The organism is Nocardia sp. NPDC059229 (assembly GCF_042754165.1).
Taxonomy (GTDB): Bacteria; Actinomycetota; Actinomycetes; order Mycobacteriales; family Mycobacteriaceae; genus Nocardia.
In genome coordinates, this window is sequence record NZ_JBHZAK010000001.1 from 990,998 (window position 1) to 1,218,441 (window position 227,444).

Genomic DNA, 227,444 nt, shown 5'->3' on the forward strand with positions numbered 1-227,444 from the left:
TGCCCGAGGGCTTCAGCGTGCACCCGCGCGTCAAGCCGGTGCTGGAGAAGCGCCGCGAGATGGCCTACGAGGGCAAGGTCGACTGGGCCATGGCCGAGCTGCTGGCCTTCGGCACGCTCATCGACGAGGGCAAGGCCGTCCGCCTGACCGGTCAGGACTCCCGCCGCGGCACCTTCTCGCAGCGGCATTCGGTGATCATCGACCGCAAGAACGGTGACGAGTACACCCCGCTGCACAATATCGGGTCGAAGAACCCGGGCTGGTTCGCGGTGCACGACTCGGCGCTGTCCGAGTACGCCGCTGTCGGTTTCGAGTACGGCTACTCGCTGGGCAACCCGGACGCACTCGTCCTGTGGGAGGCGCAGTTCGGTGACTTCGTCAACGGCGCGCAGTCCATCATCGACGAGTTCATCTCCTCCGGCGAGGCCAAGTGGGGTCAGCTCTCCGAGGTCGTGCTGCTGCTGCCGCACGGTCACGAGGGCCAGGGCCCGGACCACACCTCGGGTCGTATCGAGCGCTTCCTGCAGCTGTGTGCCGAGGGTTCGATGACGGTGGCGGTTCCGTCCACCCCGTCGAACTACTTCCACCTGCTGCGCCGCCACGCCCTGGACGGCATCCGCCGCCCGCTGGTGGTCTTCACCCCGAAGTCCATGCTGCGCAACAAGGCCGTGATCTCCGAGGTCGAGGACTTCACGGACAACAAGTTCCGCACCGTGCTCGAGGAGCCCACCTACGAGTCGGGCGACGGCGACCGCGCCAAGGTCAAGCGCGTGCTGCTCACCTCCGGCAAGATCTACTACGAGCTGGTGGCCGAGAAGAAGAAGCACAACCGCGACGACGTGGCCATCGTGCGCGTCGAGCAGCTGTACCCGATTCCGAAGTTCCGTCTGAACGAGGCGCTGGAGCAGTACCCCAACGCCGGCGATCTGGCGTGGGTCCAGGAGGAGCCGGCCAACCAGGGCGCGTGGCCGTTCTTCGGCCTGAACCTGCCGGAGATCCTGCCCGCCCGCTTCGGCAAGCTGCGCCGCATCTCGCGCCGCGCCATGTCGGCCCCGTCCTCGGGTTCGTCCAAGGTGCACGCGGTGGAGCAGCAGGAGATCATCGACGAGGCGTTCTCCCCGACCGCATAATTCGGCCGGATCGCGGTGAAACGAAGCCGCCCGCTGGATCTTTCGATCCGGCGGGCGGCTTTTCCGTTGCGGGAGTGCGGTAGGCGAGCGGCAAGGGTTGCCTCGGCCTTGTTCCGCATCGTATATTCCACGTGGAATATTTGGTACGGAGGATGTCGGTGACCCGCGATAGCGTCACCGGGAATGGAGGTCCAGGTGACCCGGAAGCAGTCGACACCGGCACTCACGCCCTTGGCGATGCTGGTCCTCGCGCTGCTGGAGGAACGTCCGATGCACCCGTACGAGATGTATCAACTGCTCTTGAGCCGACACGAGGACGAGTTCGTGAAGATCAAACCGGGCTCGCTCTACCACGCCGTGGCCCGGCTGGCCGACCAGGAACTACTGGCCGCCGAGAGCACCGATCGGGCCGGCAACCGGCCGGAACGAACCACCTACCGCATTCGCACCGCCGGGCGCGAGGCGCTGCGCACCCGAATCCGGGACCTGCTGCGCGAGCCGGCCCGGGAGTATCCGGTCTTCGTGACCGGATTGGCCGAAGCGCACAATTTACCCCTGGACGAGGTCATCGATGCCCTCCGCGAACGCGTCGCCTCGATCGACGCCCGGCTCGCCGAGCTCGAGACGATCCACGACCTGGCGGCCGCCTCCGACGTGCCGCGGCGGTACTGGGCCCGCGTGGACTATATACGCGCGCAGAACACCGCCGAAGTCGAATGGCTGCGTGGATTCATCGCCGAGATCGAGAGCGGCGACATCGAATGGGAGACCTTCGACGAGTCCGGCGAACGCATCGACATCACGAACCACACCCCGAGATAGGAACCCGAATCCGTGTCCACTCAACGCAATCCGTGGCTGGCGCTATACGCGCTGGTCGTCGGGTTCTTCATGATCCTGCTGGACATGACCATCGTCGCGGTGGCCAATCCGGCGATCATGAAAGACCTGCAGGCCGATGTCTCCCAGGTCATCTGGGTCACCTCCGCCTACCTGCTGGCCTACGCGGTGCCGCTGCTGGTCACCGGCCGGCTCGGAGATCGCTTCGGCCCCAAGAACATCTATCTCGGCGGCCTGGCCGTGTTCACCCTGGCCTCGCTGTGGTGTGCCGAGTCGACGAGCATCAACATGCTGATCGCGGCCCGCGCCGTGCAGGGCCTGGGCGCGGCGCTCATGACGCCGCAGACCATGGCGGTCATCACCCGCACCTTCCCGCCGGACAAGCGCGGCGCGGCCATGGGCCTGTGGGGCGGCGTGGCCGGTCTGGCCACCCTGGTCGGCCCGATCCTGGGCGGCGTGCTGGTGGACTGGCAGGGCTGGCAGTGGATCTTCTACGTGAACGTGCCGATCGGCATCATCGCCTTCGCCCTGGCCTTCTGGCTGGTGCCGTCGCTGCCCACCAACGACCACAAGTTCGACCTGGTCGGCGTGGTGCTCTCGGGCGTCGGCATGTTCCTGCTGGTGTTCGGCATCCAGGAGGGCAACAGCCACCACTGGGACGCCTGGATCTGGGCCATGATCATCGCCGGCGTGGCGGTGCTCGCGCTGTTCATCGTCAACCAGGCTCGCAATACCGGTGAGCCGCTGGTGCCGCTGAGCCTGTTCAAGGACCGCAACTTCGCGCTGTCCAACCTGGCCATCGCGGCCATGGGCGCGGCGGTGACCAGTGTGTTCGTGCCCGCCTACTTCTATCTGCAGCAGGTACACGACATGACGCCGACGCGCTCGGCACTGGTGTTCGCGCCCATGGCGATTCTGACCGGTGTGTTCGCGCCGATCATCGGCAAGATCTCGGACAAGGTCGCGCCGCGCGTCATTCCGACCATCGGTTTCGCGCTCTTCGCGGCGACCCTGTTCGGGTTCGGCGTCCTGATGAAGCCGGACGGCTCGATCCCGCTGTTCATGATCGTCGGCGGTATCTCCGGTATCGCCAATGCCTGCATCTGGGCGCCGCTGGCCACCACCGCCACCCACAACCTGCCGGTGCAGCAGGCCGGTGCGGGCGCGGGCGTCTACAACACCACCCGTCAGATCGGTTCGGTGCTCGGTTCGGCCACGATCAGCGCACTGCTCTCGGCTCGCATCTCGGCGCAGGGCCTGCCCAGCGGCCCGATCGGCGAGGGCGGCGGCAAGAGCCTGAGCAGCCTGCCGGCCGAGGTCCGAGGTCCCATCCTGGAGAAGCTCAGCACCGCGCTGAGCCAGTCCATCTACCTGCCCGCCCTGATCCTGTTGATCGGCGTCGCCGCCTCGGCGCTGTTCATCGGGCACGGCAAGGCGGAGGGCGATGAGCGCGACGATATGGCGAAGGCCGATATCGGGGTGCACTGATCCGCTGACATTCGAAAAGCGCTGTCCGCCGGGGCCTTCCCGGCGGGCAGCGCTGTCCGTGCGGTCGGAGCGGCAGGCTCGCTGGATTCCGCTGTGCCCTCAGCCGATTCGCACGGTGAGCGAGGGATATCCGGTCGCGCCGTCGGGCACGACGTCCTGTTCCCTGTCGGTCTGGGTCTCCCCGGTGCCGTCGGTCGCACGCGCCCATACCGTGTGCACGCCGGTGCTGCCGGTGGCGTCCCAGTCGTAGGCCCACTGCACCCAGGTGTCGATGGACGGGGCCACCGCCAGCCGGGCGGGCCGCCAATCCCCTTGATCGATACGGACTTCCACGCCGCGAATGCCGCGATGCTGCGCCCATGCCACGCCCGCGATGGTGACCTTGCCCGGGGCGATGGTGCCGCGGCCTCGGGGGGTGTCGATACGGCATTCGGTCTTGATCGGGCCCTTGGCCGACCAGCCGCGCTTGGTCCAGAACGCCTCGGCGCGATCGAATCTGGTGATCTCCAGCTCGGTCACCCATTTGGTGGCCGACACGTAGCCGTACAGCCCGGGCACCACCAGCCGCGCGGGATAGCCGTGCGCGGTGGGCAGCGGTTCGCCGTTCATACCGACGGCCAGCATGGCGTCGCGGCCGTCCATCAGCACGGCGAGCGGGCTGCCCGCGGTGAAGCCGTCGATGCTGTGCGAGAGCACCATGTCGGCGTCGGGGTGCGGTCCGGCGGCGGTGATCAGCTCGTCGAGCCGATAGCCGAGCCAGCGGGCATTGCCGATCAGATCGCCGCCGACCGGATTGGACACGCAGGCCAGCGTGACCAGCCGTTCGATGGGGGTCTTGGCGGCGAGATCGGCGTAGCTCAAATGGATCTCGCGATCGACCATGCCGTGGATGCGCAGTGACCAGTCGTCCTTGCTGACCTGCGGCACGGTGAGTGCGGTGTCGATGCGATAGAAGTCGGCGTTCGAGGTGAGATACGGCGTCAGGCCCGGAATCTGCAGATCCGCGCCCGGCTCGATCGACGGCTCCGCGCCGGTGGGCGTCGGCAGCTGCACATCCGCGCGCTCGGCCGACACATCCCGCGACCGCAGACCGATGATCCGTCCCGCGATACCGCCGACCGCCGCGGCCACGCCCGTGATCACCATCCCGCGCACCACCAGCCGCCGCTCCACCGCCAGCTCGGCGGGCGAAAGCCGCTGCGGCTCGGCGGTTTCCGCATCCGCGGCGGTCGCGGCGAATTCTCCGAACCGGGTGACCCGGCCGATCAGGCTGCGCAACACCAGGATTCCGGCGACCATGCCGAGAATGGAAGGGAAGGCCCAGGTCCAGGTCGCATTGGGGCGACCGAGCGCGGCGATGGTGGACAGCAGCCCGAAGATCGCGAACAGGATCGACCCGAGCGGCCGCCGCTCCCGCTCCACGATCCCGGCGACCGCGGCCAGCACCACCGCGACCACACCCATGCACACGAACAGCAGCACTTTGTCATTGGTGCCGACCAGGCCGATGATCCACTCCCGGAACCCGTCCGGCGTGTGGTCGACGATCCACGCTCCGACCGCCTGCAAGGGCGTGCTGTCGGGGCTGACCAGCACGGACACCAGCTCCGCCACACCCAGGGTGACGCCGCCGGCGACAATTCCGCCGGCCGTCCGTAATCCGCGATCCGCCACGAAACCGACCCTACTGCGCGGGTCGGCTCGTGGAACGGCTCGAAGGATTACGGAAGCGTGACGCCCGGGGTCCGCAGCGCCATGGCGGCGATCACGGCCATGACCAGCAGACTGCCGCCCGCCACCGCGAAGGCGTGGTGCAGGCCGGTCACGCTCAGGGCCGGTCCCGAATAGGCCAGCGCGCCCAGCACCGCGACCCCGAGCACCTGACCCAGCTGCCGCAGCGCATTGTGCACCGAGGAGGCCATGCCCGCGCGGTGCGGATGCACGGCGGCCAGTACGGTCGCGGTCATCGGGGTCAGGCACAGCCCGATGCCGAAGCCGCCCACCGCCAGCATCCACCAGATCGAGCCGATGCCGGTGTCGCGCTGCACGGTCAGCAGGCCCGCGACGGCCAGACCACCGAGGGTCAGTCCGGTCACCATGGGAATCCGGGGGCCGAAGCGGCCGACCAGTCGTCCGGACAGTGGTGTCGCCAGTGCGAACGCGACCCCGATGGCGCATACATCGAGCCCGGCCCGGACCGCCGAATGTCCTTGCACCTGCTGGAAATACGCGCTGAGGTACACGATCAGCCCGACGAAGGCGAAGAACGCCACCGCACCGGCCAGGTTCGCGGCGGCGAAGCCGCGGTGGCCGAACAGCGTGAGATCCACCAGCGGATCGGCGTGCCGCCGCTCCCAGCGCACGAACACCACCGCGGCGACGGCGGCCAGCCCGAACGCGGCCAGGATCGGCGCGGAGGCCCAGCCCTGACCGCGGCCCTCGATCAATCCGAACGAGAGCGCGGCGATGGCCGTCGTGGTCAGCAGCGCGCCCTGCCAGTCGAACCGGCCGGTGGCCGGTGTGCGGGGCAGGCGCGGCACGACCAGCGCGGCGACCGTCGCGAACACGGCGACCAGCGGCACGTTCAGCAGCAGCACCCAGCGCCAGCCCAATCCCGTCACGACGACACCGCCCAGAATCGGCCCCACCGCCAGCGCCAGGCCGGACGAGGTCGACCAGGCCCCGATCGCGACCGCGCGCTCGCGTTCGTCCGGGAAGGCGGCGCGGACGACGGCGAGGCTGGTGGGCACCAGCAGGGCGGGGCCGACGCCCTGAATCACGCGGCCCGCCAACAGCATCGGGATATTCGGTGCCAGGCCCGCGATCAGCGCGCCGAGTGCGAAGGTCAGCATGCCCAGGAGGAAGACGCCCTTGCGGCCGAACCGGTCGCCGAGTCCGCCGCTGAGCATCAGCAGGCTGGCATAGACCAGGACGTAGGCATTGACGATCCACTCGGTGGCGGTAGCGTCCGCGTGCAGGTCACGGCCGATGGTCGGCAGCGCCACGCTCATGACGGTGGTGGACAGGACGGCCAGGAACTGACCGCCGGTGACGGCCACCAGCGTGATCCAGGGATTGGCTGCGGCCGTGGGAGCTTCGGGACGGGCGGGAACGTGCAGTGCGGTCATAGTCGAACGGTAGGACCGCCCGGTCATAGCTTCCACGACCAAAAGTGCTATACGCCAATGCCTCTAGAGTTATAAGCGTGGATCTGCTGCAGCTGCGCTATTTCCGGATGGTGGCCCGCACCGAGAACATCACCCGGGTGGCGGAGGAACTCCGGGTGGCCCAGCCCTCGCTGAGCCGGACCATCACCCGGCTCGAAAACGAGCTGGGCGTACCGCTTTTCGACCGGCAGGGACGACGGCTGCGGCTGAACCGCTTCGGCGCGGCCTTCCTCGCGCGGGTGGATCGCGCCCTGGACGAACTCGACGGTGCCCGCCGGGAGCTCGACGATCTGGCCGGGCTGGAGCGGGGTGCGATCACGATCGGGGCGGAGAATCTACGCGTCGTCCAGAACGTGATCGCGGACTTCCTGCAGGCGTATCCCGGTGTGCGCGTTCAGCTGTTCTCGGGCACCGCCGCGCAGGTGTCGGCCCGGCTGGCGGCCGGCGACCTCGATCTCGGGGTGGTGTCGCTGACGCCGGACGCACCCGGCCTGGCCGGGCAGGAATTGCTGGACGAGGAAGTGCTGCTGGCCGTTTCGCCCAGCCACCGGCTCGCCGACCGGGGTCGGGTCACGGTCGCCGAGCTGGCGACCGAACCCTTCATCACGACCTCACCCGACTACTGGCAACGCACTGTGCTGGATCGCGTCTTCGCCCGCGCCGGGCTGCGCCCCACGATCGTCTGCGAGGGCGACGAGCCCTCCGCGATCCGTGGCCTGATCGCCACCGGCTTCGGCATCGGCCTGCTCCCGGCCATGGCGCGCGATTACTCCGGCCCGGCGGTGGCCTGGCTGCATCTCGACGACGTCTACTGCCGCCGCACCCTGCACCTCGTTTGGCGCACGGACGCCTATCTGCCGCTGGCCGCCAGGCGTTTTCGCGAACTCGCGGCCGACCGCTTCGCGAAGGACCGGCCCGGCGGGCCGGAGTGAATCACATCTGCGCGCTGCCGGTGTAGTTGATCATCCACGGCACCGAGAACTTGTCGGTGACCATGGCGAACGCCTCGGCCCACTGCACCTGGCCCAGCGGCATGGACACGGATCCGCCCGGTGCGAGCTCGTTGAACAGCCGCTCGGCCTCGGCGGCCGACTCGACCTCGACCTGCACGGTGAAACCCGGCTTGGAGTTGTCGATCTCGCTGCCGGGCGGGCAGTCGGAGACCATGAGGATATTGGTCTCGCTCAGCGGCAGCTGGGCATTGGCGACCCGGTTCAGCACGTCCTCGGGCATCTCCGGCGGGGTCTCACCCATGTCGCGGAAGCGGACGATGGTCGCCTCGCCGCCGAAGACGGACTGGTAGAAAGTGATGGCCTCTTCGGCATTGCCATTGAAGAGCAGGTACGGGTTCAGCGCGGGCATGGGTTCCTCCTCGATCGTTTTCGGGCAGGTGCGGCGGCACCCGGAAGGTAGGACTCGGGGGCCACGCGAAAATCATCGGCCCCCGCCCGGGAAATTCGGGTGAACCGGCGGGGAATTCGGTGAATCAGTCGGTGGCGCGGTGGCGCTGGTAGTAGCGGGCGACCCGGACGCGGTTGCCGCACCGCTCGGGCGAGCACCACTGGCGGCGCGGATGCGCGGGCAGGAAGAGCATGACGCAGTCCTCCGCACCGCACTGCCGCAGGCGATCGACGGCCGGATCGGTGAGCAGGGTCGCGGCGGCATCGGCCAGGTGCGCGGCCAGCCGGGCGCCCGGATCGCCGAGACGCGCCACGGTTTCGGTGACGGCATCGCCGTTCCAGTCCAGGCGGCGAATGGCGGGTGCGGCCGACTGCGCCTCGGCGAGGCCGCGCAGTGCGGCAGCCGGCGGGCGGTGGCCGTGCAGCATCGCGTCCAGCGCCGCGGCGGTGTGGTCGCGTACCGCGTGGACGGCGGCCAAGTCGGCCCCGGTGAGGCGCTGCGGCGGCGGCTCGGGTAGGCGATCGGCCTCCAGGCGCAGCCAATCCGCCAGCTGCTCAGGGGTTTCCAGCAGGTCGGCTCCGGCGGGCCGGGTGTTCACCAGGTCCAGTGCGAGGGGTTCACCGATCAACGGTTCGAGATCAGCCACGTCGCTAATGCTACCTCGAGCCGTTGACACATTAGCCGGAATCGGCGTAGAACTAATGCAACATCGCCGACAGAAAGCATGTGAAGCCGTGAGCGCACTCCCCCAGGTCCTGCACCCGCTCTCCACCGTCCGGCACGGCCGCCTCGAGGTCGATGGCGTCGAGGTCTTCTACCGGGAGTCGGCGCCCGCCCGCGCGGACGCCCCGGTCCTGTTGCTACTGCACGGTTTTCCCACCGCGTCCCACCAGTTCCGCCGCCTCATCGACGCCCTGGGCGACCGCTACCGCCTCATCGCTCCCGACTATCCCGGTTTCGGAAACACCGTCGCCCCCGCGGATTTCGACTACAGCTTCGACCGCCTGGCCGACATCACCGAGGGTTTCGTCCAGCGGCTGGGCCTGACCAGCTTCGCCATGTACATCTTCGACTTCGGAGCGCCCATCGGCCTGCGCCTGGCCACCCGGCATCCGGAGTGGATCACCGGTCTCATCGTCCAGAACGGCAATGCCTACGAAGCCGGTTTGTCCGAGGCCGCACAGGGTTTCGTGGCCCTGCGCCCCGACCATGAGGGCGACGAGGAGGTCATCCGCGGCCTGCTCACCCCCGAGGGCACCCGCGGCCAATACGAAACCGGCGTCTCCGACCCGGCCCTGCTCGACCCCGATGCCTGGACCCTGGACCAGCACTACCTCGATCTCCCCGGCCGCAAGGAAGCCCAGGTCGCCCTGGCCTTCGACTACAAGTCGAACGTGGCCCGCTACCCCGAATGGCAGTCCTGGCTCCGCACCTACACTCCCCCCACCCTCATCACGTGGGGCGCGAACGACCCCTTCTTCCCCGCCCCGGGCGCGCACGCCTACCTGGCCGACCTCCCCGATGCCGAACTCCACCTGTTCGATACGGGGCACTTCGCCCTGGAAACCCACGTCTCCGAAATCGCCGGGCTCATCGCCGATTTCCTCGACCGCCTACCCACACCCGCACGGTGACGCGAGGGACCTCGGCCCGTCACGGCGACAGGCCCCGCGCGGGCGGGGCCTGTCGAATGATGTTGGCGGCGTGGATCAGTGGGTTTCGCGGGGCGCGTGCGGGAGCAGGAAGGCCAGGCAGAAGGCCGTGACGCCGAGCCCGAGGCCGACGAGCGTGACGTGCTCCATGCCGATCAGGGCATTGCCGCGCGGGGTGCCGCCGAGGTGGGTGAAGCGGTTGAAGAACACGGTGCCCAGCACCGCGACGCCGAGCGCGCCGGCCAGCTGCTGCACCGATTCCAGCAGGCCCGAGGCCGAGCCGACCTCGTCGTCCTCGATCTCGCCGATGATGATGCTGAACATCGGGACGAACACCATGCCCATACCGAATCCGACGACCAGCAGCGGACCCGCCAGCTCCCAGGCATTCAGGCCGGTACCGACCAGGTGCAGCACCGCGTACAGGCCGGCCAATCCGGCGGTCATGATTCCGACGCCCAGGTGCAGCACCTTGCGGCCCAGCTTCGGGGCCTCCGCGCCGATCGCGGAACCGAAGAAGGAGCCGAGGGCCCAGGCCGCCATAGCGATGCTCGCGCCGATCGGGCTGTAACCGAAGCCGAGCTGCAGCATCAGGCCCAGGCCGAGCGAGAAGCCGATGATGCCGATGAAGAACACCGTCTCGAAAAGCACTCCGGCACTGTAGGACCGGCGGCCGAACACGCTCAGCCGCACCAGCGGGGTCCGGCCGGCGGCGGTCCGGAACCGCTGCTGCGCAACGAAGATCCCGAGCACCGCGACACCGATCACCGGCATGATCAGGCTCCAGGCCGGCCAGCCGTGCTCACGACCCTGCCTGAGCGGATAAATCAGCAGCCCGACACCCGAACCGGCCAGGACGACACCGAGCAGATCGAGCCCGCCGGTGCGGTCCCCGCCGCGCCGGGGCAGCGCCGCGATACCCCCGATCAGGGCGAAGAGCCCGAGCGGCACATTGATCCAGAAGATCGACCGCCAGCCGGTGCCGAGCAGATCCACCTTGATGAGCAGCCCGGCGACGATCGGCCCGAGAATGCTCGCGACGCCGAGGGTGGCGCCGAACGCCGCCCATGCCCGGGGCTGATCCGCGGTATCCGGGAACAGATCCCGGATCATCCCCAGGCACTGCGGCACCATCACGGTGGCCGCCGCGGCCTGCGCGACCCGCCCACCGATCAGCGCCTCCGGCGACGCGGCCAGCGAGCAGGCCACCGAGGCGAGCACGAATCCGACTGTGCCGCCGAGGAACATCCGCCGGCGCCCGAACAGGTCGCCGAACCGTCCGCCGGTCAGCAGCCCGACCGCCAGCACCAGCGTGTAGGCCGCGGCGATCCACTGCATCGTGGCGTAGCTGCCGCCCAGATCGCGCCGGATCATCGGCAGCGCGACGTTCACGACATTGGTGTCGAGCATGTTCATCAGAGTCGCGCCGATGATCGCGGACAGGCCCAGCCACCGGCGGGCGGGTGCGGCGAGTGGAGTGGATACAGCCGTGACGGGCGGTGTGAGGGCGGTGGCGGTGGACATTGCGGACTCCTTTCGATGGAGCAATAGTATCCACAACACTAGTTTCCAGGCAACTAGTTTCGGGGATATGCCGGAGCGCGACCCGGGACCGGCAGGAGGACGCCGGACCCGCGAGCCGGGATCACGAGGCGGTGTGGCCGATCCCGTTGTCGCTCATGGCATCAATGCTTCCGGTAAACACCGGGCCGCCACATCACGAGGATTCGTTATTCACCGGTGCACCCGCGGCCGTGACCCGGGAACGCGAAGGGGCCCGCGGAAATCCGCGGGCCCCTTGCCTTTCCGGATGTCTCCGGAGCCGATCAGGAGTTGTAGATCGCGTCCACGTCGGCCGCGTACTGCTTCATGACGACGGCACGCTTCAGCGACAGCTTCGGGGTGAGCTCGCCACCCTCCTGGGTCCAGTCGACCGGCAGGATGCGGACCTTCTTGATCGCCTCGGCGTGCGACACCAGCTTGTTGGTGGCCGCGACCGCGTCATTGATCTCGCCGACCAGGGCCGGGTTCTCGATGACGTGCTCGATCGGGGTGTCGGCGGGAATCCCGTTGCGCGCCTTCCACGCCGGCAGGGCTTCCGGGTCGAGGGTGACGAGGGCGCCGATGAAGGGCTGCCCGTCGCCGACCACCATGACCTGACTGATCAGCGCGTTCTGGCGCAGCGAGTCCTCGAGCATGGCCGGGGAGACGTTCTTGCCGCCGGCGGTGACCAGGATTTCCTTCTTGCGGCCGGTGATCGAGACGAAGCCCTGCTCGTCGATGGCGCCGAGGTCACCGGTCTTGAACCAGCCGTCGGCGTCGAAGGCGTCGGCGCTGGCCTCGGGGTTGTTCCAGTAGCCGCCGAACACGACCGGACCACGGATGAGCAGCTCGCCGTCCTCGGCGACCTTGGCGCCGTGGCCGGGCAGCGGGCGGCCGACCGAACCGACCTTGATGTACTTGGGGGTGTTCACGCTGACGGCGGCGGTGGATTCGGTGAGGCCGTAGCCCTCGTAGATGGTGACGCCGGCGCCGCGGAAGTAGTGGCCCAGGCGCGCGCCCAGCGGGCCGCCGCCGGAGACGGCGGACTCGCACTGACCGCCCATGGCCTCGCGCAGCTTGGAGAAGACCAGCTTGTCCAACACCATGTGCTGCAGCTTGAGCACGATGTTCGGGCCGCCGTTCTCCAGCGACTCGCTGTACTGGATGGCGATCTCGGTGGCGTAGTCGAAGATCTTGCCCTTGCCGCCGTCGTGCGCCTTCTGCTTGGCGCCGTTGAACACCTTCTCGAAGACGCGCGGCACCGAGAGGATGAAGTTCGGCTTGTACTGCCCGAACTGCTCGACCAGGGTGGACCAGTCGGCGGTGTGGGCCACGGTGACACCGGCGTCGAAGGCGGCCAGCGCGACCGCGCGGGCGAAGACGTGGGCCAGCGGCAGGAACAGCAGCGACTTGCGGCCGGGCAGCAGGAACTCGCTCATGGCGGAGCGGTCGGCGGCCGACTCGGCGTACAGGTTGGCGTGCGAGAGCATGACGCCCTTGGGCCGGCCGGTGGTGCCGGAGGTGTAGATGAGGGTCGCCGGGGAGGCGGCCTTCACCTGGGCGCGGCGCTCGTGCACGACGGCGTCGTCGAGGTCGGTGCCACGGGCGACGAGGTCGGCGATGGCGCCCTTGTCGATCTGCAGGACTTCCTTCAGATTGCCCAGTCCGCCTTCGATTTCCGCGATGGTGGCGCGGTGCTTGTCGTTCTGGACGACGGTGAGCTTGGTGGCCGAGTCCTCGAGGATCCAGCGCGCCTGCTCGGCGGAGGAGGAGTCGTAGATGGCGACGGTGCAGCCGCCGGCCGCCCAGATGGCGAAGTCGAGCACGACCCACTCGTAGCTGGTCTGGGCCATGATGGCGACGCGGTCACCGAGTTCGACGCCGGAGGCCACCAGGCCCTTGGCCACCTCGGTCACGGTCTTCGCGAACGTCGCCGCCGTGACGTCGTTCCAGCCGCCCTTGCCATCCGGGGTATTGAAGACGACCAGGTTGGGCGTCTTCTCCGCATGCCGGAACGCGCCGTCCGACATGTTGGCGTTCTCCGGAATGGTGTAGGTAGCCGGGACTTCGAACTCTCGCATCGCTGCCCTTCCACAGTGGGTTTACTGGCGGGTAATCTACGCCACGCTCACAGGTAACTCCCGGCGGACCGCCCGAACCAGTGATCGGACGGTCCCGCGTTATGTCTTTTCCCTATCCTATTGACCGGCTCTGCGCTGGTCGAAGGGCGTGCCGGAGGAACTGTCCGAGCTCGACGGTCACGGCCGCGGCGGGGGCCACGAGGCTCGCCTGCAACTGGGCGACGTGCCACAGTCCCCGGGTCTCGGTGAACTCGGCCGGCACCCCGACCGCCCGCAGCTGCGCGACCAGCCGCGTGCACTGGGCGTGCAGCAATTCGTCCACGTCGGCCTGGACATAGGTGGGCGGCAGCCCGGACAGGTCGGCGAGCAGCGGCGCGTACCCGGTGTCGGTGCAGTCGCCCGCACCCAGATAGGCGGCGGCACAGGCCCGCGACCACGGCTTGTTGATGACCAGATCGCGGTTCCGGACCGGTAGCTCGTTCGGGTCGGCCCAGGGCGCGATCAGGCCGAGTGCGGCCGGAACCAGCCGGTGCCGGTCGCGCAGCCGCAGCGCCAGCGCCAGCGAGAGGCCGCCGCCGGCCGAATCACCGGCCACCGCAATATGTTCCGGCCGGTATCCGGCGGCCACCAGGTCCAGGAAGGCCGCCTCGGCATCGTCGAGCGCCGCCGGAAACGGGTGCTCGGGAGCCAGCCGGTAGTCCAGAACCTGGACGGCGCAACCGGTTTCCCGCGCCAGATAGGCCGCCAGCGACCGGTGCGTGGCCGGCGAGCAGACGGTGTAACCGCCGCCGTGCAGGTACAGCACGGTGGCGTTGTCGGAGACCGGCCCGACCGTCACGCGTTCGGCCGGGCGGCCACCGAGTTCGACGTGCTCCACGTGGGTGCCCCGCGGCGGGCGCTGCGCCACCGAGCCCCAATCCATCAGCGCCCGTTGGACACTGAACGGCAGCCGGCGGTTGAGCACGATCCGGAAGAGCGGATTCAACGCGGCGCGGACGATGGGCAACGGCAGTGTCACATCGGGCATGACCGAGCGTCCTCTATTCGTCTCTGGCTTACGGCTGGAAGCGCTTCTGCACCACGGCGGAGATGCGCTGGTAGTACGAGGCGGTGGTGCGTACGAACAGGTCGAGGGCCTTGGCCTCCCAGCCGATGAGCACCCGGCCGTGGCCCTTGCGGACGGCCTCGGTAATGGTCTGCGCGGCCATTTCCGGGGTGTGCAGGGCCAGCTTGCTGTCGAAGAGGGCGGCCACGTTCTTCTGGTTGAGGCCCTCGGCGACGGTGGCATTGCGGGCGACGGCGGTCTTGATGCCGCCGGGGTGCACGCAGGTCACCTTGACCGGGGTGCCGTTCATGAGCATTTCCTGGCGCAGCGCCTCGGTGAAGCCGCGGACCGCGAATTTGGCCGAGTTGTAGGCACTCTGGCCGGGGACCGCGATCAGGCCGAAGAGGCTGGACACGTTGACCACGTGGCCGTCGCCGGATTCGATGAGGAACGGCAGGAACGCCTTGGTGCCGTTGACGACGCCCCAGAAGTCGACGTCCATGATGCGCTCGATGTCCTTGAAGGCGGTGTCGAGCACATCGCCGTGGTGGGCGATGCCGGCATTGTTGTAGATCTGGTTGACCTTGCCGAAGTCCTTCTTCACCTCATCGGCGTAGAGCAGCACGGCCTCGCGCTCGGCCACGTTGAGCCGGTCGGATTTGACCTTGACGCCGTATTTCTCACAGCGTCGCACGGTTTCGGCGAGGCCCTCGGCGTCGATGTCGGACAGTGCCAGGTGCGCGCCGCGCCGGGCCAGGTTCTCCGCCAGGGCGCGGCCGATGCCGGAACCCGCGCCGGTGATCACGCAGACCTTGTCCTTGAAGTAAGCGTCATTGCTCACGGTTACCGCCTTCGGTTGTCCGGGTTGGGTGACTAGTCGGCCTGTGCGACAGGCTCGGTGGTCGTGTCGTACGCCGAGACATCGAAGTGCTCGAGCAGAGTGCGGAACCGGAAGGTGAAGTCCGGCCACAGTGTGGTGTTGTTGCCGTGCTTGTCGAGATACCAGGAGGCGCAGCCGCCGGTGCTCCACACCGCACCTTCCAGTTTGCGCTGCAGGCCGGCGTTGTATTCGTCCTGCACGTCCTTGCGGACCTCGACGGTCCGCAGGCGCAGCTTGTCGAACTGCGCGATGGCGTCGGAGATGTAGTTGATCTGCGATTCCAGCATGAACACCATCGAGGTGTGCCCCAGGCCCACGTTCGGGCCCAACATGAAGAACATGTTGGGGTAGTTGTTGATGGCCGAGCCCTTGTAGCCCTGCTGGCCGATGGTGTCGAAGACCTCGGAGAGCGTGCGGCCGTCGCGGCCGGTGACGGTGTCGTAGACCGGCGAGTCGGTGACGTGGAAGCCGGTGGCCACGATGATGGCGTCGACCTCGCGCTCGGTGCCGTCCTTGGTGACGATGGAGCCCGGACGGATCTCCTTGATCCCGTCGGTCACCACGTCGACATTGTCGCGGCTCAGCGCCGGGTAGTACTCGTTGGAGATCAGCATGCGCTTGCAGCCGATGCGGAAGTTCGGGGTGACCTTGCGGCGCAGCTCCGGATCGCGTACCTCGGCGAACAGCTTGGCGCGGGCGATGGCCTCGAGGCCGAGCATGGCGGGCGGGAACTTGGCCAGCCCGACCACCTGGGTCTCGCGGGCGGCGTAGATCCCGGCGCGGTAGAGGCTGCGCAGCGCGGGAATGTGCTTGAGCGCGAACTTCTCCGGGGCCAGGTACTCGCGGTCCACGCGGGGCAGCAGCCAGGGCGCGGTGCGCTGGTACACGTCCAGGCGCGCGACCTGGCCGGCGATGCTGGGGACGATCTGGATGGCGGAGGCGCCGGTGCCGATGACGGCGACGCGCTTGCCGGTCAGGTCGGAGTCGTGGTTCCAGCGGGCGGAGTGGAAGATCTCGCCCTGGAAGTCGTTGATGCCCTTGATGTCCGGCAGGTTGGGCTCGCAGAGCGCGCCGACGGCGGAGACCAGGATGTCGGCGGTGAAGGGGCCCTGGCTGGTCTGAATCTCCCAGCGGGCGTCTTCGGCGTTCCACCGGGCGCCGGTCATCTCGCAGTCGAAGATGTGCCGGTCGCGCACGCCGTACTTGTCGGCGACGCCCTGGATGTAGCGCTGGATCTCCGGCTGCTTGGAGAACGAGCGGGACCACTCCGGGTTGAGCGCGAACGAGTAGGAGTACAGCTGGGAGGGCACGTCGCAGGCCGCGCCCGGGTAGGTGTTGTCGCGCCAGGTGCCGCCGACATCGCTGCCACGCTCCAGCACGAGGTAATCGGTGCGCCCCTGCTGGCTCAGCCGGATGGCCAGGCCCAGGCCCGAGAACCCGCTGCCGACGATGATCACGCGGGAGTGCCGGACCGGCCGGTTGCCGACAGCTTTGTCTGTAACCTTGCGACTCATGTATCCGAGCGTAGGGTCTTATTGAGCGGGAGTCAACAGTATTGACTCACGTTCAGTAAGACCTGAGACATGACAAGATGGCCTGACGTTGGACCGATGACCAAGGAGCGCGCCGTGAGCAGCAGACCGGACAGCCGGGGCAAACGCGTGCGCCTGAGCCCCGCCGAACGTCGCGAGCAGTTGATCACACTCGGCGCCCGCATGCTGGGTGAACGTGCCCTGGACGACATCTCCATCGGCGAGATCGCCGAGCAGGCCGGCATCTCGCGCGGCCTACTGTTCCACTATTTCCCCACCAAGCAGGATTTCCACCTGGCGATCATCCAGCACGCCAATGCCGAACTGCTGGAACGCACCTCGCCCGACCCGACGCTGGCGCTGTTCGACATGCTCCGCGACTCGGTCGAGCGCTACATCGACTACGTCACCGAGAACCGCACGTCCTACCTGGCCCTGCTCCGCGGCCCGGCCAGCGCCAGCCCCGAACTGGTCGCCCTGGTCGACGCCACCCGGATGGCCCTGGTGGACCGCATCATCGCCGAGGCCCCCATCCCCGCCGACGACCCCGACCGCCCCCGCCTGGGCCTGGCCGTTCGCGGCTGGATCGCCTTCGTCGAGGAAACCACCCTGACCTGGCTCCGCGAGGAACCCATCACCCGGGAGGCCCTGGTCGACATGCTCGTCGCCTCCCTCCCGGCCCTGGCCCTCAACGCGGATCTCGCTGCGGCCCTGCGGCAGTGACGCGGGAACCTAACGGACTCTGACCGCGAACGCGATGGCCGGCTCGTCCCGGTCCGGCCACCGCCCCGTCACGGCGGCGACGATGAGCGCGGCCGCCACTGAGCTGTGGACAAGGGTCAGTGCGCGATAGAGCTCGTCGACCGCTGTACATCCGGACGGTATTTCGGGTGCCGACATCGGTCACACCTCCCGAGGGTTTTGCCCCAGATCCATGATGGGGAGACTCCTCGAGGGTGACACGGTGCGGGTGTACGAACGCCTGAAAAATCAGGTCTCTCAGCAGGATTTCGGGAATCATTCATCCAATTCCGCGAATCGACGCAGTTTTTCGAGATCCCGGACGTGGACGTGCCGGTTGTTCAGGCGCACCAGGTCGGCCTCCCGCATCTCGCGCATGGCCAGCCCCACCGCGTCCACACCCGCGCCGACGAGATTGCCGAGCTCCTCGTAGGACAGTCGCACGGTGATCTCCCACCCCGCTTCCACACGCCGCCCGCAGGATTCGACGAATTCGACCAGCAGGCGGGCGAGCCGGATGTGCACGTGGCAGCCGCCGAAGTCCAGGCGCCGCTGATCGGACCAGGCCAGCCGATCCGCCAGCGAGCGGCACAGCACCAGCGAACCGTCCGGATGGGATTCCAGGAACGCCATGAACACCGATCCCGGAATGCGGTGCGCGATGGTGGCGGTGCACACCGTCGCGGTATTGGACCGTGGCGAATCCGGTACCAGCGCACCCAGTTCGCCGATCACGTCGCCGCTGACCCGGATCGCGAAGAGCTTGCCGTCGGCCGCGGTGATCTTCACGCAGGCCGACAGCGTGCGATCCCGCGAGCGCAGCAGGTACACCGTGGTGCCGGGTTCGCCCTGGCGCATGAGCACGGTGCCCGGCGGGCAGTAGGTCTGCACGCCGAGCTGGAGCAGGTCCTGGCGGCTGCGCGCGCACAGCCGTTCCATGAAAGTCCCCGTAGGCCAGGGCCAATCGCCCAGATGCCCGCCGCCTGGTGGGTTCACAGTCGTATCCGGTTCCGTACCGCCGTGGGAAGCTGCCCCCGATCCATCCACGGTAGGCGAGCGAAACCGGTTGCGACGCAGGGGACGCCGAGGTGTTATGGATTCACGACCGGACGGGGGTCACAGGGCGTGCGCGTCGAGCCAGACCCGGGCGACGGCGGCGGGGACGGCGCCCTGGTCGTGGACCTGGTGGATCATGTCGGCCAGGTCGGTGGTGGTGAGTTCGCCGGCGACATAGTTGAGTTTGCGGAGTTGCTGGTCGGTCAGGGCGGATTTGCGGATGACCGGGAGGACCATGGCGGCGCGGAAGGCGTAGTCGGGGTCGGCGAGTGGGGCGAGGTCGGCGCCGCCGTCGGGGAGGAAGGCGGGCGGGCCGGGGAGGACGGCCAGCTGGATTTCCCCGTCTGAGAGGGCTTTTCGCAGGTCGGTATCGGAATCGAAGGTGACCGGGTGGGTGATCGCGCAGTGATAGACGGTGCGCAGCGGGTCCAGGACGTCGCGTTGCGGGTCGAGCGGGGCGCGCAGGGCGTCCAGCGGCGCACCGGTGTCGATGCCGATGGTGAGCTCGGCGCAGCGCGCGCCCAGGTCCTTCAGCGAGGTCGGCAGGCCGTCGGGGCGGGCGGCGGCGGCGACCACGGTGGGGCGCAGGTCGGTGCCGTCGGCGGCATCGGAGTCGACGACGCCCTCCGGAAGCGCCTTGGACAGAGCCGCATTCACCTCGTCCGGTTTGGTGGCGGTCGCGGTGGAGTCCAGGGCGGTCAGCAGATCTCCGCTGACATCGCCGAACAGCGCGATCCGGTCGGCGTCGAGGGCCGCGAGCAGATCGGTGCGCTGTCCGATCCGATCCTCGACCCGGGTGTGCAGTCCGGTGCGGGTCAGCGCGCCCGCATAGATCTCGGCGATCATCATCGATTCCGCCGAATTCCCCGCTCCCACCGTCAATACCGGTCCGGTGCCCGAGCTGCCGCAGGCCACCGCGGCCGCGGCGACCGCGACGACCAGCAGCGCCGACCCGAGGCGGGGCCGTCGCGCGAGGCGGAGCGAGCGGGTGCGACGGCGGAGGGCGCGCGGTGCGGAGGAGTCTGTGCCGGACACGCGCAACAGTCTGCCGCCCCACCCCTCCCCGGTGCGAAACCGACCCGCGCATGAGCGCACCGCGGAGTTCCGCGCAGCTCGAGCCGAGAGGTTCCGCCGCTGGAAACGACCCGGCAGGATGGCTCGACCGTATCCGCCAAATGCACGAAACCGACCACAGGTAGGCAACGTTCGCAGGAACAGCCGGGCAATATGGACAGTTGAGTCTGTTTCAGGGGTGGAATCCGCCCCGCCCGCGCAGGCACCCCGCTCGGAAGGACGACAGTGCACTCGCTCATCACCACCCGCGCCGACGGCAGGCGCACCGCCCGGACCGTACTCCGAATTCTGGCCGCGTCGGTGGCGCTGGCCGCGGCCATGGCGCTGTCCGCCTGTGGCGGCACCAAGTCCAATCCGCTCGGCGGTGGCGGCGACTGCGGCAGCGACGCCAACAAAGTGACTGTCGGCTCGGCCAACTTCCCGGAATCCGAGACGGTGGCCGATGTCTACGCGGAAGCCTTGCGCACCAACGGTTTCGGTATCGACACCAAGCTCAATATCGGCAGCCGGGAAGCCTACGTCCCCGCGCTGAAGCAGTGCGCCATCACCCTCATCCCGGACTACACCGGCAATCTGCTGCAGTACCTGGACAAGTCGAGCACCGCCACCACCCCGGACGAGGTGAACGCGGCACTGACCAAGGCGCTCGGCGATCAGCTCGCCATCGGCACCCCTGCGCCCGGTGAGGACTCCGACGCCGTCGTGGTCACCAAGGCCACCGCCGACAAGTGGAACCTGACGAGCATCGCCGACCTGGCCGCGCACTCGGCCGAGGTGAAATTGGCCGCGCCCGCGGAGTTCTCCGAGCGCCCCGGCGGCCTGCCCGGCCTGAAGAAGAACTACGGCCTGGACATCGCGGCCGCGAACTTCGTGCCGATCGCCGACGGCGGCGGCCCCGCCACCGTGAAGGCGCTGACCGAGGGCCAGGTCACCGCGGCCGACATCTTCACCACCTCCCCCGCCATCGCCGCCAACAACCTGGTGGTGCTGACCGACCCGAAGCACAACTTCCCGCCGCAGAACGTGGCGCCGCTCTACAACACCGCCAAGAAGAGCGACAAGCTGACGAAGGTGCTCGACGCGGTCTCGGCGAAACTGACCACCGCCGAACTCATCTCGCTCAATACCGCCGTCTCCGGCAGCAGCAAGACCGAACCGGCCGCCGCCGCCAAGCAGTGGGTGGCCGCGCAGGGGCTCGACAAGCCGATCGCCTAGGGAGGGCCGAGCACGGTGTCCGACATCGAATTCACCGGCGTCAGCAAGACGTATCCGGACGGCACCACCGCCGTCCACGACCTCGACCTGCGCATCGAATCCGGGTCGTTCACCGTGTTCGTCGGGCCGTCCGGCTGCGGCAAGACCACCTCCATGCGCATGATCAACCGCATGATCGGCCCCACCACGGGCACCATCACCGTTGGCGGGCGGGACATCTCGCACAGCAATCCGGTCGAGCTGCGGCTCGGCATCGGCTACGTGATCCAGAACGCGGGCCTGCTGCCGCACCGCACCGTGGTCGACAATGTGGCCACCGTGCCGGTGCTGCGCGGGCAGTCGCGTCGCGCGGCCCGCCGGGCGGCGCTCGAGGTGATGGACCGGGTCGGGCTGGATCGTGGCCTGGCGCAACGCTATCCGGCGCAGCTGTCGGGTGGCCAGCAGCAGCGCGTGGGCGTGGCCCGGGCGCTGGCCGCGGACCCGCCGATCCTGCTGATGGACGAACCGTTCAGCGCCGTCGACCCGGTGGTCCGCACCGAACTCCAGAACGAGATGCTGCGGCTGCAGGCCGAACTGCACAAGACCATCGTCTTCGTCACCCACGATATCGACGAGGCCATCAAGCTCGGCGACCACATCGCCGTCTTCGGCCCCGGCGGCTACCTCCAGCAGCACGATGTGCCGCGGACCGTACTCGCCCAGCCCGCCACCGACTTCGTGGCCGGCTTCGTGGGCCGCGACCGCGGCTACCGGGAGCTGTCCTTCCGGGCGGCCGATGCCGTTCCGCTGCACGAACTCTCGACGGTCACGCCGGAGGAGGTGCCCGGCGTCCGGCTGGAGCTGGGCGAATGGCGGCTGGTCATCGACCGGGCCAAGCGGCCCATGGGCTGGATCGACACCACCGGCGTGGAGGGCGTGCGCGCCGGGCACGCGCTGACCGACAGCATGGCCGCGGGCGGCTCGCTCTTCCCGCAGGACGGCGATCTGCGCCAGGCGCTCGACTCCGCCATCTCCTCGCCCTCGGAAATCGGTGTGGCGGTGGATGATTCCGGGGCGGCGGTGGGCGCGATCTACGCGCGCGACGTGCTGGAGCAGCTGCACCGGCAGCGCACCGCCGAGGAGGCCGAACGCAATCGGGTCTTCTTCGAGGAGCCCCGGTGAGGTACCTCCTCGACAATTTCGACGAGATCGCCGGATACGCCCGCACCCATCTGTATCTGGCGCTGCTGCCGCTACTGCTGGGCCTGGTGATCGCGATCCCGGCGGGCGCGCTGGCGCATCGGGCGCGCTGGCTGCGGCGGGTCACCACCACGGCCGCCAGTGTCGCGTACACGATTCCGTCGCTGGCGCTGTTCGTCATTCTTCCGCCGCTGCTGGGCCTCGGCGTCATCGATCCGCTGAATGTGGTTATCGCGCTGACCATCTACTCGGTGGCGCTGCTCATCACGGCGGTCCCCACCGCCCTGGATTCGGTGCCCGCCGACACCCTCGACGCCGCCGACGCCATCGGCTACCCGCGCTGGCGGCGGGTGCTCACCGTCGACTTCCCGCTCGCCCTACCGGTTTTCATGGCCAACCTGCGGGTCGTGGCCGTCACCAATATCTCGATGGTGACCGTCGGCGCGCTGATCGGCGTCGGCGGGCTCGGCAAGCTGTTCACCCAGGGCTATCAGCGCGACTATCCGGATGAGATCGTCGCGGGCATCATCGTGGTGCTGGTGCTGGCCCTGATCGTGGACCGCCTGCTGTACCTGGTCGGCCGGGTGGCGACGCCGTGGCTGAAAGGGCGTGCGGCATGAACCTCTTCCTGGATGCCTGGCACTTCCTCACCGACGGCGCGAACTGGTCCGGCCCGGCCGGCATCGGACGCCGCATTCTCGAACACCTCTGGTACAGCCTGCTGGCCGTGGGCCTGTCGGCCGTGATCGCGGTGCCGATCGGCCTGCTGATCGGGCACACCCGCCGCGGGTCGGCCCTGATCGTCGGCTTCGCCAACTCCATGCGCGCGCTGCCGACCTTGGGCGTGCTGACCTTCGTGGTGCTGCTCATGGGTCTGGGCCTGACCCCGCCGCTGCTGGCGCTGCTCACCGTCGGCATTCCGCCGCTGCTGGCGGGCGCGTACGCGGGCATCGCGAATGTGGACCCGATCGTGGTCGACGCCTCGCGGGCCGTGGGCATGAGCGAACCCCGGGTGCTGCTGCGGGTCGAGCTGCCCAATGCCATGCCGGTGCTGCTCAGCGGCGTGCGCGCGGCCACCCTGCAGGTGGTGGCGACCGCGACCATCGCCGCGTACGTGAATCTGGGCGGGCTGGGCCGCTACATCTTCGACGGCATCAGCCTCTACCGCTACGACAAGGTGCTCGTGGGCGCGATCCTGGTGGCCGCGCTGGCGCTGATTCTGGACGGTCTGCTGGCGTTCGTGGTGTGGCTGAGCGTGCCGGGAACCGGCCGGTTGCGCCGGGTCACGGGTCGCTTCAGAAACACGCGCATTGACCTTCCGGTGTGATCGGGGTCACGATGTCTCCTGGCACACCCATCCCGAGACAGGAGGTTGCAGTGAAGGCTCGCGACATCATGCACCGGAGTGCGGAATGCATCCCCGCTGATGAAACCCTGGATCGCGCCGCTCAGCTGATGCGCAACATGGACGTCGGCGCGCTCCCCATCTGTGAGGGCGACACGCTGATCGGCATGCTCACCGACCGTGACATCGTCGTGCACTGCGTCGCCATGGGACACGACCCCAGCCGGGTCCGAGCCGGTGATCTGGCCCAGGGCCGCGTCTGGTCGGTCGATGTCGACACGGATATGAGTACCGTCCTGGACGTCATGGAGCAGAACCAGATCAAGCGCATGCCGGTGCTCGACATGCGCAAGGGCAATCAATTGGTCGGCATGATCTGTGAGTCCGACCTCGCCAAGAACATCACCGACAGGCAGCTGGCGGAATTCATCACCGCCGTGGCTGTCCCGCACTAGAACCAGGGAAGCGTCCCGGTTCGCAGCGGATTCACAGGCGCAGGCCTGAGAATTGCCGGGTGCAACCGGGACGCATTCTTGTCATCGAAGACGCCGAGGCCATTCGGGCCGCGGTAGGAGCCGGACTGTCCGCCGCGGGGCACGAGGTGCTCACGCGTGCGGACGGCGGCCTGCTGGAACAGGACCTGGCCCAGTTCCGGCCCGATGTCGTGGTCCTCGATGTGATGCTGCCCGGCCGCGACGGCTTCGCCCTGCTGGAATCGGTGCGGGCCCGCTCGGCGGCGGGCGTGGTCATGCTCACCGCTCGCGACGGCGTCGAGGACCGGGTGCGCGGACTGCGCGCCGGATCCGACGACTACGTGGTGAAACCCTTCGACCTCGTCGAACTGGTGGCGCGGGTGGACGCGCTGCTGCGGCGAATGGGAAAACTCCAGAGCCGCATCATGATCGGCGACCTCGAGGTGGACGTGGACGCCGGTGGCGCGCGGCGGGCCGGGCACGAGCTCACCCTGACCGCCACCGAATTCAAGCTGCTGGCCTACCTGGCCGCGCAGCGGGACCGGGTACTCACCAAGACCCAGATCCTCACGGCCGTCTGGGGATACGAGGACTACGACCCCAACCTGGTCGAGGTGCACGTGAGCGCGCTGCGCCGCAAACTCGAGGAACACGGTGAGCGGGTGGTGCACACCGTGCGCGGCCTCGGCTACACGCTGCGGGTGCCGCGGTGAGGACGGTCTCGCTGCGCGGCCGCGTAACCCTCACGGCCGCACTGGTTTCCGGTGTCGTCCTGGTGCTGGTCGCGCTGAGCGTGCACGCGCTGTTCGGGGTGGTGGTGACCCGCAGCGAGAACACCGTGCTCACCGACCGCGCCCAGCTGGCCAGACAGCTCGCGCAGGAAGGGGTTTCGCCGGAGGACCTGATCACCCGGGTGGACACGCATTCGGTGCGGGTCCGGCTGGTACTGCCCGACGGACGCACCTTCGGCAGCCTCGACCACCGGCTGGCGGAGGACAGCACCACCAAGACCCGCCTCATCAAACTCACCGGGCCCGGAACGCTCAACGACGGCCGGCTCACCCTGCAGGTGGACACGCCGCTGATCGCCCGGGTGCAGTCGCGGCTGGGACTGCTGCTGGCCCTGGCCACCACCGGGGCCATCGCGGTGATCTCGCTCGGGCTCTGGTTCGGGGTGCGCCGTGCGCTCGCGCCCCTGGACGCCATGACCCGGCTGGCCCGCGATATCGCACACGGCCACCTCGGCCGCCGCCTCGAACCATCCCGCACCGATACCGAATTGGGCCGCACCGCAGCCGCTTTCGACGAGATGCTGGATGCTCTGGAGGGCGCGCTGCGCGACACCGCCGCCGCCGAGGCCCGCGCCCGCGCCTCCGAACAGCGCATCCGGGTGTTCGTCGGCGACGCCGCTCACGAACTGCGCACCCCCATCACCGGCGTGCGCTCGCTGGCCGAGGCGGTGTTCCAGCAGCCCGCGGACACCGATCCCGAGGACCGCCAGCGCATGCTGCTGCTCCTGGTCCGGGAGACCCAGCGCGCGGGCCGCCTGGTCGACGACCTGCTGGACCTGGCCCGTATCGACGCCGGTCTGCAGCTGCGGCTCGAACCGGTGGACCTGTCCGAGCTGACCGCCCCGCATCTCGACCGCATGCGAATGCTGCACCCGCACACCGAATTCCGGCTCACCGGCGAGGCGGCCACCGTGCCCGCCGATCCCGAGCGCATCAGCCAGATCCTCACCAACCTGTGCAGCAATGCCTGCCAGGCCATGAAGGACGACGGCAGCGTCACCGTCGAGCTGCGCGCGTATGCCGATGCCGTCGACGTCGTCGTCTCCGACAGCGGCCCCGGCATTCCGGCCGGGGATCGCGAGCGTATCTTCGACCGCCTGGTCCGTCTCGACCATGCCCGCCACCATCGACCCGACGGATCGGGTCTGGGCCTGGCCATCGCGCGCGGCCTGGCCCGTGCGCACGGCGGCGACCTGACCTGCGCCGACCCCGCCCCCGGCACGCCCGGAGCCGTCTTCGTCCTCCGCCTGCCACGCAGCGCACCGCCGGCTCGCCCGTGATCACCGGGGTTGCCGGGGTGTGGCTGAAGATCACCTGAAGATGGCCGGTCGATTCAGGCCGCCTTCAGCTTTCGCGGGCAGATTCGGTGGGACCACAACCCACGAACCTGGAGTGAGAATGAAACGCACCCTCGCCGCGGCCCTGGTCGGCGCCGCCGGAGCGGCCGCCATCGCCCTGGCCGTGCCGGGCACCGCCTCCGCTGACACGCCGCAGTGCAGCCCGCAGGCCGCGGCCGCTGCCCGCGCGGACGCCGCCCCCAAGGTGGCCGCCTACCTCGCGCAGCATCCGGATGTGGCCGCCGAGATCGCCAAGGTGAAGACCCTGCCCAAGGACCAGCGCCGCGCCGAACGGCAGGCGTGGCGGCAGGCCAACCCGCAGGAGGCGCAGGACCTGAAGGCCGCCCGCCAGGCCGTGATCGACTACCACAAGGCCTGCGGACGCCACAGGTAAGCGGTCACCACGTACGGGCCCGGTCGAAATGACCGGGCCCGGTGCGCATTTCGGCGCCCTTTCGATCGATCAGACGCGGGACAGATCGAACTTCCCCGCCATGACCGCGCCCACGAAGGCATCCCACTGACCGGCGGTGAAGACATGCGCCGGTCCAGCGGGATTCTTGGAGTCACGAACACCGACCCGGCCCCCGACCAGGAACGCCGCTTCGACACACTCCTTGCCGCCGCCGCTCTTACTACTCTTGAACCAAAGCGCTTCGCGTAGTTCGTCGTTCACAGATACTCCCTTACTGCATTACGCACCAGTTGCCTGCTGCTCATCTCGTCCAACGCTGCTCGCTGGAGAATCCTGAAGGCGGATGCGTAGCTTTCAACGATGTCCGACTTCTCCGTGTACATGTCCGTCGAGAACCCCTCTCCGTACACAGTCGGCGGCTCGGCCGGATCGCCTCGGCTGTCGAGCTTCGCCTCGAGGATCACGAATGGACCGGTCTGACGACCCGTCGGCATTCCCGCGGAGAACGGAAGGACCCGGAGGGAGACGTTGGGCCGGGTGCTGGCTGTGGCGAGGTACTCGAGCTGGTTTGCCATTACCTTCGGCCCTCCGATGACTCTGCGCAACACAGTTTCTCCGAGGATGACGTTGAACTGGATCGGGTTGACATCACGTGTGATGGCGCGTTGTCGCCGGGCCTTCAACTCGAGTCTGCCGCCGAGCTTGGCTTCGTCGTCATCGGGATAGGCGTCGCTGGTCAGGACCCGTGCATAGGGACGAGTCTGGAGCAGGCCAGGTACCAGATCCGGCTGGAACGACGTCACTATCCGGGCGTTGTATTCCATGTCGACATACAGCCGGAAGTCTTCGGGGATAACCGAACCGAACTCGTGATACCAGCTCTTGACTGCCGCCTGCTGCGCCATGGCACGCAGGGTGACCGCCCAGTGGTCGTCGACCTCGTACAGACTGATCAGCTTGTCCAGGTCGTGTATGCGGATCTTGGCCGTTTCGCCGACCTCGATCCGCTGGAGAGTGCTTGTGCCCCACTCCATGACCTTCGCCGCCTGACTCAGAGTCAACTTCGCTGCCTCCCGCGCTTCGCGCAGGTACCGCCCCAACTGGCGGCGCGTGAGGGTACTCGTGTTCTCGGGCATGGGTTTTCCCGTTCTGATGCCGTCGCGGTTCCCAGATTTCGCGGGCCTTGATTTCAGGATCGAGAAAATCGTCCCACCGACTTCGGGACACGCGCTGGGGAAACAGGAAACTCGATCTGGATTTCCAGTTTTCAGTTTTCATTCCGCCGGAACAGGAGTGAGCTTCGAGGCAGACCACGACGCCGCCGAGAGGACTTCAGATGGTCACCTACCCGCAAACGGTCGAAGGATGGGTCGCCGACGGTTGTCACAACGGCCGCATCTGGCCGGTCAGTCGCCAACGCGCCGAAGGGATTCTGGTAATCCACGCCGCCTGCGAGCCGCCGTGCCCGCGCTCGGAGAGTGCCCGCAAGTATCTCGAGGGAGGTGCGAGCCGATGCCCACATGCGCAGGCATGACCGGTGAGAGTCCGGTCGAACGGCAGGTGTGGCTGTACCGGGAGCTCTACGGTCTGCCCTGTCGGATATCGGGCACCCGAATCACGCTGTCCACCAGCGATGTCAGCGCGATCAATGCGCCGAGCGGCCTGGCGGCGCTGATCGACGATGAACTGTTCTGGAGCAAGAAGGTCACGCCGATCCTGGACGAGGGCACCGGCAGCGGCGACCTGATCCTCCTGGCCGCCGCGAGCCCACTCGACATGACCGGCTGCGCCGTCGATCTCCGCCGCCGCGCGCAGTGCGAGTTCCTACCGCCGGGAAGGCAAATCGCCCTCCCCTCCATGCTCCCGCCCAGCGGACCCGAGCCCCACTGGTTCAGATACCCGCAGTCGGAGATGCTCCAGCCCATCACTGCGGTCCTACGCGCGATTCGCATCGTCCTCCGCGACATCCCCCGCACCTACCCCACCTAGCCACGAGAGGACATCATGCTCACCGAAATCATCACCACTGCAACAACTTTCATGTTCCTCGCATGGCATCTCGCGCAGACCGGCCGACGATACCTCCCCGGCCCACGCATCCCCGACCACCACTCGGTCGCCGCAATCCGAGCCCGCATCGAAGGCGAAAAGCGCGTGGCCGCAGCCTCGAGACGCGAGGCCGCCCGATTGGCGACCCCCTCACGACCGCAACATGACAACCCAGCCGACCGCCACCCCAGAACCGTTCTACCTTCGGCATACAAGGCTTGGGCAACGGCATCCACGGCGGAATCAACGTCTTTCCGCCTGCACGACAGCCCGCACGGGGGCAGGGATGGGGCAGCGGCACCCGTCAGCGAACGCATATGAGTCGTCACACCGCGCGGCGCTCCAATTGGGTACCGCGGCGCGGCCCAATCGACATCAGGTCGCTCGGCTCGTCCAGTTCCAGACGGTGCCAACGGCCGCGCGGTACGACGTAGGCGCGGCCGGCTGTCAAACGGACGAGATCCTCTGTCGCGCCGACGGTCTCGGGCCGGAGATACATTCGGATACTGCCGGTCAGCACGCCCACCAGTTCATCGCCCGCGGGATGCATCTCCCACAGGTCGCCGTGGACCTCCGCATCGGTCTCGACGTGGAACATGGCTACTGTCCAGCCGTCCACGTCGCCCTGCATGCGGCGTTGCTCGGTCAGCAGTTGCCCGTCGGCGAGTAGTCGCACGCCGCGCTCGAACAAGTTGACGACGTCGGATTCCATTGGTGTTTCCTTTCTTTCGAGCACCCGGCGCAGCAGATCCGGGTACTTTGTGTACACGTACACAAAATACCCGACGCATCCTCTACCTGTCGATACCCTCGTGCCAAGATGATCGAGTGAGCACTCGCACCGGACGCCCCTCCCGCCTGTCGCGCGTTCAGATCGTGTCCGCGGCGCGCGACCTCGTCGAGGCACAGGGCGTCGAGACGCTGACCATGCGCCGCCTTGCGACCGAACTGGGCGCGACCCCGATGGCCGTATACCGGCATGTACGCGACAAGCAGGAACTGCTCCTGCTTGTCCTCGACGACATCGCCGCAGGAATGCGCCGCCCCGAACTCCCCACCGACCCGCGGGACCGCGTCGTGGTCACAGCGCTGGCCATGCACGCCACCCTGGCCGAGGTGCCCTGGATCGTCGAGGTCCTCACCGGCGACGAGTTCTTCGCCCCCGCAGCGCTCTGGTACAGCGAGACGATCATCGACGCCGCCATGACCTGCGGCCTCAGCGCCGACGACGCGGTATACGCCTACCGAACGATCTGGTACTACACCGCGGGGAACCTGATCGTCCGCGCCTCCACAGCCAGCCGTGACACGGACCGGATCACCTTCCGCGACAAGGTGTTCGCCGAACTGGACCCTGAAACCCTGCCGCGCTTGGCCGCACTCGGCGAACGCTACGTGGAACTCGCCGCCAGGGACACCTACGAGCAGGGCCTGCGCGCCCTGGTCGCGGGTCTGCTCGCACCGCCCACCTGAACCCGCACCGCATACCGCGCTGACCGAACCAGCCAGCGCGAGCGCTCCAAAAATCAACGAGCTGAGATCATTTCACCCGATTGGGCCCGCCGGGCACCTGGATCAAATCCTGGCCGGGATCCGATCCTGACACCAGTCTCTTACCAGCCGAATGCAGCGCGTCTTGTTGGTCTGGTGAACCCGGCGCGCCTCAGCAGCGGGCACGCGATCAGCTCTCGTGCCGGGCCGCGTCCACGATCCACGCCGCGATCTGGGCGCGAGAGGTGAACCCGAGCTTGGTCAGGATGTGCTCGACGTGGGCATCTGCGGTGCGCTGGGAGATCACCAGCCGGGATGCTATCTGCTTGTTGGTGAGCCCTTCGGCGACCAGGTCGGCCACCTGGCGTTCACGTTTGGTCAATGTCGTCCCGCCGGCGGACGGTGTGCCGGCCGGTTGTTCTTCGTTCAGCGCGTAGGCGACCACGGCGTTGATTCTCATTGCGTGGCCGCGTCGCCACGCCGCATCGAAGCGCGCTTCACCGAGCGCGCGGCGCACGACGCGCTCGCAGTCGAGGTGGGCCTCGACCATCTGCGGGAAGTAGATCGCCGCGCCGGGGGCGGTCTGCATCATGTTTGCCGCGGCGCCCATCAGCACGGCGGATCGCTGGTCGTCGGTGCCGGCCGCGATCCACGCCAGCACTTCGAGATCGAGCGCCGCGACGAGAAGGCTGCGCATGCACTGGTTGAGCCGCAGCGATTCCCGCAGCAAATCCTGTGCGCGGGAGTTCTCACCCTGCTGCCACGCCGCGATCCCGGTCATCCCCAGAACGGTCGACCGGAACAACGACTCGCCGCACGCCTCGGTGATGGCCAGGATCCGCTGATGGCACTCGGCTGCCCGTCCGGTGTCGCCCTGCTGCGCGTACGCCACACCGAGCAACAGCAGCGCAACAATGTGCAGACATCCTCGCGGGTCGGAGCTCAGCACCTCGATGGCTCGATCGATACACGACACCGCGCGCGCGGTCTCATTGAGATAGAGAGCCAGATCACCCTCCGCAGAGGCGATCAGCGCCTGATTCATGGGCGTGGGGTCGCGCTCGGCGAGCACACGCCCCTGCGCGAGCAGGGTGGCTGCCGTCTCGAGGTCCCATTGCCGCGTGGCCATGAAGACGCTGGCGTACAACGCCCGGACCTGGTCGGTTGTCGAACGTGCGCAGGGATGGGCCAGGGCGCGGTCGAGCCAGCGGCGGCCTTCACCGAACAAGCCACGGAAACTCCAGAACACGAAGGAGGCGGCGGTGATGCGCAGCCCCGCTTCGGCTGACTGCTCGGTCTGGTCGGACATGCAGAATTCGAGCACGGCACGGATGTTCGCCTGCTCGCGGTCGAGCCGGGCCATCCAGTCGAGTTGCCGGTCGCTGATCAAGTCGGCCTCGGCATCGAGCACCAGCCGTCGGTACCAGTCCCGGTGCCGACGCTGCAGATCCTCGTCCGCGCCGGCCTCCCGCAGCTTGTCCTGCCCGTAGGCCCGTACGGTGTCGAGCATCCGGAAGCGGACCGCACCCTCGGGTTCTTCCCTGATCACCACCGATTTGTCCACCAGCCAGGACAGCACATCGAGCAGCTCTGCCGCCTCGGTGTCGGCACCGCACACCGCCTCGACGGCGTCGAGTTCGAAACCACCGGCGAACACCGACAACCGGGCCCACAGCCGCTGCTCGGCCGGTGTGCACAGCTGATAGCTCCAGTCGATGCACCACCGCAGGGTCTGCTGCCGTGTCGGCGCGGTGCGGTGGCCCCGGGTGAGCAGCGCGAACCGGTCGGTGAGCCGCTGCAGGATCTGCTCCGGCGACATCGTGCGCATCCGGGCCGCCGCGAGTTCGATCGCCAGTGGCAGCCCGTCCAGCCGGGAACAGATCCCGACCACGGCGGCCTTGTTCTCCTCGGTCAGCGCGAATCCGGGCACGACCGCCGCGGCGCGATCGCCGAACAGCGTCACCGCATCGTATTTGCGCAGCTCTCGTAGCGTCGGCTCGCGGCCGGCGGCAGGAACGCTCAGCGGCAGCAGCCGCCGCACCGCTTCTCCGCCGATATCCAGCGGCTCGCGGCTGGTGACCAGGATTCGCAATCCCGGACACTCCGACAACAACGTCACGGCCAGGCTTGCCATCGACTCGGCAACCTGCTCGCAATTGTCTACGACGAGCAGGGTTTCACGGGATCGCAGAAAATCGACCAGCGCGTCGTGGCCCGGCCGGGCCGAATCGACCCGCACGCCCAGCGCGGCAGCGGCGATGGGAGCCACCAGCGTCGGATCACGCACGTCGGCCAGATCGATCGCCCACACCCCATCGGCGAAATCGCATCGAACAGCCGAGGCCGCCTGCAGCGCCAGCCGGGTCTTGCCCACGCCACCCATCCCGGCCAGCGTCACCAGCCTCGACGCGGTCAGCAGGTGCTTGAGATCGGTCAGCTCGGCGCGCCTGTTGACGAAGCTGGTCAACTCGGGCAGCACGTTGCCGCTGCGTCCTATGGTTCGCGACGAGGTTCCGACCGCACGCAACTCCTCCGCTACCGTCATGCTCACGTCACGGCGGGTACGGTTCGCGGCGTCGTCGATCATCAGCCGCGCGCAATACTCTCGGTATCGCTGTGAGCACCGGACATGATCAACTCACCTTTCGACGGTGCCCAGCCTATCGCCCATGACGAGCGGACATCCAGCTATTCGACGGTTGCGGGCACGACTACCCACGGGTGCCTCCGCGCCGACCGCGAACACCGGGAAGCAATCCCATGGCGTCGATATCCGAGGTCCTCACCACCGCCCTGGTACATCGCGACCACGACCGGCGGACGGCGCGGTGGCCACCGACGTCGGCATGGCCGTGTTCCGCACAGCGGCCCTGAAGGTCCTCTACTGGCTCGAGAAGATCCGTTGGCGGTCAACGGTTCTCGTGCTGGTCGGCACGCACATGCGCGCGCATTCCTTGGAGGCCGAACAGAATCAGTAGTTCGACCGTTCCGCCGTCGGCGCTGCCCAGCCAGTGCGGCAACGAGGTGTCGAACTCTGCGGCTTCGCCGGGTGGCAGTGTCAGGTCGCGTTCGCCGACCACCAGCCGGAGGCGACCGTTGAGCACGTACAGCCATTCGAAGCCGTCGTGCGTCTGCGGTGTCGGGTCGAGCGGTTCCGGCTGGGCGGGGATGACCATTTTGAACGCCTGTATGCCACCCGGTCGCCGGGACAGCGGCACGAAGATCATCCCGGACCGCCGGATCGGCTTCAGGTGGATCCGCGGATCACCGGTGCGCGGGGCGCCGACGAGGTCGTCCAGGGGAACGTCGTAGGTGCGGGCCAGCGGCAACAGCAACTCCAGGGTCGCGCGGCGCTGCCCACTCTCCAGCCGGGACAGCGTGCTCTCCGACACCCCGGTCCGCGTCGCGAGGTCGGCGAGGGTGATCCCGCGGGCGCGACGCAGCGCACGCAGTCTCGGTCCCACTGCGTCGAGCACATCGTCGATTTCGCGGTCCACGAGGCCATCTTGCCGGAACCGCAAGATTGCGTGCCAGGTCCGGGTGGCCGCGGCGAGACTGGGCGCCTCCCGACCGGAGGAGTCCCCGATGAACGCCAGCACTGCGAAGCGCCGGACACGCCGCAAGGACACCCCGCCGCCGCGAACCGGAACCGACGAGATCGAAGTCCTGCGCGGTCCTCCGCGAACTGATCGACGGCACAACCGGGCGCTGACTTCTACTCCAGGCGAGGAACACATGATCACCACAGGCCGGACTCCGATGCACGGCTTCCTCCGATCAGCCCGCGCGGTGGCGGTCGCCGCGCTCGCCCTGCTGATCACAATGGGCGCGGCGGCCTGCTCTCCGGCCGCCCCCGATATCGCCCCCTACGCTGTCGCCACCCAGGGCGACCCCGCGTTCGAGAAAACCTTCCGGCACGAGTTCGCCGACGTCGATGGTGTCCGTATGCACTATGTGACCGGGGGCAGTGGCTCGCCGGTGGTGCTGATCCACGGTTGGCCGCAGACCTGGTACGGCTGGTGGCCGATCATGCCGGCACTCGCCGAAGGCCACACCGTCTACGCCGTCGACCTCCCCGGACTGGGCGACAGCACCGGCTCACCGACCGGCTACGACAAGGCCACCCTGGCCCGGTATGTGCACGCCCTCATCGCCGATCGGCTCGGAGTGCGGGATGCCCGCGTTGTCGGGCACGACTTCGGCGCCGCGGTGGCCTTCGAGTACGCCGCCCAGTACCCCGGCGACACGGCGCGCCTCGGCTACCTCGACCTACCGCTACCCGGGCCGGCGATCGACGCGCCGACCTACCGCTCATTGAGCTGGCACATAGCCTTTCACTCCCAGCGGCGAGTCCCCGAAACGGTCGTCGGCGACCACGTCCGCGAGTACCTGGCCCTGTTCTACCCGCAGGTCTCCTTCGGCGGCACGGCATTCGGCGGCACCTCGGACCGATCGCCCTTCACGGACGCCGAAATCGACGAGTACGCAAGAACATACAGTCGGCCCGAGAAACTGGCAGGCGGCTTCGACCTCTACCGGGCCCTGGACAAAGACGTACGCGACACCGTGGCAGCAACACCAACTCCCGTCCCGACCCTCCTCATGACCGCGCAGGGCCAACTCGACGCGATCCGAGCGACCGTCGCACCGCGCATAACCAACATCGTGCGTGCGGTCGACGTGCCACACGCAGGACACTGGCTCGTCGAGGAGAATCCCCAGTTCGTCGCGGCGGAACTCCAGCACTTCCTCTCCTGACAACCCCACCGCTTCCCCGGTGCCATCGATTCGCAGTTCGCTGAACGCCCTCGAAATCAATCGGGCCCCTGCCCTTTCGACATAAATCGATTGCGACAAGATCCGGGGTGCCGCACAATAGGCGGCCGATGCCAGGACCTGCGGAAATGCGGAATCAGCGGCGACTGGGTGGGAGAGAACCGGGCGAATGGGTGGTTCATGTTCGATGTGATCATTGCCGGGTGCGGGCCGACCGGTGCGATGCTGGCCGCTGAACTGCGACTGCACGATGTGCGGGTACTCGCGCTGGAGAAGGAACCCGAGCCCGTATCCATCGTGCGCATAGTCGGTCTGCATATTCGCAGTATCGAGCTGATGGCGATGCGCGGACTGCTGGATCGCATTCTCGAACGCGGAAGACCGCGTCCGGTCGGCGGTATCTTCGCCGCCATCCCCAAACCCGCTCCCGAGGGACTGGATTCCGCGCACGCCTATCTGCTGGGCATCCCGCAGCCGGTCGTGAATCATCTACTCGAAGAACATGCGATCGCACTGGGTGCGCAGGTTCGGAGCGGTTGTGCGGTGGCCGGTTTCGAGCAGGACGACGAAGGTGTGACCGTCGAGCTGGCGGACGGGGAGCGGCTGCGGTCGCGTTACCTCGTCGGCTGTGACGGCGCGCGCAGTACGGTGCGCAAACTGCTCGGCGTCGGCTTCCCCGGCGAGCCCGCACGGACCGAGACGCTGATGGGCGAGATGGAAGTGGGTGTGCCGCAAGAGGAAATCGCCGCCAAGGTCACCGAAATCCGCGAGACCAATAAGGTCTTCAGTCTCGGGCCCTTCGGCAAAGGGGTCTATCGCGTCGTCGTCCCTACCAAGGGAGTCAGCGAGGATCGCGCGGAACCACCCACCCTCGAGGATTTCAAACAAGGGTTGCGCGACATCGCCGGAACCGATTTCGGCGTGCACTCCCCGCGCTGGTTGTCCCGCTTCGGGGATGCCACCCGGCTGGCCGAACGCTATCGGGTCGGGCGGGTGCTGCTGGCCGGCGATGCGGCGCACATCCATCCGCCCACCGGCGGTCAGGGCCTCAACCTGGGCGTTCAGGACGCGTTCAACCTCGGCTGGAAACTGGCCGCGGAGATCCGCGGCTGGGCGCCGGAAGCATTGCTGGACACCTACCAGACCGAACGTCATCCGGTCGCCGAAGACGTTCTGGACAACACCCGCGCCCAGATGGAACTGCTGTCCACCGAACCGGGCCCGCAGGCCGTGCGCAGGCTGCTCACCGAACTCATGGACTTCGACGAGGTGAACCGCCATCTGATCGAGAAGATCACCGCGATCGACATCCGCTACGACTTCGGCGACGGCCCCGACCTGCTCGGCCGCCGGCTGCGCGATATCGACCTGAAACAGGGCCGCCTCTACGACCAACTACATCGGGGCCGCGGCCTGGTACTCGACCGCACCGAACGCCTGACCGTCGAGGGCTGGTCGGACCGAGTCGACCTCATCGCGGATCCCACTGCGGCACTGGATGTTCCGGCCATCCTGCTCCGCCCCGACGGCCACGTCGCCTGGATCGGCGAGAACCAGCAGGACCTGAACGACCACCTCGCCCGCTGGTTCGGCAAGCCCGCCAACTGATTTCAAGCGGCGGCCGAAAGCCCGGTCGGCTACTCCTGGGGCTTCGCCCAGCGGCCGCGGGCCTGCTGGATGTGGTCGCGCATGAAGTGTTCGACGGCGTCCTGATCGCGGGATTCGAGTAGGTCGACGATGGTGAGATGCTCGCGGGCGACGTCGACCAGTTCGCCTTTCTGAGCCAGGGAGGCGAGGCCGAACAGGCGGGTGTGGTCCCGCAGGTCGGAGACCAGGTCGTTGAGGCGCGGGTTGTCGGCGTAGCCGAGCAGGGTCAGATGGAAGATCTGGTCGGCCGCCGTGTATTCCACCAGGTCTCCGCTTTCGGCGCCTTCGACGATCTTCTCGGCGAGGGCGCGCAGGTGCGGTATATCCGATTCGGGAATCAGCGGGGTGACCTCGCGGACCACCGGCGGTTCCAGCAGCAGCCGGATGCGGGTGATGTCGTCGAGGTCCTTCTCGGCCACCTCGGTGACCCGGAATCCCTTGTTGGGCACAATCGAGATGAGGTTCTCCCGGGCCAGATCCTGCATGGCCTCGCGGACCGGGGTGGCCGACACTCCGAACCGCGCGCCGAGCGTGGGTGCGGAATACACCACGCCGGGCTCCATTTCACCGGCGATGATGGCCGCGCGCAGTGCCCGCGAGACCTTCTCGCGCAGGCTGACCTTCTCCACCTGGGTGAACTGGTCGATACTCACGTGGTCGGCTCCCCTGCCCGTGATCGATGGATTCGATCGGTTCACGACATTCTATGCCATGTCACGTGGCATAGCTGTCGCCCCCGCGACACCCGGCCCGCGGTCGGCGCAGGCGTCCTCATCGCGCGGCCTCGGCATCGACCGACCGCAGCGACTTGCCGGCGGTCTCCTTCGCCAGCCCGACCGCCAGCACCGAGATCGCCGCGGCCACAATCAGATACAGCGAGATCGGCACCGAGCTGTGGAAGCGGTCGAACAGGCTGATGGCGATCAGCGGGGCCAGCGATCCGGCCAGAATCGGCGCGACCTGATAGCAGAACGACAGGGCCGTATATCGCACATGCGTCGGGAACATCTCGGTCATGAGCGCGGAATACGGTGCGTAGGTGAGGGATTCGACGGCCAGACCGAGGGTGATGGCCACAATGATGACGGCGTAGTTCCCGGTGTCCATCATCGGGAAGGCCAGGAAGCCCCAGCCGGCGGTGAGCACGGCCCCGGTGAGATAGACCGGCCGCCGCCCGATCACATCCGACAGCAGGCCCGCCGCCGGAATCATGAAGAAGTGCAACAGGTGCGCCACCAGCATGAGCGCCAGGATCGGCGCGGTGTCCACGTGCACGGCGAGTTTGAGGTAAGTGATCGAGAAGGTCACCACGAGGTAGTAGAGAATGTTCTCCGCGAAGCGCGCGCCGATGCCGATCAGCACCTGGCGCCAGTGATGGCGCAGTACTTCGATGATGCCGAGCGCGTGGCGCCGGTCGGCGTCCAACCGCTGCTGCGCCTCGCGGAAGATCGGTGCGTCGTCGACGCTGGAGCGCACCCAGTAGCCGATCAGCACGACGACGGCCGACAGCCAGAAGCCGACCCGCCAACCCCACGAAAGAAACTGCGCGTCGGACAGATTCGCCGACAGCACCAGCATGACCACGGTCGCCAGGACATTGCCCAGCGGCACGCCCGACTGCGGCCAGCTCGCCCAGAACCCACGCCGGTGGTCGGGGCTGTGCTCGCTGACCAGCAGCACCGCCCCGCCCCATTCGCCGCCGAACGCGAAGCCCTGGATCAGGCGCAGGGTCACCAGCAGCACCGGGGCCCAGTAGCCGATGGCGGCGAAGGTGGGCAGGCAGCCCATCAGGAACGTGGTGATGCCCACCACGACCAGGCTCAGCTGCAGCAACGCCTTGCGTCCGACGCGATCTCCGAAGTGCCCGAACAGGATTCCGCCGAAGGGCCGGGCCAGGAACCCGACGGCGTAGAGCGCGAAGGCGGCGATGATCCCGTCGACGGCATTGCCGCTGGAACGGAAGAACACCTCCCCGAAGACCAGCGCGGATGCGGTGCCGTAGAGGAAGAATTCGTACCACTCGGCGACCGCGCCGACCATGGCCGCGGCCACGATCCGGCGCAGTGCGGTCGGTGGGGTAGTCGTGCCCGGATCGGATTGCCGGGCTGTCGCGGAGTCGTCAACTGCGGTCATGCGCCACCTTCACCTGTGATGTGTGACATTGCACCATAGGGTGGTGACCCCGATCACGCAAGTGGTTGACCGGGTATGACCCCATCACTTACGGTCAGTGCAATGTCACACGTCACATGGTGACAGGCGGCCGGGGCGCTCTCCCCGGACTCTCACCCGATGGAGGCTCACATGTCCGAAACCACCACGTCGCCGGCGAACAAGCCCTGGCACGGGGTGATCGTCGCGACCACCCTGCCGTTCACCGAGGATCTCTCGGTCGACTACGACGCCTACGCCGAGCACGTACGGTGGCTGGCGGCCAACGGCTGCCACGGCGTGAGCCCCAACGGCTCGCTCGGGGAGTACCAGACCCTCGACGACACCGAACGCGCCCGGGTGGTCACCACCGCCATCGAGGCCGCGCCGCAAGGCTTCACGGTCATGCCCGGCATCGCCGCCTACGGCGCGCTGCAAGCGCGCAAATGGGCCGAGCAGGCCGCCGAGGCCGGCGCCCAGTGCGTCATGCTGTTGCCGCCCAACATCTATCGGGGCAATCGGGAGGTCGTCCTCGATCACTATCGGACGGTGGCGGCGGTCGGTCTACCCGTCGTGGCCTACAACAATCCGATCGACACCCGCATCGACCTCACCCCGGACCTGCTGGCCGAACTGCACGCCGAGGGGCTGATCGTCGGCGTCAAGGAGTTCACCGGCGATGTCCGGCGTTTCTACGAAATCAAGGAACTGGCACCGGAACTCGACGTGCTGATCGGCTCCGACGACGTGGTGCTGGAACTGGGCATCGCGGGTGCGGTCGGCTGGGTGGCCGGCTACCCCAACGCCATTCCGCAGGTGACCGTGGAGCTGTACAACGCGGCGGTCAACCGCGATCTGGACAAGGCGCTGCCGCTGTACCGGGAACTGCATCCGCTGCTGCGCTGGGACTCCAAAACCGAATTCGTCCACGCCATCAAGCTGTCGATGGACCTGGCCGGGCGACCCGGCGGCGCGTGCCGGCCGCCGCGGATTCCGCTCGCCCCCGGGCTGACCGCCCAGATCACCGCCGACACCGCGGCGGTGCTGGCCAAGGGTTACCGGTAATCCACAGGCGAACAGGCGAATTCGGGAAACGAGGACAACACGATGATCGACACGACAGCCGGATCGATCGCCGACACCACGGCGGCCGAGGTCGACGCCACGGTCGCCGCCGCGGCCGCGGCCGCCCCGGCGTGGGCGGCGCTGGGTGCGGCCGGTCGCGCTCGGGCGCTGACCGACCTCGCCGACCGGCTCGACGCCCGCGCCGCGGAGCTGATCGCCATGGCGCGGAACGAAACCCGGTTGAGCGAGGCGCGGCTGACCGGCGAGTTGCGGCGCACCACGTTTCAGCTGCGCCTGTTCGCCGAGACCGTGCGCGACGGCGGTTACCTCGACGTGCGCATCGACACCGCCGACGCCGAGTGGCCGATGGGTGCGCCGCGCCCGGATCTGCGCCGGATGAACATTCCGCTCGGCCCGGTCGTCAATTTCGCGGCGAGCAATTTCCCCTTCGCCTTCTCCGTCGCGGGTGGCGATACGGCCGCCGCGCTGGCCGCCGGGTGCCCGGTCATCGTCAAGGCCAGCCCGGGCCATCCATTGCTGTCACGCGCGGTCGGCGCGATCGTCACCGAGGCGCTGGCCGAAAACCAGGCTCCGAGCGGAACTTTCGGCCTGGTGTTCGGTGTCGACGCGGGCGTGCGGGCGCTGACCCACACCGCCGTCACCGCGGCCGCGTTCACCGGCTCCACCCGGGGCGGGCGCGCACTGTTCGACATCGCCGCCGCGCGACCGGTGCCGATTCCCTTCTACGGTGAATTGGGTTCCGTCAATCCGGTTTTCGTCACCGCTGCGGCCGCGGGATCACGGGCCGCCGAGATCGCCGCCGGACTGCTGGGCACGCTGTCGGCCAGTGCCGGACAGCTGTGCACCAAGCCGGGGATCATCGCGGTCCCGGACGGGTCGCCGCTGCTCGCCGAACTGGCCCGGTCGGCACCCGAGCCGACCGGTGACATGCTCAATGCCGCGATCGAGGCCGGATTCGTCGGGGCCGTCGAACAATTGCGCACGCACCCGCGGGTACGGATCCTGAGCGGCGGCGCGGCGGGGCGCACCCTGCTGCTGACCACCACCGCCCAGGACGTGCTCGCCGATCCGGAAACGCTGATACACGAGATGTTCGGCCCCGCAGCACTGGTGGTGACCTATCGGGAGACCGCCGAACTGCTCGAGCTGGCCCGCGCGGTGAGCGGGCAGCTGACGGTCTCGGTCTTCGGCGACCAGGCCGACGGCACCGCTCGCGCCCTGCTCGCCGAGGCGGCGGGCGCGGCGGGCCGGGTGTTGTGGAACAGCTGGCCCACCGGCCTGTCGGTGACCTACGCGCAGCAGCACGGCGGGCCGTATCCGGCGACCACCGCGCCCGCATCGACCTCGGTGGGCACCGCCTCGATCGCCCGGTTCCTGCGTCCGGTGGTGTTCCAGTCGGTGCCGCCGGAGCTGTTGCCGCCGGAATTGCGCGACGACAATCCGCTGGGTGTGCCTCGATCGGTGAACGGGGCACGGGCGCAATGACATTCGACACGTCCGGCACATCGTCCGTGAGGGGGACCGATGTGCTGATCATCGGCGGCGGCGTGATCGGCTGCGCGCTCGCCGACCGGCTCGCCGTGGCGGGCCTGTCGGTGCGGATCTGTGAGGCGGGCGAGGTGGCTTCCGGGACCACGGCGCACGGCGAGGGCAACGTGCTGGTCTCGGACAAGGGCCCCGGTCCGGAGCTGGAGCTGGCGCGACTGTCGCGGCGGCTGTGGCCCGAGACGCTCGCGCGCATCGCCGAACGGCTGCCCCGGGCGGTCGCGGCCGTCGAGTGGGAACCCAAGGGTGGCATCGTCGTAGCGACCACCGACGCGGGTGCGTCCGCACTCGCCGCCTTCGCCGACGGCCAGCGCGCGGTCGGTGTGCACTGCGCCGATCTCGGCGCGGCCGCGCTCGCGGCGGCCGAGCCGGCGCTCACCACCGAGGTGAGCGGCGCGGTCCACTACCCCGACGACGCGCAGGTCCAGCCGGTCGGCGCGGCCTCGGCACTGCTCGCCGCCGCGACCGCGGGCGGGGCGATCGTCGAAACCCGGTGCGCTGTCACCGGTTCGATCGTCAGCGGCGATCGGCTGCTGGGCGTGCGGACCACGCGCGGCGACCGGTTCGCCGATGTGGTGATCAATGCCGCCGGGCCGTGGTCGGGTCCGGTGGCGGCGGTGCTGGGCGCGCCGATCGCGGTCAAACCGCGCCGCGGCGATGTGCTGATCACCGCTCCGCTGCCGCCGACCGTCTTCCACAAGGTCTACGACGCGGATTACGTCGGCGCGGTGGGCAGTTCGGATACCGCGCTGCAATCCTCGGCCGTGGTGGAGTCCACCCGGGGTGGCCCGCTGCTGATCGGATCCTCGCGGCGGCAGGCCGGATTCGACGACCGGATCCGCCCCGACAGCCTCGCCGCCATCGCGCGCAAGGCACTGCGCCTGTTCCCGATGCTGGCGGACGTCGCGATCATGCGCGCCTACGGCGGTTTCCGTCCCTACGTCGACGACCACCTCCCGGTGATCGGCCCGGATCCGCGCCTGCCCGGACTGTGGCACGCGACCGGCCACGAGGGCGCGGGCATCGGGCTCGCGCCCGGCACCGCGCAGCTGGTCGCCTCCGCCCTCACCGGCCGGCCCGACGAGATCGACATCGCGGCCTTCACCGTCGACCGACCGGCGGTCATCACCTCGAGCACGGAGTACGTCTCACCATGAGCCCCCATCTGATTCCCCCGGACCGCGACCGCCTCGGCCGCGCGGACCGGCCGCTGACCATCCGCGCCGACGGCGTCGAGGTGGCGGGTGTGCACGGTCAGACCCTGGCCACGGTGCTGCTCGCCGCCGGGCGCACACACTGGCGCACCGCGCGCGACGGCGGTGGCCGCGGCGTGTTCTGCGGTATCGGCGTCTGCTTCGACTGCGTGGCGACCGTCAACGGGGTGCCGGACGTGCGCCTGTGCCGCCGCCCGGCGCGCGACGGCGACACCGTCACCAGTCAGAGCCGAGCGGGCGGGAGTGAGCGATGAACCGGCATGTGGTGGTCATCGGTGGTGGTCCGGCGGGCACGGCGGCCGCCGAAGCGGCGCTGCGGCACGGCGCGTCGGTGACGCTGATCGACTCCAACGAGGCGCTCGGCGGCCAGTACAACCGCCGCATACCGGCGGCCTACGGAGTCCGCCGGCCGCTGGCCATCGGGCACGGGTACGCGGCCGCCGAGCGCCGGGCCCGGCTCCTGGCCGAGCATCCGCGCTGCGAGTATCTGGCCCGGGCGGCGGTGTACCACCTCGAACGCCACCCCGAGGGCAGTTGTCCCACAGTGCGATTGCTCATCGGCCTCGAGGGCGATCGCCGTACGCATCGGGCGGTGCGCGGGGACGCGCTGATCATCGCGACCGGAGCCTACGACCGCGTGTGCCCGTTCCCCGGCTGGGATCTGCCCGGCGTCTACACCGGCGGGGCCGCGCAGACCCTCGCGAAAGCCCAGCGGCTGCTCATCGGGCGGTCCGTGCTGGTGTCGGGTACCGGGCCGTTCCTGCTCCCGGTCGCCCACTCCCTGGCCGATGGCGGCGCGCGGGTCCGGGCGGTGCTCGAGGCCAATCCGGCCCGGGCGATCCTGCGGCACTGGGCCGCCCGTCCGTGGGAGCTGCGACACAGTGCCGGCAAGGCGGCCGAACTGATCGAGTACGCGGGTTCCGGTCTGCGCCATCGGATTCCGGTGCGCACCTCGACCGCGGTGGTCGCGGTCGCGGGCGACGGCCGGGTCGAAGAGGCGACCGTGGCCCGGCTCGACGAACACTGGGCACCGGTGCCGGGTAGCCATACGACCATCGCGGTGGACGCGGTCGCGGTCTCGCACGGCTTCACTCCGCAGCACGAACTCGCGGTGGCCGCGGGCGCGCGCCTGACAGCCGACGGGTTCGTCAGCGTCGACCGGGATCAGCGGACGAGCGCCGACATGGTCTGGGCGGCAGGTGAACTCACCGGAATCGGTGGGGCGCAGGTCGCGGCGGTCGAGGGCGTCGTCGCCGGGATCGCGGCCGCGGGTGGCGATCCGAGCGCCGAGCGCGGCCTGCGCACCCGCCACCGCACCGCCCGGCGGTTCATCGCCCGGCTCGCCGCCGCGCATCCGATCGGCACCGAGGCGGTGGCCTGGTCCCGCCCCGAAACCGTGATCTGCCGGTGCGAGAACACCACCCGGGAGGAGCTGACCACGGCCTGGGCGGGCGCTGCGGGCGAGAGCTACCGGGCCGCCAAACTGGCCACCCGCGCCGGGCTCGGGCCGTGCCAGGGCCGCATCTGCGGCACCGCCGTCGCCGCCCTGCGCGCCGCGCAGTCCGCCGGTACCGACGATCCGGCCCTCGGCGGCCAATGCCGCTACGGCACAGCGGATCTCGCTCCCACCGGCCTGGCCACCGCCACCCCCGCCTGGCGTCCGCTGGCCGCCGTCGTGCGATTGCGCGAACTCGCCGAACTCGACACCGAAGGGCAATCCTGATGCACAGCAGCAGAATCATCTCCGCCATCGACACTCACACCGAAGGTATGCCCACCCGGGTGGTCACCGGCGGGGTCGGTCCGATTCCGGGTGACACCATGGCCGATCGGCGCGACTACTTCCTCGAGAATCTGGACGGCCTGCGGAAATTCCTGGTCAACGAGCCGCGCGGGCACGCGTCGATGAGCGGGGCCATCCTGCAACCGGCCACCACCGCCGACGGGCACTACGGGGTGCTGTTCATCGAGGTGAGCGGGCTGCTGCCGATGTGCGGGCACGGGACCATCGGTGTGGCGACCGCGCTGGTGGAGGCGGGCATGGTGCCGGTGACCGAACCGGTTACCGAGATCCGCCTGGACACTCCCGCCGGACGCGTCGTCGCGACCGTGAATATCACAGCGGGCCATGCCGATTCGGTGGCGCTGCGCAATGTCCCGGCCTACTGCGACAGCCTCGACAACGAGGTGGAGGTGCCCGGGATCGGCACCGTCCGCTACGACATGGCCTACGGTGGAAACTTCTACGCCATCGTCGATCTCGGCAAGCTCGGGATACCGTTCGACCGCGCCCAACAGGATCGGATCCTCGACGCCGGCCTGCGAATCATGGCCGCCGTCAATGAATTCCGGCGTCCGGTGCATCTGGAGGACGAGCGGATCGGCGGATGCAAGCACGTCCTGTTCCTGGATCCGGCCTCCGAACCCGCGCACACCCGCAATGCCATGGCCATCCACCCGGGCTGGTTCGACCGCTCGCCCTGCGGCACCGGCACCTCCGCGCTGCTGGCCCGCCAGCACGCCCGCGGTCTGCTCTCCGATGGGCAAGTGCTGCGCAACGACTCGTTCATCGGCACCACCTTCCACGCCCGCGCGGTCGAGACCGTCAGCGTCGCCGGACATCCCGCCGTGGTGCCGGAGATCACCGGTCGCGCGTGGTTGACCGGCACGGCCAATTACCTGCTCGACCCGGCCGATCCGTTCCCCGAGGGCTTCGTCTTCTGAGAGGGCTTCGTCTTCCGAGGCTCGCGACTCCCCCGCCGTCCACCACCCCTAGTTGAAGAATCACCACCTGAAAGGCGCGACAATGTCTGTCGTCACCCGCCGCCCACGCCCGCCCATCACCCTCGCCGGAGTCATGCGGCGAATGCCCGTCACCGATGCCGATTCCGGCGATTTCACCAAGAGCATGGGCCTGTGGCAACTGGTCGCGCTGAGCCTGGGCGGTCTGGTCGGCGCGGGAGTGTTCTCCCTGGCCGGTGTCGTGGCCAACCAGGTGGCGGGTCCGGCCGTGCTGATCTCCTTCGCCATCGCGGTCGTGGCTTCCGGCGCGGCGGGACTCTGCTACGCCGAATTCGCGGGCATGGTACCGAAGGCCGGTTCGGCTTACACGTATTCGTATGTGGCGCTGGGCGAGATCATCGGATTCATGATCGGCTGGGATCTGCTGCTCGAGTACACCGCCATCGTGTCGGTGGTGGCGATCGCGGTCTCGGGCTACCTGAACTACATCACCCATTACATCGGATTCGATCTGCCGACCTGGGCGCTCGGCGCGCCCGGCACCGGCGAGGGCCGCAAGATCGACCTGTTCGCGGTCGTTCTCTGCCTGCTGCTGGCCTATCTGCTCTCGCGTGGTACCCGTGAATCCGCCCGTGTGCAAACGGGATTGGTGGCGGTGAAGGTGTTGATCGTGGCCATTGTCGTCGTCGCCGGCGCGTTCCACATCAAGGCGGGCAACTACACGCCGTTCTTCCCGTTCGGGGTCGGCGGCGCGGTTTCCGGTGCGGCACTGGCGTTCTTCGCGGTCTACGGTTATGACGCCATGAGCGCGGCCGCCGAGGAATCCACGGACGGCAAGAAGCTGCTGCCCAAGGCCATCCTGATCAGTCTCGGCATCGCCTCGGTCGTCTACCTGCTGGTGTGCCTGGTCATCGTCGGCATGGTGAACTACACCGATATCGATGTGGCCGCGCCGTTCTCCAGCGCCTTCGACACCGTGGGCATGGGCATCCTGGGCCTGGTCATCGCGGTCGGCGCGGTCGTCGGCGTCACCACCTCCGCGTTCGCCAATATGCTCGCCGTCACCCGCGTCGGCTTCGCCATGAGCCGAGACGGCCTGCTGCCCAACTACTTCGGCAAGACCGGCGAACGCAAGGTGCCCACCCGCGTCATCTGGCCGGTCGGCGTCGTCTCCGCGCTCATCGCCGGCTTCCTCCCGATCCGCGAGGCCGCCGAACTCACCAACGTCGGCATCCTCATGGCCTTCATCGTGGTGGCGCTCGGCGTCATGCGCCTGCGCCGCACCCGCCCCGACGCCGACCGCACCTTCCGCACCCCCTGGGTGCCGGTCGTCCCCCTCATCGGCATCGGCTTCTCGATCTGGCTCATCAGCCACCTCGACATCGTGACCTGGATCCGCTTCGTCGTCTGGCTGCTCCTCGGTCTCGCCCTCTACGCCACCTTCGGCTACCGCAACTCGACGCTGAACAGGACCGGGATCGACACCGCCTCTGTGCCGATCGAGGACTGAGCCCCGCCACAGCACAGCGTCGCCCACGGACAACTGCCCGTGGGCGACTCGTGGATCCGTCCACTCCGCGGGGTGGAATTTCGCTGTGGGACACGATGGCTCAGAGCCGGTTCGTCCAGCGCTTCGGTGCCGGGGCTGCCCGAATCGACCGGTTGGCCGCTATTTCACCTGCCCGTGATCACGGCTGGTTGGTGACCCACCCCTGTACGGCGTCGATGAAGTCCGGGCCGCCCATGACGTATCCGCCGACGGTTGCACCGATCAGCGCACCCACGGGGATGCTGAGACCCCAGATCAGGGGAATCATCGCCCCGAGGATGCCGCCCACGATGGCGCCGACGGCGATGCCGGGCAGGTTCTTGTTGACCTGCTCCTTGAGCCGGTCGTAGGAGTTGATTTCCTTCAGTTGCGCAATATCTTCTGCCGTCGGAGTCGGCGTCAGCGTCACGGTGCGGCCATCCGCACCGATGTGCTGTGCAATCGCGATCGAACGCCCGTCGACGGCGAGCCATTGCGGCACTTCGGTTACCGCCGCTCCGTCGCCGGACTCGAGCACCACCGCACCATTCTGCGCGACCTCGAACTTGCCATTCTCGACAGTGGCGACAACTGCCCTGTCGACTGGCGAAACGGTGATCTGGTAATTGATTCCATGATCCACACCGGAAGTCGTGTCCTCCGCAGTCGGCTGTTCCGTTAGGGCCGGCTCTGCATGGGCGGTTGCCGCACTGATACCCACGGCCGAGATTGCCATGAAAACGGCAGCGGTGATTTTCCCGAACGTCATTCGTCGAACCCTCCACTCAGCTACCCCTGATGGGCGGACCGAGTCAGAACCTTAGACGTCGAATTCAATGGTGTGTGGTACGCCACACGCAGTTCGAAGTCGCTGCACTCCCGTTTCCCATGCGATCGGCCGAAAAGCCGCATTACGCGCGGTCCGAATCGGACAGAGCGGGCGCGACCCGCAGCGAGACCAAATGCGGCCCAGGACATCCTCTTCTCGAATGCCGTCTGCGCCACACAGGCAGCGGTCACTCTCGGTCGTGTGCTTGGCTGACATCTGACCACTCGAGTTGTGTCGATACGGCGGGTCGCGATGGGAAGACTCGCAGGGGGGCAGATGAGGCAGATCTTGTTCGCGGCGATGATCGCTCTGGCAGTGTCGATCACGTTGACGCCGCTGTTGATCCGGTTGTTCACCCGGAAGAAACTCGGTCAGGAGATCCGCGCCGAAGGACCCAGCAGCCACCAAGCCAAACGCGGAACGCCCACCATGGGCGGGATCGCCATCGTGATCGGCATGTGGGCGGGTTACCTGGGCTCGCATCTGATCGGCTTGCGCTATAACGCATCCGGAGTCACGGCATCCGGACTGCTGGTTCTGGGTCTCGCCACCGCGCTGGGTGTGGTCGGATTTCTCGACGATTTCATCAAACTCTACAAGCGGCGCAATCTCGGGCTGACCGCCCGCGGCAAGTACGTCGGCCAATTCGGTGCCGCGATCATTTTCGGCGTCCTGGCACTGCGCTTCCCCGATAGCACCGGCCTGACCCCGGCCAGCAGGCACCTGTCGATCCTGCGCGATGTCGGCTGGCTGTCGTTCGTCCCGGCGTTGTTCCTGCTGGCGGCGTGCATCATGGTGGTCGCGTGGTCGAACGCCGTGAACATCACCGACGGGCTCGACGGTCTGGCCGCGGGATCGATGGGCCTGACCCTGGGTGCCTATGTGCTGATCACGTTCTGGCAGTTCACCAACGCGTGCACGACCCGTCCCGGGGTGGGGTGCTACACGGTTCGCGACCCGCTCGATCTGGCCCTGGTCAGCGCTGCGGCGGGTGGGGCCTGCGTCGGGTTCCTGTGGTGGAACGCGGCACCGGCGAAGATCTTCATGGGCGATACCGGATCGCTGGCGTTGGGTGGGCTGCTGGCCGGGCTGTCCATCACGACCCGCACCGAACTGCTCATGGTCGTGATCGGTGCATTGTTCTGCGCCGAGATCCTCTCGGTTCTGTTGCAGATCGTCGTCTTCCGGACCACCCGCCGGCGCCTGTTCCGCATAGCCCCGATGCACCACCACTTCGAACTCAGCAGCTGGCCCGAGACCACGGTATCCATCCGATTCTGGCTGCTCACAGCAATTTCCGCAGCTACCGGCCTGATGCTGTTCTATGGAGAACACCTCGCAGCCACCCGATAGGGAAAACATCCGCAACCGCCGCGCTGTTCGGACCGGCCACGCGGCACACCCGAAGATCCACGGGCGGCGATCATCTCGGGCGGCCGCGCACCTGCCGAACGCACTGAAACGCCGAGTTTCGGACGACCGGTGCAATCCCGCACAATCCGCTGTGGAACAGCAGTTCCACGCCAATTCCTCAGCTGTAGTGCGCGTTTAGAACGGCTGGGTTGGCTGTTCATGCGCGCATGGCAGCGTGCTCTTCTGCCGCTTCCCGCGCCGACCGAACCGGCCACGGGTGAGCTGACATTGCGACGGCGCCGGCACAGCGCGGAACCGGCTGCCCTACGAAGGTTCGGAATCCGCCACTGCCGGAGCATCGGTGTGGACCAGGTCGTAAACGTACGACCGATCGCCCTTGAAGCTCACCCACACTCCTTCGGGCGGAAGGTCACCCCGCCCGGCATCATCGAATGGACGACTCGACACTGCGGCCTCCGCAGTGCACACCACCCATCCGAAATCGGGAAGCCGCCGACACCAGATGTCGAGGTCGACCCGCTTATACGACGGAAAACCGTGCGCGTCCCCGTCGCGGACGAACTCATAGGTCAACCCATCCACCCGCCGCACGAAGCGCATACCCAGCATCAAGCCATCCTCGACGACGAACTTTGCCACGCACCGACAATCTCGAACAGACCATGGAACTGCTCACCGGCGGCTCCGACGACGGTTACGAATACTCGATGTCAGAACCTCACGCAGTTCTATCACCCCCTGGATTTGCTGGGTGAATGGAACCGCGCCTACGGCCGCCGCGGGTTCCTGCAATATCAGTTCTCCATGCCCTTCGGCGCCGAACCACAGCTCGCGGCCGCGGTGCGCGCGATCGCGCACTCCGGCCACCGGTCGTTCCTGAACGTGTTCAAGCGCATGGGCGCCGCCAACCCGGCCCCACTGTCGTGGCCGCACCCAGGGTTCATGCTCAGCCTGGACTTCCCACTCAAACCCGGACTCGGCGAATTCTGTGCCGAACTCGACCAGCGGGTCCTCGACGCAGGCGGACGCTTGTACTTCGCCAAAGACTCCCGCACCACCCCGGAAATGGTCCGCGCGATGTACCCGCGGCTCGAGGAATGGCGACGCGTCCGCGACAGTATCGACCCCGAACGGATCTTCGTCTCCGACCTCGCCCGCCGCCTGCACCTCATCGACGACAACCTCGTCCACACAGGCCACTGATCACCGGCAAGCGTTGCCTACCAGGAAAATACGGGTAGGCAACACCTAGCCCAACGCCCTCTTCTACCGCATGGCGCGCTGACCGAACCGGCCAGCGCGGAGCATCGGAAGATCAACGGGCAGAGCGCCGTACGACCGCCGGCGGTGCGCGCTCATGTCGAATGCCCTACATCGGAGCGGCTCAGGCGTTGATCCACCAGCCGAGAGGGTTGTCGTCTTCGTCGTAGACGTTGCCGTACCCCCATGCACAGCCGTGCTCGGTCGCCCACCCCTCGATTACACCCTCTATCGCGGGAAAACCGACCGCGACCGGCACTGTGATCACGATGAATCGTCGGTCGGGCGGCATCTCGACCACTCCGCCGAGTCGCTCGAATCCCGCAGTGAGAGTGCTGATCCCGGCATCGGAGGGCGGCATACCTGTCGGGTAGGCCCTCAGGCAGAGGTTTCCCCCACGGCGCAGTACCTCGAAACCGCCGTCGTCGAAGACGCGAAGATGGTCTCCGGCGGCGAAATCGTAGGTCAGGCCGGGACTGCCGAGAATCTCATAGTCGTTGTGCTCCAGGAGCTTTGCGGGAAGTACCTCGTAGACAGGTGCCCCGGCAGCGCCTGCCCCAGCAAGCACCCGGACGTGTGTATGGCCGCGGGCACTCCGATCATCTGACACGGGTGGATTCTGTCATCACACTCCCGCGACAGGCAGCCCCGAAACGTGCGGTACCAGAGCCATGATCTCGCTCCGTGGCATCCAGCCGCCGAGCCTCCGCGAAAACCGGTTGGCGGACCACGGCGACCACTGCTACTTTCCTGAAGGCCGTGCCAGAGAACGAGGAGGTGGTACCTGTGAACGCAGTATCGACATGGGTGCTCCCCTCCGGGGTCACGGTCGGGCGATAGGTCGTCCGGGAGCGCCGTTCAGCAGCACTCCCGAAAGGCACGACCGTGCAATTCAATTCCGAAAAGCGCCTCGACGACGACAGCGTCCTCGAGCGTGAATTCACTCTCGGCGAGATCCACGGCATACTGTGGACGCCCGGATCCGCATCCACACCGGCCCCGCTGATCCTGCTCGGCCACCCCGGTGGACTGCAGAAGCTGTACCCCCGACTGGTGGCCCGGGCCCGGCACGCCGTGGCGGAAGGCTTCGCCGCGGCCACGATCGAACTCCCCGGCAGCGGTGACCGGCCCCGTTCCGCCGTCACCGATCAGGCTCGCGCCGACCTGCAGCGGGCGTTGAAGGCCGGCGAACCGGTCACCGACGAAATCGTCGAACGTCTCATTCTCCCGCTGGTCGAACAGGCAGTTCCCGAGTGGCGAGCCACCCTGGACGCCCTCCTGGCGTTGCCCGAGATCGGCGGCCCGGTCGGGTACTCGGGAGGGGTGATCGCCCTCGGCCTCCGGCTGGCGGTGGTCGAGCCGCGCATCTGCGCCGCCCGCCTGTTCGCCGGGAGTTTCGTGCCCCGCAGCATGTTCGCCGAGGCCCGGCAGGTCACCATTCCGCTGCAGGTCCTGTTGCAGTGGGACGACGAGGGAAACGACCGGCAGATGGCCTTGGACCTGTTCGACGCCTTCGGCTCCAAGGAGAAGGCGCTGCACGCCAATATGGGCGGGCATACCGGCGTCCCGGCGTCCGAGGCGGATGAAGGGAGCCGGTTCTTCACCCGGCACCTGAAGTGAGGCCGGCCTGTCAGGCCGGCAGCAGGCGATAGGAGCTGTCGGCCAGGCCACCGCCATCGAGGACAGGTCCCGACCCTCCTCGATGGCGTTGGCCGGCAGACGCGAGTTGCTCTTTGCAATTCTGATCGGCTACTGGCTCCCTCTTGGTCAACCCGTGGTGGTGGGCGTGGGGTTAGCCCACCTGGTGGGTGGGTCGGGCCGCCTCTGGATACCGTGATGTCGTCAGTGGGGACGGTGAACGAGGCCGTGTTGGTGGGCGTAGACGACGGCGTGGATGCGGTCGCGCACACCGAGTTTGGCGAGGACTCGGGAGACGTGGGTTTTGACCGTTTCCTCGCCGACGCCCAGGGCGGCGGCGATCTCGCTGTTGCTGCGGGCATCTGCCACCAGTAGGAGTACCTCACGTTCGCGGGCCGTGAGTTGCGCCAGCTCCGGTGGCTCGACCGGCGGGGCGATGCCGGTCACCAGGCGGGTGGCCAGGCGGCGCGTCATGGACGGGTCGATGACGGCGTCGCCGCGCACGGCCACCCGGATGGCAGCCACGAGTTCTTCGGGCGGAAGGCTTTTCAGCAGGAAGCCGCTGGCCCCGGCCGACAGCGCGCGATGCAGGTTGGCCTCGCTGTCGTAGGTGGTGAGCACGAGCACCCGGGTGCCGCCCGCCGCCACGATGGCGGCGGTGGCGGCGAGCCCGTCCAGCTTCGGCATGCGCACATCCAGGATCGCCACGTCCGGATGGGTGCGGGCGGCCGCCTCGATGGCGGCACGGCCGTCGCCCACCTCGGCCACGCACTCCAGATCCGGGTGCGCGTCCACCACCGCGCGCAGACCGGAGCGGAACACGGTGTGGTCGTCGGCGATCAGGATGGTGATGCTCATACGGCTCCGATCGGCTGTGCGGACCCCATGGGCATCATGCGGTCCCGATGGGCACGGAAACCCGGATGACCCAACGGGTTCCGGACGGGTCGGCACCGTAGGCGACGGTGCCGTCGAACAGTTCGACCCGGCGGCGGATCCCGTCCAGGCCACGCGGCACCCCGGTGTTGCTCTCCAGGGCCGCAATGGGATTCGTCTCGCGCAACTCCACCGCGCCCGGGAGATAACCTATCTCCAGCGCGGCCGCATCACGCCCGTGCCGCAGCGCATTGGTCAGCAGCTCCTGAACCACCCGGTAGAGCATGACGTCCAGCGACTCGGGCAGCACCGGCGGCTCACCCGAAACCGTCACGTGCACAGTCAATCCGGCGTCCCGCACCCGCTGCACCAGATCCTCGATATCGGCCAGGCCGGGCTGCCGCTCGCCCTCGTCGTCGCGGCCGTGCAGCAGGTCCAGCTGCCGGCGCAGATCCACCATGGCGGCGCGGCTGCTCGACTCCACCGCGGACACCGACCGCGCCGCCGCCTCGGTATCGGTGCGGGACAGCGCCATTCGCGCCACCCCGGCATGAATCCCGATGGCGCTCACATGATGCGAGATGACGTCGTGCAGATCCCGGGCGATGGCCTCGCGCTCATCGGCCAGCGCCCGGTCCAGCGCCGCCCGCTGCTCCTGCTGCCGCAGGCTCTCCCGCTGCTCCAGCTCCGCGATATAGGCCCCGCGCGCCGCGGTGTACCGGCCCACCAGCCAGGGCACCACGCCCGCGCCCAGCGCGAAGATCGCCAGCCGGATCGGATTGTTGGCGCCCGCGATGGCCGCCACCAGGTTCACCGTCAGCGAGCCGCCGGCCAGCAGCAGCACGGTCAGCACCGAGCTGAGCCCGCTCAGCCACGCACCCGCCTGATACCCCGCGACCAGGAAACCGACATCGAAAACCCGTGCGGTGATGCCGTAGTGGTGGGCGAACAGCGCCACCGCCACCTTCACCACCACCTGCGCCACCGCCACCGCGGCCGCCGTCGAGGCGGGCGCGGCCAGCGCCAGATCCGCGGCCACCGTGGCCAGCGTCAGGATCGCGGCCAGCGCGGGCGCGGCGCCGAAGGCCCCGCACATCACCATCTGGGCGCCGTCCAGCGCCGCCGCGACGGCGGCCACCAGCAGCGACTGCCGGGCCAGCGACCTGGTCACATCCATGGCCGCACGGTACCCCGGAGACCGGCCGTCCCCCGTGTGGGGGACGCGGAATCCCCCGTCGGCGCGACGATCCGCGCGCGCCGCCGAACTAGCGTCGAGCACATGCCAGCAGCCCGACCGCCCCGCCGAGGAGCACGCCCGTGAATGCCGACCTGTTCATCTACGCCCTGCCGGCGTTCGCGCTGCTCATGTTGATCGAATGGATCGGCAACCGGCGCGACCCGGACCGCCCGGCCAATGGCATCGACCGCCGCGACACCACCTCCAACATCGCCACCTTTTTGCTCGGCCGCATTGCCAAACCGATTCTGGCGCAGGTGATTCCGTTCTCCGGCGTGGTGCTGGCCGCGCACTTCACCCCGCTGCACCTGTCACCGGCGCACTGGTGGGTGTGGGTGCTGGGCCTGATCGTCACCGATTTCTGCTACTACTGGGCGCACCGCGCCGACCACCGGGTGCGGCTGCTGTGGACCTCGCACAGCGTCCACCACTCCAGCCGGTTCTTCAACTTCTCCACCGCCATCCGGCTGCCCTGGGCGCATCCGGCCGCCAATATCGTGCGCGGCCTGTGCTGGGTGCCCGCGGCACTGCTGGGCTTTCCGGCCTGGATGGTGTTCGCCCTGCAGTCGCTGGGGCTGCTCTACCAGTTCCCGATCCACACCCAGCGCGTGAAAACCCTGTGGCGGCCCCTCGAATTCGTGTTCAACACCCCGGCCCACCACCGCGTGCACCACGGCTCCAACCAGCCGTATCTGGACACCAATTACGGTGGCATCCTGATCATCTGGGATCGCCTGTTCGGCAGCTTCGCCGCGGAAACCGAACCGATTCGCTACGGGTTGACCAAGGACATCGAAACCGACAATCCGATCAAGGTCAATTACACCGAACTCGTCGATCTGGTCCGTGATGTCCGGACTGCCCGAACCTGGCGCGGCCGTCTCGGATATATCTTCGGCCCGCCCGGCTGGCACGAGAATGCCGCCACCCCCGACCTCGAAAAGGTCTCGGCCGCGGTCTAGTCCAATAAGAAAAGGGGCGCTTCGTCTTACGACGAAGCGCCCCTTTCGTTGCTCGGCGAGTGGCTACGCCACACCCTCCGCGCGAGCCGCGTTGCCGACGGCCTCGGCGACGGCCGGCGCGACCCGCGGGTCCAGCGGGCTCGGGATGATCTTGTCCACGGACAGCTCACCGGCCACCACGTTGAAGATCGCCTCGGCCGCGGCCACCTTCATGCCCTCGGTGATGCGGCGCGCACCGACATCCAGCGCGCCCTTGAAGACGCCCGGGAAGGCCAGCACATTGTTGATCTGGTTCGGGAAGTCGCTGCGGCCGGTGGCCACAATGGCGGCGTACTTCTTGGCCACCTCGGGGTGGATCTCCGGGTCCGGGTTCGACATGGCGAACACGATGGACTCGGGAGCCATCGACGCGATGAGCTCCTCGGCGATGGTGCCCGCCGACAGGCCCAGGAACACGTCCGCGCCCGCCAGCGCCTCGGCCGCGCCGCCGGTGAGGCCGCGCGGGTTGGTGCGCTGCGCCAGTTCGGCCTTCACGCTGTTGAGATCGCCGCGGTCCCGGCTCACGATGCCCTTGGAGTCGAGCACGACGATGTCGGAAACCCCTGCGGCCAGCAGGATGTCGGTACACGCCACACCGGCCGCGCCGGCGCCGGACACGACGACCTTCAGGCCGGACATGTCGCGGCCCTGCACCGCGGCCGCACCCTTGAGGGCGGCCAGCACCACGATGGCGGTGCCGTGCTGGTCGTCGTGCATGACCGGGCAGTCGAGGGCCTCGACGACGCGCTTCTCGATCTCGAAGCAGCGCGGCGCGGAGATGTCCTCCAGGTTGACCGCGCCGAAGCTCGGGCGCAGGCGGATCAGGGTCTCGACGATCTCGTCGACGTCCTTGGTGTCCAGCACGATCGGGATCGAGTCCAGACCGGCGAACTTCTTGAACAGCGCCGCCTTGCCCTCCATCACCGGCAGCGAGGCGCGCGGGCCGATGTTGCCCAGGCCCAGCACGGCGGTGCCGTCGGAGACGACCACGACCAGGCGCTCGGCCCAGGTGTAGGTCTTGGCCAGACTCTCGTCCTTGTGAATGCCGCGGCAGACCTGCGCCACGCCCGGGGTGTAGGCGATGGACAGATCACGCTGGGTGTCGAGCGGAGCGGTGAGTTCGACCGAGAGCTTGCCGCCAAGGTGCCCGGCGAAAATTTCTTCCGTGGTGATGTCGGACAGGTTCGCCCCATTGGACGCGGGGGCCTCGGTGGCATTCACTGCTTCAGTCACGGGTGACACGATTTCACTCCTGATCGGTTCGGACTCAACCGTTTGACGGTTACCGTTCGGTAATAGCGGAATTTGTGGTTTCGGTGCTCATATATCTTTTGCCGCAGCCGCGTTCAGCGACGTCGACACCACTTCCGAGCCACTTCGTGGAAACCTTGCCACCTCATCGTGGCGACGCATACAAAGTATTACGGCATTGCGAGAAGTGTGTCGCGGCAGCGCAGATCGTCGAGCGAGAACCGGAGGGGTGTGTCCGGGCGATACAGCCGGGGTGACCTCGTGTGAACCCGCGAGTCGGGGTTCGTGATCACCGAGTGTCCCGGGCCGGGCGGTGGCTGCGGCCGGGATCGGCCCATTCTGCCAGTCGCTGCGACGGCCTGCCAAATCGCCCCCGGGTCCGTCGCGTCGCCTCACCATCGTTGAAGGGTAAGGCAGTCGAATCACGCCGAGATGAACAGGAACTCGCTGGTCGGAACCTGAACTCGGAGAACTGTCACAACGCGGTCGCGGCGGCGGCTGTGAGCTGTCAAGCGGGGGTTGCACCCACCGCTGTGAGGTCCGGCCGGACCCAGACACTGCCGAGACCCCCGGAGAGCAACCGTACGCGCCAGTCGCTTCCGGCGCCCGGATGGTCGGTGCGGCGATGCATGCCGCGGGTCTCGGTGCGGGCCAGGGCGGAGTACTTGGTCCAGCGGGCGACGGCCAGCAGCGCGGCGGCCTGCCGGGCGGGCAGGCGATCGGGTCCCTTTCCGCCGAGCGCCAATTCGACGCCGGGCCACATGCCGTCCAGTTCGCCGATGCTGTCGCGCAGGCTGCCGTCGCTGCGCCAGTAGCTGCGCCGCAGCGGCAGCGTGTGCTCCTGGACCAGGCCGACCACCGCGCGCGGATCGAGGCGCGCCCGGTCGCCCAGGCCCGCGCCGGGCACCGGGCGCGCCTTGCCGAGCTTGCGACGGCCCACGGCGAAATCGGCCGCGCCCGCGCCCGCCCAGACGCCGGAGGAGATGGCCCACGCGCCATTCTGGCCGCCGAACCCGCTGACCGCCCCGGTGATGGGCTCCCGGGTGGTGACGTCGCCCGCGCCGTAGAGGCCGGGAACCGTGGTCGCGCAGTCGGGTCCGGTCAGCCGCAGCCCGCCGGTGCCGCGCACCGTGCCCTCCAGCACCGCGCACAGCGGCACCTGACCGGTCAGGCTCGGCCCGTGCCGCTGCAGCTCCGCGCGCACCGCCTCGGGCAGTTCGTCCAGCGCGGCGTAGACCCGCCGCCCGTCGGCGATGGCCGCGAAAGCCTGTGCCCGCGAACCGCATCCCTGCCCCCACAGCACCGCCCGCGACTCGTCGTAGAGGGTGGCGAAGTGCATGACCTGGTCGGAGGCGAATACCGCGGCCACCGGGCGGCCGCCCAGCGGCGGCGAATCGGCCACCGGGGTCAGCGAATACGCGTTGGAGAACTCCATGCCGGACAGCTCGGCCCCCGCCTCGGCCCCCATCAGCAGCCCGTCACCGGTGTCCACATCGGTGCCGGCGCCACCGGAGAGGAAGGCACAGCCGCCGGTGGCCAGCACCACCGCGCGCGCCCGGACGGTCCAGCCGCGGAAGTCGCCACCCTGTGTCACACCTGCCGCGCCGGACACGACGCCGTCGCGGTCGGTGATGAGCTGGAGTGCGGGATGGTGGTCGAGGATGCGGATCCCCGCGATCACCATGCTGCGCCGCAGCCGGCCCAGATACTTCGCGCCGTCGAGATAGACCCGCGCCGGGCGCTCGGCGTGTTCACCCCGGAACCGGAAGCCGCCGGTCACCAGCTGGCCGACACGCCGATGGGTCTCCTCCAGCACCCGGTACATCCACTCCGGGTCCCCCAGCCCGCCGCCGTGCGCGAAGTTCTGCCGCACGGCCTCGTCCCGGGCCGGACCGGGCGGAATGTTCCAGAGCGTGACCCCGCCCCGCGCCGTGGGGCCGCTGCTGCCGCAGCGGCCCTTGTCGGCGACCAATACCCGCGCGCCCGCAGCGGCAGCGGCCAGCGCGGCCCAGGCTCCGGCCGGGCCACCTCCCAGCACCAGCACATCGGCGTCGAATTCGGTCATATCGACAAATGTTCGACGACGGTTCACTCACTCGCAACCGTTATGCGTATTTCAATTCCACCACTGCGCCCAGAGCAGATATCCGGCTATCACGAAAACGACCAAACATCCGAAAAAAGCCGCAAAACCCCGATGTCTATCCGCATAAATTTGGGCGGCCAGCACGGCTGCCGCCGCGGTCACATGCCACGTCACCGCCGCCCACCCGGGGCCCGGAAAACCGCGCCGAACACCGATGATCGCGGTGGTGGCGACCGTGGCCGCCAGCACCAGCGTGCCCCCCGCGACCACTCCGCTCAGGCCCCGGACCACTCTCATGCGGTGATCACCGGGACTCCGCTCGCTTTGCCCACGATTTCCTCGAATTGCGTTGGGTCGGTGGTGAATTCGCCGAGCCGAATGGTCTTGTTGGCGCCGTGGTAATCCGAGGAGCCGGTCGTCAGCAGACCCAGCTCGGCAGCCAGCCCGCGCAGCACCTCGCGGTCCTCCGCACTGTGGTCGGGGTGATCGAGTTCCAGGCCGCCCAGCCCGAACTCGGTCAGCTCGCGAATGTGGTCCAGCGCCAGCAGCCGCCCGCGCTTGCGAGCCCGGGCGTGCGCCACCACACTCACGCCGCCGGCCGAGGCCACCATTTCGACGGCCCGCCGCAGCGGCGTGTCGGCCTTCTCGACGTAGTAGCGGCCGTGCGGGGCCAGCAGATCCTGGAACGCGGCGTCCACGGTCGGCACCACCCCGGCCTGCACCAGCGCCCGGGCCAGATGCGGGCGACCCGCCGACGGGCCCACCGACGCCATGACCGCGTCCGGATCGATGGGCAGGCCGTCGGCGGCCATCTGCTCGGCCATGGCCCGCAGCCGCACCACCCGCTCGGCGCGCAACCGCTCCCGCTCCTGCGCGAAGGACTCGTCCTCGGGGTCGAACAGGTAGGCCAGCAGGTGCACCGGCACCGGATAGCCGTCCTCCCCCAGCCCGACGCACGACATCTCCATGCCACGCACCAGCGTCAGGCCCGGAGGGAGCGCGGCGGCGGCCTCGGCCCAGCCGGAGGTGGTGTCGTGATCGGTCAGGGCCACGACGTCGAGACCGGCAGCAGCGGCGTTCGCGATCAGTTCGGCCGGGGTGTCCGTGCCGTCGGACGCGTTGGAATGGGTGTGGAGATCGATGCGCACGCCCCCTATATTGCCTGCGGCCCGAACCATCGCCAGGGGGCGGGACGATTAGCATCCTTGATGTGTCCTCGATACCGCCGCTGCCGTCCTTCCACTGGCCCGGGCGGTCCGGCGAGCCGCGCGACCCCGCCAAGATGCCCGTCCGTCACGGCCGGATCGTCGACTGCGCGGTCTACGTCGAGGGGGTGCGGCTGTTCGAGCACAGCTCCTACAAGAACGCGCTGGCCGAAGTGCGCGAACGCCACGAAGGATTCGTCTGGCTCGGACTGCTCGAACCCGGCAAGGAACTCATGGCCGATATCGCGCAGACCTTCGGCCTGCACGAACTCGCCGTCGAGGACGCGGTCAAGGCGCAGCAGCGGCCCAAACTCGAACGCTACGACGACATCCTGTTCCTGGTGCTGCGCACGGTGCGCTACGTCGAGCACGAGCTCAGCACGGTCAGCGAGATCGTCGACACCGGCGAGATCATGGTGTTCGCGGGACCCGATTTCGTGATCACCGTCCGCCACGGTGAGCACACCGAATTGAGCGGTGTGCGCAAGGATCTCGAAGCCGACCCGCGCCAGCTCGCGCTGGGGCCCGGCGCGGTCCTGCACGCGGTGGCCGACCGCGTGGTCGACTCCTATGTGGAGGTCACGGCGGCGATCGAGGAGGATGTGGACGCCATCGAGGAGGCCGTCTTCACCCCTGCGAACAAGCTCCAGATCGACGCCATCTACCAGCTGAAACGTGAAGTGGTGGAACTGCGCCGGGCCGTCAAGCCGCTCGGGCTGCCGCTGCAGGTGCTCACCCACGACACCACCCTGCCGCTGCCGAAGGAGATCCGCCGCTACCTGCGCGACGTGACCGACCACCACACCGCGGTCACCGAGCAGATCATCGATTTCAACGAATCGCTCAGCGCCCTCATCAATGCCGCGCTGGCCAAGGTGAGCATTCAGCAGAACACCGATATGCGCAAGATCTCCGCCTACGCCGCCATGGCCGCCGTGCCGACCATGATCGCGGGCGTCTACGGCATGAATTTCGAACACATGCCGGAACTCTCGTGGACCTACGGATACCCCATCGTGATCGCGGTGATGGTCGGCCTGTGCGCCCTGCTGTACGCGAATTTCCATCGCAACAACTGGCTTTGAGCACCGAACGCCACCAGCGGCTTTGCCGACCGCCTCGACGCGCCCGCCGCCGGGTTGCTATGAATGCGGCTGTGTTCATGATGAGGACTTCGCCGGTCCGCGGCCGGATGGCTTGGTGGACAGCAATATTCGGGCTTCTCCTGGCCGTGCCGGTGCCCGCCGCGGCCGGCCCGGCAGCCGACTCCTACGTCGACGCCCTCGCCGATGCCGCACCGGCACCCACCCTTCAATGGACCGACTGCGATTCCGGATTCTCCTGTGCGACAGCGCGAGTGCCACTGGACTATGCGCATCCCGAAGCCCGATCGATCGACCTGGCCGTGATCAAACTCCCCGCCGCCGACCCGGCCCGGCGGATCGGCACGCTCTTCGTCAACTTCGGCGGCCCCGGCCGGTCCGGGGTGCAGCGGCTGCGGGAACGGGCGCACTGGTCGTGGCTGTTCTCCGACGAGCTGCGCGCCCGCTTCGATCTGGTGTCCTGGGATACCCGCGGCAGTGCGAACAGCGCACCGGTGCACTGTTTTCCGGATGCGACCGCGCAGCAGCTGTTCTTCGCCACCTATCCCCCGATGCCGGGCACGCCCGACGCGGAGCCGCCGTTCTTCGCGGCCGCGAAGACGCTGGCGGACAACTGCGGACAGCGTGCCGCCGACCTGCTGCCGCACCTGTCGACCGAGAACACCGCACGGGATCTGGATCTGCTGCGCCGGGCCGTCGGCGACGACAAACTGACGTACCACGGCATTTCGTACGGCACCTACCTCGGCGCGTTGTACGCCAACATGTTTCCCGGCCGGGTCCGCGCCCTCGCGCTGGACGGCTCGATGGACTTCCGCGGCAACGCCCTCGGTCTCGACGACGCCGCCGCCGACCAGCCCATCGACACCCGCCAGGACGTGGCCACCGGAATCGCGGGCGCGTTCGACGCCATGCTCGACGCCTGCGTGGCGGCCGGGCCCGAATGCGCCTTCTCCCAGGGAGATCCGCGGGAGAAATGGCAGCGGATCCTGGAACGGGTACGGCGCGAACCGATCTCGTGGAACGGCAAACGCTACGACTACGGCACCGTGGTGGCCGCGGCGGGCCAGCTGTCCAATCCGGCCGGCTGGCCGCAGGTCGCCGCCACCCTGCAACTTCTCTACGACCTGCGCAACACCCCGTATCAGCCGACCGATGTGCTCGCCGAGACCGCGGCCCTGGTGCGGCAGGTGGCCGACATCGGCACGGGCAGCTCGCAGGGCCTGGGCGGCACCGGCGCCAACACCTACGACGACAACTACACCGAGGCCTTCCACGGCGTCCAGTGCGCCGACAGCCGGGTGCCGCGCGACGAGCGGCGCTACAGCGCCCTCGCGATCAGTGAGGACCAGCGGGTGCCCGTCTTCGGCCGGCTCGGCGTCCTGGACGCACTGACCTGCGCCTACTGGCCGCAGACCGCCGTGCACCCCTACTCCGGACCGTGGAATCGGCCGACCGCCCCGATCCTGGTGATCAACAGTCGCAATGATCCCGCGACACCGCTGGCCGGAGCCGCCGCCGGCGCGGCGGAACTGTCGGACGCGCACCTACTGGTGGTGGAGGGAGCCGGGCACAGCAGCATGTACGTGCACAGCAAATGCTCGGAGGCCGCGAAACGCGACTATCTCATCGCGGGAACGCTGCCGGCCGCCGGCGCGACCTGTCCGATCGACGGCAACCCGTTCGATTAGAGCGACGCAGCGGTCGATCAGAGCGACGCTGCGGCCCGGGCGGGATCACGCACATCGATTCCCGCCTCGGCCCAGGCGTCGCGCAACGCCGCCGCGCCGCGAATCCGCACCCACGCCGCCTCCGTCGCGGTGATCGGCGCGACCGTCAGGAACCGCACGGGCTCAGCGGGTTCCGGCAGCTCCACCTCCGGGATGTCGCTCGCGCCCAGTAGCGCCGCGGTGAACGGCGCGTTGGTCCACAACGGTTCTCCCAGATCGAGCAGCGCATCCGCCTGCAGCACAACACCTTCCACCGCGGGCGCCGCCACCAGCACACCCAGCGTGCGGGTCAGCCCCGAACCCGCGCCCACACCGCCGCGCAGCGTCAGCACCAGCTCCGCGCGCGGCCCGCGCACCGGATCGGCCAGCGCCGCAGCCGGATCCGTCATCGGATGCCGGGAACCGCCCAGCGTGGCGTAGTGCACGAACTCACCGTCCGGGATACGCAGGATGTCGATGGGCTCCAAACCCAGGAACGTCACCGACGCCGCGTCCGCGGACTCCACCTCGAAATGACCGAGCACCGCGGCCCGGACCTGATCCAGTACCTCCATGGATCTAGATGGCCAGCCTGGCGAGCATGTCGCGCGCCTGCTCGGCGGTCTTCGGGTCGCACAGCACGTCGTAGCGGCCGGCCACCAGCTGCATGGTGGAGGCGAAGTCGCGCTGGCCCCGGGTGGCCGCGTACGGGATGGACGCGGAGATGAGGCCGAAGATGATGCCGCCGACCAGGCCGACCACCAGCGGGCCGATCGCCCCGCCGGAGGTGAACATGCTCAGCAGCAGACCCAGGAACAGGCCCAGCCAGGCGCCCGAAACCATGCCGCCGCCAATGACCTTTCCCCAGGTCAGCCGGTACAGCACCCGCTCGACCTGCATGAGGTCGACGCCGACGATGGTCACGCCCTCCACCGGGAACTGGTTGTCGGCCAGGTAGTCGACCGCCCGCTGCGCCTCGGCATAGGTCGGGTAGGAGCCGACCGGCCAGCCCGACGGTGGCGTCGGCAGGCCGGGACGGCCCCGGCTCGGATTCCCCATGGGATTCGTCATGACTCCATCATGCTATTTCGCGTCGACGGACGCCGATTCGCCGTGCCCGATTCGAAGAGCAGGCGTGGTTCGCGCCATTCCGGCCGCCCTGCCCTTGTCAGCGATCACCTGAGCCATCTTCGCGCTGGCCTCGTCGATCATCTCGTCACCGAGCATCACCGCGCCCCGCGCGCCGCCCTCGGCCGAGGTGTGGAACGCGTAGGCGTCGAGGATCTCCTCGGCCCGGTCGTAGTCGGCCTGGCGCGGGCTGAAGATCTCGTTGCAGGCGGTGATCTGATCCGGGTGCAGCACCCACTTGCCGTCGAAACCCAGTGCGGCCGTGCGGGATGCGTTGCGGCGGAAGCCGTCGATATCGCGGACCGCCAGGTAGGGGCCGTCGATGGCCTGCAGGCCGTGGGCGCGGGCCGCCAGCAGGATCGTCATATAGATGTGGTGATAGGCGTCACCCGGCTCGTAGCCCTCGGGCTGCTCGCCGACCACCAGGGTGCGCATATTGATCGAGGCCATGAAGTCGGCGGGCCCGAACACCAGGGTCTGCACCCGCGGGCTCGCGGTGGCGATGGCGTCGATATTGCGCAGCCCGAGCGCGTTCTCGATCTGCGGTTCGATCCCGATCCGGCCGACCGGCAGCCCGTTGGCCTTCTCCAGCTGGGTCAGCAGCAGGTCCAGGGCCTGCACCTGCCCGGAGTCGGTGACCTTCGGCAGCAGGATGGCGTCCAGCTCCGAGCCCGCGCCCTCCACCACCGTGATGACGTCGGCATAGGTGTGTTCGGTGGTCCAATCGTTGACCCGCACAACGCGGATCTGGGCGCCCCAGCCGCCGGAGTTGAGGGCCGCCACGATGTTCGCCCGCGCGGCCTCCTTCGCCGCCGGCGCGACCGCGTCCTCGAGATCCAGGAACACCTCGTCGGCGGGCAGTCCCTTGGCCTTCTCGATCATGCGCGGGTTGCTGCCGGGCACGGCGAGCACCGATCGGCGCGATGTCATGGCTCACTCCTTCACGTGGCGCGACATTTAGGACGCGTTCGACCCACTAGCCTTACCAAACATGGCAGCGACGAAGGTTTTCGCCGCCCGGTTGGCGGGCTTGGTGGTACTGGGACCGGACGGCGAGTCTATCGGCCGCCTCCGGGACATCGTGATCTCGATACGCTATGACCGCCAGCAACCCCGAGTCCTGGGCGTTCTCGTCGAATTGCCCACCCGGAAGCGGATTTTCGTGCCCATGCTGCGGGTGCAGACCATCGACCCCGGCGCGATCACCCTCACCACGGGCACCATCAGCGTGCGCCGCTTCGAGCAGCGGCCCGGCGAGCTGCTGGCCATCGCGCAGATCCTCGACTCCACCGTCCGCGTCGCGGATCCGGAGTTGCCGCACCTGTCCGGCGCCGACGTGGTGGTGGTCGACCTGGGCATCGAGCAGGGCCGTACCCGTGACTGGGTGGTCTCCCGGGTGGCCGTGCGCGAACGCCGCCGTCTGGGTGTCGGCTTCGGGCGGCGTGGCGCGGTGCACGTGGTCGACTGGGCGCAGGTGCGCGGGCTCACCCAGACCGAGCTCAACATGCCGGGCCAGGACGTCACCCAGCTGCTCGCGCAATTCGAGGGCATGCGCCCGGCCGATGTCGCGCACATGCTGCGCGAACTGCCGCAGAAGCGCCGCATCGAGGTCGCCTCCGCCTTCGACGACGAACGTCTCGCCGACGTGGTCCAGGAACTGCCCGAGAACGACCAGGTGGAGTTGCTCGAACAGCTCGGTGTGGAACGCGCCGCCGACCTGCTCGAGGCCATGGACCCCGACGACGCCGCCGACCTGCTGGGCGAACTGCCCGAGGGCGAGGCGGAATCGCTGCTGGCGCTGATGGATCCGGAGGACTCCGAACCGGTGCGCCGTCTGCTCGAGCACGCGCCCTACACGGCGGGTGGTCTGATGACGCCCGACGCGATCGTCATCACCGCCTCCACCACGGTCGCCGAGGCGCTGGCCCGCATCCGCGATCCCGAGCTGACCCCGGCCCTGGCGTCGATGGCCTTCGTGGTGCGTCCCCCCACGGCCACCCCGACCGGCCGCTACCTGGGCTGTGTGCACTTCCAGCAGCTGCTGCGGGAACCGCCCGCCAACCTGGTCGGCGGCATCGTCGACACCGATCTGGTGCAGCTGCGGCCCGATGCCCCGCTCACCGCCGTGACCCGCTATTTCGCCACCTACAACCTGGTGTGCGGGCCGGTGGTGGACGCGGAGAATCATCTCTTGGGAGCCGTCACCGTCGACGACGTGCTCGACCACCTGCTGCCCGAGGACTGGCGCGAGCAGGACGAAGACCAACACGATGCACACGGCATGCCCGTGATCGAGGGGACGGGAGGCCGCGCATGAGCGAGCGGCTCGAAAAACTCAGCGCCCGCCAGCGTTTGGAGACCCCGCTCGAGACCCGCTTCCGCGGCCTCGACTGGGATCCCGAGGCGATGGCCCGTTCCAGCGAAAAGGTGGCCCGCTTCCTGGGCACCGGCCGCTACCTGGTGATCCAGACCGTCATCGTGGTGGTGTGGATCCTGCTCAATGTGTTCGCGCTGCGGCTGCAGTGGGACCCGTATCCGTTCATCCTGTTGAATCTGGCGTTCTCCACCCAGGCCGCCTACGCCGCACCGCTGATCCTGCTGGCGCAGAACCGCCAGGACAATCGCGATCGGGTCTCGCTCGAGGAGGACCGGACACGAGCGGCCCAGACGAAAGCCGACACCGAATTCCTGGCGCGTGAGCTCGCCGCGCTGCGGCTGGCCGTCGGCGAGGTCGCCACGCGCGACTACGTGCGCCGGGAACTGGACGACATCAAGGAATCCCTGGTCAGATTGGAGAAACTGACAGTCGGCGACGAGGTCGCGAAGGTCAAGAAAGCAAAGAAGAGTACCGATCGGAAGACTGATGAGGTCGCAATTTCGGCACAAAAAGATGGCGACTGACCACCGAAGTTGTTCCGATCGAGCTGACTCATGGGTAACCTGGATCACGTTGTTCCGAGCGACCGACCCAGACACCGCCGCTGTATGAGTGTTACCACGGGGCACCGGCCGCACGACTGAGGGGATTGTGTGGTGGCGAAGAGAATTTCTGCTCCGGTGACAGCGTCGGCACTGTTGATTGCGGGCCTGGTCACCGCCGGTTCCGCCACCAATACGACCGTCCACACCGTGGCCCCGCAGGCCGCGCCGGACGCATTGCTGGCGGCCGCCGCGACGCACAACACGAGCGTGAACAGTCCCGCCGACACCCCCTCCGACCAGACCGTCGGCCTGGTTCCGGCGGCTCCGGAGGCCCCCCGCAAACTCAGCGCAATGACCCCGCCCGCCGACGGCTCGCCGCTCTTCGGCGGCACCGTGCCGCTGCAGGACATCGCGCTGCCCGGCGGCAGTGGCGTGCTGGGCATTCCGGAGATCGTGCTGGCCGCCTACCGCAATGCCGAACTGGCGCTGCAGTCTTCGGACCCGAACTGCCATCTGCCCTGGTACCTGCTGGCCGGCATCGGCCGCATCGAGTCCAACCACGCCAACAACGGCCGCACCGACGCCGCGGGCACCACGGTCTCGCCCATCTACGGCCCGGCCCTGGACGGGACGCTGCCCGGCAACGAGATCATCAAGGCCAGCGACGGCAGTTTCGTGCGGGCTATCGGCCCCATGCAGTTCCTGCCCAGCACCTGGTCGGTGTACGCCGCCAATGGAAAGGGCAGCGGCACACCGGATCCCAACAATGTCTTCGACGCGGCGCTGGCGGCGGGCAAGTACCTGTGCTCGGGCGGTATGGACCTGGCCGATCCGCAGCAGCAGCTCAGGGCCGTGCTGCGCTACAACAATTCGGTGTCGTACGCGGCCAACGTGCTCAGCTGGGCCAACGCCTACAAGACCGGCGGCGCCCCGCAGCGGGTGAGCATCTCGCCGGATCTGGTGCCCAACAACTACCTTCCGGTCAACGGCCCCGATATCTCGGTGGCCTCCACCACGATTCCGGCCACCGAGGCGCCCGACACCACGCGGCAGTCCACCACGCCGACGCCGACCCAGGTGATGATCACCATCCCGGGCCTGCCGCCGATCCCGTGCGGCATCTTCTGCCCGGCTCCAGTGGTGCCCGCGAATCCCTGTGAGCAGGTGATGGTTCCGGCGCAGCAGCCGGATCAGAAGGCCGACAAGGTCCCCGGCGACCCGGACACCGATGACAAGACCAAGCCCGAGGACGCCGCCAAGGCCGAGAACGGCAAGCCGGCCGAGCAGCAGTTCGGACCCGACGGCAAGCCGGTGGTCAAGGATCAGCCCGCCGTCACCACCTGCAACACCCAGACGGGTCAGCAGGGCCAGAAGCCGCAGGATCAGCCGCAGCAGGCCGTCCAGCAACCGCAGGACCAGCAAACGGTCACGCCCTCCGGGACGCCCGAGCCCGAGGCCGTGGCCCCGGCCGAAACCACTCCGGACGCCACCACGACCACCACCCCGGCCCCCGGCATCACGCTGCCGTTCGGCATCACGATTCCGCTTCCGGCGCCGGCCCCCGCGCCCGCCCCGTAACGATGGTGTGATTCGCGAGTTTCGTCGCGCCGCTCCGGAACTCGCGTCTGACTTGCGTTTCCTTCAAATCCTGAGAGTTGGTCACGAAGGGGTAACAGGAAGGTCTCGGATAAGGTAACCTGACCTTCGTTGCATCACCCCGGTATCAACCGATGGCAATGGAGGGTCACCACACAGTGGGTCGTCACCGCAAACCCCCGGTCCCGAAAGTTCGCCGTGGATCGGTCATCGCATTGACCGGGCTCGTGCCCGCCGGACTGGCCACAGTTACCGGAGCCGGCGACGGGAACATCGCCGACAAGCTCGCGGCTACCGTCCAGCACCAGCTGTCGAACGACAGCGAGGAACAACTACCCAAACCCGAGGCAGCCGTAATACCGGCCGCCGCACCGGAACCGCTGCTGCACGAGGCCAAACAGGTTGCGCCCGTTGGTCCTCCGGAGGTCAAGTCCGTCGCCCAGCCGGACGGCCGGGTGCCGTCGGCGCGCGCCGCCGGGCCGCTCGGCATGCCGGGCGTCGCGCAGGACGCCTACGAGAACGCGGAACGCATTCTCGCCGTGGAGAATCCGACCTGCAATATGCCGTGGAACCTGCTGGCCGGCATCGGCCGGGTCGAATCCACCCACGGCTACGGCAAAATCGACGACAACGGCTACCCGCTCGAATCCGTCTACGGCCCGATCCTGGACGGCAGGCTGGCCGGGAACAACGTGGTCGCGACCTCCGACGGCGGCGACCTGGACGGCTTGTCCGGCAGCTACCGCCGCGCCGTGGGCCCCATGCAGTTCCTGCCCGAAACCTGGCGCAAGTACGCGGCCGACGGCAATGGCGACGGCGTCGCCGATCCTCAGAACATGTACGACGCCGCGCTCACCGCCGGCAAGTACCTCTGCTCGGGCGGCCTCGACATGCATGATCCGGGCCAGCAGACCCGGGCCATCCTGCGCTACAACAACTCCATGGCCTACGTCGCGAACGTCATGGCGTGGGAGACCGCGTACGGCTCGGGGATCTCCCCGGCGGCCGCCGCGCTGCCTCGCATCTAGACCACGCCACCCACGCATCCGACCACGCCCTGCACACCCGCCCCGGGTATAAGCGGAGGGCGAAAACGGCACGGCCGACGGCGCTCCTAGACTTGGGCACATGCCAGTGGTTATGGAATCGGATGTGCGGGTCGCGCTCGCGAAGGTGATCGACCCGGAAATCCGGAAGCCGATCACCGAGCTGGGCATGGTGAAGAGCGTCGAGGTCGGCGCGGATAGCGGTGTCCACGTTGTGATCTACCTGACGACATCGGCCTGCCCGATGAAATCCGCCATCCAGGAACGGGTCACGAAGGCCGTCGCCGACGTGGCCGGAGTCGGCGCCATCACGGTCGAGCTGGACGTCATGAGCGACGAGCAGCGCACCGAACTGCGCCGCAAGCTGCGCGGTGACGCCGCGGAACCGGTCATCCCCTTCGCCCAGCCCGGCTCGCTCACCCGCGTCTACGCGGTCGCCTCCGGCAAGGGCGGCGTCGGAAAGTCCTCGGTCACCGTCAATCTCGCCGCCGCCATGGCCGCCAAGGGCCTCTCGGTGGGCGTGCTCGACGCCGACATCTACGGCCACAGCGTGCCCCGCATGCTGGGCACCGAGCAGCGGCCCACCCAGGTCGAGCGCATGATCCTGCCGCCCATCGCGCACGACGTGAAGGTCATCTCGATCTCCATGTTCACCCAGGGCAACACCCCCGTGGTGTGGCGCGGCCCGATGCTGCACCGCGCGCTGCAGCAGTTCCTGGCCGACGTCTTCTGGGGCGACCTCGACATCCTGCTGCTGGACCTGCCGCCCGGCACCGGCGACGTGGCCATCTCGCTGGCCCAGCTCATTCCGAACGCGGAGATCCTGGTCGTGACGACCCCGCAGCTGGCCGCCGCCGAGGTCGCCGAGCGCGCGGGCTCCATCGCCCTGCAGACCCGCCAGCGCATCGCCGGTGTCATCGAGAACATGTCCTGGCTCGATCTGCCCGACGGCACCCGCATGGAGCTCTACGGCGCCGGCGGCGGCCAGACCGTGGCCGACAACCTGACCCGCGCCATCGGCGCGAATGTCCCGCTGCTGGGCCAGATCCCGATCGAGCAGCAGCTGCGCGAGGCCGGCGACGAGGGCACCCCCATCGTGCTGCGCGCCCCGGAGAGCCCATCGGGCAAGGCCCTGCTCGACATCGCCGACAAACTGTCCGTCCGCCGACGCGGCCTGGCCGGCATGTCCCTCTCCATCGACACCACCCGCCACCTGTAGCAATCACGATCAGGGAGCTCTCAGCGCGGAATTCGCCCGAATCCCGCGCCGAGAGCTCCCTGACTTTGTTCTCCCTTTGGGGGAGTGCGGAATTCGAGGGCGCGTTTCCGCCAGGGGTACGGGCGGACTGCGCCGCGGGCGGGCCCTAAGCTCGGGGCATGCTCACGATGCTGCTGTACGTGCTGATCGTCGGATTGGTCGCCGCGCTGCTGTTCCTGGTGGCCAGTGCGATCTTCGGGCGGTCGGAGGAGCTCGGGCCGCTGCCGGAGGGGACGACCGTCACCGTGCTGCCCGCAGCGGGGATCAGCGGCTGCGATGTGCGGACACTGCGCTTCCAGCAGGTGTTCCGGGGGTACAAGGCGGGCGAGGTGGACTGGGCCCTGACCCGGCTCGCCGCACGCATCGACGAACTCGAAGGCGAACTCGCCCGCGTGACCGGAGCGGAGGCCGCGGCGGAGCAGACGGCCGAGCCCGGCGCCAATTCGCAGTCCGGACCGGGCGAGGCGGCGGTCCCCCAGGTGCTCCCGGCCGAACCGGGCGTCCCGACGGAGCACGGCGAAGAGCCGGGCACGCGGTGACCGCGGACGCGAGCACCGACGGACTGATTCGGTGCGGATGGGCGGAGGGGTCCCAGCTTTATCGGGATTACCACGATCAGGAGTGGGGACGACCGCTGCACGGCGATGACGCGCTATTCGAACGAATGTGCCTCGAGGCGTTTCAGTCGGGGTTGGCGTGGATCACGATTTTGCGGAAGCGGCCCGCCTTCCGGACCGCATTCCAGGGCTTCGCGATCGAACGGGTCGCGGGGTTCGGGGATGCCGATGTGGAACGCCTCATGGCGGATCCCAGCATTGTTCGCAATCGGGCCAAAATACTGGCGAGCGTCCACAATGCGCGAGTTGCCCGCGATCTCGGCGAGAGCCTCGACGCCCTGCTCTGGTCCTATGCCCCGGCCCCGCGCAAGCGCCCGCGGAGCACGTCCGATGTGCCCGCTGTCACAACCGAAAGCACCGCTCTCGCAAAAGAACTCAAGCGACGCGGGTTCAAATTCGTGGGACCCACGACCGCATACGCACTCATGCAGGCGACGGGGATGGTAGACGATCACATCGCCGATTGCTGGGTGAATGTCGGTACTCGCTGAACGCCACGACGGTCGGTTTTTGGAACTCAGGTACCCGCCCCGATCCGCGATAGGGAAGAATGGGCATGGTGTAGCCCGCCACATGCCGGCGGGCTGCCTGGTTGGTGACAACTGGAGTTCCATGAAAGTGCGCAGCAGACCGCGCAGATCTGGAGGGAGCAGAGGATGGCGGCCATGAAGCCCCGCACCGGGGACGGTCCCCTCGAGGCAACCAAGGAAGGGCGTGGAATCGTGATGCGGGTTCCACTCGAGGGTGGCGGGCGTCTGGTCGTCGAGCTCACGCCGGATGAAGCCGCGGCGCTCGGTGACGAACTCGTCAAAGTCACCAGCTGATCGATCGACTCGCCGGTGCCGGTGAGCCCAACTCCCGGGACTCTCAGGGGCTTCGCCCCCGAACCCCCTCGAGAATCCCGGGGGCTCCCAGGCTTACCGGTACCACGGTGAACAACAACTCATATCCCCCCATAGTCGGCACTGCCGAGCCCTCCCCCACGGAACGGCTCCTGGCCTGCGCCGACCTGCTGGCCTGCCCACAGTGCGGCCTGCCCCTCACGGCTCCCGTCGCCGACCCCGCGGCCGGCGACCCGCCCGCCCGCACCCTGCGCTGCCCGCACGGCCACAGCTTCGACCTGGCCAAGCAGGGCTACATCAGCCTCCTCACCGGCGCGTCCACCAAAATGACCGGCGACACCCCGGCCATGCTCGACGCCCGCACCGCCTTTCAAGCCGCAGGGCATTTCGCCCCCATCGCCGCCGCCATGGCCGAGACCGTCGCAGCAGCCCTTCCCCACCGCAACATCGAACCCGCCATCACCACCCCCCACCCCGTAACTGATTCCGACACAGCAGTATTCGGAGCGGACTCCCCCACGGCTGCCACCTCGCCCACGCACGCGCCCGCAGTCCAGCAGCACGGTGGCACCGCCGACCCGGCGAGCTCCCACATTCCACGCAAACCCGGCCCAGCCACGCCGACCCGGCATCGACGCCTCCGCCCCGGAACCCTCGCACCCGGAATGACCGTCACTTCGGCCTCCGCAGCACGACTCGCCACCACCCTCCTCTCCGCGGGCGGCGGCCCGGCACTGCTCGAGATCGGAGCGGGGACCGGGTATTACCTGGCGGCCGTGCTGGATGCCGTACCGGGAGCTCGGGGAGTCGCCCTCGACGTGTCGAAGGCGGCGGCGCGGCGGGCGGCTCGGGCGCATGCGCGGGGCGGGTCGGTGCTGGCCGATGCGTGGCGGGGGCTGCCGGTGCGGGATGGCGTGATGGGGGCGGTGGTGTCGGTGTTCGCGCCGCGGAATGCGGACGAGGTGGCGCGCGTGCTGGGGGACGAGGGGCGGTTCGTGGTGGTGACGCCGACCTCGCGGCATCTGGGTGAGCTGATCGAGCCGCTCGGGATGGTGAGTGTGGATGCGGCCAAGGCGGATCGGCTCGCCGAATCGCTCGGGGAGCGGTTCGAGCTGGTGGGACACGACGCGGTCGAGTACACGATGGAGCTCTCGCACGAGGATGTGGCGAATGTGGCGGCCATGGGGCCGTCGGCGTTTCATGCGGCCGAGGGGCGGGCGGAACAGATTGCGGCCCTGCCTGATCCGATGCCGGTGACCGCGTCGGTCACGATCTCGGTGTATCGCCCACGCTGAGCCCGAGCGGTTCCGGAGGTTTCGGGCGGTTCGGGAGCAGGTCGAGGAGGTTGTGGACCAGGGGGCGGGTGTCGTCCGCCCGGGTGGCGATGTAAATCGTTGTGGCCGCGTCGGTTTCGGCGAGGGGGATGATGCGGACCGAGTCGGGGGCGGTGAAGGTGGCGCTGCGTGGGGCGATGGTGACGCCGAGGCCCGCGGCGACCAGGTAGAGGATGATGGTCCAGTTGGTGGCCTCCTGGACGATGCGAGGGCGGCGGCCGGATTCCAGCAGCGGCGCGAGGTTCTTCTCGTAGGCCAGTCCGCCCGCGGCGCGCGGGAAGAAGACCAGCGGGTTCTCGGCGAGTTCGGCGCCGGTGAGGGTGGCGCGTCCGGCGGCGGGGTGGTCGGCGGGGAGGATCGCCACGAACGGCTCGGTCATGAGGGGGACGGTGACGGTGCCGGGTTGCTCGTCGGGGTCGCGGACGATGGCCATGTCGAGAGTGCCGTTGGCGAGGCGCTCCATCAGGTGGCTGGTGAACCCTTCGACCAGGTCGACCTGCACAAGCGGGAAGCGTTCGCGGAATTCGCGGACCCCGCGCAGCGGTTCGAGCGGCAGCACCGAGGGGACGAAGCCCAGGTGGAGCGTGCCCTGACTGCCCTGGCCGATGCGGGTGACCTCGGCCAGGTCGCGTTCGGCGTGACCGAGCAGGGCGCGGGCGCGCTCGCGCAGCACGATTCCCGCGGCAGTGAGCACGACGGTCCGCGAGGTGCGGTCGAAGAGCCGGGTTCCGAGCAGGGTTTCCAGGCGCTGGATCTGCTGGGTGAGGGCGGGCTGGGCGATGTGCAGGCGGGCGGCGGCCCGCCCGAAGTGCAGTTCCTCCGCGACCGCCAGGAAGTAGCGCAGGTGCCGCAGCTCCACACCGGGGTTCATAAGTTGATCATATCGATCGCAGCTATCAAGTATTGGACGTTATGGTTCGACGTCCGACATGCTTTCCTGGTGACTCAGCAGACGGAAGCCCGCGCCCCGGAACTCGATTCGATCGTGGTCGCGCCGATGTCCTCGCCCGATGACGCCCGTGCCTTCAAGGACCTGAACCTGGAGTGGATCGAGACCATCTTCTCGGTCGAGCCCGCCGACCTGGCCACCCTCGACGATCCGCAGGCCATCGTCGATCACGGCGGCGAGGTGCTGATCGCCCGGCTGGACGGCGAGGCCGTCGGCTGTGTCGCCCTGGTCCAGGAGGAGCTGGGCGTGTTCGAACTGTCGAAAATGGCCGTGTCGCCGCGCTTCCGGGGCCGCGGCATCGGCCGGGTGGTGCTGGCCACCGCCATCGAGCGGGTGCGCGATCTGGGCGCGACGGAGTTCTTCCTGGCCAGCAATGCCCGGCTGGCCAGCGCCGTGCACCTGTACGAGGCCATGGGTTTCGTGCACGTGCCGCCCTCGGAGCTGCCGCCCAGTCCCTATGACCGGGCCGATGTGTTCATGCGGTTTCCCCTGACCGCCTGAACCGGCGCCCGGCTATCCCTTGCGGACCAGGTCGTAGATGTGCGCGGTGCGCGCGGCGATCCGGTTCCAGTCGAAGGCGCCGATCGCCCGGTCGCGGCCGGCCGCTCCCATCGCGGCGGCCGTGACCGGGTCCGCCGCAATGGTGTTCACCGCGCGGGCGAGGCCGCGCTCGTAGTCCCGGGGCGCGGTCTCGTCGTAGTGGACCAGCCGCCCGGTCTCCCCGGGCACCACCACCTCCGGAATCCCGCCCACATTCGAGGCAACCACGGCGGTCCCGCAGGCCATGGCCTCCAGGTTCACGATGCCCAGCGGCTCGTACACCGACGGGCACACGAAAACCGTTGCGGCCGCGAGCACCTGCCGCACCAGCTCGGTGGGCAGCATCTCCTTGATCCAGAACACGCCGTCGCGGTCGGCCCGCAGCGCCCGCACCGACGCCGCCACCTCGGCCTCCATGGCGGGTGTGTCGGCGGCCCCGGCCAGCAGCACCAGCTGAATGTCCGGATCCAGATGCCGGGCCGCGGCCAGCAGATGCGAGACGCCCTTCTGCCTGGTGATGCGCCCGACGAATGCCGCGATGGGCCGCCCCTGGGACACGCCGAGTTCGGTGAGCACGTCCCGCGAGCCGGACGCGGGACCGCCCGGATGCCAGACGTCGGCGTCGATGCCGTTGTGCACCACGTGGACTTTGGCGGGGTCGATGTCGGGGTAGGCGGCGAGCACATCGGCGCGCATGCCCGCGCTCACCGCGATGACGGCGTCGGCGTGGGTCATGGCATTGTGTTCCGACCACGAGGACAGCCGGTAGCCCCCGCCGAGTTGCTCGGCCTTCCACGGCCGCCGCGGTTCCAGTGAATGCGCGGTCAGCACGTGCGGAATCCCGTACAGCTCCCCGGCCAGATGCCCCGCGAGCCCGGTGTACCAGGTGTGCGAGTGCACCACGTCGGCGAAGCTCGCGGCCTCGGCCATGCGCAGCTGCGCGGACATCATCTGCAACGCGGAATTCGCCGCGTAGAGCATCGGATCCGGTTGGTGCACCACGGCATCCGCGCGCGCGACCCCCATGCAGTGCACGGTGACATCGCACAGCCGCCGCAACCGCGGTACAAGTTCGGTGACGTGCACCCCCGCCCCGCCGTACACCTCCGGCGGGTATTCGCGGGTCATCAGGGCCACTCGCAGTCCGCGAGCTCCGTCCGCGCGGTAACTCACCGGTCCAAACTAAACGTTAGCTCGCGGGCTAACCAATCGAGGTGGCCCGCAAGATCGCGATGAACACGGCACCAGCTGGACATTCCGTGTTCGGGCACAACCGGTAGTTTCAGGAGTGTGAGGAGCCAGCCGCACGTACTCGGGATCGTGCTCGCCGGTGGCGAGGGCAAGCGACTCTTTCCGCTCACCAAGGACCGCGCCAAGCCCGCGGTTCCCTTCGGCGGCGCGTACCGGCTCATCGACTTCGTGCTGTCGAATCTGGTGAATGCGGGTTACCTGCGCATTTGCGTACTGACGCAGTACAAGTCGCATTCGCTGGACCGGCATATCTCCCAGACCTGGCGGCTGTCGGGCTTCGGCGGGGAGTACATCACCCCGGTGCCGGCGCAGCAGCGGCTGGGCCCGCGCTGGTACACCGGCAGCGCGGACGCGATCATGCAGTCGCTGAACCTGATCTACGACGAGGACCCGGAGTACATCGTGGTCTTCGGCGCGGACCACGTGTACCGGATGGATCCGGAGCAAATGGTGCAGGCGCACATCGACTCCGGTGCGGGCGTGACGGTGGCGGGCATCCGGGTGCCGCGCAGTACGGCGAGCGCCTTCGGCTGCATCGATTCCGACGAATCCGGCCGCATCATCGGCTTTCTAGAGAAGCCGGTGCACCCGCCCGGCACCCCCGACGATCCGAATGTCACCTTCGCCTCGATGGGCAACTACGTGTTCAGCACCAAGGTGCTGGTGGACGCCATCCGCGCCGACGCCGACGACAACGACTCCGACCACGACATGGGCGGCGACATCATTCCGAGCCTGGTGCGTTCGGGCGCGGCCGCGGTCTACGACTTCTCCACCAATGTGGTGCCCGGCGCGACCGAGCGCAGCCGCGGTTACTGGCGCGATGTCGGCACCATCGACGCCTTCTACGAGGCGCACATGGATCTGGTGTCGGTGGATCCGGTCTTCGATCTCTACAACAAGCACTGGCCGATTCGCGGTGCGGCCGAGAATCTGCCGCCCGCCAAGTTCGGCCGCGGCGGCCTGGCCCAGGAGTCGATCGTGGGCGCGGGCAGCATTCTGTCGGCGGCGACGGTGCGCAATTCGGTGCTGTTCTCGAATGTGCTGGTGGAGGACGGTGCGACGGTGGAGGGCAGTGTGCTCATGCCGGGCGCGCGGATCGGCCGGGGTGCGGTGGTGCGGCACGCCATTCTGGACAAGAACGTGGTGGTGACGGAGGGCGAGATCATCGGCGTGGACCGGGATCGGGATCGGGAGCGTTTCGCGGTGAGCAATGGCGGCGTGGTGACCGTCGGCAAGGGCATCTGGGTCTGACTACCAGGCGTTTCAATCCATCCGGCCGGGCGAGCGACACGGATAAGAGTGGACATCCGGCCGATGCTGGTCCGAAAATCTGTGCATGGAGCGCCGCCGCCGACGGGCCGCGCGGGAGGGATCACCATGCGCCGTCCGGCACGTGTCGTCACTGCCATCACCTGCCTCGCCTTGACCGCCCTGCTGTCCGGATGCGGTAGGTCCGGCACCCCGGTTCCCGGTGAGCTGGATGTCCGCACCCTGGACACCGGGTCCTATCCGGTGAACCGCTACACCTACGACCGCAACAACGGCGGCAAGGGCAACACCATCGAGGGCATCCGCATGACCGCGGCCGTCGCCCCGGCGGTGAAGATCGACTCCCATCTCAATATCGGCCGCGGCGGCGTGGTGCTGTCCACGGTCGACGACGTGGTGAATGTCAGCCACCTGTCCTCCGCGGTCAAGAGTGTGCTGACCAACCGCGGCTTCGTAGCCGGTTTCGCGGCCAGCGGCTCGGACCGCGAGGACGTCAACGACAATCCGGATCCGAACGGCACCACCATCACCACCCGCGTGCTGCGCTTCCCGTCCGCCGACAATGCCAAGCTGGCCGCCCGCGAACTCGAGGACGCCGACTTCAATGTCGCGCTGAACGTGAACCAGAAGCTCACCCTGCCCGACTATCCGGACGCCTACGCGCACTGGCGGCCGGGCGTGCCGAACATCGGATTGACCATGGCGCGCAAGGACTTCGTGATCTCGCTGTTCATCCTGCGTCCCAGCGCCGATCAGAAGGATCTGCTGTCCTGGGCCAAGAAGACCCTCGACGCCCAGGTCCCGACGCTGGACGCCTTCCAGGAGACCCCGAACGACCAGATCTCGCAGCTGCCGGTCGATCCCGATCGCCTGCTGGCCCGCACCCTGGTGACCGACCGCGACCACAAGACCGTCGATCCCGACGATTTCGCGGTGTTCCCGGCCAATTGGCTCATCCTGCCCTCCGACGACATGGCCTACTGGACCAAGCTGGTGTCCGATGGCGGTGCGGACGAAATGTCCAGCGCGGACGGTAATTTCGTCATCCGGCTGCGAGATGGCAAGGCGAGCACGGATTTCGTGACCGGCATGATCAGCAACCTGCAGGAGTCCGCGACCAGCGGGCCGGACAAGGTGCCCGACGTCAAGTGCGTGCACCGCACCTCGGACAAGACGCCGAGCCGCTGCTACGTCAGCTACAAGCAGTACGTGGGCGTGGTGAACGGGACCAATGATTCCGACGCCCAGAAGAAGGCGGCCGCGCAGTACGCGCTGCTGGCCAACAGCCTGTAGCGGATCCGGTGCGGCGCTTCAGAATCGGAGGATGTCCGCGTCCAGCAGCCGCCAGGCGGCGGACCGGGACACGGGACGGTGCGACCGCTCCTCGTGCGGCTGCGGAGTGACATCGGCCGGCGCGCGATCCCCGGCGCACCGGCAATCCGGCTCCGCTGCCGCGCGGTCCTTGTCGCAGGCGTCCGGGCGCACCGCGGCCGCGCTACGCGAGACCGAGTGCCCGGTGCGGGTGCGCCCGCTGCGTGGCGAACTGTCGTCGCGGAACCAGTAGTCGCGAAAACCGAACGGCTGCAGCAGCGCTCGCAGGAAGGCGGCGCCGTCCTCGGGCAGCACGGTGCGGTTCTCGCCGAGAATGTCGACGCCCTGGTGGTACCAGACGCGGGCAACCAGTCCTTCGACCGGGTCCACTGTCCGGAAGGTGGCGCGACCGTCCGCGGCGAGCCGGAATTCGGCGATGCGCCGCCACTGCCCGGCCTCGCGGAAGTACAACCCGACCACGGCCGGGAACCGCTGCCCCATGGGTACCCCCACTCGTCGAACTATTCCCGTGGAGTATCCGCGCCGACGGTCCGGAAACCTCGATACGACCGTTCAGTTCGGATACCCGGGTACCGGAGTTCGCGCACCGCAGAACGGTTCACACGTACTGGTCGTCGTCGGCACGTACCGCGACGCGTGGTCGTCGAAACGGGCTCCGCTGATCAGTAGCAGTACCAGCAGACCCATGCAGATGATGCCGCCGAAGAAAACCAGTGCGGGCCAGAGCCATCCGGCCGGTAGGTGTACCCCGAGGGCGAGTCCCTCGAACATATCCCCCACCTCCTAGCAAAAATCGATCCCCCTCTGCTGTACCACCGCGTCACCGGCCGAATCCAGACCTCAGCACTGCCCCTGCACCGCCCACCCCGCCCGATCACCGTACCCGCACCGGCAACCAAGGATTCGCTGGCGACGGAACGCGGGGCCACCCCGGCACACCGGGTCACCGCGAACGCCCGCACCGGCGGGTCCGGTGCGGGCGTTCGCGGAGGTGTCGCACTAGGCGGATCGGAGGTCGCGGCGGCGGAATGCCATGAGCCCCACCGTGATCAATGCCACGTCCACGAGCACGAGCACCACCAGCGGGGTGGCGGTGAACGCCTCGCCGGGCACCTTCGGGGCGTGCTCGAACGGGTTCAGATCGCGGAACCACTGGGGTGCGCCCGCGAGCGAGCCCAGCAGGAAGACCGCGATGGCGGCGGTGAGGAAACCCCACGCCACGGTCGACCAGCGGGGCAGCAGACCGAACAACAGGACGGTGATGGCGGTGAAGGTCCACACCGCAGGCACCTGCACCAGCGCGGCCCCCAGCACCTGACCGGTCTTCTGACCGACGTCACCGGCGGCGCGACCGTAGATCAGGCCGCCGAGCAGGCCCGACACCGCGAGCGCCAGTGCGGGTCCGAGCAGGGCGAACGTCAGATGCGAAGCCACCCAACGGGTTCGGGAGACCGCACCGGTGAGCACGGCTTCCGCGTGCGCGGTGCTCTCCTCGGAGTGCAGCCGCAGCGCCGCCGACACCGAGTAGGCCGCCGCACCCAGCGCGACCATGGTGAACGCGTAGCTGATCAGCGACTTCTCCAGCGATTCGGAACCGCCCATGCGGGTGATCAGATCGCGAATGGTCTGGCTGCTGCCCAGTTGCTTGCCGACGCCGTTCGTCACGCTGCCGATCATCAACCCGTACAGCCCGAGTCCGACCGTCCAGGCCAGCAGCGTCCCGCGCTGCAGCCGCCAGGCGAGTCCGAGCGGGCCGCCCAGCGCGGGCCCGGCCGCGAGTGCGCCCGGCCGCTCCGCGATCAGGCCGGCACCGGTATCCCGGTGCGCCAGTAGGTAATACGCGACGACGGTCAGCACGGTCGCGGTGAGCAGGTGCAGCAGCAGCACCGCGAAGTGATCGCCCGCGAACGCCCGCACCTGCAGCGACCAGCCCTGCGGGGCCAGCCAGGTGAGCGGGCTGGTCGGGCCCGCCGCGGCACGCACGTCACCGACTGCGCGCAGCGTGTACGTCACACCCAGCACCGCGAAGGCGATACCGCGCGCCACCCGGGCGCTGGCCGACAGCTGGGCGGCGATCGCGGCCACCGAGGCGAACACGATGCCCGACCCGGCCATCGCCAGACCGAAGGCCAGCGAGCCGGAACGCGGAACGGAAGTGCTCGCGATGCTGGCGAATCCGATCAGCCCGGTGGCCAGCGCGCCACCGTAGGCCACGATCAGCGCCGCGGTCAGTCCGGCGAACCGCCCGACCCGCGTCGAGGCCAGCAGTTCGGTACGCCCGGTCTCCTCGTCGGCCCGGGTGTGCCGGATGACGGTCAGGATGGTGGCCACGCCGATGAGCGTGAAGAACATCCCGGCCTTCCAGACGCCCGAGGCGCCGAGGCTGGTGTTGTAGATCGGCCCGTACATCGCCAGTTCGGCAGGGTTCGACAGGATGCCGTCGGCGAAGCCTTGGAAGTCGGCGGGCGTGTGGTAGATCTTCTCGAGGCTCTTGATATACACGCTGCCCAGCGGCAGCGACAGCAACAGCACCCACAGCGGCAGAATGATCCGGTCGCGCCGCAGATACAGCCGCAGCAGCTGCCAGGTCCCGGTGAAATCCCCCGCGAATAACGGTGTTTCGAACGCGCGGGGCGCGGTGGCGGTGACCGCGGTCATTTCGACACCCGCTCGCGCTCGTCGGCCGGAGCCCGACCATCGAGCGAATAGTGGCGCAGGAATAGCTCTTCCAGCGTCGGCGGCTGGCTGACCAGGCTGCGCACACCGGCGTCGCCGAGCACCCGGATCAACTCACCCAGGTGTTCACTGTCCACCTGGGCATGCAGGGTATTGCCCTCGACGCTGATGTCCTCGACTCCCGGGATGCGGCTGAGATCGCCTGGGCTGCGGACCATTTCGGCGGTGATGGAGGTGCGCGAGAGATGCCGCATCTGGGCCAGCGTGCCGGTCTCGACGGTCTTGCCCGCCCGGATGATGGTCACCCGCTCACACAGCCGCTCCACCTCGGACAGAATGTGGCTGGACAGCAGCACCGTGGTGCCGCGCGCCACCGCCTCGGCCACGCACTCGTTGAACACCTGCTCCATCAGTGGATCCAGGCCCGAGGTCGGCTCGTCCAGCAGGAACAGCCGGGCGTTCGACGAGAACGCCGACACCAGAGCCACTTTCTGCCGGTTGCCCTTGGAGTAGGTGCGCGCTTTCTTGCTCGGATCCAGCTCGAAACGCTGGATCAGCTCGGCGCGGCGATCCTGATCGATCCCGCCGCGCATGCGCGCCAGCAGATCGATGGTCTCACCGCCGGACAGCGACGGCCACAGCGTGACATCGCCCGGGACATAGGCGATGTCACGGTGCAGCGCGACCGCGTCCGTCCACGGATCCCGGCCCAGCACCACGGCCTCGCCGGAGGTGCGCGACAGGATGCCCAGCAGGATGCGGATGGTGGTGGACTTCCCGGCCCCGTTCGGCCCGAGGAAACCGTGCACCTCGCCCTCGGCGACCTCGAGGTCGAGACCGTCCAGGGCTCGCACCTGCCCGAAGTTCTTGTGCAGATCCCGGACTTCGATCACGGGATTGGCAGGAACGTTCATCGAATCTCCTTGTAGGAAAACGACGTTGATGGGTTATTGCTCAGTACTGGTCAATGCGTCCAGCGCCGTGGAATCGGTGAGCATGCCGTGGGTGTAGATCTCCAGCGCGGGCAGCATCATGCGCTCGGCGTATTCGCGCAGCGCCTTGCGGAAGTCGACGGGACCCGACTGCTCCGCCGCGTAGAGCTGCAGGAACATCATCATGCCGCCGCCGTTGTTGGTGGCCACGTAACGCGCGGTGGCCCGCACGTCGCGCATCGGCTTGATGGACCCGCCCGCGACGCCCGCGCGCAGGTACTGCTCGGTGTCCTCGACCATGTGCTCGAAGAAGGTCTTCATCAGCGACCCGCCCGCCTGAAAGCTGCGCATCAGGTAGGCCATACCCGGGGCGAACTCCTCGATCTCGGCCAGCTGGCGCATGAGCCCGCCGGGCGAGGGGTTCTCGATGTACTCCATCTTGGCGGCCCGGATCGTCTCCCGGACCCACTCGTCGCACGCCTCCCGCAGCCCGTCCTTGGACCCGAAATGGTGATTGACCAGCCCGGCAGAGACTCCCGCCGCAGCCGCGATGGCCCGCACGCCGACCCCGAACCCTTGCTCCCCGAACACGGTGATCGCGGCGTCGCGAATCCGGGCCCGGGTTGTCAGATCGTCGGTTGAACGCATGTTTAATACCTTAAACACATGTTCAAGCAGAGGGCAAGGGCCTTTCGGCTCGAGTCGCGAGGATTTACGAAATCCAGACGTCCGGGCACTTCGTCACCGGGGACTTTCCGCGCCGGGAAAGCTGTCCGACCGCAGTTGTTGCCACGCGGACTATCGCCGCGCGGAACGCCACGGTGGAATCGAATTCCACACCGGGCGTTGAGTTTTCACCCGCACGCAGCGCAGAATCTCACCCGCGCGCAGCGCTGAATCTCACCCGCGCGCAGCGCTGAATCTCACCCGCGCGCAGCGCAGAGCAGCCCGTCGCCGACCGGGATCAGCACGCTCGTCAGGTCCGGATCCTCGGCGATCGCGCGGGTCGCCGCCCGCACGGCCATGGTCTGCGGGTCGCGCTGGGCGGGGTCCGGGACCCGACCCCCGAGCAGGGCATTGTGCAGCAGGATCGCGCCGCCATCCCGCAGCAGCCGCACCGCCTGCGCCACATACTGCGGGTGCTCGAGCGGGGCGGCATCGATGAAGACCAGGTCGTAGGCCCCATCGGCGAGCCGCGGCAGCACATCCAGGGCCCGCCCGTTGATGAGCCGGGTGCGCGCCGGCGCGATCTCGGCCGACCGGAACGCCTCGCGGGCCGCGCGCTGATGCTCGGGCTCGGAGTCGATGGTGGTCAGGGTGCCGTCCTCGCGCATGCCGTCCAGCAGCCACAGCCCGCTCACCCCGGCCCCGGTGCCGACCTCGACCACGGCCCGCGCCCCGAGCAGCTGGGAATACATGCTGAGCAGCGCGCCGACCGCCGGCGCGACCGGGGCCGCGCCGAGTTCGAGGGCGCGCTCGCGCGCACCGACGAGGATGTCGTCCTCGGCGACGGATTCCTCCACGTAGGCGAGGTTGCGCTGCAGGTTCTGTGCCGCGGGAGTCTGGCTCACGAAGTAGAGGCTAATGGCGATACACCGGTAAGGCGTGGCGGTGACCGGCCGGTGTGGCGATTTTTCTCAGGTGTCCCTCAGCCTCTGCATACAGCGGCCTCATCACGACCCGCCAGAGTAATGCTCACGCCAGGCCAGCGACCGCGGGCTCGGAATCGGGAACAGCTGATCCAGCAGATTGGTTGTCCTCGATATCGGGTCCACGGTCCCGAGTAGGAGGTAACCCCATCCACATGGTCGACGCGGCGCGTGAACACGCCAACACTCTGCACCCGCAGATCAAGCCGCTGGACAGCGACACCGCGCTGGACAGCGACCTCATCCCGTCCCCCGCCGATGACGAGGCCGCCCTGTCCGGGACCGCAGCCTTCGACGCCACCGGCGATCGCTCCGTCATGCCGACCTGGGACGAGCTGGTCCGCGAGCACGCCGATCGCGTGTATCGCCTGGCCTACCGCCTCACCGGTGACCCGCAGGACGCCGAGGATCTGACCCAGGAAACCTTCATCCGGGTCTTCCGGTCCCTGCAGAACTATCAGCCCGGCACCTTCGAGGGCTGGCTGCACCGCATCACCACGAACCTGTTCCTGGACATGGTCCGCCGTCGCAACCGCATCCGCATGGAGGCGCTGCCGGAGGATTACGACCGGGTGCCCTCCGAGGGTCCGGGTCCCGAGCAGGCCTATCACGACGCCAACCTGGATCCGGATCTGCAGTCCGCGCTGGACTCGCTGGCCCCGGAGTTCCGTGCCGCGGTCGTGCTCTGTGACATCGAAGGTCTGTCGTACGAGGAGATCGGCGCGACGCTGGGCGTCAAGCTGGGTACCGTGCGCAGCCGCATCCACCGAGGACGTCAGGCACTGCGCGAGCACCTCGAGCATAATGGGATTGAGCGGCGATTCGCCGCCACCGAAAACGTCGGGTGAGCCGCGGGCACTGCGCCCGCGCTTCCTGGACACCACGCCCGCGGGCAGGTGTCGCCCGAACAGCTCGAGTCGTCCGGAAGGGTGTGCAGCGTATGAGTGGCGAGGACCGACCGCACCGTCGTCCCCCGCGTTTCGCCCCCACCGAGCATCTGGCCAGTGAGGCCATCGCCGCCTATGTGGACGGCGAGCTGCGGATGAACGCGTACCTGCGTGCCGCCCACCATATTTCCGTGTGCCGCGAGTGCGCGGCCGAGGTGGATGCCCAGCAGCAGGCCCGGATCGCGCTGCGGCAGTCCTCGGATCAGATCTCCGCGCCGCTGAGCCTGCACGACACGCTCAGCCGGATTCCGCGGGCGTTGCTGCAGGAGTGCGGTAATCACCAGACTCCCGACCCCGCCGACCGCGATCGGGGTCCGCTGGCGCGCGGCATGAGTTCCTTCGGCCTGCGCCAAGATTCGTTCGACAGCAGGCGGTGGACGTCATGGTGGCGCAAGTAGAGTCCATAGCGTGACCACCGAATCGAAGAACACGGGCCCGGGGCCCGAGCGGGATGCGGTTTCCGATTCGGCGGCCAATCGGGGGAACCTGAGGCCGTCGGACGCACCGGTGCTGGGGCCGCGGCCGGTCCTGCGGCCACATGTGGACACCCACACCGCGCGTGCCTTCCGCCGCCCGAACGGTCAGCACGGCTCGTTCGCGGCGCGGCCGAAGGGTGCCGCCGGGGCCGCGCCGCAGGGGGATACCGAGATTCAGAATCGCCCGCCGGACGCGGTGCTGGCGGAGGCGTTCGGTCGTCCGGAGGGTTCGACCGATCAGCTGCAGCGGGACCCGGAGGCAAAGACCGAGACGACCGCCCCGGCCGCGCCCGCCGATCCGTGGCGGGACCCGAATTCGGCCGCGCGCCTGGGCACTCCGGCCGTGGCGCAGGCCCGGCCGCAGGCGCTGACGCCCGGACCCAAGCTGGGTGCACGGGAGGTGCTGTTCGGTGGCCGAGTGTCCTGGCAGGCGCTGGCGCTGCTCGCGGTCATCGCGGCGGTCATCGGTTTGCTCGGCGGGTTCGTGGGGGCGTTCACCGGCTCGTCGGCCTCCGCGCTGACCTCGCGCAAGGTGGCGCTGCAGTCCGCACCCGCGGTCAGCGAATCGCACAACCAGATCACCAAGGTGGTCAATGCCGTCATGCCCGCGGTGGTCACCGTCCGGGCGTGGCTGGGCGACACCGGATCCACGGGCTCGGGCGTGGTGATCGACGGGGCCGGCTACATCGTCACCAACAATCACGTGATCTCGCTGGCCGCCAATGACAAGTCGGGCAAGGCCAAGCTCGATGTGGTGTTCTCCGACGGCTCGCGGGTGCCGACCCAGATCGTGGGCCGCGACACCAAGTCGGATCTGGCGGTGCTGAAGGTCGATGTGAAGAACCTGTCGGTGATCCAGCTCGGCAATTCCAATGACGTGCAGGTCGGCGACGACGTGCTGGCCCTGGGTTCGCCGCTGGGCCTGGAGAAGACGGTCACCTCCGGCATCGTGTCGGCGCTGCACCGGCCGGTGAAGGTGGGCGGCGAGGGCACCGACACCGATGCCACCCTGGACGCCGTGCAGACCGACGCCGCCATCAACCACGGCAACTCCGGTGGCGCGCTGGTGGACATGCAGGGCCGGCTGGTCGGCATCAACTCGGCGATCAAGTCCGAGAGCGGCGGTTCGGTGGGCCTGGGCTTCGCGATTCCGGTGGATCAGGTCAAGCGGATCTCGCAGGCGCTGATCCGGGACGGCTCGGTGCACCACCCGCGGCTGGGAGTCAGCGCCAAGACCAAGATCGTCGCCAATGACGTGATGAGCGGCGCGGCGGTGGCCGATGTGCAGGCCGGTAGCCCGGCGGCCAAGGCGGGCATCGTGGAGGGCGACGTGATCGTGAAGGTCGGCGATCGCGATGTGTCGGGTCCGGAGGAGCTGACGGTTGCGGTGCAGTCGCACGAGATCGGGCAGACCGTGACGGTGCGCCTGATTCGCGACGGCCGCGAGGTCGATGTCCCGGTCACCCTGGAATCGGACTAGTCGGTAGTAATGAATCGACGCAGGTGCGGCGGCGAAAACTTCGGGATCGGACAAAGGTAGCCTGGAGCCGTGTTCAGCAATATCGGCTGGGGCGAGATGCTCATTCTGCTCGTCGCCGCACTTGTGATTCTGGGTCCGGAGCGTCTGCCCGGCGCCGTTCGCTGGACCGCGCACGCTCTCAAACAGGCGCGCGATTACGCCACCGGCGCGACTCAGCAATTGCGCAATGAGCTCGGCCCGGAATTCGACGAGATCCGGAAACCGTTGGAGCAGTTGAACGAACTGCGCAGTATGAATCCGCGATCCATGGTCACCAAACACCTGCTCGACGGGGACGACTCAATCCTGAACAGCTTCAATGACCTGACCAGTTTCGACAAGCCGGTGAGCTCCCCGAACAGCGGAAACGGTTACACCAACAGCGGATCCGGCCCGCTTTCGATGCCGAAGGAACAAAAACCGCTGGAGCGCAACGAACGTCCGCCGGTGGATCCGGACGCCACCTGAGATCAAATATGTCGACCGGACTTGACGCATGATGCTGTCCAGCTATCTAGACTGCGCACATGTCGGCCGACGAGGTGGCCCGGGTATTCGCGATCGAGGACAAGGTCGAACGCCTGAAAGCCGCCACCGAAGGCGTGGCAGCCGCGCAGCAGCAGATCAATGAGCTGACTCGCATCCGCCGCGCCGTCATCCGCGAACTGCATGCCGAGGGCTGGACGTTCGCGAGAATAGGTGCGGCCGCGGGACTTTCCCGCGCCCGCATCCACCAGGTGAGTACGCAAGGGCCAGTACCGGAAGGTTTGTTCTTCGGGCACGGGCCGCTCACCATCCTCACCCCGGACGTCCGCAGCACGACGCGCGCCATCGCCCTCGTGGGTGCGCCCGATGCCGCGGCGCCGCACCGGCTGGTCGAGCTACTGCGGGAACTCGGCTTCACCGCCAATGTCCAGCGCTTCCTGCCGGGCCGCCCGCTCGACCTCGACCGGGACGGCCTGATCGTGCTCGGCGGGCCCGAATTGTCGCCCAGTCTGCGGTATCTCGTGGCTGCGGACCCGCGCCTGCGCCGCACGGTGGCGCGCGCCGGGCGGGTACGCCGGGGCATCGAGGACCGGGCCGCCCGCCGCGTCTACCGCCCGGGCGGCACCGAGCCCTACGACATCGCCTACCTGGCCCGCCTCCCCCGCCCGGACGGCAAGGGCAGCGTGCTGGTCATCGACGGCCTGCACCCGCCCGCCTCGCTGGGCGCGATCCGGTTGCTGGCAACCAGACTCGCGACCCTGCACGAGCGCGCGAGCACCCATCCGTTCTCGGCGGTGGTCGGCGTCCGGTACGACCGCTCCACCGGCGAACCGATCGAGGCCGACCTGCTGACGCCGATCTACCGCCACGACCGCTAGCCGGATCCATGGCCGACATGATGGCGCGCAACGGAATCCAGCGAGGCGGCGCGGGCGAGGGCAGTGCGCCGCCGCCCGGCCCCTCGAGGTCAGGCGGCGGCCTCCTCCGGGCGGAGGGTGTTCATCGGGGGGCGGTCGGCCAGCGAGACTTCGGTGGCGTGGGCGATGAATTCGCCTGCGACCATGGGGAACTGGGTCAGGGCCGCGCCGGAGTCCTGAATTCCGCTGCGGCCCAGGACGGTGCCCAGGATCTGGCGGCTCATGACGCCCAGGTCGGCCAGCGGGCGGTTGCGGTGCTGACGGACGCCGAGATTGACCTGGCCGATGCTGGACAGGCCCAGCAGGTCGTAAGTGTCGAGCAGCAGGCCGATTTCGACGCCGTAGCCCGGCGCGAACGGTACCGAGGTGAGCAGTTCGCGGGTGCCGGCGTACTCACCGCCCAAGGGCTGCAGCACATTCGACAGTTCGGGCCGCAGCGCGGCCAGCAGCGGGCGGGCCACCAGTTCGGTGACGCGGCCGCCGCCGTGGTGGTCCACCGATTCGCCGGTGCGCAGCGGGCGGCGGTAGTACGCCTTGACCAGGTGCATGCCGTCGACGGTGAGCAGCGGGCCCAGCAGCCTGGGGACGAAGTTGGGGTCGGGGTCGATGAGGTCGGAGTCCACGAAGGCGATGATGTCGCCGCTGGTGACAGCCAGCGAGCGCCACAGGCATTCGCCCTTGCCGGGGACGGGGTCGAGTTCGGGGACGGCTTGTTCGCGGGTCACCACGGTGGCTCCGGCCGCCTGTGCACGGGCGGCGGTGGCGTCGGTGGACCCGGAGTCGAGGACGACGAGTTCGTCCACCAGCGTGCCGAGCAGGGGCCGGATGCTGGCCACCACGGCGGCGACGGTGGCTTCCTCGTTGAGGGCGGGCAGCACCACCGAGACGGTGCGGTCGCCCTTGGCGGCGGTGAGTTCCGCCACCGTCCAGTCGGGGCTGTCGAAGGTGTTGGTGTTCACCCAGTCTGTTTTCATGCGAGACCTCGCAGGGTACGGGCGGGTGGGCGGTGACCCTGGATGGCGGCGATCATGTCCACCACCCGGCGGGTGTGAGCCACCTCGTGCACTCGAAAGACGCGAGCACCCGCGGCGGCCGACCAAGCAGTCGCTGCCAATGTGCCCTCCAATCGTTCGGACAGCTCGACGACACCAAGAGTCTCTCCGATGAAATCCTTATTGCTCAGCGCCATCAAGACGGGCCATCCGGTTTTCACAAGAACGTCTATCGCACGCAACAATTCGAGCCCGTGATAGGTGTTTTTGCCGAAATCATGGGTCGGATCGATCAAAATCGAGTCCTTGGCCACCCCTGCCGCCGCAGCATTTTCGGCCGCGGCCACCACCGTCTCGGTGACCTCGGTCACCACATCCGTGTACCGGACCCGATGCGGACGGGTCCGTGGAATCGCACCCCCGGTGTGTGAGCACACAATTCCTACGCCCAGTTCGGCGGCGACGCCGACCAGTTCCGGGTCCGCCCCCGCCCAGGTGTCGTTGATCAGATCCGCGCCCTCGGCCACCGCGGCCCGGGCCACGTCGGCACGCCAGGTGTCCACGCTGATGAGCAGATCCGGGTAGCGCTCGCGAATGGCCGCCACGAACGGCACCACCCGGCGGGCCTCCTCGACGTTGTCCACCTCGGCGCCCGGACCGGCCTTGACCCCGCCGATATCGACCAGATCTGCGCCCTTGGCGACGGCCCTGTCGACGGCCCGCATGGCGGCCTCGTCGCTGAACGTCGCGCCTCGGTCATAGAAGGAGTCCGGCGTCCGGTTCACGATCGCCATGACAAGCGCCCGATCCGTCGCCACCGGCTTCCCGCACAATGTCGGCAACGGCGCACACATGCCCTCGACTGTACCGAGGGCTGTGGCGCCACTGCTGGGCAGCCGACCGGAACCGGGCTCCGACCGGCTGCTGTTCAGTTGCCGGGCGCACGCCCCGCGGCGACGTCGGCGGCGTATTCGGAGTATGCGGGAACGTAGCCCTCGGTGCGGCCCGCGAGGACGTAGAGGGTGCTCTCGTCGTCGGGGGTGTAGCCCTCCTTGCGCAGTTCCACCTTCCGGTTCTTGAAGGTGGAGGTCTGCTCCAGCTCCGGCACCACACGGATGAACAGCGGCACGGCGTAGGTCGGCAGATGGTCGTAGAGCACCTTGGCGGCGACCTTGCCGTCGAAGTGCCCACCCTCGTGCAGCGTCACCGCGGCCATGCCCGCCTTGCCGTCGGTGCCCGGGATGTCGACGCCGAAAACGACCGCCTGCGTGACCGAGTCGATGCCGTCGAAGGCGCCCTCGACCTCGGTGGTGGCGACGTTCTCGCCCTTCCAGCGGAAGGTGTCACCGAGGCGGTCCACGAACGCGATGTGGCCCCAGCGCTGGTCGCGCACCAGGTCGCCGGTGTCGAACCAGCAGTCGCCGGGCTCGAAACCGTCTCGCACGAGCTTGGATTCGGTGGCGGAGGCGTCGGTGTAGCCGTCGAAGGGCGAGCTCGTGGTGACCTTGGCGAGCAGCAGCCCGACCCCGCCCGGCGGCACCCGGCGCAGGCGGCCGTCCGGGTGGCGCAATGCCTTGCCGGTGGCGTCGTCGTATTCGACGATGGCGAAGGGCAGCGGGGTGAAGCCGGCGGTCCGGGCAACCGAGAAAGCGTTGATGAAGGCGATGTTTCCCTCACTGGCCCCGTAGAACTCGACGATCCGCTCGATGCCGAAGCGCTGTTGGAACTCGTCCCAGAGCTCGGGCCGCAGGCCGTTGCCGACGCAGAGCCGGACGCTGTGCGCACGGTCGGCGGGCTTGGCCGGTTGGTTCAGCAGGTAGCGGCACAGCTCGCCGATATAGATGAACGCGGTGGCCTGATTGGCGATGACCTCGTCCCAGAAGCGGGTGGCCGAGAACTTGCGGCCCAGCGCGAAGGTCGCACCGCCCGCGATCACCGAGGACAGCGCCACCGTGAGCGCGTTGTTGTGGTACAGCGGCAGACAGCAGTACAGCGTGTCCCGGCCGTCGAGCCGGACGCCGAGCCCGCCGATGCCGGCCATGGACTTGGTCCAGCGCAGGTGGGTCATGACGCTGGCCTTGGGCAGCCCGGTGGTGCCGGAGGTGAAGATCAGGTAGGCGCGTTCCTTGGCGGTGATCTGTTCGGTCACAGCCGGATTCGAGGCGTCGGCGGTGCGGGCCTCGGCGGCCAGCTGCTCGGACCAGAGCAGGGCGGGCCGGGCCTCGGTGAGGGTGTCGAGGGCGTCGGCGCACTCCTCGCCGATCACGTCCAGCACCGAGTTCAGCAGCCCGAAGCTGTGCTGCAGCACCACGTCCCGCTGATTGTGGTTGAGCAGGCCCGCGGTGGCGCCGAGTTTCACGGTGGCGAGCACGGTGAACAGCGCCTCGGCGCGATTGACCATCAGGATGCCGACCACGTCGCCGCGCTCGACCCCGTGCGCGGCGAGCACCTTCGCGTACCGGTTGACCTCGGCATTGGCCTCGCCCCAGGTGTACACGCGCCCTTCGAATTTCAGGAAGGGCCGGTCCGGATGCCTGGCCGCGCCGCGCTGGAAGAACAGCCCGATGGACGCCTTGTCGCCGGATTTCACCAGCATGTGCAGGACATTGCGGAGCATGCCGGGGGCCTGCATCGCCATGCCGGGCAGACCGCGGGCCAGGTCGAGCAGGCTCACCGTCGAACGGACATCGGTATTCACTTCGCTGTGCTCCTCGCGCTCACGTCCCCCGCTGCCCACCCTTACCGATTCGCCCGATCTTGTCGAGTGAAACCATCCGGTTTCTCAACGGCCCGGACGCAGCGCCTCGAAAGCGGAGTCGAAGTCCTTGGTCACCAGCACCCGATCGATCGCTTCGCGGCCCGCGTACCCGCGCAGCCGCAGCCCCTCGACCCACTCGAACAGGCCCGCGTAGTGGTCCTGCGGATCGAGCACCACCACCGGCTTGGCGTGCACGCCCAGGTAGGCCCCGGTCCAGGTCTCGAAGAGTTCCTCGAGCGTGCCGATGCCGCCGGGCAGGGTCAGGAAGGCGTCGGCGCGGTCGTCCATGACCTGTTTGCGCTCGCGCATGGTGTCGGTGACGATCAGCTCGTCGGCGTCGGTGTCGGCGACCTCGCGGTGCACCAGCTTCTTGGGGATCACCCCGACGGTCCTGGCCCCGGCGGCCCGGGCCGCCTGCGCGACCGCGCCCATCATGGAGACATTGCCGCCGCCGGACACCAATTGCCAACCGCGACGGCCGATCTCGTCGCCCACCCGGGTGGCCAGCTCGAGCGCCACCGGATCGTCCACGCTGGCCGAGCAGTACACGCAGACCGCGTAGGCGGTGCTCACCACTGGTCCTCCACGCCCGCCTCGTCCAGCTCGCGGCGCGCGTGCGCGGCCTCCACCACGATCCGCACCACCTCGTCCACGCTGTCGGTGACATGCAGCAGCCCCAGGTCGCCGGGGGCGACCTTGGCCGAGCCGAGCAGCGAGTCGCGCATCCAATCCATCAGTCCCGCCCAGTATTTGGTGCCGAACAGGATGATCGGGAATCGGGTGATCTTGCGGGTCTGCACCAGGGTCAGCGCCTCGAACAGTTCGTCGAGGGTGCCGAAACCGCCGGGCAGACAGACGAATGCCTGGGCGTACTTCACGAACATGGTCTTGCGCGCGAAGAAGTACCGGAAGTTGATGCCGAGGTCGACCCACTCGTTGAGGTGCTGCTCGAAGGGCAGCTCGATACCGAGGCCGATGGAGTATCCGCCCGCCTCCGACGCGCCCCGGTTGGCCGCCTCCATGGCGCCCGGTCCGCCGCCGGTGATGACCGCGAAACCGGCTCGGGCCAAGGCACTTCCGATGGCCATGCCGGCCTGGTACTCGGCCGACTCGGTGGGGGTGCGGGCGGAGCCGAAGACCGCCACCGCGGCCGGCGCCTCCGCCAAAGCGCCGAAGCCCTCGACGAATTCGGCCTGGATGCGCAGTACGCGCCAGGGGTCGGTGTGCACCCAGTCGGCCGGCCCGCGCTCGTCCAGCAGATGCTGATCGGTGGTGCCTATGCCCTTCTTGCGATCCCGCCGCAGCATGATCGGCCCGCGGAATCGTGGCGTCTTGGGCGAGCGCACACCCTCGTACTCGGCGTCAGCAGACATGCAGCCAACCGTACAGGGAGCGGGTGACCCCCACCGGTCGCTTGATCAGCGGGGTGTTGAACAACTGCTCAGTCTTTGGCGCCGGTGAGGTAACTGCGCAGCATCGACGTCACCTGGATGATCTGGTCGACGGGCAGGTGCTCGTCGCGCTTGTGGGCCAGATTCGGGTCGCCCGGGCCAAAATTCACGGCCGGGATGCCGCGGGCGGCGAACCGCGAGACATCGGTCCAGCCGTACTTGGCGCGGACGCCGCCGCTGCCGTGCGCGTGCGCGATCTCGATGAGGTCCTTGGCAGCCGGATTGGACAGGCCGGGCAGGGCGCCGGGCGCGCCGTCGGTGCGCTCGAAATCCAGTTCCAGACCGGCGAATACCTCGCGCACGTGCTCGGTGGCCTGATCCAGGGTGCGGTCGGGGGCGAAGCGGAAGTTCACGTCCACGGTGGCCACGTCCGGCACCACATTGCCGGCCACGCCGCCCTCGACGCGGACCGCGGACAGGCCCTCGCGGTACGTGCAGCCGTCGATCTCGACCGCACGCGCCTCGTAGCGGGCCAGCCGCTCCAGGATCGGGGCGAGACGGTGAATGGCATTGTCCCCCAGCCAGGCTCGCGCGGTGTGCGCACGCACGCCGGAGGTGGTCAGCCGCACCCGCAGGGTGCCCTGGCAGCCCGCCTCGATCCAGCCGCCGGAGGGCTCGCCGAGAATGGCCAGATCGCCCGCGAGCCACTCGGGCAGTTCGCGTTCGATGCGGCCCAGGCCGTTGAACTCGGCCGCGATCTCCTCGCAGTCGTAGAAGATCAGGGTCAGGTCGTGGACCGGATCGGCCACGGTGGCCGCCAGGTGCAGGAAGACCGCGTCACCGGACTTCATGTCGACGCTGCCGCAACCCCACAGCTGCCGTTCGCCGTCCGCGGTGGTCTCGAAGTGGCCGGGGACATTCTCGGCGATGGGCACGGTGTCCAGATGTCCGGCGAGAATGACGCGAGTGGGCAGCCCCCGATTGGAACGCGCCAGCACGGTATTGCCGTGCCGCAGGATTTCGAATCCGGTGGTCTGTTCGTGCAGCGCCGTTTCGACGATGTCGGCGATGACCTTCTCGTTCTTCGACACGCTCGGAATGTCCACGAGCGCGGCGGTGAGTGAAATGGGGTCGGCACTCAGATCGATGGTCACTTGATCCACCATAAAGGAGGAATAACCTCCGTTCTTCGCACGGTCGCTGCGTTGGCACAAATCGGCACCGCATGCGGTATGAATTCACAGCCCGGTAACGTAGGGGGACGTGAGTACACAGGGAGCATCTGCAGTCGGCCTAGCCACCATCACCGTCAACGGCACAGTCCTGGACACCTGGTACCCGTATCCCAACCTGGGGACCTTCTCCGCCGACGAGGTCGGCACCGTCCGGCTCGACGCCTCGGATCCCGAATACGCGAAGTTCGCCGCGTCGGTCGGCACGGACGAGGCACGCCGCGTGGAGATCGTCGCGGTGCGCACCGTCATCGCCGATCTGGCCGCCGCGCCGATCGACACGCACGACGCCTACCTGCGTCTGCACCTGATCTCGCACCGGCTGGTCCGCCCGCACGGCGCGAACCTGGACGGCATCTTCGGCCTGCTGGCCAATGTGGTGTGGACCAACCACGGCCCCTGCTCCAACGAGGAATTCGAGCTGACCCGGCTGAAGCTGCACGCCCGCGGCCCGGTCACCGTGTACGGCGTGGACAAGTTCCCGCGCCTGGTCGACTACGTGCTGCCGTCGGGGGTGCGCATCGCCGACGCCGACCGGGTGCGCCTGGGCGCGCACCTGGCCTCCGGCACCACGGTCATGCACGAGGGCTTCGTCAACTTCAATGCCGGCACACTCGGCAATTCCATGGTGGAGGGCCGGATCTCGGCCGGTGTGGTGGTCGGCGACGGCTCCGACGTCGGCGGCGGCGCGTCCATCATGGGCACCCTGTCCGGCGGCGGCAAGCAGGTCATCTCGCTCGGTGAGCGCTGCCTGCTGGGCGCGAACTCGGGCCTGGGCATCTCGCTCGGCGACGACTGCGTGGTGGAGGCGGGCCTGTACGTCACCGCCGGCACCAAGGTCGCGCTGCCGGACGGCGCGGTCGTGAAGGCCGGTGAGCTGTCGGGCAAGTCGAACCTGCTGTTCATCCGCAACTCGCTGACCGGCGCGGTCGAGGTCCGGCCTCGCAAGGGCACCGGCATCGAGCTGAACGCGGCGCTGCACTCCAACGACTGACTCCGGTGCCGCGAAAACCCCTGCCGGCTTGCGCCGCAGGGGTTTTCGTCATTTCGCGCTCAGTGGTAGAGGCCGCACCAGGGCGCCGCGGAGCCGTCCATGACGGGGAACGGGATGCCGCCGGAGTTGCACTGGCCCGACCCGGTCTGGAACGCCTTGATCAGGTTCGACGAGCCGGTGGACGACGGGTCGAAGGATCCGGTGCCGGTGGGCCCGGTGTTCACCGAGCCGGTGCCGGTGGTGCCGGCGATCTGCTCGGTCGGCTGCTGCATGGGGGTGAGGGGCAGCGCATCGGCGGTGGCCGCGGCGGCGGGAGCGAGCAGGCCGGCGAAGACGGCGGCGGCCGCCACGGTGGCGCGCAGAGAGGTGTGCATCGAGCGAATCTCCTTGAGAACGTGACTATTTCGCTCCACGTAAGCTAGACGTTCGCTCATGGACCCGGCGAGACCCCGAAACCTCCAGCACCGGAACTCCGGTGTCAGAGGCCGAAGGCGATGACCCGTTCGGGGGTGATGCGGATCAGCTCCGGGGACAGGCCCGGGTACCACGGCTCCACGTCCCGCAACGCCTGCGCGGTGCCGCGGATTTCGAGGCACCGCACCGTCCAGGGATCGACGGAGGGGACATCGTCGACCACGAAGGCGACCCGCTCCTCCTTCAGCAGATTGCGGAACTTCTGGCTCGCGCCCAGATCGCGTCCACCGATGTCGATGGTGCCCAGGGCCGCGTTGTAACGGAAGCCCACCGGATTGTTCTGGGGTGAGCCGTCGGGACGGATGGTGGCCAGCCGCCCCAGTCGCTGGCTGTTCAGGTACTCGATCTGGGCGGGCGACAGAGATGCGGTCATACCGATCACGGTAGGACCTCGAGTGCACTCGAGGTCAAGACAGCAGTTTCTTCTGGACCTTGCCCATGGCATTGCGCGGCAGGCCGTCCACCACGCGCACCTCACGCGGCCGCTTGTGCGCCGAAAGTTCGCCCGCCACATGGGCGATGAGCTCGTCGGCGATCGCCGCGCCCGCCCCGGGGCGGAGCACGACATAGGCGACGATGCGCTGCCCCAGATCGTCGTCGGGGACGCCGACGACCGCGGTCTCGGCCACCGCCGGATGCCCCAGCAGCGCGGTCTCGATCTCGCCCGCGCCGATGCGATAGCCGCCCGACTTGATCAGGTCCACCGATTCCCGGCCCACGATGCGGTGGAAGCCCTCGGCGTCGATGACAGCCACGTCGCCGGTCCGGAACCAGCCGTCGGCGGTGAAGTTCTCGGCAGTGGCCTCCGGCTTGTTCAGATAGCCGTCGAAGAGCATGGGGCCGCGCACCTGGAGTCCGCCGACGCTCTCCCCGTCGTGCGGCACCGGGTCGCCCGCCTCGTCGCGCAGCCGGGTCTCGACGCCAGCGACCGGGGTCCCGACCCAGCCCGGGCGGCGTTCGCCGTCGGGCCGGGTGGAGAGGGTGATCATGGTTTCGCTCATGCCGTAGCGCTCGATCGGGGCGTGCCCGGTGAGCTCGGCGAGCCGCTCGAACACCGGCACGGGCAGCGGCGCGCTGCCGGAGATCAGGATCCGCGCCTTCGCCAATTCCCGTGCGGCGTCGGGATCCTCGGTGATTCGCGACCACACGGTGGGCACGCCGAAGTACATGGTGCCGTGCGCGTCGGCGTATGCCTTCGGGGTGGGCTTGCCGGTGTGGACGAGCGGACTGCCGGCCCGCAGCGGGCCCAGCACGCCGAGGATCAGGCCGTGCACGTGGAACAGCGGAAGACCGTGCACCAGAACATCTTTCGAGGTCCAGCCCCACGCCTCGATGAGCGCGTCCAGGCCCGCCGCGATGGCGTCGCGACTGAGCATCACGCCCTTCGGCGCGCCGGTGGTGCCGGAGGTGTAGAGGATGAAAGCCGTTGCCTTCCCGGCGGGTTCGGCGTATCGATGCCAGGACCGTGCGTGCTTGCGCACCGGGATCACCGGCAGGTCGGAACCCTCGGGAGCCTTGCCCAGCCAGGCCTGCGCACCCGAATCCCGCAGGATGTGAGCCAGTTCCGCGCTACCCGAGTCCGGCGGCACCGGCACCACGGTCACCCCGGCGATCAGGCAGCCCACCACGGCGAGCACGGTGGTGACGGTCGGTTCGGCCAGCACGGCCACCCGGCGCGCCTGGGCCACGCGTTCGGCGACGGAGGTGGCCGCGCCGAGCAGATCACTGCGCGACAACGTCTCCCCGTCGATGGTGACGGCATCCGGGATATCAGCTCCGGCGGCGATGGCGGCCGGGTTCAAGGAGCTCAGCAACAGCGGCGACACGGGCCCACGCTACCGGAGCCGCTCGGCAACGAATCGCTTGCGAACCCGCCGAGCCGGTTGACAGGTGACCCGAGTGGGTAAGAAAGTTTCTATATAACTTTCTCACCCGAGGATGTGGTCGACGATGACCAGGCCGCTGCCCGACCGGTTCGAATCCGCAGCCCCCGCACCGGAGATCGACGTCCGCCGCTATCTGGACGGTGCGGCGGGATTCTTCGGCGCGGCGGCGAACGTGATCATGCAGCTCTCCCACCCGCCGGTCGGCTACGGCGTGGTGGAGAGCCCGGTGGAATCCGGGAACGTCATGGTCCATCCCCTCAAACGGCTGCGCACCACCCTCACCTATCTGGCCGTGGCCCTGCTGGGCACCGAGGAGGACCGTGCCGCCTATCGGGAGGCCGTCGATTCCGTACACAAGTACGTCCGGTCCAGCACGAGCAGCACCGTGAAGTACAACGCCTTCGATCCCCGGCTGCAGCTCTGGGTCGCGGCCTGCCTGTACTGGGGTGCGCGTGATCTCTACGAGCGCATGCACGGACCGATGGACGACTACGCCGCCGACGCCTTCCACCTCCACGCCGCAAGGCTCGGCACCACGCTGCAGGTGCGCCCGGACATGTGGCCCGCCGATCGCGCTGCCTTCGACCGCTATTGGGACGAGAACCTCGCCAAGACCCGCATCGACCCCAAGATCCGGGCCTACTTCGAGGATCTCATCGACCTGAAGATGCTGCCCCGCCCGTTCCAGCTGGCCTTCGGCGGCGTACACCGTTTCTTCGTGACCGGCCTGCTGCCACCGCATCTCCGCGACGAGATGGACATGACCTGGACGCCGCGGCAGGACCGCGCGCTGGCCCGGATGCTGCGGCTGGCGGGTGCGGCCGAATCGGTCGTGCCGCCGTCACTGCGGGCCTTCCCGCTGAACGTCTATCTCACGGATATGCGCTTGCGGCGCAGGCTGGGCCTCCGGCTGGTGTGAAACCCGGTGCGGGTCAGAGGATCCGGAATCCGGGAATGATGTGGTCGCGAGCGAACTGCCGCAGCGCGACGGGATCGTCGAGCGGAATGACCGTCTGCGGCGTCAGCGCCAGCGACAGCGCCGCGCGGGCGATCATCTCGGCCAGCGGCAGCGGATCGTATTGCGGCAGTTTGCCTTCCGCCTGCAGGCGGGCGATGAACTCGGCAAGGTAATCGCGGCCGAGCTCGATGACCGGCGCGCCCTGCACGGTCAGATAGGGCAGCACCACCTCGGGTTCGGTCTTGAGCAGGCGGCCCAGCAGCTGATTGCCGCGCAGGCCCTCGATGAACGCGATGAACAGGACGGTGATCTGCTCCTCGGCGCTGGCGTCGCGTTCGACCGGAACCTGCACCGCGGCGTCGATGTCCTCGACGAGCTGGCGGGCCTGACGCAGGCCGACGGCCTGGATGAGGTCGTTCTTGCCCGCGAAGCGGCGGTAGAGGGTGGCCAGCGAGAGCCCGCCACGGCGGGCGACCTCCACCATGCTGGTGCGTTTGATGCCGAAGTCCAGGAACGCCATGAGTGCGGCATCGAGGACCTTGGCCTGGTTGTGATCCTCGGGGCCGGATCCGCGGACGAGCGGCAGCAGTTTGGCCAGTTTGGCCATGGTCCGGGCCCTTTCCGGTCGCAAAGAAACGGTGAGGCACTAATCTTCGCACATTGACATGACCACCTCGCGGTGAGAAAGTGAGTGGCGAAATTTCTCACACTCTCCTCATGGGCGAGGAGTGACGACGAGGAGCCGAGTCGACGATGACCGCCCCCCTGCGCAAGTTCGACGAGTTCCCGCCGGCCTACGAGCCGATGACCCCGGAATCCGTGCGTGAGCACATCGACGGCGTCGCGGCCTTCCTCGGCGGCGCGGCCAATGTCGTCATGCAGCTGTCGCTGAAACCCGTCGGGTACGGCGTGATGGAGAGCGACGTCGACAGTGGCAAGGTGACGCTGCACCCGATCAAGCGGCTGCGCACCACCCTCACCTATCTGTCGGTCGCGCTGCTCGGGAACGAGGACGACCGCCGCGACTACCGCGAGGCCGTGAACCGCTCGCACCGCAGCGTCCACGCCAAGCCCGGCAGCGCGGTCAAGTACAACGCCTTCGACCCCGAGCTGCAGCTGTGGGTGGCGGCCTGCCTCTACTGGGGCGTCGACGATCTCTACCACCGCATGCGCGGCCCCATGAATCCCGAACTGGCGGAAGCCTTCTACCAGTACTGCGCGCGGCTGGGCACCACCCTGCAGATGCGTCCCGAGATGTGGCCCGCCACCCGCGACGAGTTCTACGTGTACTGGGAGGAGAACCTCGCGACCAAGTCGATCGATGTTCCCACCCGCAAGTACTTCAACGACCTCACCGACCTGAAGATGCTGCCCTGGCCCCTGCAGATCACCCTGGGCGGCCTGCATCGCTTCATCGTCACCGCCCTGCTCCCCCCGCACCTGCGCGAGGAGATGGCCATGACCTGGTCCGCCCGCGACGAGCGCATCTTCGCCGGCTGCCTGCGCCTGATCTCCGCGATCTGGACCCGCATGCCCACCCCGATCCGCCTGTTCCCCTACAACTTCTACCTCGCCGACATGCGCCTCCGCCGCCGCCTCGGCCGCCCCCTGGTCTGAACCAACTCTCGGATTCTCAGGGGTTCACCGCTGGAACCCCGTGAGGGCCGCACGCTCGAGTGTGCGGCCCTGGCGCGCGCCGGGAACGACCCGCGACCGCGAATTATCAGGCGCGGTCAGCCAGGGCACGGAGGAAGAAGGCGAGGTTGGCGGGGCGTTCGGCGAGGCGGCGCATGAGGTAGCCGTACCACTGGGTGCCGTAGGGGATGTAGACGCGCAGGGAGTGGCCGTCCGCGACGAGGCGGCGCTGTTCGGCGTCGCGGATGCCGTAGAGCATCTGGAACTCGAAATCGCCTGGGTTGCGGTGGTTTTCGATGGCGAGGGTGAGGGCGGCGTCGATCATGGCCGGGTCGTGGGAGGCGATCATGGGGTACCAGGCGCTGCGAAAGAGGACGTCGAGGCAGCGCAGGTAGGAGACGTCGACCTCGGCGCGGCGCTGATAGGCGACGGTCGCCGGTTCCTGGTATGCGCCCTTGCAGAGGCGGACTCGGGTGCCGTCGGCGGCCAGGTCGCGGGCGCGGTGCTCGGCCTGACGCAGGTACGTCTGCAAAGCGACGGCGAGCCAGGGGAATTCGGCGCGGGCCTGGCGGACCGCCTCCAGGGTGCCGGCGGTGGTGGTGTGGTCCTCGGCGTCGACGGTCACCCAGACGTGGCGCTCGACGGCCTTGGCGCACAGCTTGTGCAGGTTCTCCGCAGCGATCGCGGGCCCTTCCCGACCCAGCGACTGGCCGAGCGCCGACAGCTTGAGCGAGACCTCCACCCGGGGGATGTCGGTGTGCGCGCCTGGCATCATCTGGTCGGCCTCGGCCAGATCGTCGATGAGCGAATGGTATTCCGCCACCGCGGCATCGGCCTGGGCATGCTCGGTGGTGTACTCGCCCAGGAAGTCGACACTCACCGCGCGGCCGCTCGCCAGCAGCCCGCGCGCCACCGGGACCAGCTCGGCCCGGGTCTCCCCGGCCACGAACCGCCGGACCACCGCGGCGGTGGCCGGCACCCGGGTGATGGCGTCCTTCATCCGCGACGATCCGGCCGCGGCCAGGATCGCGGGCCGCAGCGGATTCATCGCGTCTCCATGTGGGGGTAGCGGTAGTCGGTCGGTGGAACGAAGGTCTCCTTGAGCGTGCGGGGCGCGACCCAGCGCAGCAGGTTGAGGTAGGAGCCCGCCTTGTCGTCGGTGCCGGAGGCGCGGGCCCCGCCGAAGGGCTGCTGCCCGACCACCGCGCCGGTGGGCTTGTCGTTGATGTAGAAGTTGCCCGCGGCGAATCGCAGTGCGTCCGCGGCGGTTTCGACGGCCTTGCGGTCGCGAGCGAAGATCGCGCCGGTGAGAGCGTAGGGCGAAGTCCCGTCCACCACCTCGAGGATCTCGGCGAACGAGTCGGGGGCGCTGTCGTCGTAGACGTACACCGACAGAATGGGCCCGAAGTACTCGGTGGCGAAGGCATCGTCGCCCGGGTCCTCGCCGAGCAGCACGGTCGGCCGGACGAACCAGCCCTCGCTGTCGTCGTAGCCACCGCCCGCGGGGACCGTGAGCCCCCGGTCCTTCGCCTTCTCGATGGCGGCCACGCACTTGTCGTAGGCGCGGTTGTCGATCACGGCCCCACCGAAATTCGACAGATCGGCGACATCGCCGTAGGTCAGCGACTCCACCTCGGACAGGAAGTCCTGCCCCATGCGCTGCCACACCGACCGGGCGATATAGGCGCGCGAGGCGGCCGAGCACTTCTGCCCCTGGTATTCGTAGGCACCGCGAATCATGGCCGTGCGCAAGGCATCCGGGTCGGCGGACGGGTGAGCGAGGATGAAGTCCTTGCCGCCGGTCTCCCCGACCAGCCGCGGATATCCGTGGTAGCGGCCGATATTCGAGCCGACGCTCTGCCACAGGTATTGGAAGGTGCGGGTGGAACCGGTGAAGTGGATGCCCGCCAGCCGCGGCTCGGCCAGCGCCACCTCCGAGAGCTGCGTGCCGCTGCCGGTCACCATATTGATGACCCCGGGCGGCAGGCCCGCCTCCTCCAGCAGCTTCATCGTGTAGTACGCCGAAAGTGTCTGTGCCGAGGAAGGTTTCCAGACGACGGTATTGCCCATGAGCGCGGGCGCGGTGGGCAGGTTCCCGGCGATGGCGGTGAAGTTGAACGGCGTGATGGCGTAGACGAAGCCCTCCAGAGGCCGGTAGTCCATCCGATTCCACACGCCCGCCGCCGATTCCGGCTGGACCGCGAGAATCTGCCGGGCGAAGGAGACATTGAAGCGCCAGAAGTCCACCAGTTCGCAGGGTGCGTCGATTTCGGCCTGCTGCACCGTTTTCGACTGGCCGAGCATGGTGGCGGCGGCCAGGGTCTCGCGCCAGGGCCCGGCCAGCAGGTCGGCGGCCCGCAGCAGAATGGCGGCCCGTTCCTCGAAGGGCATGGCCTGCCAGCCGGGCGCGGCGGCCGTCGCCGCCGCGATGGCCGCGCGCGCTTCGTCGTGGGTGGTGTGGGTGTAGGTCCCGAGTGCCTGGCGGCGCCGGTGCGGCATCACGATGGTGTGCCGCTCGCCGCCGCCGGGCTGATGCTTGCCGCCGATGACGAGCGGCACATCCACGGGGTCGGCGGCGAGAGCGGCGAGCCTGCCGGCCAGCAGCTCGCGTTCGCGGCTGCCGGGGGCGTAGGTGTGCACCGGTTCATTGCCGGGAGCAGGGACAACCGTGACAGCGTCCATATCCAAGGCTAACGCGATCGCCGCTGCCCGACCGGAACGAACACGCCCGGCCGGCCCCGCCGACGGAATTTCTCCGTCGGCGGGGCCGCTTCCTCAGTGGAAGTCCTGCGAAATGATCGTCTCGATATTGCGTTCCGCGAGCGCGGTGATCGTGACGAACGGGTTGACGGTGGTGAGGCCCGGAATCAGGGAGCCGTCGATGACGTACAGGCCCGGGTACTGGGTGAGCCGCCCGTAGTTGTCGGTGGACACGTTCAGCACGCAGCCGCCGAGCGGGTGGTAGGCGAAATCGTCGCCCCAGGTCTTGTATTCGCCGAACAGGTCGGTCCGGTAGATGGTGCCTTCCTTGCTGTTGATCTTGTCGAAGATGCGCTTGGCGGCGTCGATGCTGGGCTGATTCCAAGCGGTCTGCCAGTTCAGGTCCACGCCACCGGATCCCGAGTTGTAGGAGAAGGTGCCGCGATTGGGGTTCTTGGTAATGGCCAGATACAGGCTGGCGAAGGTCTCGATGCCGGCCGGGAACGGCGACACCTCCGCGAAGGCCGGGCCGCCGCTGTCGGCCCAGTTGTCGATGCCGACGCAGGGGATGCAGGATTGCAGGCTGCCGGTGGCGTCCCAGGCCTGGTTCTGCCGGGCCACCATGACATTGCCGTTGTTGCCCCAGCCGGCGCCGATCGAGTCCGGCAGATTGCCCAGCTTGCCGGTGGCCTTCTGCGTAACCAGCAGCTTGCTGGTGCCGACACTGCCCGCCGCGAAGAAGACCTTCTGCGCCGTAACGGTTTTCGACTTGACGGTGTTGCCGCTTGTGTCGATCTGGTTCATCGACACCGAGTAGCCGCCGCCGTTGGCCGGCGCCACCGTGGTGACCACATGCTGCGGCACGATGGTCACCTTGCCGGTGCCCGACGCCGCCGCCAGATAGGTCTTGTCCAGCGAGTTCTTGCCGTAGTTGTTGCCGTAGATGACCTCGGCGTTGAGCGCCGACCGCGGGGCGGTGCTGGCCTGCTCCTGCTTCATGTAGTTGAAGTCGTAGACGTTCGGCACGAAGGTGTACGCGAACCCGGACCGCTGCGCCTGCTTGATGCCGACTCGCGCGAACTGATAGCAGTCCGCACCCTGGAACCAGGTCTGGTCGATGTTGTTCACCTTCAGCCCGGCATTGGCGCGCGGGTAGTAGGTGCTGTACATCGAGCCGGCGTCCACCGACGGCAGGATGCTCGCGAAGTTCTCCTGCTTGGGCGTCACCGCCATACCGCCGTTGACCAGCGAGCCGCCGCCCACGCCGCGACCCTGGTAGATCCGGATCCCGCTGAACTGCTCGGAATCCAGCACGCCGGTGTAGCGGGAGATGGACTTGTTGTAGGGCGCGCCCATGAAGTGGTTGACCGGCTGGTCGGTCTCGGTGCGCAGCCAGAAGGACCGGCCGTCCGGATTCAGCATGTTGCAGAAGACCTTGCCGTCGGACCCGGGCTGGGTCCACGACATGCCCTTCTCGACCATGATCACGTTCTGCCCGGCCTGGGCGAGCCGCAGCGCCGCGACCGCGCCGCCGTAGCCGGTGCCGATGACCAGGATCGGCATCGTGTCACCGTCATTGATCGATCCCGTGGGTAGTGCCCGAGCCAGAGGCGCCTTCGGTAGTAGCGCAGCCGCCCCCAGAATGACACCTGTTGCAGCTAGGAACCCGCGTCGGCTGACATTGCTGCCATAGACACTCTTGCCGGGGGTTTCATAAGACAGACCACGCACTGAAAGACTCCTCATCGAGTTGCGATGAGAACCTGTTATAGAGGTTGTGAAGAGAACGTGTGTCAGTTTTGGGCAAAATTAGGGAGGCGCCAACTGATTTCGCGAGATGGGGGTAACTCCCCGGGTACGCCCAGAATGGTTTCGGCACCCAACCGCCGGCACGGATTGCCAGCTATGAACGGCTCCAAGCCTCCTCGCCAAATATGCGGGGAGGCGGAGCAGTGAGACGAAACAGTGCGACCCTGACGGGACTCGAACCCGCGACCTCCGCCGTGACAGGGCGGCGCGCTAACCAACTGCGCCACAGGGCCTTGCAAATCGCTCGGCCACCGGGCCTTGCAACGTCGTAGACGCTATCACGGGCCCGGTGGTAACGGGAAATCAGCTGGTCAGACGATCAGCGGCCGCGGTGATTCGTTCGTCCGTGGCGGTAAGGGCAATGCGCACATGCTGATTGCCGCGTGGGCCGTAGAACTCGCCGGGGGCCGCCAGGATGCCGCGCTCGGCCAGCCAATCCAGGGTCGTGCGGCATTCCTCGCCGCGCGTCGACCACAGGTACAGACCCGCCTCCGAGTCGTCGATCCGGAATCCCGCGCGCTGCAGGGCATCTCGCAGCACGACCCGCCGCGCCCGGTAGCGGTCCTTTTGCTGAACCTCGTGCGCGTCATCGCCGAGGGCCGCGGTCATGGCCGCCTGGATCGGGAAGGGCAGCATCATGCCGGAGTGCTTGCGCACCTCCAGCAGCTCCGCCACGAGCGCTGGATCACCGGTCACGAAACCGGCCCGGTAACTGGCCAGATTCGAGGTCTTGGACAGTGAGTGGATGGCGAGCAGGCCGGTGTGGTCACCGTCGCTGACCTCGGGGTCGAGGATCGACACCGCGCGGCCCTCCCAGGCCAGCCCCAGGTAGCACTCGTCCGAGGCGACGATGGCCCCACGCTCGCGGGCGAAGTGCACCACCTTGCGCAGGTGGTCGACACCCAGCACCTTGCCGGTCGGATTCGACGGCGAGTTGAGGAAGATCAGTGCGGGCCGCTCCGGGCCGAGCTGCGTGGTGCCGTCGGCGCGCACATAACGAGCCCCGGCGAGCAGCGCGCCCACCTCGTAGGTCGGGTAGGCGACCTCGGGGATGACGACCAGATCCTGCGATCCCAGGCCGAGCAGCCGCGGCAGCCCGGCAATGAGCTCCTTGGTGCCGATGGCCGGCAGCACCGCCGCCGGGTCCACCCCCGTGATCCCGAATCGCCGCTTCAGCGCCGCGACAACGGCTTCGCGCAATTCGGGCGTACCGTGCGTGGTCGGGTAGCCCGGCACCTCCGCCACCGACGAGAGTGCCGTGCGGATCAGCGGATCCACCGGATCGACCGGTGTCCCGACCGAGAGGTCGACGATGCCGTCCGGATGCGACGCCGCCTTCGCCTTCACGGAAGCGATGGTGTCCCAGGGAAAATCGGGCAGCAGAGCGCTGACCCGGCCACGCGCGGTCAAATGCTCGTCCTACTCGCTGGCCATCGGCGGCAGCGCGGCGATGAACGGCGGGTCGTAGTCGACCTTGCCGACCTTGGTGGCGCCACCCGGCGAACCCAGGTCGTCGAAGAAGTCGACATTGGCGTTGACGTAACCGGCCCACTGATCCGGGGTGTCGTCTTCGTAGAAGATGGCTTCCACCGGACAGACCGGTTCACATGCACCACAGTCCACGCACTCGTCCGGTTGGATGTACAGCATGCGGCCACCCTCGTAGATGCAGTCCACGGGGCATTCCTCGATGCACGCCTTGTCCTTCACGTCAACGCACGGTTCAGCGATGATGTACGGCACTGCCGTTCTCCTAGTCTGTCCTCACATGCGGGATACTCCGCCGGCGAAACCCTATCCCGGCCAGCCAACATTACTACTGCACAGCCTGGCCTAACTTCCGACCGCCGCACTCCGGGTGGGTTCGTATCGTTGGCACGGGTTGCCAACGGTGAGCGGCGCTCAGCCGTCCGCCGAAGTCACGGAGAGGCGGCGGGTCCGTGGCACACCGTAGGTGGTGGTGCGCTGCCGGACCGGGCGGCCGATACCCGACGCGATCTCCGTCAGTTCCTCGACCGTCTTGGCTGATCCATGTTCGGAACCGGCCATGCGGGAGATGGTTTCCTCCATCAGCGTGCCGCCGAGGTCGTTGGCGCCGCCGTTCAACATGAGCCGGGTTCCGGCGATACCAAGTTTGACCCAGCTGGTCTGAATATTCTCGATCCGGCCGTGCAGCATGATCCGCGCCAGGGCGTGCGCGGCCCGATTCTCCCGCACGGTCGGGCCGGGCCGGGAGGCGCCCGCGAGGTAGAGCGGGGCGCTCTGGTGCACGAACGGCAGCAGCACGAATTCGGTGAAACCACCGGTCTCGTCCTGGATTCCGCGCAGCACGCGCAGGTGGCCCACCCAGTGCTCGGGATTGTCCACGTGGCCGTACATCATGGTCGAGCTGGAGCGCAGGCCCAGCCGGTGCGCGGTGGTGACGACATCCACCCAGGCCGAGGCGGGCAGCTTCCCCTTGGTCAGCACCCAGCGCACCTCGTCGTCCAGGATCTCGGCGGCGGTGCCCGGAATGCTGTCCAGCCCGGCGTCTTTCAGCGCCGACAGCCAGTCGTGCACCGACTGCCCACTGCGGGACGCGCCATTGACGATCTCCATCGGACTGAACGCGTGCACGTGCATCCCGGGGACGCGAGCCTTGATCGCACGCACCAGGTCCGCGTAGCCGGTGACCGGCAGCTCGGGATCGATCCCGCCCTGCATGCAGATCTCGGTCGCGCCCTCGACCCAGGCCTCCCACGCGCGGTCGGCGACCTCGGCCGGGCTCAGGCTGAAGGCGTCGGCATCGCCCTTGCGCTGCGCGAACGCGCAGAAGCGGCAGCCGGTGTAGCAGATATTGGTGAAGTTGATGTTCCGGTTGACGATGTAGGTGACCTCGTCTCCCACGGTGTCGCGGCGCAGCTGGTCGGCCAGCGCGGTCACGGCCTCCAGGGCCGGGCCGTCGGCGGTGGCCAGGGCCAGGTACTGGTCGTCGGTCAGGCCTGCGGGGTCCTTTTCGGCGGCACGCAGGGCGGCCATCACGTCGGCGTCGACACGCTCCGGGGCGGAACCGGCCAGCTCGAGCACCTGCTCGCGAATGCTCTCCCAGTCGCCGAACGCTCCTAGCGAATTATTGGTAATCTCCGCGTCGCTGCGGGATTCGGTCAGGCGGCCCTCGGCGTCGATGGCGGTGTGCAGGTCGATGCGGCCGACCGATTCCCAATCCTGGTCGGGCTCCTGCCAGGGCAGGCCGGACGGCTTCACGTCCGCGGCCAGGCCGGTCTTCGGATCCATCAGTGCCGCAACATGTTCGGAAATCCGCGGATCGATCCACGGATGGCCCGCCAGCACATACTTCGGGTGGGCGGTGATGCGCTCGGTGAGGACATAGCCGCAGTCGGCGGTGATCTGCGCGAGGGTCTCCAGATTCGGCCACGGCCGTTCCGGATTCACGTGGTCGGGGGTGAGCGGCGAGACCCCGCCCCAGTCGTCGATACCCGCCGCCAGCAGCGCCCGGCATTCCTCCAGCGACACCAGATTCGGCGGCGCCTGGATGCGCATCTTCGGCCCCATCAGCAGCCGGGTCACGGCGATGGCGGCTCGGAACTCCTCCATCCCGGCATCCGGGCTGTGGCGCATGGCGGTGTTCTGCTTGGCCAGGAAGTTCTGCACGATGACTTCCTGCACGTGCCCGAAAGCCTTGTGCACCTTGCGGATCGCGAGAATGGACTCGGCGCGCTCGACCACGGTCTCGCCGATGCCCACCAGGATGCCGGTGGTGAACGGCACCGACAGGCGTCCGGCGTCGGTGAGCGCACGTAGCCGCACCGCCGGGTCCTTGTCCGGCGAACCGTAGTGCGCCTGACCGGGTTCGGTGAACAGCCGCGTCGAGGTGGTCTCCAGCATCATGCCCATGGACGGCGACACCGGCTTGAGCCGCGACAGCTCCTCCCAGCTCATCACGCCCGGATTCAGATGCGGCAGCAGGCCGGTCTCCTCCAGCACGCGAATCGCCATGGCGCGCACGTAGTCCAAGGTGGAGTCGTAGCCGCGCTCGTCGAGCCACCGCCGCGCCTCGGGCCAGCGCTCCTCCGGGCGGTCACCCAGGGTGAAAAGCGCTTCCTTGCAACCGAGTTCGGCGCCCTGCCGGGCGACCTCGAGAATCTCGTCCGGCTCCATGTACATGCCCTTGCCCTGCGCGCGCAGCTTGCCGGGCACGGTGACGAAGGTGCAGTAGTGGCAGCGGTCGCGACACAGATGCGTGATGGGGATGAACACCTTGCGGGAGTAGGTGATCGGCAGCACCTCACCCGCGTAGCCGGACTCCCGCAGCCCGGCATCGCGCACCCGCGCGGCCGACGCGCACAGATCCTCCAGATCGGCGCCGCGCGCGTGCAACAGCACCACGGCCTCGTCGAGATTGAGGGTCGCACCGTCCCGGGCCCGGCGCAGCGCACGGCGCATCGCGGAATCGGTGGGCACGGCAGTATCGGTGGGCACAGCGGAACCATCGGGCATGGCGGAACCCGTGGGCGCAGCCGAACTGCTGATGTGCCTCGGCGGCAGGCTCGGGTTCGGTAGATCCGTCACGGTCTCGATCATGCGCCATCCATCCGGCTGTTCCGACTCGGGTGCCATGGAACGAGCCAACCTGCCGCCCACGTCCGGTATTCCGAGTTGATTATTCGTATCCTCGAGTTCATCTATTCAAATCCCGGTTCCGATGAAATAGCCTCGCGGGCGTCCACTTCGCAGAAGAAGAGGGAGACCTTCGTGCTCGCGAAAATCCGCCGCGCCGCTGTCGTCGCCGGCCTGGGCGCCACCGCCCTGCTGACCATCGCCACCAGCACCGCCTCCGCATTCGGACCGGTGCCGCCCGCCAATCCGTACCTGGGACCGGTGGGCACCGCGACCATGCACGGCGATGCCGAGGCCTCCGACACCACGCCACTGCCCGGCGTCGGCACCGGCGGCGTCAACGCGGACTTCCATGAGGAAGGCGCGGCCTGCCCGACGATCCTGCAGGGCGCGGACGGCTTCCCGCAGGCGCTGTGCACGAAGATCACCGATCGCGCGCCGGAAGTGCTGCTGCTGGACCCGAACAACGGCAACACCCTCGCGCACCTCGACCTGACCAAGGGCAGCCTGCTCGGCGGGGTCTACGCCTACCTGGACAACCACGACGAGATGGTCACCGTGGACGGCTCGGGCAGCCTGCTGCGGATCGGGCACCAGCGCGGCTCCGACGGCTCCTGGTCACTGTCGATCGCCTCGAAAACCGATGTGACACAGGCGGTCACCGGACACTGCGGCGGCGGCACCTGCGACGCGGTCAGTTCGGTGTCCCCCGACTACCAGGGCCGGGTGTGGTTCGCCACCGACAGCGCCGCGGCCGGATTCGTCAACACCGACGGCACCGCGCACTCGATCGTGCTCGCGCCCGGCGAGAACGTGGCCAACAGCATCGCCACCGCGCCCCAGGGCATGGCCGTGGCCACCGACCACGCGCTGTACCTGCTGAACGTGGACGGCAGCGGCAACCCGCAGATCGTGTGGCGGCAGGCCTACGACCGCGGCCCGGCCCGCAAGCCCGGCCAATTGAGCTGGGGCACCGGCGCGACGCCGACCTTCTTCGGCCCCGGCGACGGCACCGAATACCTGGCCATCACCGACAACGCGGCCACCAAGGAGAACCTGCTCGTCTTCGATACCGCCACCGGCCGGCCGGTGTGCTCGGTGCCCGCCATCGACGGCACCGAGAACTCCCCCATCGGCTCGGGCAACAGCGTGTTCGTGGCCAGCACCTACGGCTACCCCTACCCGGCGCTGCCGCCCAACGCCGGCACCAGTCAGCCCGCGAGCGCACCGATTTCGGGCGGCATGACCCGCATCGATGTCACCGGCTCCGGCTGCACCGTGGTCTGGACCAACACCGTGCCCTCCTCGGCGGTGCCGCGACTGTCGGTGGCGGACGGCAAGATCTACACCTTCACCCGGCACTCCCTGCTCGGCAGCGGCAGCGGCGCGCTCGGCAGTGGTAGCAGCAGCGGCAGCAGTGGCCTGGGCAGCGGCAGCGCGGGGGTCACCGACAACTACAGCTTCGCGGTGATCGACGCCAATACCGGCAAGGTCGACACCGAGCAGTTCGTCGGCGCGACCACCGTGAACGACACCCTGGAAATGGTCGGCACCATCGCTCCCGGCCGAATCCAATACCAGGGCACGACGACCGGACTGTTCCGCATTACGCCCAAGTAGCGGACCCACGCCGCGGCGGAAAAACCGAGCGTCCGGTCCTCTCCGGTAACAACCGCCTCCGCGGCCGGATTCATGCAAGCATGGGCAGCATGTCCCAGCCCCTCGCTCCCGGCGGCATCCTGGCCGACCCGTCGCGGCGTCCCAGCCCACGCGCCAAACTGCTGTGGGCGCTGAGCGCCGCGCTGTCATGGGTGGTGCCGATCCTCGGAGTGGGGGTCTGGGCGCTGTTCGACACACACTGGCGCGGCCTGCAGGCACTGGTGTTCGGAATCGTGCTGCTGGCAGCGATATTCAGCATCGTGGCCATCCCGCTGTGGCGCTACGCCGTGCACCGCTGGGAGATCACCGACGAGGCCGTCTACACCCGGACCGGCTGGTTCACCCAGGAGAGCCGGGTCGCGCCCATCACCCGCGTGCAGACCGTGGACACCTACCGCGGACCGCTGGAACGACTGCTCGGACTGGCCACCGTCACCGTCACCACCGCCTCCTCGGCCGGGGCCGTGCACATCAGCGCGCTCGCCCTGGCCGACGCGCGCGACACCGTCGCCCAGCTCACCGCCATCGCCGCACAGCACCGGGGGGACGCCACATGACCCAGCCGCCATCGCCGGATCCGGACGTGTTCCCGGATTCCTATCCGACGGAAGTGCTTTCACCGATCACCGCGGGATCGGGGCCGGGGACGCCCCTCGGCCCGGACGCCGAGAACTGGCAGCGGCTCGACAAGCGCATGCTGCTGGTCCACCCGGTCACCGAGCTCATCCGCTTCATCCCGGTGCTGATCGCCACGCTGGTGGCGGGCGCGAGCCGGGACAATCCCGGGTGGAGCCTGGCCGTGGTGGCGATCATCGTCGGCTTCGCGCTCACCCGCTGGTTCACCACCACCTATCGCATCACCCCCGACAATGTGGAGCTGCGCACCGGACTGATCCAGCGCAAACGACTTTCGGTGCCGCGCAACCGGGTCCGATCGGTCGATGTGCAGGCCGACCTGCTGCACCGGGTGCTCGGACTGGCGGTGCTGTCCATCGGCACCGGGCAGCACGCGGAAAAGCGGGAACAGTTCAAACTGGACTCGCTGGATGCCAGACTGGTGCCGGAACTGCGGCTCGCGCTGCTGGCGCACACCAGGGCGGGCACGGAATCCATTGATGCCCAGTCGGTTACGACCGAGGGGGAAGCACCGGACGCGACGCCCGGCCATCCGGTCGTGGAAATCGCGCACTGGCAACCGGATTGGGTGCGGTATGCGCCACTCTCGTTGACCGGCTTCGCAATCATCGCGCCCGTCGTCGGCCTGGCGTTCCAGTACGGGTTCGCCCAGCTCTTCCTGAGATCCGGCACGGTCCAGGATGTCGGGCACCGCAGCACGACCGTCATCGCGGGGGTGATCGCGCTACTCGTCGTGATCCTCGTCGTGGTGGTCAGCCTCGCCGCCTGCGCACGCTACCTCATGACCTGGTTCGGCCTGAACGTACTGGACGACGGCAAGACCCTGACCGTGCGGCACGGGCTGTTCACCACCCGCCAGACCACCCTCGACCTGGCCCGCCTGCGCGGCGCGACCGTCAACGAGCCCCTGCTGCTGCGCCTGGCCGGAGCCGCCGAACTCGAAGCCATCATGACCGGCACCAGCCCGCGGCAGAAGATCCTGCCGCAGGCTCCCCGCGCCGCCGTGCACCGCACCCTCGCCCATCTGCTGGGCACCTCCACCGTTCCGGCCGAAGCCACCCTGCCGGTGCCCCCACTGGTGACCGTGCCGCTGGTCCCCCACGGTCCGGCCGCCCACCGCCGCCGCTACACCCGCACCCTGAGTCCGCTCGCGGCCATCGCGGCGCTGCTGCTCGTCATTTCCCTTGCGGGCGGCCACATCCCGCTCTGGATGTGGATCACCCTCGCCATCGCCACCCCCATCGCCGCCGCCCTAGCCTGGAACCGCTACCGCGGCCTCGGCCACGCCGTGCTCCCCGCCGCCGACGGCAAACCGGCCTGGCTCATCACCCGCAGCGGCTCCCTGGACCGCGACCGCGACTGCCTGGAGGCCCCCGGCGTCATCGGCTGGACCGTCCGCCAGACCCTCTTCCAGCGTCGCGCGGGCGTGGCCACGGTCGTGGCCGCTTCCGCCGCGGGCAAGAAGCGCTACCGCGTCATCGACCTGCCGATCGACCAGGCGTGGTCGCTGATCGACGCGGTCACCCCCGGACAGCTGGGCGCCCCCGCCGGGCGGTGACCGAACGGCTCGGCGGCGGATCGAATGCTCCACCGCCGAGCCGGAATTCAGCACGGTCAGCCGAGCACCGGGTAGTTCGAGCGAATCACGTTCTGCGGGTCTCGCTCACGCTTGATCGTGCGCAGACGGTCCAGGGTCGCCGCATCGAAGGCCGCGGCGGCCGACTCACCGGGGGCCAGGAACGTGAACGGCTTCTTGCCCGTCACCAGCGCGCCGAACTCCGCCACCAGCGCATTTGTCCTGGCGTGCACCGCCTCTCGCAGGTTGGGCAGACCCAGGCCGAGGGTGGAGACGAGGTAGCGGTCGGAGAGCGCACCTCGCGCACCCGCGGCCGGACGGGCCAGCGCGCCGCCCAGATGGCGGACCTGAAGGCTGACCAGCGGTGCGAGGGATTCGCCGAGAATGATCTTCTCCGCCGCCGGGGACAGGTCGTCGAGCAGCTCGCCGCGGGTGATGGCCGGGCTGGGATCGACCGGCTCCTGGGTGATGTCGCCGAGGTCGGCCACCGATCGGGCGGCCCGCGTGTCGGTGAGCGCGCCGCCGATCCGGTCCAGCGCGGACACCAGGGTCCGGCCCTGCTCCGGATCGCCCAGATAGGCGAGGTCCACGCCCACCATCTCCGGCGCCTGCGGGAACTGGAAGCGGTTGAACCACACCGACAGCTCATCGGGGGCTCGAGAAGTCAACTCGCGGAAGGCTTCCCACACCTCGGGCAGCCGATCGGCGGTCCAGGTGATGCGGCCGCCGTACAGCCCCGGCGCCGGGAAGAGCTCGAACTCGAGGCCCGTCACCACGGCGAAATCGCCACCGCCACCGGACAATGCCCAGAACAGGTCCGGATCACTGTCCGGGGTCACCCGGGCCGGGCGGCCCTCGGCGTCGACGATCTCGAAGGCGCGCACCGCATTCGACGCCCAGCCGTACTTACGGCCGAACCAGCTCTTGCCGCCGCCCAGCGTGTAACCCGTCACGCCGACCACCGGATTGCTGCCGGCGAGCCCGGCCAGACCGTGCGCGGCCGCGGCCGCCTGCACCTGCCCCCACCGCACGCCCGCACCGACCCGGGCCACCCGCGCGACCGGATCGATCTCGAGCCGGTCCAGCGCGCCGGTGCGCAGCAGGATCGCGGTGTCGATGCCGCCCGCCGCGCCGTGCCCGGTCGGCTGGGTCACCACCGGACGGCCCATGGCTCCCGCGTAGCGGACCACGGCCGCCACATCCGCGGCGTCGGCGACCTCGGCGACCGCTGCCACCGGCTGCGTCACGGCCAGGCTCCACGGCCGCGCGGCCTGCTCGAAGTCCGCGTCACCGGACTCCAGGACGCGGCCCCGGACAGCATGGCGCAGTTCGTCGAATCCCATCGTCTTCCCTCGTTCCTGATCGTGATTGCGATTCACGAGGGGGACGAGACAGGGCGCCGAAGTGTGACAGCGCGGAGGAAAAGAGTCGAAAAACCGCAGGATGGTCCGGTCAGGCTCCGGTCCGGGCCAGGCGAACGGTCGCCCGGTAGTAGAGGTACATGCCCGCAGGCAGCAGACCGCAGATGAGCAGCAGCATGGTCGGCCAGTCACCCATGAGCAGGGCGTACCCGCTGGGACTGAAACCCGCGCAGATCAGGAAACCCAGGACCCACACCAGAATCGGCAGGGCCATCACCCCGATCCGCTTGGTGATCACACCCATGCCCATCACCAGCAGCACGTTCACCACCCCGGCGGCCAGAGCCGTGAGCGGCACCGCGATCGCGCCGTCGGTCATGCTCGAGGCCAGGGCGCCGGCGGCCAGCACCGGCGTCGGCTCCGGGATGTGGGCCCGGCCGGCGTAGATCGGCAGGAACAGCACCTCGAACCCGAGCGTGATCACCGCGTCGGCCAGCAGCAGCGTGCCGATCAACGCGGTCAGCACCCCGCGCACCGGTCCCGCCGCCATCACCGCATCGCCCGTCCGGGCACCGACGGCCGCCGTCACGGCACCGGCGGGAATCCGAGCAGCGTCAGCAACTGACTCTGCATGTCCACGAAGCCGTAGAGCACCGAGAGGTACAGCTCGTGCTGCCACTCGAAGTAGGGGCGCTGGCTCTCGACGAACGCCGCGATCGCGTTCTGCAGGTCCCAGTTGTACATAGCCTCAGTCTCTCATTCCAGGCCACCGAGAAGATCATGTTCGCGGCCGTCGGGGCCCAGCGGGCCGCGCTCGCCACGCACCAGAATGTAATGCTCCTCCGGCAGCACCGGCTGGGCGACATCGTTCGACAGCGCGAACTCCCGGCCCGAGGGGGCCACCGTCACCTGGGTCGCGTGCGCCCGCAGGGCCGCGCGCTTGGCCGCCAGCACATCCGAGACATCCACCGTGGTGGTCACGGATTCCGCTGGCACACAAGCCAATTCGTCCGCGTGCGGCAGCCGCCAGCCGCGTGGCAGCGCACCCGGCAGCTGATCCACCGTGCGGCGCTTCAACGACTCGGTGTGCATGGCCAGCACGGTGCCGTCGGTGACCGTCCAGTACACCTTCGGAACCGTCCAGCCCCAGTCCGAGGCGGCGTCAACAGCCGCCATGGTGATCTGGTGCGCGCGAACGTGATCCGGATGCCCGTAGCCGCCGCGCGGGTCGTAGCCGATCACCACGCGTGGGCGCAGCTCCAGGATCACCTGCACCAGCGCGTCGGTCGCGGCGGTACCGGAGTTCACGAACGCACGGGGATTGCGCGCCGACGGCGTCCCGGCCATGCCGGAATCCCGCCAGCGGCCCGCGCCGCCCAGGAAATGCGGCACCCCGGCATCCAATTCGGCCAGCGCCCTGGTCAATTCGAGAATCCGGTAACCGCCCAGCTGATCGGCCTGCCCGGCCACCAGGTGCGCGTAGTCGTCGCCGATGACCTCACCCTCTTCACCGAGCGTGCAGGTCACCACGGCGACCGGGAGGCCGCGCTTGCGATAGTGGGCGATGGTGCCGCCGGTGGTGATGGACTCGTCGTCCGGATGCGCGTGCACCAGCAACAAACCGTGCCGGGAAGCATCGAGAGGATTCACGGCAGCCTCCGCCAGTTGGCGGCATCACCGAAGATGCCGGTCTGAATGGCGCCGCTCAGCGAGGCCCCGTCCACCCGCGGGCCCGCCGCGGCGACCTGGGTGTCCTGCACGATGGGCAGCACCGTCGCCAGTTCCCACAGCTTGGGCTCGGTCTCGCCGATCACCTTGCCCACATCGATGCCGCGCAGGGCCGCGTCGATGGCGGGCTGCAGGGTCGGATCGCACACGCCGGACACATTCGACGGGGACTTCTTCGCCCCGTCCGCGACGGTGGTGTCGGCGGTGTCACCGGGCGGCGCCACCGGCGTGCACCCGTACCGCGACGCCAGCACCGTGGCCGGATCCTCACCGGTGCGTTCCCAGCCGACCACGGCGTCGACCCCGACGTCGGTCAGCTCCTTGCCGTACAGCTGCGAGGCCGTGACACTGCGTACGACGACATCGATTCCGGCACTGCGCAATTGGTCGGCGGCGGTATTGGCCACCGCCAGCGTGGTGGTGTCGCCGTCGACCGCGCCGATCCGCACCGTCAGCGATTTACCGTTCTTGGCCAGCGACCGCGGCTGCGGGGCGGGCGAGGTCGCCGACTGCGTGGCCGGCGTCTCCGCGGCCCGCGCGAATCCGGCCTCGGCCAGCAGCCCGAAGGCCTCCTCCTGGCTCAGGCGCGGCGGCTGGGTCGCGACATAACCCGGATCCGAGGGCGAAAGTACTTGCGCCCGAGCCGGTTCCACCCAGCTGCCGGTCTGCGCGCCGACCGTGGCCAGCAGCACCGGATCCAGCAGCGCCAGCACCGCGCGCCGCACCCGGACATCGGCCAGGTCGCCGCTGCGGCCGTTGAGCGCCAGCTGCATCTCCCGCGACTGCGGCATGGTGGCCGTGCGCACCGACGGAATCGCCGCCAGCTGCGCCTGCAACGCCACACCGCCGTGCAGCAGCGCCATCTGCGCATCCCCGACCCGCAGCGACTCCGCCACCTGCGCGGGAGTTCCGCCGCGCCGCAACAGAATCTGATCCGGCACCGCGGGCTGACCCCAGTACCGGTCGTTGCGTTCCAGCAGGATCTCCTCGCGGCCGCGGTCGGCCTGCTTGATCCGGAACTGGCCGCCGGAGATCCGGATGGTGTCGATCAACCCCTGCTCGAAACCCGAGTCCTTGACCAGATGCTGGGGCAGCAGATCCGAGAACAGCTGCCGCCAGGCGGGATACGGCTGCGTCATGGTGACCGTCACCGTCTTGCCGCCCGCCGACGAACTGACATCCGAGATCAGCCGATAGCCCGCGGGATCCACCGTGCCCGGCTGTGTGATCATCTGCTGCCAGAGGTATTTGAAGTCCTCGGCCGCGATGGGCGCGCCGTCGGACCAGGACGCCTCGTTCTTGAGCTGGTAGGTGATGGTGAACGGCTCCTGCGCCGTCACATCCGCCGACACCATGAGCGCCGGATCCAGTATCCAGTCCGTGCCGCCCGGCACCCCCGGTGTCGGACCGGGCCGGAACGGGCTCGGCAACACCATCGACGCGACCGCCGCCGTCGCCGGCGACTGCTGCGACCGCAGATGCGGATTGAACCCGATCCCGATGTCGTCGACCGCGACCACGACGGAGTTCTTCCCCGGCTTGGCCGGCTGCGTCTTCGGACTGTCGGTGGATTCGATGGGCGGTGGCGGATTCGCCGTGCATCCGGTCGCGACCGCCAACAGGGTCGCCACCATCAACAGCACCGCGCGCAACGATGCGCGCATCCGGGCCCCCGTTCTCACGTTCGGCACTTTACTGGATCCGCTCTGTCCAATTTGCCCTCCGCTTCGCTCCGGGCGGGTTCGCGGCCGCGAACCTTTCAGCGCTGCCCAGTGGCCGAATCCGAGGGCGTAATCCGACTCGCCCACGCGCCGAACTCAGTCGGGGCGTGGGCGGGTCGGTTGTATCTGGGTCGTCTTCTATTGGGCGGCCTTGTCGCGGGCCTTGCGGCGCGAGATCTCACGCTGGCGGTCGTTGGCATTCAGGGTGACCTTGCGGACCCGCACGATCTCCGGGGTGACCTCGACACACTCGTCGTCGGTGCAGAACTCCATCGCGCTCTCGAGATCCAGCTGCAGCGGCTTGGCCAGGGTCTCGAGCACGTCACCGGTGGCGGACCGCATATTGGTCAGCTTCTTCTCGCGGGTGACGTTGATGTCGAGGTCCTCGGCACGCGGGTTGATGCCGACCACATGGCCCTCGTAGGTGTCGGCGCCCGGCTCCACGAAGAACTGGCCGCGGTCGGCCAGCTGGATCATGGCGAACGGGGTGACCGAACCATTGCGGTCGGAGACCAGCGAACCGGTGTGGCGGGCGCGGATCTCACCGGCCCACGGCGCGTAGCCGTCGAACACGGCGTTGGCGATACCGGTGCCGCGGGTCTCGGTGAGGAAGTCGGTGCGGAACCCGATCAGGCCACGCGACGGGACGATGAACTCCATGCGCACCCACCCGGCCGAGTGGTTGCTCATCTGGACCATCTTGCCCTTGCGGGCGGCCAGCAGCTGGGTGACGGCGCCCAGGTACTCGTCCGGGCAGTCGATGGTCAGCTCTTCGAAGGGCTCGTGCACCTTGCCGTCGACGGTCTTGGTGACCACCTGCGGCTTGCCGACGGTCAGCTCGAAGCCCTCGCGGCGCATCTGCTCGACCAGGATGGCCAGCGCGAGCTCACCACGGCCCTGCACCTCCCAGGCGTCCGGGCGGCCGATGTCGAGCACCCGCAGCGACACATTGCCGACCAGTTCCTGGTCCAGGCGCGACTTCACCATGCGGGCGGTCAGCTTGTGGCCCTGCACCCGGCCGACCAGCGGCGAGGTGTTGGTGCCGATGGTCACCGAGATGGCCGGCTCGTCGACGGTGATGCGTGGCAGCGCGACCGGGTTGTCGACGTCGGCGAGGGTGTCGCCGATCATGATGTCCGGAATGCCCGCGATGGCGACGATGTCACCGGCCACGGCCTCCTCGCCGGGCTGACGCTCGACGCCGATGGTCTTGAGCAGCTCGGTGATCTTGACGGTCTTGACGCCGTCACCGTGCATCCACGCGACGTTCTGGCCCTTCTTCAGGGTGCCGTTGTGGATGCGCACCAGGCCGATTCGGCCCAGGAACGGGGAGGCGTCGAGGTTGGTGACGTGCGCCTGCAGGGTGGCCTTCGGGTCGCCCTTGGGGGCGGGAACGTACTTCATGAGGACCTCGAACAGCTCGTCGAGGTTCTCCGCGTCCGGCACCTGGCCGTTGTCGGGGCGGCTGGTGGACGCCACGCCCGCGCGGCCGGAGGCGTAGAGCACCGGCAGGTCGAGGGCCAGCTCGGCGGCCTCGGAGGCCTCGTCGTCGAGGTCGGAGGCCAGGTCCAGCAGCAGGTCGTGGGATTCCTCGACGACCTCCTCGATGCGGGCGTCCGGGCGGTCGGTCTTGTTGACCACCAGGATCACCGGCAGCGAGGCCGCGAGGGCCTTGCGCAGCACGAAGCGGGTCTGCGGCAGCGGACCCTCGGACGCGTCGACGAGCAGCACCACGCCGTCCACCATGGACAGGCCGCGCTCCACCTCACCACCGAAGTCGGCGTGGCCGGGGGTGTCGATGACATTGATGACGGTGACCGATCCGTCGGCGTTATGCCGGTGAACAGCGGTGTTCTTGGCGAGAATGGTGATGCCCTTCTCGCGCTCGAGGTCACCGGAGTCCATCACTCGGTCGACGAGTTCGGCACGTTCGGCGAACGCACCGGATTGCCGGAGCATGGCGTCGACCAGTGTTGTCTTGCCGTGGTCGACGTGCGCCACGATGGCGACGTTTCGGAACTCGACAGACGACACGTTTGATTCCTCCTGGTGAAAAAGTCTGTTGCCGACCCGGATGGGTCTCATGCGTGGGGCTGCCTACGACGAGACATGGCGAACTCCACCGGGCATGCGGCGAGCTACAGACTACCGGGCGCACTAAGTCACATGGTCAATGGGCGGAGGTTAGGTTAAGCTAACCAACCATGGGCAAGGTGAAGGCCAAACACGTATCCGGCCTGAAGCCGAAGAAGAAATGCTGCCGCAAGAAGACGCGATGCCTGAAATGCCCTGTTGTGATTATGCGGATGAAGAAGGCCGAAGCCGCAGGCTGCTGCGGCAAGGAACTCGAGAAGTGCCTGAAACTCGCGCGGGCGGCCTGAATCCGGAGTAAACCGGAGTCATGAGTCCTGCGCTGCTCTCCGACGACGACATCGCCAAGGCCCTCACCGAACTGCCCGAATGGACCCGTGAGGGCAACAGCATCACACGCACCATCCAGGCCCCCTCGTTCCCGGCCGGCATCGAACTGGTGCGCCGGGTGGCCGCCGCGGCCGAGGCCGCCGACCACCATCCCGATATCGATATCCGCTGGCGGCGGGTCACTTTCACGCTGTCCACCCACTCCGCGGGCGGTCTCACGACACGCGATATGGCTCTCGCTCACGAGATCGATCAACTGCACGCTCAGAGCTGAGCCGCCCGGCCCGGATCATCCACGCATAGAGGGCCAGCACCCCGATCGCGTTCGCCGCGCCCAGCCAGGCCAGATAACCCGGACGCGAGATATCCCACATCGACTTCTGCAGGGTTCCCAGCATCCAGGGCACCCCGATCACTGTTGTGAACAGCCAGTATGCGGCCATGAGGCGCGCACCGGCGGCTTCGCGCAGCGGACCGTGGAGCAGCCACAGAATCAGCGGGACCAGGCAGACCCAGTGGTGTGACCAGGAGATCGGCGACGCCATCAAACCGAACAGCTGCACGATGATCAGCGTGCCCAGCCGGTCGTCGGAACGCAGTGCGCGCCAGGCGAAGAACGCGAGCACGGCCGTCACCAGCACGGATGTCTTCCACAGCAGCCCGGACCCGATGTCGTGGCCGGCCAGGCGGCTGAGCGCCCCGCGCAGCGACTGATTGATCACCGAACCGACCGGCCCGATGCGACGCGGGTCGCCGACCAGTTCCCCGAAGTACCTCCTGGTCTCCCCCGGCGTGAGCAGGTAGGTCAGACCGATGGTCCCGGCGAAGGCCACCGCCGACCAGATCACCGCGAGCCACTGCCGGCGGGCCACGAAATACAGTCCGGTCACCGCCGGGGTCAGCTTGACCCCGGCACCCAGGCCGACCAGCGCACCCGACACCCACCACCGGGCACTGCGGGCCGCGACCATGGCGAGCAGCACCAGGAACACATTGACCTGGCCGTAGTCGAGGGTGGACCGCACCGGTTCCAGCCACATGCCGCCCGCGGTCCACGCCACCGCGGTGGTGCGCCAGGACTGCTCGTGCATGGCCTCCCGGCCCACGATCATCTCCAGCGAGATCCACACGATGCCGAACAGCGCCGCCGCCGTGGCCAGCAGCCAGCCGACGGCCACCACTCCGAAGGGCAGGAAATGCAACGGATACAGGACGAGCGCCGCGAACGGTGGATATGTGAACGGCAGCGGAAATTGTGGTGACCGACTGGAATCGGTCCAGTCGTAGAGGTTCCCGCGGAACAGATTCGCGGCTCCTTCGACATAGACGTGCAGGTCCACGAGGATCAGATTGCTGGGCCAGAACAGCGCCCACAGCAGGCGGACCAGCACCGATATGCCGAGGGCGGCGGCAGCCAGGCGGAAACGTCGATTCACGGCACGGACTTTCGGTCGGGTGGATCACCGACCGGAATTCACGGCTGGCGAGCAGGCCTTTTCGGCGCTCGATGAGCGTAGCCGGACCAACGATTATCCCGCGCACCCCAAATATTAAGGGCACCACCGACATTCGAGGCACACGAGATATTCGGGACGCGGATCTCGCGCTGAAAATCTCACCTCACCGGTCGGACAGCTCTTGCGCACGAGATCGATCGACCGGATGCCCGGGGCTGAGCCGGCCCGCCCGGATGATCCACGCATAGAGCGCCAGCACGCCGAGCACGTCCACCGCGCCCAGCCAGGACAGGATGCCCGGACGCGAGATGGTCCAGATCGAATCCTGGAAGAAGCCCAGCACCCAGGGCACGCCGATCAGCGTCACCACCAGCCAGTAACCGGCCAGCACCCGGGCGCCCGCCGCCTGCCGCAACGGGCCGTAGCACAGCCACAGGATCACCGGCAGGAGCCAGATCCAGTGGTGCGACCAGGAGATCGGCGACACCATCAACCCGAACAGTTGCACGATGATCAGCGTGCCCAGCCGATCGCCGGAATCCAGTGCGCGCCAAGCGAAGAACGCGAGCACGGCCGTCACCAGCGCGGCCGCGATCCACACCGGGCCGGACACCACGTCGTGGCCGAGCAGCCGACTGAGCGCACCGCGCAGCGACTGATTGGTCGCCGATCCGACCGGCCCGATGCGATGCGCGTCGCCGAGCAATTCGCGGAAGTACTTGTTGGTCTCACCGGGGGCGAACAGATAGGTCAGCAGAATGGTCCCGAAGAAGACCACCGCCGACCAGATCGCCGTGAACCAGCGTTTGCGGGCCGCGAAATACAGCCCGGTGACGGCCGGGGTCAACTTGATACCGGCGGCCACGCCGACCAGCGTGCCCGACACCCACCAGCGCGCGCTGCGGACCGCGATCATGGCGAGCAGCACCAGGAACACATTGACCTGGCCGTAGTCGAAGGTCGAGCGCACCGGCTCCAGCCACATGCCGATCGCCGTCCACGCCACCGCGGCGGTGCACCAGGACCGTTCACGCATGGCCTCGCGGCCGACCATCATCTCCAGCGCCAACCACACCACGCCGAACAGCGCCGCCACCGTGGCGAGCAGCCACCCGATGGCCACCGCCCCGAAGGGCAGGAAATGCAGCGGATAGAACACCAGCGCCGCGAACGGCGGATAGGTGAACGGCAGCGGAAAGTCCGGCGTCTTACTGGAATCGGTGTAGTCGTAGAGATTCCCGCCGAACAGATTCGCGGAGCCGTCCACATAGACGTGCAGGTCCACGAAGTTCATGCCATTGGGCAGGAACAGGACCCACACGAGACGGGCCAGCACCGAAATACCCAGTGCCGCGGCGGCCATGTGGAAGTGTCGATTCACGGCACTGTCTTTCAGCTCGGGCGGGTCACCGGCCGAGTGCACGGCTGGCGAATGCGGCTTGCGGGCCTCACGAATACGGCGTTGCGGTGGCCCCGGCAAGCGTAGTCGCCCAGCAGAATGTTCCGTGCAGCGCGGACCCTCCGCTGTAACATTTGCATCACCGACCCCATCTGTAACACGCACTCTGGTCGCCCGTTCGATAGCGTCAGCTGATCGAGTTCGCCAAGATCACACCGCGGCTGTACAACACGGCAGCCCGGTCCCTAGAGTGGCGCGGAGCGATGGCTCCATCGCTGCTAGATGTCCCTGAAGGTAAGGACGGCTACACCAGTGCTTCGCACCCGAGGATCGCGGTTCGCAATGTCCGCATTGGCCCTGGCGGCCTGCGCCACCGTCGCCGTGCCGACGGCCTACGCGAACCCCGCGCCGGCACCCAAGAGCGCGTCGATTCCGATGATCCCCGAAGGGGTTCCGGTCGACGCGCTGGCCTCGCTGATCCCCGCCATCATCGGCGCGGCCACCGGTCCCGCCGATATCGCGGACGCGGGCCCCAAGAACGCCATTCTCGCCCAGGCCAAGCAGCTGCTGGAGAGCAGCAACCTGCCGCCGCAGGTGAAGACCACGCTGCTCGCCGTCATCACGTTCCTCGACGGCAGTGGCGGTGGCGGCCCGGACATCCCGAAGGATGGCCCGGTCATCTCGCAGTTCCTGTGGCCGACCATCGGCAAGGGCTGCATCTCCCCCTCCGCCGACTCGGTGGGCACCGCGCTGGCCGTCGGCGGTCCGGCGCAGCTGCCCCCGCCCGGACCGGCGCAGGGCCAGGCCGGTTTCGTGTTCACCGCGCTGGGCACCAAGCAGCCCACCGATGTGCAGCCCACCCCGATGACGGTGCAGTGGCTGAACCTCGACACGCGCGCCACCGGCACCCAGAACCTGACCAATGACGCGCACATCAACCCGGACGGCCCGGCCACCCTGTCGGCCATCGCCAACACCGGTTCCGGTCGCGTAGTCGCCATCGTCTCGGGTTCACTCACGACTCAGGCCGATCCGGAGTCGCAGCCGATCACCTGCTCGTTCCTCCCGACCATCGGATTCTTCACCGTCGCCTAGCCGACACCCCGAGGTAGCCAAGAATTTCGCCCCTGTTCTCCTCCGTAACTACGCGGAAGGGACGGGGGCGAAATCGTTTGCACGGCCGGTTTCCTGTGGTAGACCGACATCTATGGCCGCTGTGACCAACCCCGTACGGGGACTGCATTCGCGCCGGTCGATCCTCTCGATTCGTTCCGAGGGATCGATCCTGTCGATCGGCTCGGCCTATTCGATCCTGTCCATCGGCAGCGTGGGCTCGGTGCTGTCGATCGGGTCGGTGGGCTCGTTCGGCTCTCTCATCTCCTCGGCTTCCTTCGGCAGCCTCGGCTCCGCCTTCTCGGCGCTGTCCCGCTGGTCGCTGTTCTCCTGGAACGGGAACGGTGAGGTCTTCGCCGACGGCAGCGGCGAGGACGAACACACCGATCCCCACCTCATGCTCCGGGTCGTCCCCGAGGAGCCGGACCTGGCGACCGACCCGACCTGCCACTGCCAGACCTAACGGGTTTCCTTCAGCAGAGTCGGGTTTACCACCATTGGCCGTACTGCGGGGCGAGTACGGCATTGACGTCCACGGAGACGCCGTCGACCTCGCGCTTGTCGATCTCGAACTGATGCAGGGTGGCGGCGGGGTGGACGTAGCCCTTCGGGGTGCCCCAATTGTGTTGCCAGAAGAAGGAGCACAGGCCCGCGTCCCGAATGTTGTCGATGGTCGGCGAGTTCGCGTAGACGCCGGTGCGGCCGTGCCCGATGACGGTTTCCCAGCCGCGCAGGTACGGCTCGATGAACTGCTCGAAATCGTCGTCGCCGGGGTTGTCGTCGATGGAGGCGTAGATGGGCGCGGTGTCGGGCCCGCCCGCGGCCTTGTGCAGGATCAATCCCCGTGCGGCGTGCTGTAATCCGGCCGCGTAACCTCCTCGCCAGTCGGCGGTCGGGCCCTTGCCGAACTGGTAGCAGGAGACCACCGACAGACCCGCGGCGCGCAGGGCGTCGACCTCGTGGGCGAGCAGCGGTTTACCCGCCATCCATTCGGCGCCGGGCCGCCGGTCGGAGACGTAGCGGATGACGCCGATATGGCCGTCGTCGCTGATCGATTGGGCGGAGGGGACGCCGCCGGCGTAGTCGAGGAGGGTGCCGAGCTGTTGCTTGGCTGCCGCGGTGGCGGGTGGGAGGGTCAGTCCGGCGGTGATTCCGGCGGCGAGAGCCGTGGCCCCGGAGAGGAAGTTCCGTCGATTGACATGGGCAGGACGCATCACGGGCTCCTTCGCACACACTCGCTGGTCGAACATTCCAGTCGTGACGATTGGGAGACGGCGTCTCACCGGTGACCGGTTGGAACTACTTGCGGCGTGCCCGGCGCACCTTCCCCGATGAAAACAAGATCATCCGTGCGCCGGGAGCCCTGAACGTGCCCTCATTTCACCATATTCACATTGGAATCGCCAGGCTCATCGAGCACATCGGCACCATATGTCACATCGGGGCGAAACCGGGCAACGACCGGCCGATGGCGAACCAACAGCTATCGAATCGCCGCAGCCGGGAACCTCAGACGCGCGTCGAGTCCAGCCGGGCGCCCACATCGATGGTCCGGCGCGACACGTCGGCCACCTCGGCGCGCACGACCCTCGCGACCTGGGCAGCGATCTGCTTGCGCATGCCGGCCAGCTTGCCCAGCGCGGCCGCTCGCCAGCCCTCGGCGGTCATCTCCAGATCGATGTCGCGGGCGCGCGGCGGCACCGCGTCGATGACGATCAGCAACGGCTCGGCAGCACGCGCGGTGAGGGCCACCGGCACCTGTACCTCGGCCCGATAGCGGTTGGTCTTGAGCACGTCCACGGAGATGTCCAGGCTCACCGGAATGGTGAGGTCGAAGCGCACCAGCGCGGGATCGTGGGAGTTCGCGTGTGCCTCGGTCGCCGCGGCCGCCGCCGATTCGGCCGCGGCATGCGGCAATTCGGCGATCCGCGGCTCGGGCACGGGCGTGACGGTGACCGGACCGGCGGCGGCGACCCTGGGTAGTCGCACACTGCCCTGCACACAGACCTCGGCCTTGTTGCCCGGGCCGGTGCGCAGCGGGCCTACCTCGATGGGCTTGCCCGCCATCGATTCCACCACCTGCCTGACCCGTTCCGCGGTCACGATGCGCGCGAAGAACCGGCGGCCGAATTCGTCGTAGCCGATCCACTCGTGGGTCGGTCGCCCGCGATAGGCCGAGCGGGTGCCGTCCATGATGGCCTGTACGTCGAAGGTGCGGCCGCGCTGCGAATCCGGGTCCGCCAGAATGCCATTGATGCGATTGGCGACCTCGCGCTGCACCAGTTTGGCGATGGGGTCCAGCAGCAGTTCCCAGGCGGTGCCGATGGCCTGCGCGCGCATGACGAAGCTGACGTCGCGCCCGGTGACCGGGGGAATGTCGATGACGATGAGCAGCGGATCGGCGGTGCGGGCGTGCATGCTGAGGTCGATCTCCACCACCGCCTCCAGCCGCAGCCGCTGGCCGCCGAGGGTGACGTCGACCCGCAGTTTCACCGGGAGCATGACGTCGAAGTGCACGTGCGGCCCGCGCCGGATGACGGTGGGTTTGCCGATGCTGCCCTTGGCCACGAACCGGGCGAGCCCGGCGGGCCCGATTCCGAAGGGGCCGATGGTGATTCCGCGCCCGGCCACGCTGGAGACCGCCGATTCGATCCGGGTTTCCGTCACCGCCGCCGCCACGAAACGTTCGCCGAATTCGGCGTAATCGATCCAGGTCGGTTGGTCGGACGACGTCATCAGCTACTTTCGTCGGGCGGGGACCCCTGTCCTGCCGATGAGGGGGCAGCAGGACAGGGATCAATCGACGACGCTGCCGGGCGCCGCCGAAACCCATCGTAAGCGGAAGATGCGCTCAGTAGTACACCCCGCCCCGCGTGTTTCCAGAATGTGGAATCAGCGTGTTCCCAATCGCCCGAAGCCGACCAGCCCTGATGTGCCGGACGGGCGGAATTTGTGGATGGCGACACCGCCGGATTCACCGGCCTCATTGCCGCCCACCGTGGTGATGGTATCCGAATCCGCCGCGATAACGATATTCGTGTGCTGATGGAACACACTGGAATCCGAGTACATCACCACATCGCCGACCCGCGGTAGATATCCGTTGTTCGCCTGCTCGAAACGGTGCTGTCCCCGGTAGTACTCCTCCAGGGTGTATACGCCGGGAATCCGCCAGGATCCGGAATTCGGATTGCTCAACGGTTGTCCGGCCGCGCGCATCACCCAGCTGACGAAGTCGGCGCACCAGGGTTCGGCAATGCCCTCGGAGTATTTGTCCCTACCGCTCTGTTCGTCGAATTGCTGTCGCAGAACATCGACCACCTGGGCCTGCCCGGAACTCAACCCGGCGGAATCGACCTGCGGAAAGTCGTGCAGCAGACGCCCGTCCAGCTCCCGCGGGCCGTAGGGCTCCTCGTGCCGGTGGTGCTGCCACCACCGCACGCCGAGCACTCCCCCGGCACTCAGCGCCGAAATCACCACCAGCGCAACGGTGCTCACCACCAGCCAGCGCCGCCGTCTGCGCTGCGGGCGCTCGAGCTCGACTGTCATTCGGTCCTCCCCCGTTCCGGCCGGCCGTCGGCCTTACCAGTAAGGACGTTCCATCCGGCCGCGGAGTTCCCTCAGGGTCGGTGGACCAGCCGGCTGCGGCCCATCGGTCCGAGGCGGCCGGCCTGCATGAGCCCGACGCCCTGGGGTGCGAGTTCGGCCAGCTCGGATTGCAGTCTGTCCTGCAATTCCTCGGCGGCGGCACGGTGACCGGCGGCCCGCTCGTGGTCACCGAGGTAGGTGGCCAGCTCGGCGAGGATGCAATCCATGGGCCCGAGCACCGAGGCGCCGGTCTCCAGACCGCAGACGGTGCCCGAGTACGGCAGCAGCTGCTGGTAGACGCCCAGCGCCATGGCCGGATCCTCGAGGGCGATGGCGAGGCGGGCCTTCACTCCGGAGAAGGTGGACCAGAACTGCGGGGCCAGTGGAGGTGCGGCGGCCAGCACGCGACGGGCCTCCTCCGGGCGGCCCGAATGCACCAGGGCCAGTGCGTAACCGTGCATGAACAGCTCCGGTTTGAGGGCGGTGCGCTCGCGCAGATCGTTCAGGTAGACGGACATGTCGTTGCGCAGCCAGCCGATGGAGACGGCGATGCCGACGTGCAGCGCATTGCCGTCGCGGGTCGGTTCGGCCGCGCCCTCGCCGGAGTGTGCCACCAGGTCGTCCAGTTCGCCGGAGCCCTCGCCGAGCAGACGCAGCACCTCATCGGTATTGCCGCGCAACAGTTCCAGCACCATGCCGAAGGGCGCGATGGCGTCCAGCAGGTGCCGCAGCTGTCCGTCGGTGGCGTATTCGCCGGCCCGTCCGGCGTGTTCGGCGGCGGCCACCAGATCGGCGTCGGCCAGGGTGGCGCGGAACAGCAGATAGTGTGCGAGCGCGCGGAATTCGGTGAGTTCGGCCGCGGTGGACACCTCGAGCAGCCGGGTCGCATACCGTTCGAGGTCGTGGGCGCGCAGAAAGCCGCCCGCCGCGAAGGCCGCGAACGCCTGCGCATTGAGCACCGTGCACAGCAGATCCGGGTCGTCGAGCGGTTCGGCCAGGGCCATGGCCGAACCGGCCAGAATGCGGGCCGCCGAGGGTTCCTCGACGGCGCGATCGAAAACGGCGGTGACATGCAACAGAATTCGCGTGCGCACCGGCAGCCCGGTATCGGCGCAGGCCAGGCGCAGCGGTTCGCGGATGCGCGGGTCCGGGGTGTGCCAGTCGTGCACCGACCAGATGAGCGGCGTCGGCCAGCAGGTGACGGCGTGCGCGAGCAACTCCGTCCCGCCCGGCGATGACGCTGTGCCGCCGAATGATTCGGCCAGATCGAGCGCCTGCTCGCGCGCCGCCCGCGCGGCGATGTGCTGCCCGTCGTAGGCCAGCGCCACCACCAGCTCGCAGCGCGCCTCGAGCACCGCGCGCCGATCCGCGCGCGCGGCTCCCGCGCCGGTGTGCCCGGCCAGATCGTGCAGCGCGAGTACCGATCGCCACCGCCGCACGGCATCGGCGCGCATCCGCCGCTCCACACACCGCCGCGCCGCTGCGCGCACGTATGGCAGAGCCACGGTGGCGGTTTCGGCATCCGCCCCCAGCGCCGCGTGGTGTGCCAGCGCGTCGATGTCCCGCCCGGGCGGTACATATACCGCATCGTGTGCGGAACTCGTTCCGGCATTGGCGAACTCGGGGATTCGCCCGGGGTCGGTAGGGACGGCCGTGCCGGGCCCGACGATCCCCACGGCGCCCGGTTCGATCTGCCCGATCGGCGAGTCCGTGGCCACCTCGTCGGCCCCGCGGAGGGCCGCGAGCGTCCGGTCGGTGCGACGCGCGACCCTGGGCAGTGGCGACCCGAGGAGCGCCGCGACCAGGTGATCGGCTCCCCACAGCGCGCTGAGCACTCGATTCCCCATGCCCGGAAGGTCTTCCGTCCCGCCCTGAATGTCGGATCGGCCCTCGTCCTGGCCGGGCGCGACCGCCGCGCGGGTCGAGCCCGGCGCTGCCGGGCCCGGTTCCGGGTCGCTGCGCAGGTATTCGAAGGCGGCCCAGTGCATTCGGGTGCGGCGCAGGGTGGGGAGGTCGTAGTAGACGGTTTCGCGGACCAGGGCGTGGTCGAAGGTGACGCGGCCGGCCCGGTCGGTGCGCAGCAAGCGCGCGGATTCGGCGGTGGCGATCAGGTCGATGACGGTGTCGGCGGGGCGGTCAGCGGAGGCGGCGAGGGCGGTGATGTCGCTGTCCTCGCCCCAGACCGAGAGGTGGCGCAGCAGGTCCACGACGTCGGCGGGGAGCTGGCCGATGCGCCGGCCCAGCAGGTCGCGCACGCTGTCGGGCAGGCCGTCGGTGGTGCCCTGGGTGGCAACGAGTTTGGCGAGTTCGCGCACGAACAGCGGGTTGCCGCCGGTGCGCCGGCGTAGCAGTTCCACGGTGCGGTCGTCGGGGGCGGCGAGCCCGGCGTCGGACGCGGCGCGACGGGTGCCCGCCATGTCGAGGCCGTCGAGTTCGAGGCGGTCGGCGGTGAACAGGGCCAGGGCGGCGGCGGTGTCGCGGACGCCCAGGCCCGCCTCGGTGCCGCGCAGGGTGGCGACGATGAGGATCGGGCGGTCGCGCAGCCAGTTCACCACCTGCCGCAGCACCTGCAGGGTGGCGGTGTCGGCGCCGTGCACGTCCTCGAGCACGATGGCGATCGGTCTCCCGGCCGAGCGTTCGCGGCAGGAGCGGACCACGCGCCGGGCCAGGGTGAAAGCATCGGCGGCGGTGAAGGTTTCGGGGTCGGCGGCGTCGAGGCCGGTGAGTACCTCGGCCCAGGCCCAGGCGGGCGGCGCGGACTCGACCTCGGGGCAGCGGCCGAACACGGTGGTCCAGCCGCGGTCGCCCAGGTGTGTGGTGAGGGCGGTGGCGAGGGTGGTCTTCCCGGCGCCGGCCTCACCGGAGAGCCAGACCAGCCGCACGTGCCCGGCGGACGCGGCGTCGGCGGCGGCCAGCACGGCGGCACGCTGCGCGGCATATCCGGTGTCCGGCAAGGGTTCCGGATCGGGCAGCGGTTCGGGTTCGGCGGGCCGCACGGGTGCGGGCGGGGTGACCGTCTCGGTGTCCACCGAGTGGGTGAGGATGGCGGTCTCCAGATCCCGCAGTCCCGGACCGGGATCCACCCCGAATTCCAGGGTGAGGAATTCGCGGCTGCGGCGCACCGTGGCGAGTGCGTCCAGCGACTGTCCCAGTCGGTACTGGGCGACGGCCAGCAGCCGCGCGCATTCCTCGCGTCCGGGATGCTCCTCCAGGATCGGCCGCAGCGCCAGCACCACCTCGGCGGGCCGGTTCAGTTCCAGCGCAGCCTGGGCTCGCAGTTCGGCGGCGGTCAGCCGCAGGGCCTGTAGGCGGGCGGCTTCCTGTGCCGCCCAGGGCATTCCGGGGAAGGATTCGAAGGCGCCGCCGTGCCAGCACGCCAGGGCGGCGTCCAGCACCCGCACCTGCTCCAGCGGGTCGGATCGCCCGGCGGGGTCGCGCATGGCGGCCTCGTGCCCGTGCAGCAGTTGTTCGAAGTGCCAGGAATCCACTTGGGACGGCTCGAGATTGAGCGCGTAGCCGTGTGATTCGGACACGATGACACGCGAGTGCGCCCGGCGCGGCCGGTCCGGCTCGAAGACCCGGCGCAGGTTGTGGATGTACACCTGCAGCGCGGCAACGGCTTTGGCGGGCGGGTCACCGTGCCAGAGGTCGTCGATGAGCCGTTCGGTGGGCACCACCCGGCCACCTGCGGCGACCAGTCGTCCCAGCACCGCGCACTGCATGGGCGCGCCCGGAGGCACGCGCTGACCGTCGATGCTGATGTGCAGTGGGCCCAGCACCCCGATACGTATGAGCGCCATGTCGCTGTGCGACCCCCGTACCCACTTCGAATAAAACCAAACAGGATCCTCTCAATATGACAGAAATTCTGCGACAGTACCCAGTCTTGTGACGGGGCTTAACTCGATACGAAGACGCTCCGAAGAGTTGTCCCGCACAATGCCTAGGGTGTTCGACCCCTCCCCGCCGCCGGCCGCCGATCTCGCGGTCCTGCACAGCCTTCCGCATCCGGCCTGCCTGCACGACGGCGGCTACGACGTGGTGGCCGCGAACGAACCCTTCCGGAGCCTGTTTCCGGGCACCGGTCCGGGCGCGAATCTGATGACGGCGATCCTGCTGGAACCCATGGCCCGCTATCGGCTGGGCGACTGGGAGGCCGAGGCACAGGTCATGGTGTCGGCATTCCGGTCCGCCGCCCCCGACCTGCGGCCGGACCGGGTCGAGGAGATCGTCAATCTGGCGCGCCGCTCCCCCGACTGGGATCGCTTGTGGCACAGCCACGTCGTCCCCCCGGAGCCGCGCGAGCGCACGGTGCTGATGAACGATCCGGTGACCCGCCGGGAACGCCGGATGTACGTGCAGACCTTCGAGTTCCAATCGCCGCAGCGGCCCTGGTGGCTGCTGACGGTGGTGCCGTTCGACTAGCCCGGTCAGGCCTCGGCGGCGGGGACCTCGAACCAGCCGTCCTCGGGTTCGGCATAGCCGTGATACATGAGCGGTATGCGCCGGTCCACACCGAAGTGCCGATAGACCGCGAGCATGGTGCTGCGCACGGCCAGGTCGTGGAAGTCGTCGATGCGCCGCGGGCCGAGCCAGTGCTCGGGGAGCAGTGCGAGCCGGGTCATCTCGTCCGGATCGTCCATGTCCAGCCCGATGGGGCCGGGGTCGACGATGAAGTGATCGTGCAGCACCGCGTGCACATCGTGCGGGTCGTGCTGCCCGGCCGCGAAGGCGAGGAAGCGGGTGCGGATGGCGGGCGAGCCGTGCTCCTGCAGCCACTCGATGAGATGCGGGTTGGGACGCGGAATCGACCTCGCGGACAACGGGGTCTGCTCCAGCACGTGCAGGATGCTGGCGCCGGGCACACGGGGTTCGGGGACGAGGAAGAGGCTGAGCACCGGGGATCCGGACAGACTGTCGCAGAGGCAGACCTTGGTGCGCATGGGGTTGGTCATGCGCCACTCCTTAAGCGGGAGGGGTTGCTGGCTTCGTCATCCGAATCGTGCCGGCTCGCCGAGTTACCAGACTCGGACAGATCTCTCCTCGACGCCCGACCGGTGCAACACCCGGAATTATAGTCTCCGGGCACCGACCAGACCGACCGGTCTGACGGTCGATCCGATCGGTCACCTGGTTGCCGTGCGGTGCGGTTTACGCGCCCACCAGACGACTGCGGTTGCCCTGCCGAGCCGACAGTGCAGCCAGCTGGTCCTCGATGGTGGCCCGGACAGTCGGCCACTCCTCGTCCAGGATGGAGTAGAAGGCGGTGCTGCGCACCTCGCCGTCCAGCCCGCGCGAGTGCGCCCGGCGCACCCCGTCGCTGGTGGCGCCGAGGCGCTCGATCGCCATGCGGGACCGCAGATTTCGGACATCGGCCCGCATGGCGATCCGCCGCACCCGCCACACGTCGAAGGCGTGCTGCAGCAACAGCAGCTTGGACTCCAGATTGATGCCGGCGCCGCGCGCCTGCGGAGACAGCCAGGAGTTCCCGATCTCGGCGGCGTCGGGCACTGCGAGCAGGGGATCTCCGGTCGGCATGCCGTGCACCAGCGGCCACACCACCGGGCCCTGCCAGTAGTCGAAACGGGTGAACCGGGTCGAGCCCAGCACCCGTCCACTGGCAACGGCGATGATGGCGAAGGCCAGCGAGGCGCCCGAGGCATGCCCGGAGAGCGCCTGGGCGACGTATTCCAGCGCCTCGTCCACACCGTGTGGGACAGGCGTGAAAGCGTAATCATCACGATTCCCCGCAGCAGCCTCCGCGAGCCCCGAAGCATGCTGCGGCGCAAGGGGTTCCAGCCGTACCAGACGGCCGGTCAGAGTTACGGGTACGGGCACGTTCCCTCGATCTTTCGGAAGGGGTCGGGGGCTCGCGTCAGGCAATGGCCGCCCCGGCCACACACTCCGGAATCGACGAACCAGCCCTGGCGCGCCAGTAGCAGCATCGGATAGTGGGATGAACGATAGCGGAACACCAGCGCACCGCGCCGCAGGCGGCATGTAAATTTCATGCGCTCTACCGCGCGTCGCGCGGGTTATTTCACAGGTGTCTTACAGCCTTTCCGGCACGGCCGTCCGCTACCTGCCGGCGACCCTCTTTCGGGCTGCCGGAAATGCGAATACCTATGCGGTGGAAGGTATTACTACGCCGGTCTTCCCCGCCAGAAACCGTCGTGTACCGCCCTTGCCTCCGCGAGCTCGATCGGGCCGATGACCGGCAGTGCGCGCTGACCGGCGGCGAATACCGCACGGCAGGGCAGCGCCATGGTCGGGTTCTCGGGATCCGCACCGGTCAGGGCCAAGAGCTGGTCCTCGCCGAGTGCATAAACCACCCGCCCGATATTTCCCCAGTAGATCGCCCCCGCGCACATTGCGCAGGGTTCGGTACTGGTGTAAAGCGTGCAGCCACGCAGAAACTCGGCGTCATAGGCGGCGCTCGCCAGCCGCACCAGATTCGTTTCCGCATGTCCCGTCGCGTCACGCGCGGTGATCACCGTGTTCTCCGCCTCCAGCAACACCCTTCCCCCGGGCTCGGCCAGCACCGCCCCGAATGGATGATTGCCGTGCTCACGCGACCGCCGCGCAATGCCGACAGCCGTCAGCAGATTTTCCATATCCCGCTCGCTGAGCGATTCGACCACCCGAACACCTTGCCACACAACCGCTTCGGCGCCACCGGAGGGGTTCCAAGATCGCCGGAAGGCGGGTCGCGGCCACAAACGCGCGTACCTCTTGCTTTCAGCAGGCTTCCCGCCGATGCTTAACGCTAGTTCAACTAGCTTTAGGGAGGCGCCATGGCGGGCGCGAAGGAACAGCGGAGCACGGCGGATCCCCTCGAGATCCGAGTGGTCATCGGCGGCGAAAGGGCGTCCCGCGACCGGGTGCTGGCATGGGAGTCACGCCGCGCCCGCGCGGTGCTCGCGAAATTCGAGACCCGGCTCGGGCCGCGGGCATTCGCCGAACTCACGCCCGCGCACACCGCCACCGACCTGCGGCACGCGACGCTCGACCGGCAGCGGGCGGCGCTCACGACATTCATCGGTGGGGTGCGCCATCAATTCCGGGATCGGGACGGCGGGATGGAGGCCCTGCTGACCGTGCAGTTCCCGGGGGGTGTTCCCCACCCGGCTGATTCGCGAACACCAGTGGCACCTGGCCACGGAGTTCAGTAATTGGATGATCGCGGCGGGTTCGGTCGCGGCCGGATCGTCGCCGATGCGGTGATCACGGCCGCGGACCGGCGATCGCGCCGTCGAGCAGCAGGTCGACGAGGCGGACGCACAGCTGCGGGTCGATCGGTTCCCGGGTGACCAGCGTGCGGAATTGCAGTGGCGCGATCAAGGTTTCGAGCAGCAGCCGCGGGTCGGTCCCGGCGGGCAGCTCGCCGCGGTCGACACCGCGCTCGACGATCGGCCGGGTCAGTTCGAGCTGTGTGGTCCAGAACGCCTCCCGCACGCGCGCCCACCGCGGTTCGCCACCGCCGAACGACAGCGCCTGGTTGAGCGCGCGACCGTGCGGCGTGCCGAGGTAGGCCGCGACGGAGTCGAGCAGTGCGTAGAGGTCGGTCCGGATCCCGCCGGTATCGGGCACCGGTATCCGTTGCTCGCTGTAGCCGAGCAGGGTGTCGATGATCAGCTCGTCCCGGCTGCCCCAACGCCGATAGATCGTCGTCTCGTGCACCCCCGACGACGCGACCACATCCGACACCGCGAACTCGCCAACCCCCTTGTCCGCCAGCACATTCAATGCCGCCTCGAGCACGGCCTCCCGCACCCGGGCGGATCTGCCGCCCGGCCGCCGCCGAACCTCACCATCTGTCACCGAACCTCCACAAACACAAGCCGAACTGGCGTTTAGCAGTGTAGGCCGGGGGGTTGTCGCCGGGAGATCATCGGCGGAAGATCGATTAGACAGCTGTTCCGGGTCGGGGTCTGAACCACCATCGCTCATCCAAGGAACGGAAGTCAGAAATGAAGACCAAGATTGCCTCGATAATCGCCGCGACCGGCATCGCCATGTCACTCGCCGGCCTGGCCGCTCCCACCGCATCTGCCGCTCCGCCCACACCCGTGCCCGTCACCGACACCGTCGGCTCGGTCACGTTCTGCTTCGGCGTCCCGCTGGGCTTCTTCATCTTCAACATCTGCATCTGACGCGCAGAGCTCGGTTGCGGCCCAACCGCGCACCGCGCGGTGGGCCGCTCGCGCGGACGCGGCTACGTCTCGCCGTCTCCGAAATCACTGTCGCACAACCCTTCAACTGCGACCGATGCACAGTGGGCTCAGTCGGATCCGAGCCGAGTGGATTCCGAAGCTGGATCGACCGTTCACGACCGTGGAACGCAGCCCGGTGATCTACCCGCGGCAAGCTGGAGCAACATCGTGCTCAACGGAGCGGATCACACGGAGGTCGCACCATGATCACAGGTACGGGGCGAGTGGCATTGGTGACAGGGGCCAGCAGCGGAATCGGCGCGGCCACCGCGCGTCTGCTGGCGGCGCGCGGAATGCGAGTGGTGGTCAATTACCTGCACAGCGAGGCAGCGGCCGGGGAGGTCGTGGCCGGAATCGGGGAGGCAGGCGGCCACGCGCTGGCTGTGCGGGCCGATGTCCGTGAGTCCGCCGCGGTCGAGAATTTGATCGAACAGGTGCAGAAGCAGTGGGGTGGCGTCGACGTGCTCGTGCACAATGCGCTCACCCCGTATGCGATCAAGTCGTTCCAGGACATGACATGGGAAGAACTGGGCGGCAAGCTCGATGACGAAATGCGTGCGGCGTTCACCGTTACCAAGGCCGTCCTGCCGACGATGACCGCCCACGGCTGGGGGCGCATCATCTATATCGGCACCGGGCTCAGCCGCCGGCCCCGAGCGGGCATGATCGCGCTGGGGACTGCCAAAGCCGCACTCGCGCAGTTCGCTCGTTACCTCGCCCAGGAACTCGGGCCGTGGGCCATCACGGTCAATGTGGTGGAGCCCGGCCCGGTGGAGGACACCCGCATCGCGGGTGTGCTCGACGACGAGATCAAACGGCGGCAGGTGGCCGCGACGCCGCTGGGCCGCCTGGCCCTGACCACGGACGTCGCCCAGGCGGTCGCGTTCTACGCCAGCGAGGACAACTCCTTCATGACCGGCACTACCGCCGCGGTGAACGGCGGCATGGCCATGTACTGACGAGGGAAGAACGCTCATGGACACGATCGATCTCGCCTACGTCGGTCGGGGATTTCACGAGGAACTGGTTGCCTATATCGCCGACCAACAGGACTTTTACGCTGACGAGGGCGTTCACGTCGCCCTGCGCGACGGCTGCACCTGGGATGAGGAACGACTGCGCCGGTGCGCCACCATCGGGCTCGGCCGGGCCCTGCTGTCCCGGTTGACCAACGGAATTCCCTGGGTCGCGCTGACTGTCAACACCCACCGGCCACTGTTCTGGTTCCTGGCCCGCTCCGGCATGACCTCGCCGGCCGGCCTGTCCGGCAAACGGGTGGCGGTACACGCGCCCCGCACCGCGCCCGGATGCTTTGCGAGGATCGCGTTACGCCGGGTCGGTCTGGACCCGGACCACGACATCCACTCGATCGTCCGCGCGCCCGGCGACTATGGGATGGACCTGCGCATGCTGCACGACAGCACGATCGATGCCGCCGTCGTCGGCAGCACCATGGCACCCGAAGCGGTTGCCGCAGTGGAGGGCTGGCAGGTAGTGGCCTGGGTCGGCGACCTCTTCCAGATCCACACCGTCGGTGTAGCCGTCGATCCGACCTATCTCAGTCCCGGCGCTCCCGCGGTCCAGGCCGTCGTACGAGCCCACCGGCGTGCGCTGCAGGTGATCCACGACGACACCGATACCACGGTGCGCCATCTGCGAACCTTCCTCGGCCGACACACCGCGGACGAAGTCCGAGCCCAGTACAAGACTTTCATCGCACCGTATTTCACCACCGACGGCCGCGCCGACCTCAGCGTCGGCGATACCGCGATCACTGCGGTAGCCGCCGAACTCGGGGTGCCCGTCACCGTCACCGCGGCCGACTTCTACCGCACCACCTAGCAGCCGGAAGCGGCGACGCTGAGACGTATTCGACGGAACCACAACAGGTTTCACGGAACCAGACAGGTCGATACACCACCCGGAAGGACATCTCATGAAACTCGCAGTCATCGGCGGCACCGGACTGATCGGATCGCAGGTCGTCGAGGATCTGAACGCCGCCGGACACCGGGCGATACCGCACTCGCATTCCACCGGTGTCGATGTCATCAGCGGCAGCGGATTGAACGAAGCCCTGGCCGGTGCCGACGTCGTCGTCAACCTGACCAATTCCCCGACCTTCGACGAGGCCTCTCCGGCGTTCTTCCAGACCTCCATGGACAACCTCCTGACCGCTGCCCGCAGCCAGGGCGTAGGCCATTTCGTCATCCTGTCGATCATCGGCGCGGACCAGGTGCAGGACCTGGACTACTACCGGGCAAAAGTGCTGCAGGAGAACATCCTGGCGGCCGGGTCGATCCCCTACTCCATCGTCAGGGCCACACAGTTCATGGAGTTCATCGACGCCGTGCTGTCGTGGACCACCGACGGTGACACCGTCCGACTGCCCACGACACCGATCCAGCCGATCGCCGCGAAGGACGTCGCCGCCGCGGTAGCAGAAGTCGCGACCGGCGCCCCGCTGAACGGCGCCCGCCACATCGCCGGACCCGACATCTTCCCCCTCGATGAACTGGGCCGAATCACCCTGGCCCGCAAAGGCGACAGCCGAACCGTAGTCACCGACCCCACCGCCGGCATGTTCGCGCAAGTCAAAGGCGACGTCCTCACCGATAAAAACGCCCACCTCGCCCCCACCCACTACTCCGACTGGCTCTCCTGACCCGCTTCCGCGACAAACAGCAACTCCCCCTCAGCAACGCAGATCCGCCCGAGGGCACGCAGCGGTCGGGCTCATACCCGATGCAGGCTCAGACGTTGAAGCGGAATTCGACACGCTCGACCGCCACCCGCAAGCGTGCGTCGCAAGCCACTCGCACAGACCATACGCACACCGATCGGGCAGCGAAATACCCTGCTACACAACATCTTCAGCCGACCGACCAACGGCCGCACAGCGGCCCAGACAAGGCCAGGTCAACAGATCGTGCCGGGCCGGGCCGCGGTTGCCCGGAGCAGATCTCGCAGCAGGTCGAAGTCGATGTTCTCCGGCCTGCGGAACCGCAGGCAGCCCTTGCCCATGTCCTGCCCGGCCAGCTGTTCCTCGAACGCCGCACGGACGTCACTGCGCATGAGATAGAAAGAGATGTACTGCTTCTGGCTGGCAAACGCGATCTCCGCGACACGGTCCCGCTCGTATGCGGGCATCCCGTACGCCATGACCTCGTCGAAGCCCACCAGCTCTTTTCGGCACAGCCGCCGCAACTCGGCCAGCACGGCCCTGCGTTCCTCGGGAACCTCGGTCAGATAGCCATCGACGTCGCCCGCCTTGCTCTGCACCATTCCATGAGGCTATCCAGGAACGGGGTAGCGCGCCTGCGGCGAGCCGCTGACCTGCTGGTATGTGGCGTGGGGAGGCTGCGGTGGGCCGCGGACCGCTGGAAGCCCGGCCCGAGGCCCATCGGCCCGCCTCAGACCGCGGCGAGTTCGTGCTGCAGCACTTCACTCGCGGCGCGTTCACCCGAGCGAATGGCTCCGTCGACCCAACCGCACATGACGGCCGAGCTCTCGGTTCCGGCCCAGTGGATACGGCCGCACGGTTCGCGCAGCGTACGGCCGAACTGGGTGAGCACACCGGTCGGCGTGTGACTGAGCATCCCGCCACCGGAATAGCGCTCGGCACTCCAGTCCTGCTCGATGTAGTCGACCGGGACACCGGCTTTTTCGCCGAAACGCGTGACCAATTCGTGGAGTATCGCCGTCCTGCGTTCGGCGGGATCGAGGCGACCGATCTGCCGTGCGATGGGCCCCTCGGAAATGACGCACAGGACCCCGGGCCGCCCGGCGTCGGTGCAGCCGTCGATGGTGACGGTGGCCGGCGATCCCGGCGCGGCCGACTGACCCGACAATCCGTCGCGCCGCCAGAACGGCTCGTCGTACACGACGGAAATCTTGATGATCGAGCCACTGGGCACCCGCTGATGCAGAAGCGAGCGATCGACCGGCAACATCGGCTCGTACCGGATCTGACCGGCGATCGCCAGGGGGACGGCCACGATCGCCCGACGTGCGCGCACCGTCGATCCATCCGCATGCACCCGCACCCCGGCGGCGTCCTGCTCGATACTGTGCACCGGCTGCGACAGGTGAATCGAGTCGCCGAGCGCGGCCGCCATCGGCCTGTAGATCGCACCCATGCCCCCGATCGGCCGGGCGTCCTGGGCGCCGCCCTTTACGCCGAATACGAAGTTGGGCCCACCTCCCGATGCCATCTGATACAGCGCGAAAAGCATCGACACTTCCGAGGCGGCCGAGGTGTAACTGCCCGCGATGGCGGTCTCGAGCAGATCGTGGGCGGGCTTGGACCAGACGGTGCGATCCAGCCACTGCGCCAGGCTCATCCGATCCCACTTGTCGGCCTTCTTCGCCTCCCACGGCGCCTCGAGCGGGATCGACTTGCACATGTGCCCCAGCTCGACAAAGCTCGCGCCGAGATTCATCGACGCCCAGGTGCTCATCGACCACGGGATCGTGCCGCTGTAGCGGTACTGCTTGCCGTCGACGACCATCATGGCCTCACCGTCGGTGTACTGCGGGTAACTCCCTACCCCGAACTCGTTCATCAAGGCATGGATGCGGTCCTGTCCCGGCCCTATCCAGGCGCCACCGCGGTCGATCCAGCAACCGTCCGCGCGCACCTCGGTGAATGTGCGCCCGCCGAGCCGGTCGCGGGCTTCCAGCACCGCCACCGATCGCTCCGCCTGCTTCAGCCGCAACGCAGCCGTCAATCCCGCGAATCCGCCACCGATCACGCAATAGTCGAAGTCTGTCATCGAGAGCCGCCTTCGTCTCGAAGTTCTCCTGGCCACCATCGGGCCACGGCACCGCTCGCACCCACGACTCCACGGATGCGAACCACCTCCGATCAGACCCACACCCCGAACCGGCCGGCGCGGACCCTCGGAAGATCAATGGTCGGGGCGGCTGACCGACCGCCGGCAGTGCGGCCACCCAGCAACGCACGAAGATGCCTGTGGTCTCAACGGGTCGGCGTGTGTACCGACCCGTTGAGACCACACTGACTTGTCGGCGTTCTTCAGCGCTGCCCCGGGGCCGCCGAGTAGATGTGTCCGGCAAATTCGGCGAGTTGATCGTCAGGCAGATGCCTGGCCAGATCTGCCTCGCTGATCATGCCGACCATCCTCTTGTTCTCGATCACGGGCAGTCGCCGGATTCGATGGCTCACCATCTCGTGCAGTACGTCCTGCACGTCGGCATCGGCATCGATCCAACGTGGCGTGCCCTCGCACAGCTCGGCGCAAGACATCTTCGCTGGATCACGGCCGTCGGCAGTGCATTTCACGACAATGTCGCGGTCTGTGACGATGCCGATCATGCGCTCGTTCTTGTCGCCGATCGGCAAGGCTCCAACGCCTAGTTTGCGCATTGTCTGCGCCGCGCGCTGAACGGTATCTGTGCTGGTCATCCAATGCGCACCCGGGTGCATGATGTCGCGAGCGGTAGTCATGGTCACCTCCAGATAGGGAGCTACGGACCTCTCCAACGGTAACGACGTCGTGGTCGGCGGCGCAGCAGAATCGACCGCTGGATGTCCCGCCCTGCCGCTGACCGTGGCTGGCAGAACCGGCCATCGCGCAGTGCCGAGTGAAACGACCGAGCCCCCATCCGGATCACCGGAGCGGTGTGAGGCCGTTGAGCGACGGGTTCGCGGTCAAACCCCTCACCGGGCGATCATCGGTGATCATCTCGTTCGAGAACGGCAACCGGACACGAGAGAATGTTCTGTGCCCTGGGCCCGCGCTCCTCGACGCCGGCCCGATCCTGCTGAATCTCCGCGGCCGGCGCATAGACCGCCACTGCGCGACCCTCCGCTTGCCCGATCATGGTGGCAGATGGATACGCGGAGTTGTCCGGACTGGAAACCGCTCGCACCCTATGCTTGATCCGTCGAAGCGTTCCCCCGTGACACGAACATGGGTCGTAATCATCCGAGGATAGGACGCATCATGACAACCAGCTCGGGCATGTACGAGATCAGCAACGCGACGAATGGCCGGCAATCGGTCGGTATCCGCCTCGTTCGCACAGCGTGGCAGCATGTCCACCTGGGAGAGTCGGTAACCTCCTGGGCCGTCAGGGAAGTCGACGGCCAGGTGTACAGCCTCGCCATCGGCGGTTACCCATACACCGGCATCCTGGACGGAAACCTCGTCGCCACCATCTTTGCGGACCATGACCAGGACTGGCTGATCCAATACCAGGACTCCCGGGGCGCCTACACCATCGCGTCGAGCTCCGACCCCTCTAGTGTTTGGACGTTGTCGAACCCCGATGACCATAACTCTGTGATCTCGTTGGAGCCCCTCGTATCTGCCCAATCCGGCAAGCGGCAGATCCCGTCCTCTCAGTTGTGGCAACTGAATTCACTGATTGATTAGGTAGTCGCCGTCACGCCCTTGGCTGAACGCACTGATCGACGCTTCCATGGTTCGGCTTGGCCATGCCATGAGCATCGCCCTCGACAAGTTGACCGTACCTGCAGTGCGCGCGTTCGTTTCCGCGGTCAATGCCGGCGATCGCCAAGCCTTCGCCAACGCGCTTACACCAGGAGCCACGATGTCCGATGACGGTTCGGACCGCGACGTGACCGACTGGACCGAACCGGAGATCTTCTCCTCGGCGGGACACGCTCATCGACGGGCTGGAGTCGGATCCCCGGTCAGAGGGCCAGGAGGCGGACGCAGATGGTGACGATGGCGTCGCCTACGCCGGGGCGGGTGATGAGGCGGGGGGTGAGGGCGATGTCGTTGAGGACGGTTTGGGCCGCTTGCACGCGGAGGCGGGCGGTGGTGGGGTCCCAGTCGGGGTGGACGCGGCGGAGCAGGGTGACCCATTCGTCGATGTAGGTGTGCTGGCTTTCGCGGGCTCGGTGGCGGGCGTCGGCGGGGAGGTGGATGGTTTCGGAGATGAGAAGTTGGACCAGTTCGGGGTTTTCGGCGACGAAGGCGGCGTAGCTGAGCAGGAGGCGGTGCAGGCCGTCGGCGGGATCTGTGGCTCGGGCGAAGGCGCGGCGCATGTCGATGCGGAGCCATTCGTCGCCGCGGAAGACGGCGGCGACCAGGATATCGGTCTTGGTGTGGAAGTGGTTGTAGATGCTGGGGCCGGCGATGCCGACGGCGGCTCCGATGTCGTCCACGCTGACGCCAGCAAATCCGTTGCGGGCGAAAAGTTTCGCAGCCGCGACGAGAATGACTTCGCGCCGGGAGGCGGTGATGGTCAGGCCCGCCTGGGCGTCGGGTGGGGTCGCATCCTCGGGTAGCCGGATCGTCGCGTCCACCGCGGCGGTGACGAGTTCGCCCAGCAATCGGCTGAATTCGGGTTCGGGCAGCGAAAGGTTGTGGAAGGACACGCTGTTGCCGACGGCGAGGGCGCAGTGCGCCAGCAGGTTCGCCTCGGTGGCGGGCAATTCCGGGTGGCGCTCGCCGATCAGTTCGGCGAGGCGCGCGACGATCCGATGGGATGTCGACCGGAGCATGGCCCGGCTGTCGTCGGACAGATGCCGGGCCTCGCGCCACCAGAGCACACCCACCGTGCGATGCTCGAGCGCCGCCAACGCCAACAGGTCCGCCATGTCATCGGCGCTCGTCGTGTCGAGTGCGGACGCGATCCCGTCGAGCGCCTCCACCACCACCGCGGCCAGCAGATCCTGCTTGCCGCGGAAGTGTCGGTACAGCGCCGACGGCCCAATGGCCACAGCATCGGCGACCTCGCCCATGCCGATGGAGGAGTAGCCCTTGCGATAGAGGAGGTCGGATGCCGCGGCCAGGATGAGCTGCCGCCGGTTGGCGGGCCGGGTACCTCGCGCCGGGGTGCCGAGAGCGGACCCCTTCGCCCCGTAGGCCATGCCTTTTCACCTCCGTGGTTCGCGTCGGCTGGTATGCCGCCGACCAGTGGCACGCTACTGGATGCTGTCGCGCGCGCCGCTCGGTTCCCGTGCCCCTCACCCACCGGCGGCAGGCGAGGGGCATCGAGGCTCACAGGGAGCGGGCGATGAGTTCCTTCATCACCTCGTTCGCGCCCGCGTAGATGCGTTGCACCCGGGCATCGGCGTACATGCGTGCGATCGGGTATTCGAGCATGTAGCCGTAGCCGCCGAAGAGCTGGACGCAACGGTCCACCACCTTGCCCTGGACGTCGGTGGTGTGCGCCTTGGCCATGGAGGCGGTGGCCCCGTCCAGCTCGGCGCGCAGGTGACGCTGGATGCACTGGTCGACGAATACCCGGGACACGTGCGCCTGGGTGGCGCAGTCGGCGAGTTCGAATCGGGTGTTCTGCATGTCGAACAGCGGAGCTCCGAATGCCTTGCGGTCCTTGGTGTATCGCACGGTGAGTGCGACCGCGGCCTCGGTGGCAGCGGCGGCGCACACCGCGACCACCAGTCGTTCGTGGGCCAGCTGTTTCATCAGGTAGCCGAAACCCGCGCCGGCGTCGCCGAGCAGGTTGGCGGCGGGCACGCGGACGTCATCGAAGAACAGTTCGGCGGTGTCCTGGCCCTTCATGCCAACCTTGTCCAGCACACGGCCGACTCGATAGCCGTGTGCGTCAGGGGTTTCCACGACAATGAGCGAGATGCCCTTCGCCCCGGCCGCCGGATCGGTCTTGGTCACGACGATGATCAGATCGGCGTGCAGGCCGTTGGAGATGAAGGTCTTCGCACCATTGACCACGAAGTGGTCACCGTCGCGAACAGCGGTGGTGCGCAATGCTTTCAGATCTGATCCGGCACCAGGTTCGGTCATGGCGATGGCACCGACCAGTTCACCGGTGGCCATGCCTGGAAGCCAGCGCAGCTTCTGCTCCTCGGTGCCGTAGGCGAGCAGGTAGTGCGCGACCAGCCCGCTGTGCACCATATTGCCGAAACTGGTGTCGCCCAACCGGTATTGGGCATCGAAGACGGCGAAATCGTGCGCGAAGGTACCTCCCCCACCGCCGTATTCCTCCGGTATGGAGGCGCACAGCAGTCCGAGTTCTCCTGCTTTGTTCCAGAATTCGCGGTCTACATGCTTCTGCTCCGCGAACCGCTCCTGATTGGGTAGCAGTTCGGCTTCGAAGAACTTGGTCGCCATGTCGTGCAGTGCCTGCACTTCGTCGTCGACCCAGGGGGACCGGTACACCGCGGTGGTCATGTCGCCGTCCTCAGAAGGCGAAGCCGCCGCCGCAGACCAGGGTCTGCCCGCTGACGTAATCGGATTCCGGGGTGCAGAGCAGGTATACCGCGCCGGCGGCCTCGCTCGGTGCACCCGCCCGGCCGAGGGGGATCGTGCGTTCCATGGCCGAGAACAGATCCGGGTTGACGCCGACCTTCAGTTGGCGGCCCTGGACGTCGATGGTGCTGCTGCCGTCGGCCGATGCCTCGGTGAGCCGGGTCTTGATGAAGCCGAAGGCGACAGCATTGACGGTGACGTTGTAGCGGCCCCACTCCTTGGCCAGGGTCTTGGTCAGGCCGAGGACGCCCGACTTGGCGGAGGAGTAGTTCGCCTGTCCCGCATTGCCTCCGGTGCCCGCGATGGAGGAGATGTTGACGACCTTGCGGCACGGGATCGGCTCACCGGCCTCCTTGGCCTTCTTCACCTGTGCGGCGATCACCGGCTGCGCGGCGCGCAGGATCCGGAACGGGGCCTTGAGGTGCACGTCGAGGATGGCGTCCCACTGCTCGTCGGTCATCTTCTGGATGACCGAATCCCAGGTGTAGCCGGCGTTGTTGACGATGATGTCCAGCCCGCCGAACCCCTCGACCGCCGTCTGCACGAACCGGTCGGCGAAGTCCTCGTCGGTCACACTGCCGATGCACGCGAGAGCTTGTCCCCCGGCGGCCTCGATGGCGGCGACGGTTTCCTTGGCCGGATCGGCGTCGAGGTCGTTCACCACGACCCGCGCGCCCTCTGCGGCCAGCTTCAGCGCGATCTCACGACCGATACCGCGCCCGGAGCCGGAGACGATCGCAACCTTGCCGTCGAGATTGACCATGTGAGACACAACCTTTCAGTTCAGGACAGTGCGACGACGGCGTCGCCGCTGAGCGTGACAGTGCCGTCGGCGAGCGCGACGGTGAGTTCGAGGGTGGCGCGGTGTTCGCCGTCGACCTCGTCGATCGAGACGACGGTGCCGGTGGCCGTGGGCTCGCCCAGCACCGGGGTGATCGCGGCGAACCGCACCCGGAAGGACCGAATCGCCTGCGGGTCAACCCAATCGGTGAGCAACCGGCCCAGGTAGGCCATGGAGAGCATGCCGTGGGCGAAGACATCGCCGAGTCCCGCGGAGCGGGCGACGTCGATGTCGATGTGCATCGGGTTGTGATCGCCGGACGCCCCGGCGAACAGCGCGAGCGTGGTGCGCGAGATGGGCAGAATCCGCAACGGCGGCAGTTCGGTACCGACCTCGACGGTCTGTGCGATGGTCACTTGCCAACCTCCGGGTTACGCACGACGATCACGGTTTTCAGCTCGGCGACGAGCTCCCCGTTCGCGCGGGTGACGGTGGACGTCTTCTCGATGAACTCGAGCGTGCCGCCCTTTTTGCTGTAGACATTGCCGATGGTCGGGGTCGAGGTGAGCACGTCACCGGCCATGGCCGTCGAGTGATAGGTGAACGACTGCTCGCCGTGCAGCACCCGACGCAGATCCACGCCGAGCCCGGCCAACCACTCGAACGGGTCGGGTTGTTCGAGTTCGATGCCGAACAGGAAGGTCGGTGGGACAGGAAGATTCGTGTGTCCGGCCGCTCGCGCCGCGTCCAGTTCGGTGAAGATCGGGTTGGTTTCACCGATGGCCTTGGCGAAGAATCGCAGTCGCCCGGCGTCGACGGTCAGAGTGCTGGACGGCAGTTGGGTGCCGATCACGCTGGAATCCAAGGGCATTGGTTCAGCTCACTTTCTCATACAGGGTCACCACGGCCGCGCCGCCGAGCCCGATGTTGTGCTGCAGTGCGACCTTCAAGTCCCCCTCGACCTGTCGCGCCTCGGCCTGCCCGCGCAGCTGCCACACCAGTTCCGCGCACTGCGCCAGACCCGTCGCACCGAGCGGATGCCCCTTGGACAGCAGACCACCCGACGGATTGGTGACCACACGGCCGCCGTAGGTGTTGTCGCCGTCGTTGATGAACTTCTCGGCCGTTCCCTCCGGGGTCAGGCCGAGGGCCTCGTAGCTGAGCAGCTCGTTGGTGGTGAAGCAGTCGTGCAGTTCGACGACTCGCAGATCGGTTGGCGCGACACCGGAGGCTTCGTAAACCTGCTGCGCGGCTGCCTTGGACATGTCGTAGCCGACGATCTTCGTCATGTCCTTTTCGGTAAAGGTCGACGAAAAGTCGGTGGCCATGGCCTGCGCCTTGATCACGACACTCGAATCGATGCCGTTGGCCTTGGCGAACTTCTCACTCACCAGCACCGCCGCGGCCGCGCCGCAGGTCGGCGGGCAGCACTGCAGGCGGGTCAGCGGACCGTAAATGTGCGGGGAAGCAAGGACCTCTTCGACCGTCACCGGATCTTTGAACACCGCATAGGGATTGTTCGCCGCGTGCTTGCGCGACTTCACCGAGATCTTGGCGAAGGTCTCCGGCAAGGTGCCGTACCTCTCCGCGTACTGCCGTCCCGCGCCGCCGAACATCTGAGCCGCGAACGGCGCGTCGGTGCGCTCCTGGATTTCATCCATGACCGCGTCGAATCGCGTGAACGGACTGGGCCGATCGGCGTAGGCCATGGCCAGCGCGCCGCGCTGCATCTGCTCGAACCCGACCGCCAGCGCCACGTCCACCGCGCCGGACTCCACCGCCTGCCGCGCCAGGAACAGCGCGGACGAGCCGGTCGAACAGTTGTTGTTGACGTTCACAACCGGAATCCCGGTCTGGCCCAGGCCATAGACAACGGCCTGCCCACAGGTCGAGTCGCCGTACACATAGCCGGCGTAAGCCTGCTGAATCTTCTGGTATCCGATACCCGCGTCGGACAAGGCGACCCGGGTGGCCGCGGTGCCCATGACGTCGTAGGTCTCGCTCCGGCTCGGCGTGGTGAAGGGAATCATCCCCACACCGGCCACAACAACGCGTTCACTCACCGTAGACATCCCCATTTGATAGTTAGTGCAGATTCACTTAGTGAACACGGCGGCGGGTGACTATGCAAGCGTCGCTCAAAAATATAGAACAGGCAGGCATTATTTCCGCCGAGGTCGACGGTTCCCTCACCGTGTGAGCTCTGTTACAGTATTGAATATTCACATAGCACGTACGGAGGAATACACCGATGTATCTCACCCAAGGCCTGCACCGAGCGGTCCAGCACAACCCGGACGGAGTGATGACGGTCCATGGGGAACGCATCCGAACCTTCCGCGAGGTGGCCGATCGCGTTGCTCGGCTGGCGGGTGCGCTCCGCGGTCTCGGAGTGACCAGCGGTGATCGGGTCGCGATGCTGGCACTGAATTCCGACCGGTACAGCGAGTACCTGCTCGCGGTCCCCTGGGCCGATGCGGTCGTCAATCCGGTCAATGTCCGCTGGAGTACCGCCGAAATCGTCTACAGCTTCGTCGATTCCGGCACCACCGTGCTCTTCATCGACGACACCTTCGCGCCGCTGCTACCCGCCATCCGGCAGCAGTACCGAGGACTGATCGCGGTCGTGCACTGCGGCGACGGGCCCGCCCCCGAGGGCACGCTGCCCTACGAGGAGCTCATCGCGACCACCGCACCGATCGAGGACGCGCGGCGCGGCGGGGATCAGCTCGCGGGACTGTTCTACACCGGTGGCACCACCGGATTCCCCAAAGGCGTGATGCTCAGCCATCACAATCTGTTCACCTCGGCGCTCGGCACCATCGCCAGCGGCTACCTGTTCAAGCCGGGCGGCACCTACTTACACGCCGCGCCGATGTTCCATCTCGCCGACCTGGCGGGCTGGCTGGCGCAGGTGCTGCAGGGCGGCGCCCACGTCATCATTCCGGCCTTCGAGCCGGTGGCCACGCTGAACGCCATCCAGGCGCACCGGGTTACCGATACGCTGCTGGTGCCGGTGATGATCCAGTTGCTCATCGATCACCCGGCCGCGGCCGACTACGACCTGTCCAGCCTCGAGTGCATCCTGTACGGTGCTTCGCCGATCGCCCAGTCCGTCCTCGAGCGGGCCATGAAGGTGTTCCCAGGCGCCGGGTTGACCCAGGCATACGGCATGACCGAAGTAGCCCCGGTGGCAACGCTTCTCGGCCCCGCCGACCACACCGTCGGCCTGTTGCGGTCGGCCGGTCGCAGCGCGCCGCACGCCGAGGTGCGCATCCTGGACGCCGACGGCGCCGAGGTCCCGCGCGGCACGGTCGGGGAGATCACGGTGCGCGGCGACCATGTCATGCTCGGCTACTGGAACAAACCCGAGGAGACCGACGCGGTGATCCGCGACGGCGCGATGCACACCGGCGACGGCGGCTATATGGACGAGCACGGCTACGTGTTCGTGGTCGACCGGATCAAGGACATGATCGTCAGCGGAGGCGAGAACGTGTACTCCGCCGAGGTCGAGAACGCCGTCGCCGCCCACCCGAAGGTGGCCTCCTGCGCGGTGATCGGCGTGCCGGATGAGGAGTGGGGCGAGCGGGTGCACGCGGTCATCGTCTGCGTGTCGGGCACCACGGTCACCGTGGACGAGATTCGCGAGCACACGAAGACACTGATCGCCGGCTACAAGGCGCCGCGCAGCATCGAAGTAGTCGACGAGCTTCCGGTCTCGGGCGCGGGCAAGATTCTCAAGCGCGAACTGCGCAAACAGCACTGGGGCCACACCGATCGCCAGGTGCACTGAGCACCGGGCCGGTTCGTACTGCGGACAGAGACCCCCGCAAATACTTCCACCGTTTACACGATCAGATTTTATTTTCAGGCCAACCTCCCACTATTGGCGTCGCCGTCGATCGGCTGACGCGTGAATGGATCGGTTGGACAGAAGGACCTTGGATGAAGCGCAGCAGCGCCTGTATGGCCATGATCTTCGCGGCAGCCGTATGCGTCGGCCCGACGACTGCAGCCTCCGCCGAACCCCCGGCAAACGGAGCGGTGATCGATGCCCGCCCGATCACTCCGTACGGTCTCCGGCTGCCGGTTCGAGCGTGGCAGATACGGTTCCGGTCCTCGGACGAGAATGACCGGCCAACGACCGGAATCGTCACCACCGTGGAGCCGGCGACCCCATGGGCCGGGCCCGGTGCACGGCCGATGGTGAGCTATCAGTTGGCCGAGGACAGTCTCGGAACACACTGCGCCCCTTCGGTATCCATCGAGCAAGGTGTGGCGGACGGGCTGAACAACAGCAATGGCGAAGCGGTGGCGTCGATCGCCGCGTTGCAGCGGGGCTGGGCCGTCGTGTTCCCGGATTACCAGGGACCATATGAGCGGTTCCTGGACAAGAAGCAGGCCGCACACGGTGTGCTGGATGGGTTGCGGGCGGCCCGGGCATTCGAGCCCGCGGAACTGTCGGCATCACCGATCGCCATGCTGGGATACTCGGGCGGATCGCTCGCCACCATCTGGGCGGCCCAGCAATTGTCCTCCTACGCACCAGAACTGACACTGGCCGGTATCGCGGTCGGCGGTGTCCCGGTCGATGTGTCCGCGTCGGTGGCCGAAGTGAGCGGTACACAGAACGCGGGGCTCGGCATCCTGCTGCTCGCCGCATTCAACCGGTTCTCTCCCGAGGTGGACATTCCCGCACTACTCAATGAACGCGGCCGCCGGATGCTCGCCGAGACCACCGATTCCTGCGGATTCGACTTCGTGACGAAATACATGTTCGCCGATGTCGACGACTACACGGCCGCGCCGAATATCGGCGACAACCCCCGGATACGGGAGATCGCCGCCGAGATCGCAGTCGACACAACCGCTCCCCCCATTCCCACCTACTTCTGGCACTCCACCGGCGATGACCTGCTGCCGATCGCCTACGACGATCGGCTCGCCGAATCCTGGTGCGCGGGCGGACAACTCACCTACGTCCGGACCAACATCCCGACCCACGTCGGCGGTGCCGTTGCCTGGATGCCCGCGGCCCTCGACGACCTCGGTCAGCGGTTCGACGGCACACCGCTGTCCCCCGCCTGCGGCTGAAGGACGTCCACTTACCCGAAGGACACCGAACGTGCCACAACTCACCGAACCACTACCCAACGACACCGATTTTCTCGCCCGCCGGTTGCCTGGCCGCCGGACGCCCTCGGCGAATCCGCTGAGCGCAACTCGACCACCACATTGTGAACGCCAGGCTGCACGAGCCGATTACGGTATTTCACGAGCAGACCAGTGTCGGCTGTTCGCGCCGATTCGCTCTCGGAGAGATTGATGGCGACTATCGATTCGACGTTGCGCGCGACAGCGAGGCGAGTTCCCCATCGCGAAGCGCTGGTGTTCGGTGACCGCCGTTACACATATACGGAACTCGACGCCGAGGTCGACCGGGTCGCCGGCGTGCTTGCTCGACACGGCATTTCGAAGGGCGATCGGTTCGCGTTGATGGCGGCCAACTCCGACCGGTTCGTCATCGCGTTCTATGCCGCGCACCGGCTCGGTGCGATCTTCGTGCCGATCAATCCGGCCTTGGCCGCACCGGAACTCGACTACCTGGTGCGGGATTCGGGTGCGGCGATGCTGGTCTTCGACGCCGCCGCGACGGGGGTGGTGCGCAAAGCCGTCGAGAACGGCCTCCCGGACACCCTGCGCCTGCTCGCCATGGACGAAATCGACGGCTTCCCCGATCTTTTCGCGCTGGCCGAGACCTACGAGGGCGCACCGATCGAGGCCGCGGTCGCGGAGTCCGACGACGCGCAGATCCTCTACACCTCGGGCACCACCGGCTCACCCAAGGGCGCGGTGTTCGACCACCACCGTGCACTGTGGGTCGCCGCCGCCATGCAGGCCACCTGCGGCATGACCGACGGTGACCGCTTCCTGCACGTCGCGCCGCTGTATCACGCCGCGGAACTGTGCATCATGCTCATACCCGGCACCCTGATCGGCGCAACACACTTGGTGCGCAACGGATTCGATCCGGCCGCGGTGCTGGAGACCATGGAGCGCGAACGCATCACCATGTTCTTCGGTGTGCCGACCATGTACCAATTCCTGCTGCGCACACCGGGAGCCGCCGACCGCGACCTGTCCGCCTGGCGCACCGGCATGTTCGGCGCCGCACCCATGCCCGCCAATGCGGTCGAACAGCTCATCGCCACCTGGCCGGAGGTCAACTTCCTGCAGCTGTGCGGTCAGACCGAGGCCGGGCCCGGCGGCATCTTCGCCGACCGGGATCAGGTGCGTGCCCGCCCCGATGCCAGTGGCCGGCAGGCGCTGGTCATGATGGAGTGCCGAATCGTGGACGAGAGCGGCGACGACGTCGCCCCCGGTCAGGTCGGCGAGCTCATATTGCGCGGTGAGACCGTCATGAAGGGCTATTGGAACAAGCCCGAGGCGACCGCCGAGACGATTCGCGACGGCTGGCTGCACACCGGCGATCTGACCCGCCTGGACGCCGACGGGTACATGACGCTGGTCGACCGCCTCAAGGACATGATCATCACCGGCGGCCGCAACGTGTATTCGATCGAAGTCGAGAACGCCGTCGCCGCGCACCCGGACATCTTCGACTGCGCGGTCCTGGGCAGGCCGCATCCAGAATACGGTGAGAGCATCGTCGCCATCGCAGTACTCACAGCGGGCGCGACGCTGACCCTCGACGCCTTGCGCGAATTCTGCGCCGATCGCATCGCGAGCTACAAGCTGCCGCACGAGCTGGTCATCGTCGACGCGATACCTCGCAACCCGTCGGGCAAGGTCCTCAAACGCACATTGCGCGAACAGATGGCGACGGACTGAACACGCAGCACCGAGTTTGCTCGAGCTGCCACATCCCACCGGCAACTGCCGAAGCCCCTGCCGCGAACGCGGTACCCCTGGTGAAGGAACATGAATGTCACAAGACCAGTACACATTTCGTGGCAGCGACGGTACCGACCTTGTCGCCTACCGGTGGGATCCGGACGGCAGCGCGGTTGCATCGGCCGTGCTGCTGCACGGGATGGGCGAGCACGCACTCCGCTATGCCGAGTTGGCGGCCGCGCTGAACCGGCGAGGGTTTGTCGTCCATGGGTACGACCACCGCGGACACGGTGCCACGGTCGGCTCCGGAACGAAGGGGGATCTGGGTCCCGGCGGCTGGCCTGCCCTCGTCGCCGATATCCGCGTCTTCGTCGACCAGCTCCGATCCGAAAATCGCTCGCTTCCCGTGGTATTGATCGCGCACAGCATGGGCTCGGTCGCGACCCAGCAGTTCCTGCTGGACAACAGTGACAGTGTCGACGCCGTCGCCCTCACCGGGACCGCGGCATTCGATCTGCTCGAACCCGCCCTCGATCTCGAGCAGGACCTCGACCTGGCGCTGTTCAACACCCTCTTCGAACCCGCCCGGACCGATTTCGACTGGCTTTCACGCGATCATGCCGCTGTGGACGCCTACCTCGCGGATCCGCTATGCGGCTTCGCGATCGATCGAGCATCGACCAAATCGATGTTCGAATGCGCACGCCGATTGAGCGATCCCACGCAAGTAGCGGCGATCCGATCCGATCTGCCGATCTACATCGCGGTCGGATCCAAGGATCCGGTGAATGCCGATCTGGCACTGGTTCAGGTCCTCGTGCAGCGCTTGCGAGACGCCGGCGTCGACGATGTGACGTTGCGAGCGTACCCGGATGCGCGGCACGAGCTGTTCAACGAGGTCAACCGCACCGAGGTCATCGCAGATCTGGTCGATTGGCTCGACCGCGCGCTGAACCTCAACGATATCGAGACGACTCGCGAGCCACGGTGACATCGTCTGCAATGCAACAAAGTTCATCGACGGACCATCAGGACTGCTGCACGATCGGGTGGCCCCGATGTCCGATCGCACCCGCGGGTCGACGACCACGGCAAAGGCGCTACACCGTGACCCAGAGCACCGCCAAATTCGGCGCCACCCCCGTCGACTCACCCGCACTGTGAGCGAATCCTCAATTCCGGTGCGGCGCAACCACACTCAACTCTCCGAACTTGGCTGAGCGCTTTGACCATCACTGCACGCCCGAACGGCGGCCGACTCAGTTGTTGCCCATCCATGCAAGAGCCCCTCCGACCCAGCGCTGATGTGAATCTTCAATAACCATGAAATCCGGTGAAGATTCCATTGATGTCAGGCTAGAGCGGCAGCACATCAAGGTAAGTGAATCGTCAATAACCAAATAGCCTTGACTCTTGATGTGATGGCGCTTACCGTTGCCGCATGAGCAACATTCCGACGAGTTCGGCACCCGGCAATGACGTGCGACCGGCTGTGCAAGTGACCCGGCCTGCGCCCGGAGTAGCGCTGGTGACGCTGGACCGCCCGGCGTCCCTCAACGCTCTCGACGGTGCCGCGGTCGACGGCCTCATCGAGGCGTTCACCGAGCTGTCAGTTGCCGACGAGGTGACCGTGGTAGTAGTGACCGGGGCCGGGCGCGGTTTCTGCGCCGGCGCGGACCTGTCGACCCTGGCCGACGGGGTGGCCGCCGCGCCGCCGCTGGAAATCATGCAATACGTCGGAAAGCCGTTGCGGGCGCTGGCGAATCTGCCGCAGGTCACGATCGCGGCGGTCGACGGTCCGGCGGTCGGCGCCGGGTGGGGGCTGGCGCTGGCATGCGATGTGCGCATCGGTGGACCGCGAGCCCGCTTCGGCGCGACCTTCGTCCGGATGGGCTTGGGCCCTGACTACGGGTTGTCGGCAACGCTGCCGCGGGCCGTCGGGCGCGACCGCGCCCTGGAGCTGCTCACCACGGGTCGGTTCATCGAGGCAGAGGAAGCCGCGCGGCTGGGAGCGGTATCCGAGGTTGTGCCCGATGCGCACGCTCGGGCATTGGAACTGGCCGCCTCGATCGCAGGTGCGCCCAATCGCACGATCCGGTCCATCAAACAGACCCTCTCGCGGGCCGAGAGCGCCGGCATCGACGAGGTCGTCGATGTGATCGAGGCGAACGCGCAGGCACGACTGATCGAACATCCGCAGTTCCTCGCAGATGCCGAGGCATGGCTGAGTCGGCATAACGGAGCATCCCGACCCGGAGCCTGATCCAGGTCACGGGGACTCCGGTAGGCGAGATAAGTTGAGAGAAAGAGATATTCGATGACAGGCGACCGCGAGTAGTCGCAGCGGCATCCCGATGGTCACCGTCGACAACAAGTTCCGCCGGGTCCACCGCCTCGCGATTGGAGAGCTGGCAGGCTCGGCTCGACCGAGCAGAAGGGACGGACGAGTGACCACCTCTTCCCGACCCGTCCGGAGAACCCGGCCAGGAAGCCGACGGTCCTCCATCATCGAGGCCGCAACCCGGCTGTTCCGGACTCATGGCTACGAGCATGTGTCGATGAGCGACCTGGCCGAGGAAGTCGCCGTGGGACCGTCCGCGCTGTATCGCCACTTTCCCAGCAAGCAGGATCTGCTCCGGGAGGTCGTCAATTCGGGTCTGGACCCGATCGCCGCCGAGATGGCCACCCTCGACTTCGCCGATCGCCCCGCGGCCATGGCCGCGGTGGCCACGCTCGCGGTCGACAACAGCCATCTCGGCGCCATCTGGCTGCGCGAGGCGCGTCATCTGCCGACCGAATCCGCCGACGAGATCAGCCAGCGTCTGCGCGCCGTGGCGGCAACGGTGGCGGACGCGATCGGGCGCGCCCGGCCGGAGCTCACCGAACCCGGGCGTGAATTGATCGCCTGGACAGTCTTCGGGTTGCTGCTCAGCCCGTCGTTCACCCATCTCGACATCTCGCGCGGCCGCCATATCGCGGTGCTGGCCGAGATGGGCTGCCGGGCACTCGACGCGCCCGTGTCCCCGGAGTTCCGGTACGGCACGACCGCGGCGCCGACACCGGGACTGCTGCCGTTGTCACGGCGTGAAGCGCTACTAGGCCACGCCATCCAGTTGTTCGCCGAACGACGGTATGCCGGCGTCGGCATCGAGGAGGTCGCCGCATCGCTCGGCATGGCAGGTCCTGCGATTTACAAGCACTTTTCCAGTAAATCCGAGCTGCTGGCCGACGCATTGGGTCGCGGCGCGGGGTATCTGGCGTTGCGGATCGGCGAAGCGCTGGCGGGTTCGCAGACACCAGCCCAGGCCCTGCATCGAGCGGCAGGTTCGTACATCGATCTCGCCGTCACACACCCGGCCCTGGTCAATATCCTCCTGACCGAGGTCCGCAATCTCACCGAGCCATACCGGGAGTTCGCGCTCCAAACCCAGCGCGATTACGCCGACGAATGGACTCACCTGCTTCGCCAGACCTGGCCGAATCTGGATAAGGTCACCGCTGGAGTGGAGGTTCGCGCCACCCTCAGCGTCATCAACACGATATCCGAAATCCGGCATCTGCAGAGTGGGCCGGGCATCGCCGACGCCCTGCTCGGCGTGGTCGACCACCTGCTGGACCTCCACGCCAACTGACACCTCGAGCAACCTGACACTGGTATTGGAAGTGCACAAAGCAATTCACCTTTTCACTCGCTAACGGGCGACGCACCGTTCGGAGATCTTGATCGGGTCGATCAGCCCGCTGCCGAAGGCCTCCACGAACAGGCCGAGCGGTCGACCTTCGACGGGTCCTTGCCGGAGAACCTCCGAATCGGCAGGGCAGCGATTCGATGAGCTATGCACGCTGTGGGGGTGTTCCATAGCCACGCTTGGCGCACTGAGCCTCGCACTGTCTGCCGCGGTGGTCGTGGTCGGCGGATTGTCGAAATTCCTGAGCCTTCAGCGAAACAACTGAGCCCCCACCCGGATCACCGGATGAGGGCTCAGCAGAGTCTCTACCAGCAGCGATACACGCGCTGCCCTATTTCTTCGCAGAGGCTCAGACGTTGAAGCGGAATTCGACGACGTCGCCGTCGGCCATGACGTAGTCCTTGCCTTCCATCCGGACCTTGCCGGCGGACTTGGCGGCGGCCATGGAGCCGGCCTCGACGAGGTCGGTGAAGGCGACGATCTCGGCCTTGATGAAGCCGCGTTCGAAGTCGGTGTGGATGACGCCGGCGGCCTTGGGGGCGGTGTCGCCCTGGTGGATGGTCCAGGCGCGGGCTTCCTTGGGACCGGCGGTGAGGTAGGTCTGCAGGCCCAGGGTGTGGAAGCCGGCGCGGGCCAGGGCGTGCAGGCCCGGCTCGGTCTGGCCGATGGACTCCAGCAGTTCGAGGGCGGATTCCTCGTCCAGCTCGAGCAGTTCGGCCTCGACCTTGGCGTCCAGGAACACCGCGTCGGCGGGGGCGACGGCGGCCTTCAGCTCGGCCTTCTTGTCCTCGTCGGTGAGGATCGACTCGTCGGCGTTGAAGACATAGAGGAACGGCTTGATGGTGAGCAGCGAGAGTTCCTTCAGCAGCTCGGTGTCCAGCTGGTCGCGCGCGGCGAACAGGGTCTTGCCGCTGTTGAGGATCTCCTGCGCCTGCTTGGCGGTGTCGGCGACCGGCTTGCGGTCCTTCTTGACCTTGGCTTCCTTGTCGAGACGGACCACGGCCTTCTCGAGGGTCTGCAGGTCGGCCAGGATGAGCTCGGTCTCGATCACCTCGATGTCGGACAGCGGATCCACCTTGCCGTCGACGTGGATCACGTCGTCGTCGGCGAAGACGCGCACGACCTGGCAGATGGCATCGGCCTCACGGATATTGGCGAGGAACTTGTTGCCCAGGCCCGCCCCCTCGGAGGCGCCCTTCACGATGCCCGCGATGTCGACGAACGACACCACCGCGGGGACCAGGCGCTCGGAGCCGAAGATACCGGCCAGCGTGTTCAACCTCGGGTCCGGCAGCGGCACGACACCGACATTCGGTTCGATGGTGGCGAACGGGTAGTTCGCGGCCAGCACGTCATTGCGCGTCAGAGCGTTGAACAGCGTCGACTTTCCGACGTTGGGCAGGCCGACGATTCCGAGGGTGAGACTCACGAGAGTGGGAGTCTACCCGGACCGGCGGCCCGCTCCGTCACCGCAGGTCCGGGGGCCGGTCCGTCAGGGCCGCGGGTTGCGGCCGAGGTAGGCCAGCAATTCGTCGGCCACCGGGGTACCGGTCGCGGGCAGCCCGGTGACGACGGGCGCGAAAACGCCGTAGTCGCGCAGCGGCTCGACGAGGCCGCGGGCGGCGGTGAGCAGGTGCCCGGCCAGTTCGTCGGTGAGCGGCGAGGGCTGCCCGGTGCCGATGGCGATATCCCAGGCGTGCACCGCGGCGTCGAGCGCGCACATGACCGCGGCCACCGGGGTGGGGAGCTCGCCGTGTGGCAGCGGGGTGGGCACGGTCTCGGTACCGTCGGTGACGGTGGCCCAGGCGGTGGCGGTGGGTTCGATTGCGGCGGAGACCAATGCGACCGCGCCGCCGTCGAGGTGGCCGGAGGGCTCGAACGGGTTGTAGGCCGGGCCGTCACCGATGCCGAGGAACTTGGCGTAGGCCAGCTGATCACCGGCCGCGTGCTGAACCACCTGCGTCACAGTCCATTCCGAGCACGGGGTGGGGTTGTCCCACTGATCCGCGCCCACACCGGCCACGACTTCGGCGAGCGCGCGGTGCGACGCGGCGAGGACCTCGCGCCAGGCCGGGGCGAGGACGGTGGCGGGCGAGTTGCCGGTCTGCGGGTTGGCGCTCATTGTTCTTGCCTCTCAGGTCGTTTCGATCCGTTGAGATAAAGGTATGACCCGATTAGGCTGGTTCTCTTCCTAATCATCCGGCCGGACGAAAGGGCGCTGTGTGACCTCCACCACAACCCGTTTGCTGCGCCTGCTGTCCCTGCTCCAGGAGCGCACCCTCACCGGCCGCGAACTGGCCGAACGACTCTCCGTCACCGACCGCACCCTCCGCCAGGACATCGCGCGCCTGCGCGAACTCGGCTACCCGGTGCACGCGGCCCGCGGCCCGGTCGGCGGCTACCGCCTCGGCCAGGGCGCCACCATGCCCCCACTGCTGCTCGACGACGACGAGGCCGTCGCCGTGGCCGTTGCCATGAATGTGGCCGCCGACGGTAGCACCGGCATCGCCGACATCCACGCCAATCTCGAACGCGCCCAGGCGAAAATGGACCGCATCCTCCCGAAACGCCTGCAACGCAAGGTCACCGCACTGCGTTCCGTCACCGACATCGGCCCCGCCGTCACCGGCTCCCGGGAACCCGACACCCCCGTCTCCGCCGAGACCCTCGCCACCCTCGCCACCGCCATCCGCGCCACCACCACCCTGCGCGCCGACGCCGCCGAACTCGAGCCCTACCGGTTGATCAGCTGGCAACGCCGCTGGTACCTGGTCGCCTACAGTCTCGATTCCCACTCCTGGCAGGCACTCCCGGTGGCGTCGATCGCCGAAATCCTCCCCGGCACACGCCATTTCGCCACACGCCCCCTCCCCGACTCCGACCTCGTCGCCTTCGTCCTGCGCGAAATAGCCTCCACCGGTTGGCAAGTCCACGCCCGCGTCACCGTCCTGGCCCCCGCCGAAACCGTCATAGCCCGCATCAACCCCACAGTCGGCATCGTCGAACCCCTCGACGACACCTCCTGCCTCCTGCTGACCGGAGCCGACCGCCTGGAAACCATCGCCATCTACCTCAGCATGCTGATGATGGATTTCCGCGTCACCGACCCACCCGAACTCGTCACCCACATCCGCACCCTCGCCCACCGCTACGCGGCCGCCACCCCGTAATCGCGGACGGGACTGCAACTATCGCTTCGCGATGAGGTCGTGCGGCGAGCTAGAACAGTGGTTCGGTGACGAAAACGACTGGCTGGCCGGTAATTCGCGCGATGGACTTGAAGTCGCGATCGTCGCACAGCATTGTGAGCCGATGATGCTCGGCGGTCGCGGCGATGAGCAGATCGACCGGTCCGGCCGACCGATGGATTCCCTGCTCGGTCATCAACTGTTGAACGGTTTCAGCACGCTCGTATACGCGATCCGGCATGGCTACCCAACCGAACATGTCCCGGAGCAGACGTTGCTTCAAGAGCCTGTCCGCCAATGAGCGTGCCGAGTAGAGAAACTCGAGTTCGACAGCCGGACTGAGACGCCTCCAGACATCCAGGAACTCCACCTCAGATATCCGAGATTATCAGCATTGGTGGGCACTACTGGGTGCCGGCAGGTTCGGGCAGGACCGTGACGTGGCGGACGGTTCCGGACAATCCTGGCAGCTCGACGGGTGCGGTCCAGGTACGGAATCCGTCGTGGCTGTCGCTGTAGAAGTACCTCTTCTCGGCGTAGGCGTCGAAGTAGATCCGGTGCCCTCCGTGGGGCAGTTCGATCACGCAGTGACCCTCCCGCGGTGCACCCCAACCGGCTCAGTCGCCGGTGCCGATGAACCGGTACGGCCCCAGCGGCGTAGTAGCGACCGCAAGCTCGATGAACTTGCTCGATTCGTTCTTCGTGAAGGCGTAGCAGCTGCCGTCGCGCGCCACGACGGCAGTGTCGATGTAGCCGAGGTGCCCCGGCCGTTGCGGCCCGATCCCCGCGAGCGGAATCGGTGGGCTCCACGCCGGCCGTGCCGGATCGGACGTGACGATCAGATAAGGCCGGAAGCCATGCCCCTGTGAGATGGAGACGAGCACCCCGACATATCCGGGAATGAGGTCGAACCATGTTGGCGCCCAGGCAGCTTCGGCTCCCGGCACCGGGACCGGATAATCCGACAGGTGAGTCCAGGTGAGCCGGTCGGTGCTACGGGCGAATCCGATGGTGTGACCGTCTCCGGCAGTGGTGTACGCGATGTAGTAGGCCTCGTCGGAATGCCGGAGCAAACTGGGATCCCGCACCAGCCCGGCCGCCGGGCGGTAGGCGCCGGCCCGCAGCAACGTGAAGTTCGCCGCGTCCTCGGATTCATAGACATATAGGTCGGTATCGCTGCTATTGGTGAACGCGGTCATCGTGTACCGCGTGGTCGCCGCCGCCCGCGCGATCGCGGTTCGCCCGCCGAGCCCAGCCCCAACCGACAGCACGGCCATCGAAGCCAATACCGACCGACGATTCCACCGGATCGCGCTCATCCACAGCATTATTCAGCGCCCGGTAGCTGATCCGTAGCCGCCGCGCCTTACCCACACCGGCGTGCCGTCAACCTTCCGCACTGAGGGAGGGCAGTTCGCGGCTCGTGCTCGCGACGGGTGTGAGCTCGGCGGCGGGGATCTCGGTGCCGTGCAATGAGGTTCCGGCGGTTTCGCGCAGGAAAGCGCAGGCGGCCAGGCCGATCAGGGAGGCGGCGACCAGGTAGCCCGCGGGGAAAAGGGACCAGCCGGTGCGCTCGATGACCGCCTCGTTGACCAGCGGGGCGGTCCCGCCGAAGACGGCCGTGGATACGTTGTAGCCCAACGCGAATCCCGCATAGCGCACGTGGGTGGGGAAGATGGCCGGGAAGGTCGAGCTGATGGTGGACAGCTGCGGCAGGTACAGCAGGCCCAGCACCACGAATCCGATGACGGCCCAGACGGTCCCGCGGCCCATCAGCCAGTACATGGGCACCGCGAGGACGGTGAGCCCCACCAGGGAGACCAGCCACAGCGGGCGTCGGCCGACCCGGTCGGAGAGGCGGCCGAAGAACGGCAGCGACACCATCATCACCAGCTGGCCGATGAGCATCATGGCGGTGGTGGTGGATTCGCCCAGGCCGATGGTGTGCTGCAGGTAGGTGGGCTGATACGTGAGCAGCGTGTAGTTCACCACGTTGAGCGCCACCACCAGCCCGATCAGGGTGAGCAGTTCGCGCCGGTAGGTGGTGAGCACCTGGCGCAGCCCGCCCGGCGGGGTGGCCCGGTCGTCCTGCTCGGACAGCTCGGTGAAGACCGGGGACTCGTCCAGCTTGCTGCGCAGATACCAGCCGGTCAGGCCCAGCGGGACGGCCAGCAGGAACGGGATGCGCCAGCCGCCGGCGTACATGGCGTCCGAACCGAGCGCCAGCTGGCAGGCCAGCACCACCGCCGAACCGCCGACAAAGCCTGCGAGCGTGCCGAATTCGAGGAAACTACCCAGGAATCCGCGCCTGCGGTCCTCCGCGCATTCCGCGAGATAGGTTGCTGCGCCGCCGTATTCGCCGCCGGTGGAGAAGCCCTGCACCACCCGCAGCAGGATCAGCAGGATCGGCGCGAGCACGCCGGCCGTGGCATGGGTCGGCAGGATGCCGATGGCCCCGGTGGCCACCGACATGATCAGGATCGTGGTCGCCAGCACGGCCTTGCGGCCGATGCGGTCGCCCAGCGGACCCCACACCATGCCGCCCAGCGGGCGCAGCACGAACGAGATCGCGAAGCCGAGCATGGTGCCGAGGGTGCCCAGCGAGCCCGGGAAGAAGGCGGACGTGAGGTAGCCGGCTGTGGCGGCGTACACGCCGTAGTCGAACCACTCGGTGGCATTGCCCATGGCACTCGCGGCGACCGACCTCCGCAGCGGAAAGCCGGCCCTGTTCGGTTCCGTCGTATCTCGCACGAAACAGACCGATACCCATGCACACCATTCGCAAACTGCGAGGTCCCCGAACGGACCCTTCCCCACCGACTCTCACCAGCGCGAACACCACGATCGTGATGGTCGTCACAAATGCGGCAAATTCATCTCGGCGGTTCGACTGGTGGGCCGGATACGCCCCAATCCCATCGTGTCCGTCTAGGGTATAGACGCGGCGATGCCGCGCAGTCAGTGATGCATGAACAGCGGTATGTTCCGTGGTTTTTTCCACCGAATCCGAAAGGCGCTGTATGGCTAGGGACTTGACGCAAATCGAGTTACTGACGGAATTGGAGCCGGTTGTCGCGGCCAATATCGACCGGCATCTGTCCACGGCGAAGGACTGGTGTCCGCACGACTATGTGCCCTGGAGCGAGGGCCGCAACTTCGCGGCCATGGGTGGCGAGGATTGGGAGCCCGAGCAGTCACGGCTCTCCCAGGTCGCCAGGGTCGCGATGATCACGAACCTGCTGACCGAGGACAACCTGCCCTCCTACCACCGGGTGATCGCCGAGAACTTCTCCCGGGACGGCGCGTGGGGCACCTGGGTCGGCCGCTGGACCGCCGAGGAGAACCGCCACGCGATCGCCATGCGGGACTACCTGGTGTGCACCCGCGCTGTCGACCCCGTCGCGCTGGAGAACGACCGGATGGTGCACCTGACCCGCGGCGTCCACGCGCCGGATGGCTTCGGCGGCGTCCTCGATCAGGTCGCGTACGTGACCTTCCAGGAGTTGGCCACCCGGGTCAGTCATCGCAGCACCGGACGGGTCTGCGACGACCCGATCGCCGACCGGATGCTGCAACGCATTGCGGCCGACGAGAACCTGCACATGATGTTCTATCGCAACATCACCGGGGCCGCCTTCGACGTCGCGCCCGACCAGACGATGGAGTCGGTGACCAAGATCGTGAATACCTTCGCCATGCCGGGCACCGGAATGCCGAACTGGCGTCGCAACGGCGTCCTGATGGTCAAGCACGGAATCTACGATCTGCGCCAGCACTTGGACGAGGTCCTGTTGCCGGTCCTGCGCATCTGGAACGTCTTCACGCGCACCGATTTCACCGCGCGCGGCGAACGCAGTCGCGAGCACCTCGACCAGTACCTCGAGAAACTCGGTCGCAACGTCATCCGGTTCGAAGAACAACGCGAACGGATCCTCAGCCGCGAAGCGGCACGGGTCGGATAGCCGGTAGGTCGGGCATGTGCCCAGCGCATGCTCGACCAGGTACCGGTCCTGCCTATCAGCGGCCGCCCAGGCCGGAGAGGGCGATGCCGCGGACGAAGGCGCGCTGAGCGAGCGCATAGAGCAGCAGCAGTGGCAGCAGGATGACCGTGGCCGCGGCCATGAGCAGCGGCCAGTTGGTCGAGTACTGCCCCTGGAGCCGGACGAGACCCAGGGTGGCGGTCGCGTAGTCGTTGCGTTGAATCATGATCAGGGGCCAGAGGAAGTCGTTCCAGACGGTGATCCAGGTGAGGACCGCCAGCACCATGACCGCCGGCTTGGTGTGCGGCAACAGGACTCGCCAATAGGTCTGCCACGGGGTGCAGCCGTCGAGAATGGCCGCCTCCTCCAATTCGATGGGGAGGGTACGGAAGAACTGGCGCATCAGGTACGTGCCGAAGGCGCTCCCGAAGAGACCGGGAACGATCATCGACCAGGGGGTGTCCATCCAGCCGAAGGCCCGCATGAGCAGGAACTGCGGGATGACGGTGACGGTGAGCGGGACCATGAGGGTGGCCAGGTAGCCCACGAACAGCACCTCGCGGCCGGCGAAACGCAGGCGGGCGAAGGCGTATCCGGCCAGAGAGCAGAAGAAGACCTGGCCGGCGGTCACGCAGGCGGCGTAGACGACGGTGTTGAGCAGCATGCGGCCGAGCGGGATGGCGTCGAAAGCCTCCCGGTAGTTGGACCATTGGGGGTGCGTCGGCAGCGGCGCCGTGTCGGTCAGCTCACCGTCGGACTTCAGGGAGGCCGAGACGGACCACAAGATCGGGGTCAGGGCGCACCACGCCACCACGATCAGCGCCAGGTAGCTCAGCCCTCCGGCGACCAAGCGCCGCACCACTCCGCCGCGGCTCAAAGCTCGGCCTCGGATCGTCGGGCCAGCCATTGCTGGATCAGGGTGAAGGCCAGCAGGATTGCGAAGATCACCCAGGCCAGGGCGCAGGCGTAGCCGACCTCGTAGAAGCGGAAGGCGTTCTGGAACAGCATGATTCCCAGGACGTAGGTGCCGGTCTCGGGGCCGCCGTTGCTGCCGGTCAGGGCATAGGCCTGGTCGAAGGCCTGGACCGAGTTGATGACGGTGATGACCAGGACGAAGGAGAGGGCGCCGCGGATCAGCGGGATGGTGATCGAGCGGAAACGGCGCCAGGCGCTCGCGCCGTCGATTTTCGCTGCCTCGTACAGGTTTTCGGGGACGCCCTGCATGGCCGCGAGCAGGATGACGGTGGCGAAGGGCACCGATTTCCACACCGTCACCAGGCTCAGCGAGACCATTGCCCACTGCGGATCGGTCAGCCACGGCACCGGGCCGAGGCCGATCCAGCCCAGCAGAATATTGGCGAGCCCGTCATCGCTGGCGAAGATGAAGCGGAACACCACCGCCATGGCGACGGTCGACGCCACCAGCGGCAGGAACGCCACGGTCCGGAACACCCCGACACCGCGCAGTTTCCGATTCAGGAGTCCCGCGACGGCGAGACTGACCGCCACCGTCGGTACCAGCGTCAGGATCGTGAAGACGGCCGTATTCCGCAGGGCGATATAGAACAGCGGGTCCTCGGAGAACAGCCGCCGATAGTTCGCCACACCCACGAACCGCGGCGGGCTGAACAGATCCCAGGAGTGAAAGCTCAGATACAGCGAAAACCCCAGCGGGAACAGCATGAACACCAGGATGGCGGCCAGATTCGGTGCCACGAACAGCCTTCCGGCGCGCGCCCGCCGCCGCTCCAGCACCGGCCCACCCCTCATACCGCCGCCCGCAGTAGCTGATCGATATCGGCGCTGGTCTGCCCGCCCAGCGAGTCCGCTGTCGCCGCGCCCCGCAGCACTCGATTGCAGCCACGCTCGAGCAGCGCTTCCACCTTGCCCCACACGGGCGTCACGGCCAGCGGACGCGAATTCTCCGGCCCCTCGGTGAAGACCGCGAGATTGCGCAGCGCCGGGTGGGCCGCGGCGAATCCCGGTGACTGCATGGCCGATCGCAGGACCGGTACGAACAGACCCGACTCCGCGATGATGGCCTGCCCCTCGGGCCCGGTTGCGAATTTCACGAATTCCCAGGCCTGTTCGCGCCGCGGGCTGCTGGCCGCGATGGCCAGTCCGGTGCTGCCGATATCGGTGATCGCGCCCGGACCCCCGTCCGGCCCGACCGGCAGCACCGTGACATCGAAGTCGAGGTCGTCGTGCCCGGTGAACTCCGAGTACAGCCAGTGCCCGCCCATGAGCATGGCGGCCCGCCCGCTGCGGAACAGATCCTGCGCCGAAACCGATTGCCGGTCACCGACACTGGGTGCGACCCGGTGCCGCACGGCCAGGTCGGCATAGAACTGGAACCCGGCCGCGAACCGCGGATCACCGAGATTGGTGCTGGTGGGCCGCACCGGCGGACTGAACCATTCGACGCCGTTGTTCATACCGAAGCAGGCCGCCGAGAAGTAGGGCACCCAGGCGTCCACGAATCCCCACTGCCCGGTGCGCCCGTCGGCGTCGCGGTGGGTGAGCGCCCGCGCGGCCGCCAGGAACTCCGCGAAGGTCCAGACCTCGGACCAGCGGGCGGGCGGGCGAATCCCGGCCTCGGCGAACAGCTTCCGGTTGTAGTAGAGGAACACCCCCGACCACTGCTCCGGCAGCGCGTACTGCCCGCCGTCCCAGACGAAGGTGTCGCGCAGTGTCGCGTACCCGTCGGCGCGCAGCCGGGTGGCGTAATCCGGCTCCCGGTCCAGGAATTCGCGCAGATCCACCAGCACACCCCGATCGGCGAGCCCGGCGTAGAGCAGCTCCCACGCCATCAGCACATCCGGGCATTTGCCGCCCGCGCAGTAGGTGAGCATCTGCTGCAGGGGATCGGGCCCGGACATGATGGTGCGGATCCTGATATCCGGTCGCCGCCGGTGGAATTCGTCGATGATGCGCAGCCGCGCCCGGGCCTCCTCGGGCCGCGCCTGGAAGAAGAAGGTGACCGCGTCGTCGCCCCCGCCCGCGCAGCCGCCCGCGGCCAGCAGCGCAGCCAGCGCGGCCGAGCGCAGCAGGCTACGCCGATCCATTCCGCCGGGCCGGGCCGCCCATTCGCTCGCCAAAGATATATCTCCGTGAACTAAACGAACTAAAGGACCACAGTGACGCAGATCTCGAACCAGCATGGCAGCATACGGGGAGCAACCTGCGACACGCGGCAAACACGCGAAATCGCGGGAATCCGACCGGCTCGCACCACCCCCGCGCGCCGGCCGCAGCGTCCGCCTGGCCACCCTTACCTGGCGCTACGACACCAGGTGAACAGCTGGTCGAAGCCGGTTCACTGGCATGTCGGTTGGGCTACGTTGTGACCATTTCAGTTAGAAGCCGCAGTACCGCAGGGAGAGTTGTCGCATGGCGACCATCGAATACCTCCGGACGGATCCCGACCTACCTCCGGTAGGTGTCGTGGACCGGACGCCCATGACGCCCGCGAAGAAGGGCATCTTCCTCGTCATCGCCGTGATCGGCGCAATCGCCTGGGCCATCCTCGCTTTCATGCGCGGCGAGAACGTGAACGCGGTGTGGATCGTCATCGCCGCCCTCTGCACTTACGTACTCGCATACCAGTTCTACGCCCGGCTCATCGAATACCGGATCACCAAGCCGCGCGATGACGTCGCCACTCCCGCCGAGGAGATGGAGAACGGCAAGGACTACATGCCGATGGACCGCCGGGTCCTGTTCGGCCACCACTTCGCCGCCATCGCGGGCGCCGGCCCGCTGGTCGGCCCGGTGCTGGCCGCACAGATGGGCTATCTGCCCGGCACCATCTGGATCATCGTCGGCGTGGTGCTGGCCGGTGCGGTGCAGGACTACCTGGTGCTGTGGGCCTCGGTGAAGCGCCGCGGCCGGTCGCTGGGTCAGATGGCGCGCGACGAGCTCGGCGTGGTCGGCGGTGTCGCGGCCATCATCGCGGTGCTGGTGATCATGATGATCCTGCTCGCGGTGCTGGGCATCGTCGTGGTGAATGCCCTTGCCGCGACCAAGAATCCGACCACCGGCGCGCTCGAGGGCGGCAGCCCGTGGGGTGTGTTCTCCATTTCGATGACCATCCCGATCGCCCTGTTCATGGGCCTGTACCTGCGCTTCTTCCGGCCCGGCAAGGTCGGCGAGGTGTCGCTGTTCGGCTTCGTGCTGCTGCTGGCGGCGATTCTGCTCGGCAATCCGGTGTCCCAATCCGGTTGGGGCCGCGACCTGTTCACGCTGTCCGGCACCACCATCGCCTGGATGCTGATCATCTACGGCTTCATCGCCTCGGTGCTGCCGGTGTGGCTGCTGCTGGCTCCGCGCGACTACCTGTCCACCTTCATGAAGATCGGCACCATCGGCCTGCTCGCCATCGGCGTGCTGGTCACCATGCCGGTGCTGCAGGCCCCCGCGGTCTCCCAGTTCGCGTCCAACAGCAACGGTCCGTCCTTCGCGGGCAGCCTGTTCCCGTTCCTGTTCATCACCATCGCCTGTGGTGCGCTGTCCGGCTTCCACTCGCTGGTGTCCTCGGGCACCACGCCGAAGCTGCTGGAGAAGCAGTCGCAGGCGCGCATGATCGGCTACGGCGGCATGCTGATGGAGTCGTTCGTGGCGGTCATGGCGATCATCGCGGCGTCGATCCTGGATCAGCACCTGTACTTCGCCATCAACAGCCCCGGCCTCACCTCCGCGCAGGCCGCGGCCGACAGTGTGAACAAGCTCGGTGTGGGCGGCAGCCCGATCGACGCGAAGTACCTGAACGACATGGCGCAGAGCGTCGGTGAGTCCCGGGTCTACTCGCGCACCGGTGGCGCACCCACCCTCGCCATCGGCATGACCGAGGTGATGCACAAGTTCATCGGCGGGACCTCGCTCAAGGCGTTCTGGTACCACTTCGCCATCATGTTCGAGGCGCTGTTCATCCTCACCACCATCGACGCGGGCACCCGCGTCGCGCGGTTCATGCTCTCGGACTCGCTGGGCAACCTGGGCGGCGTGGCCAAGAAATTCCGTGATCCGTCGTGGTGGCCGGGCGTGTTCATCTGCTCCGGCGTGGTCGTGGCCGCCTGGGGTTCGGTGCTGCTGATGGGTGTCACCGACCCGCTGGGCGGCATCAACACCCTGTACCCGCTGTTCGGCATCTCCAACCAGCTGCTGGCCGCGATCGCGCTGACGGTGGTGCTGGTGATCGTGGTCAAGAAGGGGCTCGTGAAATGGGCCTGGATTCCGGCGCTTCCGCTGGTCTGGGACCTGATCGTCACCATGACGGCCTCGTTCCAGAAGATCTTCTCGGGTGACCCGAAGATCGGCTACTGGACGCTGCACAACAACACCATCGACAAGCAGAACGCCTATATCGCCGCACGCGATTCGGGGCAGCTGCCGAAGGGCGTCAAGGACGTCGCCGCGCTGAATCAGCAGATCCACGATATGGACAAGATCATCCGCAACACCTTCGTCCAGGGCACGCTCTCCATCGTGTTCGCGGTGATGGTGCTGATCGTGGCGCTGGTCGGCGTGTGGGTCTGCCTGCGCGCCATCCGCAAGGGCGGCAGTGAGACCACCGAATCGCCGGAGGTGCCGTCGACGATCTTCGGCCCCAGCGGTTTCCTCGCCACCAAGGCGGAGAAGGAGGTCCAGCAGGAATGGGACACCCTGATCGCCGAGGGCAAGATCCGCGCGCCCGGCGCGGCCACGGTCGCCAGTCATTGACGCGCCGATGAGTACCCCCGAAGCCCCGCTCGCCGCAGGTCCGCTGCGGCGGGCGGGGCTCGCCCTCGTCCGGGCTGTGAAAGCCGTTGCCTGGTGGTTCAACTCGATCCTCGGCGGCAACGACTACGCCCGCTACGTCGATCACCTGCGGCTGCAGCATCCGGGATGCGAGATTCCCAGCGAGCGCCAGTATTGGCGCGATCGCCATGCGGCCGCCGCCAAGAACCCCGCAAATCGCTGCTGTTGACACGAGTGGCGGTTTTCCGCCAACATCCATGTCCGATACCCGCTAGCAGAGGTCGGCCGGGACTGACATGGTGGTATGCGTGAGTGCGAACGACTTGGATTTCGAGCGTTGCTACCGCGCCGTGGCAACCCGGGACGCCCGGTTCGACGGGCAGTTCGTGACCGCGGTGCGCACCACCGGAATCTATTGCCGCCCTTCCTGTCCGGCCATCACCCCCAAACGCACCAACGTCACCTTCCTGCCCACCGCGGCCGCCGCACAGCAGCACGGCTTCCGTGCCTGCCGCCGGTGCCTGCCCGACGCCGCGCCCGGCTCGCCCCTCTGGAACACCCGTGCGGACCTGGCCTCCCGCGCCATGCGCCTGATCGGCGACGGGGTCATCGAACGCGGCGGCGTACCCGCCCTCGCCGATGCCCTCGGCTACTCCCAGCGCCAGCTCACCCGGGTACTCACCAGCGAGCTCGGCGCCGGCCCACTGGCGCTGGCGCGCGCCCACCGCGCGCACACCGCCCGGCTGCTGATCCAGACCACCCGGCTGCCCATGTCGGACATCGCGTTCGCGGCCGGATTCGCCAGCATCCGGCAGTTCAACGACACCGTGCGCGAGGTGTTCGCGGTCAGCCCGACCACGCTGCGCGAGGAATCCCGGCGCCGCAACGGCGACACGCTGCCGGCCACCAACGGGCTGCTCACCCTGCGCCTCCCCTATCGCGAACCCTTGGACAAGTCGTGGCTGGAATGGTTCCTGTCCGCCCATACCGTCCCGGGCGTGGAGCTGTGGGAGAACGGCGTCTACAGCCGCAGCCTGCGAACACCGCACGGCCACACCACCATTCGGCTGTCCATCCAGCCCGGCCACGTACGGGCCTCACTGTCGCTGCAGGACATGCGCGACCTCGCGCCGACCGTCGCCCGCATCCGGCACCTCCTGGATTTGGACGCCGATCCCATCGGGATCGACGAGGCCATGGCCGCCGGCATGGCGGGAAGCCCACCGCGCCCGGGTCTTTCGGGCGCCGTGCTGCCCGCCGGCATCCGGGTCCCCGGCTGCCTGGACGGCCCGGAGCTGTTGCTGCGCACCATGATCGGGCAGCAGATCTCGGTGGCCGCGGCCAATACCCACACCGCGCGGCTGGTACAGGGCCTGGGCGAGACCATCGCCGGGCCGATCCCGCACCTGTTCCCCACCGCCGAGGCCATCGCCGAACGCGGCTCCGAGGTACTGACCGGGCCGAGCCGGCGCATCGAGGCCATCGTCGGCGCGGCCAAGGCGCTGGCCACCGGCGACCTGGTGCTGCACTCCGGCCGTACCGCCGGTGAACTGCGCCGCGACCTACTGGCCCTGGACGGGGTCGGGCCCTGGACCGCGGACTACGTCACCATGCGGCTGCTCGCCGATCCGGATGTGCTCCTACACTCCGACCTGGTCGTGCGCCGCGGCGCGGGACTGCTCGGCATCGACCTCGCCGATACCGCCCGCTGGTCGCCGTGGCGCTCCTACCTCACCATGCACCTGTGGAAACACGCCCTCGCCCACCCCGCCGAGGCCAACCGGAGGACCCCGTCGTGAGCTCCGAAACCCCTGTCGGCACAGCCGATTACGCCACCGTCGCGACACCCGCCGGTCCGTTCACCGCCATCGTGGACGCCGACGGGGTGGTCCTCGCCTCCGGCTGGACCGCCGACCCGGAGGAATTGCGGGCGCTGATCCACCCCGGCATCCGACCCGCCGCGCTGCGCGGACGCGACGCCCTCGGCGCGGTCACGAGGGCCATCACCGAGTACCACGCCGGTGACCTCACGGCCATCGACGGCATCGCCGTGCGCCAGGTCTCCGGACCGTTCCTCACCCACGCCTGGGAGATCCTGCGCAAGGTGCCGGCCGGAGCTCCCGTCACCTACACCGACTTCGCGGCCATCTCCGGGCGGCCCGCCGCCACCCGCGCGGCGGCCAATGCCTGCGCCCGCAATGCCGCCGCGCTCTTCGTGCCATGCCACCGGGTTATCCGCACCGACGGCAGCCTCGGCGGTTTCCGCTACGGCCTGCCGATCAAGCGCTGGCTGCTCGACCACGAGTCGGCCTGAGGGCTCTCGCCCACGGGTCCGCGCCCGAGCGTGCCCGGGCCGCGTCGGTGCCCGGGCGTACCGTGGCGGCCATGTGCCGCAACATTCACACCCTGCACAACTTCGAGCCGCCCGCCACCCCGGACGAGGTGCACGCGGCCGCCCTGCAGTACGTCCGCAAGATCAGCGGAAGCACCAAACCGTCCCAGGCCAACCAGGACGCCTTCGACCTGGCGGTGGAAGAGATCGCCGCGGCGACCACCCGCCTGCTGAACGGCCTGACCACCACCGCCCCGCCCAAGGACCGCGAGGTCGAGGCCGCCAAGGCCCACGCCCGCGCCGAAGTGCGCTTCGCGGGCCGATAACCGAATCGGCCGGAACAGCGTGCGGATGCGCTGTTCAGTTCAACCGGCCGTCCAGGGCCGCAGTTTCTCCGGGTTCCGGATCACCCAGATGCGGGTGATCCGGCCGTCTGCGATATCGAACGCGTAGACCGAGACGATGGTGCCGTCGAGCTGCGCAACCAGGCCGGGCTGGCCGTTCACCGTCCGCTCCAGCAGGGTTACCGCGGGGCCGCGGGTGGCTATTTCCATCCAGGCGTAGGCCACCTGCTCACCGCCGTTGATCGGGTCGTGGAAGGATAGCGCCAGGCCGCCGCCGTCCGCCGTGGCGATCACCTGCGGATCGAGCAGGCCGATCAGGGCCTCGATATCCTTTGTCTCCCAAGCCCGTTTGAAATCCCGGACCACCTCGGTGCGCACGGCGCCCGACGGGCTCCGCGAGGTATCGATGCGGCGGCGGGCGCTGGAGGCGAGCTGGCGGCAGGCTGCGGGGGTGCGCCCGACGATGCCGGCGACCTCGGCGAAGGAATAGCGGAAGACGTCGTGCAGGATGAACGACACCCGCTCCGCCGGTGTCATGGAATCCAGCACGACGAGAAAGGCCATGCTGATCGACTCGTCGAGGGTGACCCGGTCGGCGGGATCGACGGGGGCGGGACCGTCGAGCCATTCGGATCGGTCGGGGACCGGCTCCGGAATCCATTCGCCCACATAGCGTTCCCGCCTGGCGCGCGCCGAGCCGAGCAGATCGAGGCAGATCCGGCCGGCGACCGTCGTCAACCACGCGCCGGGCGCCGCCACCTCCCGCCGCTGCCGCTCGGACAGCGCGTACCAGCGAGCGTAGGTCTCCTGTACCACGTCCTCGGCCTCGGACAGGGAGCCGAGCAGCCGGTAGGCGAGATTGATCAGCTGACGGCGTTCATCGATCACCCCGGGCAGGTGCGGGTCGGTCATGTGCGGCTCCTTCGGTCTGTGCGTACCCCACCGATATCGACGAATCAGCGACCCGATTTGTGAGGCGGCCTGACATTCCGGACAGCTGTGTCGTCGGAGGGTCATGACGTTCTCAGCAGAGCAGGAGTTCCGGAAATGATCAGAATCGGCATCATCCTCGGCAGTACCCGGCCCAACCGCAAAGGCCCGCAGGTCGCCCAGTGGGTTCTGGACTCGGCAGCGCAGCGCGGCGACGCCGAGTTCGAACTGATCGACCTGCGCGACCACCCGCTCCCGCATCTCGACGAGCCTGTGCCGCCGATGTTCGGCCCGTCGATGCATGCACACACCCGCGCCTGGGCCGAACGGATCGCCCGATTCGACGGCTTCGTGATTGTCACCCCGGAGTACAACAGCGGCGCCCCCGGCGTGCTGAAGAACGCCCTCGACCATCTGCTCTGGGAGTGGACCGACAAGGCAGTCGGATTCGTCTCCTACGGCACGGCCGGCGGTGCCCGCGCCGTGGTGCAGCTGCGGGTGGTCTGCAGCACGCTGGGCATGGCCGATGTCGGCTATCAGGTCGCGATCTCGGTGCTCACCGATTTCGAGGACCACACCACCTTCACACCCCGCGACCATCATGCCGCCGCCCTGACCAAGACGCTGGATCAGCTCATCGCCTGGAGTGGTGCGCTCGCGCCGCTGCGAGCGGCCGGCGAAACCACTCTCGTCAATTCCTGAGGAGCCGATCATGACCACACCCAACGACTTTCAGCCACGTGCCGACCGCATCGAGGCCGATGAAGTCGAGATTCGCCGGAACATCGACAAGGTGGTCGAAGGACTGCGAGCCAAGGACCTCGACGCCTTGAAACAGGTGTACACGCCCGACGTCGTGTCCTTCGATGTCGAGCCGCCGCTCCAGCATGTCGGGCTGGCGGCGAAACTCGAGAACTGGGCGAAAGTCTTCCTGTTCTTCGAGACCGTGACCTATGAGGTTCGCGATCTGACGTTCACCATCGGTGATGATGTGGCATTCGGGCACGCATTCGCTCGTCTCAGCGGCACGCTGAAGAACGGGGCCGCGACGAGCGGCATGTGGGTCCGGGTCACCTACGGCCTGCGGAAGATCGACGGCACCTGGCTGATCGCGCACGATCAGGTATCGGTGCCGTTCGACATCTCGAGCGGCAAAGGCGTGGTCGACCTCGAGCCCTGACGGGCCGGGGGTGTCGGGTGCCGTTGCCGTGCGGGCTTTCGCCCTGTCGAAAGCCTATGCGCCGACCGAGGTTTCGAGGCGGGAGCCGGTGCGGCCGCGAATGACGTGCAGGCGGCTGGGGATGCGCTGGCGCATTTCGTCCACATGGCTCACCACGCCGACCACCCGGCCCCCGGAACGGAGCTCGTCCAGGACGCCCATCACGGCGTCGAGGGTGTCGGCGTCGAGGCTGCCGAAGCCCTCGTCGATGAAGAGGGTGTCCATGACCAGGCCGCCGGATTCGGCCGACACGACGTCGGCCAGGCCGAGAGCCAGGGCCAGCGAGGCCATGAAGGTCTCGCCGCCGGAGAGGGTTTTGGCCGGACGGATCGCGCCGGTGTAGTCGTCGCGGATATCGAGGCCCAGGCCGCCGCGGCGGCCGCGCGGGCCCGCGGCATCGGTGTGGACGAATTCGTAACGGCCGCCGGACATCCGGCGCAGCCGCACCGAACCGGCCAGCGCCACCTCCTCCAGGCGGGCGGCCAGCACGTACGAGCGCAGGGACATGCGGCGGTTGTTCTCGCCACGGCCGGACACCACCTCGGCCAGGCGGGCCAGCTCGTCGTGGGAGCGCTGGAGCGGGGCGATGCGATCGACGGCCGCCGACAGCTGTGCGCACAGGCCCTCCAGCTGCGCCAGCCGCCGGTCCGCCTCGGCATTCGCGGCGACGGCCCGGTTCAGCTCCGATTCCGCCTGCGCCACCGCGGTTTCCAGCTCGCGCGGATCGCCGGGTTCGTCCTCCCCGGCCGACTGGATCTCAGGTTCGGCGAGCACGGCCTCGGCGTGCGCGCGAGCCCGGTCGGCGGCCACCAGTTCGTCCTCGATGGCCGTCTGCTGCGCGGCGGTGCGGGAGGCGGCGTCGACCGCGCGGGCGTACTCGCCCAGCACGCCGTAGTCCGGCCCCGACTCCCCCATCACCGGCGGTGCCGAATCCACCAGACCCGCTTCGCAGGAAAGCCTTTCGACCCGGACGGCGGCCACCGCGACCTGCTCGCGGGCGGTGGCCGCCTCGACACGTGCGGACCGCACCGCGGTGGCCTCCTCGACCAGTGCCGCCAGGCGGGCCCGGCGGCGGTCGACGGTGCCGTCGGCGCCGGCGGCCGCGCGTAGCCGCTCGGTGAGTTCGGCCAGCCGCCGATCCGTGGCGACGATGCGCTCCGTCGTTGCGCTGGACCGGCTTTCACATTCCCGCGCCTCGTCCTGCAGCCGGGTCTGATCCGCGCGCAGCGTGCCGAGTTCGGCGGTCAGCCCGTCCACGAGACCCGCGATGCCCTTGGCCGCGGTGTACCGCCGGGTCGAATCGTCCAGTGCGGCGGCCAGTTCCGCCTTGTCCACATCACCGCCCCGCTCGACCAGCACCTCGACCGCCCGCTCCAGCTCGGCGACCAGTTGCCCGGCCCGCTCCCGCTCGGCCTCGGCCTTCCGCTCCGCGGCCAGCGCCGCGTCCTCGTCGGCCTTGGACACCGCATGCTCGGCCGGCCGCGCCGGATCCGGATGCGCGAGGGACCCGCACACCGCGCACGGCTCGCCCGCGGCCAGGCCCTCTGCCAGCTCCGCCGCCATCCCGGCCATGCGCTGCTCCCGCAGTGCCTGCGTACGCTGCCACGCCTCGGCGTGCCCGGTCCGCGCCCGCTCGAAAGCGGTTCCCGCCCCGGCCAGTTCACCGCGCCGCCGCTCCAACTCCACCGCGGCCGCGGCCGAGGTGCGCAACCGCTGGCACTCGGCCTCCAGTCCGGGCAATGCTGCCGCCGCATCCGCGGCGTCCCGCAACTGGACCTCCACCGCCGCAACGGCTTCCGGCAGCTCCCGCAGCCGCTGGGCCAGCTTGCCGGACCGGGCCTCCAGATCGGCCTGCTCGGTCCGCAACCCGGCCAGCTCCCGCGTCAGCCGGGTCGCCGAATCCGCATCCGCCCGAACCTCATCGAGCGCGCCCACCTGTGCGCTCCACCGCTGCACAGCCGCCTCGAGCCCCCAAGCGCGGCCCTCGAGCATCACCGGTCCAGCATCCTCGGCACCGTTGCCGTCGTGCGTCCGGTCACCAGCGTCGGAGTCGACGGCGTCGAACGGGTTGGGGGCGGTGAGATCTCCAGCGTGACCTGCGCAGGCGTCGATGTCGCCGAGGTCGGCGGCGAGGTCGGTGCCGGTGAGTTCCGCTGCGGCGAGATCGGCTGCGGCCCAGGTGGTTCCGGGGATTTCGGCGCTGGCCGGTTCGAGAAGGCGGTCGGCGAGTCGCTCGGCGGCGCGGGTGGCGTCGTCGGTGCGGCGGCGCAGGGTGACGGCGGCGGCGCGGGCCTCGGCCAGGGCGGTGGCGACGGGTTCGGCGCGGCGGGCCCGGTCGAGTTCGGACTGACGCGCGGCGCGGTGGCCGGCGGTGGCGGCGAAGTCGGCCAGCTGGGTGCGAGCCGCGGTGCCGCGGCGGAAGAGCTCATGGCGGCGGCGCTCCGCCTCGGCTGTGGCGCGGACACCGGCCGAATCCTGCCGGCGCTGCCGCAGATCGGCGGCCGTCTCGGTCACCAGGGTGCGGGCGGCCGTCAGCAGGGACTGCGACCAGCCGACCGAGTCGAGGAGCCCGGTCGTCTCGGTGGCGGGCAGGCCCGCGGCCGTACCGACCTGGGCGATGAGACGGTCGATGCTGTGCTTGCGGGCATCCAGATCGGCGGAGCTCGCACGGCGCTTGTCGACCAGCCACTGTTCGGCGGTGCCGAAACGCTCGGTGTCGAAGAGCCTTTCGAGCAGCTTCTCGCGATCCTCGTTGTCGGCACGCAGGAATCGCGCGAAATCACCCTGCGGCAGCAACACGACCTGGAAGAACTGATCCGCGCTCATGCCCAGCAGGCGCAGCACCTCGTCGCCGATATCGGGAATGCGGGACAGGTTCTGGCCCCGCCCGTCCAGCCACTCCAGCGTGGCGGCCGCGTTCTCCTTCACCCAGCCCGACTTGGCGCGTTTACTCGGCCGCTGGAATTCCGCCGACCGGTTCAGGCGCAGCCGCCGGCCACCGACCGTGGCCTCCAGCAGCACCCGGGGCGGCGTCTGCTCGTCGGCGTGGTCCGAATGCAGCCGCTTGATATCGCCCCGCGCCCCCGGCACGCTCCCGTACAGCGCGAACGCGATGGCGTCCAGCACAGTGGTCTTCCCCGCCCCGGTCTGCCCGTGCAGCAGGAACAACCCGTCCGCACCGAGCTCGTCGAAGTCGACCACGGCAGTCTCGGCGAACGGCCCGAACGCCGTCAGCTCCAACCGATGCAGCCGCACGCAGCGCCCCCTTCCCTCAACGACACTCCCCATCCAACTACCCGGCACCCACCGCCCACCGCGGGACACGCCGAAACACTCAGCGCCCCAACGCTCATGCGGTCATCCCGCCGGCCACATCGCCCGATTCGCCCGGCTCCAACCCGAAGTCACCCAGATCGAACAGCCCGAGCGCCGCATCGGCCTCCGCCGCATCCACCCCACGCACTGACCCATCGAACCCGGCCGCACTCACCACCCGCGCCGCAACCTCGGCCCCGCCGCCTCCGCTCGAATCGGCACCCACCGATCCATGTCCGGCGTCTGCACCCGACGCATCGGCATCATCGGGCACGGCGAACAACGCGCCCTCCACGGCCACGACAGCCTCCGCCGGCACAGCGGCTGTCAGTGCGCCGCCTTCGGTAATACCGGCAGCCTCGACAGCGACGGCAACCGCGGCGGACGCAGCCCCTTCGACAGATACGGCGGCCGGATCGCCCAACGCAGCACCGACAGGCACGACAACCTCGGCGGCGACAGCGGCCGGAGAAACGGGTGCGGCGGTTTCGGCCGGGGCGGGAAGGCGTAGTGCGGCGTCGGATTCGCGGGTGGCGGCGGCGAGGGCGCGTTCGAGCCAGGTCATTTCGCCGGGGGTGGGGGTGCCGCGGACGTCGGCGAGGAAGCTCTGGGCTATCTCGGTGTCACGGCGGCCGTGCACGCGTTCGCGGTAGCGGAGTTCCGGGTTGCCTTCGGGGCGTTGCCATTCCACGTGGACGGCGTGCGGGAAACGCTCGCGGAGGCGGCGCAGCGCGTCCACGGGGCGCGCCTCGTCGGTGAGGGTGGCCGAGACATAGTGCGATTCGGCTTCGGCGTGCTCCGGCGCTTCCAGGAGGGATTCCAGAGGCCCGGTGAGTTGCGAGAGGCCGCGCACCACCGGGAGCTCGTGGCGCTGGACGGCGGACAGGCCCGCGGCGTCGATGTCCACGATCCAGACCGCTTTGCGGTGCGAGCGCTCGCCGAACGAATACGGCAGCGGCGAACCCGAATAGCGGACGGACTCCGACAGCGTCTGCGGCGAGTGCAGGTGGCCGAGCGCCACATAGTCGATCCCGGTGAAGGCCGACAGCGGCACGGTCTCCACGCCCCCGACCGAAATGGACCGCTCCGACCCGGTGGCCTCGCCGCCCACCACGAAGGCATGCGCCAGCACCACCGACCGCGCCCCCGCCCGCCCGGCGAGATCGGCGCGCACCAGGCTCATGGCCGCATCCAGGATCTCGGCGTGCGAACGCGCCTGCGGCACGCCCAATTCCACCCGGGTGATCTCCGGTTCCAGATAGGGAATGCCGTAGAAGGCAATGTCGCCGAATTCATCGGACAACACGATCGGCCGCGCCACATCCGCGATCCGGCAGCGCAAATGCAATCCGCCCGCCGCCGCGAAACTGCCGAGCGCACCGAGCCGAGTCGGCGAGTCGTGATTACCCGAGGTGGCGACAATGGTCGCCCCCGCCGCCCGAATTGCCTCGAATCCCCGATTGCACACCGCAATCGCATCCGCACTGGGAATGGAACGGTCGTACACATCCCCCGGCAGCACGACCACGTCCACCCCCTCGGCCGCCACCAATTCCGCGACGGCCCGCAGCGAGCACTCCTGATCGGCCAGCAGATCGACGCCATGAAAGGTGCGCCCGATATGCCAGTCGGAGGTGTGCAGGATCCGCATGCCGCAAGACGCTATTAGATCCCCCCGACAACCCGCGCGACACCCTCGCGAGTCGCGTCGAACACGCCGCGCGTATGCCAGGGCGACAACTGATTTCGCAAAGGTCGGGGTAACTCACCGGGTACGACCGGAATCGGTTCGGCACCCTACCGCCGGCACGGATACGAGACTGGCGACGGCACCTGACGCGCCGCTGAAGTCCCGGAGAGGCGGAATTGTCGGTGGTCTCCGGCACTATCTCTGGCCATGACCGCACCGATGCTGTTCGCGCTGCTGCTGGTGTTCGTATCGGGGCTGGCCCTGGGCTGGCTCGGGCATGCCGCGCGCGCGGGGCAGCGGGCCGCGGTGGCGGAGGCGCGGCTGGCGGCCATGCGGGACAACGAGCAGCTGTTGCGGCAATCACTCGGCGCGGCCAGCGAGGACGCGGCCCGGCGGCAGTCCCACGCCATCGGCGCGCTGGTCGATCCGCTGCGGGAGGCGGTCGGCAGCCTCGACCGCCACATTCGCGAGGTCGAGCACAACCGCATCAACGCGTACTCCGGCCTGCGCGAACAGGTCGCGGGCATGCAGCGGATGTCACATCAGTTGTCCACGCAAACCGGTCAATTGGTGGCCGCGCTGCGCGCGCCCCAGGTGCGCGGCCGCTGGGGCGAGATCCAGCTCGAGCGTGTGGTCGAGCTGGCCGGCATGGCCCGGCACTGTGATTTCGACACCCAGGTCACCCGTCGCGGCGACACCGTGGTGCGCCCGGATCTGGTGGTGCGGCTGTCCGGCGGCCGCCAGATCGTGGTGGACGCCAAGGTGCCGTGCACCGCCTTCCTGGACGCCGCCGGTACCGAGGACCCGCGCGAGCGCGAGGGCCACCTGGCCCGCCACGCCCGGCATCTGCGCAACCATGTGGATCAGCTGGCGGCCAAGGAGTACTGGGCGGCCTTCGATCCCTCCCCCGAGTTCGTGGTCCTGTTCGTGCCCGGCGATCCGTTCCTGGACGCGGCCCTCACCACCGACTCCGGGTTGCTCGAGTACGCCTTCGGTCGCAATGTGGTCCTGGCGACGCCCACCACACTCATGGCCCTGCTGCGCACGGTCGCGCTGGGCTGGCGCCAGGAGGCGCTGTCGGCGGACATGGCGGTGATCCAGCAGCTGGGCCGTGAGCTCTACACGCGGCTCGGTACCACCGGCCGCCACCTGGATCGGCTGGGCACGCAGCTGGGCAAGGCGGTCGACGCCTACAACCACACCGTGGCGTCGGTGGAGTCGCGGGTCATGGTGACCGCCCGGAAGCTGCACGATCTGGAGATCGCCGACGCGCCGGTCCCGGAGGTCCGGCGGGTGGAGAGCTGGCCGCGGGCCGTGGGCTTCGCGGACGAGTACGCGGTGGGGTTCGCCGATGAGATCGAACAGCGGGGGTGATGCCTGAGCAACCGCTTGGTCTACGCGCCGGGGCCGAATAGCTATCACCAGGTTCATGCGATTCCGCATACCCGCGTGATGTCGCCTGCCTCGCGAAACACCGATATGCCTTAGTGTGCTTGACGTGGCAGTTACCCAACGCGAGCGAACCGAGGTGCCCCCGTCGCACCGTTCGATCCTGCCGTCGGTTCCCGGCGTCCCGGCCGGAGCCGCGGTGCTGATCGCTGTGACGTGCACGTTCATCGGTCTTCTGATCGACGCTCAGAGCGCGGGTAGCCGACCACAGGGCGACGAACTCACCGGTTCCTTCGCCTTGCTGTACATCGCCGGCTGTGTGGTGGCCGTGCTCGCGGTCCGCTACCGGGGACTGTTCACGACGCTCGTGCTGCCGCCGCTGCTGCTGTTCATCGCGGTGCCGCTGGCCTACCAGTTCCTATTCGGGTCCTCCGGCAGTCTCAAGCTGAAGGACATCCTGCTGAATCTGGCCATCCCGCTGGTGAATCGGTTCCCCACCATGGCGCTGGCCACCGTGATCGTGCTGATCGTCGGCGCGGTCCGCATCGTGCTGCACCACCGCGAGACCAAGGCCGGCGCGACCGGCGAACCGCGCAGGACCCGGGCCCGTGCCACCCGCCCCGGCAGCGCCCGCGCCCAGCGCACCCGCTCCACCAAGGAACCCGCCAGACGCCGCGTACGGACCGGCGCGGACACCGCTGAGGAAGGCGACGCCCCCGACACCGAGACCGCTCGCTCGTCCCGCCACGCGGGCGCCCGGGTCGCGGCCGGGCCGCCGCGGGTAAGCAACACCGGACGACCCGCCGGCGAGGGCCGCCGCCGTCGCGCCCAGGATCCGGATCAGGCCGCCGCCGAACGCACTCCGGCCGCCACCGAGAGCCGCCGCCGCGCCGCGGGCACGAACCAGTCCGGCGCCGCTACCGCCGAGGGCCGCCGCCGGGCCCAGTACGCCGAGCAGCCGTCCCGCGCCGGCGAGCGCCGCGCGGCCCCTCGCGACCAGCCCCGCAACGGAGAGCGCCGCGCCGCCCCGGCCGATCGCCCCCGCAACGGTGAGCGCCGCGCCACCCCGCCGACGCCGGATGCCGCCCAGGGCGAGGGCCGCCGCCGCGCGCAGAGCCCCGAGCAGGCCGCGGGTCGCGGCTCCGAACGCCACGCCGCCCCCGAGCGCAATCCGGCCCCCGCCGCCGAGGGTGGCCGCCGTCGTCGCGCGCAGCCGGGTGAACTGCCGCCGCATCCGCGTCCGAATGTGCGCTACCGCGAACGTGATTCGGGTCGCATCGAACGCTGAATCCTCGGCGACATTCGAGCGACTCGCACCGTATATTTCCGGCAATCAGGAAATCGGGCACGAAATAAGATCATCCGGACAGCAAATTCGCGCCCTCCACAACGAATGTGGAGGGCGCGAATGCGTTTCGGAACGAGTTACGAGCGCGCGGTGCGAAGTTCGCGCGGCAGCGAGAAGACCAGCGTCTCATTGGCGGTCGTGACCGGAACCACCGCACCGAAACCGTGCTCGGCCAGCAATTCCAGCACGCCCTCCACGAGAATCTCCGGAACCGAGGCGCCGGAGGTGACGCCGACCGTGCGAATGCCCTCCAGCCAGGCGGGATCCACCTCGCGGGCATAGTCCACCAGCTGCGCGGCGCGGGCGCCGGCACTCAGCGCGACCTCCACCAGCCGGACCGAGTTGGACGAGTTCCGGGAGCCGACCACGATCACCAGATCGCATTCGGGCGCCATGGCCTTCACCGCGGTCTGGCGGTTGGAGGTGGCGTAGCAGATGTCGTCGCTCGGCGGGTCCTGCAGCTTGGGGAACTTCTGGCGCAGGCGGTTGACCGTCTCCATGGTCTCGTCCACCGACAGCGTGGTCTGGGAGAGCCAGATCACCTTGTTCTCGTCGCGCACGGTGACCGAGTCGACGGCGTCGGGGCCGTCCACCAGCTGTACGTGGTCGGGCGCCTCACCGGCGGTGCCCTCGACCTCCTCGTGGCCCTCGTGGCCGATGAGCAGGATGTCGAAGTCGTCGCGGGCGAAGCGCTTGGCCTCCTGGTGCACCTTGGTGACCAGCGGGCAGGTGGCGTCGATGGTGTGCAGGTTGCGGCGGGCGGCGGACTCGTGAACGGCCGGGGAGACGCCGTGCGCGGAGAACACCACGAGCGCGCCCTCCGGCACCTCCTCGGTCTGGTCGACGAAGATCACACCGCGCTCGCGCAGCGTTTCCACCACGTGCCGGTTGTGCACGATTTCCTTGCGGACATAGATGGGCGCGCCGTGCTTTTCGAGCGCCTTCTCCACCGTTTCGACCGCTCGGTCCACACCGGCGCAGTAGCCGCGCGGTTCGGCGAGCAGTACTCGCTTCTCTTGTGGGCCCCGTGGCGTGTCGGCATCACCCGCCGCGGACCCGACGATTCCGACGTTCAAAGGGATAGCCGAGGACATGCCCCACAGAATACGTGTGCGCTCCGGCGCGCATTCGCGCGGAGGTCAGGGTCACAATCACTTTTCGCGGCTTTTCGCCTTTGCATCACACGGCGTTTCGGGCAGGCTAGGGGCATGTTCCGACCTCCGTTCCTGGCCCGGGTCGCCGCCGGGGCCGCCGTCTATGCTCTCGAGGAAACTCGTCGGCTACCGACGACCGCGATCAATTTCCCGATCACCGCGATCAGCCAGGTGCTGCAGACCACCATGCACCTCCAGCAGTTCGTGACCAGCCTCGCCCTCAAGGGCGACGCCGTTTTCGACCGTTTGCTCAACCAGCCCGAAGAACAGCCCGCCTGGGCCACCTTCGATGAGGATGAGGAAGACGAGCAAACTCCGAGCTTCGCCGCCGAATCGGTACGGCAGAGCCGTTTCGACCTCTTCACCGAGCCGGAACCGGCCGTCGCCGAGCCCGCTCCGGCCGTGGTGGAGCCGGTCGCGGCCCCTGAACCGGTCGCGGTCGAGACCGAGCCGGTCGCGGTCGAGACCGAACCGGTCGCGGTCGAGACCGAGCCGGTGCCCGCCGAATCGGCCGCGCAGGAGGCAGCCGATCCGGAGGACGCCGAGACCGCCGCGCCCGCAACGGCGTCCAAGGCGGCCACCAACGGCCACCACAGCAGCGCCGTCGCCGAGCCCGAAGTGGCGGCCCGCTTCGACTACTCCGCCATGACCATCGCCCAGCTGCGCGCCCGCCTGCGCCAGCTGACCGTCGACGACCTCTCGGCTCTCCTCGCCTACGAGCAGGAGACCCTCGATCGCGCCCCGTTCGTCACCATGCTGACCAACCGCATCGCGACCGTTCAGGCGAAGTGAACCCAACTCTCGGGAGCTCTCAGGGGTTTCACCCCTGAAACCCCGCGAGACTGCGGGGCTCCGCCCCGGACCCCGAAACAACTCGAGACTGCGGGCACCGCCCGGACCCGATACAACGTTCGGGGCCCGGCCCCGGAACTCCGACACCGTCACATCGGCGGTCCTCGACCAGCGCCGGCCGCTCGGGCCACCACCCGGGCGGCCGGTGTTCGTATTCACCGGGATCCGCGGGGTCGGACAGCGCGCGAATCCCGTGTCGGCGGGCGGTGTGCGCCGGGCGTCGGTGGGCACTGACAGAATCGTGCGGTGAGCACCGATACGACGCCGCGGCCGCCGAGCTCGTCCGCCGAGAACCCGATGCCGGTGCGGACCGTCGCGGTGAAGGTGGCGCAGTGGATCGACCGGCTGGGGGCGGTCTGGGTGGAGGGGCAGATCACCCAGATGAATGTGCGGCCGGGGACGCGGACGGCCTTCCTGGTGCTGCGGGATACGGCGGCGGACATGTCGCTGTCGGTGACCTGTGATCCGGAGCTGCTGCGTAATTCGGCGGTGCCGCTGCAGGAGGGCAGCCGGGTCGTCGTGCACGGCAAGCTGTCGTTCTTCACCGGGCGGGGCACGGTGTCGTTGCGGGTCACCGAGATTCGGCCGGTGGGCATCGGCGAGCTGCTGGCCCGCATCGAACGCTTGAAGGCGCTGCTGTCGGCGGAGGGCCTGTTCGATCCGCGGCTCAAGCGCCCGATCCCGTTCCTGCCCAATCGGATCGGCCTGATCACCGGCCGCGCCAGCGCCGCCGAGCACGATGTGGTGACGGTGGCCACGCAGCGCTGGCCGGCGGTGCGTTTCGAGATTCGCAATACCGCCGTGCAGGGCCCGACCGCGGTGCCGCAGATCCTGGAGGCCATCGCCGCGCTCGACGCGAATCCCGAGGTGGATGTGATCGTGCTGGCGCGCGGCGGCGGCAGTGTCGAGGATCTGCTGCCGTTCTCCGATGAAACCCTGTGCCGCGCCATCGTTTCCGCCACCACTCCGATCGTGAGCGCCATCGGCCACGAGCCGGACAATCCGATCGCGGACTATGTCGCCGACCTGCGGGCCGCCACCCCCACCGACGCCGCCAAGCGCATCGTGCCCGACGCCGCCGCCGAAACCGCGCTGCTGCAGGAACTTCGGTCCCGCGCGAACGCGGCCCTGCGCGGCTGGGTGGACCGCGAGGCCCGCGCCCTGACCCAATTGCGTTCCCGCCCGGTGCTGGCCGACCCGCTGCGCCTGCTCGATCAGCGCCACGACGAGGTGGAGCGGCTGCGCGCCGGCGCCCAGCGGGCCGTGGACCACCTGCTGAACGGTGAGTCCACCACCACCCGGCACCTGCGCGAAAAACTCTCCGCGGTGGGCCCGGCCGCCACCCTGGCCCGCGGTTACGCCGTGGTACAGCGGGTGAACGGCAAGGACCGCGAGGTGGTCCGCGCCATCGAGGACTCCCCGCCCGGCACGCAGCTCCGCATCCGGGTGGCCGACGGCGCGATCTCCGCCGCCGCCCTCGGCGCCCAATCCCTGGCTCCCCGCCCGACCCGGAAGGACTCCTGATGACCGATGACGAACGCGCCGAAATCGCCACCTTCGGCTACGAGCGCGCCCGCGACGAACTGGTCAATGTCGTCAAGATGCTCGAGCAGGGCGGCATGGATCTCGACGACTCGCTGGCCCTGTGGGAACGCGGCGAAGCCCTCGCCACCCGCTGCGAACAGCACCTCGCCGGCGCCCGCAAGCGCGTCGAGGACGCCCTCGCCCACCGCACCTCGGAGGGCTGACCGCCGCAAGGCGACGATTTATCCGATCAGCTGTGCGGCAGCGGCTGGGCCTGGGCGATCGCGGTGGCGAGGGTGTTGAAGGCGGGGCCGTTGCCCGCGCCCTTGATCAGGACCCGGGCGTCGCCGAAGTCGGCGATCCAGGCCGGTTCGGAGCCGGATTCGGTGAAGACGCTCCACTTCTGGTTGCCGCGCTGCTCGGTGCCGGTCGCGGTGAGGTTGGCCGCGTACTTCTTGGCCAGGGCGTCCACGCTCGCGTTGGACTGGGTCAGCTGCATGTAGGTGCCCTGCGGCGTGATGAAGCCAACAGTGCTGGCGTCGCCGCCGCCGGAACCGGTGAGGACGTCGTGGCTGCCGGAGTTCGGGGTCCACTTGTCCGGCCCGGAGTCCGGGAGGGCGGGCAGGCGAATGGGGAACGACATGAGCCTGGCGTCGTCGGTGAGCGCGGCCTTCACGTCGAAGTGGGGAATCTGCCCCTGCGTCGGACCTTTCGCGGAGAACGAGCACTGGCTGGCGATGCCCGCGATGACCAGGCAGATCAGCACCAGCGGGAGCAGGGACCAGGCCAGGTCCTTGTAGTCGTGCTGGGTGCGCGGCTTTTGGTACGACACGCACTCAGTATCCACGGGGCCCGGGTGCGACCGAGCTCACGGTCTCGGGAAACGTAAGTACGTGCCGAGGGCCGCAAACCGCAATGCGACAATTTACGCAGCTTTAGACAACCAAGGAGGCTCTCGTCATGACCGCATCCAGCCGCCGCGAGGCACCGGACCGCAACCTAGCGCTCGAGTTGGTCCGGGTCACCGAGGCCGGCGCCATGGCCGCGGGCCGCTGGGTCGGCCGTGGTGACAAGGAGGGCGGCGACGGCGCGGCCGTGGACGCCATGCGGCAGCTGGTGGCGACGGTTTCCATGCGCGGCATCGTCGTGATCGGTGAGGGCGAGAAGGACGAAGCGCCCATGCTGTACAACGGCGAGCTGGTCGGCGACGGCACCGGCGCGGAACTGGATTTCGCGGTCGACCCGATCGACGGCACCACCCTGATGTCGAAGGGTTCCCCGGGCGCGATCTCCGTGCTGGCGGTCGCCGAGCGCGGCGCCATGTTCGATCCCTCGGCCGTGTTCTACATGGAGAAGATCGCCGTCGGCCCCGACGCCGCCGATGTGATCGACCTATCGGCCCCGATCGCGGAGAACCTACGCCGGGTCGCCAAGGCCAAGAACTCCTCGGTCTCCGACCTGACCGTGTGCATCCTGGACCGCCCCCGCCACGCCGAGCACATGAAGGCCGTGCGCGACGCGGGCGCCCGCATCCGCCTCATCTCCGACGGTGACGTGGCCGGCGCCATCGCCTGTGCCCGCCCGGAGTCCGGCGTCGACATGCTGATCGGCATCGGCGGCACCCCCGAGGGCATCATCGCCGCGGCCGCCATGCGCTGCCTGGGCGGCGCGCTGCAGGGCAAGCTGGCCCCCAAGGACGACGCCGAGCGGCAGAAGGCCATCGACGCCGGTCACGATCTGGACCGCATCCTGAACACCACGGATCTGGTCTCCGGTGAGGACGTCTTCTTCAGCGCCACCGGCGTCACCGACGGCGACCTGCTCAAGGGCGTCCGCTACTACGGCGGCGGCGCGTACACCCAGTCCATCGTCATGCGCGCCAAGTCCGGCACCATCCGCATGGTCGACGCCTACCACCGGCTGACCAAGCTGCGCGAGTACGCGTCGGTGGACTTCGTCGGCGACGAGCACGCCACCCCGCCGCTCCCCTGATCCGAGCGAAACAGCTTGCCGCCCCGGTGGATCCGTCCACCGGGGCGGCGCCGTCTCCGGGGCCGGCGATGTCCTATTCCCGCAGGCGCTGTGCGGATTCCCTCAGGCGTGGCACCCCCACGGGGTGCGCTGCGGGCATAGGGTCGGTCCATGAGCGAGGAGACGCAGTACCGCATCGAACACGACACCATGGGCGAGGTCCGCGTTCCCGTCGACGCGCTGTGGCGGGCGCAGACCCAGCGGGCGGTGGAGAACTTCCCGATCAGCGGACGCGGCCTGGAGCGCGCGCAGATTCGCGCACTCGGCCTGTTGAAGGCGGCCTGCGCGGCCGTGAATCGCGATCTGGGCCTGCTGGACAAGGCCAAGGCCGACGCCATCATCGCGGCTGCGGAGGAAGTCGCCGACGGCCGCCACGACGACCAGTTCCCGATCGATGTCTTCCAGACCGGATCGGGCACCAGCTCGAACATGAACGCCAACGAGGTGATCGCGAGCATCGCCGCCCGTGACGGCGTCACCGTGCACCCCAACGACGACGTGAACATGTCGCAGTCGTCCAATGACACCTTCCCCACCGCAACGCATCTCGCGGCCACCGAGGCGGTGGTCAAGGATCTGGTCCCGGCCCTGGATCATCTGCGGCTGGCGCTGCTGGACAAGTCCCAGGAGTGGAAGTACGTGGTCAAGTCCGGCCGCACCCATCTGATGGACGCGGTTCCGGTCACCCTGGGCCAGGAGTTCGGCGGCTACACCCGGCAGGTGAGCGCGGGCATCGAGCGCCTGCTGGCCACCCTGCCCCGGGTGGGCGAGCTGGCCATCGGCGGCACCGCGGTCGGCACAGGATTGAACGCGCCGGCCGGTTTCGGCGCGAAAGTCGTTGCGGAGCTGGCCCGGGTGACCGATCTGGATCACCTGTCGGAGGCCCGCGATCACTTCGAGGCGCAGGCCGCCCGCGACGGCCTGGTGGAGTTGTCCGGTGCGCTGCGCACGGTCGCGATCAGCCTGACCAAGATCGCCAACGATATTCGCTGGATGGGTTCGGGCCCGCTCACCGGTCTGGCCGAGCTGCAGCTGCCGGACCTGCAGCCGGGTTCCTCGATCATGCCGGGCAAGGTGAATCCGGTACTGCCGGAGGCGGTTACGCAGGTGGCCGCGCAGGTCATCGGCAATGATGCCGCGATCGCCTGGGGCGGCGGCAACGGCGCGTTCGAATTGAACGTCTACATTCCGATGATGGCCCGCAATGTGCTGGAGTCGATTCGCCTGCTGGCCAATGTCTCCCGCCTGTTCGCCGACAAGTGCGTCCGCGGCCTGGTCGCCGATGTGGACCGGCTGCGGCGGCTGGCGGAATCCTCGCCGTCGATCGTGACCCCGTTGAATTCCGCCATCGGCTACGAGGAGGCGGCGGCGGTCGCCAAGCAGGCGTTGAAGGAGCACAAGACGATCCGGCAAACGGTGATCGATCGCGGTCTGATCGGCGACAAGCTCTCGGTCGAAGAACTGGACCGCCGGCTGGATGTGCTCTCCATGGCACAGGTGGATGGAAAGAACGAATAGGGCGTCACATTCGGCATCCGGCTCGGCGGGTGTGGCGGCGGTGGCTGCCACACCCGCGCCAGGGGGTTCAAGCGGCGCCGACCATGTCCGGGTAGTTCTTCAAATCGATGTCGTTCTTGGCGTTCTCGGCGTACTTCGCCATCATCTTGAAGCCGCGCGAACGCACGAACCAATTACGAAGGCGCAGACCGCGTGCGGTCCGGGGCGCCAGGAATCGGCCCGGGCTGGCATCGTCGGTCTTGCGCAGCAGACGCTTCATGATTTCCTCGTAGCGAGCGAATGCCACGGTGTGATCGCCGTCGGCCGCGGCCAGTTCACCGGCCAGCACATAGGCCCCGACAATCGCCGAACCGGTGCCGAATCCGTTCAGCGTGTGGCCGTGCGCGGAATCGCCGACCAGCGCCACCCGCCCCGACGTGAAGTGCTTCATCGACACCTTGGCGATGGCGTCCAGGTAGAAACCGTCCAGGTGCGGGAGTTCGGCCAGCATGCGCGGCACCTCCCAGCCCATTCCGGCGAAACGCTCGGCGACGATGCGGCGCTGCTGGTCGAAATCGTCACGCGAGTAATCGATTTCGGGCGAGGCGAACAGGTACATCTGCGCGGCCTTGTTACCGCCTGTCATGGCGAGCCGGCCGGGGGTATTGCAGCCGAGAGACCTGGCGCGGGGCCGATTCCCTTCCGGCATGTCCTCCCAGACCGAGGCTCCCGCGATGGCGTAGTAGTAGCCGTCGTGCGTGACGAAGTCCGCCTCCGGGCCGAAGGCCAGCTTCCGCACCCGTGAATGGATGCCGTCGCACCCGAAGACCAGATCGAAGACTCGCGCGGGCGCGTTCTCGAATTCGACGTATACCCCGTCGCCGGTCTCCCGCAGCGCGGTGACGGTGTCGCCGAAGAGGTATTCGCACTCGCCGGCGGTCCGGCTGTAGAGGATCCGGGCGAGGTCGCCGCGCAGGATCTCGATATCGCCGCCGAGGAACTCCCCGGCCATCACGGCCTGCTCGACGCCGCTCTCGTCGACCAGCACCCAGTCGGTCTTGCCGGTCTGCCGCCGCTCGATGTCGCCGAGCACGCCCATGCGCTCGAGCACGGTCATGTGGGTCTCGCCGGTGAAGTCGATGGCCTGGCCGCCGGCGCGCAGCGCGGGCGCCTTCTCTACCACGGTCACCTGGAAGCCGTAGCGGTGCAGCCAGTAGGCGAGGGCGGGACCGGCGACGCTGGCTCCGGAGATGAGGACGGTGGTGTTGCGCATGGCGGTGACTCCTTCGATAACTGCGTCCCTCGGACGCTGTTGATGGCGATAGCGTACGATGGACGCAGTTTCACGTCAAGCCCGGAATCCGGAAGGATGGCGACCATGCCGGCACCGACCACCCTCGAACTGCTCTGGGGCTCCCCCGACCGCCCTCGGCGCGGGCCCAAGCCTTCCCTCACGCTGGAGCGCATCGTCGCCGAGGCCATCGACCTCGCCGACGCCGAAGGACTGGACAACCTGTCCATGGCGCGGCTGGCCGAACGCCTCGGCTGCGCCAAGATGGCGCTGTACCGCTACCTCCCCGGCAAGACCGAGCTCATCGCGGTCATGGTGGACACCGTCCTCGGCGTGCCACCGGAAAACACCACCGCCCCTTCGGATTCCGATCCGGAACCCTGGCGCACCTACCTACGCCCGTGGACCGAGACCTTCTTCACCCGCGCCGTCGCACACCCCTGGGCGAACGAAGCGTCCACCGGCATCCGCCCGATGGGCCCGAATGAGCTGGCCTGGCTCGATTCGGCCGTCGGCGCGCTGAACGGCACCGGTCTGACCGCGGCCGAGTGTTTCGACACCGTCGTGCTGCTGCTGGGTCACGCCCGCGGCATCGCCCAGCAGACCGCGACGGCGGGTGAGGATCTGGAGGGCGGACTGGCCCGGGAGCTCGGCGAGGTGCTGTCGGCGCAGGCAGAGCGCTTTCCGCACGCCGCAGCCGCCTTCGCCGAGACCATGTCCGGAACCGCCGCCGAGACCGGCCGCGACAATGCCCTCGTCTTCGGCATCGACCGCATCCTGGACGGCTTGGCCGTGCTCATCGAGACCCGGCGTAGCCGCCACGAACGGACACAGCGGTAGTTGCCGCGGATATCTGTGCCACTGTCCGGTTTCGGCCTACGCTCGGCTCATGTCAGAGCTACCCGAGCTGAAGCAGGATCCGGTCACCACGGTGCGCGAGTTCTTCGCGGCAATGGAAATGAAGATCGTCGGCGAAGCCCTGGAGCTGGTCGATCCCGGCATCGTCTGGAAGAACACCTCGCTCCCCGACATCCGCGGCGTGGACCGCGTGCGCTGGGTATTGAATCTGCTCAACAGTCCCCGCTACGGCTTCCGCGCCGATATGCATCACATCGCCGCCACCGAGGACGGCACGGTGCTCACCGAACGCACCGACTATCTGCGCATGGGCCCGGTCGAGATCTCGTTCTGGGTCTGCGGCACCTTCGAGCTCCGTGACGGCCGCATCACGCTGTGGCACGACCACTTCAGCTGGGAGAACTTCCTGCGCGGCACGGTCACCGGCGTCGTGCGCGCACTCCTTCCCCGCTGAGCCGGCTCTCCCGGCGGAAAGCACGACGCCCGCCACGTTTTCGCGGCGGGCGTCGGCATCGAACCGCGCACAGGGCACGGGATCAGGTTCTGCGGGGCAGGGGCACGCTCAGGGGCGCAGGTGGGCCAGTTCGGCGCGCGCCTTCTCGCCTTCCTCACCGAAGTCGGTGCGGCTGAAGATCTTCCACTGCTCGAGCAGGGGCGCGAAGACCAGTTCGGCTTCGTTCGCACGGTCGTAGATGCCGGCCTCCGCGAGGACCTCGTCGCTGGTGCGGCCGTCGGCGAGCTGCACCACCGGGGCGTGGAAGTCGGCGATGCGGTCGGCGATGGCGCGCACGGTCTGGTCGGGGGCCAGGTCGAGGGCCGCGCCGACCAGGTTGGCGAAGAAGACGGCTTGCAGTTCGTCGTCGGCGGCCAGCCGGTCGGCGATGGTCGCGACCATGACATTGTCGGCCAGGCGCGCGGTGGTGCGGTGCCGGACGGCGGCCGCGGTCTCTTCCAGTGCCCAGGCGGCGAGCACGTCGGGCAGGTGCATGGCGGGCCGGCGGAAGCCGGTGGTCATATGCGCCATGCGCATCCGCTCCAGCGCGACCGGGTCGACGGCGCGGGTGACCATCAGGTAGTTGCGGATGAGGATCTCGTGCCGGTTCTCCTCCGCGGTCCAGCGGCCGACCCAGCGCCACCACGGTCCGCTACGCAGGTACTTGCCGACCTCGCGGTGGTAGGCGGGCAGGTTGTCGGCGATCAGCACGCTCACCGTGAGCGCGGTCTTGGCGACCTCGCTGAGGTCGGATTGCGCCGGTTCCCAATCGGTTCCGCCGAGGAACTGGAAATTGCGGCCGTCGTCCCACGGCACGTAGTCGTGGGGCTGCCACTCGGGGGCGGCGGCGATGTGCCGCTCGAGGTTGGTCTCCACCTCCGCCGCGAGTGATTCCAGCAGTTCCCGATCGGACAAAACGTTCTGCACGCGAACAACCTAGCGGCATCGGGGCAAACATGGGGGCCTTCGCGCGGTATTCGAATCCGCTATGGCCGCAGCCAGGCCCGGGATGCCGTCACCGGGCGGCCCGGACCGGCCGGGCTACTTCTCGGTGACCGTGGTCTCGTTGTCCACCCAGGTGATGGAGCCGCCACTGAAATCGCTCTGCTTGCCGCCGGTGATGTCGTATTCGTCGCTGGCCGGGTAGCCGAGCTTGCCGCTCGCGCCGCCCTGCTCGTCCCACGCCTTGCGGATCTCGCCCCACACCACGTGGGTGCCGTCGGCCGGGCTGAAGTAGATTGCGCCGCCGTCGAATTCCTGCACCATGCCGCCGTCGGGCGCGTCCGTGGCGGGGCCGGTGGGCATGCCGAGAGTTCCGGTGGCGCCGCCCATGTGGTTGTACTTATCGAGAATGCCGCCGGCGACGGCGACCTCGGCGCCGTCGCGGGTGGCGATCTTGGTTTCGGCGGCGTGGGTGTCATCGCGGGCCGGCGCGGCCGCGGTGGTGGTCGAGGTCGTGGACGACGCGGAGTTCTTGTCGTCCTTGCTGCAGCCCGCGCCGAATGCGGTGACAACCGCAAGCGCCGCGATGATGCCAGCCGTACGTCGTGCGAAGTGGTGCACTTTCCATCCTCCCGCGAATCCTGGCCGACAACCCGGTTACGATCCGGCGAATCGGACAGCAATCACCGAAGGGGTATCCGAGCTGGAATTACAGCGAAACGTACCTCACCACATGTGAGTTCAACCACTTGCCAAAGAATTGCCCGGCCGGAGGCGCGTCGCGCTCCGACCGGGCAGGTCCTAACTACCGGGCGTCAGGAATTGGGCCCGAACTCCTCCAGCATCTCGGTGACCAGCGCCGCGATCGGCGACCGCTCACTACGGGTCAGGGTGACGTGCGCGAACAACGGGTGCCCCTTGAGCTTTTCGATCACGGCGGCCACGCCGTCGTGCCGGCCCACGCGCAGATTGTCGCGCTGTGCGACGTCGTGGGTGAGCACCACCCGCGACCCGCTGCCCAACCGGCTCAGCACCGTGAGCAGCACATTGCGTTCCAGCGACTGCGCCTCGTCCACGATCACGAAGGAGTCGTGCAGCGAGCGCCCGCGAATGTGGGTGAGCGGCAGCACCTCCAGCATGCCGCGCGCCTGCACCTCCTCCATCACCTCCGGGCTGGCCAGCCCGTCGAGGGTGTCGAAGACGGCCTGCGCCCACGGCCCCATCTTCTCGCTCTCGGAGCCCGGCAGATAGCCGAGCTCCTGTCCACCCACCGCGTAGAGCGGCCGGAACACCACCACCTTCCGATGCGAGCGGCGCTCCAGCACCGCTTCGAGCCCGGCGGTCAGCGCCAGCGCGGATTTGCCGGTGCCGGCCCGCCCGCCGAGCGAGACGATGCCGACGCTCTCGTCGAGCAGCAGATCCAGCGCGATGCGCTGTTCGGCCGAGCGCCCGTGCAGCCCGAAGGCCTCCCGATCACCCCGCACCAGTTGCACCCGCTTGTCCGGCGTCACCCTCGCCAGCGCGCTGCCGCGCGGGCTGAGCATCCGAATTCCGGTGTGGCAGGGCATGTCCCGAGCCTCGTCGAGGTCGATGACGCTGTCGGAGTAGAGCTTGTCGACGGTGCCGGTGGCGACCTCCAGTTCCACCATGCCGGTCCAGCCGGAGGTGACGACGTCCTGCGCGTGGTACTCGTCGGCCCGCAGGCCGACCGCGCCGGCCTTGACGCGCAGCGGAATGTCCTTGGACACCAGCACGACTCGCTGTCCCTCGGCGGCCAGGTTGAGCGCGCAGGCCAGGATGCGGGAATCGTTGGTGTCCGTGCGGAATCCGACGGGCAATACGGTTGGGTCGGTGTGGTTCAACTCCACCTGGAGTGTCCCGCCCTGGGTGCCGACCGACACCCGCTGATCGAGCCGACCGTGTGCCAGACGCATGTCGTCCAGCATGCGCAGTGCCTCGCGAGCGAACCAGCCGAGCTCGTGGTGATGGCGTTTGGCCTCGAGTTCACTGATCACCACCAGCGGCAGCACCACATGGTGCTCGCCGAAGCGGGTCAGTGCCCAGGGGTCGGACAGCAACACCGACGTGTCGACTACGAATGTTTTCGCCGGTCCGGAATCGGCCGACTGCGAGGCGCGAACTCCCCGTGTCGTGGTCAGCGGGCTCTGGTCAGAGCCGGCGTCCCTGCTGGGAGCGTTGACGGAGCGTGCATCAGTCACGGTGGGCTCCTTTGCCACTCGCGCGACACCGCGCGAGCGTTCTCGCTGGGCCGGTCAGCCTTGGGGTCGTACGACCCGAGGGCCGGGTGCCGGCCCCCTCGCACTGAGTTGCTCAGTCACGATCAGGACCTCCCGTACGAGCCACACCTACGCGGCTCGCACTCCCGACGCTACCGCCGAAATCGCGATCCGGCTTCCGGACTGCGGGGCACATTGGTGAAGATCGCGTTAACGCGAGTCCGCTCTGTGTGTTTCGTCCAATTCACTCAGCAGCACGGGAACATGGCTGCGCTCCGGCTCTTTGGTGGCCGTGACCAGCGTCAACGGGGCGGTTGCGGCCTCCGACCGCAGCCGCGCCAGCCCCTCCTGCGCCGCGTCCGCCGCGAGCTCGATTCGATACCTGCGCTCGAACTCGGCACGGCGTGTCTCCGGCGCGGCGTGATACCACCTCCGCAGCTCGTTCGAGGGCGTCACGTCCTTGGCCCATTCGTCTATGGCCGCTTGCTGTTTGCTGATGCCGCGCGGCCAGAGCCGATCCACCAGCACCCGGCGGCCGTCGGCCGCATCGGGATCGTCGTACACCCGCTTGACCCGGTACCTGGGTTGCTGTGCCATGCCCTCCATTACAGTCGAGGTCATGGCCGAAACTGCGGATCTGGCAACGCTGCCCACCAAGGAATTGCACGACCGTGCCGTGAAGCTGGCAGCCCGGCGCGGCGACATCAAGTTCCTGTGGCAACTGCTCAAGGCGATTCCCGGCGCCGAGGTCGCGGCCGGTAATCAGGGCGAGGGCGAGGTCGACATCTGGAACACCGTCGCCCTGCTCGACGACTACTTCCACGCCGGCGAGGGCAGGGTCGGCGAGGCGCTGCGCCCGATGTACCTGGACTACCTGAGCAAGCACGCCTGAATCAGGAGCCGTCGCGCGTGCCGTGCCATCCCGTCGGCACGGCACGCACGGCGGACTACAAGCCGAATCACCTGCGCCGCTTGGCAATTCTCGATTCCGCGGCACCGACTTTCGGCCCCGGCGTCACCCTCGCCCCGCCGACATGGTGGCGGCGGCCGCGCGGACCTAGACTCCGATCATGACCACCGACGCCACCCCGGAACTGGTCGTCTACCGCCGCCCGGGTTGCCCCTACTGCTCCCGCATGCGCCGAGTGCTCAATCGCCACGGCATCGTCCACCGCGAGGTCGACATCTGGCAGGACCCGGAGGCGGCCGCCTTCGTCCGCTCGGTGGCCGACGGCAACGAGACCGTCCCCACGGTCGTCCTGCGCGCCGGCGACTCCGAACGGAACTGGGTGAACCCGCATCCCAAGCAGCTGATCGCCACCGTGACCGCGGATGCTCCGAGCCTCACGGGCGGACCGCGCAAGTTCTGGTCGTTCTAGCCGGGAATCCTTGGCGGACAACGAATTTCATCATGACAGCAAGTCTCACCGCGACGCGGAGAGCCCGCCGCGATCATCGGATCACGGCGGGCCCTCATCGTCTCGGCGGGCGTCAGCCCAGCAGGCGCCAGTCCTCGAGGCCCTCGTACAGCGGGAAGTCCTGCGCCAGCGTGGAAACGCGCTGACGCAGCGAGTCCAGATCGGCGGAGCCGGTGAGGGCGGCGGCGATGATGTCGGCGACCTCGGTGAACTGCTCGTCGCCGAAGCCGCGGGTGGCCAGCGCCGGGGTGCCGATGCGCAGGCCGGAGGTGACCATCGGCGGGCGCGGGTCGAACGGAACGGCGTTGCGGTTCACGGTGATTCCGATTTCGTGCAGCAGATCCTCGCCCTGCTGGCCGTCCAGCTGCGAGTTGCGCAGGTCCACCAGCACCAGGTGCACGTCGGTGCCGCCGGTGAGCACGGTGATGCCCTTGGCCTTGGCGTCGGGCGCGGTCAGGCGCTCGGCGAGGATCTTGGCGCCGGAGATGGTGCGCTCCTGGCGCTCCTTGAACTCCGCGGTGCCGGCGATCTTGAAGGCCACGGCCTTGGCGGCGATGGCGTGCATGAGCGGGCCGCCCTGCTGACCCGGGAAGACCGCGGAGTTCAGCTTCTTGGCGAACTCCTGCTTGGCCAGGATCAGACCGGAACGGGGGCCGCCCAGGGTCTTGTGCACGGTCGAGGACACCACGTCCGCGTGCGGCACCGGCGACGGGTGCAGCCCGGCCGCGACCAGACCGGCGAAGTGCGCCATGTCGACCCAGAGGTAGGCGCCGACCTCGTCCGCGATCTCGCGGAAGGCGGCGAAGTCCAGGTGCCGGGGGTACGCCGACCAGCCGGCCACGATCACCTTCGGGCGGGTGTCGCGGGCGATCTTGCGCACCTCGTCCATGTCGACGCGGTGGTCTTCCTTGGCGACGCCGTAGGCGTGCACCTCGTACAGCTTGCCGGAGAAGTTCAGGCGCATGCCGTGGGTGAGGTGACCGCCGTGCGCCAGATCCAGGCCCAGCAGCTTCTCGCCCGGGTTCATCAGCGCCATCAGCACCGCGGCATTGGCCTGCGCGCCCGAATGCGGCTGGACATTGGCGAATTCCGCGCCGAACAGTTCCTTGACGCGGGCGCGGGCCAGATCCTCGACGATGTCGACGTTCTCGCAGCCGCCGTAGTAGCGGCGACCCGGGTAGCCCTCGGCGTACTTGTTGGTGAGCACGCTGCCCTGCGCCTGCAGCACCGCGCGCGGCACGAAGTTCTCCGAGGCGATCATCTCGAGGGTGTCGCGCTGGCGAGCGAGTTCGCCGCCCATCGCGGACGCGACCTCGGGATCGAGTTCGGCGAGGGACTGGCTGTTGACAGAGGCGCTCGTCTGGGTCACGCCGCCGAGTCTATTGGCCGCTGCCACGGAGCCGATCTGGGGGTTCTCTGTCTCGTTCATCGCGCACCTCCGTTGTCCGGGTACCCCGAATACGGTTCGGGGTTCGCCAGGCACCCAGGCGCGCGGTGCCGGACTTCGGTGCTTCCCGGTGGTTGCTTCCACCTCGAGTGCGCCAGTCGCGGTCCGGTCATCGTATCCCGCGACCGGCGGAGACGATCCGCCGGTCGCCACGCGCGGACGAATCGTGCCCCGGAAATTGGGGGCAGAGGAATCGTCGGCGCAGGAGAGACGACCCCGAATAGCCGCGAGCGGTGGACATCACTCCGGAATCAGGCTATGGCGGAGCAACAAATCTCGGTAAGGTGACGCAACGCTGGCCTCTTTGGGCCAGTGTCCTTGGCCCATCCCAAATTTCGAGGTATTCATCACCATGACGCTGTTCAACATCGCGACCGGCAGCCCCACCGACTTCCTCTTCACCATCCTGAAGACCCTGTGCACCATGTCGAGCGGCGGCGCCTCCTGCGCCTCCTGGGGCGCGTAAACCGCGGTCACGACATCGGGGAGTACCCCTCACAGCCGGCGGATCGCGCCGGGTGTGAGGGGTTCGTCCAAGAGACGGCGAAAACGCTCGGACCGGTCTTCCGGATCGGCTGCCCGGTCCAGCCACCCTCCCAGCAATCGATATCCCTCCACATACGTGGAGATATAGGCCCGCCACAGCGGCGATGACAGGAATCGCAGCGATTGTGCGGCCCGCTCCGGAGTGACCAGACTCCAGCGCTGCAGAAATTCCGACACCTCACCGGCATCCCGCCGGCGATCGTGCAGCAGCAGCGCGGCATCCTGGCGCACGCTCAGCAGATTCGCGGACGCGTTCGAAATCCTTTCGGCGCGTTCGCCATCGAAGCGCAGCCCCAGGTCCGCGTAGATCTCCTGCGCCCAGCGGCCCCAGCCCGGGCCGACGATCGACTTCAGGGCCAGATCGGCCAGCCCCTCCGCCATCAGGCACTGCGGGGTGTTCACCAGGAACAGCGTCTGCTCGGCCTGACCCGCACCCACCAGCCCTGCCTCTTTCCGGCAGTGCTCGGTGTGATGACCCGGGTAGGCCTCGTGCGCGATCAGGTGCGGCAGCTGTGACATGTGCTGCTTGAGATCGGAATTGATGGCCACCCGGGATTGGTAGTTGCCCAGGTAATAGTTGAAGCCCGACCACGGCTTGTCGCCCACCACTTCGTATTCCACGTGCTCGTTGTCCGGCAGCGGATAGCGGTCGCGGACGAGTTCCCGCAGCGCGCCGGAGAACGCGGCGACGCATTCCTTCAGGCGTTCGGGCGGAATCTCGTCCTGGCGGCGGTGCACGGTAATGCGGTCGAGCAGTTCGCCGTCACCGGGCAGCACCTCGTCCAGCTGCCGGTGCGCCTCGCGGTAGTTCTCGGTATCGCCGGGGGTGATATCCACGTCGAAGTAGGCGCGGACCTCGTCGACGAAGTTGATGTCCTCCCCGGCGAATTTGCGGCCCGAGCATTCCATCGCGCGCAGGTGCGCCTCCAGGAATTCGACGCGCTCCGCGGGGAGGCCGGCCTCGGGCAGTTCCTTGCGCAGTGCGGCTGCCCGGTGCGCGATATCACGCGGCTCCGGCGCGGGCGCGTTCTCCACCTCGCGGCGCAGGCCGGGATCGCCGGTATAGGCGTCCACGAACCCCTCTTCGAGCCGGTCGAATGCCAGACCCAGCCGCAGATATTCGGTGACCAGTGGATGCGCTGCCATAGTCCGACCCTATGCGATCCGATCGCTCCGGGCGGGGCGGATCAGGCTGTCGCACAACCTCACCGGACACGCCCGACCACTGAGATGTAGTCCATCTCACTCTGGTTACCCGTCAGTAGCAACACCTGGTGTTCACCCCGATGTTGGAGCCGAGCACAATTCGGCTATGCGTGGAGTGTTGGCCGGATCGCCGGGCACGGCGACGATGCGGCTTCCCGAGAGCTGTTGTTGTCGGCCGGCCCGAATGCGGGGACACGAGCCTCGAGTGCGGGGACGCGGGTCTCGACTGCGGGGACACGAATAATGGCGCGGATGAGCGAGCCCAGCCCCTACGTGGAATTCGACCGCAAGCAGTGGCGCACACTGCGCAAGTCGACTCCCCTGGTCCTCACCGAGGAAGAACTGATCGGCCTGCGCGGTCTGGGTGAGCAGATCGACCTCGAGGAGGTGGCCGAGGTCTACCTCCCCCTGGCCCGTCTCATCCACCTCCAGGTCGCGGCCCGGCAGCGCCTGTTCGCCGCCACCGCCACCTTCCTCGGCGAGACCCACCCGGACCGTCAGGTGCCGTTCGTCATCGGCGTGGCGGGCTCGGTGGCCGTCGGCAAGTCCACCACCGCGCGTGTGCTGCAGGCGCTGCTGGCGCGCTGGGATCACCATCCGCGGGTCGATCTGGTCACCACCGATGGATTCCTGTACCCGACAGCCGAACTCACTCGGCGCGGCATCATGCACCGCAAGGGCTTCCCGGAGTCCTACGACCGCCGCAAGCTGCTGCGCTTCGTCACCGAGGTGAAATCCGGTGCGCACGAGGTGTGCGCGCCCGTCTACTCGCACATCGCCTACGACATCGTGCCCGGCGAATACCACTGCGTGCGCCAGCCCGACATTCTCATCGTCGAGGGGCTGAACGTGCTGCAAACCGGGCCGCGGCTGATGGTGTCGGACCTGTTCGACTTCTCGGTCTATGTCGACGCCCGCATCGAGGACATCGAGAACTGGTACGTGCAGCGCTTCCTGTCGCTACGCAAGACCGCCTTCCAGGATCCGGATTCGCACTTCCACCACTACGCGAACTTCAACGACCAGGAAGCCACCAACCAGGCCAAGGAAATCTGGCACAACACCAATCGCCCGAATCTGGTGGAGAACATCCTGCCGACGCGCCCGCGCGCGACGCTGGTGCTGCGCAAGGACTCCGACCACTCCATCAACCGGCTGCGACTCCGGAAGCTCTAGAATCGCGGGCTCGACGGGTCAGAGCCGCCAGGCCGCGTCCAGCCGTGCGGCGACGTCGATATCGGTGGCCGCCTGGATGTGCGGTTTGCAGATCTCCGTGGCGATATAGCGCGCGACGAAGCGGCGGATCTCGTGGTCGACGCTGGCGAGAATGCGCAGCAATTCCCCGCGGCGGGTCGCGCTGGCGACATTGATGCGGACATTGCTGGGCTGCGGCTCGTCGATTTCGATGAGCACCCGCAGCGGCTCCGCGGTGCGGACGGTCAGGTGCAGGTGAATGGTGCCGTCCACCCGGAACGGATACCGATCCACCGCCAGGTCGATGAGCAGGTCGACCTTGAGCGGGATCACCAGGTCGAACGAAATCAGGTCGTCCACTTCGCGATTCAGCCGTGGCCGCCCGAGCCGCACCGTGGCCGAGAGTTTCGCGAGCTTGCCGGGGCCCGCCCCGATCGGCCCGAATTCGAACGCCTCCCCCGTGAGCCTCTCGAACGCCCCGGCTATCCGCTCGGTGGAGGCGGCGTATTCCAGGAATCGGCGGCCGAAGTCCTCGTAGCTGATGTACGGCACCGCCACGACCTGGCTCTCGGCCGGGCCACTCAGCCCTTCACGCAGCTCGCTCATACTCCCCGACGGTACGGCAGCGACCGTCCCGCGAACACGGAAGCCATTGCACTGCAATGGAACCGTTGATTCGCCGTGTTCTACACCCCGAAGCGGCGGTGCCGCGCCGCGTAATCGCGCAGGGCGCGCAGGAAATCCACGCGCCGGAATTCCGGCCAGTACGCCTCGGTGAACCAGATCTCCGAATACGCGCTCTGCCACAACAGGAATCCCGACAGCCGCTGCTCACCGGAGGTGCGGATGACGAGATCGGGGTCGGGCTGGCCGGAGGTGTAGAGGTGCTGGCCGATGGCGTCGACGGTGATGGACTGGACCAGATCCTCGCCGGTCTCGCCCGCGTCCATCTCCTGGCGGACCAGCGAGCGCACCGCGTCGGCGATCTCCTGGCGGCCGCCGTAACCGATGGCGACATTGACGTGCACGCCGGTGCGGCCCTCGGTGCTCTTGGCCGCTTCGCTCAGGCGCCGGGCGAACTCGGCGGGCAGTTGATCGAGCGCGCCCACGATGCGGACGCTCCAATTCTGTTCCGGCGCAGAGAGTTCGTCGACGACGTCGGTGATGACCTCGAAAAGGGTCTCGAGCTCGTCGGAGTCGCGGCGCAGATTCTCGGTGGAGAGCAGGTAGAGGGTCACCATCTCGATGCCCGCCTCGCCACACCAGCCCACGAGTTCGGCGATCTTCAGCGCACCGACTCGATGGCCATGGCTGATATCGCTGAACCCGTTCTCCCGCGCCCACCGCCGGTTGCCATCGCACATCACGGCGACGTGCCGGGGATGTTGTTTGCCAGCCAACTGCCTGGACAGCCGCGACTCGTATATGCGATATGGGAGTCCACGCACCTGACTCGCAATCTTCACGGCCGCAACCCTACGCCCCCGGAACGAATGGCGGAGCGACCGGGACAGACGAGCGAAACACCCGGGGCCCGTCGTGACGACAGCCACTATGAGGGGTAGCCCACCGCCAACCTACGCTACCGTAGGTTACCGAGGAGGAAACTAATGACCGAGGCAGTACAGCCGGTCGATCCGGCGGTGGGGATCATCGAAACCGTCCGCGAGGAGCTGGAACTCGTCAAGCCCCGCATGCGCGGATGGATTCACGCCTGGGCCGTGGGCGTCGCCGCCATCGCGGTGATCGTGCTGGTGTCGGTGGCGACCACCATGTCGGCGAAGGCCGCGTGGTCGACGCTGGTCTACGGGATCACGGTGTGCGGGGTTTTCGGGATCAGCGCGACCTATCACCGGGTGAACTGGAAGACCGCGCGGGCCCGCATGTGGATGAAGCGGGCCGACCATTCCATGATCTTCCTGTTCATCGCGGGCAGTTACACACCGTTCGCCCTGCTCGGGGTGCGTGGCAGCGCCGGGACCATCCTCCTGGCCATCGTCTGGGCGGGGGCGCTGGCGGGGGTAGCGCTGAAGATGCTGTGGCCCACCGCCCCTCGCTGGGTAGGGGTGCCGCTGTACCTGCTGCTGGGGTGGGCCATCGTGCCGGTGGCCGGGACGCTCATCGGGCATGTCGGCTGGACGCCGGTGATCTTGCTGCTCGCGGGCGGTGTCGCCTACAGCGTGGGCGGGATCCTGTACGCGTCGCGCTGGCCGGACCCGTGGCCGGAGGTCTTCGGGCATCACGAGTTCTTCCACGCGGCAACGGTGGTCGCGGCGCTGTGCCACTACGTTGCCATCTGGTTCGTGCTGTTGCGCTGATCCGAGCAATTACTCACAAACGTGCAATCCGAGGCGAACGTTCTCTAAAGTCTGCGACGTGACCAGCAGACTCATCCTGTGGGCGCTGCGGGCGCCGGGGGGTCTGTCTGCTGTCGTCATGGCGTGCAATCTCGGTGGTCTCGCGGTGATCACCACCGAACTTTTCCTGAGTGGTTTCCTGAGCCGGCTCGGACCGGACTGGATGGCCACCTTCATTCAGGTGTCGATCTATCCGGCCATCGGCGCGCTGGTCGGCATCATGCTCGCGGTGCGGGATCGGCACCACTACTTCAGCTGGCTGGACCAGCGCCGGCCACCGACCGAGGTCGAGGCGAAACGGCTGCTGCGGCTGCCGGTCGCGATCACCGGACGGGCCCTGGCCATCTGGCTGCCAGGTGTGTTCGTGGCCGCCTTCGTCTTCGCGCACGCCACCGAGGACCGCAGCTTCCCGGTGGTGTTGTCGATGTTCACCCTGGGCGGGCTGGAGTCGGCGGCGCTGACCTTCCTGATCGTGGACCGGCTGATCCGGCCGACCATTCCGGTGGTGGCCGAGGTGCTGGACGAGACCGCGCACTGGAGCAATACCGTGCTGGCCCGGGTGCTGGTCACCTTCGCGGTCGCGGGCGCGGTGCCGCTGTTCATGTTGATCACCGTGCTGGCCGACCCGTCCACCGATGCCCAGGACCGCATCCGGACCGGGATCTACATGGCCATCGTCGGCCTGTCCGCGGGCGCGGTGGCGACGGCGGCGCTGGCCCGGGCGGTAGCGACGCCCATGCACACGCTGCGCGACGCGCTGGACCGGATCGCCCGCGGCGATCTCGACGCCCGGGTGACGATCAACAGCACCAGCGAAATCGGGCGGCTCGAGCATTCGGTGAACGAGCTGGCCGCCAATCTCAGTGAGCGCGAGCGCATGCGGACCGTCTTCGGCCGGCACGTGGGCACCGAGGTGGCCGAGCGGGCGCTGTCGGGCAGCCCCAGCCTGACCGGTGACATGCGGGTGGCGACCGCGCTGTTCGTGGACGTGACCGGGTCGGTGGCCATGGCCACGGAGCTCGCCCCGCACGATTTCGTGGCCAAGTTGAATCGGCTGCTGTCCATCGTGGTGGCGGCCACCGAGGACAATCAGGGCCTGGTCAACAAGTTCGAAGGCGATGCGGCGCTGTGCATTTTCGGCGCGCCCATCGCGCTCGACGACAACGCCACCCCGGCGCTGCGGGCCGCCCGCCGCATGCGCGACGAGGTGGCCGCGCTGGGCGAGCTCGATGTGGGCATCGGCATCGCGCGCGGGCTGGTGTTCGCCGGCGATGTCGGCACCGACACCCGGCTGGAGTTCACCGTCATCGGCGACGCCGTCAACGAGGCGGCCCGCCTCACCACCGAGGCCAAACTGGTGCCGCGGCGCATTCTGGCCAGTCAGGCGGTCATAGACGCCGCCTGCGACGCCGAGCGCACGCAGTGGATCCTGCACGACACTCTCCACCTCCGCGGCCGCAGGGAACCCACTCCGGGTTGGACCGACGTGGTGTCCCCCGCAGCGCCCCACCGCAACGGCAGTGCCCCGCAGGCCGGCCCCCGACCGGCCGCACCCCCGTCTTCGGAGTCCGCCGGCCGGGCCGCGGATCGCTAATCATCAACCCGCGCAAGGGTCGGCCCTGCACCTGGCGGGACCTGGCAATTCTCCGGTGAGAAACATGAACCGAACACCTCCGGGACTGTATGACCGCCCGCTCCGGGCGGCAACGGATTAAGCGCCGGGCTCGGCCCGCCGAATCGCGGTGTCGTACCTGAGGACTGGGCGCATGTCGTACTCGCGGGGGATTCGGTGCGGACCGGGACGCCGGACATTAGCGCTATGAATGAAATCGGCGCGTTCGAGCGGACTTCGGCGGCGGTGTGGGCGCGGCCGCAGCGGGCGGTACTGGCTTATCGAGCGATCGTGGTCGCGCTGATCGCGGGCGTGGGCGAGACGTTGGGACGCGTCGCGCTCGCCCTCGATGAGCCCGGGGTCCACGTGGCCGGCATCGCACTCGGGCTGCTGATCCGGGCGGCGATCTATCTGACGGTCTTCGCGCTGGCGGCCCGCATGCTGGCCGGAAACCTGTGGGCGCGAGGGATTCTCGTGGTGGGGTTGGGCACGCTCGGCCTGGCCTCGCTGGCGGTCGAGCCGCTGCGGGCAGTGCTGACGGCCGAGCACCTCGGCGACCTCTTCACGCACTGGACCCCGAATGCGGTGATACTCGGGCTGTTTCGCGCCGCTCACATCATCGCGGTGCTGATCGCGGTGCCCGCCGCGGTCATGGCCGGGCACCGCGTCGACAGCGCGACCTGAACGCCCGCCGTGCCGGCAGCGGCGATCAAGCGGCGGGCGGGGGCAGCAGGCCGGCGCGCACATCCTCGACCGTGGTGACCGGGAGGTCACAGACCGAACCGCGGCAGATGTAGGCGGCGGAGGTGTCGCGCACCGGGGGCCGGTCGGCCAGCAGCGGCTGGGAGCCGACGGGGCCGGACACGATCACCGATCCGCCCGGTGCGGCAGCACGGGCGGCCGCCACCAGCGTTGCGGCCCAGCCGGATTCGCCGCCGGGGCCGTCTACCACGGCCACCTGGATCGGTCCGCGCAGGGCGGCCTCGGCGACGGCGAGCCAGTGGCCGGCCGAGCGGGGCGCGCGGGCCAGCAGCACCGCGCCCCGGGTCAAGGTGTGATCGGCCAGTTGCCGGTAGCGGTCGCCCCGCTGCGGGTCGGTGAGAGCGGCCGCGGTGAGCAGTGCCTCCGCGAGAACCGAAGTGCCGGAAGGGGTCGCGCCGTCCAGCGGGTCGCGTGGCCGGGTGAGCAGGGTCTCGGCGTCGTCGGCGGTGTCGAACCAGCTGCCGGAGGTTTCCGGATCGGCGAAGTGGGTGATGGCGGCGTCCAGCAGATCCTGCGCCGCGTCCAGCCAGTCACCCTCGGCGGTCTGATGCAGCGCGAGCAACCCCAGCGCCAGCCACGCGTAATCCTCCAGCACGCCCGCGGCCGCGCCGGGCACACCACCCAGCGAGGCGCGGCAGACGCGGCCGCCGGTCACATGGGTGTCGAGCAGGAAGCGGGCGCACCGGACGGCGGCCGCGATCCACTCCGGATGTCCGTGTGCCGCACCGGCTTCCGCGAGCGCGACGATGGCCATGCCGTTCCAGGCGGTGACCACCTTGTCGTCCCGCTCCGGCTGCGGGCGGCGCGCACGGGCGGCGGACAGCTTCGTCCGGATCGCCTCGAACCGCTCGTAATCGGCCGGTTTCGGATCGGCGTACCGGGTCAGCACCGAGGTGCCGTGCTCGAAGGTGCCCGCCGTGGTGACATTGAAAACCTCTGCCGCCCAGGCGCCGTCGAGCGCGCCGAGCACACCGTTGAGTTCGGCGGGCGTCCACACGTACGTGGCTCCCTCCACGCCCGGCCCGCCCGGTTCCAGGTGGGTGTCCGCGTCCAGCGCCGAGGCGAAGGCCCCCTGCTCGGTACCGAGATCCGTCAGCAGGAATTGCACGGTCTCGCGAGTCACCCGCAGCGCCAGCGGTTCCCACGCATCGGTCGCACGCTCATCGGCCGACTCGTCATACCCCCGCCGCGCCAGATGCGCGTACACGCGCAGCAGCTGGGCATTGTCGTAGAGCATCTTCTCGAAGTGCGGCACCACCCACGCGGCATCCACCGAGTACCGCGCGAACCCGCCCCGCAGCTGGTCGTAGATGCCGCCGCGCGCCATCGACTCGCAGGTGAACGAAACAGCCTGCAACACGGTCGGATTGCCGGTCAGCTCGTAATGCCGGAGCAGTCCCTCCAGCAAGGCCGACGGCGGAAACTTGGGCGCGCCCCCGAACCCACCATGCTGCCCGTCCACATCCTTCAGCGCCGCACCGACCGCATGCTCGAGCAACTCCGGCCCGACCCCGATCTCCGCATCCGGCAACCCCGCGGTCTGTTGCCGCAGCGCGTCGGACACCTGCGCCGCCGCCGTGTTCACCTCGTCGCGCCGGTTCCGCCACGTCTCGCTCACCGCCGTCAGCACCTGCGTGAACGACGGCATCCCGTGCCGCGGCGTCTTCGGGTAATACGTCCCGCAATAGAACGGCTCCCCCTCCGGCGTCAGGAAGCAGGTCATCGGCCACCCGCCCTGCCCCGTCATGGCCACGGTGGCATTCATGTACACCGCGTCCAGATCGGGCCGCTCCTCTCGATCCACCTTGATACACACGAAGTTCTCGTTCATGACCGCCGCCGTGGCCTCGTCCTCGAACGACTCGTGCGCCATCACGTGGCACCAATGGCACGACGCGTACCCGATCGACAGCAGAATCGGCACATCCCGCTCAGCCGCCTCGGCCAGCGCCTCCGCATCCCACTCCCGCCAGTGCACCGGATTCCCAGCATGCTGACGCAAGTAAGGCGATGTCGCGCTGCCCAATCGGTTCATATCCCCACCCTTCCACACCCGGCGCTCACGCAACACGATCCAAACGCAACCCTGCGCGTGCCTACGACACCACCGTCGAGCAGCTGCAGGCCGGGCGTTCGAGTGTGGATGGCGTCGGGTCAGATCATTTGCGCGGGGATGGGGCGTTGATGGTGGTGAAGTACTGTGCGGCGGCCATGACCGCGATCGGAGCGGAGACCAGCAGTGTGCCGGCGATGGTGCCCAGTGGTCCGAGGGCCAGGATGCCACCGATGCAGCCGATGGCAGCAGCCGGGATGAATGCGCCGAACAGTCCGATGATGGCCGCCGAAGCTACTGTGGCACCGGCGATTCCGCCCAGGATGCAGCCCACCGCGGCACCGCCGATGGTGCCGACGGCCGCTCCGAGAGTGCCGCCCATCTGCATGGTCGTGGTCATGCGGTTCCAGGCTGCTTGTTCGCGTTCGTAGTCGGTCTTCCACGGCGCTTGCGACTCGAAGGGTAGAGCAACAGGTTTGTAGGTCGCGTGCGCGATATCGAATCTCGGTGTGAGGGTTGCGGTTCGGCCGTTGATGGCCGCTTCGATGGGGAACAGGAAGTCATCGACGCGGAAGGCCAACTCCGCGCCGGCCAGGGTTCGCCCGGACGCGGATTTGATCTCGAAAACGCCATCCTCGGCAACCAGCGATCCACTGTCGGTGGTAATTGTCGTGGCATTTGCGGTCGGGACAGCCGTGTACCCGACAGTCGGGTGGTCGGCTTCCGGCTCGGCGGCGGCGACCGCGGCAGTCAGTGTCGTAGCGGCGACCAGAGCACAGGCGGCGATGGTTGTCCTCATTGCGATTCCTTCGTATCAAGCTGTCCCGAGGCCGCGACGCGCGTTGTGCCTCGAGAGTGAAAGTGCCGGCGCGGTGAACTTGTGGTGTCGACGGGCATGCACCAGCACAGCTGGCCGGTAGCAGCGCGACGCGCCTTCGAGTGGGTCGACGATGTCGCATATCGCGGGACCGTCGAGTCGTGGGCGAGGCCGAGCGATGCGGTGGCATCCACTCCGGCTCACGCAGTGACGACACTAACACCATAAACGATCTGTGAGTCCAATAACAGACAAAATGTCTAGTATTGGGCAGCCGACAGACAGAAAGAGCGTGCGACGGTACCGTCGCACGCTCGAAGGAGACGCAGAATGGCGCAGCTCAGGCCGGAGGTTCTCCGTCGAAGCCGGTCGCCCAATACCTGCCGCGGAGCGACAGGGTGCGGAGCATGTCGGTGATCTGCTCGGGCGGCATCGGCGGCGGATCGGACTCGAGCCACCACTGCAGCACGGCGACCTGCTCGCCGACCCAGGCCCGGGCCAGCACCTCGACGTCGATATTCGGGGTGGTGCCATGGGCGGCGGCGCGCGCGGCGAATACCTGCGCGGCGGCCGCAGTGCGGTCATCGATGAAGCGGCGCAACGCCCTTCCGTCGCCCTCGCCGCGCAATATCACCCGGTAGGTGTCGCGCTCCTCGGCGGCGTGGCGAAACAGCTCGAGCACCGGCTTGCCGGTGAACCCCACCGACGACGCTGTCGCCAAGGGCTGCAATCGCTGCTGCAGATCCTCGATCAGATCCGAGACAACCCGGTTGAGCAGGTCGTCTTTGTCGGTGTAGTGGGTGTAGAACGTCGCGCGCCCGAGATCCGCGCGCCCGGTGATGTCTTCCACCGTCACATTCGCATAGCCACGCTCGAGAACGAGCGACACCATCGCATCACGCAGGGCTCTTCGACTGCGCCGCACACGGCGGTCTTCGACTGGCACCGGCTCAGCATAGTCAACATTGACACCTCGAACAAAGATGGACATTATGTCTATTATTGGTCAGCGTGTCGCATGGAGGCTTGATGGTTCAGGACAGTTGCGTGGACGCCGCGAGCGTGGATCACGAACCGGACTACCGGTTCACGCTGGCCAACGAGCGCACGTTCCTCGCGTGGGTGCGGACAGCTCTCGGCCTCTTGGCCGGCGGTATGGCAGTCAGCCAGTTCTATGCGGCAACACCGCTGTGGCACAAAGCAATCGGCGCACTATGCGTGGTGCTGGCCGGCATCATCGCAGCCGGCGCGTTCCGGCAGTGGCAGCGTGTTCAGTCGGCCATGCGATGCGGTCGGCCCCTGCCACGACCAGCGCTGGTTCCGGTGACCGTCGCGGGAGTCGGCGCGGCATCGCTGCTGGCGATAGCGGTCGTGGCGTCGTGAATGTGCCGGGGCTCCAGCCCGAACGAACCGTCCTGTCGTGGCAGCGGACCCTGCTGACCGCGACGGCGACCCTCGCGGTCAGCGCACGATCCGCTGTCGGTCATCACTCGGCGGCACACACCGCGGCGGCGCTCGCGGTGACCGCCGTCCTCGCGGTGACGATGGCCGGCACGGGGCTGCGCCACCGGCGTTGCCGCCACCGTCCGGCCGACCCGCGTCCCCTGCCCCACTCGATTGTGGCCTGCCTCTGCGCCGGAATCGGCGTGGCCGCCGGTTGCGTACTGCTGACCCTCACGTGAAAACCGCATCGACCCACTGCCCGGCCCCGGAGTTGCGCGGTGAACAGCACCGAAACACCGTACTGCCGCGCGTCACCTCGTGACCGTCGCTCGATTAGGACCCCATGATCACCGATACCGCGCACTTCGCCGCACCCGACGCTCGCCGCATACGCGGTAAGAATCTCTCGCTGCTGACCGCGTCACACGCGATGGACAATGCCGAATCCAGCGTGACGACAGTGCTGTTCCCCCTCATGCGCGACGCGCTGGGGCTGTCCGCCACGGCGTTGGGCACGATCGTGGCCGTCGGCAAGATCGTCGGCGCGGTGGCGGGCATTCCGTGGGTGTTCCTGGCTCGTCGCTATCCGCGCACGCGGGTGCTGGCGGTGTGCGCGGGCTTCTGGGGCGTATGGGCAATGGCCGCCGGACTCTCGACCGGCTTCGGGCAGTTCGTAATTCTGTACGGCATCGCGGCGGCAGGGTTCGCTGGAGCGGGGCCGATCGCGCTGGGCATGGTCGGCGATATCTATGACGACAACCACCGCGGCCGGGCGACCGGACTGTTCTATGCCGGTGTCGCTCTGACCACGGGTGTCGCCGCGCCACTGTTCGGACGACTATCCGGATTCGCGGACGGCTGGCGCTATGGCTTCTTCATTTCCGGCGGCCTGTGTGTGCTCGTCGGTGTACTGATCCTCGCGTTTCTCGACGATCCCGTGCGAGAGCGGCACAGCGCGCCGGCGCCCGACCACCGGGCGCGCACCATCTACGACGGTCTCCGGGAGTTGTTCGCCGTACGGACTTTTCGCTACATCCTGGTGCAGCGACTGCTGTCGGGGCAGAACGTGATCATGAGCTTCGGCGTCGTCTTCCTGGTGCAGGACCGCGGCTTCACCACGGCGACCGCCTCCGTCATCGCGCTGCCGTTCGCGATCGGATACGTTCTCGGAACCCTGGCCGGTGGGCGGATGATCGACCGTGTTCACCAGGCGTATCCGCGCGGGGGCCGCATCGCGATGCTCCAGGCCAGCCAACTCGCGTTCGCCGGGATCGCTTTCCTCGGAACGCAATTGGCCTGGCATTCGATCGGCGTCTACGTGGCGATCTTCGCCGTGGTGGGTCTGCTGCAGGGGCAGGTGCCGGTGGTGAACCGCCCGCTGATCATGGCCGTGGTCTCGCCGCAGTTGCGGCCCTTGGCCTTTGCCGTCTCCGTGTCGATGGCCGACGCCATCGCGTACGGGGCGTACGCCCTGCTGACCGGGATGCTCGGCGACGCGATCGGACTGCAGGGCGCGCTGCTCGTGGTCACCGTGCTGTTGACCGCGGTCAATGGGGTGGCATCGGCCCTGCTGTATCGGCCCTATGCCCGCGACAGCGCGGCGATCACCACGCGCCTGCCGTCCGGACAGGCGACGCCGAACCCCATTTCTCAACCATCACCCGATTTCGGAGGTACCCAATCATGAGCAGTGAGCGACGCAACGTCCTGGTGCTGATGTCGGATCAGCACAGCCCCAAAATTCTCGGCTGCGGCGGTGATCCACTCGTCAGCACACCGAACTTCGACGCACTGGCGGCGGCCGGCACCCGCTTCGACAATGCCTACTGCGCCAGTCCCATCTGTGTCCCGTCGCGGGCGGCGTTCGCCACCGGGCGCTGGGCGCATCAGACCGGCTATTGGGACAACGCGATTGCCTATGACGGCGCGGTCGACGGCTGGGCGCACCGGTTGCAGCAGGCGGGCCGCCGGGTGGAATCGATCGGCAAGCTGCACTATCGCAATGCCGTGGACCCGACCGGATTCGACAGCCAGACCCTGCCCATGCACATCAAGGACGGCATCGGACAGGTCTGGGGTTCGGTACGCGATCCGCTGCCGCGACGGACCCAGGCACCGCTGATGGTGAGCATTTCCGGCGGCGCGGACAGCGACTACACCCGCTATGACGCCTCCGTCACCGACGAGGCGTGCCGCTGGCTCACGGCGCCCGGCGCCCGGGCCGAACCCTGGGTACTGTACGTGGGTTTGGTCGCCCCGCACTTCCCCTATCTCGCGCCGCAGCGGTTCTTCGACCTCTACGATCCCGACAGCATGCCGGAGGCCACCATGCGCCCGGCTCAAGGTCACCCGCGCCATCCCTGGGTGCAGACCTACGCCGACACCCTGCCCGGCCTCGATGACGCCAACACCGATGAGGAGCGGCGGCGCGCTACCGCTGCCTACTACGGGCTGGTCACGTATCTCGACGACAATATCGGCCGGATCATGGAGGCGCTTCATGCCAGCGGCTTGGACGAAAACACCACCGTCATCTACACATCCGACCATGGTGATCTGGTCGGCAGCCGCGGACTGTGGGGAAAGTCGTTGCTGTACACCGAATCCGCCGGCATCCCGATGATCGTCTCCGGCCCCGATATCCCGGCGGGCAAGGTGTGCCATACGCCGGTGACGCTGGTCGATTGCTACCAAACCATTCTCGACGGTGCGGGCCTGCCCTACGAGGACGACGATCGGCCCGGTCGCTCACTGCTCGAGCTCGCGCGCTCCGACGACGAGCCCGAACGGGTGGCGTTCTGCGAGTACCACGCCATGGGAGCACCGACGGCGGCGTTCATGGTCCGCAAGGGCGACCACGTCCTGCACCATTACGTCGACTACGCCCCGGAGCTGTTCGATCTGGCCGCGGACCCGGATCAGACCCGGGACGTGGCCGATGATCCGGCCTATGCCGCGGTGCTCGCGGACCTCGAGGCCGAACTGCATCGGATCCTCGATCCCGAAACGGTCGATCGCACCGCCAAAGCCGATCAGGCGGCGCTGGTCGATCGATTCGGCGGTCCGGAGATCGCGGCCACCATCGGCACGATCGGCGAAACTCCCGCTCCCGCAACGGCGGATCGATGACCGGGCACTGCTGCGCACCCGCCGCGACCGCGGCCGGCTCCGGCCGCGCCGATGCCGCCCAGCCCTCCGCGGCGAAACCCCGTCCGGGCCAACGCCTCATCGATCTCCCCACCGCGACCTTCGCCATGGGAGCCGACGACCCGGACGGTATCCCCGGCGACGGTGAGGGTCCGGTCCGCGAGACCGTGCTGCGGCCCTACCGCATCGCCGCCACCACGGTGACGAATGCCAAATTCGCGGGCTTCGTCAAGGACACCGGCTATCGCACCGATGCCGAGAAGATAGGTAGCGCTTTCGTATTCCACCTGCTGGTCCCCGACACCGAACGGCGGCGTTACCGCGCTCCCGAGTCCACACCGTGGTGGCTCGAGGTGCCCGGGGCATGCTGGCGGGCGCCGGACGGTCCCGGATCCGGCATCGGTGATCGCGGGAACCATCCCGTCGTCCAGGTGTCGTGGCACGACGCGCAGGCGTACTGCGCCTGGGCCGGTGTCCGGCTGCCGACCGAAGCAGAATGGGAGAACGCGGCACGCGGAGGTGCTGTGCAACAGCGCTTTCCGTGGGGATCGGAACTCGCGCCCGGCGGCCGCCCCCATGCCAATGTGTGGCAGGGACGCTTCCCCACCCACCCCACCGGAGCTGTGGGCACCAGGACCGTCACTGCGTACCGGCCCAATACGTTCGGGCTCTACAACGTGGTCGGCAATGTCTGGGAATGGTGTGCCGACTGGTTCGGCACCGATCACCCGGATGGGCCGGCGCACAACCCGACGGGACCGCTCACCGGCTCCCACCGGGTCATCAGGGGCGGTTCCTACCTGTGCCACGACTCGTATTGCAATCGCTACCGACTCGGCGCACGCAGTCGCAACACCCCCGACACGGCCTCCGGCAACACCGGGTTCCGGGTCGCCGCCGACATGTTCTGAACACCACCTCGAAATAGCCTCCAGCCTCGACAGGAGATTCATGACGAGCCTCGCCGATCGCGCTCAGCGGATCCAACCGGATCTCGTACGGCTACGACGCGCCCTGCACCGCGAACCCGAACTCGGGCTGCACGTTCCGCGTACACAGGCCAAAGTTCTTGCCGCCCTTGCTGATCTGCCACTCGAGATCACCACAGGTAAGGGCTGCACCTCGGTCACCGCCGTGCTGCGGGGCGCGCATCCCGGACCGACTGTCCTGCTGCGCGGCGATATGGATGCGCTTCCGATCCAGGAGAACAACGACCTGGACTACGCCTCGCAGGTCCCGGGTCGAATGCACGCCTGCGGACACGATATGCACACCGCCGGTTTGGTCGGCGCCGCCAGGTTGCTCACCGAACTCCGGGACGACCTGCACGGGCAAGTCGTGTTCATGTTCCAGCCCGGAGAAGAAGGCGACCGCGGCGCCGGGGTCATGCTCGACGAGAGCATTCTCACCGCGGCCGGTCACCCCGTCGATTTCGCATTCGCGTTGCACGTCATCGCCAACCGGATCCCGCACGGCATCATTGCCACGAAACCCGGCCCCGCGGGCGCCGCTTCGGACCGGCTCGCCATCACGGTCAAGGGCCGAGGAGGCCACGGCGCCTACCCGCACACCGCCCTCGATCCGGTGCCGGTGCTGTGCGAAATCGTGCTGGCCATGCAGGGATTCATCACCCGTCGCTTCGACGTCTTCGATCCGGTGGTGCTCACCGTCGGCCATCTCGCCGCTGGAACGAAGGCGAATGTCATCCCTTCGACCGCGGTGCTGGAAGCTACCGTCCGCAGCTATTCCGAGACCAATCACTCCAGGCTGCAGCACGAATTGCCAGCGCTGGCAACGGGGATCGCCGCCGCGCACGGCATCGAAGCCCAGTGCGACTATCGCGTCGGCTATCCGGTACTCGTCAACGATGACACCGAGACCGCCTACGCGCTCGATGCCGCGCGTGCGTTGTTCGGAGCCGGTCAGGTATTCCAATCACCCACTCCAGCGACAGGATCCGAGGATTTCGCGCTCGTGCTCCAACAGGTACCGGGCGCCATGATGTACATCGGCGCCAGCCCCGCCGGCACCGACCTCGCCACGGCCCCGACGAACCACTCTCCCCAGGCGATCTTCGATGACGCAGTTCTCTGGCGCCAAGCGGCTCTGCTCACCGAACTGGCCCTCGGCAAACTGGGCAGGCCGGACTGAACCTGCTGCGGGGCCACAGATCCCGCTCGCGCCAATCGGCGGGATCAGTCGGCAAGTCACTGCGCAACGCAAAGGATTCGAAGCGCAGGTTCTCGATGGGCGACGGCCGCTACTGTGCGCCGATGGCCGGGCTGATGGCGGTGCCGCCGCTCACATCAACCACATTGGCGGTGATCCAGCGGGCGTCCTCGGAGGCGAGAAAGGCCACCACATCGGCGATATCGGCAGGCTGCCCCACCCGGCCCAGCGCGGTCATGGCACTGATGCCGGCCCGGACCTGCGGATTGCCATCGAAAAAGGCGGCCATCCCCTCGGTCTCGGTCGCACCGGCGGCCACTGCATTCACGGTGATACCGCGCGGACCGAGCTGTACCGCAAGGGTTTTGGTGAGCACATCGATCGCCCCCTTGCTCATCGCGTAGGCCACCTGCGACGGGGCCGCCACCCGCGGTGCGCACGAGGAGATATTGACAATGCGACCGCCATCGCGAAGCAGCGGTATCGCCTGCTGCGAAATGAACAGCGGCGCAGACACATTCACCGCAAAGAGACTGTCCACCGCCGCCGGGGTCAGCTGCTCGATCGAGCCGTTGCCACCGCCGCCGCCCGCATTGTTCACCAGAATGTCCAGCCGTCCGTCCGGCAGGCTCTTCGTCAGATCGGCGAACAGCGCGTCGATTCCGGCCGGCGTGCTCAGGTCGGCGCGGATGGCGAACGCCTGCCCGCCCGCCGCTCCGATGTCCGCCACGGTCTTCGCCGCCGCTTCGTCATCGTGTCCGTAGTGCACCGCGACCACCGCGCCGTTCGCCGCCAACCGCAGGGCAATGGCGCGGCCGATTCCGCGAGAAGCGCCGGTAACGAGGGCGAACTTACCGATCTGAGACATTGGAACTCCTGTGCTCGGGTCTGTTTCCTTGACACAGACGTTCGCCGACCGCGCTCACCAAACCCTCACCGTCTGCTCACCGACGGCGCCCAGCAACGCCGGCTAGGGGTAGACACGGCCGCGCCGGATAGCGCGTCGAGCGGTTCCGTCTCTCGACGGCGAGCAGCCTGGCAGAGCCGAGGCGCGCCTCGTGCGCCCGCTCGGTATCGCGTATTCCCTACCCTGCGAGCATTTCCTCGGTCAGCGAGTCGCTCAGGCGTTGCCGGGATCCGGCCGGAGACGCCAGCCCGACCTCACGGCGAGTCACGCGGAGGACCACTGTAGTTATCGTACGTAGTCCTACACTGTTGACATAAGCTCTACCTGGGCGTGTACTGGTATGGCACCAGATCCGAGCGGAGGCTTGGAGGATTGCCCATGATCGTCATCATCGGACTCGTCATCCTGATCGCCGCGATGCTCATCGGGCTTGCGGGCGTCCTCGCCAACGGCGGCAGCACCCACGCCCTCACCGATCACTTCGCTGTGTTCGGTTACCACGTCACCGGGTCCACCGGCCTGCTGTTCCTCTACGGCATCGTGGTCGGTGGTGTCGGGTTGGCCGGACTCCTGATCCTGCTTGCCGGTGCCCGGCGCACCGCCCGGCGGGGGGCCGGCGCCCGTCGTGAACTCGCGGCGTCCCGCCGTGAACTCGCGGCTTCGCGCCAAGACACACCGGCGGGTGACCCCCGCCCGTCCGGCCCGATAGCACCGATCACGCCGCAACCAGCCAACCCAACCCACTACACCTACACAGGCACCACCGATGCTGCGTTCGACGAACCCGGCAATGCTGCCGGGCAGGGAGTCGGCGGGCCCCCGGGCCACCACCCCGGCCGGCCGGCCGGTCCCGCACCAAGCGAACTCCCGCGCGGCGGTCGACGTCGATAACCGCGTTCCCATCGGCAATCAGCCGCTGCCGCGTGACACCTCACGCATCAACGAAAACAGGTATCTCTCATGCTCATCCTCGGAGCATTACTACTCATCGTCGGATTCCTCCTGCACATCTCGCTGCTCGTCACCATCGGAATCATCGTGCTGCTCATCGGTGCGGCCCTGATGATCGCGAGCAGAACCGGACACGCTGTCGGCGGCCGACGCCACTACTACTGACGGCTCCCGGCACGGCCGGTGGACATCGACTGTGCCGCAACCAAGCCCTCGACAAGCTCGGCAACGTCTTCAAACACTGAATCCCGGAGAGCGGAAATGCGAACCTACGCAAACGAGGGCAGGCGAATCCGCGGCGGGCGCCGTTGCCGAGTCAGTGGCTCGAGCTCTGAGCCGACCGCACACGCAACCAGCGAACGGCCGGGCGTCCCGGGTGAGCGACGATCGGTGCCGGGTATCCGCACGAGGTAGGGCGTAACCACATTCGCCCGCGCATCAACAGCGCCCCTCGCCGGGCCCACGACACCTACGTGGGAACCGGGAAAGTCTTCGGACATGGAACCCCGGTACGAGATACATGGCTGTGCGACAGGCACTTTCAGCTCGCCACACCACATACGCCCATGTACGGGATCCGATTTCGACCTCCGTGCGCTCGGGACGATCCAATTGGCCGCCTCGACATCCTCGGCGCTCAGTGCGCGTAAGCGGCGATCTGGGTGATGGCCATTCGTATGTTCTCGAATTCCGTCGCTCGCCTCGGACAGCCCGACAATCAGGCGGCGATTCCGGCATTATCCCAGCGTAGATCCTGACTACAGTGGCTGTCTGCGACGTAGACTTACATTGTAGACAGCCGCACTCGACATCATCGACAGCGACAGCTTCGAGCGGCTGTCGATGCGACTCGGACAGACACTCGACCGAAACGCCGATGGCCCTCTACCGGCCTCACAACCACCATCTCCACAACCGCAACACGGCCGCGAAAGGAGCGTCGATCATGACACTGCAACCGAACGGAACCAACGCTGATCGACGGGCACCGCCCGCCCACCGCCCGCGGCTCGAACTCGATGCCGTCGGCGCCGTGAACGTCGACGGGGTTTGGTGGCCACACAGCCGCGACCTCGCCGGGGAACTTCCTGATCTGCTGGCGATGCTCGTGCCCCGGCTGGGCCCGATCCATCGCGTGATCTATCACCTCGACGAGTGGGCCACCGCTCCCAGAAAGCTCGACGCCGGCGGGCGTTGCGTGCGGCTCGACGGCTACCGGCACATGCCCGCCCGCACCCTGGAAGTCCTCGGAGTCATCACAGGTACCCACCTGACTCTTCGGATCATCACCCCGCCAGACGACACCGACCTGACTGCCGCACAGCAACGTTGGGACTCCGAAGGCGGAGCCGGAGGGGACACGGAAGCACGCGTCAGCGCCCCGGATCGGGACCTGGCAACGTTGCGGTGAGGCGGTGAGCAGGATGTCCAGCCTTCGCCGTCAGCATCGTCGGCACCCGACCGAAGGTCTTGGACAAATGCTCCCGTGGCGGTCCGGGGCGGGCGCTGCCAACCTCCCCGCCCCGCAGTGTCTTACGGGCGATAGTGGTCCCATGGGTAAAAGTGCGACGGTCGCGGCCGCTTTCACACCTCTGCTGCGACTCGCGTTCGGGTCGCAGCCGCCATTGCGGTTCGAGTTCTGGGACGGGAGCGCGGTGCAGCCCGACGGCGACCATCCCGGCACGATGCGGATCCGGTCGAAGAATGCGTTGAGCCATATGGTCTGGGCCCCAGGCGAACTCGGCCTGGGCCGCGCCTTCGTCGCCGGCACCGTGGACCTCGACGGCGATATCTTCCAGATCCTGCGAGCCCTGCAGTCCGCAGTGCCCGGTGATACCCGCCTCGGCGTCGCCGGTGCCTGGCAGGCCGTCGGTGCGGCCTGGCGGCTGGGTGCGCTCACCCATCGCCCGAAGCCGCCGCCCGAGGAGGCACGGCCTCCGCGCGGACCGCGGCACACCCGTCACCGCGACGCGGCGGTGATCAGTCATCACTACGACGTCGGCGACGACTTCTACCGCCTCGTCCTCGGGCCGAGCATGACCTACTCGTGCGCACGGTTCGCCGCCCCGGACGACGACGGCCGGGCTGCCGCGGACGCCACCCTCTCGCTCGAGGACGCCCAGCGCGCCAAACACGATCTGATCTGCCGCAAGCTCGGCCTGACCGAGCGTCCCGGAATGCGCCTGCTGGATGTCGGGTGCGGGTGGGGCTCGATGGCCATGCACGCGGCCTCGGTCTACGGCGCGCAGGTCGTGGGCGTCACGATCAGCGCAACGCAAGCCGAACTCGCCCGCAAGCGCATCGTCGAAGCCGGGCTCTCCGCCACTGTCGAGATCCGGCACACCGACTACCGCGACCTGCGCGGCGAGCAGTTCGACGCCATCTCCTCGATCGGCATGTTCGAACACGTCGGCGCGAACCGCACCGCCGAATACTTCGACACCCTGCGCGCCTTGCTCCGTCCCGAAGGCCGCCTGCTCAACCACGCCATCTCTTCGGCCGGTGGATCCAGGATTCGCGCCCGATCCTTCATCGGCCGCTATGTCTTCCCCGACGGCGAACTTCTCGACGTCGGCGAGGTCGTATCGGCAATGGAGCGAGCCGGATTCGAGGTCCGAGACGTCGAAGCCCTGCGCGAGCACTATGCCCTCACCCTTCGCAAGTGGGTCGCCAACCTGGAAGGCGCCTGGGATCAGGCGGTCTCACTGGTAGGCGAAGGACGCGCCCGAATCTGGCGCATCTACATGGCCGCCTCCGCCCTGGGATTCGAAGACGGCGGCCTCGGCCTCCACCAGGTCCTGGGCGTGGTCCCGGACCCCCGAGGACGCTCAGGCCTCCCCGCCACCCGCCGCGCCTGGGGCTAGGCCATGTTGTCGCAGTGTGCGGGATCGCGGCCCGCCGCGGTCGCCACATCGCCGGGGGCACTGATGGTTTCACACGCCGGTACCGGCCCGGCCGCATTTTGTTTCGGGCAACGGTCCGGAAACGATGTGCACACCGTAGGGTGAGCAGCAGAAGTAGTCGGCACGAGTCATTCGGATTCGTTAACCCGGCCAACCGGCGGGAAGTGTTCATATGACCCCTGCACGACAGACCACCCTCCGCCATGAGCAGAGCGGATTCAGCGCGGCACGTGCCGCCGAGAAGGCCGCAAACGAGAAACAGAACGCCATGGCCGCCCATACCGTGGCGGGTCACGCCCTCGATGCCGCGGACTGCGCACATCTGCTCCAGATGCTCGGCCTCGACGCCGGGAGCCAGGAGCAGTAGCGGTCGACCAGCTCGGGCACAGCCAACTGTGGCAAGGGGCTGCCCGGGCCGGAATCCTTCGCCACCGGGACCGGTGATCGAATGAGGCTCTATGACGGTGTGTAGCAACGACGCGCGCTCGCCGATCAGCTCGAGTTCTTCGACCGGGTTCTCCGCTGATAATATGTCGAATTGTGATCGACTTTCCGGCTGAGGGCAGCATCCATGGCTGAGACCGCCCGCTCCCCCAAACGTTCGGCTCCGACCAAGAAGCCGAGTACGAAGGCCACGCCGGCAGCCGATCGCATTCGCGCGAACAAGCAACAGGCACCCGCACGCCCGGACGCCGTCCTGCAGCGCCGCGGCGCCGAACGCGTCCAGGCCATCCTGGACGCGGCGGAGAGTCTGCTCGCCGAAGAAGGCTATGAGGCCGCGACCCTCAAGGCCATCGGCGAGCGGGCGGGTATCCCGATTGCGTCGGTCTATCACTATTTCTCGGACCGCCATCAGGTCGACACCGAGATCATTGTTCGCCACATCGGCGAACTCGATCAGCAGATCTCGAAGTCGCTCGACGGTGACGTCCAGCTGGACTCCGTACGAGATGTCGTCGATGCGGTGATCGATCCGATGCTCACCTATTTTCGTACCCACCCGAGCTGCGTTCAGCTGTGGTTCTCCGGACGTAGCGACGCGGTGGCCGAACTCGTGCAGTCTTTCGACGAATCGACTGCCGAGCGATTGCTTCAGCTGGGCGTCCGACGCGAACTCCTCCGGCAGGACACGCCCCTGCTGGTGATACAGCTGGCTTTCGAGGTCGGCAACCGCCTGTTCGACGTCGCATTCCGCCGGACGCCGAGCACCGGCGACGACGCCACCATCGCCGAGGCACGCCGCCTACTCGGTCTCTATCTGGAGTCGTACGCGCCGGAGTCCGAGCGTCCGGAGGACTGACGTCCCGGCAAGACCCGACCACCTTTCGTACCGCGCGGCGGCCTGGAGCCAGGTAACGCCTCGCTCTCACATTCCATTGCCGCCGGTCGGAGCGACTCCACTCCGCAGTGGCGATCGCAGCCTGCGCAGCCACCTCTCCCGTGGCGTAATCGCGTGGCCAGGAATGATTTTCGCACGAATTCGACCCGCCATCCTCGACGCACTGACCGACGGCTTCTCCGCAGCCTTCGTCGCAGCGGCGGTCATCGCGGTCGCCGCGGCGGCGCTCGCCCTGGCCACCTTCCGGTCACCGGCCCGGCGCGCCCGGGCGGTCGCGGCCGGGGTGTAACGGGAGCCGGCCGGATCGGAAACATGAACGGCCCGACGGGAACCCACCCCCGCCGGGCCGTTCGCCCGCACCGGAGATCGGGTGCCCATTCGCCGGGGTGCATGATGGGGCGCATGCTTCCCACCGACCGCCTGCACCAGGTCGACCGGCATCCCGCCGTGATCGATACGCCGCTCGGCACCGTCGTGTTCGCCGTCGCGCTCGGCTCGGAACGGGTACCGACCGGTCCGGATACCGTGTGGCGCTTGGCGAACGGCTCGCACCTGCACCGCTGGCGGCACCGGGACGCCACGGTCGATCTGCTCCTGGGCCGGATCGAGATGCCGGCCTGGGACGGCGGCGCGGCCGTACCCATGTGGGCGGGAATCTGGCAGGTGCAGGCGCATTCGGCGGTGCCCGCACTGTCCTTCACGGCCGAACTGACCGATCTGTCCGCGGACACGTTCTGTGGTCCCGACTCCGGTGAATGCCTCGCGGCCGTGACCGCCGAGAACGACCGCTTCTCGGTGACGATCGGCGGCCCGGATTCCGAACTGCTGGCCATGCAGGCCGCCGACGGCCGGCTCATGCCCGCCGACTGGGCGGACCAGCTGCCCGCCGACGGCAATGACGACGACTCCGAATACGGTGTGCGCTACCTGGATCCGGCCGGAATCCAGTGGCGGCTACCCAGTCTCGCCACCACGGAGGTGGCCCGGCTCTGCATCGCGACCGCCTGGTGCCCCCGCGACGACGACCGGCCCGCGGCCTGGTTCGCGGTCGACATCCCCCTCGACACCGCCTACCTCCACCTCACCACCGACCGCACCTGACGAACGCCGGCTACCCGGATATCGAACCGGTGGCCGCCCACCGGCGGAACTCCTCCGGCGATTGGCCCGCCTGACGGCGGAACGCCCGCCGCAGCGCCCTCGGGTCGGTGTAGCCGAGCCGGGCCGCGATCGCGTACATGGGGAGATCGGTGCCGCGCAACAGATCCGACGCATGCTCGTGGCGGACCGTGTCGACCTCGGCACGCCAGCTGGTGCCCAGCTCCTGCAGACGACGCTGCAGGGTGCGCGGGCTGACGGCGAGCCGGGCGGCAACCTGATCGAGTTCGAGTTCGCCGCACGCCATGGCCTCGCGCAGCACCGCGCGGATCCTGCCGATCGGGCTGAGCACGGGACGCGCACTGGCGAGCAGCAGTTCCGCGTAGCCGCGATAAATCCGGCCCAGGTTCGGGTCGCCGCCGGTGGGCAGGGCCGCCGCATCGAGGAAGGTCAGCTCGGAGTGCGGGGCCTCGAAGCAGATTCGGTTGGTACCGAACGCCTCGACGAGATGCCGGTGATTGCGCGGCGCGCGGTGCCGGAACGCCACCCGAACCGGAACCAGCGGATGCCCGGTCGCCTCACGGGCCCGCTGCAGCATCACCGCGAGCGTGAATTCCTCGACCAGCCCCAGGATCGGACCCGGTTCGACGGTCGCGGTATCCCGCACGATGAGCAACCCACCGCTCTCCAGCACCTGGCCGCCACCGAGCGGATCCGCGACGACGGCGCGCAATTCGACCACGCTGCGCAGACTTTCGGCCAGCGTCGGCCCGCTCGAGAAGAGGTAATCCCACACCGACAGGCTCCCCCGCGTGGCCGTGGCCGCCGCGCACAGACCTCCCGTCGGCCCGGCGGCCGCATAGATCAGCTCCCAGACCCGCCACGCCGAGCCGGTCGGAACCCGCACCAGATCGTCGCCGAGCTGATCGGCCCCCAGCTCCAGCGCGCTGAAGAGTTGCGGCGCCGACGCTCCCGCCCGCAGCGCTGCCTCCCGAACCAGGACCGCCAGCCGCGACGAAATGGTATTGCCGATCATCGCCGCAGCTTAGCGACCACCGATTACTTCTGAACGGGACCTTCGGGACCGAGACCCGACCATTGCTGCCCGGCCGCTGACCGGCCGGACCGCCGTCGCCTCGGGCGCTGAAGTCACCCACGTCGTGCGTCCTGTTTCAAAAACCGCACCGCACAGTCTAATTTGGACCCTCGTGCATTGCACCGTGAGTGCAGCGCGATGCCACCGCCCGTCGATGACGCTCCACTCCCGGGATCCCAATGACCATCCACCCCACCGGTATTCACGCCCCCACCGGGGCCGGGCTCGACCCCGACGCACAGGTGATGGACACCGTGCTGCTGCCGGGCTATGTGCTGAGCACGATCGGAGTGTGCGAGGACACGCGACATCGCCTGGCCCTCGCCGCGGACCTGCCGGGCTGGCTGCTGACCTCGCCCGAATCCATGGTGCCCAGCGAGCGGTATCTGCGGCTGTGGGAACTCGTCGAACACGAAACCCAGGATCCCGCCATCGCCGTCCGCACCGCACTCGAGTACACGCCGGGACAGCTCGGCATCATCGACTACCTGCTGCTGACCGCGCCCACCCTGGGTGCGGGACTCGCGCTCACCGATCGATTCATGGACGCGTGCTCGACCAACCGGGAGTTCCGGGCGGTCGCCGACGCGGATCCGGACGGTATGACGACGGTGTACACCGGACTGGCCAGGGGTGAGGGCCGCGGCAGCGAACTGGCCATGCACACCGGTCTGTGCGGGATGATCGTGAAAATGCGCACGGCCACCGGGCAGCACGTGGTGCCGGTGGACGTGCGACTGCGGCAGCGGGCGCCCAAGGGCCGGGCAGAGCTGACCGCGCTCGCCGAGCTGTTCGGTACGCCCCGAATCGATTTCGGGGCGGCCACCAATCGCGTCACCTTCCGGAACGCCGATCTGGCGCTGCCGCTGCTGCGCGCCGACCCGGTCCTGAACCGAATCCTGGTGCAGCAGGCGGAGATGACGGCGCCACCGCGCATCACCACCTGGTCCGACCGGCTGCAGCAGGAGCTGGCGTCGATGCTGATCGACGGCGCGGTGACCATCGACGCGGTGGCCCGCCGGCTGCTGACCGGCCGTCGGACCCTACAGCGCCGCCTCGCCGAGGAGGGCACCTCCTGGCGGTACGAGCTCGAAAAGGCCCGCAGGCAACAGGTTCTCGACCAGCCGCTGGGCCTCACCCAGGCCGAGCGCGCCCGCCGCCTCGGCTACTCCGATCCGAGGTCGCTGCGCCGCGCCCAGCAGCGCTGGACCGACGTGAGCTGAGCGGGCCGCGGTGCGCCGCCGCGCCGGCGGTCACCGCGGCTGATCCCGGCGGAAGCTCGCGGGTGACTGCCCGGTCCAACGGCGGAAAGCCCGGGCCAGCACCCGGTGATCGCGGTACCCGAGGCGCAACGCCACCGACTGCACCGGCACCGTGTGGTCGCGCAGCAGGGCGATCGCCGTGTCCCGCCGCACGATCTCGAGCTCCGCGCGCCAGCTGGTGCCGTGCTCGGCCAGGCGGCGCTGCAGGGTCCGGTCACTGATCCGGAGGGCGGTGGCCACCTCCTCCAAACCCACCCCGTCACCGCCGGACTCCGGCAGCGCCGCTCGGAGCGCCGCGCGGAAGACATCCAGCCAGGCCGGTTCGGGCCCGATCGAGTCGATCAGCTTCTGCGCGTGCGATCGCAGAATCCCCTGCAGGACAGGATCATTCGTCCGGCCACCGGTCTCCGCGGAGGTGAGGAAGGTGAGCGCGTCCCGGTCCTGACCGAAGTGGATGTTCCCGGTGCCGAGCGCACGGATCAGGTGCGCTCGATCGTCGGGACCCCGGTGCGAGAAGTCGACCCGCACCGGCCGGCCCGCGTCGCCGAAGCTCTCCGTCGCCCGCCGCACCATCACCGCCATGACGAATTCCTTGTTGGCGGCCTCGGCCGCGCCCCGATGCGGTAGATCGAGATAGCGTGCGGTGAGCAGGGATCCGTCCTCCACCACCTCCAGATCGACGCGGCGGTCGCAGATGGTGTTGTTGTAGCGCGCCGCGTCGCGCAGGCCCTCGGCGAGTGTGGGCGCATTGCCGATGAGGTAGTCCCACACGTGCAGCCGCCCCAGCTCGGCCACGTCCGCCGCCAGCACTCCGGCCTCGGGCCCCGCCAGCCGGTGCAGCAGCTCCCACAGCCGCGACGCCGTCGCGGTCGGGATGCGCACCGTGTCGTCGACCAGCAGAGCCGGATCGCGGCCGAGCAACTGGGCGATCTGCTCCGTCTCCGCGCCCGCCCGCCGCGCCGCGTCCGCGATCACCCCCACCACATGGGACGAGACGGTGTCGACCGCATTGCCGGACCGGTCCAGGACCGTAGTCGCCATCTCTGCCACCTTCTCACGGACTTGCGCCTTCTCACGGAATTGCGCTGAGACTCCCGTTAACTCGGACCTTCCGGTACGTATTCCCCTCGCGCCGACCCGCAGAGTAAGCGCATCGGTAACTGTCACCGCCCTGCTCCGAGGAGCAGGGCATAGGCGATGATGCCCCTCCGGCGTACTGTCGAGTCTGTGAGCAGTGGCGCCGTCCCGGCGGCAGCGGCGGAGGGCTCGGACCTGTGGGCCCGGGTTTTCGCGACGCTGTACGACCCGCTGCTGTGGACGGGCGAGAAGGCGGGGATGGGCGCTCGCCGGCGAAATTTGCTCAGCCGTGCGAGGGGGCGGACTGTCGAGCTCGGCAGCGGTACCGGCCTCAACCTGGGGTACTACCCGGACGGCCTGGACGAGCTGATCTTGACCGAACCGGAGGCCGCGATGCGGACGCGGTTGGCGCGCAGGCTGGGTCGCAACCGACATCACGCACGCGTGCTCGACGCATCGGCCGAAAAACTGCCGTTCGCGGATGGAACCGTGGACACGGTCGTCTCGACGCTCGTGCTGTGCACTGTCGATGACCCTGATCCGGTGCTGCGGGAGATCGAGCGCGTGTTGCGTCCCCACGGCCAGCTGCTGTTTCTCGAGCACGTACGTTCCGAGTCGCCGCGACTTTCCTCTTGGCAAGACCGTCTCGCCGAGCCGTGGCGCCGGTTCGCAGAAGGCTGCCACTGCAACCGCGCCACCCTCGAGCTGATCCGGGCGTCCGGGCTGGAGCTCGAAGACGTGCAGGAAATGGCGTGGCGGGCAATGCCCCCGATCGTTCGACCGCTGATCACGGGCGTGGCCACCAAAAACGGTTAAGAGCCGGCGCCCCATCCGGGCGGTGGCCACTCGCGCCAGGAGAGTGCCATTCCGCGTCAGCGGCATGATGAAGTGGCATCCTTCAGGGGTCCATGCCCCGCTCGCCGCACCCCGATCAGGAGGCACCATGGCCGGATTGGTCCGGATCCGCCACGTCAAACTGCCGGTCAGCGACCTGGCGCGCAGTGTCGCCTGGTACTGCGACCTGCTGGATCTGCGCCTGGCGGGCGAGTTCCGGGAGGAGGGTGAGCTGCGCGGGGCACAGCTCATGCACCCGTCCGGCTTCGGCATTGCGCTGTGGGAGCGCGAATACTGTGCGGGCACACCGGATTTCCGCAGCTTCGACGTCTTCGCCCTGGAAGTGGACTCGGTCGACGACCTGCACGCCTTCGCCGCCCGCGCCGACGAACTGGAGTACACCCGCGGCGAGGTGATCGATCGCGGCTCGTACGGCGCGATCCTGGATCTCGCCGACCCCGACGACACCGTGGTGCGGCTGCTGGCCAACAACCCCTTCCACGCGGATCGATTCCTCGGGATGGACACCGACGGCAAGGGCGGGTTCACCGTCTACGACACCCCGACCCTCGGCTGAGCGCCTTCCCGGAAGCACATATCCTCAGGTAGGCATGCCTGAGACGTTTGTACTAGACAATCGTGCCAGCCGTTTAGTACATTTGTCTTAGACGTTAGAGCCAACCGAGAGGGCCCGACACCATGAACACCACCG

General features: G+C 68.1%; 220 protein-coding genes, 1 tRNA gene and 2 pseudogenes (2 of these 223 running past the window's edge). 113 read left to right on the forward strand and 110 right to left on the reverse strand.

Annotated elements, in window-relative coordinates:
• The 3 genes from ACFXHE_RS04585 to ACFXHE_RS04595 all read left to right on the forward strand — a co-directional run.
• Nucleotides 1-1,130, forward strand: partial view of a multifunctional oxoglutarate decarboxylase/oxoglutarate dehydrogenase thiamine pyrophosphate-binding subunit/dihydrolipoyllysine-residue succinyltransferase subunit gene (locus ACFXHE_RS04585; protein WP_379379725.1) — the final stretch only. Its footprint begins 2,656 nt before the window's first position; the window shows 1,130 of its 3,786 coding nt (coding positions 2,657-3,786); the start codon falls outside the window, past its left edge; it ends in the stop codon at nt 1,128-1,130.
• Between the two features lie 195 nt (nt 1,131-1,325).
• Nucleotides 1,326-1,952, forward strand: coding sequence for a PadR family transcriptional regulator (locus ACFXHE_RS04590; RefSeq protein WP_379379727.1), 627 nt, complete (start codon nt 1,326-1,328; stop codon nt 1,950-1,952).
• Between the two features lie 12 nt (nt 1,953-1,964).
• Nucleotides 1,965-3,458 carry a DHA2 family efflux MFS transporter permease subunit gene (locus ACFXHE_RS04595; RefSeq protein ID WP_379379729.1) on the forward strand — a complete coding sequence of 498 codons (1,494 nt, stop codon included), beginning with the start codon at nt 1,965-1,967 and terminating at the stop codon, nt 3,456-3,458.
• A gap of 99 nt (nt 3,459-3,557) precedes the next feature.
• Here the strand turns inward: ACFXHE_RS04595 and ACFXHE_RS04600 are convergent, their stop codons facing one another.
• Nucleotides 3,558-5,132, reverse strand: coding sequence for a molybdopterin-dependent oxidoreductase (locus ACFXHE_RS04600; protein ID WP_379379731.1), 1,575 nt, complete (start codon nt 5,130-5,132; stop codon nt 3,558-3,560).
• A 47-nt stretch (nt 5,133-5,179) separates the two neighbouring features.
• Nucleotides 5,180-6,586, reverse strand: coding sequence for an MFS transporter (locus ACFXHE_RS04605; protein ID WP_379379733.1), 1,407 nt, complete (start codon nt 6,584-6,586; stop codon nt 5,180-5,182).
• A gap of 77 nt (nt 6,587-6,663) precedes the next feature.
• Here ACFXHE_RS04605 and ACFXHE_RS04610 point away from each other — a divergent pair, with 77 nt between their 5' ends.
• The gene (locus ACFXHE_RS04610) at nt 6,664-7,557 is read left to right on the forward strand and encodes a LysR family transcriptional regulator (protein ID WP_379379735.1); all 894 of its coding nucleotides are present in this window, start codon (nt 6,664-6,666) and stop codon (nt 7,555-7,557) included.
• A gap of 1 nt (nt 7,558) precedes the next feature.
• Here ACFXHE_RS04610 and ACFXHE_RS04615 read toward each other — a convergent pair whose 3' ends face one another.
• Together ACFXHE_RS04615 and ACFXHE_RS04620 are read right to left on the reverse strand one after the other, a co-directional pair.
• The gene (locus tag ACFXHE_RS04615; protein ID WP_379379737.1) at nt 7,559-7,987 is read right to left on the reverse strand and encodes a VOC family protein; all 429 of its coding nucleotides are present in this window, start codon (nt 7,985-7,987) and stop codon (nt 7,559-7,561) included.
• Nucleotides 7,988-8,111: 124 nt separating this feature from the next.
• Complete coding sequence (locus ACFXHE_RS04620; RefSeq protein ID WP_379379739.1) at nt 8,112-8,672, reverse strand: CGNR zinc finger domain-containing protein; 561 nt, start codon at nt 8,670-8,672, stop codon at nt 8,112-8,114.
• An 88-nt stretch (nt 8,673-8,760) separates the two neighbouring features.
• On the opposite strand from ACFXHE_RS04620, the gene ACFXHE_RS04625 reads away from it, so the two are divergent.
• Entirely contained in the window at nt 8,761-9,660 is a 900-nt protein-coding gene (locus ACFXHE_RS04625; RefSeq protein ID WP_379379741.1) for an alpha/beta fold hydrolase, read from the forward strand.
• Nucleotides 9,661-9,735: 75 nt separating this feature from the next.
• Here the strand turns inward: ACFXHE_RS04625 and ACFXHE_RS04630 are convergent, their stop codons facing one another.
• The 5 genes from ACFXHE_RS04630 to ACFXHE_RS04650 form a co-directional block, all read right to left on the reverse strand.
• Nucleotides 9,736-11,202, reverse strand: a complete 1,467-nt coding sequence (locus ACFXHE_RS04630) for an MFS transporter (protein ID WP_379379743.1) — start codon at nt 11,200-11,202, stop codon at nt 9,736-9,738.
• Nucleotides 11,203-11,504: 302 nt separating this feature from the next.
• Nucleotides 11,505-13,301, reverse strand: coding sequence for an AMP-dependent synthetase/ligase (locus ACFXHE_RS04635; protein ID WP_379379745.1), 1,797 nt, complete (start codon nt 13,299-13,301; stop codon nt 11,505-11,507).
• A 112-nt stretch (nt 13,302-13,413) separates the two neighbouring features.
• A complete protein-coding gene (locus ACFXHE_RS04640) occupies nt 13,414-14,328 on the reverse strand; it encodes an alpha/beta hydrolase (protein WP_379379747.1) in 915 nt (304 codons plus the stop codon).
• A 28-nt stretch (nt 14,329-14,356) separates the two neighbouring features.
• Complete coding sequence (locus tag ACFXHE_RS04645) at nt 14,357-15,187, reverse strand: SDR family NAD(P)-dependent oxidoreductase (RefSeq protein ID WP_379379749.1); 831 nt, start codon at nt 15,185-15,187, stop codon at nt 14,357-14,359.
• 32 nt (nt 15,188-15,219) lie between these two features.
• Complete coding sequence (locus ACFXHE_RS04650; RefSeq protein ID WP_379379751.1) at nt 15,220-16,740, reverse strand: flavin-containing monooxygenase; 1,521 nt, start codon at nt 16,738-16,740, stop codon at nt 15,220-15,222.
• A gap of 114 nt (nt 16,741-16,854) precedes the next feature.
• On the opposite strand from ACFXHE_RS04650, the gene ACFXHE_RS04655 reads away from it, so the two are divergent.
• Nucleotides 16,855-17,481 (forward strand): TetR/AcrR family transcriptional regulator, encoded by a 627-nt coding sequence (locus ACFXHE_RS04655; protein WP_379379753.1) that lies wholly within the window; start codon nt 16,855-16,857, stop codon nt 17,479-17,481.
• A 9-nt stretch (nt 17,482-17,490) separates the two neighbouring features.
• Here ACFXHE_RS04655 and ACFXHE_RS04660 read toward each other — a convergent pair whose 3' ends face one another.
• The 3 genes from ACFXHE_RS04660 to ACFXHE_RS04670 all read right to left on the reverse strand — a co-directional run bounded on the left by ACFXHE_RS04660 (nt 17,491) and on the right by ACFXHE_RS04670 (nt 19,590).
• Nucleotides 17,491-17,658 (reverse strand): hypothetical protein, encoded by a 168-nt coding sequence (locus ACFXHE_RS04660; RefSeq protein WP_379379754.1) that lies wholly within the window; start codon nt 17,656-17,658, stop codon nt 17,491-17,493.
• A gap of 117 nt (nt 17,659-17,775) precedes the next feature.
• The gene (locus tag ACFXHE_RS04665; RefSeq protein ID WP_379379756.1) at nt 17,776-18,438 is read right to left on the reverse strand and encodes a Crp/Fnr family transcriptional regulator; all 663 of its coding nucleotides are present in this window, start codon (nt 18,436-18,438) and stop codon (nt 17,776-17,778) included.
• Nucleotides 18,439-18,615: 177 nt separating this feature from the next.
• Nucleotides 18,616-19,590 carry a glycine betaine ABC transporter substrate-binding protein gene (locus ACFXHE_RS04670; protein ID WP_379379758.1) on the reverse strand — a complete coding sequence of 325 codons (975 nt, stop codon included), beginning with the start codon at nt 19,588-19,590 and terminating at the stop codon, nt 18,616-18,618.
• Nucleotides 19,591-19,947: 357 nt separating this feature from the next.
• On the opposite strand from ACFXHE_RS04670, the gene ACFXHE_RS04675 reads away from it, so the two are divergent.
• The 8 genes from ACFXHE_RS04675 (at nt 19,948) to ACFXHE_RS04710 (ending at nt 26,363) form a co-directional block, all read left to right on the forward strand.
• Nucleotides 19,948-20,844 carry an ABC transporter substrate-binding protein gene (locus tag ACFXHE_RS04675; protein ID WP_379380407.1) on the forward strand — a complete coding sequence of 299 codons (897 nt, stop codon included), beginning with the start codon at nt 19,948-19,950 and terminating at the stop codon, nt 20,842-20,844.
• Nucleotides 20,845-20,859: 15 nt separating this feature from the next.
• Nucleotides 20,860-22,005, forward strand: coding sequence for an ABC transporter ATP-binding protein (locus tag ACFXHE_RS04680; protein WP_379379760.1), 1,146 nt, complete (start codon nt 20,860-20,862; stop codon nt 22,003-22,005).
• Nucleotides 22,002-22,643, forward strand: a complete 642-nt coding sequence (locus tag ACFXHE_RS04685) for an ABC transporter permease (protein ID WP_379379762.1) — start codon at nt 22,002-22,004, stop codon at nt 22,641-22,643. The genes ACFXHE_RS04680 and ACFXHE_RS04685 overlap by 4 nt, the downstream gene beginning before the upstream one ends.
• Nucleotides 22,640-23,350 (forward strand): ABC transporter permease, encoded by a 711-nt coding sequence (locus tag ACFXHE_RS04690; protein WP_379379764.1) that lies wholly within the window; start codon nt 22,640-22,642, stop codon nt 23,348-23,350. Before ACFXHE_RS04685 ends, ACFXHE_RS04690 begins: the two co-directional genes overlap by 4 nt.
• A 50-nt stretch (nt 23,351-23,400) precedes the next feature.
• Nucleotides 23,401-23,823, forward strand: coding sequence for a CBS domain-containing protein (locus ACFXHE_RS04695; RefSeq protein ID WP_379379766.1), 423 nt, complete (start codon nt 23,401-23,403; stop codon nt 23,821-23,823).
• Nucleotides 23,824-23,882: 59 nt separating this feature from the next.
• Entirely contained in the window at nt 23,883-24,554 is a 672-nt protein-coding gene (locus ACFXHE_RS04700) for a response regulator transcription factor (RefSeq protein ID WP_379379768.1), read from the forward strand.
• A complete protein-coding gene (locus ACFXHE_RS04705) occupies nt 24,551-25,912 on the forward strand; it encodes a sensor histidine kinase (protein ID WP_379379770.1) in 1,362 nt (453 codons plus the stop codon). Before ACFXHE_RS04700 ends, ACFXHE_RS04705 begins: the two co-directional genes overlap by 4 nt.
• 118 nt (nt 25,913-26,030) lie before the next feature.
• Nucleotides 26,031-26,363, forward strand: a complete 333-nt coding sequence (locus tag ACFXHE_RS04710; RefSeq protein WP_379379772.1) for a hemophore-related protein — start codon at nt 26,031-26,033, stop codon at nt 26,361-26,363.
• A gap of 69 nt (nt 26,364-26,432) precedes the next feature.
• Here ACFXHE_RS04710 and ACFXHE_RS04715 read toward each other — a convergent pair whose 3' ends face one another.
• The gene (locus tag ACFXHE_RS04715) at nt 26,433-26,645 is read right to left on the reverse strand and encodes a DUF397 domain-containing protein (RefSeq protein WP_379379774.1); all 213 of its coding nucleotides are present in this window, start codon (nt 26,643-26,645) and stop codon (nt 26,433-26,435) included.
• Nucleotides 26,642-27,520, reverse strand: coding sequence for a helix-turn-helix domain-containing protein (locus ACFXHE_RS04720; protein ID WP_379379776.1), 879 nt, complete (start codon nt 27,518-27,520; stop codon nt 26,642-26,644). Before ACFXHE_RS04720 ends, ACFXHE_RS04715 begins: the two co-directional genes overlap by 4 nt.
• A 376-nt stretch (nt 27,521-27,896) precedes the next feature.
• Between ACFXHE_RS04720 and ACFXHE_RS04725 the strand changes: the two genes are divergently transcribed.
• Nucleotides 27,897-28,373, forward strand: coding sequence for a hypothetical protein (locus ACFXHE_RS04725; protein ID WP_379379778.1), 477 nt, complete (start codon nt 27,897-27,899; stop codon nt 28,371-28,373).
• Nucleotides 28,374-28,758: 385 nt separating this feature from the next.
• Here the strand turns inward: ACFXHE_RS04725 and ACFXHE_RS04730 are convergent, their stop codons facing one another.
• Nucleotides 28,759-29,145 carry a cupin gene (locus ACFXHE_RS04730; protein ID WP_379379780.1) on the reverse strand — a complete coding sequence of 129 codons (387 nt, stop codon included), beginning with the start codon at nt 29,143-29,145 and terminating at the stop codon, nt 28,759-28,761.
• 116 nt (nt 29,146-29,261) lie between these two features.
• Between ACFXHE_RS04730 and ACFXHE_RS04735 the strand changes: the two genes are divergently transcribed.
• Nucleotides 29,262-29,906: a TetR/AcrR family transcriptional regulator gene (locus tag ACFXHE_RS04735; protein WP_379379782.1), complete on the forward strand. Its 645-nt coding sequence runs from the start codon at nt 29,262-29,264 to the stop codon at nt 29,904-29,906.
• Between the two features lie 208 nt (nt 29,907-30,114).
• Here the strand turns inward: ACFXHE_RS04735 and ACFXHE_RS04740 are convergent, their stop codons facing one another.
• Nucleotides 30,115-32,469, reverse strand: a complete 2,355-nt coding sequence (locus ACFXHE_RS04740) for an ATP-binding protein (protein ID WP_379380409.1) — start codon at nt 32,467-32,469, stop codon at nt 30,115-30,117.
• 364 nt (nt 32,470-32,833) lie between these two features.
• Complete coding sequence (locus ACFXHE_RS04745; RefSeq protein WP_379379784.1) at nt 32,834-33,421, reverse strand: helix-turn-helix domain-containing protein; 588 nt, start codon at nt 33,419-33,421, stop codon at nt 32,834-32,836.
• Between the two features lie 88 nt (nt 33,422-33,509).
• On the opposite strand from ACFXHE_RS04745, the gene ACFXHE_RS04750 reads away from it, so the two are divergent.
• Nucleotides 33,510-34,682: an alpha/beta fold hydrolase gene (locus ACFXHE_RS04750; protein WP_379379786.1), complete on the forward strand. Its 1,173-nt coding sequence runs from the start codon at nt 33,510-33,512 to the stop codon at nt 34,680-34,682.
• Between the two features lie 198 nt (nt 34,683-34,880).
• The gene (rox, locus tag ACFXHE_RS04755) at nt 34,881-36,308 is read left to right on the forward strand and encodes a rifampin monooxygenase (protein WP_379379788.1); all 1,428 of its coding nucleotides are present in this window, start codon (nt 34,881-34,883) and stop codon (nt 36,306-36,308) included.
• Between the two features lie 29 nt (nt 36,309-36,337).
• On the opposite strand, the gene ACFXHE_RS04760 is transcribed toward rox, so the two are convergent.
• Both ACFXHE_RS04760 and ACFXHE_RS04765 read right to left on the reverse strand, forming a co-directional pair.
• Nucleotides 36,338-37,000, reverse strand: a complete 663-nt coding sequence (locus tag ACFXHE_RS04760; protein ID WP_379379790.1) for a GntR family transcriptional regulator — start codon at nt 36,998-37,000, stop codon at nt 36,338-36,340.
• Between the two features lie 118 nt (nt 37,001-37,118).
• Nucleotides 37,119-38,480 (reverse strand): MFS transporter, encoded by a 1,362-nt coding sequence (locus tag ACFXHE_RS04765; RefSeq protein ID WP_379379792.1) that lies wholly within the window; start codon nt 38,478-38,480, stop codon nt 37,119-37,121.
• A gap of 171 nt (nt 38,481-38,651) precedes the next feature.
• Here ACFXHE_RS04765 and ACFXHE_RS04770 point away from each other — a divergent pair, with 171 nt between their 5' ends.
• From ACFXHE_RS04770 to ACFXHE_RS04800, 7 genes are all read left to right on the forward strand, one after another.
• Nucleotides 38,652-39,563: a dihydrodipicolinate synthase family protein gene (locus tag ACFXHE_RS04770; protein WP_379379794.1), complete on the forward strand. Its 912-nt coding sequence runs from the start codon at nt 38,652-38,654 to the stop codon at nt 39,561-39,563.
• 42 nt (nt 39,564-39,605) lie between these two features.
• Entirely contained in the window at nt 39,606-41,069 is a 1,464-nt protein-coding gene (locus tag ACFXHE_RS04775) for an aldehyde dehydrogenase family protein (protein WP_379379796.1), read from the forward strand.
• Between the two features lie 26 nt (nt 41,070-41,095).
• Nucleotides 41,096-42,286 (forward strand): NAD(P)/FAD-dependent oxidoreductase, encoded by a 1,191-nt coding sequence (locus ACFXHE_RS04780; protein WP_379379798.1) that lies wholly within the window; start codon nt 41,096-41,098, stop codon nt 42,284-42,286.
• Nucleotides 42,283-42,597, forward strand: coding sequence for a (2Fe-2S)-binding protein (locus ACFXHE_RS04785; RefSeq protein WP_379379800.1), 315 nt, complete (start codon nt 42,283-42,285; stop codon nt 42,595-42,597). The genes ACFXHE_RS04780 and ACFXHE_RS04785 overlap by 4 nt, the downstream gene beginning before the upstream one ends.
• A complete protein-coding gene (locus ACFXHE_RS04790) occupies nt 42,594-44,066 on the forward strand; it encodes an FAD-dependent oxidoreductase (RefSeq protein ID WP_379379802.1) in 1,473 nt (490 codons plus the stop codon). The genes ACFXHE_RS04785 and ACFXHE_RS04790 overlap by 4 nt, the downstream gene beginning before the upstream one ends.
• Complete coding sequence (locus ACFXHE_RS04795) at nt 44,066-45,067, forward strand: proline racemase family protein (protein WP_379379804.1); 1,002 nt, start codon at nt 44,066-44,068, stop codon at nt 45,065-45,067. Before ACFXHE_RS04790 ends, ACFXHE_RS04795 begins: the two co-directional genes overlap by 1 nt.
• A gap of 82 nt (nt 45,068-45,149) precedes the next feature.
• Nucleotides 45,150-46,595 carry an amino acid permease gene (locus ACFXHE_RS04800; protein WP_379379806.1) on the forward strand — a complete coding sequence of 482 codons (1,446 nt, stop codon included), beginning with the start codon at nt 45,150-45,152 and terminating at the stop codon, nt 46,593-46,595.
• Between the two features lie 178 nt (nt 46,596-46,773).
• Here ACFXHE_RS04800 and ACFXHE_RS04805 read toward each other — a convergent pair whose 3' ends face one another.
• The gene (locus tag ACFXHE_RS04805) at nt 46,774-47,382 is read right to left on the reverse strand and encodes a hypothetical protein (RefSeq protein WP_379379808.1); all 609 of its coding nucleotides are present in this window, start codon (nt 47,380-47,382) and stop codon (nt 46,774-46,776) included.
• Nucleotides 47,383-47,718: 336 nt separating this feature from the next.
• Between ACFXHE_RS04805 and mraY the strand changes: the two genes are divergently transcribed.
• Nucleotides 47,719-48,795, forward strand: a complete 1,077-nt coding sequence (gene mraY, locus ACFXHE_RS04810) for a phospho-N-acetylmuramoyl-pentapeptide-transferase (protein WP_379379810.1) — start codon at nt 47,719-47,721, stop codon at nt 48,793-48,795.
• Nucleotides 48,796-49,119: 324 nt separating this feature from the next.
• Here mraY and ACFXHE_RS04815 read toward each other — a convergent pair whose 3' ends face one another.
• The gene (locus ACFXHE_RS04815) at nt 49,120-49,455 is read right to left on the reverse strand and encodes a hypothetical protein (protein ID WP_379380451.1); all 336 of its coding nucleotides are present in this window, start codon (nt 49,453-49,455) and stop codon (nt 49,120-49,122) included.
• Between the two features lie 66 nt (nt 49,456-49,521).
• On the opposite strand from ACFXHE_RS04815, the pseudogene ACFXHE_RS04820 reads away from it, so the two are divergent.
• Nucleotides 49,522-50,019 (forward strand): annotated as a pseudogene (locus ACFXHE_RS04820) (D-arabinono-1,4-lactone oxidase); the annotation flags it as partial.
• Between the two features lie 181 nt (nt 50,020-50,200).
• Here the strand turns inward: ACFXHE_RS04820 and ACFXHE_RS04825 are convergent.
• Entirely contained in the window at nt 50,201-50,686 is a 486-nt protein-coding gene (locus tag ACFXHE_RS04825) for a DUF4265 domain-containing protein (RefSeq protein WP_379379812.1), read from the reverse strand.
• 275 nt (nt 50,687-50,961) lie between these two features.
• Between ACFXHE_RS04825 and ACFXHE_RS04830 the strand changes: the two genes are divergently transcribed.
• Nucleotides 50,962-51,696, forward strand: coding sequence for an alpha/beta hydrolase (locus ACFXHE_RS04830; RefSeq protein ID WP_379379814.1), 735 nt, complete (start codon nt 50,962-50,964; stop codon nt 51,694-51,696).
• A gap of 222 nt (nt 51,697-51,918) precedes the next feature.
• Here the strand turns inward: ACFXHE_RS04830 and ACFXHE_RS04835 are convergent, their stop codons facing one another.
• On the reverse strand, nt 51,919-52,572 hold the full coding sequence (locus tag ACFXHE_RS04835) for a response regulator (RefSeq protein WP_379379816.1): 654 nt from the start codon (nt 52,570-52,572) through the stop codon (nt 51,919-51,921).
• 34 nt (nt 52,573-52,606) lie between these two features.
• Nucleotides 52,607-53,767, reverse strand: a complete 1,161-nt coding sequence (locus ACFXHE_RS04840) for a sensor histidine kinase (RefSeq protein WP_379379818.1) — start codon at nt 53,765-53,767, stop codon at nt 52,607-52,609.
• Nucleotides 53,768-53,907: 140 nt separating this feature from the next.
• Here ACFXHE_RS04840 and ACFXHE_RS04845 point away from each other — a divergent pair, with 140 nt between their 5' ends.
• Complete coding sequence (locus ACFXHE_RS04845; protein ID WP_379379820.1) at nt 53,908-54,789, forward strand: sterol desaturase family protein; 882 nt, start codon at nt 53,908-53,910, stop codon at nt 54,787-54,789.
• Nucleotides 54,790-54,852: 63 nt separating this feature from the next.
• On the opposite strand, the gene ACFXHE_RS04850 is transcribed toward ACFXHE_RS04845, so the two are convergent.
• The 4 genes from ACFXHE_RS04850 to ACFXHE_RS04865 all read right to left on the reverse strand — a co-directional run bounded on the left by ACFXHE_RS04850 (nt 54,853) and on the right by ACFXHE_RS04865 (nt 59,313).
• On the reverse strand, nt 54,853-56,070 hold the full coding sequence (locus tag ACFXHE_RS04850; protein ID WP_379379822.1) for an NADP-dependent malic enzyme: 1,218 nt from the start codon (nt 56,068-56,070) through the stop codon (nt 54,853-54,855).
• A gap of 517 nt (nt 56,071-56,587) precedes the next feature.
• Entirely contained in the window at nt 56,588-58,144 is a 1,557-nt protein-coding gene (locus ACFXHE_RS04855) for an FAD-binding protein (RefSeq protein WP_379379824.1), read from the reverse strand.
• A gap of 51 nt (nt 58,145-58,195) precedes the next feature.
• Nucleotides 58,196-58,462, reverse strand: a complete 267-nt coding sequence (locus ACFXHE_RS04860) for a hypothetical protein (RefSeq protein WP_379379826.1) — start codon at nt 58,460-58,462, stop codon at nt 58,196-58,198.
• Complete coding sequence (locus ACFXHE_RS04865) at nt 58,459-59,313, reverse strand: PHP domain-containing protein (RefSeq protein WP_379379828.1); 855 nt, start codon at nt 59,311-59,313, stop codon at nt 58,459-58,461. The genes ACFXHE_RS04860 and ACFXHE_RS04865 overlap by 4 nt, the downstream gene beginning before the upstream one ends.
• 71 nt (nt 59,314-59,384) lie before the next feature.
• Between ACFXHE_RS04865 and corA the strand changes: the two genes are divergently transcribed.
• Together corA and ACFXHE_RS04875 are read left to right on the forward strand one after the other, a co-directional pair.
• Nucleotides 59,385-60,455, forward strand: coding sequence for a magnesium/cobalt transporter CorA (corA, locus tag ACFXHE_RS04870; RefSeq protein ID WP_379380411.1), 1,071 nt, complete (start codon nt 59,385-59,387; stop codon nt 60,453-60,455).
• Between the two features lie 77 nt (nt 60,456-60,532).
• The gene (locus tag ACFXHE_RS04875; protein WP_379379830.1) at nt 60,533-62,164 is read left to right on the forward strand and encodes an alpha/beta hydrolase; all 1,632 of its coding nucleotides are present in this window, start codon (nt 60,533-60,535) and stop codon (nt 62,162-62,164) included.
• 17 nt (nt 62,165-62,181) lie between these two features.
• On the opposite strand, the gene ACFXHE_RS04880 is transcribed toward ACFXHE_RS04875, so the two are convergent.
• From ACFXHE_RS04880 to ACFXHE_RS04890, 3 genes are read right to left on the reverse strand one after another with little or no spacing between them, the layout of a single operon-like run.
• Nucleotides 62,182-62,757 (reverse strand): suppressor of fused domain protein, encoded by a 576-nt coding sequence (locus ACFXHE_RS04880; RefSeq protein ID WP_379379832.1) that lies wholly within the window; start codon nt 62,755-62,757, stop codon nt 62,182-62,184.
• A 4-nt stretch (nt 62,758-62,761) separates the two neighbouring features.
• Entirely contained in the window at nt 62,762-63,253 is a 492-nt protein-coding gene (locus tag ACFXHE_RS04885; protein WP_354833658.1) for a general stress protein, read from the reverse strand.
• 12 nt (nt 63,254-63,265) lie between these two features.
• Complete coding sequence (locus ACFXHE_RS04890) at nt 63,266-64,240, reverse strand: HpcH/HpaI aldolase/citrate lyase family protein (protein ID WP_379379834.1); 975 nt, start codon at nt 64,238-64,240, stop codon at nt 63,266-63,268.
• Between the two features lie 61 nt (nt 64,241-64,301).
• Here ACFXHE_RS04890 and ACFXHE_RS04895 point away from each other — a divergent pair, with 61 nt between their 5' ends.
• The 9 genes from ACFXHE_RS04895 (at nt 64,302) to ACFXHE_RS04935 (ending at nt 72,886) form a co-directional block, all read left to right on the forward strand.
• On the forward strand, nt 64,302-65,627 hold the full coding sequence (locus ACFXHE_RS04895; RefSeq protein WP_379379836.1) for a magnesium transporter MgtE N-terminal domain-containing protein: 1,326 nt from the start codon (nt 64,302-64,304) through the stop codon (nt 65,625-65,627).
• A complete protein-coding gene (locus tag ACFXHE_RS04900) occupies nt 65,624-66,211 on the forward strand; it encodes a DUF1003 domain-containing protein (protein ID WP_379379838.1) in 588 nt (195 codons plus the stop codon). Before ACFXHE_RS04895 ends, ACFXHE_RS04900 begins: the two co-directional genes overlap by 4 nt.
• Nucleotides 66,212-66,367: 156 nt before the next feature.
• Complete coding sequence (locus ACFXHE_RS04905) at nt 66,368-67,810, forward strand: lytic murein transglycosylase (protein WP_379379840.1); 1,443 nt, start codon at nt 66,368-66,370, stop codon at nt 67,808-67,810.
• 176 nt (nt 67,811-67,986) lie between these two features.
• Nucleotides 67,987-68,856 (forward strand): lytic transglycosylase domain-containing protein, encoded by an 870-nt coding sequence (locus tag ACFXHE_RS04910; RefSeq protein ID WP_379379842.1) that lies wholly within the window; start codon nt 67,987-67,989, stop codon nt 68,854-68,856.
• Nucleotides 68,857-68,956: 100 nt separating this feature from the next.
• Nucleotides 68,957-70,093, forward strand: a complete 1,137-nt coding sequence (locus ACFXHE_RS04915; RefSeq protein WP_379379844.1) for an Mrp/NBP35 family ATP-binding protein — start codon at nt 68,957-68,959, stop codon at nt 70,091-70,093.
• Between the two features lie 158 nt (nt 70,094-70,251).
• On the forward strand, nt 70,252-70,671 hold the full coding sequence (locus tag ACFXHE_RS04920; protein ID WP_379379846.1) for a DivIVA domain-containing protein: 420 nt from the start codon (nt 70,252-70,254) through the stop codon (nt 70,669-70,671).
• Nucleotides 70,668-71,240: a DNA-3-methyladenine glycosylase I gene (locus tag ACFXHE_RS04925; RefSeq protein WP_379379848.1), complete on the forward strand. Its 573-nt coding sequence runs from the start codon at nt 70,668-70,670 to the stop codon at nt 71,238-71,240. The genes ACFXHE_RS04920 and ACFXHE_RS04925 overlap by 4 nt, the downstream gene beginning before the upstream one ends.
• 165 nt (nt 71,241-71,405) lie before the next feature.
• Complete coding sequence (locus tag ACFXHE_RS04930; RefSeq protein WP_083869218.1) at nt 71,406-71,573, forward strand: DUF3117 domain-containing protein; 168 nt, start codon at nt 71,406-71,408, stop codon at nt 71,571-71,573.
• A 107-nt stretch (nt 71,574-71,680) separates the two neighbouring features.
• The gene (locus ACFXHE_RS04935; protein ID WP_379379849.1) at nt 71,681-72,886 is read left to right on the forward strand and encodes a putative RNA methyltransferase; all 1,206 of its coding nucleotides are present in this window, start codon (nt 71,681-71,683) and stop codon (nt 72,884-72,886) included.
• Here the strand turns inward: ACFXHE_RS04935 and ACFXHE_RS04940 are convergent.
• Complete coding sequence (locus tag ACFXHE_RS04940) at nt 72,858-73,796, reverse strand: LysR family transcriptional regulator (protein WP_379379850.1); 939 nt, start codon at nt 73,794-73,796, stop codon at nt 72,858-72,860. The two genes, ACFXHE_RS04935 and ACFXHE_RS04940, sit on opposite strands and share 29 nt — an antisense overlap.
• Before the next feature lie 69 nt (nt 73,797-73,865).
• Here ACFXHE_RS04940 and ACFXHE_RS04945 point away from each other — a divergent pair, with 69 nt between their 5' ends.
• On the forward strand, nt 73,866-74,375 hold the full coding sequence (locus ACFXHE_RS04945) for a GNAT family N-acetyltransferase (RefSeq protein WP_379379851.1): 510 nt from the start codon (nt 73,866-73,868) through the stop codon (nt 74,373-74,375).
• Nucleotides 74,376-74,387: 12 nt separating this feature from the next.
• On the opposite strand, the gene glgA is transcribed toward ACFXHE_RS04945, so the two are convergent.
• A complete protein-coding gene (gene glgA, locus ACFXHE_RS04950) occupies nt 74,388-75,557 on the reverse strand; it encodes a glycogen synthase (RefSeq protein WP_379380413.1) in 1,170 nt (389 codons plus the stop codon).
• Nucleotides 75,558-75,704: 147 nt separating this feature from the next.
• Between glgA and glgC the strand changes: the two genes are divergently transcribed.
• Nucleotides 75,705-76,919, forward strand: coding sequence for a glucose-1-phosphate adenylyltransferase (gene glgC / locus ACFXHE_RS04955; RefSeq protein ID WP_379379853.1), 1,215 nt, complete (start codon nt 75,705-75,707; stop codon nt 76,917-76,919).
• 126 nt (nt 76,920-77,045) lie between these two features.
• The gene (locus ACFXHE_RS04960; protein WP_379379855.1) at nt 77,046-78,230 is read left to right on the forward strand and encodes a hypothetical protein; all 1,185 of its coding nucleotides are present in this window, start codon (nt 77,046-77,048) and stop codon (nt 78,228-78,230) included.
• Between the two features lie 18 nt (nt 78,231-78,248).
• On the opposite strand, the gene ACFXHE_RS04965 is transcribed toward ACFXHE_RS04960, so the two are convergent.
• The 6 genes from ACFXHE_RS04965 to ACFXHE_RS04990 form a co-directional block, all read right to left on the reverse strand.
• The gene (locus ACFXHE_RS04965) at nt 78,249-78,761 is read right to left on the reverse strand and encodes a hypothetical protein (RefSeq protein WP_379379857.1); all 513 of its coding nucleotides are present in this window, start codon (nt 78,759-78,761) and stop codon (nt 78,249-78,251) included.
• 60 nt (nt 78,762-78,821) lie between these two features.
• Nucleotides 78,822-79,040 carry a hypothetical protein gene (locus ACFXHE_RS04970; protein WP_379379859.1) on the reverse strand — a complete coding sequence of 73 codons (219 nt, stop codon included), beginning with the start codon at nt 79,038-79,040 and terminating at the stop codon, nt 78,822-78,824.
• 228 nt (nt 79,041-79,268) lie between these two features.
• Nucleotides 79,269-80,927: an ABC transporter permease gene (locus ACFXHE_RS04975; protein ID WP_379379861.1), complete on the reverse strand. Its 1,659-nt coding sequence runs from the start codon at nt 80,925-80,927 to the stop codon at nt 79,269-79,271.
• Complete coding sequence (locus ACFXHE_RS04980) at nt 80,924-81,859, reverse strand: ATP-binding cassette domain-containing protein (protein WP_379379863.1); 936 nt, start codon at nt 81,857-81,859, stop codon at nt 80,924-80,926. The genes ACFXHE_RS04975 and ACFXHE_RS04980 overlap by 4 nt, the downstream gene beginning before the upstream one ends.
• Before the next feature lie 33 nt (nt 81,860-81,892).
• The gene (locus tag ACFXHE_RS04985) at nt 81,893-82,525 is read right to left on the reverse strand and encodes a TetR family transcriptional regulator (RefSeq protein ID WP_379379865.1); all 633 of its coding nucleotides are present in this window, start codon (nt 82,523-82,525) and stop codon (nt 81,893-81,895) included.
• A 275-nt stretch (nt 82,526-82,800) separates the two neighbouring features.
• Complete coding sequence (locus tag ACFXHE_RS04990; RefSeq protein WP_379379867.1) at nt 82,801-83,448, reverse strand: O-methyltransferase; 648 nt, start codon at nt 83,446-83,448, stop codon at nt 82,801-82,803.
• Between the two features lie 233 nt (nt 83,449-83,681).
• Here ACFXHE_RS04990 and sigE point away from each other — a divergent pair, with 233 nt between their 5' ends.
• The 5 genes from sigE (at nt 83,682) to ACFXHE_RS05015 (ending at nt 87,832) form a co-directional block, all read left to right on the forward strand.
• On the forward strand, nt 83,682-84,374 hold the full coding sequence (gene sigE / locus ACFXHE_RS04995; protein WP_379379869.1) for an RNA polymerase sigma factor SigE: 693 nt from the start codon (nt 83,682-83,684) through the stop codon (nt 84,372-84,374).
• 92 nt (nt 84,375-84,466) lie between these two features.
• The gene (locus ACFXHE_RS05000) at nt 84,467-84,871 is read left to right on the forward strand and encodes a hypothetical protein (RefSeq protein WP_354833623.1); all 405 of its coding nucleotides are present in this window, start codon (nt 84,467-84,469) and stop codon (nt 84,869-84,871) included.
• A 10-nt stretch (nt 84,872-84,881) separates the two neighbouring features.
• Nucleotides 84,882-86,429, forward strand: a complete 1,548-nt coding sequence (locus tag ACFXHE_RS05005) for a trypsin-like peptidase domain-containing protein (protein WP_379379871.1) — start codon at nt 84,882-84,884, stop codon at nt 86,427-86,429.
• Nucleotides 86,430-86,498: 69 nt separating this feature from the next.
• A complete protein-coding gene (gene tatB / locus ACFXHE_RS05010) occupies nt 86,499-86,936 on the forward strand; it encodes a Sec-independent protein translocase protein TatB (protein WP_379379873.1) in 438 nt (145 codons plus the stop codon).
• Nucleotides 86,937-86,995: 59 nt separating this feature from the next.
• Nucleotides 86,996-87,832 (forward strand): hypothetical protein, encoded by an 837-nt coding sequence (locus tag ACFXHE_RS05015; protein WP_354833617.1) that lies wholly within the window; start codon nt 86,996-86,998, stop codon nt 87,830-87,832.
• 89 nt (nt 87,833-87,921) lie between these two features.
• On the opposite strand, the gene ACFXHE_RS05020 is transcribed toward ACFXHE_RS05015, so the two are convergent.
• The 6 genes from ACFXHE_RS05020 to dapE form a co-directional block, all read right to left on the reverse strand.
• Nucleotides 87,922-88,845, reverse strand: a complete 924-nt coding sequence (locus ACFXHE_RS05020) for a glucosyl-3-phosphoglycerate synthase (RefSeq protein WP_354833615.1) — start codon at nt 88,843-88,845, stop codon at nt 87,922-87,924.
• Nucleotides 88,842-89,717, reverse strand: coding sequence for a dihydropteroate synthase (gene folP, locus ACFXHE_RS05025; RefSeq protein ID WP_379379875.1), 876 nt, complete (start codon nt 89,715-89,717; stop codon nt 88,842-88,844). Before folP ends, ACFXHE_RS05020 begins: the two co-directional genes overlap by 4 nt.
• A 74-nt stretch (nt 89,718-89,791) precedes the next feature.
• Nucleotides 89,792-91,561, reverse strand: a complete 1,770-nt coding sequence (locus tag ACFXHE_RS05030; RefSeq protein ID WP_379379877.1) for a long-chain-acyl-CoA synthetase — start codon at nt 91,559-91,561, stop codon at nt 89,792-89,794.
• A gap of 84 nt (nt 91,562-91,645) precedes the next feature.
• Nucleotides 91,646-92,197: a TIGR00730 family Rossman fold protein gene (locus tag ACFXHE_RS05035; RefSeq protein WP_379379879.1), complete on the reverse strand. Its 552-nt coding sequence runs from the start codon at nt 92,195-92,197 to the stop codon at nt 91,646-91,648.
• Nucleotides 92,191-92,994 (reverse strand): TIGR00730 family Rossman fold protein, encoded by an 804-nt coding sequence (locus ACFXHE_RS05040; protein WP_379379881.1) that lies wholly within the window; start codon nt 92,992-92,994, stop codon nt 92,191-92,193. Before ACFXHE_RS05040 ends, ACFXHE_RS05035 begins: the two co-directional genes overlap by 7 nt.
• A gap of 68 nt (nt 92,995-93,062) precedes the next feature.
• Nucleotides 93,063-94,166, reverse strand: a complete 1,104-nt coding sequence (gene dapE / locus ACFXHE_RS05045) for a succinyl-diaminopimelate desuccinylase (protein WP_379379883.1) — start codon at nt 94,164-94,166, stop codon at nt 93,063-93,065.
• 109 nt (nt 94,167-94,275) lie between these two features.
• Here dapE and dapD point away from each other — a divergent pair, with 109 nt between their 5' ends.
• Nucleotides 94,276-95,238 carry a 2,3,4,5-tetrahydropyridine-2,6-dicarboxylate N-succinyltransferase gene (gene dapD / locus ACFXHE_RS05050; RefSeq protein WP_379379885.1) on the forward strand — a complete coding sequence of 321 codons (963 nt, stop codon included), beginning with the start codon at nt 94,276-94,278 and terminating at the stop codon, nt 95,236-95,238.
• A 59-nt stretch (nt 95,239-95,297) separates the two neighbouring features.
• On the opposite strand, the gene ACFXHE_RS05055 is transcribed toward dapD, so the two are convergent.
• From ACFXHE_RS05055 to ACFXHE_RS05065, 3 genes are all read right to left on the reverse strand, one after another.
• The gene (locus tag ACFXHE_RS05055) at nt 95,298-95,612 is read right to left on the reverse strand and encodes a hypothetical protein (RefSeq protein ID WP_379379887.1); all 315 of its coding nucleotides are present in this window, start codon (nt 95,610-95,612) and stop codon (nt 95,298-95,300) included.
• A gap of 104 nt (nt 95,613-95,716) precedes the next feature.
• Complete coding sequence (locus ACFXHE_RS05060) at nt 95,717-96,085, reverse strand: PPOX class F420-dependent oxidoreductase (protein ID WP_379379889.1); 369 nt, start codon at nt 96,083-96,085, stop codon at nt 95,717-95,719.
• 34 nt (nt 96,086-96,119) lie between these two features.
• The gene (locus tag ACFXHE_RS05065; protein WP_379380415.1) at nt 96,120-97,529 is read right to left on the reverse strand and encodes an acyl-CoA synthetase; all 1,410 of its coding nucleotides are present in this window, start codon (nt 97,527-97,529) and stop codon (nt 96,120-96,122) included.
• A 133-nt stretch (nt 97,530-97,662) separates the two neighbouring features.
• Here ACFXHE_RS05065 and ACFXHE_RS05070 point away from each other — a divergent pair, with 133 nt between their 5' ends.
• On the forward strand, nt 97,663-98,517 hold the full coding sequence (locus ACFXHE_RS05070) for an oxygenase MpaB family protein (protein WP_379379891.1): 855 nt from the start codon (nt 97,663-97,665) through the stop codon (nt 98,515-98,517).
• Nucleotides 98,518-98,530: 13 nt separating this feature from the next.
• On the opposite strand, the gene ACFXHE_RS05075 is transcribed toward ACFXHE_RS05070, so the two are convergent.
• On the reverse strand, nt 98,531-99,163 hold the full coding sequence (locus ACFXHE_RS05075; protein ID WP_354833597.1) for a TetR/AcrR family transcriptional regulator: 633 nt from the start codon (nt 99,161-99,163) through the stop codon (nt 98,531-98,533).
• Nucleotides 99,164-99,309: 146 nt separating this feature from the next.
• Here ACFXHE_RS05075 and ACFXHE_RS05080 point away from each other — a divergent pair, with 146 nt between their 5' ends.
• On the forward strand, nt 99,310-100,173 hold the full coding sequence (locus ACFXHE_RS05080; protein WP_379379893.1) for an oxygenase MpaB family protein: 864 nt from the start codon (nt 99,310-99,312) through the stop codon (nt 100,171-100,173).
• Between the two features lie 106 nt (nt 100,174-100,279).
• Here ACFXHE_RS05080 and ACFXHE_RS05085 read toward each other — a convergent pair whose 3' ends face one another.
• The 7 genes from ACFXHE_RS05085 to ACFXHE_RS05115 form a co-directional block, all read right to left on the reverse strand.
• Nucleotides 100,280-101,239 (reverse strand): proline dehydrogenase family protein, encoded by a 960-nt coding sequence (locus ACFXHE_RS05085; protein ID WP_379379895.1) that lies wholly within the window; start codon nt 101,237-101,239, stop codon nt 100,280-100,282.
• Entirely contained in the window at nt 101,236-102,873 is a 1,638-nt protein-coding gene (gene pruA / locus ACFXHE_RS05090; protein ID WP_379379897.1) for an L-glutamate gamma-semialdehyde dehydrogenase, read from the reverse strand. Before pruA ends, ACFXHE_RS05085 begins: the two co-directional genes overlap by 4 nt.
• A gap of 93 nt (nt 102,874-102,966) precedes the next feature.
• Nucleotides 102,967-104,454 carry a GMC oxidoreductase gene (locus ACFXHE_RS05095; protein ID WP_379379899.1) on the reverse strand — a complete coding sequence of 496 codons (1,488 nt, stop codon included), beginning with the start codon at nt 104,452-104,454 and terminating at the stop codon, nt 102,967-102,969.
• A 405-nt stretch (nt 104,455-104,859) separates the two neighbouring features.
• Nucleotides 104,860-104,933: transfer RNA gene (locus ACFXHE_RS05100), tRNA-Asp, on the reverse strand.
• A 70-nt stretch (nt 104,934-105,003) separates the two neighbouring features.
• Complete coding sequence (gene dapC, locus ACFXHE_RS05105) at nt 105,004-106,110, reverse strand: succinyldiaminopimelate transaminase (protein ID WP_379379901.1); 1,107 nt, start codon at nt 106,108-106,110, stop codon at nt 105,004-105,006.
• A gap of 9 nt (nt 106,111-106,119) precedes the next feature.
• On the reverse strand, nt 106,120-106,443 hold the full coding sequence (gene fdxA / locus ACFXHE_RS05110) for a ferredoxin (RefSeq protein ID WP_040812194.1): 324 nt from the start codon (nt 106,441-106,443) through the stop codon (nt 106,120-106,122).
• A 159-nt stretch (nt 106,444-106,602) separates the two neighbouring features.
• Nucleotides 106,603-109,281 carry a bifunctional FO biosynthesis protein CofGH gene (locus ACFXHE_RS05115; protein ID WP_379379903.1) on the reverse strand — a complete coding sequence of 893 codons (2,679 nt, stop codon included), beginning with the start codon at nt 109,279-109,281 and terminating at the stop codon, nt 106,603-106,605.
• Between the two features lie 171 nt (nt 109,282-109,452).
• Here ACFXHE_RS05115 and ACFXHE_RS05120 point away from each other — a divergent pair, with 171 nt between their 5' ends.
• The 3 genes from ACFXHE_RS05120 to ACFXHE_RS05130 all read left to right on the forward strand — a co-directional run bounded on the left by ACFXHE_RS05120 (nt 109,453) and on the right by ACFXHE_RS05130 (nt 113,170).
• On the forward strand, nt 109,453-110,937 hold the full coding sequence (locus tag ACFXHE_RS05120; protein WP_379379905.1) for a hypothetical protein: 1,485 nt from the start codon (nt 109,453-109,455) through the stop codon (nt 110,935-110,937).
• 89 nt (nt 110,938-111,026) lie between these two features.
• A complete protein-coding gene (locus tag ACFXHE_RS05125; protein WP_379379907.1) occupies nt 111,027-111,533 on the forward strand; it encodes a PH domain-containing protein in 507 nt (168 codons plus the stop codon).
• A 137-nt stretch (nt 111,534-111,670) separates the two neighbouring features.
• Nucleotides 111,671-113,170 carry a PH domain-containing protein gene (locus tag ACFXHE_RS05130; protein WP_379380417.1) on the forward strand — a complete coding sequence of 500 codons (1,500 nt, stop codon included), beginning with the start codon at nt 111,671-111,673 and terminating at the stop codon, nt 113,168-113,170.
• Between the two features lie 56 nt (nt 113,171-113,226).
• Here the strand turns inward: ACFXHE_RS05130 and ACFXHE_RS05135 are convergent, their stop codons facing one another.
• The 6 genes from ACFXHE_RS05135 to typA form a co-directional block, all read right to left on the reverse strand.
• A complete protein-coding gene (locus tag ACFXHE_RS05135; RefSeq protein ID WP_379379909.1) occupies nt 113,227-114,531 on the reverse strand; it encodes an FAD-binding oxidoreductase in 1,305 nt (434 codons plus the stop codon).
• A gap of 109 nt (nt 114,532-114,640) precedes the next feature.
• Nucleotides 114,641-115,138, reverse strand: a complete 498-nt coding sequence (locus tag ACFXHE_RS05140; RefSeq protein ID WP_379379911.1) for a hypothetical protein — start codon at nt 115,136-115,138, stop codon at nt 114,641-114,643.
• Complete coding sequence (locus ACFXHE_RS05145; protein ID WP_326306468.1) at nt 115,135-115,293, reverse strand: hypothetical protein; 159 nt, start codon at nt 115,291-115,293, stop codon at nt 115,135-115,137. The genes ACFXHE_RS05140 and ACFXHE_RS05145 overlap by 4 nt, the downstream gene beginning before the upstream one ends.
• A 12-nt stretch (nt 115,294-115,305) precedes the next feature.
• A complete protein-coding gene (gene mshB / locus ACFXHE_RS05150; protein ID WP_379379913.1) occupies nt 115,306-116,199 on the reverse strand; it encodes an N-acetyl-1-D-myo-inositol-2-amino-2-deoxy-alpha-D-glucopyranoside deacetylase in 894 nt (297 codons plus the stop codon).
• On the reverse strand, nt 116,196-117,941 hold the full coding sequence (locus ACFXHE_RS05155; protein WP_379380419.1) for an ABC transporter family substrate-binding protein: 1,746 nt from the start codon (nt 117,939-117,941) through the stop codon (nt 116,196-116,198). Before ACFXHE_RS05155 ends, mshB begins: the two co-directional genes overlap by 4 nt.
• A 195-nt stretch (nt 117,942-118,136) precedes the next feature.
• Nucleotides 118,137-120,032, reverse strand: a complete 1,896-nt coding sequence (typA, locus tag ACFXHE_RS05160; RefSeq protein WP_379379915.1) for a translational GTPase TypA — start codon at nt 120,030-120,032, stop codon at nt 118,137-118,139.
• A 170-nt stretch (nt 120,033-120,202) separates the two neighbouring features.
• On the opposite strand from typA, the gene ACFXHE_RS05165 reads away from it, so the two are divergent.
• Together ACFXHE_RS05165 and ACFXHE_RS05170 are read left to right on the forward strand one after the other, a co-directional pair.
• A complete protein-coding gene (locus ACFXHE_RS05165; protein WP_379379917.1) occupies nt 120,203-120,379 on the forward strand; it encodes a hypothetical protein in 177 nt (58 codons plus the stop codon).
• A 20-nt stretch (nt 120,380-120,399) separates the two neighbouring features.
• Nucleotides 120,400-120,693, forward strand: coding sequence for a 4a-hydroxytetrahydrobiopterin dehydratase (locus ACFXHE_RS05170; protein ID WP_379379919.1), 294 nt, complete (start codon nt 120,400-120,402; stop codon nt 120,691-120,693).
• Here ACFXHE_RS05170 and ACFXHE_RS05175 read toward each other — a convergent pair.
• Nucleotides 120,635-121,855: a mannosyltransferase gene (locus ACFXHE_RS05175; protein ID WP_379379921.1), complete on the reverse strand. Its 1,221-nt coding sequence runs from the start codon at nt 121,853-121,855 to the stop codon at nt 120,635-120,637. The two genes, ACFXHE_RS05170 and ACFXHE_RS05175, sit on opposite strands and share 59 nt — an antisense overlap.
• A 184-nt stretch (nt 121,856-122,039) precedes the next feature.
• Nucleotides 122,040-123,272 (reverse strand): mannosyltransferase, encoded by a 1,233-nt coding sequence (locus ACFXHE_RS05180; protein WP_379380421.1) that lies wholly within the window; start codon nt 123,270-123,272, stop codon nt 122,040-122,042.
• A gap of 345 nt (nt 123,273-123,617) precedes the next feature.
• Here ACFXHE_RS05180 and ACFXHE_RS05185 point away from each other — a divergent pair, with 345 nt between their 5' ends.
• Nucleotides 123,618-124,370 (forward strand): hypothetical protein, encoded by a 753-nt coding sequence (locus ACFXHE_RS05185; RefSeq protein ID WP_379379923.1) that lies wholly within the window; start codon nt 123,618-123,620, stop codon nt 124,368-124,370.
• 112 nt (nt 124,371-124,482) lie between these two features.
• The gene (locus tag ACFXHE_RS05190) at nt 124,483-124,851 is read left to right on the forward strand and encodes a hypothetical protein (RefSeq protein ID WP_364606939.1); all 369 of its coding nucleotides are present in this window, start codon (nt 124,483-124,485) and stop codon (nt 124,849-124,851) included.
• A gap of 25 nt (nt 124,852-124,876) precedes the next feature.
• Here ACFXHE_RS05190 and ACFXHE_RS05195 read toward each other — a convergent pair whose 3' ends face one another.
• The 4 genes from ACFXHE_RS05195 to ACFXHE_RS05210 all read right to left on the reverse strand — a co-directional run bounded on the left by ACFXHE_RS05195 (nt 124,877) and on the right by ACFXHE_RS05210 (nt 131,776).
• Complete coding sequence (locus ACFXHE_RS05195; RefSeq protein ID WP_379379925.1) at nt 124,877-125,602, reverse strand: DUF1906 domain-containing protein; 726 nt, start codon at nt 125,600-125,602, stop codon at nt 124,877-124,879.
• 295 nt (nt 125,603-125,897) lie between these two features.
• Complete coding sequence (locus ACFXHE_RS05200; protein ID WP_379379927.1) at nt 125,898-127,124, reverse strand: hypothetical protein; 1,227 nt, start codon at nt 127,122-127,124, stop codon at nt 125,898-125,900.
• Nucleotides 127,125-127,280: 156 nt separating this feature from the next.
• Nucleotides 127,281-127,937 carry a CHAP domain-containing protein gene (locus ACFXHE_RS05205; protein WP_379379929.1) on the reverse strand — a complete coding sequence of 219 codons (657 nt, stop codon included), beginning with the start codon at nt 127,935-127,937 and terminating at the stop codon, nt 127,281-127,283.
• A 71-nt stretch (nt 127,938-128,008) separates the two neighbouring features.
• Nucleotides 128,009-131,776 (reverse strand): BTAD domain-containing putative transcriptional regulator, encoded by a 3,768-nt coding sequence (locus ACFXHE_RS05210; RefSeq protein WP_379379931.1) that lies wholly within the window; start codon nt 131,774-131,776, stop codon nt 128,009-128,011.
• Between the two features lie 148 nt (nt 131,777-131,924).
• On the opposite strand from ACFXHE_RS05210, the gene ACFXHE_RS05215 reads away from it, so the two are divergent.
• Entirely contained in the window at nt 131,925-132,401 is a 477-nt protein-coding gene (locus tag ACFXHE_RS05215; protein WP_379379933.1) for a hypothetical protein, read from the forward strand.
• Nucleotides 132,402-132,406: 5 nt separating this feature from the next.
• Here the strand turns inward: ACFXHE_RS05215 and ACFXHE_RS05220 are convergent, their stop codons facing one another.
• The 3 genes from ACFXHE_RS05220 to ACFXHE_RS05230 all read right to left on the reverse strand — a co-directional run bounded on the left by ACFXHE_RS05220 (nt 132,407) and on the right by ACFXHE_RS05230 (nt 134,617).
• On the reverse strand, nt 132,407-132,931 hold the full coding sequence (locus ACFXHE_RS05220; RefSeq protein ID WP_379379935.1) for a hypothetical protein: 525 nt from the start codon (nt 132,929-132,931) through the stop codon (nt 132,407-132,409).
• Nucleotides 132,932-133,127: 196 nt separating this feature from the next.
• The gene (locus ACFXHE_RS05225) at nt 133,128-133,814 is read right to left on the reverse strand and encodes a GNAT family N-acetyltransferase (protein WP_379379937.1); all 687 of its coding nucleotides are present in this window, start codon (nt 133,812-133,814) and stop codon (nt 133,128-133,130) included.
• Nucleotides 133,815-134,119: 305 nt separating this feature from the next.
• Nucleotides 134,120-134,617, reverse strand: a complete 498-nt coding sequence (locus tag ACFXHE_RS05230; protein ID WP_379379939.1) for a nucleoside deaminase — start codon at nt 134,615-134,617, stop codon at nt 134,120-134,122.
• Nucleotides 134,618-134,770: 153 nt separating this feature from the next.
• On the opposite strand from ACFXHE_RS05230, the gene ACFXHE_RS05235 reads away from it, so the two are divergent.
• Complete coding sequence (locus tag ACFXHE_RS05235) at nt 134,771-135,148, forward strand: hypothetical protein (protein WP_379379941.1); 378 nt, start codon at nt 134,771-134,773, stop codon at nt 135,146-135,148.
• Nucleotides 135,149-135,200: 52 nt separating this feature from the next.
• Here ACFXHE_RS05235 and ACFXHE_RS05240 read toward each other — a convergent pair whose 3' ends face one another.
• The gene (locus tag ACFXHE_RS05240; RefSeq protein WP_379379943.1) at nt 135,201-135,797 is read right to left on the reverse strand and encodes a TetR/AcrR family transcriptional regulator; all 597 of its coding nucleotides are present in this window, start codon (nt 135,795-135,797) and stop codon (nt 135,201-135,203) included.
• Nucleotides 135,798-135,946: 149 nt separating this feature from the next.
• Here ACFXHE_RS05240 and ACFXHE_RS05245 point away from each other — a divergent pair, with 149 nt between their 5' ends.
• The 4 genes from ACFXHE_RS05245 to ACFXHE_RS05260 all read left to right on the forward strand — a co-directional run bounded on the left by ACFXHE_RS05245 (nt 135,947) and on the right by ACFXHE_RS05260 (nt 138,854).
• Nucleotides 135,947-136,129: a hypothetical protein gene (locus ACFXHE_RS05245; RefSeq protein ID WP_379379945.1), complete on the forward strand. Its 183-nt coding sequence runs from the start codon at nt 135,947-135,949 to the stop codon at nt 136,127-136,129.
• A 263-nt stretch (nt 136,130-136,392) separates the two neighbouring features.
• The gene (locus ACFXHE_RS05250; RefSeq protein ID WP_379379947.1) at nt 136,393-137,148 is read left to right on the forward strand and encodes an SDR family NAD(P)-dependent oxidoreductase; all 756 of its coding nucleotides are present in this window, start codon (nt 136,393-136,395) and stop codon (nt 137,146-137,148) included.
• Between the two features lie 16 nt (nt 137,149-137,164).
• On the forward strand, nt 137,165-138,031 hold the full coding sequence (locus tag ACFXHE_RS05255; protein WP_379379949.1) for an ABC transporter substrate-binding protein: 867 nt from the start codon (nt 137,165-137,167) through the stop codon (nt 138,029-138,031).
• 94 nt (nt 138,032-138,125) lie between these two features.
• Complete coding sequence (locus ACFXHE_RS05260) at nt 138,126-138,854, forward strand: SDR family oxidoreductase (RefSeq protein ID WP_379379951.1); 729 nt, start codon at nt 138,126-138,128, stop codon at nt 138,852-138,854.
• Between the two features lie 254 nt (nt 138,855-139,108).
• Here ACFXHE_RS05260 and ACFXHE_RS05265 read toward each other — a convergent pair whose 3' ends face one another.
• The 3 genes from ACFXHE_RS05265 to ACFXHE_RS05275 all read right to left on the reverse strand — a co-directional run bounded on the left by ACFXHE_RS05265 (nt 139,109) and on the right by ACFXHE_RS05275 (nt 141,659).
• Nucleotides 139,109-139,474 carry an iron chaperone gene (locus ACFXHE_RS05265; RefSeq protein WP_379379952.1) on the reverse strand — a complete coding sequence of 122 codons (366 nt, stop codon included), beginning with the start codon at nt 139,472-139,474 and terminating at the stop codon, nt 139,109-139,111.
• A 128-nt stretch (nt 139,475-139,602) separates the two neighbouring features.
• Complete coding sequence (locus ACFXHE_RS05270) at nt 139,603-140,964, reverse strand: flavin monoamine oxidase family protein (RefSeq protein WP_379379954.1); 1,362 nt, start codon at nt 140,962-140,964, stop codon at nt 139,603-139,605.
• A 263-nt stretch (nt 140,965-141,227) separates the two neighbouring features.
• The gene (locus tag ACFXHE_RS05275; RefSeq protein ID WP_379379956.1) at nt 141,228-141,659 is read right to left on the reverse strand and encodes a CBS domain-containing protein; all 432 of its coding nucleotides are present in this window, start codon (nt 141,657-141,659) and stop codon (nt 141,228-141,230) included.
• A gap of 499 nt (nt 141,660-142,158) precedes the next feature.
• On the opposite strand from ACFXHE_RS05275, the gene ACFXHE_RS05280 reads away from it, so the two are divergent.
• Nucleotides 142,159-142,590 carry an I66 family serine proteinase inhibitor gene (locus tag ACFXHE_RS05280; protein ID WP_379379958.1) on the forward strand — a complete coding sequence of 144 codons (432 nt, stop codon included), beginning with the start codon at nt 142,159-142,161 and terminating at the stop codon, nt 142,588-142,590.
• 281 nt (nt 142,591-142,871) lie between these two features.
• On the opposite strand, the gene ACFXHE_RS05285 is transcribed toward ACFXHE_RS05280, so the two are convergent.
• The 6 genes from ACFXHE_RS05285 to ACFXHE_RS05310 all read right to left on the reverse strand — a co-directional run bounded on the left by ACFXHE_RS05285 (nt 142,872) and on the right by ACFXHE_RS05310 (nt 148,260).
• Nucleotides 142,872-144,056 (reverse strand): TetR/AcrR family transcriptional regulator, encoded by a 1,185-nt coding sequence (locus tag ACFXHE_RS05285; protein ID WP_379379960.1) that lies wholly within the window; start codon nt 144,054-144,056, stop codon nt 142,872-142,874.
• Nucleotides 144,057-144,186: 130 nt separating this feature from the next.
• Nucleotides 144,187-145,338 carry an acyl-CoA dehydrogenase family protein gene (locus tag ACFXHE_RS05290; protein ID WP_379379962.1) on the reverse strand — a complete coding sequence of 384 codons (1,152 nt, stop codon included), beginning with the start codon at nt 145,336-145,338 and terminating at the stop codon, nt 144,187-144,189.
• Between the two features lie 10 nt (nt 145,339-145,348).
• On the reverse strand, nt 145,349-146,179 hold the full coding sequence (locus ACFXHE_RS05295) for an SDR family NAD(P)-dependent oxidoreductase (RefSeq protein ID WP_379379964.1): 831 nt from the start codon (nt 146,177-146,179) through the stop codon (nt 145,349-145,351).
• A gap of 20 nt (nt 146,180-146,199) precedes the next feature.
• Nucleotides 146,200-146,613, reverse strand: coding sequence for a MaoC/PaaZ C-terminal domain-containing protein (locus tag ACFXHE_RS05300; protein ID WP_379379966.1), 414 nt, complete (start codon nt 146,611-146,613; stop codon nt 146,200-146,202).
• A complete protein-coding gene (locus ACFXHE_RS05305; RefSeq protein ID WP_379379968.1) occupies nt 146,610-147,068 on the reverse strand; it encodes a MaoC family dehydratase N-terminal domain-containing protein in 459 nt (152 codons plus the stop codon). Before ACFXHE_RS05305 ends, ACFXHE_RS05300 begins: the two co-directional genes overlap by 4 nt.
• Before the next feature lie 4 nt (nt 147,069-147,072).
• Entirely contained in the window at nt 147,073-148,260 is a 1,188-nt protein-coding gene (locus ACFXHE_RS05310) for a lipid-transfer protein (protein WP_379379970.1), read from the reverse strand.
• Between the two features lie 188 nt (nt 148,261-148,448).
• On the opposite strand from ACFXHE_RS05310, the gene ACFXHE_RS05315 reads away from it, so the two are divergent.
• The 6 genes from ACFXHE_RS05315 (at nt 148,449) to ACFXHE_RS05340 (ending at nt 156,687) form a co-directional block, all read left to right on the forward strand.
• Nucleotides 148,449-149,993, forward strand: coding sequence for a long-chain fatty acid--CoA ligase (locus tag ACFXHE_RS05315; protein WP_379379972.1), 1,545 nt, complete (start codon nt 148,449-148,451; stop codon nt 149,991-149,993).
• 410 nt (nt 149,994-150,403) lie between these two features.
• Nucleotides 150,404-151,294: a lipase family protein gene (locus ACFXHE_RS05320; protein ID WP_379379974.1), complete on the forward strand. Its 891-nt coding sequence runs from the start codon at nt 150,404-150,406 to the stop codon at nt 151,292-151,294.
• A gap of 231 nt (nt 151,295-151,525) precedes the next feature.
• Nucleotides 151,526-153,052, forward strand: a complete 1,527-nt coding sequence (locus tag ACFXHE_RS05325) for a class I adenylate-forming enzyme family protein (RefSeq protein WP_379379976.1) — start codon at nt 151,526-151,528, stop codon at nt 153,050-153,052.
• A 94-nt stretch (nt 153,053-153,146) separates the two neighbouring features.
• Complete coding sequence (locus ACFXHE_RS05330) at nt 153,147-154,046, forward strand: alpha/beta fold hydrolase (RefSeq protein ID WP_379379978.1); 900 nt, start codon at nt 153,147-153,149, stop codon at nt 154,044-154,046.
• A 450-nt stretch (nt 154,047-154,496) separates the two neighbouring features.
• Nucleotides 154,497-155,318, forward strand: coding sequence for an enoyl-CoA hydratase/isomerase family protein (locus tag ACFXHE_RS05335; protein WP_379379980.1), 822 nt, complete (start codon nt 154,497-154,499; stop codon nt 155,316-155,318).
• Between the two features lie 91 nt (nt 155,319-155,409).
• Nucleotides 155,410-156,687, forward strand: a complete 1,278-nt coding sequence (locus ACFXHE_RS05340) for a TetR/AcrR family transcriptional regulator (protein ID WP_379379982.1) — start codon at nt 155,410-155,412, stop codon at nt 156,685-156,687.
• 406 nt (nt 156,688-157,093) lie between these two features.
• On the opposite strand, the gene ychF is transcribed toward ACFXHE_RS05340, so the two are convergent.
• Nucleotides 157,094-158,173, reverse strand: coding sequence for a redox-regulated ATPase YchF (gene ychF, locus ACFXHE_RS05345; RefSeq protein ID WP_354833494.1), 1,080 nt, complete (start codon nt 158,171-158,173; stop codon nt 157,094-157,096).
• A gap of 63 nt (nt 158,174-158,236) precedes the next feature.
• Nucleotides 158,237-158,866: a TIGR03086 family metal-binding protein gene (locus ACFXHE_RS05350; protein ID WP_379379984.1), complete on the reverse strand. Its 630-nt coding sequence runs from the start codon at nt 158,864-158,866 to the stop codon at nt 158,237-158,239.
• A gap of 100 nt (nt 158,867-158,966) precedes the next feature.
• Here ACFXHE_RS05350 and ACFXHE_RS05355 point away from each other — a divergent pair, with 100 nt between their 5' ends.
• Nucleotides 158,967-159,914 carry a helix-turn-helix transcriptional regulator gene (locus tag ACFXHE_RS05355; RefSeq protein WP_379379986.1) on the forward strand — a complete coding sequence of 316 codons (948 nt, stop codon included), beginning with the start codon at nt 158,967-158,969 and terminating at the stop codon, nt 159,912-159,914.
• A gap of 49 nt (nt 159,915-159,963) precedes the next feature.
• On the opposite strand, the gene ACFXHE_RS05360 is transcribed toward ACFXHE_RS05355, so the two are convergent.
• The 4 genes from ACFXHE_RS05360 to ACFXHE_RS05375 form a co-directional block, all read right to left on the reverse strand.
• Nucleotides 159,964-160,302: a PIN domain-containing protein gene (locus ACFXHE_RS05360; RefSeq protein ID WP_379379988.1), complete on the reverse strand. Its 339-nt coding sequence runs from the start codon at nt 160,300-160,302 to the stop codon at nt 159,964-159,966.
• A 34-nt stretch (nt 160,303-160,336) separates the two neighbouring features.
• On the reverse strand, nt 160,337-160,516 hold the full coding sequence (locus ACFXHE_RS05365) for a hypothetical protein (protein ID WP_379379990.1): 180 nt from the start codon (nt 160,514-160,516) through the stop codon (nt 160,337-160,339).
• A gap of 33 nt (nt 160,517-160,549) precedes the next feature.
• Nucleotides 160,550-161,251 carry a family 43 glycosylhydrolase gene (locus tag ACFXHE_RS05370; RefSeq protein ID WP_379379992.1) on the reverse strand — a complete coding sequence of 234 codons (702 nt, stop codon included), beginning with the start codon at nt 161,249-161,251 and terminating at the stop codon, nt 160,550-160,552.
• 67 nt (nt 161,252-161,318) lie between these two features.
• On the reverse strand, nt 161,319-162,617 hold the full coding sequence (locus tag ACFXHE_RS05375; protein ID WP_379380423.1) for an MFS transporter: 1,299 nt from the start codon (nt 162,615-162,617) through the stop codon (nt 161,319-161,321).
• 335 nt (nt 162,618-162,952) lie between these two features.
• Here ACFXHE_RS05375 and ACFXHE_RS05380 point away from each other — a divergent pair, with 335 nt between their 5' ends.
• Complete coding sequence (locus tag ACFXHE_RS05380) at nt 162,953-163,894, forward strand: acyl-ACP desaturase (RefSeq protein WP_379379994.1); 942 nt, start codon at nt 162,953-162,955, stop codon at nt 163,892-163,894.
• 55 nt (nt 163,895-163,949) lie between these two features.
• Here ACFXHE_RS05380 and ACFXHE_RS05385 read toward each other — a convergent pair whose 3' ends face one another.
• From ACFXHE_RS05385 to ACFXHE_RS05395, 3 genes are read right to left on the reverse strand one after another with little or no spacing between them, the layout of a single operon-like run.
• A complete protein-coding gene (locus ACFXHE_RS05385) occupies nt 163,950-164,819 on the reverse strand; it encodes a carbohydrate ABC transporter permease (protein WP_379379996.1) in 870 nt (289 codons plus the stop codon).
• The gene (locus ACFXHE_RS05390; protein WP_379379998.1) at nt 164,786-165,682 is read right to left on the reverse strand and encodes a carbohydrate ABC transporter permease; all 897 of its coding nucleotides are present in this window, start codon (nt 165,680-165,682) and stop codon (nt 164,786-164,788) included. The genes ACFXHE_RS05385 and ACFXHE_RS05390 overlap by 34 nt, the downstream gene beginning before the upstream one ends.
• Nucleotides 165,679-166,977, reverse strand: coding sequence for an ABC transporter substrate-binding protein (locus ACFXHE_RS05395; RefSeq protein WP_379380425.1), 1,299 nt, complete (start codon nt 166,975-166,977; stop codon nt 165,679-165,681). Before ACFXHE_RS05395 ends, ACFXHE_RS05390 begins: the two co-directional genes overlap by 4 nt.
• A gap of 325 nt (nt 166,978-167,302) precedes the next feature.
• On the opposite strand from ACFXHE_RS05395, the gene ACFXHE_RS05400 reads away from it, so the two are divergent.
• The 5 genes from ACFXHE_RS05400 (at nt 167,303) to ACFXHE_RS05420 (ending at nt 172,306) form a co-directional block, all read left to right on the forward strand.
• Nucleotides 167,303-169,630: a carbon starvation CstA family protein gene (locus ACFXHE_RS05400; protein ID WP_379380000.1), complete on the forward strand. Its 2,328-nt coding sequence runs from the start codon at nt 167,303-167,305 to the stop codon at nt 169,628-169,630.
• A 7-nt stretch (nt 169,631-169,637) separates the two neighbouring features.
• Nucleotides 169,638-169,877: a YbdD/YjiX family protein gene (locus ACFXHE_RS05405; RefSeq protein ID WP_379380002.1), complete on the forward strand. Its 240-nt coding sequence runs from the start codon at nt 169,638-169,640 to the stop codon at nt 169,875-169,877.
• A 67-nt stretch (nt 169,878-169,944) separates the two neighbouring features.
• Entirely contained in the window at nt 169,945-171,447 is a 1,503-nt protein-coding gene (locus ACFXHE_RS05410; RefSeq protein ID WP_379380004.1) for an Ada metal-binding domain-containing protein, read from the forward strand.
• Nucleotides 171,444-171,962 (forward strand): methylated-DNA--[protein]-cysteine S-methyltransferase, encoded by a 519-nt coding sequence (locus ACFXHE_RS05415; protein WP_379380006.1) that lies wholly within the window; start codon nt 171,444-171,446, stop codon nt 171,960-171,962. The genes ACFXHE_RS05410 and ACFXHE_RS05415 overlap by 4 nt, the downstream gene beginning before the upstream one ends.
• Before the next feature lie 71 nt (nt 171,963-172,033).
• Nucleotides 172,034-172,306, forward strand: a complete 273-nt coding sequence (locus ACFXHE_RS05420) for a DUF2277 domain-containing protein (protein ID WP_379380008.1) — start codon at nt 172,034-172,036, stop codon at nt 172,304-172,306.
• Between the two features lie 39 nt (nt 172,307-172,345).
• On the opposite strand, the gene sigJ is transcribed toward ACFXHE_RS05420, so the two are convergent.
• Nucleotides 172,346-173,236, reverse strand: coding sequence for an RNA polymerase sigma factor SigJ (gene sigJ / locus ACFXHE_RS05425; protein ID WP_379380010.1), 891 nt, complete (start codon nt 173,234-173,236; stop codon nt 172,346-172,348).
• Nucleotides 173,237-173,371: 135 nt separating this feature from the next.
• Between sigJ and ACFXHE_RS05430 the strand changes: the two genes are divergently transcribed.
• Nucleotides 173,372-173,956, forward strand: coding sequence for an NADPH-dependent FMN reductase (locus ACFXHE_RS05430; RefSeq protein WP_379380012.1), 585 nt, complete (start codon nt 173,372-173,374; stop codon nt 173,954-173,956).
• Between the two features lie 10 nt (nt 173,957-173,966).
• A complete protein-coding gene (locus ACFXHE_RS05435; protein WP_379380014.1) occupies nt 173,967-174,434 on the forward strand; it encodes a YybH family protein in 468 nt (155 codons plus the stop codon).
• A gap of 54 nt (nt 174,435-174,488) precedes the next feature.
• Here ACFXHE_RS05435 and ACFXHE_RS05440 read toward each other — a convergent pair whose 3' ends face one another.
• Together ACFXHE_RS05440 and ACFXHE_RS05445 are read right to left on the reverse strand one after the other, a co-directional pair.
• On the reverse strand, nt 174,489-177,728 hold the full coding sequence (locus ACFXHE_RS05440) for an AAA family ATPase (protein WP_379380016.1): 3,240 nt from the start codon (nt 177,726-177,728) through the stop codon (nt 174,489-174,491).
• A 571-nt stretch (nt 177,729-178,299) separates the two neighbouring features.
• Nucleotides 178,300-179,439: pseudogene (locus ACFXHE_RS05445) on the reverse strand (exonuclease SbcCD subunit D); the annotation flags it as partial.
• Between the two features lie 246 nt (nt 179,440-179,685).
• Between ACFXHE_RS05445 and ACFXHE_RS05450 the strand changes: the two are divergent.
• Both ACFXHE_RS05450 and ACFXHE_RS05455 read left to right on the forward strand, forming a co-directional pair.
• A complete protein-coding gene (locus ACFXHE_RS05450) occupies nt 179,686-180,852 on the forward strand; it encodes a DNA recombination protein RmuC (protein ID WP_379380018.1) in 1,167 nt (388 codons plus the stop codon).
• A 124-nt stretch (nt 180,853-180,976) separates the two neighbouring features.
• On the forward strand, nt 180,977-182,155 hold the full coding sequence (locus ACFXHE_RS05455) for a DUF6542 domain-containing protein (protein ID WP_379380020.1): 1,179 nt from the start codon (nt 180,977-180,979) through the stop codon (nt 182,153-182,155).
• A 137-nt stretch (nt 182,156-182,292) separates the two neighbouring features.
• On the opposite strand, the gene ACFXHE_RS05460 is transcribed toward ACFXHE_RS05455, so the two are convergent.
• Nucleotides 182,293-183,309 (reverse strand): 4-hydroxy-3-methylbut-2-enyl diphosphate reductase, encoded by a 1,017-nt coding sequence (locus tag ACFXHE_RS05460; protein ID WP_379380022.1) that lies wholly within the window; start codon nt 183,307-183,309, stop codon nt 182,293-182,295.
• A gap of 114 nt (nt 183,310-183,423) precedes the next feature.
• On the opposite strand from ACFXHE_RS05460, the gene ACFXHE_RS05465 reads away from it, so the two are divergent.
• The 3 genes from ACFXHE_RS05465 to ACFXHE_RS05475 all read left to right on the forward strand — a co-directional run bounded on the left by ACFXHE_RS05465 (nt 183,424) and on the right by ACFXHE_RS05475 (nt 185,969).
• Entirely contained in the window at nt 183,424-184,161 is a 738-nt protein-coding gene (locus ACFXHE_RS05465; RefSeq protein WP_379380023.1) for a lipid droplet-associated protein, read from the forward strand.
• A 357-nt stretch (nt 184,162-184,518) separates the two neighbouring features.
• Entirely contained in the window at nt 184,519-185,745 is a 1,227-nt protein-coding gene (gene xseA / locus ACFXHE_RS05470) for an exodeoxyribonuclease VII large subunit (protein WP_379380427.1), read from the forward strand.
• Nucleotides 185,745-185,969: an exodeoxyribonuclease VII small subunit gene (locus ACFXHE_RS05475; RefSeq protein ID WP_379380025.1), complete on the forward strand. Its 225-nt coding sequence runs from the start codon at nt 185,745-185,747 to the stop codon at nt 185,967-185,969. Before xseA ends, ACFXHE_RS05475 begins: the two co-directional genes overlap by 1 nt.
• Nucleotides 185,970-185,995: 26 nt before the next feature.
• Here the strand turns inward: ACFXHE_RS05475 and ACFXHE_RS05480 are convergent, their stop codons facing one another.
• A complete protein-coding gene (locus ACFXHE_RS05480) occupies nt 185,996-186,577 on the reverse strand; it encodes a DUF4245 domain-containing protein (protein ID WP_379380027.1) in 582 nt (193 codons plus the stop codon).
• Nucleotides 186,578-186,705: 128 nt separating this feature from the next.
• Here ACFXHE_RS05480 and glpX point away from each other — a divergent pair, with 128 nt between their 5' ends.
• Both glpX and ACFXHE_RS05490 read left to right on the forward strand, forming a co-directional pair.
• The gene (glpX, locus tag ACFXHE_RS05485) at nt 186,706-187,737 is read left to right on the forward strand and encodes a class II fructose-bisphosphatase (RefSeq protein ID WP_356995734.1); all 1,032 of its coding nucleotides are present in this window, start codon (nt 186,706-186,708) and stop codon (nt 187,735-187,737) included.
• A gap of 150 nt (nt 187,738-187,887) precedes the next feature.
• Nucleotides 187,888-189,294: a class II fumarate hydratase gene (locus ACFXHE_RS05490; RefSeq protein WP_379380029.1), complete on the forward strand. Its 1,407-nt coding sequence runs from the start codon at nt 187,888-187,890 to the stop codon at nt 189,292-189,294.
• Between the two features lie 67 nt (nt 189,295-189,361).
• On the opposite strand, the gene ACFXHE_RS05495 is transcribed toward ACFXHE_RS05490, so the two are convergent.
• Nucleotides 189,362-190,546, reverse strand: a complete 1,185-nt coding sequence (locus ACFXHE_RS05495) for an FAD-dependent monooxygenase (protein ID WP_379380031.1) — start codon at nt 190,544-190,546, stop codon at nt 189,362-189,364.
• Between the two features lie 105 nt (nt 190,547-190,651).
• On the opposite strand from ACFXHE_RS05495, the gene ACFXHE_RS05500 reads away from it, so the two are divergent.
• Both ACFXHE_RS05500 and ACFXHE_RS05505 read left to right on the forward strand, forming a co-directional pair.
• Nucleotides 190,652-191,404, forward strand: a complete 753-nt coding sequence (locus ACFXHE_RS05500) for a TetR/AcrR family transcriptional regulator (protein ID WP_379380033.1) — start codon at nt 190,652-190,654, stop codon at nt 191,402-191,404.
• Nucleotides 191,405-191,453: 49 nt separating this feature from the next.
• A complete protein-coding gene (locus ACFXHE_RS05505; RefSeq protein WP_379380035.1) occupies nt 191,454-191,876 on the forward strand; it encodes a limonene-1,2-epoxide hydrolase family protein in 423 nt (140 codons plus the stop codon).
• A gap of 108 nt (nt 191,877-191,984) precedes the next feature.
• Here the strand turns inward: ACFXHE_RS05505 and ACFXHE_RS05510 are convergent, their stop codons facing one another.
• From ACFXHE_RS05510 to ACFXHE_RS05525, 4 genes are all read right to left on the reverse strand, one after another.
• Nucleotides 191,985-192,842 (reverse strand): acyl-ACP desaturase, encoded by an 858-nt coding sequence (locus tag ACFXHE_RS05510; RefSeq protein ID WP_379380037.1) that lies wholly within the window; start codon nt 192,840-192,842, stop codon nt 191,985-191,987.
• A 114-nt stretch (nt 192,843-192,956) separates the two neighbouring features.
• On the reverse strand, nt 192,957-193,478 hold the full coding sequence (locus tag ACFXHE_RS05515; protein WP_379380039.1) for an LGFP repeat-containing protein: 522 nt from the start codon (nt 193,476-193,478) through the stop codon (nt 192,957-192,959).
• Between the two features lie 194 nt (nt 193,479-193,672).
• Nucleotides 193,673-195,016, reverse strand: a complete 1,344-nt coding sequence (locus ACFXHE_RS05520) for a PhoH family protein (RefSeq protein ID WP_354834070.1) — start codon at nt 195,014-195,016, stop codon at nt 193,673-193,675.
• Between the two features lie 288 nt (nt 195,017-195,304).
• Nucleotides 195,305-195,691 (reverse strand): DUF488 domain-containing protein, encoded by a 387-nt coding sequence (locus ACFXHE_RS05525; protein ID WP_379380429.1) that lies wholly within the window; start codon nt 195,689-195,691, stop codon nt 195,305-195,307.
• A 22-nt stretch (nt 195,692-195,713) separates the two neighbouring features.
• Here ACFXHE_RS05525 and ACFXHE_RS05530 point away from each other — a divergent pair, with 22 nt between their 5' ends.
• Together ACFXHE_RS05530 and ACFXHE_RS05535 are read left to right on the forward strand one after the other, a co-directional pair.
• A complete protein-coding gene (locus ACFXHE_RS05530) occupies nt 195,714-195,986 on the forward strand; it encodes a hypothetical protein (RefSeq protein WP_354833438.1) in 273 nt (90 codons plus the stop codon).
• 178 nt (nt 195,987-196,164) lie between these two features.
• Nucleotides 196,165-196,473 (forward strand): glutaredoxin domain-containing protein, encoded by a 309-nt coding sequence (locus ACFXHE_RS05535; protein ID WP_379380041.1) that lies wholly within the window; start codon nt 196,165-196,167, stop codon nt 196,471-196,473.
• 112 nt (nt 196,474-196,585) lie between these two features.
• Here ACFXHE_RS05535 and glyA read toward each other — a convergent pair whose 3' ends face one another.
• Nucleotides 196,586-197,881 carry a serine hydroxymethyltransferase gene (gene glyA, locus ACFXHE_RS05540; protein WP_379380431.1) on the reverse strand — a complete coding sequence of 432 codons (1,296 nt, stop codon included), beginning with the start codon at nt 197,879-197,881 and terminating at the stop codon, nt 196,586-196,588.
• Between the two features lie 573 nt (nt 197,882-198,454).
• Entirely contained in the window at nt 198,455-199,651 is a 1,197-nt protein-coding gene (locus ACFXHE_RS05545; protein ID WP_379380043.1) for a DUF885 domain-containing protein, read from the reverse strand.
• A gap of 303 nt (nt 199,652-199,954) precedes the next feature.
• Between ACFXHE_RS05545 and coaA the strand changes: the two genes are divergently transcribed.
• Nucleotides 199,955-200,887, forward strand: a complete 933-nt coding sequence (gene coaA / locus ACFXHE_RS05550; protein WP_379380045.1) for a type I pantothenate kinase — start codon at nt 199,955-199,957, stop codon at nt 200,885-200,887.
• An 18-nt stretch (nt 200,888-200,905) separates the two neighbouring features.
• Here the strand turns inward: coaA and ACFXHE_RS05555 are convergent, their stop codons facing one another.
• Nucleotides 200,906-201,511 (reverse strand): hypothetical protein, encoded by a 606-nt coding sequence (locus ACFXHE_RS05555; protein ID WP_379380047.1) that lies wholly within the window; start codon nt 201,509-201,511, stop codon nt 200,906-200,908.
• An 80-nt stretch (nt 201,512-201,591) separates the two neighbouring features.
• Nucleotides 201,592-202,371: an isoprenyl transferase gene (locus ACFXHE_RS05560; protein WP_354833426.1), complete on the reverse strand. Its 780-nt coding sequence runs from the start codon at nt 202,369-202,371 to the stop codon at nt 201,592-201,594.
• 144 nt (nt 202,372-202,515) lie between these two features.
• Between ACFXHE_RS05560 and ACFXHE_RS05565 the strand changes: the two genes are divergently transcribed.
• The 3 genes from ACFXHE_RS05565 to ACFXHE_RS05575 all read left to right on the forward strand — a co-directional run bounded on the left by ACFXHE_RS05565 (nt 202,516) and on the right by ACFXHE_RS05575 (nt 205,558).
• A complete protein-coding gene (locus ACFXHE_RS05565; protein ID WP_379380049.1) occupies nt 202,516-203,223 on the forward strand; it encodes a hemolysin III family protein in 708 nt (235 codons plus the stop codon).
• A 58-nt stretch (nt 203,224-203,281) separates the two neighbouring features.
• Nucleotides 203,282-204,856, forward strand: a complete 1,575-nt coding sequence (locus ACFXHE_RS05570) for an adenylate/guanylate cyclase domain-containing protein (RefSeq protein WP_379380051.1) — start codon at nt 203,282-203,284, stop codon at nt 204,854-204,856.
• Between the two features lie 225 nt (nt 204,857-205,081).
• Nucleotides 205,082-205,558, forward strand: coding sequence for a hypothetical protein (locus tag ACFXHE_RS05575; RefSeq protein ID WP_379380053.1), 477 nt, complete (start codon nt 205,082-205,084; stop codon nt 205,556-205,558).
• Nucleotides 205,559-205,583: 25 nt separating this feature from the next.
• Here ACFXHE_RS05575 and ACFXHE_RS05580 read toward each other — a convergent pair whose 3' ends face one another.
• From ACFXHE_RS05580 to ACFXHE_RS05590, 3 genes are all read right to left on the reverse strand, one after another.
• Nucleotides 205,584-207,671 carry a thioredoxin domain-containing protein gene (locus ACFXHE_RS05580; protein ID WP_379380055.1) on the reverse strand — a complete coding sequence of 696 codons (2,088 nt, stop codon included), beginning with the start codon at nt 207,669-207,671 and terminating at the stop codon, nt 205,584-205,586.
• Between the two features lie 124 nt (nt 207,672-207,795).
• Complete coding sequence (locus ACFXHE_RS05585) at nt 207,796-208,488, reverse strand: hypothetical protein (RefSeq protein ID WP_379380057.1); 693 nt, start codon at nt 208,486-208,488, stop codon at nt 207,796-207,798.
• Nucleotides 208,489-208,846: 358 nt separating this feature from the next.
• Nucleotides 208,847-209,452: a TetR/AcrR family transcriptional regulator gene (locus ACFXHE_RS05590; RefSeq protein WP_379380059.1), complete on the reverse strand. Its 606-nt coding sequence runs from the start codon at nt 209,450-209,452 to the stop codon at nt 208,847-208,849.
• 83 nt (nt 209,453-209,535) lie between these two features.
• Here ACFXHE_RS05590 and ACFXHE_RS05595 point away from each other — a divergent pair, with 83 nt between their 5' ends.
• The 6 genes from ACFXHE_RS05595 (at nt 209,536) to ACFXHE_RS05620 (ending at nt 215,247) form a co-directional block, all read left to right on the forward strand.
• Complete coding sequence (locus ACFXHE_RS05595) at nt 209,536-209,889, forward strand: YidH family protein (protein ID WP_379380061.1); 354 nt, start codon at nt 209,536-209,538, stop codon at nt 209,887-209,889.
• A 2-nt stretch (nt 209,890-209,891) separates the two neighbouring features.
• Entirely contained in the window at nt 209,892-210,188 is a 297-nt protein-coding gene (locus tag ACFXHE_RS05600; RefSeq protein ID WP_379380063.1) for a DUF202 domain-containing protein, read from the forward strand.
• Nucleotides 210,189-210,292: 104 nt separating this feature from the next.
• Entirely contained in the window at nt 210,293-211,636 is a 1,344-nt protein-coding gene (locus ACFXHE_RS05605) for an MFS transporter (protein ID WP_379380065.1), read from the forward strand.
• The gene (locus ACFXHE_RS05610) at nt 211,633-213,078 is read left to right on the forward strand and encodes a sulfatase-like hydrolase/transferase (RefSeq protein WP_379380067.1); all 1,446 of its coding nucleotides are present in this window, start codon (nt 211,633-211,635) and stop codon (nt 213,076-213,078) included. The genes ACFXHE_RS05605 and ACFXHE_RS05610 overlap by 4 nt, the downstream gene beginning before the upstream one ends.
• Complete coding sequence (locus ACFXHE_RS05615; RefSeq protein ID WP_379380069.1) at nt 213,075-214,007, forward strand: formylglycine-generating enzyme family protein; 933 nt, start codon at nt 213,075-213,077, stop codon at nt 214,005-214,007. Before ACFXHE_RS05610 ends, ACFXHE_RS05615 begins: the two co-directional genes overlap by 4 nt.
• Before the next feature lie 40 nt (nt 214,008-214,047).
• Complete coding sequence (locus ACFXHE_RS05620; RefSeq protein WP_379380071.1) at nt 214,048-215,247, forward strand: M20 family metallopeptidase; 1,200 nt, start codon at nt 214,048-214,050, stop codon at nt 215,245-215,247.
• A 109-nt stretch (nt 215,248-215,356) separates the two neighbouring features.
• On the opposite strand, the gene ACFXHE_RS05625 is transcribed toward ACFXHE_RS05620, so the two are convergent.
• A complete protein-coding gene (locus tag ACFXHE_RS05625; protein ID WP_379380073.1) occupies nt 215,357-216,133 on the reverse strand; it encodes an SDR family NAD(P)-dependent oxidoreductase in 777 nt (258 codons plus the stop codon).
• A gap of 417 nt (nt 216,134-216,550) precedes the next feature.
• On the opposite strand from ACFXHE_RS05625, the gene ACFXHE_RS05630 reads away from it, so the two are divergent.
• The 8 genes from ACFXHE_RS05630 (at nt 216,551) to ACFXHE_RS05665 (ending at nt 222,466) form a co-directional block, all read left to right on the forward strand.
• On the forward strand, nt 216,551-217,063 hold the full coding sequence (locus tag ACFXHE_RS05630; RefSeq protein ID WP_379380075.1) for a hypothetical protein: 513 nt from the start codon (nt 216,551-216,553) through the stop codon (nt 217,061-217,063).
• A gap of 69 nt (nt 217,064-217,132) precedes the next feature.
• Nucleotides 217,133-217,288 carry a DUF6131 family protein gene (locus ACFXHE_RS05635; protein ID WP_379380077.1) on the forward strand — a complete coding sequence of 52 codons (156 nt, stop codon included), beginning with the start codon at nt 217,133-217,135 and terminating at the stop codon, nt 217,286-217,288.
• Nucleotides 217,289-218,000: 712 nt separating this feature from the next.
• A complete protein-coding gene (locus ACFXHE_RS05640) occupies nt 218,001-218,534 on the forward strand; it encodes a DUF5994 family protein (RefSeq protein WP_379380079.1) in 534 nt (177 codons plus the stop codon).
• 142 nt (nt 218,535-218,676) lie between these two features.
• A complete protein-coding gene (locus tag ACFXHE_RS05645; protein ID WP_379380081.1) occupies nt 218,677-219,987 on the forward strand; it encodes a class I SAM-dependent methyltransferase in 1,311 nt (436 codons plus the stop codon).
• 211 nt (nt 219,988-220,198) lie between these two features.
• Nucleotides 220,199-220,393: a hypothetical protein gene (locus tag ACFXHE_RS05650; protein WP_379380083.1), complete on the forward strand. Its 195-nt coding sequence runs from the start codon at nt 220,199-220,201 to the stop codon at nt 220,391-220,393.
• Between the two features lie 204 nt (nt 220,394-220,597).
• The gene (locus ACFXHE_RS05655) at nt 220,598-221,326 is read left to right on the forward strand and encodes a TetR/AcrR family transcriptional regulator (protein WP_379380085.1); all 729 of its coding nucleotides are present in this window, start codon (nt 220,598-220,600) and stop codon (nt 221,324-221,326) included.
• A 163-nt stretch (nt 221,327-221,489) separates the two neighbouring features.
• Entirely contained in the window at nt 221,490-221,654 is a 165-nt protein-coding gene (locus ACFXHE_RS05660) for a hypothetical protein (RefSeq protein ID WP_379380086.1), read from the forward strand.
• Nucleotides 221,655-221,767: 113 nt separating this feature from the next.
• Nucleotides 221,768-222,466, forward strand: a complete 699-nt coding sequence (locus tag ACFXHE_RS05665; protein WP_379380088.1) for a hypothetical protein — start codon at nt 221,768-221,770, stop codon at nt 222,464-222,466.
• A 10-nt stretch (nt 222,467-222,476) separates the two neighbouring features.
• Here the strand turns inward: ACFXHE_RS05665 and ACFXHE_RS05670 are convergent, their stop codons facing one another.
• The gene (locus ACFXHE_RS05670) at nt 222,477-223,499 is read right to left on the reverse strand and encodes a helix-turn-helix domain-containing protein (protein ID WP_379380090.1); all 1,023 of its coding nucleotides are present in this window, start codon (nt 223,497-223,499) and stop codon (nt 222,477-222,479) included.
• Between the two features lie 239 nt (nt 223,500-223,738).
• Between ACFXHE_RS05670 and ACFXHE_RS05675 the strand changes: the two genes are divergently transcribed.
• Nucleotides 223,739-224,782, forward strand: coding sequence for an AraC family transcriptional regulator ligand-binding domain-containing protein (locus ACFXHE_RS05675; RefSeq protein WP_379380091.1), 1,044 nt, complete (start codon nt 223,739-223,741; stop codon nt 224,780-224,782).
• 30 nt (nt 224,783-224,812) lie between these two features.
• Here the strand turns inward: ACFXHE_RS05675 and ACFXHE_RS05680 are convergent, their stop codons facing one another.
• Nucleotides 224,813-225,862, reverse strand: a complete 1,050-nt coding sequence (locus tag ACFXHE_RS05680; protein WP_379380093.1) for an AraC family transcriptional regulator ligand-binding domain-containing protein — start codon at nt 225,860-225,862, stop codon at nt 224,813-224,815.
• Between the two features lie 186 nt (nt 225,863-226,048).
• On the opposite strand from ACFXHE_RS05680, the gene ACFXHE_RS05685 reads away from it, so the two are divergent.
• From ACFXHE_RS05685 to ACFXHE_RS05695, 3 genes are all read left to right on the forward strand, one after another.
• The gene (locus ACFXHE_RS05685) at nt 226,049-226,714 is read left to right on the forward strand and encodes a class I SAM-dependent methyltransferase (RefSeq protein ID WP_379380095.1); all 666 of its coding nucleotides are present in this window, start codon (nt 226,049-226,051) and stop codon (nt 226,712-226,714) included.
• 127 nt (nt 226,715-226,841) lie between these two features.
• Nucleotides 226,842-227,309 carry a VOC family protein gene (locus ACFXHE_RS05690; RefSeq protein WP_379380097.1) on the forward strand — a complete coding sequence of 156 codons (468 nt, stop codon included), beginning with the start codon at nt 226,842-226,844 and terminating at the stop codon, nt 227,307-227,309.
• A 122-nt stretch (nt 227,310-227,431) separates the two neighbouring features.
• Nucleotides 227,432-227,444 carry the 5' portion of an FAD-dependent monooxygenase gene (locus ACFXHE_RS05695; RefSeq protein ID WP_379380099.1) on the forward strand. 1,220 nt of this gene lie beyond the right edge of the window, so 13 of the gene's 1,233 nt are visible here — the first part of the coding sequence; its start codon is at nt 227,432-227,434; its stop codon lies off the right edge, out of view.

Bases quoted from the DNA above. Each gene is read 5' to 3' on its own strand.
- ACFXHE_RS04605 (WP_379379733.1), bottom strand. From the start codon at position 6,586: ATGACCGCACTGCACGTTCCCGCCCGTCCCGAAGCTCCCACGGCCGCA.
- ACFXHE_RS04615 (WP_379379737.1), bottom strand. From the start codon at position 7,987: ATGCCCGCGCTGAACCCGTACCTGCTCTTCAATGGCAATGCCGAAGAG.
- ACFXHE_RS04630 (WP_379379743.1), bottom strand. From the start codon at position 11,202: ATGTCCACCGCCACCGCCCTCACACCGCCCGTCACGGCTGTATCCACT.
- ACFXHE_RS04635 (WP_379379745.1), bottom strand. From the start codon at position 13,301: ATGCGAGAGTTCGAAGTCCCGGCTACCTACACCATTCCGGAGAACGCC.
- ACFXHE_RS04640 (WP_379379747.1), bottom strand. From the start codon at position 14,328: ATGCCCGATGTGACACTGCCGTTGCCCATCGTCCGCGCCGCGTTGAAT.
- ACFXHE_RS04650 (WP_379379751.1), bottom strand. From the start codon at position 16,740: ATGAGTCGCAAGGTTACAGACAAAGCTGTCGGCAACCGGCCGGTCCGG.
- ACFXHE_RS04660 (WP_379379754.1), bottom strand. From the start codon at position 17,658: ATGTCGGCACCCGAAATACCGTCCGGATGTACAGCGGTCGACGAGCTC.
- ACFXHE_RS04665 (WP_379379756.1), bottom strand. From the start codon at position 18,438: ATGGAACGGCTGTGCGCGCGCAGCCGCCAGGACCTGCTCCAGCTCGGC.
- ACFXHE_RS04675 (WP_379380407.1), top strand. From the start codon at position 19,948: ATGGCGCTGTCCGCCTGTGGCGGCACCAAGTCCAATCCGCTCGGCGGT.
- ACFXHE_RS04690 (WP_379379764.1), top strand. From the start codon at position 22,640: ATGAACCTCTTCCTGGATGCCTGGCACTTCCTCACCGACGGCGCGAAC.
- ACFXHE_RS04710 (WP_379379772.1), top strand. From the start codon at position 26,031: ATGAAACGCACCCTCGCCGCGGCCCTGGTCGGCGCCGCCGGAGCGGCC.
- ACFXHE_RS04720 (WP_379379776.1), bottom strand. From the start codon at position 27,520: ATGCCCGAGAACACGAGTACCCTCACGCGCCGCCAGTTGGGGCGGTAC.
- ACFXHE_RS04725 (WP_379379778.1), top strand. From the start codon at position 27,897: ATGCCCACATGCGCAGGCATGACCGGTGAGAGTCCGGTCGAACGGCAG.
- ACFXHE_RS04730 (WP_379379780.1), bottom strand. From the start codon at position 29,145: ATGGAATCCGACGTCGTCAACTTGTTCGAGCGCGGCGTGCGACTACTC.
- ACFXHE_RS04740 (WP_379380409.1), bottom strand. From the start codon at position 32,469: ATGACGGTAGCGGAGGAGTTGCGTGCGGTCGGAACCTCGTCGCGAACC.
- ACFXHE_RS04750 (WP_379379786.1), top strand. From the start codon at position 33,510: ATGAACGCCAGCACTGCGAAGCGCCGGACACGCCGCAAGGACACCCCG.
- rox (WP_379379788.1), top strand. From the start codon at position 34,881: ATGTTCGATGTGATCATTGCCGGGTGCGGGCCGACCGGTGCGATGCTG.
- ACFXHE_RS04765 (WP_379379792.1), bottom strand. From the start codon at position 38,480: ATGACCGCAGTTGACGACTCCGCGACAGCCCGGCAATCCGATCCGGGC.
- ACFXHE_RS04770 (WP_379379794.1), top strand. From the start codon at position 38,652: ATGTCCGAAACCACCACGTCGCCGGCGAACAAGCCCTGGCACGGGGTG.
- ACFXHE_RS04775 (WP_379379796.1), top strand. From the start codon at position 39,606: ATGATCGACACGACAGCCGGATCGATCGCCGACACCACGGCGGCCGAG.
- ACFXHE_RS04785 (WP_379379800.1), top strand. From the start codon at position 42,283: ATGAGCCCCCATCTGATTCCCCCGGACCGCGACCGCCTCGGCCGCGCG.
- ACFXHE_RS04790 (WP_379379802.1), top strand. From the start codon at position 42,594: ATGAACCGGCATGTGGTGGTCATCGGTGGTGGTCCGGCGGGCACGGCG.
- ACFXHE_RS04795 (WP_379379804.1), top strand. From the start codon at position 44,066: ATGCACAGCAGCAGAATCATCTCCGCCATCGACACTCACACCGAAGGT.
- ACFXHE_RS04800 (WP_379379806.1), top strand. From the start codon at position 45,150: ATGTCTGTCGTCACCCGCCGCCCACGCCCGCCCATCACCCTCGCCGGA.
- ACFXHE_RS04805 (WP_379379808.1), bottom strand. From the start codon at position 47,382: ATGACGTTCGGGAAAATCACCGCTGCCGTTTTCATGGCAATCTCGGCC.
- mraY (WP_379379810.1), top strand. From the start codon at position 47,719: ATGAGGCAGATCTTGTTCGCGGCGATGATCGCTCTGGCAGTGTCGATC.
- ACFXHE_RS04835 (WP_379379816.1), bottom strand. From the start codon at position 52,572: ATGAGCATCACCATCCTGATCGCCGACGACCACACCGTGTTCCGCTCC.
- ACFXHE_RS04840 (WP_379379818.1), bottom strand. From the start codon at position 53,767: ATGGATGTGACCAGGTCGCTGGCCCGGCAGTCGCTGCTGGTGGCCGCC.
- ACFXHE_RS04855 (WP_379379824.1), bottom strand. From the start codon at position 58,144: ATGACCGAATTCGACGCCGATGTGCTGGTGCTGGGAGGTGGCCCGGCC.
- ACFXHE_RS04860 (WP_379379826.1), bottom strand. From the start codon at position 58,462: ATGAGAGTGGTCCGGGGCCTGAGCGGAGTGGTCGCGGGGGGCACGCTG.
- ACFXHE_RS04875 (WP_379379830.1), top strand. From the start codon at position 60,533: ATGATGAGGACTTCGCCGGTCCGCGGCCGGATGGCTTGGTGGACAGCA.
- ACFXHE_RS04880 (WP_379379832.1), bottom strand. From the start codon at position 62,757: ATGGAGGTACTGGATCAGGTCCGGGCCGCGGTGCTCGGTCATTTCGAG.
- ACFXHE_RS04885 (WP_354833658.1), bottom strand. From the start codon at position 63,253: ATGACGAATCCCATGGGGAATCCGAGCCGGGGCCGTCCCGGCCTGCCG.
- ACFXHE_RS04890 (WP_379379834.1), bottom strand. From the start codon at position 64,240: ATGACATCGCGCCGATCGGTGCTCGCCGTGCCCGGCAGCAACCCGCGC.
- ACFXHE_RS04895 (WP_379379836.1), top strand. From the start codon at position 64,302: ATGGCAGCGACGAAGGTTTTCGCCGCCCGGTTGGCGGGCTTGGTGGTA.
- ACFXHE_RS04900 (WP_379379838.1), top strand. From the start codon at position 65,624: ATGAGCGAGCGGCTCGAAAAACTCAGCGCCCGCCAGCGTTTGGAGACC.
- ACFXHE_RS04915 (WP_379379844.1), top strand. From the start codon at position 68,957: ATGCCAGTGGTTATGGAATCGGATGTGCGGGTCGCGCTCGCGAAGGTG.
- ACFXHE_RS04920 (WP_379379846.1), top strand. From the start codon at position 70,252: ATGCTCACGATGCTGCTGTACGTGCTGATCGTCGGATTGGTCGCCGCG.
- ACFXHE_RS04930 (WP_083869218.1), top strand. From the start codon at position 71,406: ATGGCGGCCATGAAGCCCCGCACCGGGGACGGTCCCCTCGAGGCAACC.
- ACFXHE_RS04940 (WP_379379850.1), bottom strand. From the start codon at position 73,796: ATGAACCCCGGTGTGGAGCTGCGGCACCTGCGCTACTTCCTGGCGGTC.
- ACFXHE_RS04960 (WP_379379855.1), top strand. From the start codon at position 77,046: ATGCGCCGTCCGGCACGTGTCGTCACTGCCATCACCTGCCTCGCCTTG.
- ACFXHE_RS04970 (WP_379379859.1), bottom strand. From the start codon at position 79,040: ATGTTCGAGGGACTCGCCCTCGGGGTACACCTACCGGCCGGATGGCTC.
- ACFXHE_RS04975 (WP_379379861.1), bottom strand. From the start codon at position 80,927: ATGACCGCGGTCACCGCCACCGCGCCCCGCGCGTTCGAAACACCGTTA.
- ACFXHE_RS04980 (WP_379379863.1), bottom strand. From the start codon at position 81,859: ATGAACGTTCCTGCCAATCCCGTGATCGAAGTCCGGGATCTGCACAAG.
- ACFXHE_RS04985 (WP_379379865.1), bottom strand. From the start codon at position 82,525: ATGCGTTCAACCGACGATCTGACAACCCGGGCCCGGATTCGCGACGCC.
- sigE (WP_379379869.1), top strand. From the start codon at position 83,682: ATGGTCGACGCGGCGCGTGAACACGCCAACACTCTGCACCCGCAGATC.
- ACFXHE_RS05000 (WP_354833623.1), top strand. From the start codon at position 84,467: ATGAGTGGCGAGGACCGACCGCACCGTCGTCCCCCGCGTTTCGCCCCC.
- ACFXHE_RS05015 (WP_354833617.1), top strand. From the start codon at position 86,996: ATGTCGGCCGACGAGGTGGCCCGGGTATTCGCGATCGAGGACAAGGTC.
- ACFXHE_RS05020 (WP_354833615.1), bottom strand. From the start codon at position 88,845: ATGAAAACAGACTGGGTGAACACCAACACCTTCGACAGCCCCGACTGG.
- folP (WP_379379875.1), bottom strand. From the start codon at position 89,717: ATGTGTGCGCCGTTGCCGACATTGTGCGGGAAGCCGGTGGCGACGGAT.
- ACFXHE_RS05040 (WP_379379881.1), bottom strand. From the start codon at position 92,994: ATGTCTGCTGACGCCGAGTACGAGGGTGTGCGCTCGCCCAAGACGCCA.
- ACFXHE_RS05055 (WP_379379887.1), bottom strand. From the start codon at position 95,612: ATGCACACCTCTCTGCGCGCCACCGTGGCGGCCGCCGCCGTCTTCGCC.
- ACFXHE_RS05060 (WP_379379889.1), bottom strand. From the start codon at position 96,085: ATGACCGCATCTCTGTCGCCCGCCCAGATCGAGTACCTGAACAGCCAG.
- ACFXHE_RS05070 (WP_379379891.1), top strand. From the start codon at position 97,663: ATGACCAGGCCGCTGCCCGACCGGTTCGAATCCGCAGCCCCCGCACCG.
- ACFXHE_RS05075 (WP_354833597.1), bottom strand. From the start codon at position 99,163: ATGGCCAAACTGGCCAAACTGCTGCCGCTCGTCCGCGGATCCGGCCCC.
- ACFXHE_RS05080 (WP_379379893.1), top strand. From the start codon at position 99,310: ATGACCGCCCCCCTGCGCAAGTTCGACGAGTTCCCGCCGGCCTACGAG.
- ACFXHE_RS05085 (WP_379379895.1), bottom strand. From the start codon at position 101,239: ATGAATCCGCTGCGGCCCGCGATCCTGGCCGCGGCCGGATCGTCGCGG.
- pruA (WP_379379897.1), bottom strand. From the start codon at position 102,873: ATGGACGCTGTCACGGTTGTCCCTGCTCCCGGCAATGAACCGGTGCAC.
- ACFXHE_RS05095 (WP_379379899.1), bottom strand. From the start codon at position 104,454: ATGCCGATCCTGGTCATCGGCACCGGCTACGGCGGCGCGGTCGCGGCG.
- ACFXHE_RS05115 (WP_379379903.1), bottom strand. From the start codon at position 109,281: ATGATCGAGACCGTGACGGATCTACCGAACCCGAGCCTGCCGCCGAGG.
- ACFXHE_RS05125 (WP_379379907.1), top strand. From the start codon at position 111,027: ATGTCCCAGCCCCTCGCTCCCGGCGGCATCCTGGCCGACCCGTCGCGG.
- ACFXHE_RS05130 (WP_379380417.1), top strand. From the start codon at position 111,671: ATGCTGCTGGTCCACCCGGTCACCGAGCTCATCCGCTTCATCCCGGTG.
- ACFXHE_RS05135 (WP_379379909.1), bottom strand. From the start codon at position 114,531: ATGGGATTCGACGAACTGCGCCATGCTGTCCGGGGCCGCGTCCTGGAG.
- ACFXHE_RS05145 (WP_326306468.1), bottom strand. From the start codon at position 115,293: ATGTACAACTGGGACCTGCAGAACGCGATCGCGGCGTTCGTCGAGAGC.
- ACFXHE_RS05155 (WP_379380419.1), bottom strand. From the start codon at position 117,941: ATGCGCGCATCGTTGCGCGCGGTGCTGTTGATGGTGGCGACCCTGTTG.
- ACFXHE_RS05165 (WP_379379917.1), top strand. From the start codon at position 120,203: ATGGGCAAGGTGAAGGCCAAACACGTATCCGGCCTGAAGCCGAAGAAG.
- ACFXHE_RS05170 (WP_379379919.1), top strand. From the start codon at position 120,400: ATGAGTCCTGCGCTGCTCTCCGACGACGACATCGCCAAGGCCCTCACC.
- ACFXHE_RS05185 (WP_379379923.1), top strand. From the start codon at position 123,618: ATGTCCGCATTGGCCCTGGCGGCCTGCGCCACCGTCGCCGTGCCGACG.
- ACFXHE_RS05190 (WP_364606939.1), top strand. From the start codon at position 124,483: ATGGCCGCTGTGACCAACCCCGTACGGGGACTGCATTCGCGCCGGTCG.
- ACFXHE_RS05195 (WP_379379925.1), bottom strand. From the start codon at position 125,602: ATGCGTCCTGCCCATGTCAATCGACGGAACTTCCTCTCCGGGGCCACG.
- ACFXHE_RS05200 (WP_379379927.1), bottom strand. From the start codon at position 127,124: ATGACGTCGTCCGACCAACCGACCTGGATCGATTACGCCGAATTCGGC.
- ACFXHE_RS05205 (WP_379379929.1), bottom strand. From the start codon at position 127,937: ATGACAGTCGAGCTCGAGCGCCCGCAGCGCAGACGGCGGCGCTGGCTG.
- ACFXHE_RS05210 (WP_379379931.1), bottom strand. From the start codon at position 131,776: ATGGCGCTCATACGTATCGGGGTGCTGGGCCCACTGCACATCAGCATC.
- ACFXHE_RS05220 (WP_379379935.1), bottom strand. From the start codon at position 132,931: ATGACCAACCCCATGCGCACCAAGGTCTGCCTCTGCGACAGTCTGTCC.
- ACFXHE_RS05235 (WP_379379941.1), top strand. From the start codon at position 134,771: ATGGCGGGCGCGAAGGAACAGCGGAGCACGGCGGATCCCCTCGAGATC.
- ACFXHE_RS05245 (WP_379379945.1), top strand. From the start codon at position 135,947: ATGAAGACCAAGATTGCCTCGATAATCGCCGCGACCGGCATCGCCATG.
- ACFXHE_RS05250 (WP_379379947.1), top strand. From the start codon at position 136,393: ATGATCACAGGTACGGGGCGAGTGGCATTGGTGACAGGGGCCAGCAGC.
- ACFXHE_RS05255 (WP_379379949.1), top strand. From the start codon at position 137,165: ATGGACACGATCGATCTCGCCTACGTCGGTCGGGGATTTCACGAGGAA.
- ACFXHE_RS05260 (WP_379379951.1), top strand. From the start codon at position 138,126: ATGAAACTCGCAGTCATCGGCGGCACCGGACTGATCGGATCGCAGGTC.
- ACFXHE_RS05265 (WP_379379952.1), bottom strand. From the start codon at position 139,474: ATGGTGCAGAGCAAGGCGGGCGACGTCGATGGCTATCTGACCGAGGTT.
- ACFXHE_RS05270 (WP_379379954.1), bottom strand. From the start codon at position 140,964: ATGACAGACTTCGACTATTGCGTGATCGGTGGCGGATTCGCGGGATTG.
- ACFXHE_RS05275 (WP_379379956.1), bottom strand. From the start codon at position 141,659: ATGACTACCGCTCGCGACATCATGCACCCGGGTGCGCATTGGATGACC.
- ACFXHE_RS05280 (WP_379379958.1), top strand. From the start codon at position 142,159: ATGACAACCAGCTCGGGCATGTACGAGATCAGCAACGCGACGAATGGC.
- ACFXHE_RS05285 (WP_379379960.1), bottom strand. From the start codon at position 144,056: ATGGCCTACGGGGCGAAGGGGTCCGCTCTCGGCACCCCGGCGCGAGGT.
- ACFXHE_RS05290 (WP_379379962.1), bottom strand. From the start codon at position 145,338: ATGACCACCGCGGTGTACCGGTCCCCCTGGGTCGACGACGAAGTGCAG.
- ACFXHE_RS05295 (WP_379379964.1), bottom strand. From the start codon at position 146,179: ATGGTCAATCTCGACGGCAAGGTTGCGATCGTCTCCGGCTCCGGGCGC.
- ACFXHE_RS05305 (WP_379379968.1), bottom strand. From the start codon at position 147,068: ATGCCCTTGGATTCCAGCGTGATCGGCACCCAACTGCCGTCCAGCACT.
- ACFXHE_RS05315 (WP_379379972.1), top strand. From the start codon at position 148,449: ATGTATCTCACCCAAGGCCTGCACCGAGCGGTCCAGCACAACCCGGAC.
- ACFXHE_RS05320 (WP_379379974.1), top strand. From the start codon at position 150,404: ATGGTGAGCTATCAGTTGGCCGAGGACAGTCTCGGAACACACTGCGCC.
- ACFXHE_RS05325 (WP_379379976.1), top strand. From the start codon at position 151,526: ATGGCGACTATCGATTCGACGTTGCGCGCGACAGCGAGGCGAGTTCCC.
- ACFXHE_RS05330 (WP_379379978.1), top strand. From the start codon at position 153,147: ATGTCACAAGACCAGTACACATTTCGTGGCAGCGACGGTACCGACCTT.
- ACFXHE_RS05335 (WP_379379980.1), top strand. From the start codon at position 154,497: ATGAGCAACATTCCGACGAGTTCGGCACCCGGCAATGACGTGCGACCG.
- ACFXHE_RS05340 (WP_379379982.1), top strand. From the start codon at position 155,410: ATGGTCACCGTCGACAACAAGTTCCGCCGGGTCCACCGCCTCGCGATT.
- ACFXHE_RS05350 (WP_379379984.1), bottom strand. From the start codon at position 158,866: ATGAGCGCCAACCCGCAGACCGGCAACTCGCCCGCCACCGTCCTCGCC.
- ACFXHE_RS05370 (WP_379379992.1), bottom strand. From the start codon at position 161,251: ATGAGCGCGATCCGGTGGAATCGTCGGTCGGTATTGGCTTCGATGGCC.
- ACFXHE_RS05375 (WP_379380423.1), bottom strand. From the start codon at position 162,617: ATGGGCAATGCCACCGAGTGGTTCGACTACGGCGTGTACGCCGCCACA.
- ACFXHE_RS05380 (WP_379379994.1), top strand. From the start codon at position 162,953: ATGGCTAGGGACTTGACGCAAATCGAGTTACTGACGGAATTGGAGCCG.
- ACFXHE_RS05385 (WP_379379996.1), bottom strand. From the start codon at position 164,819: ATGGCTGGCCCGACGATCCGAGGCCGAGCTTTGAGCCGCGGCGGAGTG.
- ACFXHE_RS05390 (WP_379379998.1), bottom strand. From the start codon at position 165,682: ATGAGGGGTGGGCCGGTGCTGGAGCGGCGGCGGGCGCGCGCCGGAAGG.
- ACFXHE_RS05395 (WP_379380425.1), bottom strand. From the start codon at position 166,977: ATGGATCGGCGTAGCCTGCTGCGCTCGGCCGCGCTGGCTGCGCTGCTG.
- ACFXHE_RS05400 (WP_379380000.1), top strand. From the start codon at position 167,303: ATGGCGACCATCGAATACCTCCGGACGGATCCCGACCTACCTCCGGTA.
- ACFXHE_RS05405 (WP_379380002.1), top strand. From the start codon at position 169,638: ATGAGTACCCCCGAAGCCCCGCTCGCCGCAGGTCCGCTGCGGCGGGCG.
- ACFXHE_RS05410 (WP_379380004.1), top strand. From the start codon at position 169,945: ATGGTGGTATGCGTGAGTGCGAACGACTTGGATTTCGAGCGTTGCTAC.
- ACFXHE_RS05420 (WP_379380008.1), top strand. From the start codon at position 172,034: ATGTGCCGCAACATTCACACCCTGCACAACTTCGAGCCGCCCGCCACC.
- sigJ (WP_379380010.1), bottom strand. From the start codon at position 173,236: ATGACCGACCCGCACCTGCCCGGGGTGATCGATGAACGCCGTCAGCTG.
- ACFXHE_RS05430 (WP_379380012.1), top strand. From the start codon at position 173,372: ATGATCAGAATCGGCATCATCCTCGGCAGTACCCGGCCCAACCGCAAA.
- ACFXHE_RS05435 (WP_379380014.1), top strand. From the start codon at position 173,967: ATGACCACACCCAACGACTTTCAGCCACGTGCCGACCGCATCGAGGCC.
- ACFXHE_RS05450 (WP_379380018.1), top strand. From the start codon at position 179,686: ATGACCGCACCGATGCTGTTCGCGCTGCTGCTGGTGTTCGTATCGGGG.
- ACFXHE_RS05460 (WP_379380022.1), bottom strand. From the start codon at position 183,309: ATGTCCTCGGCTATCCCTTTGAACGTCGGAATCGTCGGGTCCGCGGCG.
- ACFXHE_RS05465 (WP_379380023.1), top strand. From the start codon at position 183,424: ATGTTCCGACCTCCGTTCCTGGCCCGGGTCGCCGCCGGGGCCGCCGTC.
- xseA (WP_379380427.1), top strand. From the start codon at position 184,519: ATGCCGGTGCGGACCGTCGCGGTGAAGGTGGCGCAGTGGATCGACCGG.
- ACFXHE_RS05475 (WP_379380025.1), top strand. From the start codon at position 185,745: ATGACCGATGACGAACGCGCCGAAATCGCCACCTTCGGCTACGAGCGC.
- glpX (WP_356995734.1), top strand. From the start codon at position 186,706: ATGACCGCATCCAGCCGCCGCGAGGCACCGGACCGCAACCTAGCGCTC.
- ACFXHE_RS05490 (WP_379380029.1), top strand. From the start codon at position 187,888: ATGAGCGAGGAGACGCAGTACCGCATCGAACACGACACCATGGGCGAG.
- ACFXHE_RS05495 (WP_379380031.1), bottom strand. From the start codon at position 190,546: ATGCGCAACACCACCGTCCTCATCTCCGGAGCCAGCGTCGCCGGTCCC.
- ACFXHE_RS05500 (WP_379380033.1), top strand. From the start codon at position 190,652: ATGCCGGCACCGACCACCCTCGAACTGCTCTGGGGCTCCCCCGACCGC.
- ACFXHE_RS05505 (WP_379380035.1), top strand. From the start codon at position 191,454: ATGTCAGAGCTACCCGAGCTGAAGCAGGATCCGGTCACCACGGTGCGC.
- ACFXHE_RS05525 (WP_379380429.1), bottom strand. From the start codon at position 195,691: ATGGCACAGCAACCCAGGTACCGGGTCAAGCGGGTGTACGACGATCCC.
- ACFXHE_RS05530 (WP_354833438.1), top strand. From the start codon at position 195,714: ATGGCCGAAACTGCGGATCTGGCAACGCTGCCCACCAAGGAATTGCAC.
- ACFXHE_RS05535 (WP_379380041.1), top strand. From the start codon at position 196,165: ATGACCACCGACGCCACCCCGGAACTGGTCGTCTACCGCCGCCCGGGT.
- ACFXHE_RS05545 (WP_379380043.1), bottom strand. From the start codon at position 199,651: ATGGCAGCGCATCCACTGGTCACCGAATATCTGCGGCTGGGTCTGGCA.
- coaA (WP_379380045.1), top strand. From the start codon at position 199,955: ATGGCGCGGATGAGCGAGCCCAGCCCCTACGTGGAATTCGACCGCAAG.
- ACFXHE_RS05555 (WP_379380047.1), bottom strand. From the start codon at position 201,511: ATGAGCGAGCTGCGTGAAGGGCTGAGTGGCCCGGCCGAGAGCCAGGTC.
- ACFXHE_RS05565 (WP_379380049.1), top strand. From the start codon at position 202,516: ATGACCGAGGCAGTACAGCCGGTCGATCCGGCGGTGGGGATCATCGAA.
- ACFXHE_RS05575 (WP_379380053.1), top strand. From the start codon at position 205,082: ATGAATGAAATCGGCGCGTTCGAGCGGACTTCGGCGGCGGTGTGGGCG.
- ACFXHE_RS05580 (WP_379380055.1), bottom strand. From the start codon at position 207,671: ATGAACCGATTGGGCAGCGCGACATCGCCTTACTTGCGTCAGCATGCT.
- ACFXHE_RS05585 (WP_379380057.1), bottom strand. From the start codon at position 208,488: ATGAGGACAACCATCGCCGCCTGTGCTCTGGTCGCCGCTACGACACTG.
- ACFXHE_RS05595 (WP_379380061.1), top strand. From the start codon at position 209,536: ATGGTTCAGGACAGTTGCGTGGACGCCGCGAGCGTGGATCACGAACCG.
- ACFXHE_RS05605 (WP_379380065.1), top strand. From the start codon at position 210,293: ATGATCACCGATACCGCGCACTTCGCCGCACCCGACGCTCGCCGCATA.
- ACFXHE_RS05610 (WP_379380067.1), top strand. From the start codon at position 211,633: ATGAGCAGTGAGCGACGCAACGTCCTGGTGCTGATGTCGGATCAGCAC.
- ACFXHE_RS05615 (WP_379380069.1), top strand. From the start codon at position 213,075: ATGACCGGGCACTGCTGCGCACCCGCCGCGACCGCGGCCGGCTCCGGC.
- ACFXHE_RS05620 (WP_379380071.1), top strand. From the start codon at position 214,048: ATGACGAGCCTCGCCGATCGCGCTCAGCGGATCCAACCGGATCTCGTA.
- ACFXHE_RS05625 (WP_379380073.1), bottom strand. From the start codon at position 216,133: ATGTCTCAGATCGGTAAGTTCGCCCTCGTTACCGGCGCTTCTCGCGGA.
- ACFXHE_RS05630 (WP_379380075.1), top strand. From the start codon at position 216,551: ATGATCGTCATCATCGGACTCGTCATCCTGATCGCCGCGATGCTCATC.
- ACFXHE_RS05635 (WP_379380077.1), top strand. From the start codon at position 217,133: ATGCTCATCCTCGGAGCATTACTACTCATCGTCGGATTCCTCCTGCAC.
- ACFXHE_RS05640 (WP_379380079.1), top strand. From the start codon at position 218,001: ATGGCCCTCTACCGGCCTCACAACCACCATCTCCACAACCGCAACACG.
- ACFXHE_RS05645 (WP_379380081.1), top strand. From the start codon at position 218,677: ATGGGTAAAAGTGCGACGGTCGCGGCCGCTTTCACACCTCTGCTGCGA.
- ACFXHE_RS05650 (WP_379380083.1), top strand. From the start codon at position 220,199: ATGACCCCTGCACGACAGACCACCCTCCGCCATGAGCAGAGCGGATTC.
- ACFXHE_RS05655 (WP_379380085.1), top strand. From the start codon at position 220,598: ATGGCTGAGACCGCCCGCTCCCCCAAACGTTCGGCTCCGACCAAGAAG.
- ACFXHE_RS05660 (WP_379380086.1), top strand. From the start codon at position 221,490: ATGATTTTCGCACGAATTCGACCCGCCATCCTCGACGCACTGACCGAC.
- ACFXHE_RS05665 (WP_379380088.1), top strand. From the start codon at position 221,768: ATGCTTCCCACCGACCGCCTGCACCAGGTCGACCGGCATCCCGCCGTG.
- ACFXHE_RS05670 (WP_379380090.1), bottom strand. From the start codon at position 223,499: ATGATCGGCAATACCATTTCGTCGCGGCTGGCGGTCCTGGTTCGGGAG.
- ACFXHE_RS05675 (WP_379380091.1), top strand. From the start codon at position 223,739: ATGACCATCCACCCCACCGGTATTCACGCCCCCACCGGGGCCGGGCTC.
- ACFXHE_RS05680 (WP_379380093.1), bottom strand. From the start codon at position 225,862: ATGGCGACTACGGTCCTGGACCGGTCCGGCAATGCGGTCGACACCGTC.
- ACFXHE_RS05690 (WP_379380097.1), top strand. From the start codon at position 226,842: ATGGCCGGATTGGTCCGGATCCGCCACGTCAAACTGCCGGTCAGCGAC.